Source organism: Candidatus Falkowbacteria bacterium (assembly GCA_026396835.1).
Classification (GTDB): domain Bacteria; phylum Patescibacteriota; class Patescibacteriia; order Patescibacteriales; family Patescibacteriaceae; genus Patescibacterium.
In genome coordinates, this window is the sequence record JAPLWA010000004.1 from 459102 (window position 1) to 621653 (window position 162552).

General features: G+C 35.9%; 157 protein-coding genes, 6 tRNA genes and 1 pseudogene (1 of these 164 cut by a window edge). 35 read left to right on the forward strand and 129 right to left on the reverse strand.

Annotation, left to right across the window (positions count from 1 at the left end; translation table 11 throughout):
* The 4 genes from NTY12_03475 to NTY12_03490 form a co-directional block, all read right to left on the reverse strand.
* Positions 1–632: the beginning of an efflux RND transporter periplasmic adaptor subunit gene (locus tag NTY12_03475; protein MCX6793063.1), read on the reverse strand. The gene continues 1222 nt to the left of window position 1, outside the view; only the first 632 of its 1854 coding nucleotides appear in the window; its start codon is at positions 630–632; the stop codon falls past the left edge of the window.
* A gap of 5 nt (positions 633–637) precedes the next feature.
* The gene (locus tag NTY12_03480; protein MCX6793064.1) at positions 638–1189 is read right to left on the reverse strand and encodes a hypothetical protein; all 552 of its coding nucleotides are present in this window, start codon (positions 1187–1189) and stop codon (positions 638–640) included.
* A 5-nt stretch (positions 1190–1194) separates the two neighbouring features.
* Complete coding sequence (locus NTY12_03485) at positions 1195–1611, reverse strand: hypothetical protein (protein ID MCX6793065.1); 417 nt, start codon at positions 1609–1611, stop codon at positions 1195–1197.
* Positions 1612–1679: 68 nt separating this feature from the next.
* A complete protein-coding gene (locus NTY12_03490; protein MCX6793066.1) occupies positions 1680–2222 on the reverse strand; it encodes an RNA polymerase sigma factor in 543 nt (180 codons plus the stop codon).
* Positions 2223–2328: 106 nt separating this feature from the next.
* Between NTY12_03490 and NTY12_03495 the strand changes: the two genes are divergently transcribed.
* Both NTY12_03495 and NTY12_03500 read left to right on the forward strand, forming a co-directional pair.
* The gene (locus NTY12_03495) at positions 2329–3735 is read left to right on the forward strand and encodes an MBL fold metallo-hydrolase (protein ID MCX6793067.1); all 1407 of its coding nucleotides are present in this window, start codon (positions 2329–2331) and stop codon (positions 3733–3735) included.
* A gap of 2 nt (positions 3736–3737) precedes the next feature.
* A complete protein-coding gene (locus NTY12_03500) occupies positions 3738–4574 on the forward strand; it encodes a hypothetical protein (GenBank protein ID MCX6793068.1) in 837 nt (278 codons plus the stop codon).
* 67 nt (positions 4575–4641) lie between these two features.
* Here NTY12_03500 and NTY12_03505 read toward each other — a convergent pair whose 3' ends face one another.
* The 8 genes from NTY12_03505 to NTY12_03540 form a co-directional block, all read right to left on the reverse strand.
* Complete coding sequence (locus tag NTY12_03505; protein ID MCX6793069.1) at positions 4642–5262, reverse strand: hypothetical protein; 621 nt, start codon at positions 5260–5262, stop codon at positions 4642–4644.
* Positions 5263–5471: 209 nt separating this feature from the next.
* Complete coding sequence (locus NTY12_03510) at positions 5472–5963, reverse strand: hypothetical protein (GenBank protein ID MCX6793070.1); 492 nt, start codon at positions 5961–5963, stop codon at positions 5472–5474.
* Positions 5964–6146: 183 nt separating this feature from the next.
* Positions 6147–6731, reverse strand: a complete 585-nt coding sequence (locus tag NTY12_03515; protein MCX6793071.1) for a hypothetical protein — start codon at positions 6729–6731, stop codon at positions 6147–6149.
* 9 nt (positions 6732–6740) lie between these two features.
* On the reverse strand, positions 6741–7937 hold the full coding sequence (locus NTY12_03520) for a CHAP domain-containing protein (protein ID MCX6793072.1): 1197 nt from the start codon (positions 7935–7937) through the stop codon (positions 6741–6743).
* 96 nt (positions 7938–8033) lie between these two features.
* A complete protein-coding gene (locus NTY12_03525; protein ID MCX6793073.1) occupies positions 8034–8648 on the reverse strand; it encodes a class I SAM-dependent methyltransferase in 615 nt (204 codons plus the stop codon).
* Between the two features lie 5 nt (positions 8649–8653).
* Positions 8654–9001: a hypothetical protein gene (locus NTY12_03530; protein ID MCX6793074.1), complete on the reverse strand. Its 348-nt coding sequence runs from the start codon at positions 8999–9001 to the stop codon at positions 8654–8656.
* Positions 9002–9010: 9 nt separating this feature from the next.
* Positions 9011–9460 carry a hypothetical protein gene (locus NTY12_03535; protein MCX6793075.1) on the reverse strand — a complete coding sequence of 150 codons (450 nt, stop codon included), beginning with the start codon at positions 9458–9460 and terminating at the stop codon, positions 9011–9013.
* 12 nt (positions 9461–9472) lie between these two features.
* Entirely contained in the window at positions 9473–10243 is a 771-nt protein-coding gene (locus tag NTY12_03540) for a hypothetical protein (GenBank protein MCX6793076.1), read from the reverse strand.
* Between the two features lie 81 nt (positions 10244–10324).
* On the opposite strand from NTY12_03540, the gene NTY12_03545 reads away from it, so the two are divergent.
* Positions 10325–10747, forward strand: coding sequence for a hypothetical protein (locus tag NTY12_03545; GenBank protein MCX6793077.1), 423 nt, complete (start codon positions 10325–10327; stop codon positions 10745–10747).
* 1 nt (position 10748) lies between these two features.
* Positions 10749–11165: a hypothetical protein gene (locus tag NTY12_03550; protein MCX6793078.1), complete on the forward strand. Its 417-nt coding sequence runs from the start codon at positions 10749–10751 to the stop codon at positions 11163–11165.
* Positions 11166–11229: 64 nt separating this feature from the next.
* Here NTY12_03550 and NTY12_03555 read toward each other — a convergent pair whose 3' ends face one another.
* Positions 11230–11652 carry a hypothetical protein gene (locus NTY12_03555; GenBank protein ID MCX6793079.1) on the reverse strand — a complete coding sequence of 141 codons (423 nt, stop codon included), beginning with the start codon at positions 11650–11652 and terminating at the stop codon, positions 11230–11232.
* Positions 11653–11813: 161 nt separating this feature from the next.
* Here NTY12_03555 and NTY12_03560 point away from each other — a divergent pair, with 161 nt between their 5' ends.
* The gene (locus NTY12_03560; GenBank protein MCX6793080.1) at positions 11814–12938 is read left to right on the forward strand and encodes a hypothetical protein; all 1125 of its coding nucleotides are present in this window, start codon (positions 11814–11816) and stop codon (positions 12936–12938) included.
* Between the two features lie 58 nt (positions 12939–12996).
* Here the strand turns inward: NTY12_03560 and NTY12_03565 are convergent, their stop codons facing one another.
* Entirely contained in the window at positions 12997–14064 is a 1068-nt protein-coding gene (locus NTY12_03565) for a prepilin-type N-terminal cleavage/methylation domain-containing protein (protein MCX6793081.1), read from the reverse strand.
* A gap of 75 nt (positions 14065–14139) precedes the next feature.
* On the opposite strand from NTY12_03565, the gene dtd reads away from it, so the two are divergent.
* On the forward strand, positions 14140–14577 hold the full coding sequence (gene dtd, locus NTY12_03570) for a D-aminoacyl-tRNA deacylase (GenBank protein MCX6793082.1): 438 nt from the start codon (positions 14140–14142) through the stop codon (positions 14575–14577).
* Between the two features lie 304 nt (positions 14578–14881).
* Here dtd and NTY12_03575 read toward each other — a convergent pair whose 3' ends face one another.
* Positions 14882–15154: an HU family DNA-binding protein gene (locus tag NTY12_03575; GenBank protein MCX6793083.1), complete on the reverse strand. Its 273-nt coding sequence runs from the start codon at positions 15152–15154 to the stop codon at positions 14882–14884.
* 204 nt (positions 15155–15358) lie between these two features.
* Between NTY12_03575 and NTY12_03580 the strand changes: the two genes are divergently transcribed.
* Together NTY12_03580 and NTY12_03585 are read left to right on the forward strand one after the other, a co-directional pair.
* Positions 15359–15781 (forward strand): type II secretion system protein, encoded by a 423-nt coding sequence (locus NTY12_03580; protein ID MCX6793084.1) that lies wholly within the window; start codon positions 15359–15361, stop codon positions 15779–15781.
* A 7-nt stretch (positions 15782–15788) separates the two neighbouring features.
* Entirely contained in the window at positions 15789–16910 is a 1122-nt protein-coding gene (locus NTY12_03585; protein MCX6793085.1) for a prepilin-type N-terminal cleavage/methylation domain-containing protein, read from the forward strand.
* A 64-nt stretch (positions 16911–16974) separates the two neighbouring features.
* On the opposite strand, the gene rpmB is transcribed toward NTY12_03585, so the two are convergent.
* From rpmB to NTY12_03615, 6 genes are all read right to left on the reverse strand, one after another.
* Positions 16975–17211 (reverse strand): 50S ribosomal protein L28, encoded by a 237-nt coding sequence (rpmB, locus tag NTY12_03590; protein ID MCX6793086.1) that lies wholly within the window; start codon positions 17209–17211, stop codon positions 16975–16977.
* A 59-nt stretch (positions 17212–17270) separates the two neighbouring features.
* Positions 17271–17963 carry a 2,3-bisphosphoglycerate-dependent phosphoglycerate mutase gene (locus tag NTY12_03595; protein ID MCX6793087.1) on the reverse strand — a complete coding sequence of 231 codons (693 nt, stop codon included), beginning with the start codon at positions 17961–17963 and terminating at the stop codon, positions 17271–17273.
* A gap of 137 nt (positions 17964–18100) precedes the next feature.
* Positions 18101–19033, reverse strand: a complete 933-nt coding sequence (locus tag NTY12_03600) for a hypothetical protein (GenBank protein ID MCX6793088.1) — start codon at positions 19031–19033, stop codon at positions 18101–18103.
* A gap of 136 nt (positions 19034–19169) precedes the next feature.
* Positions 19170–19592 (reverse strand): EamA family transporter, encoded by a 423-nt coding sequence (locus tag NTY12_03605; protein MCX6793089.1) that lies wholly within the window; start codon positions 19590–19592, stop codon positions 19170–19172.
* Between the two features lie 3 nt (positions 19593–19595).
* A complete protein-coding gene (locus NTY12_03610) occupies positions 19596–20252 on the reverse strand; it encodes a phosphatase PAP2 family protein (GenBank protein MCX6793090.1) in 657 nt (218 codons plus the stop codon).
* A gap of 49 nt (positions 20253–20301) precedes the next feature.
* Positions 20302–20700, reverse strand: coding sequence for a cupin domain-containing protein (locus NTY12_03615; GenBank protein MCX6793091.1), 399 nt, complete (start codon positions 20698–20700; stop codon positions 20302–20304).
* Positions 20701–20876: 176 nt separating this feature from the next.
* On the opposite strand from NTY12_03615, the gene NTY12_03620 reads away from it, so the two are divergent.
* Complete coding sequence (locus NTY12_03620; protein ID MCX6793092.1) at positions 20877–21449, forward strand: phosphoribosyltransferase family protein; 573 nt, start codon at positions 20877–20879, stop codon at positions 21447–21449.
* Positions 21450–21545: 96 nt separating this feature from the next.
* Here the strand turns inward: NTY12_03620 and NTY12_03625 are convergent, their stop codons facing one another.
* The 19 genes from NTY12_03625 to NTY12_03715 form a co-directional block, all read right to left on the reverse strand.
* Positions 21546–22472, reverse strand: coding sequence for a protein kinase (locus NTY12_03625; protein MCX6793093.1), 927 nt, complete (start codon positions 22470–22472; stop codon positions 21546–21548).
* 45 nt (positions 22473–22517) lie between these two features.
* A complete protein-coding gene (locus NTY12_03630; GenBank protein MCX6793094.1) occupies positions 22518–26861 on the reverse strand; it encodes a hypothetical protein in 4344 nt (1447 codons plus the stop codon).
* 9 nt (positions 26862–26870) lie between these two features.
* Positions 26871–27170 (reverse strand): DUF5663 domain-containing protein, encoded by a 300-nt coding sequence (locus NTY12_03635; protein MCX6793095.1) that lies wholly within the window; start codon positions 27168–27170, stop codon positions 26871–26873.
* A 106-nt stretch (positions 27171–27276) separates the two neighbouring features.
* Positions 27277–29637: an ATP-binding protein gene (locus NTY12_03640; GenBank protein ID MCX6793096.1), complete on the reverse strand. Its 2361-nt coding sequence runs from the start codon at positions 29635–29637 to the stop codon at positions 27277–27279.
* Between the two features lie 20 nt (positions 29638–29657).
* A complete protein-coding gene (locus tag NTY12_03645; protein ID MCX6793097.1) occupies positions 29658–30089 on the reverse strand; it encodes a hemerythrin domain-containing protein in 432 nt (143 codons plus the stop codon).
* A gap of 5 nt (positions 30090–30094) precedes the next feature.
* Positions 30095–31390, reverse strand: a complete 1296-nt coding sequence (locus NTY12_03650) for a cache domain-containing protein (GenBank protein MCX6793098.1) — start codon at positions 31388–31390, stop codon at positions 30095–30097.
* Positions 31391–31400: 10 nt separating this feature from the next.
* Positions 31401–31814: a bacteriohemerythrin gene (locus tag NTY12_03655; GenBank protein MCX6793099.1), complete on the reverse strand. Its 414-nt coding sequence runs from the start codon at positions 31812–31814 to the stop codon at positions 31401–31403.
* A gap of 36 nt (positions 31815–31850) precedes the next feature.
* Positions 31851–32231: a response regulator gene (locus tag NTY12_03660; GenBank protein MCX6793100.1), complete on the reverse strand. Its 381-nt coding sequence runs from the start codon at positions 32229–32231 to the stop codon at positions 31851–31853.
* 69 nt (positions 32232–32300) lie between these two features.
* Positions 32301–34088: an ABC transporter ATP-binding protein gene (locus NTY12_03665; protein MCX6793101.1), complete on the reverse strand. Its 1788-nt coding sequence runs from the start codon at positions 34086–34088 to the stop codon at positions 32301–32303.
* Between the two features lie 97 nt (positions 34089–34185).
* Positions 34186–34743 (reverse strand): cupredoxin domain-containing protein, encoded by a 558-nt coding sequence (locus NTY12_03670; GenBank protein MCX6793102.1) that lies wholly within the window; start codon positions 34741–34743, stop codon positions 34186–34188.
* 98 nt (positions 34744–34841) lie between these two features.
* On the reverse strand, positions 34842–35384 hold the full coding sequence (locus NTY12_03675) for a class I SAM-dependent methyltransferase (GenBank protein ID MCX6793103.1): 543 nt from the start codon (positions 35382–35384) through the stop codon (positions 34842–34844).
* Entirely contained in the window at positions 35377–35811 is a 435-nt protein-coding gene (locus NTY12_03680; protein ID MCX6793104.1) for an NUDIX domain-containing protein, read from the reverse strand. Before NTY12_03680 ends, NTY12_03675 begins: the two co-directional genes overlap by 8 nt.
* Positions 35808–37613, reverse strand: coding sequence for a hypothetical protein (locus NTY12_03685; GenBank protein ID MCX6793105.1), 1806 nt, complete (start codon positions 37611–37613; stop codon positions 35808–35810). The genes NTY12_03680 and NTY12_03685 overlap by 4 nt, the downstream gene beginning before the upstream one ends.
* A 9-nt stretch (positions 37614–37622) precedes the next feature.
* Positions 37623–38168 (reverse strand): CYTH domain-containing protein, encoded by a 546-nt coding sequence (locus NTY12_03690; GenBank protein ID MCX6793106.1) that lies wholly within the window; start codon positions 38166–38168, stop codon positions 37623–37625.
* 6 nt (positions 38169–38174) lie between these two features.
* Positions 38175–38558 carry a hypothetical protein gene (locus tag NTY12_03695; protein MCX6793107.1) on the reverse strand — a complete coding sequence of 128 codons (384 nt, stop codon included), beginning with the start codon at positions 38556–38558 and terminating at the stop codon, positions 38175–38177.
* 21 nt (positions 38559–38579) lie between these two features.
* A complete protein-coding gene (glmS, locus tag NTY12_03700; protein MCX6793108.1) occupies positions 38580–40424 on the reverse strand; it encodes a glutamine--fructose-6-phosphate transaminase (isomerizing) in 1845 nt (614 codons plus the stop codon).
* A gap of 3 nt (positions 40425–40427) precedes the next feature.
* The gene (locus NTY12_03705; protein ID MCX6793109.1) at positions 40428–40925 is read right to left on the reverse strand and encodes a nucleotidyltransferase; all 498 of its coding nucleotides are present in this window, start codon (positions 40923–40925) and stop codon (positions 40428–40430) included.
* Between the two features lie 55 nt (positions 40926–40980).
* Positions 40981–41760 carry a hypothetical protein gene (locus tag NTY12_03710; protein ID MCX6793110.1) on the reverse strand — a complete coding sequence of 260 codons (780 nt, stop codon included), beginning with the start codon at positions 41758–41760 and terminating at the stop codon, positions 40981–40983.
* A gap of 48 nt (positions 41761–41808) precedes the next feature.
* Positions 41809–42423, reverse strand: coding sequence for an HAD family phosphatase (locus NTY12_03715; protein MCX6793111.1), 615 nt, complete (start codon positions 42421–42423; stop codon positions 41809–41811).
* Positions 42424–42575: 152 nt separating this feature from the next.
* On the opposite strand from NTY12_03715, the gene NTY12_03720 reads away from it, so the two are divergent.
* Positions 42576–43004, forward strand: a complete 429-nt coding sequence (locus NTY12_03720; GenBank protein MCX6793112.1) for a hypothetical protein — start codon at positions 42576–42578, stop codon at positions 43002–43004.
* 9 nt (positions 43005–43013) lie between these two features.
* Positions 43014–43208: a helix-turn-helix transcriptional regulator gene (locus NTY12_03725; GenBank protein ID MCX6793113.1), complete on the forward strand. Its 195-nt coding sequence runs from the start codon at positions 43014–43016 to the stop codon at positions 43206–43208.
* A 63-nt stretch (positions 43209–43271) separates the two neighbouring features.
* On the opposite strand, the gene NTY12_03730 is transcribed toward NTY12_03725, so the two are convergent.
* From NTY12_03730 to NTY12_03750, 5 genes are all read right to left on the reverse strand, one after another.
* Positions 43272–43691 carry a Type 1 glutamine amidotransferase-like domain-containing protein gene (locus NTY12_03730; protein MCX6793114.1) on the reverse strand — a complete coding sequence of 140 codons (420 nt, stop codon included), beginning with the start codon at positions 43689–43691 and terminating at the stop codon, positions 43272–43274.
* The gene (locus tag NTY12_03735) at positions 43692–43913 is read right to left on the reverse strand and encodes a hypothetical protein (GenBank protein ID MCX6793115.1); all 222 of its coding nucleotides are present in this window, start codon (positions 43911–43913) and stop codon (positions 43692–43694) included.
* 17 nt (positions 43914–43930) lie between these two features.
* Positions 43931–44365: a Type 1 glutamine amidotransferase-like domain-containing protein gene (locus tag NTY12_03740; protein ID MCX6793116.1), complete on the reverse strand. Its 435-nt coding sequence runs from the start codon at positions 44363–44365 to the stop codon at positions 43931–43933.
* A gap of 187 nt (positions 44366–44552) precedes the next feature.
* Entirely contained in the window at positions 44553–44945 is a 393-nt protein-coding gene (locus NTY12_03745) for a hypothetical protein (protein MCX6793117.1), read from the reverse strand.
* Positions 44946–44965: 20 nt separating this feature from the next.
* Positions 44966–45595, reverse strand: coding sequence for a Type 1 glutamine amidotransferase-like domain-containing protein (locus NTY12_03750; protein ID MCX6793118.1), 630 nt, complete (start codon positions 45593–45595; stop codon positions 44966–44968).
* Between the two features lie 224 nt (positions 45596–45819).
* Between NTY12_03750 and NTY12_03755 the strand changes: the two genes are divergently transcribed.
* Positions 45820–47811, forward strand: a complete 1992-nt coding sequence (locus NTY12_03755) for a TPM domain-containing protein (protein MCX6793119.1) — start codon at positions 45820–45822, stop codon at positions 47809–47811.
* A gap of 88 nt (positions 47812–47899) precedes the next feature.
* Here NTY12_03755 and NTY12_03760 read toward each other — a convergent pair whose 3' ends face one another.
* From NTY12_03760 to NTY12_03995, 48 genes are all read right to left on the reverse strand, one after another.
* The gene (locus NTY12_03760) at positions 47900–49681 is read right to left on the reverse strand and encodes a hypothetical protein (protein ID MCX6793120.1); all 1782 of its coding nucleotides are present in this window, start codon (positions 49679–49681) and stop codon (positions 47900–47902) included.
* A 21-nt stretch (positions 49682–49702) separates the two neighbouring features.
* Positions 49703–50812, reverse strand: a complete 1110-nt coding sequence (locus NTY12_03765) for a hypothetical protein (GenBank protein ID MCX6793121.1) — start codon at positions 50810–50812, stop codon at positions 49703–49705.
* Positions 50813–50850: 38 nt separating this feature from the next.
* Positions 50851–51246, reverse strand: coding sequence for an SET domain-containing protein (locus NTY12_03770; GenBank protein MCX6793122.1), 396 nt, complete (start codon positions 51244–51246; stop codon positions 50851–50853).
* Positions 51247–51325: 79 nt separating this feature from the next.
* Positions 51326–51709 (reverse strand): hypothetical protein, encoded by a 384-nt coding sequence (locus NTY12_03775; protein MCX6793123.1) that lies wholly within the window; start codon positions 51707–51709, stop codon positions 51326–51328.
* Between the two features lie 166 nt (positions 51710–51875).
* Positions 51876–52340 (reverse strand): NUDIX domain-containing protein, encoded by a 465-nt coding sequence (locus NTY12_03780; protein MCX6793124.1) that lies wholly within the window; start codon positions 52338–52340, stop codon positions 51876–51878.
* A 209-nt stretch (positions 52341–52549) separates the two neighbouring features.
* Positions 52550–53215: an MBL fold metallo-hydrolase gene (locus NTY12_03785; protein MCX6793125.1), complete on the reverse strand. Its 666-nt coding sequence runs from the start codon at positions 53213–53215 to the stop codon at positions 52550–52552.
* 4 nt (positions 53216–53219) lie between these two features.
* Positions 53220–55025 carry a Gfo/Idh/MocA family oxidoreductase gene (locus NTY12_03790; protein MCX6793126.1) on the reverse strand — a complete coding sequence of 602 codons (1806 nt, stop codon included), beginning with the start codon at positions 55023–55025 and terminating at the stop codon, positions 53220–53222.
* A 1-nt stretch (position 55026) separates the two neighbouring features.
* Positions 55027–55878 (reverse strand): shikimate dehydrogenase, encoded by an 852-nt coding sequence (gene aroE, locus NTY12_03795; GenBank protein MCX6793127.1) that lies wholly within the window; start codon positions 55876–55878, stop codon positions 55027–55029.
* 4 nt (positions 55879–55882) lie between these two features.
* Complete coding sequence (locus NTY12_03800; GenBank protein MCX6793128.1) at positions 55883–57025, reverse strand: glycosyltransferase; 1143 nt, start codon at positions 57023–57025, stop codon at positions 55883–55885.
* 22 nt (positions 57026–57047) lie between these two features.
* Complete coding sequence (locus NTY12_03805) at positions 57048–57611, reverse strand: HD domain-containing protein (GenBank protein ID MCX6793129.1); 564 nt, start codon at positions 57609–57611, stop codon at positions 57048–57050.
* 50 nt (positions 57612–57661) lie between these two features.
* Positions 57662–58519: a hypothetical protein gene (locus tag NTY12_03810; GenBank protein ID MCX6793130.1), complete on the reverse strand. Its 858-nt coding sequence runs from the start codon at positions 58517–58519 to the stop codon at positions 57662–57664.
* Between the two features lie 81 nt (positions 58520–58600).
* Entirely contained in the window at positions 58601–59779 is a 1179-nt protein-coding gene (locus NTY12_03815) for a hypothetical protein (GenBank protein MCX6793131.1), read from the reverse strand.
* 11 nt (positions 59780–59790) lie between these two features.
* Positions 59791–60525 carry a coenzyme F420-0:L-glutamate ligase gene (gene cofE, locus NTY12_03820; protein MCX6793132.1) on the reverse strand — a complete coding sequence of 245 codons (735 nt, stop codon included), beginning with the start codon at positions 60523–60525 and terminating at the stop codon, positions 59791–59793.
* A 228-nt stretch (positions 60526–60753) separates the two neighbouring features.
* A tRNA-Gln gene (locus NTY12_03825) sits at positions 60754–60824 on the reverse strand.
* Positions 60825–60940: 116 nt separating this feature from the next.
* A complete protein-coding gene (gene dnaX, locus NTY12_03830; GenBank protein MCX6793133.1) occupies positions 60941–62605 on the reverse strand; it encodes a DNA polymerase III subunit gamma/tau in 1665 nt (554 codons plus the stop codon).
* A gap of 121 nt (positions 62606–62726) precedes the next feature.
* Positions 62727–63320: a hypothetical protein gene (locus NTY12_03835; protein ID MCX6793134.1), complete on the reverse strand. Its 594-nt coding sequence runs from the start codon at positions 63318–63320 to the stop codon at positions 62727–62729.
* Between the two features lie 14 nt (positions 63321–63334).
* A complete protein-coding gene (locus NTY12_03840; GenBank protein ID MCX6793135.1) occupies positions 63335–63907 on the reverse strand; it encodes a hypothetical protein in 573 nt (190 codons plus the stop codon).
* Positions 63908–63958: 51 nt separating this feature from the next.
* Positions 63959–65185, reverse strand: coding sequence for a hypothetical protein (locus NTY12_03845; protein ID MCX6793136.1), 1227 nt, complete (start codon positions 65183–65185; stop codon positions 63959–63961).
* 129 nt (positions 65186–65314) lie between these two features.
* Positions 65315–67909, reverse strand: coding sequence for a type IV secretion system DNA-binding domain-containing protein (locus tag NTY12_03850; GenBank protein ID MCX6793137.1), 2595 nt, complete (start codon positions 67907–67909; stop codon positions 65315–65317).
* A gap of 1 nt (position 67910) precedes the next feature.
* Positions 67911–68381 (reverse strand): hypothetical protein, encoded by a 471-nt coding sequence (locus tag NTY12_03855; protein MCX6793138.1) that lies wholly within the window; start codon positions 68379–68381, stop codon positions 67911–67913.
* 214 nt (positions 68382–68595) lie between these two features.
* Positions 68596–70002 carry a cysteine--tRNA ligase gene (cysS, locus tag NTY12_03860; GenBank protein ID MCX6793139.1) on the reverse strand — a complete coding sequence of 469 codons (1407 nt, stop codon included), beginning with the start codon at positions 70000–70002 and terminating at the stop codon, positions 68596–68598.
* Between the two features lie 142 nt (positions 70003–70144).
* Positions 70145–70220 (reverse strand) — tRNA-Thr (locus NTY12_03865).
* 94 nt (positions 70221–70314) lie between these two features.
* Positions 70315–70686 carry a response regulator gene (locus tag NTY12_03870; GenBank protein MCX6793140.1) on the reverse strand — a complete coding sequence of 124 codons (372 nt, stop codon included), beginning with the start codon at positions 70684–70686 and terminating at the stop codon, positions 70315–70317.
* Between the two features lie 18 nt (positions 70687–70704).
* Positions 70705–72954: a PAS domain-containing protein gene (locus NTY12_03875; GenBank protein ID MCX6793141.1), complete on the reverse strand. Its 2250-nt coding sequence runs from the start codon at positions 72952–72954 to the stop codon at positions 70705–70707.
* A gap of 95 nt (positions 72955–73049) precedes the next feature.
* The gene (locus NTY12_03880) at positions 73050–73493 is read right to left on the reverse strand and encodes a prepilin-type N-terminal cleavage/methylation domain-containing protein (GenBank protein ID MCX6793142.1); all 444 of its coding nucleotides are present in this window, start codon (positions 73491–73493) and stop codon (positions 73050–73052) included.
* A gap of 26 nt (positions 73494–73519) precedes the next feature.
* Positions 73520–73987: a prepilin-type N-terminal cleavage/methylation domain-containing protein gene (locus tag NTY12_03885; protein ID MCX6793143.1), complete on the reverse strand. Its 468-nt coding sequence runs from the start codon at positions 73985–73987 to the stop codon at positions 73520–73522.
* A 121-nt stretch (positions 73988–74108) separates the two neighbouring features.
* Positions 74109–74555: a prepilin-type N-terminal cleavage/methylation domain-containing protein gene (locus NTY12_03890; GenBank protein MCX6793144.1), complete on the reverse strand. Its 447-nt coding sequence runs from the start codon at positions 74553–74555 to the stop codon at positions 74109–74111.
* A 53-nt stretch (positions 74556–74608) separates the two neighbouring features.
* Positions 74609–75037 (reverse strand): hypothetical protein, encoded by a 429-nt coding sequence (locus NTY12_03895; protein ID MCX6793145.1) that lies wholly within the window; start codon positions 75035–75037, stop codon positions 74609–74611.
* A gap of 2 nt (positions 75038–75039) precedes the next feature.
* Positions 75040–75564: a prepilin-type N-terminal cleavage/methylation domain-containing protein gene (locus NTY12_03900; GenBank protein MCX6793146.1), complete on the reverse strand. Its 525-nt coding sequence runs from the start codon at positions 75562–75564 to the stop codon at positions 75040–75042.
* A 3-nt stretch (positions 75565–75567) separates the two neighbouring features.
* Entirely contained in the window at positions 75568–77349 is a 1782-nt protein-coding gene (locus NTY12_03905) for a prepilin-type N-terminal cleavage/methylation domain-containing protein (GenBank protein ID MCX6793147.1), read from the reverse strand.
* On the reverse strand, positions 77300–77743 hold the full coding sequence (locus tag NTY12_03910) for a prepilin-type N-terminal cleavage/methylation domain-containing protein (protein ID MCX6793148.1): 444 nt from the start codon (positions 77741–77743) through the stop codon (positions 77300–77302). Before NTY12_03910 ends, NTY12_03905 begins: the two co-directional genes overlap by 50 nt.
* Positions 77744–77745: 2 nt before the next feature.
* Positions 77746–78855, reverse strand: coding sequence for a type II secretion system F family protein (locus NTY12_03915; GenBank protein ID MCX6793149.1), 1110 nt, complete (start codon positions 78853–78855; stop codon positions 77746–77748).
* 5 nt (positions 78856–78860) lie between these two features.
* Entirely contained in the window at positions 78861–80507 is a 1647-nt protein-coding gene (locus NTY12_03920; GenBank protein MCX6793150.1) for a GspE/PulE family protein, read from the reverse strand.
* Positions 80508–80519: 12 nt separating this feature from the next.
* Positions 80520–80879 carry a response regulator gene (locus NTY12_03925; GenBank protein ID MCX6793151.1) on the reverse strand — a complete coding sequence of 120 codons (360 nt, stop codon included), beginning with the start codon at positions 80877–80879 and terminating at the stop codon, positions 80520–80522.
* A 69-nt stretch (positions 80880–80948) separates the two neighbouring features.
* A complete protein-coding gene (locus tag NTY12_03930) occupies positions 80949–81335 on the reverse strand; it encodes a GIY-YIG nuclease family protein (GenBank protein MCX6793152.1) in 387 nt (128 codons plus the stop codon).
* A gap of 113 nt (positions 81336–81448) precedes the next feature.
* Positions 81449–81522, reverse strand: a tRNA-Lys gene (locus NTY12_03935).
* A 202-nt stretch (positions 81523–81724) separates the two neighbouring features.
* On the reverse strand, positions 81725–82078 hold the full coding sequence (locus tag NTY12_03940; GenBank protein ID MCX6793153.1) for a pilin: 354 nt from the start codon (positions 82076–82078) through the stop codon (positions 81725–81727).
* A gap of 102 nt (positions 82079–82180) precedes the next feature.
* Positions 82181–83332, reverse strand: coding sequence for a hypothetical protein (locus NTY12_03945; GenBank protein ID MCX6793154.1), 1152 nt, complete (start codon positions 83330–83332; stop codon positions 82181–82183).
* Positions 83333–83355: 23 nt separating this feature from the next.
* Entirely contained in the window at positions 83356–84120 is a 765-nt protein-coding gene (locus tag NTY12_03950; protein ID MCX6793155.1) for a hypothetical protein, read from the reverse strand.
* A 278-nt stretch (positions 84121–84398) separates the two neighbouring features.
* The gene (recG, locus tag NTY12_03955) at positions 84399–86477 is read right to left on the reverse strand and encodes an ATP-dependent DNA helicase RecG (protein ID MCX6793156.1); all 2079 of its coding nucleotides are present in this window, start codon (positions 86475–86477) and stop codon (positions 84399–84401) included.
* 19 nt (positions 86478–86496) lie between these two features.
* A tRNA-Arg gene (locus NTY12_03960) sits at positions 86497–86568 on the reverse strand.
* 191 nt (positions 86569–86759) lie between these two features.
* Entirely contained in the window at positions 86760–87179 is a 420-nt protein-coding gene (locus NTY12_03965) for a hypothetical protein (protein MCX6793157.1), read from the reverse strand.
* A gap of 1 nt (position 87180) precedes the next feature.
* Positions 87181–87576: a tryptophan-rich sensory protein gene (locus tag NTY12_03970; protein MCX6793158.1), complete on the reverse strand. Its 396-nt coding sequence runs from the start codon at positions 87574–87576 to the stop codon at positions 87181–87183.
* Between the two features lie 112 nt (positions 87577–87688).
* Entirely contained in the window at positions 87689–88891 is a 1203-nt protein-coding gene (locus NTY12_03975; protein ID MCX6793159.1) for an MFS transporter, read from the reverse strand.
* A gap of 63 nt (positions 88892–88954) precedes the next feature.
* Complete coding sequence (locus NTY12_03980; protein ID MCX6793160.1) at positions 88955–90931, reverse strand: fibrobacter succinogenes major paralogous domain-containing protein; 1977 nt, start codon at positions 90929–90931, stop codon at positions 88955–88957.
* Between the two features lie 57 nt (positions 90932–90988).
* Positions 90989–91558, reverse strand: coding sequence for a SprT family zinc-dependent metalloprotease (locus tag NTY12_03985; GenBank protein MCX6793161.1), 570 nt, complete (start codon positions 91556–91558; stop codon positions 90989–90991).
* Positions 91559–91866: 308 nt separating this feature from the next.
* Positions 91867–91953 (reverse strand) — tRNA-Ser (locus NTY12_03990).
* 124 nt (positions 91954–92077) lie between these two features.
* Positions 92078–92164, reverse strand: a tRNA-Ser gene (locus tag NTY12_03995).
* A gap of 123 nt (positions 92165–92287) precedes the next feature.
* Here NTY12_03995 and NTY12_04000 point away from each other — a divergent pair.
* Positions 92288–92794, forward strand: coding sequence for a hypothetical protein (locus NTY12_04000; protein ID MCX6793162.1), 507 nt, complete (start codon positions 92288–92290; stop codon positions 92792–92794).
* Between the two features lie 48 nt (positions 92795–92842).
* Here NTY12_04000 and NTY12_04005 read toward each other — a convergent pair whose 3' ends face one another.
* From NTY12_04005 to NTY12_04095, 19 genes are all read right to left on the reverse strand, one after another.
* On the reverse strand, positions 92843–93571 hold the full coding sequence (locus NTY12_04005; protein ID MCX6793163.1) for a hypothetical protein: 729 nt from the start codon (positions 93569–93571) through the stop codon (positions 92843–92845).
* Positions 93572–93626: 55 nt separating this feature from the next.
* On the reverse strand, positions 93627–94211 hold the full coding sequence (locus NTY12_04010) for a hypothetical protein (protein ID MCX6793164.1): 585 nt from the start codon (positions 94209–94211) through the stop codon (positions 93627–93629).
* A 69-nt stretch (positions 94212–94280) separates the two neighbouring features.
* On the reverse strand, positions 94281–96221 hold the full coding sequence (locus NTY12_04015) for a DUF87 domain-containing protein (protein ID MCX6793165.1): 1941 nt from the start codon (positions 96219–96221) through the stop codon (positions 94281–94283).
* A gap of 1 nt (position 96222) precedes the next feature.
* The gene (locus tag NTY12_04020) at positions 96223–96900 is read right to left on the reverse strand and encodes a hypothetical protein (protein MCX6793166.1); all 678 of its coding nucleotides are present in this window, start codon (positions 96898–96900) and stop codon (positions 96223–96225) included.
* A 6-nt stretch (positions 96901–96906) separates the two neighbouring features.
* Positions 96907–97380 carry a PrgI family protein gene (locus NTY12_04025; GenBank protein MCX6793167.1) on the reverse strand — a complete coding sequence of 158 codons (474 nt, stop codon included), beginning with the start codon at positions 97378–97380 and terminating at the stop codon, positions 96907–96909.
* Positions 97381–97383: 3 nt separating this feature from the next.
* Complete coding sequence (locus NTY12_04030; protein MCX6793168.1) at positions 97384–98715, reverse strand: hypothetical protein; 1332 nt, start codon at positions 98713–98715, stop codon at positions 97384–97386.
* A gap of 78 nt (positions 98716–98793) precedes the next feature.
* Positions 98794–99168 carry a four helix bundle protein gene (locus tag NTY12_04035; protein MCX6793169.1) on the reverse strand — a complete coding sequence of 125 codons (375 nt, stop codon included), beginning with the start codon at positions 99166–99168 and terminating at the stop codon, positions 98794–98796.
* 72 nt (positions 99169–99240) lie between these two features.
* Complete coding sequence (locus NTY12_04040; protein ID MCX6793170.1) at positions 99241–100323, reverse strand: hypothetical protein; 1083 nt, start codon at positions 100321–100323, stop codon at positions 99241–99243.
* 8 nt (positions 100324–100331) lie between these two features.
* On the reverse strand, positions 100332–103049 hold the full coding sequence (locus NTY12_04045) for a hypothetical protein (GenBank protein ID MCX6793171.1): 2718 nt from the start codon (positions 103047–103049) through the stop codon (positions 100332–100334).
* 9 nt (positions 103050–103058) lie between these two features.
* Complete coding sequence (locus tag NTY12_04050) at positions 103059–104006, reverse strand: hypothetical protein (GenBank protein ID MCX6793172.1); 948 nt, start codon at positions 104004–104006, stop codon at positions 103059–103061.
* A 181-nt stretch (positions 104007–104187) separates the two neighbouring features.
* Entirely contained in the window at positions 104188–106392 is a 2205-nt protein-coding gene (locus NTY12_04055; protein MCX6793173.1) for a valine--tRNA ligase, read from the reverse strand.
* A gap of 635 nt (positions 106393–107027) precedes the next feature.
* Complete coding sequence (locus NTY12_04060; GenBank protein ID MCX6793174.1) at positions 107028–107171, reverse strand: hypothetical protein; 144 nt, start codon at positions 107169–107171, stop codon at positions 107028–107030.
* Positions 107172–107601: 430 nt separating this feature from the next.
* Complete coding sequence (locus NTY12_04065) at positions 107602–108873, reverse strand: YCF48-related protein (protein ID MCX6793175.1); 1272 nt, start codon at positions 108871–108873, stop codon at positions 107602–107604.
* 128 nt (positions 108874–109001) lie between these two features.
* Positions 109002–117200, reverse strand: coding sequence for a DUF642 domain-containing protein (locus NTY12_04070; GenBank protein ID MCX6793176.1), 8199 nt, complete (start codon positions 117198–117200; stop codon positions 109002–109004).
* A gap of 3 nt (positions 117201–117203) precedes the next feature.
* Positions 117204–117857 (reverse strand): hypothetical protein, encoded by a 654-nt coding sequence (locus NTY12_04075; protein ID MCX6793177.1) that lies wholly within the window; start codon positions 117855–117857, stop codon positions 117204–117206.
* A 197-nt stretch (positions 117858–118054) separates the two neighbouring features.
* A complete protein-coding gene (gene rsmA / locus NTY12_04080; GenBank protein ID MCX6793178.1) occupies positions 118055–118921 on the reverse strand; it encodes a 16S rRNA (adenine(1518)-N(6)/adenine(1519)-N(6))-dimethyltransferase RsmA in 867 nt (288 codons plus the stop codon).
* Between the two features lie 128 nt (positions 118922–119049).
* A complete protein-coding gene (locus NTY12_04085) occupies positions 119050–121917 on the reverse strand; it encodes a class I tRNA ligase family protein (GenBank protein ID MCX6793179.1) in 2868 nt (955 codons plus the stop codon).
* A 98-nt stretch (positions 121918–122015) separates the two neighbouring features.
* Complete coding sequence (locus NTY12_04090; protein MCX6793180.1) at positions 122016–122408, reverse strand: hypothetical protein; 393 nt, start codon at positions 122406–122408, stop codon at positions 122016–122018.
* A 66-nt stretch (positions 122409–122474) separates the two neighbouring features.
* Complete coding sequence (locus tag NTY12_04095) at positions 122475–123236, reverse strand: exodeoxyribonuclease III (GenBank protein ID MCX6793181.1); 762 nt, start codon at positions 123234–123236, stop codon at positions 122475–122477.
* Between the two features lie 182 nt (positions 123237–123418).
* Here NTY12_04095 and NTY12_04100 point away from each other — a divergent pair, with 182 nt between their 5' ends.
* Genes NTY12_04100 through NTY12_04135 form a run of 8 tightly spaced genes read left to right on the forward strand, consistent with a single transcriptional unit; the run spans position 123419 to position 131232 of the window.
* Entirely contained in the window at positions 123419–124174 is a 756-nt protein-coding gene (locus NTY12_04100; protein ID MCX6793182.1) for a thioredoxin domain-containing protein, read from the forward strand.
* Positions 124161–125207: a pilin gene (locus NTY12_04105; protein ID MCX6793183.1), complete on the forward strand. Its 1047-nt coding sequence runs from the start codon at positions 124161–124163 to the stop codon at positions 125205–125207. Before NTY12_04100 ends, NTY12_04105 begins: the two co-directional genes overlap by 14 nt.
* Before the next feature lie 20 nt (positions 125208–125227).
* Positions 125228–126379: a D-alanyl-D-alanine carboxypeptidase family protein gene (locus NTY12_04110; protein ID MCX6793184.1), complete on the forward strand. Its 1152-nt coding sequence runs from the start codon at positions 125228–125230 to the stop codon at positions 126377–126379.
* 11 nt (positions 126380–126390) lie between these two features.
* Positions 126391–127614 carry a transglycosylase SLT domain-containing protein gene (locus NTY12_04115; GenBank protein MCX6793185.1) on the forward strand — a complete coding sequence of 408 codons (1224 nt, stop codon included), beginning with the start codon at positions 126391–126393 and terminating at the stop codon, positions 127612–127614.
* Positions 127615–127618: 4 nt separating this feature from the next.
* Positions 127619–127942: a hypothetical protein gene (locus NTY12_04120; protein ID MCX6793186.1), complete on the forward strand. Its 324-nt coding sequence runs from the start codon at positions 127619–127621 to the stop codon at positions 127940–127942.
* A 6-nt stretch (positions 127943–127948) separates the two neighbouring features.
* Positions 127949–129163, forward strand: a complete 1215-nt coding sequence (locus NTY12_04125; protein MCX6793187.1) for an NlpC/P60 family protein — start codon at positions 127949–127951, stop codon at positions 129161–129163.
* A complete protein-coding gene (locus NTY12_04130; protein MCX6793188.1) occupies positions 129160–129768 on the forward strand; it encodes a 3D domain-containing protein in 609 nt (202 codons plus the stop codon). Before NTY12_04125 ends, NTY12_04130 begins: the two co-directional genes overlap by 4 nt.
* Before the next feature lie 15 nt (positions 129769–129783).
* Positions 129784–131232 (forward strand): hypothetical protein, encoded by a 1449-nt coding sequence (locus NTY12_04135; GenBank protein MCX6793189.1) that lies wholly within the window; start codon positions 129784–129786, stop codon positions 131230–131232.
* Between the two features lie 49 nt (positions 131233–131281).
* Here NTY12_04135 and NTY12_04140 read toward each other — a convergent pair whose 3' ends face one another.
* Entirely contained in the window at positions 131282–131653 is a 372-nt protein-coding gene (locus NTY12_04140; GenBank protein MCX6793190.1) for a hypothetical protein, read from the reverse strand.
* A gap of 84 nt (positions 131654–131737) precedes the next feature.
* Here NTY12_04140 and NTY12_04145 point away from each other — a divergent pair, with 84 nt between their 5' ends.
* The 4 genes from NTY12_04145 to NTY12_04160 all read left to right on the forward strand — a co-directional run bounded on the left by NTY12_04145 (position 131738) and on the right by NTY12_04160 (position 133224).
* Complete coding sequence (locus NTY12_04145) at positions 131738–131950, forward strand: hypothetical protein (GenBank protein MCX6793191.1); 213 nt, start codon at positions 131738–131740, stop codon at positions 131948–131950.
* 1 nt (position 131951) lies between these two features.
* Complete coding sequence (locus NTY12_04150) at positions 131952–132155, forward strand: DUF2283 domain-containing protein (protein ID MCX6793192.1); 204 nt, start codon at positions 131952–131954, stop codon at positions 132153–132155.
* 3 nt (positions 132156–132158) lie between these two features.
* The gene (locus NTY12_04155) at positions 132159–132743 is read left to right on the forward strand and encodes a hypothetical protein (protein ID MCX6793193.1); all 585 of its coding nucleotides are present in this window, start codon (positions 132159–132161) and stop codon (positions 132741–132743) included.
* Between the two features lie 127 nt (positions 132744–132870).
* Positions 132871–133224 (forward strand): endonuclease domain-containing protein, encoded by a 354-nt coding sequence (locus tag NTY12_04160; protein MCX6793194.1) that lies wholly within the window; start codon positions 132871–132873, stop codon positions 133222–133224.
* Positions 133225–133786: 562 nt separating this feature from the next.
* Here NTY12_04160 and rpoC read toward each other — a convergent pair.
* The 16 genes and pseudogenes from rpoC to ileS form a co-directional block, all read right to left on the reverse strand.
* A pseudogene (gene rpoC, locus NTY12_04165) lies at positions 133787–137542 on the reverse strand (DNA-directed RNA polymerase subunit beta').
* A gap of 18 nt (positions 137543–137560) precedes the next feature.
* A complete protein-coding gene (locus NTY12_04170; GenBank protein ID MCX6793195.1) occupies positions 137561–141013 on the reverse strand; it encodes a DNA-directed RNA polymerase subunit beta in 3453 nt (1150 codons plus the stop codon).
* Positions 141014–141381: 368 nt separating this feature from the next.
* A complete protein-coding gene (gene murE / locus NTY12_04175; protein MCX6793196.1) occupies positions 141382–142791 on the reverse strand; it encodes a UDP-N-acetylmuramyl-tripeptide synthetase in 1410 nt (469 codons plus the stop codon).
* Positions 142792–142812: 21 nt separating this feature from the next.
* On the reverse strand, positions 142813–143769 hold the full coding sequence (locus NTY12_04180) for a peptidoglycan bridge formation glycyltransferase FemA/FemB family protein (GenBank protein ID MCX6793197.1): 957 nt from the start codon (positions 143767–143769) through the stop codon (positions 142813–142815).
* Between the two features lies 1 nt (position 143770).
* The gene (locus NTY12_04185) at positions 143771–144031 is read right to left on the reverse strand and encodes a DUF3850 domain-containing protein (GenBank protein MCX6793198.1); all 261 of its coding nucleotides are present in this window, start codon (positions 144029–144031) and stop codon (positions 143771–143773) included.
* Between the two features lie 113 nt (positions 144032–144144).
* Positions 144145–144705, reverse strand: coding sequence for a Holliday junction branch migration protein RuvA (ruvA, locus tag NTY12_04190; GenBank protein MCX6793199.1), 561 nt, complete (start codon positions 144703–144705; stop codon positions 144145–144147).
* 7 nt (positions 144706–144712) lie between these two features.
* The gene (locus NTY12_04195; GenBank protein MCX6793200.1) at positions 144713–145039 is read right to left on the reverse strand and encodes a hypothetical protein; all 327 of its coding nucleotides are present in this window, start codon (positions 145037–145039) and stop codon (positions 144713–144715) included.
* 1 nt (position 145040) lies between these two features.
* Positions 145041–145364 (reverse strand): ASCH domain-containing protein, encoded by a 324-nt coding sequence (locus NTY12_04200; protein MCX6793201.1) that lies wholly within the window; start codon positions 145362–145364, stop codon positions 145041–145043.
* The gene (locus NTY12_04205; protein ID MCX6793202.1) at positions 145361–145834 is read right to left on the reverse strand and encodes an adenylyltransferase/cytidyltransferase family protein; all 474 of its coding nucleotides are present in this window, start codon (positions 145832–145834) and stop codon (positions 145361–145363) included. The genes NTY12_04200 and NTY12_04205 overlap by 4 nt, the downstream gene beginning before the upstream one ends.
* Positions 145835–145933: 99 nt before the next feature.
* The gene (locus tag NTY12_04210; GenBank protein ID MCX6793203.1) at positions 145934–146848 is read right to left on the reverse strand and encodes a M48 family metallopeptidase; all 915 of its coding nucleotides are present in this window, start codon (positions 146846–146848) and stop codon (positions 145934–145936) included.
* Positions 146849–146850: 2 nt separating this feature from the next.
* Positions 146851–147585 (reverse strand): hypothetical protein, encoded by a 735-nt coding sequence (locus tag NTY12_04215; GenBank protein MCX6793204.1) that lies wholly within the window; start codon positions 147583–147585, stop codon positions 146851–146853.
* Between the two features lies 1 nt (position 147586).
* Positions 147587–148165, reverse strand: a complete 579-nt coding sequence (locus NTY12_04220; protein MCX6793205.1) for a hypothetical protein — start codon at positions 148163–148165, stop codon at positions 147587–147589.
* Between the two features lie 46 nt (positions 148166–148211).
* Positions 148212–148949: a hypothetical protein gene (locus NTY12_04225; GenBank protein ID MCX6793206.1), complete on the reverse strand. Its 738-nt coding sequence runs from the start codon at positions 148947–148949 to the stop codon at positions 148212–148214.
* Between the two features lies 1 nt (position 148950).
* A complete protein-coding gene (locus NTY12_04230; protein MCX6793207.1) occupies positions 148951–149493 on the reverse strand; it encodes a CYTH domain-containing protein in 543 nt (180 codons plus the stop codon).
* Position 149494: 1 nt separating this feature from the next.
* The gene (locus tag NTY12_04235) at positions 149495–150052 is read right to left on the reverse strand and encodes a LemA family protein (GenBank protein ID MCX6793208.1); all 558 of its coding nucleotides are present in this window, start codon (positions 150050–150052) and stop codon (positions 149495–149497) included.
* A gap of 99 nt (positions 150053–150151) precedes the next feature.
* Entirely contained in the window at positions 150152–153088 is a 2937-nt protein-coding gene (ileS, locus tag NTY12_04240) for an isoleucine--tRNA ligase (protein ID MCX6793209.1), read from the reverse strand.
* Positions 153089–153612: 524 nt separating this feature from the next.
* On the opposite strand from ileS, the gene NTY12_04245 reads away from it, so the two are divergent.
* The 10 genes from NTY12_04245 to NTY12_04290 all read left to right on the forward strand — a co-directional run bounded on the left by NTY12_04245 (position 153613) and on the right by NTY12_04290 (position 162538).
* On the forward strand, positions 153613–154068 hold the full coding sequence (locus NTY12_04245) for a hypothetical protein (GenBank protein MCX6793210.1): 456 nt from the start codon (positions 153613–153615) through the stop codon (positions 154066–154068).
* Between the two features lie 3077 nt (positions 154069–157145).
* Complete coding sequence (locus tag NTY12_04250; GenBank protein ID MCX6793211.1) at positions 157146–157445, forward strand: hypothetical protein; 300 nt, start codon at positions 157146–157148, stop codon at positions 157443–157445.
* Between the two features lie 527 nt (positions 157446–157972).
* Entirely contained in the window at positions 157973–158335 is a 363-nt protein-coding gene (locus tag NTY12_04255; GenBank protein ID MCX6793212.1) for a hypothetical protein, read from the forward strand.
* A 180-nt stretch (positions 158336–158515) separates the two neighbouring features.
* Complete coding sequence (locus tag NTY12_04260) at positions 158516–159415, forward strand: hypothetical protein (protein MCX6793213.1); 900 nt, start codon at positions 158516–158518, stop codon at positions 159413–159415.
* A 111-nt stretch (positions 159416–159526) separates the two neighbouring features.
* Positions 159527–159838, forward strand: a complete 312-nt coding sequence (locus NTY12_04265; GenBank protein ID MCX6793214.1) for a hypothetical protein — start codon at positions 159527–159529, stop codon at positions 159836–159838.
* Positions 159839–160045: 207 nt separating this feature from the next.
* Complete coding sequence (locus NTY12_04270; protein ID MCX6793215.1) at positions 160046–160435, forward strand: hypothetical protein; 390 nt, start codon at positions 160046–160048, stop codon at positions 160433–160435.
* Positions 160436–160670: 235 nt separating this feature from the next.
* On the forward strand, positions 160671–161186 hold the full coding sequence (locus NTY12_04275) for a response regulator (protein MCX6793216.1): 516 nt from the start codon (positions 160671–160673) through the stop codon (positions 161184–161186).
* 113 nt (positions 161187–161299) lie between these two features.
* A complete protein-coding gene (locus NTY12_04280) occupies positions 161300–161557 on the forward strand; it encodes a hypothetical protein (protein ID MCX6793217.1) in 258 nt (85 codons plus the stop codon).
* A gap of 89 nt (positions 161558–161646) precedes the next feature.
* On the forward strand, positions 161647–162414 hold the full coding sequence (locus tag NTY12_04285; GenBank protein ID MCX6793218.1) for a helix-turn-helix domain-containing protein: 768 nt from the start codon (positions 161647–161649) through the stop codon (positions 162412–162414).
* A gap of 1 nt (position 162415) precedes the next feature.
* Entirely contained in the window at positions 162416–162538 is a 123-nt protein-coding gene (locus NTY12_04290) for a hypothetical protein (protein MCX6793219.1), read from the forward strand.
* Positions 162539–162552 lie beyond the last annotated feature (14 nt).

The window sequence follows — 162552 nt, forward strand, 5'->3', positions numbered from 1 at the left end:
AATATTTTATTTTCACTATCTAGCGCACTTTGAGCCGAAGAAATTTTATCTTCTATAGTGTTGAGAACAACGTCGCGCTTATTACTTGAGCTAATTGGATTAGTAAAAGATTGAAGATCGTCTAAAGTCTTTTGTGCTTGGTTAAGTGTTTCAGTAGCTGACTTAGTTGTATTATCAAGCTGCGTTAAAACATTTTGATAGGAATTTTGTGCTTGAGTTAGACTATCTTGACTGGCCTTAATGTCATAACTGGTCGCACCAGCCACAACTTTATTGAAATTAGCCTGCGCACTCGATAAAGAAGCACTAGCTTGACGCAAAGAATTCTGATTATTACGTTGATCTAAAACTGCAATGACTTGGTCAGCTTTGACTAAATCACCATTTTTTACATTAAGCTGAACTAAAGCACCAGAACCCATTGGCTTAAGGTCTACTTTATTTAGTTCTGAAACCTGCCCTGAGCCAGTTATAGTCACAGAAATAGTTCCATTTTCAACCGCAGCTGTAGTATACGAAGTTGAAGTTTTTTTAGCTTGTTGGGTGGTGTAAAAATAATAACCGCCAGCCGCTAAAACAATAACGATAAAAATAATTAACTTTTTTCTTTTTAAGATAGTTTGCCAAAACATATTAATTATTTTATTTGATTAGTAAAAGGTTGATTAATTTTTGGCATACCAGTAGGTGGCAAAGGTAGATTGCTATCACCTGGCATTGGTGGCGGTAGCTGATTAAAATCATTTCCATTAAAAATTCTAATCATTCTTGCGGTAACAGAGCCATCTTGCTCGGGTATCCCTAGAACAACAATACGTTCATCAGCTTTAAGATCTTTCAAAATAACATTATCACGACCATTCTTAATATCAGTCTGCTCATTTGTGTTAACAATCCTTTCAATGCCAGCTACATCTTTCATGACAATTGATTTATTATCAATTTTAATAATCATACCAGCAACACCATGGCCATTAATAAAATCGTCGCCGCGCACGCCAGGCAGAAAACCCTGACGAGGTCCACCAAAATTACGATGATAATTTTCTCCCCAACCAAATGAGAAACTGGCCTTACGAAAACCGATGAACAAACCAGCCTGAAAAACGAACAGCAAAATTGCTAATGCACCTGTAACATACAAAATTACCTGAAATGTTTTAGATTTAAAAAATTCTTGAAAATTCATAAAAATTAATTAATAGTTAAATGATTAAGCCGATAAAAGTTTTTGGCATTAGCTAAAACATTCTTCATAGAGACTAATAGGACCGCAGTGATTAAAAGCAGGGCTGCTAAACTTAAAGCTGGCAATGATTCTAAAATAGATAAAATTAATTCTTTGCCATAAGATGAAATTACAGAAAAATCAGAAAAAGCTAATTTTATGTACTCGCCAAGACCAGAGTAAGAAGCCTCTGAAATAAAAGATCGAAGTACTGGAAATATGAGGAGTAGGGCCAATAAGAAAGAAGAGGAAAAAATAAAGATCTTACGACGTAAAATATGTCGTTGTTTTTCTATAGCCACGGCGTCCATAATCTTAGTTAAAAGTAACTCAGATGGCTGACGCTCTAATATTAAAGGTGATTTTATAAAATCATGGTCCATATACTACTAATACGCAAAAAAGAATGCTTTTGGTGCATTCTAATAAAAAACCTAATATATTAAGTGATTTAGTCCTCTATTTTTCTCTTGATTAAATCAAGGGCGCGACGATAACGACTTTTGACCGTATTGATCGAAATCTTAGTTTTGTTGGCGATTTCTAAAAAGGTTAGTTGATCCTTGGTATATAATGAAAAAATGTTAGCTGAGATTGGCGACAAAGACTCAGTCGCCTGTTGCAATTCTTCTTGCAGACCACTTTTAATAATTTCTTTTTCTAATTCATTATTATCACTTAAATTATCAGCAAAAAATTCTCCCAGAGCTGCAAATGGTTTATCAGTCTTTTTCTTGAGCCAATCTAAGCTGGTGTTTTTAGTAATTTTATAAAGCCAAGGACTAAAGTTTTTAGATTCATCAAATTTTTTCAAATTCTTCCAAACTTTTATGAAAACTTCTTGGGTAATATCTTCTGCTTCAACAGAACTCTTAACATAACGAAATGAAAAATTATAAACCAAACTTAAATAGCGCTGAACCAAAGCAGAAAAAGCTTGTTCATCGCCTTTTTTGGCTAAAATTATTAACTTTTCATCATTAAATTGCTCCATATATTGCTAATTATGACCTTATAATTATGTATTGTCAAACAATAGGTTTTTATTTCTAAATATAGTATAATTCATTAACAAATAGTCTTATAGCTAAACATTAAACATGAAAATAACATTCTTCGGCGCCGCCCAAGGCGTTACTGGATCCAAGCATTTAATTGAATCCAATGGTTTCAAAATTTTATTAGACTGCGGTCTTCACCAAGGCAAAAGACAAGAAGCCTATGAGTTAAATAAAACCCTCCCCTTTGACGCCAAAACAATTGACGCTGTGATTTTATCGCACGCGCACGCTGATCATTGCGGTATGTTACCAATGCTGGTTAAAGCTGGTTATAAAAATAAAATTTTTACCACACCAACCACAGCCGATATTGCTCGTTTGATTATGCTAGATTCAGCCAAGATTCAAATGAGTGACTATTTACATCTTAAAAATAACGGCATTCCAGAGAAGGATTTATTACAACCACTTTATACAACCGATGATGTTGAAATAGCTTGTAAGCATTTTGCTGAAACACCATACGCTAGAGCAAAAGCTGGTTGGCATGAATTAACAAAAGGTATTCGTTTTAAGTTTTATGATGCAGGCCATATTCTTGGTTCAGCCGTCACGGTTATTCAAAGTGATGAAGCTAATGGTACAAAAACCTTAGCTTTTACTGGTGACCTCGGCAACGTTCACGTGCCAATCTTAAATGACCCTGAATTAATTGATGAGCAAGTTGATGCCATAATTTCAGAATGTACTTATGGTAATAGAATTCATCGTCCAGTTGGCGATGTTACTAAATTATTAATCGATGTTATCAATGAAGCTGTGCAACACAAAAAGAAAATTATTGTGCCGGCTTTTGCTTTAGGTCGTACTCAAGAATTAATTTATGTGCTACATAAATTATACGATGAGAAAAAAATTCCTGTTATTCCAATATATCTTGATAGCCCCTTAGGCTCTGACGTAACCGATGCTTTTACTGAACACTATGAAGATTTTGATCATGAAACATGGCAAGATTTTATTTCTCATCATGAATCACCTTTTGCTTTTAAAAATCTTCACACCATAACAACAACCGAAGAATCGAAAACACTTAATTCCATAACTGGACCATGCATGATTATTGCTTCGTCTGGTATGTGTGAAGGCGGCAGAATCTTACATCATCTTGAGCATAATGTCAGCAACCGTAATTCAATTATTATCATTACTGGTTATCAAGCTGAACATACTTTAGGTAGAAAGCTTTTAGAGGGCGTTAACCCAGTTAGAATTTATGATCGCTGGCATGAATTGAACGCTAAAGTCATGACGATTAATGAATTCAGCGCACACGCTGACCAAGCTGGCTTGTACAACTACATTTCCAAAATCAAAGAATTAAAAGATGTTTTCTTGGTTCACTCAGAAGAAATTCAAGCAACCACCTTTGAAAGAATTCTTAATGAACGCTTACCAAAACTAAAAGTAATAATTCCTAAAATCGCCGAGAGTTTTGAAATATAATTATGATCGGATTTTTATTGACTATTCTAGGGTCTTTTTTAAGTGAGACCTCTACTTCAATTGGCAAATCGGAAATAAAAAAGAAAAAAGAAAGCATCCTTTCTTTCATGTTTTTAAACCTATTTTTTGTTTTCATTTTGTTTCTTGGCATAGCTATTGTAAATCCAAGTAGCTTTGTTTTTTCTTTCAAATCATTACCAACTTTTACTTTGCGCATTGTTCTGGAACTAATTCAAACCTATATTGCCGTTAAGGCAATTGCCACAGCTGATCGTACGACTTTTAGTTTTATCAGAACGATAACCATTCCCCTGCTTTTATTAGTTGATGTTATATTAGGCTACGCCTTAAATCTAAATCAAATTATTGGCGTTGCAATTTTATTTATTGCTTTGCTCTTAAGTTTTGTTGATCATACAATAAATAAAAAAGGCTTAGGTTTAGTTATATTTACGGCAATTAATTCAGTTGCGACAATTTCACTTTATAAATATAACATTACTCATTTTAACTCCTTTGTCGCAGAACAATTGATTGTTACCTTTTTCGTAATTGGCGCGGCGCTCATCGCCTTAATAATTAAAGAAAAGAAAAATCCGTTTAAACTTTTATTAAAAAAACCATTCTTCTTTCAATCTTTTTTTATGGGTACCGCCGCGATCGTTGAAAGCATTGCTTATACTTTTTTGCCAGCTTCGATCGTCGTCGCGATTGTTCGCGCCTCTGGTATGATATGGTCAACGGTTTCGGGCCGTGTATATTTCAAAGAAAAACACATTCTTCATAAAGCCGCGATTGTATTAATTATTATCGTGGGCTTTGTCTTCTTGATTAAATAATAAGGTAAATGAAAAAGGTAACCGTTTTGTGGTTACCCTTTTTTAAATGTGCGTTTGAAAATAATTGTTAATTATCTTTTACAACCGACAGAATCATGCAGTTATCGATTGACTCGAGCAAGCTTATGGAAATAAAACCCTCTTCTTTTGAATAAGCCGGATAGCAATCCTTGCCATCGTAAACTTTAAAGAAGCCCGTTGTCATAATTCTACCCTTGTTCAATCCATCAATATCGTTCATTTTCTTTGCATAGTTGGCATACTCTAACAAAGTAGCAGGCCTGCAGACACCTCGGCAATTGTTAAAATCCTCAAAGGATTTATGCACCTTAAACCTTCTGAGCTTTTTTCCTGTCTCGCCTGATCCTGTACCGAGTCCGCCGGGATTAAATCCGTTAAGTCGTTCTTCCGACGAGGCATTCTTAAACGGAGGGGCAACTGATTTAAAATTAGCTGAATTAATCAAATCGATTTCATCAACATCGTAATTAATTAATATTTCAGTTTCGCCGAAATCAACCACATCACCTCTTTCTTCTTCTTTTACAACAATTGCCGGCACCTCAGTTTCATAGAAAGCCTTAAGCTTATCTAGGGGCAAGTCCCCGCTTCTCAATGCATCGATCACCTTTTCAGCAATTTCGCGCACTTGATCTTCATCGGGTATTATTTTTGGTCCTTTTACCATTTTTTTGTCTCCTACATTTTAGTTTGTATAAATGATTATAATTCAAAAACTCATTAAACGCTTCGTTTTTTTAAATCGCTTAATCGGCTATTGAATAATAATCATATTTCAAAGAACATAATCCGATAATCTATCACTTTTTAGTAATTTCGTCAAGGGTAAAATAAGAGGGATAGCCTTTTTTGACTACCCCACTTTTTTAAAAAAATCTACCTTTCTACGCCTAAAATCACAAATTCTTTCTCTGAGCCCATGCAAGTCATTGAAAACTTACCGTCTTTAGTTACTAAGTAGTAAATTTGATGATCAACTTTCTCGGATGATCCCATTGCTATCACGTTATTTTTACCATAAGCCTGCTTGAAATATGCACCTTCTAGCGATGTAGCATGCCTATATTTTAACTCATCAAAGCGACCTAAATCATCAAAGATTTTCATCTTTGCGTGTACTATGCCGCACTTGTTTTCAACTCCTTCGAACAAAGTTGAAAAACTATGAAACCCAGTATCTTGACGAACCTCTTGCGTCAATTCCGGGGCCAAACTGTAGTCAATTATGACGTCATAATGAGTTTTACTCATTATAAAATCATCAACAGATTCTTTGGTTATCGGGGAATCTTTTTGTGCTATGATCCCGATAAACTTAGCTATAACTTCAACCATACCTTCGTTCATGTCCGAAATTAATACTATCATCTTGACTATAGTATTAATTAAATTAATTACTTTTTGATTCAATTTTTTCTCCTTCAGATTTATAATTTAATAGTTAGCTAAAACACCGATCAGCCATCAGGGGCTTAATTAACTATTAAATTATATTTTCAAAGAACGCAATTAAACAATCTACCACCTTTTGTTAGTTTTGTAAAGACAAAGCTAATCTCTAACGAATCTAAGGCTTGATAAATTAAAAGGTTCAATCCCATCCATTCCGTCCTGCCTTTGTGCTATTAACAATCCGTTATTAGTCATATAGATTTCTGAAGAAAAATCACTCAAGTTGCCAAATAACATACAATCATTATTGGCTTTGTGATTTATCATTAAGCTATAAGTTTCTAAACCATCATGCTGAGTATATTGATTTCTTTCTACGGCACATAACTTATTTTTATTTAATTTATCCGCGATAGATTTAATTTGCGCTTCAACTGTTAAATTATTATCTCTTGTCCAAAAATATAGTTTTGACTGATAAATACTATCTTCCAGCGCACCATCAGCTAAAACTTTAAATGATAAATTATTATCTTTAACAACTGAATTTGGTTCACAACGATTATCAAGCAGATAAACCTTGCCTTTCTCGCCTGACTTAAGCGTTAAAGAGATTTCGTAATCTTTATTTTTACATTCCAATTTTTCAATCGGCTTAGCACTTTTAGACTGAATAAACAAAAAAATAAAAATACTAGTTAGCACAGCCAAAGATATTAAAAGATATTTATTTTTCTTTATCATATTGTTAGATTATCTTTTTAAAAATTGACTAACCCTATTCCAAAAATTTTTGAAAAAGGATGGCTGGTTCGCTTGTGCCTTGACGGCTGGAGCAGAGTTACTAACTTTCACTGCCTCATTAACTGACGTTGGGCTAAACCAACCAGCCATTGCTGTGCCATCACTTTTTAAAATTGAGTAACCGCTACTAGTTTTCTTAACATCAAAACTTCGAACTGCTTGCTTGCTGGCATTCTGATCAATAATTTCAACATAGCCTCTGTTAGTTTTATTATCAAATTTCGCTTCAGTTACAACCATAACATGACCATACTTACCTTCAGTCCAAAATAATAGATCACCTTCGCTTGGTAAGTTGAAACTTTTACCATTAACATGCTGTGTAAAAGTATAAGACGATTTGGCGCTAGCTAAACGATTATTAATCGTATTAACCATATTCCACATTGTTTTAGCGTCACCGACTGGTCCAATGTTTTTAATACCATAAACTTGCGACTGATACCTTTTAGCAAATTCAACGCAACTATAAGTCGTGCCAGAACTACCAACGCCATTATAATAAGCCACTACGCCATTAAACTCCCCCATTCTCTGTCCAAAACGCCAGCCGCCATTAGGAATAGAATTGTAAATCGCGGCTGATAAACCAAAAGGATCACTATAAACAATTGGATTATTTCTACTATAACTATAGCTATTTTGTTGCTGCGGATCAATTAAACATTCTTCGCCTAATTGCCAAAATTCTGGATCCTGACTAATAAATCTAGCGCTTAATGAATCATAATAACGCGCATTCAAATACTGTAAATTACTAAATTGGTCATACTCCTGACCAATAAATTTTCTTTTTTCGTCATGCTTAGCTAATTTATTATCAAAACGCAGTGATCCAAAAGCATAATAATCAGTCAGTTCATTAATTTTCTGCTGCCTATCTAAGACAAGACTGGAGCTATTAATATGATCTGGATAAATATAGTAAACCGTAGCTGAATTATCAGAGCCGTCAATCGTAGCGATAACTTGATTACCCAAAAAAATATGCTTAGTTGCTCCTTCAGGACCAATCGAATAATTTTTAGTGGGATAAATTATTGTTTCATTAGAAGAGGCAGAATAAACAATATTTACAGAAACAACAAAGTACAAAACAAACAAGAAAACTAAAATTAGTTTTCGAAAAAAATTATAAAAAAACATACCCTCCTTAAATTAACCCAGCCTCCACTCTGATAAATATCAGCGCTTCGGCGGGCAAGTTAATAAATGGAGGGTATGGAGAGAAAACTTCAAGCTCTATGAACCAAAAACCAAACCATATAAATCATGCTCTTGATTAATCGCTGTTTTTACTTCTTTAATAAATTTAAAATCTTTAAAATATAATTTTATATCTTGTGGCGTAACTGGATTAATCAAATCCATTAAACGCTTGTCGTGCGATGACATCAATTCTGTTGTTGGCTGCTGGAAAGGAAATTCTTCTAATAAAATTATCCTACCACCGTCTTCTAAAATACTCTTCCAACCAGCAATAGCTTTAACTCTATCCTGTAAATAATAAAAAAGATTACAACAAATAATCGTTTGAAATTTTTTATCTACTGCTATAGCCTCCGCGTTATTTTTAATAAATGAGCCTTCACTAAATGATTGCAAACTTTCTTTGCACAAATTAATCATTCTATCAGAAAAATCATTAAGCGTAACTTCCAAATTTTTCTGAAGTAAAATTTTAGACAAATAACCAGTACCAGCCGCTAAATCTATAACTGGAGATTTTATCTGGTCTTCTAATAAATTAATAACTTCGGCTTGAGCTTTATAATGCCCTGTTTGCAACATGTGTTCATTATAATCCAAAGCCGCTTCGTCCCAGAACTCTTTAATATCTTCCGACTTATTAGACATAATAATTAGAAATTAAAAAACCTGATCGCCGAGTCATCAGCCGAAACATCTAGGTGCAAAGCTTTTGTAATACCAAATGGAGCAAGATAAACTTCTTTGTTATATTTAGCTAAACCCTCGGATAATCTAATAAATAACGCTTGGGCTAACGTCGGCTCAATAACATTTTCATACAAATGCGCGAACGGAACAATAACAATCTTTAAAGACCCCGCTACATCTAATAATTTTAAAACAATTTTTTCGATTTTTTCTGAAGATTCTTCTTTATCAAAATGGCAAAAACAGACAAGCCCAGAATGAACCTCTTTATCTATATAACTATAGTCTCCCAGAAAAGTGAGGATTCTCATATTCTATAATTACTTTAAGCTAATCTTCTTCAGATCACCATTTAAGAAAATTGATTCTAGGCCGTAAACTTCTTCCTTAAAGCCTAGATTTTCAGAAATAGGGTTAAGAATATAAATAGGTTTTTTATAATGAAAAGCGATCACCATTTCGGCTAAAGTATTTCCGCCAATATAGCCGGCTAAACCATTCTTAGGATAATTCAAAACTAAAATCGCATCACTCTCTATTACTTTCTTAAAATGATTTTTTATTAGCCAAGTTTTCTTTTTATAGTTCTTGGCATCCTTAAACCAGGTCTTATATGTTTCGACTCTAAAGTCACCGTTATCCTTCATCTTCATGGCAGTATAAGGATATTTAACCTTAAAACCAAGTTTAACTAATTCTTCGCCAATTTCAAAACCTTGCTTAAAGAAAGCGGCGCTCGAGCACAAAGTAATTATTTTCTTGTTTGACATATTAAAAAATCTTTACTTTTTAGCGCTTAGCCACAACATCTCAAATAGCGCTTTCATCATATTAACATTTTCTTCTGATTTTATAAGCACTGTTTCTAATGTCTCGTTCCAGGTTGTAAAAGATACGTATTCTCCCCAAACCACAATTGTTAAATCTGGATTATATAATTTTTTAGATAGCAGTCTTGTTTCTCGATTAGCCTTGTTCTCATTCTTACTAACTTCAATACCTAATTTACTTTCTGGTAATAATAATCTTGTTTTAATACCTCTTTTATTTTTTTCTTTATAATAGTCTCTTAAAAATTCTGGATAAAATACAAACTTTTCTGCTTCAACACCGAATCTTAATATTTCTTGTCCTTTCTTAAGCTCTAATGTTCTATTATATAATTCTTTAAAACCAAGTTCACCTTTTAATATTTCAACTTGTGCTCCTTTGGCGCTTTGTAAAAAATGTAATTTTTGAATATCAGTCACTAAATTATTTAATTGCGCTTTGCGCGCCACAATTGTTCTTTCTTGATCTTCTACATAGCGTTCAATGGCTTTTGGTGAACTAATAACATAATTACTTCTTTTACCATGAACATATTCATCTATCACACCAAGCTTAGATAGCTTTTCAATTGCCACCACGGCTGTCGAACGAGGTAAGCCGCTATACTTAGCTATCTCATTAATTGTCATCGAGGGATGTGATAGTAAAATAACATATACCTCGGCTTCTGCCTTGCTTAGGCCAGAATTAACAAGTTTTTCTGTTAAATTTGTTGTTTGCATATACTTGTATTTAACACCAAAAGTTTTATTTTGGCAAGTAAACGCGCTATAATATGTATGAGCTTTATTTATAATAACATTATGAAATATAATTATCTGAAGCTGAGTTTCTATCTCAGCTTGGCCGGAACATTGTTTGCCGGCTATATGAGCGGCGTAAAACTATTTACCCACACCTGTGCTTTTAATGAGACCTGCCCTTATTTTATGGGTATCCCGGCTTGTTGGCCTGGCCTAGCTATGTTCTTCATAATGTTTATCATGACTATTTTAGGTTTAAGCAAAAAAGTTTCAGAATTTGCAGTACGTAAAACATTATCATTTGTTTCCCTACTAGGAGTAATCTTTGCTGGTCGCTACGTTGTTGAAGAAATGTTTTTACTAATTAAACAAGGTTATAGCCGCTATGCTCTTGGTCTGCCAACCTGTACCTATGGATTAATTTTCTATATTATCATTTTTTCCATTTCTATTTGTTGTTGTAAAGACTGCTGTAAAAAATAATATGATCAAAAAAATCTTTGAAAAAATCGAGCATAAAATTCGCGGCGTCCTAAGCCATTACCCTACCGTCTACGCTATTATTGGCGGCGTCGGTGTAGTTTTATTTTGGCGTGGTGTTTGGCATACTATGGATTACTTAATGCTAAATGTTAAGTCAATCAGCCTTAGCTCATCAAGTATTGATTTAGCAAATGAACTTTGGTGGGATGGTCCCCTGTCTTTATTAATTGGTTTAGCCATGCTTTTACTGACAGGCGTATTTGTCTCAAATTTTATTGGTAATGAAATCTTAATCAGCGGTTTACGCGGCGAGAAAAAACTATCAGAAAAGACAGAAGAAGAAATAGAAACCGAGGCTGATAAGATTGATGATATTGAAAAAGAATTAAAAAATATTTCAAAAAAATTAAAACAATAATCTCTAAACAAAAAAGCATCCCAACGTTTTGTCGGGATGCTTTTTTTAATACAAAGTTTATTTTCTATTCAGTTAAGTTTCCAATCAAGAAGGAAGCTAGAGCAGCCTTAGCTTTGTCGCTTGAGCCATGCTGGCGTGTAAAAGCTGCTGTTCCGTCAATTCCACAAAGACCAATAATAGCCTTATCTCCTCCTGGGTGCTTACTAATCCAAGAAGTTAAATCATAGATATTCTTATCAACTACTGCCCAACAATCAGTTGTGCTCTTGTGAGCTGACACTTCTGCAAGAGAAGCTTTTACTAACTTCTTTGATTCAACTACAGGCTCTTGAGCTGGAATCTTACTACCCTGCTCTTCAATGCCCCTTTGTTCAGAAACCTCACTCTTGTCGTCGGTAATTGGCGCAGATGATTTTGTTTGCCAAATATAAAAACCAGCAGCAACGATTACGATAACACCTAAAATTAGAGCGATTTGTTTTTTCATATTATATATTTTAAAACATATAAATTTATGTTTGTTACAATAGAGTATACACTATTTTTGTAACCTTGAAAAGCCTAAGCGCTCACTAAAAAAATATTTAAAAAACCCTAGCGAATTCGGCTATAAACAAAATATCGTGCTATAATTAAGTAAGCTAAATTATGAAAAAAACAGTCTTTACTCAAAGTGCCTCAATAATCATCGGAACAATAATTGGAGCCGGTATCTTAGGTTTGCCTTTTGCCTTTATGAAAGCTGGCTTTTTAACCGGCCTAATGGTTCTACTAATAATATCTTCTTGTGTTATTATCTTGGCTTTATTTTTAGGTGAAATAACATTACGTACTAATGGTAAACACCAAGTCAGTGGTTATGTTGGAGTTTATTTAGGCAAACATCTAAAAAATATTCAGGCTATTTTATTACTTTTCGGTATGTATGGCGCCTTATTAGCCTATACAATTGGTCAGGGCCAAATCTTATCAAATCTGTTTGGCGGCTCAAAGGTTTTATGGTCAATTATTGCCTATATATTTTTAAGTATTCTAGTTGTTAAAGGTTTGGCGCTAATTAAAAGAATAGAGTTCATAATTGGTCTTTTAATTTTAGGATTTATTTTTGTTATCGGAGTTTTATCGACGCCTCACATTAACATAGATTACTGGCACGGTTTTTCCTTGGCCAAGTTTTTTATACCTTATGGTGCAATTCTATTTGCTTGCTCTGGTTTAGTCGCTATTCCTGAAGCCAAAGAAATAATTAGTGCCAGCAAAGGCCAGGCACATCTTCGCTCAGCAATTTTAGTTGGTTATCTAATTCCAATTTTGATTTACATTAGCTTTACTGCAATAATCATTGCTGTAACAGGACCAGGCACCACAGAAATTGCTACAATTGGTCTAACTTCTGTTATTGGACCAGCTGCCCTACTTATTGGTAGTTTATTCTCAATTGTAGCCATGTCTTCAGGTTTTATGGCCCTAGGCAACGCTATTAAAGAAATCTATCAATACGATTATAAGCTTAAGCCTATTCTATCCATAACGCTTACTCTAGCCGTACCAATACTTATGTTTTTGCTTGGACTAAGAGATTTCTTTGGTGTTGTTAGTTTGGCCGGTGCTTTAAGCGTTGGCTTAACAGGCTTAATTGTAATAATTGTATTTTGGCGAGCTCGTAAAAATGGTAAAAGGAAACCCGAATATACCGTACCAAGTTGGCTAGCAATTCCAGCAAGTATAATTATTTCAATCATGCTAATTATTGGCTTAATCTATACTATATAAATTTTGTATTATAAAACCGCCCTAACATCTTGTCGGGGCGGTTTTTATTTAACTTGAATTAATCTTTAAGACATCTAACCGAAAAACCATAGTAGCGGTGACTCCACCCATAATCAAAGGTATCAAAATCGGAGATGATTTCTCTGCTATAAGAGAAATCATCAATGTAACGTTGAGTTGACCAATAAAGCTCACTGTAACCATGCCAAATAAAATTACCGCCGCCTCTTTGGCCTCCGGGTGTCGCAACAAATCCATAGTTATCGGTTCCATTCCAGGGAACTACTGACGTGGACTTCGCTTTTAGCTTCTTACCAGCCAAAGCATCTCCACCGGCAAAATCTGATAAAGTCTGCCAGTCAGTTTCATTTGGTATATGCCAACCAATTGGGCAAATACCCTGATGAACTAGACCAGGAGTACAAGCGTCAGTCTCGTTAGTAGGTGCGGTATCACAATCCTGAGGTAAAGCCATGGCTGTATGCCATTGATATAGCCCGCCTTCAGAAACGCAGTTAGAAGGCTCATCATCATAGCAATATTTTTGAATATCACCAGCATCAGCATTTCTTTGGTTCTCGCTACCATTAACCCTAGAACCAACTCTCAAATTTTGTTGCATCCAACACTGAGATCCAATTTTTACTGTATCGTACTGATTACCGTCCTTGTCAGTAATCTTACAACCGCAATCAGCAATACTCCCGTCTGGCGTTAACTTATTTATACCGGCCTTAGCTGAACCTGAATCCCCTGCTAAACAAAAACAAATATTGTAAGAAGTAGGCGAAGTTCGTTCATAGATATAATCACTATTAGCACAACTTGCTTCTTTTCTGGGCTCTGGATTTGATGGCACCTTTTCTAAATACACAATTGAATTACTAGGATTAACTATTTGATTGCCTGCCGTAATAACAGTTGGATAAAAACCCATGGAATTAAAATACATCTGAAGCCCCACTTGGATAGTCTTAACGTCTGCTAATCTTTTAGCATCCCTAGATTTTACTCGTGGATTGGATAAAGATATTACTGCGGTAGTAGCCAAAACACCTATAATTGCAATAACAACTAATAATTCTATAAGCGTAAATGCTGAATTGTTTTTAGATTTGAGTTTCATAATATAGTTAATTTTACTCCATAAACACCCAATCAAGCAATGGACTAATGAATTTACTAATGATATAAATATATTATGCGTTGCCTTATTCAGCGTGTTAATCACGCATCAGTTAAAATAAATGAATCAGAAATTAGCCATATAAATAATGGTCTTTTGGTTTTTGTTGCCATACATGTTAATGACGCTGAAGAATCAATCTCTAAAATGGCTGAGAAGATTATAAAGCTAAGAATTTTTGAAGACGAGACAGGAAAAATGAATAAATCAGTCTTGGATATAAACGGCGAGGTTTTAGTTGTTTCGCAATTTACTTTATACGGTGACTGCTCGAAAGGCAATCGACCAAGCTTCATTGAATCTGCGTCTCCGGATAAAGCTAAACAACACTATGACAAATTTATAAAATACTTATCAGAAAAAGATATTAAAATTCAAACTGGTCAATTCCAAGCACATATGAAAATTGAATTAACTAATGATGGACCAGTTACCGTAATAGTAGAAACTTAATAAAAATCAACTACCCTACCCCCAACCCCTCCCCACGCAGAGCGTAGGGAGGGGTGACTTGCATTGACGTAAACACTGAAAAAGATATTTATATAGACTAAAAGGCTCAAGGGGTTTGGGGGCTGAATTGAGCGTCGTGATTGGCGATATAAAAGGTGAATAGAAGCAATAGCGAATTGAAGCCCCCAAAACTTTTGTTAATTTGGCAATACAAAAGTAAGTCCTAGAGGCGGCTTTAAAAAATAAAACAAATAACCCTGAACCATATGGTTCAGGGTTATTTTAAGAATGCTAACTTAGCGTCTTATAGAACAGCGTCCTTAGCTGCTTTTGAAAGACGGAACTTAACAACAGTCTTAGCTGCGATCTGGATTGATTCACCAGTTGCTGGGTTGCGGCCCATACGAGCAGCACGCTTAACCTTAACTAATTTACCAAAGCCAGGCAAAACAAATTCACCAGCTTTTTTAACTTCTGAATAAGCCATAGTAGCTAATTCAGTCATCACGGTGGCAACATCCTTCTTGGACATGCCTGTCTTGGAAGCCAAAGCTTCCATGAATTGAGACTTTGTCATAGTGACTAATTAATTATTAAAAGGCGAAAGCCTCTTATATACTTATATTATACAGCAAATCAAAGAAAACAGCAATAAAATAAGGGGTTTTATATTTAGGGTTAAAAATGACCATATTTTAGAAGCTAATTATACTCCAAAAAGTTTCATTGCTAAAGCTAAAGATGCTATAATATTAGGGAAAAAAGAGCACTAAATTAACTTATGATTAAGAAAAATGGCTTCACTTTTGTTGAGGTAATAACAACCGTTGCTATCATTGGCGTTCTAGCAACTATTGCGGCGATTTCCATCCGAGCCTTACAAATGAACGGTCGTGATGCACGTCGAGTTAGCGATATAAATGAGATAAGAAACGCACTCAGCCTCTATTATTCAAAATATAATCAGTACCCAACTTCAATTACGCCGGGCCAACGCTTTCAATTGGGTAACACTATTTTTATGGAAAAGGTTCCATCAAATCCTACACCTAGAAATGATGGTAACTGCAATGACAGTGAATATATTTATGAAACTCAAAATAACAACATATCCTATACTATAAACTTTTGTTTAGGAGATAATTTTGCAGATATAAGATATGGTAATAATCAAGCTGTGCCAGAAGGCATTATCCCAAACTAAATCTTTTATGAACAATACTCATAAACAAAATGGCTTCACTTTTATAGAGCTAGTTACGGTTGTTGCGGTTGTAGCCGCACTTATGACCTTAGCGGTTGTTAGTTTTAATAGACCACGAATTCAAGGACGAGACAGCAAAAGAGTTAATGACATCAAAGCAATTCAAACAGCTTTAGAATTATATTACAATCGCAATAATTCTTACCCGACTTATATAATCCCTGGCCAACTACTTGGCAGTGGCAACAATGTTTATCTTAATCCTGTGCCGACAAACCAGGCACCAAGAAATGACGGAAATTGCGGAAATAATGAGTACACCTACTCTGCGTTAGATGATAATAAAGATTATGAAATAAATTTTTGCCTGGGTGGTGACACAGATAAAAATTCAAACGCCACAATGGGGTCCAATGTTGCTAGCAAAAACGGCATTAACGTTGCACCAGGCTTAGTTGCTTGGTGGAAATTGAATGAAAATACCGGCAATGATGCTTATGATACAACTGGAAACAATAATATTTGCCATCATAATCCTGCCCCTGAAATAAGCGGCTTCTTCTGGGGAGATTTACCTAGTTGTAAGACTGGTCTTTGCGCACAGTTTAACGGTATAGCTAATTCATACCTTGATTGCGGACAAAGCGATGCCTATCTTGTTAATAGTGGTTCAATTTCTTTGTGGTTCAAAGCTGATAATAGTATTTCTAATAGCGACAACCGTTTAGTTGAAATTGGTAGCGACATTAATCCAGAGCTTGATATGGTTAGCTTAATTTGGAATGGTGCAAATGTCTATCTTCAAGAAATCAAAGCTGCAGGAGAAATAGCAACCCTTAACTCTAATACGGATACCGATCTACAAACCGACACCTGGTATTACGTAGTCGGAACCTGGGATTCTACTGGAGCCAATATTTATGTCAAAGGCGATGGAGTAAACATTGTAAATAGCGCAAGCGGAGATAGTACATTAGCACTTCCTCAGGGCCACACTATATTGAGCATCGGAAATAATACTTATGGTGATTTTAACAACCCTTGGAATGGCAACATTGATGATGTCAGAATATATAACCGAGCCTTGTCGGCAACAGAAATACAAGCAATCTACAACTCACTTAAATAGCCTGATTATAAAACCCCGCACCATAAAGGTGCGGGGTTTTATAGTCCGAAAAATTAATGTAGGACTAGCGCTGAGCAACTAGCTTCTCTAGATCATAAACTTTACCAGCTGCGTCCCACTTCTTAAGAGTCTTGATAGCGGTTGTGCTTAAAGTAAGTTTTACCATCCGACCGGTCTTAGGATTTTTCACCCGCTTGGTCTGAAGATTTGGCTTAAACGTGCGCTTGGTACGACGATTTGAGTGGCTCTTATTAAAGCCGCTTTGTGTTCGTTTACCGGTTAACTGACAAGATGTCGCCATAAAAATTTAGTTAAAAACAATATGCCCATTATGAGCTAAAATAAGAAACATGTCAAGCTTTACTTTTTAAGAAAATAACTCTTCAGTACTCTACCAGCAGCAATGTCATAACATAGCGGCACGCCAGTTGGAATCTCAAAATTAACAATTTCCTTATCACTAATACCGTCCAAGTACTTAACCAAAGCTCTTAAGCTATTACCGTGAGCTACGACTAAGACTCTTTCCCCTCTTCTTAGGGCTGGTCTAATAGCTGACATCCAATAAGGGACTACACGTCGAACAGTATCTTTTAATGATTCTCCATTTGGCATCAAATTTGGCTTTAAACCGCAAACCGAGGCTGGAACTTGGCCCTTGCGGCTAAGTTCATCGCCCGCAGGTGGCTTCTCGTTGTATCCGCGGCGCCATGCCATAAATTGCTCATGTCCATATTTTTGCTCGGCTGTAGCCTTATTTTTGCCTTGTAGGCCACCGTAGTGACGTTCATTAAGCCTCCAAGAGTATTCAATAGGTAAAGACATCTGATCCATCTCCTCAAGCATTATCCAGAGCGTTTTAATAGAACGCCTTAAGACTGAGGCAAAAGTATGGTCAAAAACAAAACCATTCTTCTTAAGTATTTTACCAGCATTAGCTGCTTCGCGCCTACCTTTCTCCGACAAGCCAATATCAACCCAACCAGTAAAAACATTTTTACTGTTCCAAAGACTCTCGCCGTGGCGAACTAAAACAAGATTAGGTTGTTTCATAGGATTAACTTCAATTTCATTATAACACGCCTGGGCTAAATAAAAAAATTACTGGTTAATAGTATATTTATAATTTTTTGTCAAATAAAAAACCACCCCATTATAACTTTCGCTTAATGGGATGGAGTTTTTTTCAACTAGTTATTCTTGTAATCCTTTGTCCAGAACTGAATGCTACGCATAGCTTTATAAGCGTCGCCTGGATGGCCAAGGAAATATAGTTTTCCATCAGCCGGACCAACATACCAAGCATCTTTTCCACCAGTAATGTTAATCAAAATATTTCCTCTTTGCTGATCGGCGTATTTTTGATCGATTGGCAAACGTGCCTTAGCAACTAGTGGGTCAAAGCCAGTCAGCAATTCCTGCTTATCACTAAAGCCATCAGCATCAGTATCGGCCTTGTTAATATCAGTTCCAACTGCTTGCTCAATTTCATCAGACAATCCATCCTGATCAGTATCGGGACCATTAGCTAAATTAGCATCAGCTAAAGCGATTCTTCTTAGGTTACCAGAGGTTGCGCCGCTACCTAAAGTTAGAATCAAATTATAAATATTAGCATCAGATGAAGTTAGCTGTAATTTACATTGCTCAAGATCCTTAACTGAGCCAGCTTGTGTTTCAATATCTTTCTTATATTGTTCTGCTTTTACGTTAAGATCGTCCTGTACTTTTTTCAAGCTTTCATCAATCTGCTTAACCTCCGCTTCTTTCTTGGAAAGATTGTCAGTTACCTTTGTTAGTTGATCTTTGGTTTGAGTAATATCTAAAAGTAATTTTGTATTGTCATTATAAATTTTAATTATCAAGCCTACAGCGCCTAAGAATAATGCAACAATTAAAAAATAGAAGAACCAGCGTTGCCAGTGACGCTTACTAACTTCTTTGGCAACAGCTTCGTGATGCTCAGCTGGTGGAATACCGGCTGGAGTTGGCATAGTATTATTTCCAAACATAGAATTAGGATTTTTATTAGCTGTTGCTTGCACAGCCGTCGTCGATTGCCCACAATAAGGACAACGTGACGTATTATTTAAAATTAATTTTTGACAATTAGGACAACGCATATACAACTATTATATCACAGTTTAAAGTCTATAAAAACTATTTATGGTTCCGTAGCCCTCCTACGTTCGCCTCTGGTGTTACGGATAGCAAATCTTGGCGTAGGACTATTTATAATTCCGAAGCTTTAGCGAAGGACTATTTTATTAAAACTGTTGCTAAAACGCCAGCAGTTACCAATACTCCGCCTAGTATATTACCCAAGGCTGGTTTTTCACCTAAAAACATAAAAGCTAAAATTATAGTTAAGGCGACACTTAGTTTATCAATTGGTGCGACGCGTGAGGCTTCCCCTATTTGTAAGGCTTTGTAATAGAATAACCATGACAAACCAGTCGCTATGGCTGATAAGATAATAAAGATATATGAATATTTAGAAATTTTCATTACCTCATGAGCATTGCCTTGAATAAAGACAATTACCCAAGCAAAAACCACAATAATTACTGTGCGTATTGCAACTGCTAGGTTACTATCAACGCCTTTAATACCAATCTTGCCAAAGATGGCAACCAAAGAAGCAAAAAATGCTGATAAAATTGCATAGATAATCCAAGACATAAATTATTCAATTAAAGAATTAATTCTTTTTCTAAAATTAGTTCCGACTAACACACCAACCAAACTACCAAAAATCGCACCTGCCACAAATTCTGAAAACCAATGGATACTCGTAGAAACAGCTAAGCCAATATAAAATGCATAGATCAGCATAATATATTTTAACACTTTATTTTTAGGATATAAATAAATCAAAGTTAGAGCAGTAGCAAAGGCCACTGTGGTATGTGATGATGGCCAACCCCAAAAAACTCCGCCACGCATAAAGCCAAATCTAAAATTATGACTAACGTCAATTAAACTATTAACTAAATCTGGCTGCAAACGACCGGTGACTGATTTATAGGCAAAAGAAAACAATAGTCCAAGTATGCCAGCCTGGCCTAAAGCAAAGCCTAAATTTAACGATGATTTATTTTTTCTAATAAAACCAATTGCTAAATAAATTAGCGGAACAATAATAGGCAAAAGTCCGCCCAAAGCAGCCGCCGGCAACCAGGCAAAATGAGGAACAAAACGTGTGGCCGTAAAATACCACCAATCAAAACCTGATAAAACGAAAACCGAGGTTAAGATAATAGCACTAATTTGCCACAGTAAATTACGCCCTTTAAATAAAGCAGCGATATTGGCAAAAAATTTATAGAAAAGTAGAGACATTGAGATTACTTGTAGTTCCGAAGCCCCGACATTTTGTCGGGACGTAGGACTACTCAGTAGTAGTGCCATCAAATTCTTCTTCGCTCGCGAGCGCTTCTTCTTTAGTGGCGCGAACAATGCCGTCTTGGTGATGAGCTGGAGAATAAATGGTATATAATTTTAAGTCGTCAGTTGCAGAAGCATTTATAACATTATGTTGGGCACCGGCAGGAACTATAATCGCTGAGCCATCCATAACTTCGTATTCATTGCCATCAATAATAACTTTTCCAGTCCCCTTTTCAAAACGGAAAAATTGATCATTGTCAGAATGAACTTCCATGCCAATCTCTTCATTTGGTTTTAGTGACATCAAAACCAATTGACAATGCTTAGCCGTATAAACAACCTTACGAAAATTTGTATTTTCAATTGTTTCTTTTTCAATTGGAGCAAAATATCCTTTCATATGTTTAATTAAATTAATTAATAATTATATATTTCTTACCTAATTATAAGCATTTTTAAGACATTAAGCTAGTAACACTTTTTATTAGACCCAATCCTTTACAAAACCCCGACTTACTGCTTAAATAAGAGCAAAATAAAATAAACTTAAAATAACGCAAAGGAGAACCTTAACAAATGGGATTAGAGAAAAAACTCATAACAATAGGCGGAGTTGATTATGCTCTTACTATTCCTGCCTCTGAAATACAAAAAAAGGTCAAGGAAACAGGAATGGATATAATCAATAAATATCGTGAAAAAAAACACGCACCAATCATACTGGCTATTTCAAACGGTGGAGTACCCTTCGCAATAGATGCAATAAGATATCTAGACGGAGAAGGTTTTGCCAATGAATATGCAAGTATTGGTGTTGAAGGTTATGGCAAGACTGAAAAAGTTGGTAAAATATCAGTTTATAGCCACCCACGAGTACTATTGTTTGGTAGAGATGTAATAATACTAGAAGACTTGATAGACACGGGGCATAGTTTAAATTTTGTCTATAAATATGTCAAAGAAAAGCAAGCAAAAAGCGTTGCTGTTTATCCTGTCTGTAAAAAGCTAAAGCATTTTGAACTTGATTTTTATATATCAGGCGTGCCATTTGAGCTGCCAGACGGATGGGCAATTGGCTACGGCATGAATGACAAAAATGGATTTGGTAGGGGCCTGTCAGGGATATACGTAAGAGTAGAAAGCAACTAATGCTTATAAATAAAAACCACCAATCTGCTAACACAGAGATTGGTGGTTTTAAATTTGAAAAAAATTACCTTACTTTTTCATTGCCTTTGTTAGAGATTACTCTAATGTTTTATAAACCTTTAATAAATCATTCGTTAAGTCTCTAGCGCTAGGATAACGATCTTTTGGATCAACCGACATTGCTTTTTCTATAATTGGCCTAATAGCATCAGGAATAGAATCTGGAAATTCAATTTTTTCATTTTGCTGCAGCTCTCTATATTTTTCCTGTCTTTCTTCGTAAGTTGTCCCGTCCTCATTAATTTCATGAGGCCACTTACCAGATAGAAATTTATAAAGATTAACTCCTAGCTCATAAATATCAACGGTCTTGTCAAATTGGTCACCTTTCTTAAAAAATTCTGGTGGCATAATAAAACGATTAACTCCGTCTTTATTTTTTACAAAATTACTAACATACGCATCATCAAAGTCACTTAATTTAATTCCATTGTCATAAATAAGAATATTAAGGGGTGCAATATCTGCGTGAACTACATTAATCTGATGAAGCTTTTCTACTACATCACTTAAACTTATAGCGATCATTAGGGCTTCTTTAGGAGGTAGTTTAGAATTTTCTTTTAAATATTCCTCAAGATCGCCTTTCGCCCTGGGGTAAATTTTTATAAGTTGGCCGTCTTTTTCTATAATCTTTAAAGGTAAACAAGCTGCTGGATGAGAAAAATTAGAATCAAGTAAATATTTTTCCACTTCCGATCTCTCTTCTAAAGTTCGCGGTGCCAAAGGATTCTCATTAACTTCCTTTACTACTACCTCATCACCAGTGTCTTTATTATAGCCCACAAAAACCTTTGTATCTCCGTCACTATATATCTCTTCTTTATTGAGATTAATATCCCCTCCTATAATACCAGCCACATCCTCATGACCATCTTTGACATTTAAAGATAAGATATTATTTTTATAAAACTGGCTGAGCTTGTCTTCATAATTTTCAACAGGAAATTCCAAATTATCCATAGGTCTTAATTTTGAGATGATGATTTATTACTATAATTTCACTTTTTAAAGACTAGTTTTGTATTTAGCTTTAGCAAGATCTATTTTGTCTTTAGCTTTCAAAATCTCCTTGCTCTCTCTAGAAAAATCTTTAACCTTTTCATAACTTAGAAAATCGTCAACCTGCCTATCTCCGAAAACAGCGCTATTCTTTTTTGCAAGATCAATGTAATCAACAAAGAGCTTCAGTCTTTCTTTATCAAGCTTAATTCTCTTGTTCTCCCAGCCTTTTAATATTAGAGGTTCTTTTTTGTCAGCCCTACCAGATAACATTTCATACAATTTATCAAAAGTTAGTTTTGACAAATCAACTTCTTCTTTTTTAAGAGGAGCCTTTTCTGGTTTTGGCTTAACCTCAGGCTTTGGTTTTGTTTCAGGTTCTGGCTTAGCCTCAGGCTTTGGCGTGGATTCTGGCTTCTTTTCTAGCGCTGGCTTTATTTCTGGTTCCGGTTTTTTTTCTACTGTTGATTTAAATTTGAACTTAGGCGATTTCTTTTCTGGCTCTGATTTACTAAATTCTTCCTTACTAATCTTACTAGACTTATAGTCTCTTAACTTAACACCCATTTTCTGATACTTTTGCAAATTTTTCACCAAACGACTCATATTTTCTATGACAACATCTCCCTTATCGGAAACCTTATAATTGATACCTAAGTATCGAAGATTTTTTTTATAATACTTATTATCCTTTCCTTTATCAAGTTGCTCCCCTCTTTCATAAACATCTAATGTGCGATTAATAACATATTCTAATTCTTTTTTTAATCTGGCTACGTCCTTTTCATCTTCAAAATTATAAGCAGACTTATCTTTATCTAAATCAAAGGCTCTAATTTCATTATCAAAAGCACTAAAACCCTTATCCCATTGCTCAACCGGAGCTAAACCACTTTTCCAAGCATCAATGGCCCGACGAGTTGAAGTATATAAACGAGACACTTTAGCACCAGCAAACTGTATGGCTTTAACAGCTTCATCATCACCACCACGCGCTGATACGATAGCTTGACCCACGGCAACATCTTCACCACCGACTTTTTCTTTAAGATAACCTCCAATAGCTGAGTAAATACTAGAACGAAAAGCAAAATTAGCTCCGCTAGAAGTCATTCTATTAGTATTAATTCTTCCTTCGGTATTTAAAAATTGAAACAAGCGAGTACCAATATGAATAGCGGGGTATTTAACATAAGCCGCCGGATCCCAATCAAGCTGCCCCAACATACCATCAATTTTATTGTTGGCTTCGAACTTATCAATAAAGTTTTTGATATATTCTGGTGCAATACCTTCGTTATCAGCGTCATTACTAACCATAATAAGATCAGGCGCAGCTTTACCGCGCTGATGATTTCGATATAATGTAGCATCACTCAAAAGCTTACGGGCATTGCCAATCTTAGCTTCAGCAAAAGGTAATACCTTTTCTATTATTTTAATTCTTAAATTAGGGTAATTTTTTTGAAAACGCTTTATTTCAGCTAAGGTTTCATCTGGCTTAACCTCCTTGCCTTCAACGTCTTTATCGGGGCGATTTACTAAAATACAAATTTCATATTCTTTTGGATCAGCCGTCTGTTTAGTATAATTTTCTAATGATTTATAAATATTTTTACCTTCTTGATGACCAGCTGCTGGAATACAAATTGTTAATTTAGTTGTTTTTTCCATCGGGCCAGCTTGTTTAGCCAGTTCCTCTATTTCTTGCTCATACTCTTCGCTAAACTTACTCATATAAGCCTCGGCCTCATTATAATGATCTAATTGAGCATCAGGATCTTTAATCAAGGTTTCGGAACGATTTTTAATAAATAGTTTTTGATCTTCTTTGCTACTACCTTTTTGATTATAACCATAAGGCAAACTATTATAAGCTTTTTCCAATGGCGTTCTAGGCATAATAGGCAAAACAATTGGCAAATCAATTGGCGCGTCAACTGGAACGTCTAAATTAGTTATAACAGTCTTTACTTCATTAACAACATGTTCTGGAGAAGTACCCTTAAAGCCTTCGCCAACATGAGTTGCTAACATTCTTATTTTTTCTGAACCATCTGGATTTTGGCCAGTTGATTGAACAACCTCGGCATATTTTCCTAAAAATCTAGCTTTACCATCCTCATTAGCAAACAATAATTTACCAATCTCACTATCCTTATCTATAAGCGCGTTACCATTAGCGTCAATTGGCACTTCACAAGCCGTGTTTTGTGTTTCGCTTGACAAGGAGAAGATCATCTTAAGACCACCGGACTTAATAAGTTCTTGAGCATTAACGGATTGATTGCCATGATAAGATCCCTTAGGCATCATATGCTTAACATTAAAGACATAATTACCTTTGCTATCAATACCAGAATTACTATCACCGCCCCACCAAAGCTTTAATTCGTTTTTATCAAAAGCTTTAGTGTTATTATCAAGCCACAAAGCTCTCTTAACCTGATGAAACAAACCAGGATTTTTATTTATTATATCTTCTGGCTGAGTACCAGGCGTAGTCGTCTCAACAGCAGTGCTAACAATATTTTCTGACATGATAACATTATTATTAGCTAAAATAATCTTAGCTTCTTCCGTCAAGCTGCCATCAGGATTAAATTCAATATCACCCGCTACTATCTCATCACCATTCATTAAATTATAAGCACCACCAGACCCAGCTACTAAACTAGCTCCTTCAGGTAATTTAAAATGTCCGCCATTAATTATTTCTTCATGAATTGGCCCGTTTAGACGAGGGCTGTCTCCGCCTGCTATCCAGCGGCGTAAACCCTCAAACACCGTAGCACTTTTGCCTTCACTTTTACCATCAAAAAAGCGTTCGGTTATACCCTGTAGATTACCGTCAAACCAAGATTTAATCTCCTGAACCCCAGCGCCAATCGTTAAGCCAGCCAAAACTGCCCATCCGGCTCGAATCGCCATTTTTTTAGTTTTCATCTTCTTAAATGATCTATTTTTTTCTTCAATCCCGCCTCCATCTTGAAAGAACATCTTAGTTTTAAGACCAATTAACTTAGCTAAACTGTCATCAAAATTATCACCGCTTGGTAAATTTAAATCACTCCTTTTATCTAAAGTATTCCTTAGATCAACTTTAGCCTTAGCGCGAGTAAGATTTAAATCATATCTTTCTTGTTCAACTTTTTTAATATTAGAAAAACTAATCAAATCAATTCTTTGCGTGTCTGATATCCTAATACGGGCTTCAATCTCGGCTAAATTAGCTAAAACAAGATTTAAATCTTCTTGCGACATCTCTTTTAAACTACCATCTGCCTCATACAAAGAAGCTTCTAAATTTTCTTTAAGATTATTAGCTAATTCAGTGTTATATCTTAATTCCTCTAGTTCAGCTCGCCTTGGCGCCATATCTTTATTAAATTTTTTACCCTGGGCTAAATCTCTATTATGTTGGCGACGTTCATCTTCTAAGCGCTTACTTTCTTTAAGCGCGGCAACCCCACCAGATAAAAGCGTAGCCGCCCCGAAAGAACCCAAAGCAAATAATTTACTACGAAGCAATCTTTGAGAAACCGCAGTAGCTATACAATAAGCTGTACCAACAGCCACGGCCACAGTAGTTTCATTAACTAAACTACCAATTTTTGTAGAAGAAATTTTATCAACTATTCTATCAATTTTATTATAATTAGCCTCAGTTCTCACGCCGGCTTTAGCCTTACCAACGATAACGTCAAACTCCAGATCCATTTCCTCAAGCTTTTGACCATGCTCAACATTAGCTTTAATTTGCTTAGCAATAATTAATAAATTATCAGCATACATACCGCCCTTACCCAAAACTGACCCCTTATTAGTCGAAGATTCCTGAAATAAACGAATTTTTTCTTCCTGAAAAGTGCTGTCATTTAGGTTGCCTGCAGCATAATCTTTTATTAAATTAGTAATGTCATCTTTTAACTCCTTTTCTTCTGCGTTATTTTCATCTAACACCTCTTTCTTTTCACCTGCTTCAGTATGTATCATTTCGTCATACTCTGAAACAAAGCGATCAACGATTGCAGACATAGCTTCGTCGTGCTCTTCCTGGCTACCCTGCTCGGTTGCATAAATATTGCCTGATTCAAAAATTAATTTTTTAGTTCTAGCAATTTCTTCTTGACGATATTTCTCTTTAAATAGATTATGCTTAAATATTTTTTTAGAAAAATTAACAACTCCTTCTTTGGTGAATATACTTTTAAATTTCTCAAGCACACCCGACCCCTTGAGCTCTAATTCGCCAGCTGCTGCCGAAAGAGAATCTTCAGCTGCGTCAATCGCAGCTGCCTTAGCCCCCTCTTCGTTATCGACAATAACTACCTTAATTTTTTCATTCATACAATTAAGCTAGGCTAAATATAATTTCCTAAAATTAAATAACTCCAGTGCTACCACGGCTTCTAAGTCAGGCACAACACTATTTAAAAATTCTTGCATTTTATCTTCATCTGGCGCATCAAGCAACTGTTCAAATTCATCTAATTTATCTTCTGGAATATTGCCTAAAATAGCGGCGTTGATTCTATCTTCTAGTCTAGTTTGCAAGTCACTTTTTAATTGCTCAACTACCTCGGGAGCGAGAATACTTAAGTCTTTCTCTTTAAGCAACTCAATAATAAAGTCATCTAAGCTTTTATTGGCTAACATAGTGAGTATTTTAATATTAATAATTAATTAATACCACTAAAAGCCTGAAAAGTAAAGCATAAACCACTAATCTGGTGTTATGCAAATTGATGGTTTTTTAATAGTATTATGACAAGGCCTTAGTCCCCTCTTTTTTAACCATACCTGACAAAGGGAAAGAAACATAGAAAGTAGTTTCTTTGTCTTTAACGGATTCAAACCAAATTTTTCCGCCACCATTCTCAACAATTTTTTTAACCAGATACAAACCAATACCATTACCATCAGGATCTATATCTTGAGCATTACTAGCCCTAAAGAGTTTAGAAAATATCTTAGTCTTATCTTTTTCTGGCACTCCGGCGCCGTTGTTACATACACTAATAACAATATCATTAGCTTTCTTCTCGATAGCAATTTTAATCTTACCTTTTTCAGGTGTATATTTTATAGCATTAGAAATAAAATTTTGGAAAATAATACGCAACAAGTTTTTATCAGCCGGCACGATTGGCAAATCTTTAGAATATTTTTTTACGATCTCATGACCCTTGGCAATTATTCTTGGCTTCATTTCATCCAAAACATCTTCGCAAACTTCAGTAAATTTAACCGGCGTAGGATCAATTACAAACACACCCATTTCAATACGAGAAACATTCAACAAACTATTAATAAGCTCGTTCATTCTCTGGTTCATACCATACATTTCTGCTACAATTTCTTTTTGTTCACTAGACAATGGGCCATAGTCACCATTTTGTAACATTTCAAGATTCCAAGAAATAGAACCAACCGGAGTTTTTAATTGATGTGAAGCTAGGGAAACAAACTCAGTTTTTTCTTGATCAATTTCCTTTTGCTGCGTAATATCACGCTCTAGGCCAACAAAAAACAAAATTTGTCCTGCCTTATCTAAAACTGGTGAAACACTAATAGCCGCAATATACTCTTCACCATTTTTACGACGATTCTTTATTTCTCCATTAAAATTCTGTTTTTTATTTTTTATAATATCCCAAAACTTTTTATAATAAGCCTCAGTCATTGGTAGATGCCACAAAGAACCAGCTTTTTTACCAATAGATTCAGCCACAGTATAGCCAGTTATTTTTTCAACCATTTTATTGCCATACAAAACAATGCCATCAATATCAGTAATAACCACTTGGTCAGAAGCATTTTCAACAGCCAATTTAAACTTTTCCAAATCATTAACCAATAATTCAATTTTTGATTTTTCTTTTTCAACATCTTCTAAAATATTTAAAACAGCTTGTTTCTGACCTTCTAACTCTTGAGATTTATTATTTATGTCTCTGGTTTGTTCTTTAACCTTCTTATCAACCTCAGACCTAGATTGCTTAACGGCTGACAACATTGTATTAAAACCTTTAGCCAAATCTTCGATCTCATCATTGGTTTTAACTTCTACTTTTTGATTAAAATCACCTTGCTTAACTTTAGCAACTGCAAGCTGCAAATACTTTATTGGTTTAACAATCTTTCTTGAGATTAAAATACCAATAAATAAAAACACCAATAAGGCAACAATAAAAATAGAGGATAAAAATAAAATTAAGTTGAATCTGTAATCTAAAATATCTTTTTGATCTACTTTGGTAATAAGGCACCAATTAGTTTCTGGTATATAAGAATGAACAGCCACTACATCAATGTTACGATAATCTTTAGTAGCAACTATCTGAGAACCAAAGGTTTGCAAAAACCCTGAATAACCATTTTTAGTTACGTAATCCATTTCTTTTGGATCAAAACAAGCCGCACTATTAGTTGTCTCAACTTTCTGTTTTAGAATAACACTCTCGCCTAAAAATCGAGAAGGCGTAATAAAAAATTTATCTTTATTAATTAAAAAGTTTTCTTCTGTATTACCTAAGCCATTTTCACTTTTAAATATAGAAAAAAAATCAGATGGTAAATATCTTAAAATAGAAACACCAAGTAAAGCACCATTATCATCCAGTACTGGAGCAGAAATTGTATAAGAAAATATCTTAAGAATGTTGGAAAAATAAACATCTTTAAAATAAACACCGGTCTTCCCGTTAGTAAAATAATCTGCCGAGGCATCAATAGAACCTTCTTGAGCTTTGTCAGATGAAGCCACTATCTTACCGCTATTATCCATTATAAAAACTTCGTATATGTTAGAATCAGCTTCCTTGGTTCTAACTAAACGCTTATCTATTTTATTTTTTATAGCCTTATATTGACTAGTGGTAGTTGGCTCTTTTAAAAAATCTCTATAGACCGAAGCGGCCGCTAAAATAACCGAAGTATTTTCTTGGTCTTGAATAAATGTTCTAATATGTTCTGCTCTAGCTCGACCGCTAGCATGAAGATAAGAATAAATATTGTTCTTAATAACACTACTAGAATACAAATCGGCCACCAGACAGATCAACGCCGCAGTAAAGATAAAAACGGCTATGAAGCTAAAATTTATTTTATTTCTAATTTTCATTTTAGATTGTTAGATAAAAATTATTGATATATTTCCCAATACCCGTAAACGCCAGATTCTTCTGACTCAACTCGTAAATTTAAAGCAGAAACAACACTAGCTAACTCTTCTTTAAAAACCTCAAGCTGGCTCTCAATATCAGTCTCAGCTTTATACTTATCTAAAAAAGCCATTATTACTACACCAATTTCTTTCATTTGGTTAATAAAGTCCTCTGTCTTGGCTGTATCGATATTTCTTTCTTTCATTTTGCTTATTAGATTAGGATAAAATACTCCGTTTTCTAATTGTAGATGTTCTGGTAAATCAATTGAAAATTTTTCTAAATTATTAATAATATTCTTGATATCAGAAGCCTCACTGGTTACTAATTCTAAGGCAGCTCCAAGATCTTTTTGTAAAACCCTATGTTGACCAATCATGGTTGGGACAATATTTTCTAAATTTTCCATATAAGCTATTTGTTATTTCTAAGCTCTATAATTTCTTTTTTTAACTTAACCATTTCCAGTTCTCGACCAACCATTAATTTATTTAATTTTTCTGATTCAACTAAAGCTTTCTTAGAAACAGCTTCGGATTGTTCTAGTTTTTTAGTTTTTTCCTTAAACTTTTTTTCTAGATTATCTGCCATTGAGTTAAAGGCTGTGGCTAAATCACCGAAAATATCTTTTGATTTTATATCTATTTTTTTAGAAAAATCCCCGGCTGAGATATCCGTAGCAAATGATTTTAGTTTCCATAAAGGAGAAATAGAAAATATAATTAACCTATAGATCATTAAGGCGTTTATAGCTATAGCTAAAATAATTAAAGCCAACAGGATGGCTAAAATATTTAATACTGTAGCACTAATTGTTTCCATGCCATTTTCTGTCACTAAATAAAAAGGGTATTGGCCTAATTTATTAATATTAACAATTTCGGTTTCTCCGTCCTGTTTATCATCTATCTTAAAGCCTTGTACAGGGGTTTCTTTCCTAATAAATTCCTGAACTGGATCATATTGCAATGATGAAATTTCTTTATCAAGGAATTTTTTAGAATCTTTAAGCGTTAAACTTTCTTCAGGAGTAAGTTTGCCTAGACTCTTTAAAAACCTATCTGGTCTATTTGAAGCAATAACAATACCATATTCATCAACTAGCATTAGTGAACCCTGTTGAGCGGCTTGACTATCAACAATCGAGGTATCAATTTCTTCGCCACTAATTTTTACAACAAAAACTCCTAAAATATTACTAAGATCGTCAAAAACTGGATAAGAAAAATAATAACCAAGTTGCTTACTGGTTTTACCTAAAAGTAAATCAACTTCCGGCACGCCCTTAATACCCTCTTTATAGTAATCACGAAAACTATAATCTTGACCAACAAAACTTTTATCGGTTGAAACTAAGGCAACACCATTTTTATCTAAAAGATAAAGTGATAAATACTTATTGTCTTCCTTGGCATAATCAGAAAGAATATTTAATAACTCAAGTCTTTTTTCTTCGCTTGGCTTTAGAAGATAATTTTTTACTGCCGCGCTGCTACTAAGAATTTTAGAAAAGTTTTGATTTTTTTCAAATATTTGTACGCTCTCATGCACCTGCTCTATGCTAAGTCGATTAGTGTCCTTTATTTTTTCATTAACCAAAACACTATTTAAATAAAAATAAACTACAGCTGATACTAAAAGAGCTAAAACAATGGCTGATAATAAAATTGAACCTAGTATTTTTTTCTTTAACTTTAAATCTTTGAACATAAAAAATAATTTATTTTAAACCATGAGAGCTAAAACATTCTTTATATTTTTGATCGACTACTAATAAATGATTTATCAGCCAATCTTCTAAAAAGTCTACTAGCTCAAAGGCAAATTCTATACTGTAATCTGAGTATTTTTCTTTTAAGGCAGTTAACTTGTCATTAAACTCCTGGTGCTTCTTAATATGTTCTTCAGCCCCATCATAATTAAACTCCTTAAAATATTTTTCTTCTGTGCTAAAATGAAATATTTTATATTTTACAAGCGACTCAATAATATTACCAAGATGATCTTTCGGTGTATTGGTGTTAATCGCTTCTAGCAATTCATTAATAACAACAAACATTCGCTTGTGCTGATTATCAAGCTCTTCAACGCCTACACTATAAATCTCCTCCCACTCTAATTTATTAGTGGCCATATTTTTAATTATAAAAATAAGTAAAGCAAAAAACCTTTAGGCTACGCCTAGAATACCCTTAACCTTGCTAATTACTTCAGCTAAAGTAATATTAGATTTTGGTAAAAAATCGATAGCGCCTAAAGCTCGGGCTTTTTTCTCATCATCAGCCTGGCTAAGATTTGATAAAACAATTACCGGTAAATCAAGCTTTTGTTTTTTTATTTCTTCAATTACTTCAAAGCCATTTACTTTAGGCATGACTAAATCACACAACAATAAATCAAAGTGGTTATTTTTAATAGCTTCTAAAGCAGCTTCGCCGTCTGGCGCGCTTTCAGCCTCAAAACCACTATTTTTTAATTTCAAAACCAAAGCCCGAGAATAGGCTTTTTCATCTTCAGCAATCAATATTCGCTTGAGTTTTTGCTCTGTCATATATGACTATATTCTAACATATCCGACCTCTCAACAACACTGTTTTAGAGAAAAGTCTAGATTATAAGGCTACATTCGTAAAAATCCACCGGCCTGTAACTCCCATAAATGTCTATATAAACCCTTATCTTTTTTCAATAAATCTTCATGAGTTCCCTCTTCGGTTATACTGCCTTCATCAAGCACAATAATGCGATCCATCTTACGAATGGTTGAAAGTCGATGGGCAATAACAATGGTGGTTTTATTTTTCATTAATTCATCAAGCGCATCTTGAATTAATAACTCTGAGTGAGAATCAAGGCTTGATGTAGCTTCATCAAGAATAAGCACTGGTGCATTCTTTAGGATGGCGCGAGCAATGGCAACACGTTGACGTTCACCGCCAGAAAGTTTAATGCCGCGCTCCCCAACTAAGGTTTCATACTTCAACGGTAACTGTTCTATAAACTCATCACAGTGCGCTAAACGAGCAGCCGCTACAACCTCTTCATTAGTCGCCTCGCGTCTCCCATAACGAATGTTTTCTAACAATGACCGATGGAATAAAACCGGATCTTGCGGAACAATGCTAATAGCACTGCGCAAACTAGCTAAAGTAACTTTTTGTATATCTTGCCCATCGATTGTGATTGTGCCCTGTTTCAAGTTGTACAAACGCATAATAAGTCGAACAATAGTTGATTTTCCTGCGCCTGATGGTCCAACTAAAGCAATTTTCTCTCCGCCCGTGATACTTAATGAAATGCTTTTTAAGATTGGTCGCTCTTTAGAAAAAGCAAATGAAACATTATCAAATATTATATTACTTTTTTTTACAACTAAGGATTTAGCATTTTTAGTATCTTTAACTTCATGAGGCAAATTAAGAGTAAGGACCATCTCGCTTGAGTCAGCGTATCCTTCATAAACATTTCTGATAATTCTACCAAAGTCCCAAAGACGCTGGGCTAGGCCAATAATATAAATTTGAACCAGAACGAATGTTCCAACACTAATTAAATTCATTTGCCAAAAACGAATAGCAAAATAAAACACAAAGAATTCCACTGCCACCCAAAGAGCACCTTGAACTGCATCCATAGCATTTGATAATTGCCAAGACAAAGCTGTTGCATCAGCTTGTTTGTTTGAAACCTCTTTAAAAGAAACAGCTTCATAATCTGAGCCGACAAAAGACGACACTGCATACTGATTAGTCATAGAGTCGGCTAATAAAGCCGTCGTGGCTGAATCTGCAGCGGCTGAAGCTATATCGTATTTAACTTTCCAGCGTGAAAAGAAATAATTGCATAGCATGGTTACTACGACCCAGATAACAATAATAAAGGCAATAATTTTTTCCTGAAAATAAACAATTATAATTGTGCCGATAACTTGAACCAGTAACGGTATAAAATTAAATACAAACGTATCATAGAGTCTTTCAAAAGCTCGACTAAAACGATTGATGCGCTGAACTAGTGAGCCAGTAAAAGTATTAGAGAAAAATCCGTAAGAATGGTGTATAACATGTTCAAAGGCCATTTGCTTTAAACGCGCCATTACCTTGGACTCAAATTGGCTTAGAATCACCATACCAAAACGAAATAACAGCCAATACGCTGAATGTATTATCAAAATAGATATAATAATGCTTATTAGAGTTGGGGCTAAATCAGTTTTCACGCCACCAGATGTAAGTGCGTCAAAAAAACGCTTATCATAAAGCGGTATAAAAACAGACAAAACAGCTGAAATAGTAAAACAAAAAACCGTGGTATAAAATCCCAACTTTTGTAAGCGAATAGCTCTCCAAAAAGCTTTCGCCACCTCTCGGACCTTTGATCTTTCTATATCTTTGTCTATTGTATGCATATTTATTCAGTATAAAATATTTTATTATATTTAGCTAACTTTTAATAAAAAAGCCAGTCCCGCCAAAGCAGGACTGGCTTTATACTTTAAACAATAACTATTCAACTAACAAAACACCAATCTGACCTTTTTGGCGATGGTAACCATTACCGATACTGCAATAGAACTCAAAGGTGCCTTTTTTACTAGCTGTAAATTCAATAGTTTCACTTTCACCGGTCTTAAGGTCCTTAGTCTTAACATTGTAAGCTTCCAAAATTAAGTTGTGCATTCCACCTGAGTTAGTGAAAACAAACTTAACTTTATCACCTTGCTTAACTTTAATTTCATTTGGCGTGTAATAAAAACTACCACCAGTGATATTAAAGGTTAGCTCAGCTGCTTTATGATCAGCAACTCCAGCTTTTAACTGAACCAATTGATCAGCAGTTAACTCAGCTGGTACAACGGCTTGCATACCATTGCCTTTAGCTGGCATGTCTGACTTTGCTTGCTCGCCAGACTGGCCGCCCTTGTCTTCTCCCCATCTATTAGCAATAGATGAAGCATCACCTGATCTACGATCGTTGTTGAGGCGCATTATTGAAAAGCCCACAAAAACAATCGCTAGAACAGCAACCACAACAATTAAAATGTTGTTTTTCTTGCTATCCATATGTTTAAAAAATTAATAATTAGTAAAGTCAATCCGTAAAAGATATTTTCATAATTATACAGTTAATTAAGAACCTAGTCAACGCTCTAAGCAAATATCTATATTTTCTGCACAACTATTTTTGCTAAACCGTGTTGATGCGGCATTTCAAAACCTTTATGCGCCTTGTCATCAAGCGTGCCTTCAAAGCAAAATATAATATCAAAACCATTGAACATTCTAGATAATTCTTTTGGCTCAAAATAACAAGCAAATTTCTTTTCATTTTTAAAACTTGGATCATCAGTTGTAAAAACCTGCAGCAAAATATAGCCACCAACTTTAAGTTTAGTTTTAATATCTTTAATTAAATTGATGGCCTCGTCTTTATTAAAAAAATTTAAAACATTTTGACAAATTATGACATCAAATTCATCTTGCTCAATAACATAATCTCTAATATTGATTTTTTCGACTCTAGCTTTAAAAAATTTTAATTCTTCAATTTTATTTTTAACATGATCTAACGCTTCATCTGATTTATCAATCCCTAAGATAGAAAAGCCATTTTGCGCTAAAAATAAAAGATCCTTGCCCTGGCCACAGCCAAGATCAAGGATTTTACTGTCAGGCGAAAATTTGTCGTACATTAAATTAATCATATAGAACGGCTTCTAAATTAAATTCGGGATACAATCTAATCTTACCAGACAAAATATCTTTGATAGGCAGCCAGGTCGCTTCAAAATTAGTTGTATCAATTACATGTATTTTTTCTTTTTGATACAAACTCTTATCAACCAAATCGCCTTTGTATAAAAAAGTAATCTGATGTCCTTGCTCTCCTTTGTGAGTAAATGAATTTACTATTACTTCAATAAACGACAAGTTTTCTAAATCACTATTAAACTCTTCTCTGATTTCTCTCCGTACGGCATCCTCGGTCTTTTCCTGAAATTCAACTCCTCCACCGACGATTCTGCCAAAAGCCTGGTTTCTAATATCATCAAAACCCATGCCAACTAAAATATCTTGATTATTTCTAATAATAAGACACATGGCTTTTACTTCGGTTTGTCCTGGTTTCATAGGTGAATAGTATGATTAATAGCTTGAGCCGTTTGAGTAATCAGCGCACGTAATTCATTTTGAATACTTGTTTCATCTATAGCCTTAGCTGCTCTTATGCTTTTTTCATCAACCGTATCAAAAGTAAGATTAAATTGTGTAAATATATTTTGAACCTTAACTGAAAAATCTTCCCAAATATTTTTCAGCTGCTCTTGAGATTTATCCGGTTTATCTGCTTCAGAAGAAAACAAAGCCGCCGCCAAAACCTGAGCCTCTGGTACAAGTCTATACAAAGTAGCATCTCTAACTTCTAGACTTCGTATCTCAAGTCTACCCGAAGAAACGATATCACTATTATATTCGTCTAAATTAGGAGCTTCAGTAATTTTTTTACCAGCCTTATTAGCAGTCTTATCAAGATTCATTCTACTACTAGTTTTTCGATTAACTAAACGCTTAGGAGAAACAAAAGCATAAGTTAAAGCATTTACTAATACGTCGGCCTTAAGTTTAAAACGACTTTTAAAATCATAGTCATCACTAATTTTCTCGGCTAAATCAAGCGGAAAGCCGAGGTTTAGATGCATAGAAAAGTCGCCGTCGCCACGAATCTTTCTTGACTGATCAGCTCCCTCAGTCTCAATAAAATCGCCGCGTATTAATTCATGAGCAATTAAAGTCTGAGTTTTAGCGCTATAGGAAAAATCAGAAGCAAACTCCCAAGTTTCGTTAGTACCACCAGTTCCAGCCTGAGGAATGCCCAAATCTTTAGTTGCTTCACATAACTCCTTATCAACCTTAAAACCGTACGGAACTTCTATTTCCAAACCAACCGTAGGTAAATACATATTTTCTTCGGCTTGCTTCTCGACTTTAGCATATTGCCCTAGAATATATTTTTCTTGAGTTCCGTTAAGGAGATTAGCGCCATTACCTTTTTCTATAGCAATTAGATTATTAAAATAGTGCAACTGTAAGGCTGGTTTTATTTTTTCAGGCACATTATTAAAAGCGTTTGCCAAATCAACGGCTTCTTTAACTTTTGCCTTAACAAAATCTTCGGAAAACTGACTAGGCTTATACACTTCTCTCTTGTTTTGAATATGCTGATCAGAGTCAAGAGGATCACTTGGCCAGTCAGTGTCGTCGGTCTCGGTTGCAATGATTTGCGTTGCTGAGCCAACTAAGCTATCCGGATAATCAAACATCCTTTGCTTAGCCATTAGAGCCAACTCAATATCTTCTACACATTGTCTTCGAGAATTTACACGAGACTTTTTAACATTATTAATAAAATCATCCAGCTGCTTATTTATCTCAGCCTTCTCTTTGTAGGGTAAATTTTCCAAATCATAAAAACCCAAAATATCAAAAATACGACATCTATTAGCTCCATTCGGACTATGCCAAATTAAATCCTGTCCTAAAATTTTAGATATGGAAGCAGCGGCCCCTTTTGGAAAACAATCATCTTTATCAAAAAAATGAACTTGATCATAAAAATCTTTTAGAGTGCCTATTAAATTAAAAAGCTTCTCACTAGAACTAATGTTAGCCAGTCTTACATACTCGATTAGAGCCCCTGCCAAACTTGAGTTATCATCATACATTGCCTGAGTCTTCATCTTGTCTATAAAAGAATCTCGATGATCTCTTGTGACATCATGCTCCAAGAACTCAGCATTAAAATAATTTACAAAATCAGAAAGAAGAGCCCTGTCTTCTGAACTTAAGTCAGGAAATTTTCTAACAGCGCTTTCCAAAGCAATTTCTTTTTTAGGTTTTTCTAAGACGAGGGTGTCTTCTGCAAGATGCTCCATATATTAATATTATTTTTTAGCCTCAAATCTTTTAACAAATTCAGCCAGCTCGTTATTAGACATTAGTTTCACGTCCAATTTTTGTGCAAGTTCTTTTATCTTAAATTCTGCCTCTTCTCTCTCGCTTTCATTTTTAACCATAATTTCAAGTTCAAGATGATAACCCCAATCTTTACTATATTTCAAAGATAGCTCAACTCCGTCTAATAAATAGTTATGGCGCTGCTGAAAAGATTCTATAACATGAGTATATCCAAGTTGTTTAAATAGCTCTATAGCCACCGGGACCGAAGCTTTATCAACCGGAAACTCTATTTCTTTAAAAGCACTTCCCTGACCTATTTTTTCAAGTTTCAAAGTAATTTTAGCAGATTTTTTTGAAATATTATCAGAAACTTTTAAAAGCTTATCAGATAAAATAAAAAAATAAACATTTTTATTGTCCTCACCTAAATCTTTAGCTTGGGCCTTAAGAATTTCTTCAAGCTCTTTGTATTTATTTTCATCAAACATTGACCTAAACTCAATTTCAATATTTTTTTCTAAATTATCCATATAATATTATTTTTTAGCTAACAACTTAATTTTGCCAATATACCATTCGGCGGCTAAAGCATGATTTGGCACATGCCAAGTAGCAACAGCTTGTCCTGCTGCACGAGCTGCAAAACGCGCTGCGTCAGTTTTTGCTGCTCGAGCTGCGGCGTGAGCATCAAGTGATAATTTTCTCACGTCCGCCATACCTAAGTCCATTTTCCCCTGTCCCCAGGCTCTAATTGCCTCAATCGCCAAACGAGGACGTTTATCTTTTGAATTTTCCATTTCAAATAAATTTAAAACTCTTTCTGTTAAACGTGCTATTTTTATTGCCAGTAACTTATGTTCGCGAGAATTACGGACAACTGATTTGTAGCCTTCGAGTTCGGAAATTTCTTTAGCTTTCATAGTCATGCTTGGATTAAATCTTTATTCAACCGTCACTGATTTAGCTAAATTACGCGGCTTATCCACATCGCAGCCTCTTAAAACCGCAACCTGATAAGATAAAAGCTGCAAAGGAATAGCAGCTAAAAACGGAACTAATATTTCATCAATCTTAGGTATTTCGATAATGGTTTCGGAAACTGACTCTAATAAAGACTTAGTCCCCTCGCTCGCAATCGCAATTATCCTTGCGCCGCGTGCTTTCATTTCTTCCATGTTGCTAATCACTTTATCAAATGATTTACCTTCAGTCGCAATAAAAATAACTGGCATGCCTTCATCAATCAAAGCAATTGGTCCGTGTTTCATTTCTGCGGCTGGATAAGCTTCAGCATGAATGTATGAGATTTCTTTGAGTTTTAAAGCACCTTCTAAAGCTGTTGGAAAAGCAAAGCCGCGACCAAGATAAAAAACATCTTTAGCGGTAATAAAAGTTTTAGCTAATTCAAAAATATTACTTTTTTCTGCCAAAACTTTTTCCATCAAGTCCGGCACTGACATAAGCGACTTAAGTAAATCATTACTTCTTTTATCGTCTAATTGTTTATTTAACTTGCCCAATCGAACAGCTAGCAAAAGCAAAACTGATAACTGGGTTGTAAAAGCTTTGGTTGAAGCTACGCCAATTTCTTGACCAGCGTGAGTGTAAATCCCAGCATCTGCTTGACGCGCAATTGATGAACCAATTACATTACAGATACCAAGCACTGTGGCGCCCTTCTCCTTTGCTATCTCAATCGCGGCTAAAGTGTCGGCCGTTTCTCCAGATTGAGAAATTGCAATCACAATGTCATTTTCGTTAATCACCGGATTACGATATCTGAACTCTGAAGCATATTCAACTTCTGCTGGAATGCGAGCTAGTTCTTCAACAAAATATTCACCAGTTAAAGCAGCGTGCCAAGAAGTTCCGCAAGCTACTAAGATTATTCGTTTAGCTTTAAGAAATTTTTCTTCATACTGACTTATACCACCAAGGATTACATCAGCTGCAGCTAAATTTATTCTCCCGCGAATACTGTCGGTAATTGCTCGTGGTTGTTCAAATATTTCTTTTAACATGAAATGATCAAAATCACCTTTTTCAATGGCTGTAATATCTAATTCCAAACTTTTAACTTCAGGATGCTTTATTTCATTGGCCATGCTGGTAACAGTGTAAACTCCATTTCTTTGTAAAATTGCTACATCGCCATCATCGAGATATATGACTTGCTTTGTATGTTCGATGATCGGCGCCGCATCAGAAGCCACAAAAAATTCTTTCTCGCCGATACCAATCACGATTGGCGAACCTTTACGCGCCACAATTAATTGGTCAGGTTCATCTTGACTGATAATCGCTAAACCATAAGCGCCGGTAACTTGAGTTAAAGCTAAACGCACGGCCTCAACAGTAGAAATATTTTCTTTTTTAATACTTTCAATTAAATTGCTGATTACTTCTGTGTCGGTTTCGGATTTAAAAACATAACCGCGAGCTTCCAAAGCCTGTTTTAAAGCAGCATAATTTTCAATGATGCCGTTGTGGACTAAAACAATATTGCCACTTTGCGAAGCATGAGGATGAGAATTAACATCGCTTGGCGCACCGTGCGTTGCCCAACGCGTATGACCAATACCCAGATTATGATTAGTTCTATTTTCTTCGTCGACTAATTTTTTAAGATTCTCAACTTTACCACTTTTTTTGTAAACTAAAATATTTTCATTATTATGCAAAGCCACCCCAGCGCTATCATAGCCGCGGTATTCTAATCGTTCTAAGCCTTTAAGAATAATTGGCCAAGCTTGTTTTTCTCCAATGTAACCGACAATGCCGCACATAAATTATTTATTTAAATATTTTTTAATCGCTTCAATATCAATTGACTGATGCTCTCCGCCTAGCTCTTGTTTGTATGATAATAAATCACGTGGATCCATAATAGAAACCATAAGGCCATTAATATTAGTCACAACAGCGTCATACAAACGTCTTTCTTTAACTTTTAGCCACTGAGTCTGATCTAAATTACTCATTAACAATGTATCAACATCAGTCATATCAATCTCTTGTCCATTATAATTAACAGACAAAGTATTACAATCCCACTTCTCGTTTAAGTAATGTTTTGGCCCGGCTGTAATAAAATCTGAGGCTTCGGCAATAATAGCATCAAAATATTTTCCAGACAAAGAAATATCTATGTCATTTACTTCTCGCTCTGATCCATAAACTTTAGCCGCCAAGCCACCACCAATTTTATAAGGCACATTATTCCTCTCAAGAATATCAACTATCCAACGTAAACCTTCTATTTTTTTTTCTTCCAACTTTATTTCCATAAACAATTATAACTTAGCTCTCTTTAGCGAAAAGATTGATAACTGATAATAAAACCTAATTAACAAAATCAAGTATAGTCTTAAAAGCAATTTCGTAATTTTCTTTTCGAATTGACTGTCGCTGCGTTCCTAGCAGCTCAAAAGACTCATCAGTAACCAATTGATTTTCAACCAGATTTTCAGCGGCAAACAATAGTGCGGCCGATGGAACATTAAAATGATTGGACACTGCAAAAATTGTTGAAGACTCCATATCAACCCCTACATAACCTTGCTCTGACCAATCATCAACATCCTCTTTGGTTTCAGCTAGCATGGCTTGAACAGTCATTAGCTTTCCTTCGTGAATCTTTTCTCGATGTTTAATCTTTTCTTTAATAGCATTAGATAAAACTATATCTGATTCATAAACAAAAGAATCATTGTCACGATTATACATTCGAGTTGAACTTTCATTACCATAACTTGCTGTAGGAATAATTGTGTCAGTTGTGACTATACCTTTTTGCAAAGCACCGCAACTGCCTATCAGAATATTAGCATCTGAGCCAAGCAAACAGGCAACATGAACTAATTCGCTTAAATAAGCTGTGCCATAAGCCACGTCAAACCAAATACGTTTACCGTTAATTATGAAACATTTTATTTCATTAAAAAATTCATCATTAATTTTTTCTTCGCTGTAAGCTAGCCCTAATTTATCAAGCGCTTCGTGCAAATGACGATACCCTTTGGCTTTAGGATTTGTGCCTGAAACAATAAGACCGTCAACTCTATAAGTCGATTCAACTTTAAGAATTCTTTGAATATCTTGTCTAGTTAAACTCTTGTACATATTAAACAATTTATGCAAATAAATTTTCCGATATTGTTAAAAAATAACTTAGACGTCGTCTTCCTCTAATACATTATTTAGATCGGCAATACATTGCTCGGAGTTATTAAACAATACACTATTTATACCAAGAGAAAGTGCGCCCTCAACATTTTCTTTTAAATCATCAATAAAGACTGTCTCCTGCGGACTTACTTTGAGTTTCTCTAAGGTGTGTTGATAGATGCGCGGATCAGGTTTTCTCATTTTTACATCATAAGAACTGACAACAACATCGAACAAGCTAGAAATATTAAAAACTTCTTGTAAATACTTTTCTAGTCCTGAAGTGAAATTTGACAGCAAGCCAATTTGATATTTTTTTTTCAATTCAACAATATATTTTTCTATTTCTGGACGAAGACTCATTAGTGAGTTAGCCTCATCGTAAATCATATTAAGTTCATCAAGGTTTAGACTAATAGCAGGCTTTGTTTTCTCAAAAAAGTCTGTTACTGAACTAAAATCACCCACCATAGCGCCTCGCGTATATGATTCAAATAAATTATGTATAGCCCCGCTCTCTAGGCCTTTAAGTTCTTCGTATTTACTGTAAGTCTTTTCAAAGCCTTCTCTCCATTCCACGATAGGCCCACCAAAATCAAATATAATAGCTTTTATCATAAACATTCATTATATGCGGGTTATTTTAACTCAATTTATAGGTCCTGTAAAGTTATCCACAGACAACGCTTGACGCTAAATTAAAACAAAGGTATATTAAATGTAATATATTTTTTACGTATAAAATATATTACTATTATTAAGTAAACTATATGTTAGGAAAACCATCATGGTTCATGCGCCGAAAATATACAGGTTGGGGCTTTACGCCTAGAACCTGGCAAGGTTGGGTTTATATTTTAGTCATGATTCTCCCCTTTATTCTAATTACCAAGCTTGGTGATTTTGGTAAACTCGGATTAACCTTCATGATTATTTGGGCCCTAATTTTTGCTTTTGATTTCATCCATATCTTATTAAACTTAAAAATGGACGAAAGAGAAAAAATTCATGAAGCTATTTCTGAGCGTAATGCACTTTGGATAATCATTCTTGTTTTGATCGCTGGACTTGGCTATCAGACTGCTATTGGTGTTGCCGCACAAAATACTTTGACTGCTGATCCAGTAATTTTAGCAGCCCTAGTTGCGGGAACGATTGCAAAAATTATTTCTAACATTTATCTTGATAGAAAAGATTAAATAAATAACATGGAAACTAATATCGCCTATTATCGCGAGAAGCTGGGTCTAACACAGGAAAAGTTAGCAGAAATTATTGGCGCAACTCGTCAAACTATTATTTCCTTAGAACAAGGACGCTATAATCCTTCCCTGCTTCTGGCTCATAAAATTACCAAAGCCTTACAAAGAAAAAATATAGAAGAGGTTTTTATCATAAAATAATAATTTCTATAAAATAAAACGCCGCAAACCACGAAGGGTTTACGGCGTTTTATTGTTTTTTAATTATTTTAGCAATCTCTCACCTGACTGATCTATTATTATTACTTCTCCATCGCTTAATGTTTTATACGGAATATTATTTTCTTGATAATATTCCACTTCTTTATCCGTACTAGCTGATTCAGGATGATCTGATTTATAATGCACAGCCACGTTATAATCAATTAAGCCAAGTCCATCCCAACTAAATTCTTTTTCGTAAGACAGAGGAACAACATTAGGGTCATCTACAATATCAACACCAAGCAGGGTCGGCGCCGCAAGACAAACAGCGGCGCTAAAACCAGCGTACACTATTTGATTATTCATAACAGCTTCTTTTATAGCTTTACCAAAACCACTCTGTTTAAAAGCGCGCTGAAGAATAAAAGCATTGCCACCATGAATCCAAACAAGACCAAAATTTTTAAGATGCCTTTCTATTTACTCTGGCTTACTAAAATAATCACGCAAATCTAGCTCGCTAGCTTCAATTCCGAGTTCTAATAATTTTTCAATCTGATTTTGTGTGCTTAAGCTCCGACGCTCAGGGTCACCATAATCAACCGCATTCATAATAACAGCCGCTTTTTTATTTTCGCCCAGCAATTTAACTAACTCTTCAGGATGATTACCAAATTTATATGATGATAAATAAAGTTTCATAATCTTTGTATGCTAATTTATTTTTCTATAACAATAAAGTCGCCTTCCTCTAGTGCATAAATAGGTAAAGATTTGTCACCATAAGATTCAAGCTCCTTATAAGCTTTTTCCCATTCAATTACCCCGCGGGGATCGTCGTCTCCATAATTAGATTTATAATGAGAAATAAATTTAATTGGTAGAATTCCTAGACCATCCATATTTTTTCTCCAATCACAAGTCCAAAAATGCTTGACCATTACGTTTGATCCAGCTGAGTTTGTAACAATAACTTTATCCTTAAAAACCTCAGATAAATTAAACTGTTTTAACCAATATTGGATAAGATGATCGTCGCCGCCTTTAATATTTATTACATCTGCATTTTTCACCTGTTCTTCAAAAGTATCCGGCAAAGCCATCTGAAAGACAGGATTAATATCACTCGGAAATGAATTTTTAAAAGTAATCATATCATCTGTAAATTTCATTTCCCAGACCTCTCTGGCTTGAGCAAAATAACAAACAAGAAAACGCGGATTTTTATCTATCCCCTTAAAGACTTCTGAATAAAGAATTTTCGCCTTTTCAGGGTAGTTCCTTACTCCGCTAGAACTTAAGACATATTTGTCATCTGATTATTATCTTATTTATAAATATTTATACATTTTGTCTAATAAAAGCAGCTGGCTCTTCTAATGGTCTCTTCTCGTTGTCCCACAAAAAAGTCTTGATTCCAACTGAGCGAGCACTCTCAACCGCTTCAGGACTATGCTCGAAATAAACAACATCATCTGCTTTTAATTCAAAATGCCCTAGCATCTTCTTATAATATTCTGAATCTATTTTATCTGGATTATGTTTTAAGGTAAAAAATTCATACGGCATATTATTCAAACCATATTCTTCAAACTTTTCATCACTAGCGTTAGTAAGAATTATTTTCTTATTTGGAAACTCGTCCAACATTTGCCGCATAGGCTCAAAAATCTTAAAACCATCTTGGCTCTCGATAATAAAGGCAAATACTGCATCAACTAATATTGTTTTCATAATTTCTTTATTAAAATATTTTAATTTAAAATAATCTCCGGTCCACCGATAAAAGTTTCTTTACCGTCTTCTAAGAGGATAGCTTGTTCATCTGTTAGCAAACGAATCTTTTTACCTGTTTCTTCTATAATTTTTTTCAAATCATCATCCATAGTTTTTACATAATGCGGACGGACTAAATAAGGTACATAAGCGAATGCCGTAAAATCCGACACGCCATACCAATTTCTCCCCTTTTTCAAAGATGCAAGAACGATACTCGGCGACATCAGATGTGAACCACTACTACAACCTACATAGATTAAACCTTTAGCCAATAAATCTTTTAAAATTTTTTCAAAGCCAGTTTCTCGGGCGTACTTAATTAAATAGAATGGATTTCCTCCCTCAACTTGAATTACATTCTTATCTTCAAAAAATTTATAGATCTCTTCCGTGGATTTATCTTTAATATCCATTTCTTCAAAATAAATGCCTGCTTTTATCATCTCTTGCCTATACTCTTCCATATAGGCTTTGAAATTTTCATCCTGTGCGCCTTTAATAGCAGTAGTAATTCTGCCGATACGAAGCTTATCTTTAGGAATGCCTAAATGATTATATCCTTCTTTAATTAGAAATTTCTCCTTTGAAGCTAGCAATATTTTCATAGGTCTTCAATAGATTTAGGGCCAATTTATGACTATTTTTATACTAGCATAACAGGGCTTTTTAGACACTAGATAATATAAGCCAAATAGTTGACAAAAATCAATATTTATGATATTTTATTAAATCGCTTCTTTGAAAAAATGGTCATTAAGTTGATTGTCTGTTGCCTCTTAAAGCAAGCGACTTCGGACAATCAACTTAATTTAAAACCAAAATAAAAAACATGAAAAAAATCATTGTTGTGTTACTTTGCGTTATTTGCATCGGTCTAAGCGGACAATTATTCGCTCAACCTGACTGTTCGAAACTTCCTTCTAAACATGTTCCGCCCTTGGCGGTTAATGATTTAGCAGGAATCATAGATCAGAACGTGCAACAATCTCTTGAAAAACAATTGTGTGACTATTTTAATCAAACCACAATTGCCTTAGTGGTTGTTACGGTAACAAGTCTTAATGGTCAAGATATAGAATCCTACACTCAAGATTTATTTGACTGTTGGGGACCTGGCGGTAAAAACAACGCCGGAATTATTTTTCTAATTTCTTTAAAAGACCGTAAAGTAAGAATCCATACTGGTTATGGAATTGAAGGGACACTGACAGATGCGGCTTGTAAAAAAGTTATCAGCGATATAACTCCCTTGCTTACAAAGGGAGATTATAGCTCAGGGACTGCTAAGTGCGTTAATGAGATACTCGCTATTACCGGTCCGCAAAGTTGGGAACAGCGAATGGAAGCAGAAAAAATTAGAAAAGAAGAAAGAGAAAAAATGCTTGCTCAAAGTAAGGATACGGTTATCTTCGTATCCGTGATCTTAGTCTTAACTGTTATTATTTTCTTCGGCGTCAGAATGTTACTCAGGAAAATTAAAGTCAGTAAATTGCGCCAAGGAATCAAGCAAGGAATAAAAGAGCAAGAGAAAGAAATACAGAATGCTCACAAATTAATCAATGAGCTAAAAAATGATTATGAAAAAGCACCTTCATGGGCAAGAAATGAAGCTAATGAGCATATGAATAGTGCTAACAATAACCTTGAAATAGCTGAAAGATTACTAGTCGACGCTCAGTCTCTCATTATCGAAAATATTAACATGGCTGATGACAGACTAATAGAAGCGCGCAGCCTAATTGATAAGGCTGAATATAATTTCAGTAAAACCAACGAGAGCCTGCGTCAAAAAATTGTAACCTTATCTAAGAAAGCCCCGGTAGTAGCTCAAGATGCTAAAAATGTTTTGTTAAAAAATATTGAGCATACTCAAATCTTAATTAGCCAGGGCTATCTATTTAACGAATTTCTAATAAGACAAGCCGAGCTTAATATATCTCTTAAAAAGAACATGGAGCATCTTGGCGATATAGAATATGCTCCTGTCATCTGCAGGGAAAGTGAGATTATTATGAGAAAGTCGGATGAAATAATTAAGGCAATCGATAAAACTGTACAAATGCAGAAAGAAATCGATAGCAATCTTACAGGTAAAATTAAACAAGCGACTGAGTTGCATAAAAAATCGAACGACTTAGAAAAAATTCTTAACAGCTATAAAGAAAAGTATCCTAAGAATGTCTGGCGAGAAACAGCTAATGCTTTCTCTATTCTTAAAGAAGCTAGTACACCAGAAAAATTGAACTCGCTACTCGATAGTGTTGCCGAACTTAACAGCATGAAGAATCAGAGATTCAGCTTAGCGGCTAAAAACTACACCGATTTAACAGAGATGATAGATAGCACCAAGCTTATCTATAGTAAAATAAGCGAAATACAAAATTTACAAGAACGGTCCAGGAAAAACTACAATGCAAAATATTCCGAGACCGAAAGCATGGTGGTTAAAGCATTAAACAAAATAAAAGACTCTGATGTTAGTAGCCGAACAAAAAGCGCAGCTAAAAACAGCTCTGTACTATTAAGCAAAATTAAAATAGAAGCCGAGGCTTGTCTGGTTGATTGGCTATCACTGGTAAACGAACTCGATACTATTTACCAGCAAGCTGAAGACGCCTATAACCAAGCGGAGAATGAAATAGAAAAAGCGGAAAAAGAAAGAAAAAAAGAGGCCAAGAAAAAAGCAAAAGAAAGAGAATCTTCTTATTACGCAAGCTCAAACTATTCATCTACCAATTCCGACTCTGGCGGCCTTAGCGGCGGCTTCGGTGGCTTTGGTGGCGGCATGAGCGGCGGCGGCGGAGCTTCTGGCGGTTTCTAAAAGAACATTAAACAAAAGCACATGAATAAACCCCTGAGATAAACTTCAGGGGTTTTTAATTTTTTCAGGAAAATATACATTTTTAATTTTACATTTTTCTACTACCTAAAATATAATCTTTATCAACAGAGCCCTTTATCTGAAATTCCGGCTTAAATGGCATGACAATATTATTGTCTAACAACTTCTTAATCCACTGAGGGAAGGGTTCTAAATCTACTAAGTGTTCAAAATTATAAATTCCATTATTAACACACTCCTCAATCGCAGCTTCATAATCCCCTTCGTATTTATTAGCTAATAATAAAGCACTAGAATAATCAATGAAGTATTCAACATAGTCATTAAACTCTAAAACATGACGAGCATAAAAACTTCTATTACTTATCGTGCTTACTGCATTATCATATAAGGCCACTCTAGTCTGAGACTGAATTTCGGGATTTTTCATGTCAAATTCATAAACAAAATCTCGTCCTGCTAGGAAACTATCTGATTTTTTATTATGAGAGCTAAAAGCAAAAACTCGATTAAGCTTACCTAGCTCTTTATCGTTATTAAGGTGAGCTGAATTAACTTCGGAATTATTATTACTAAGCTCTGCTTGAGTAGACTGAGGGTTTATTTTATCAATTTGAGATCCTCCAAAATGATAAACTGTTTCAAAAAATTTATGAGCAAAACTGCGAATAGTCTTGCGCATAGTTTCAAAATCATCCAGCGATATTTTCTCGTTCTTTAAAAAAACTAATATTACTTCACGTAATAAATCTAGGTTTTCTTTTGATACTTCAGGCGAGCCTTGCTCTAAATATGAATCAAGAGTTTTAACTTCATCTATTTTTGAAAAACTTCCGCCTAAGGCTGTACATATTTCCTCGATATTTAAATTGAGCGCTTCGGCATCATTATATAACCACATCTTGCCGCGAATAATTTTACCCTGAAATTTACTACCTAAGGTGGCTTTAATTTCCTGCTCAGCTAAATCTTTATCTTTCAAAGTAACGGCAAAACTTTTTTGAGGAGTAAAATTTATTATTCCATCATGCCTAACATAAGCTGCCGACGAACCTGTTTTTAGCTCATTATTCTGGTTAATAAGAACGCTACCATACTTAGTTTCAACTACCTTACCTTCCTTTTCCATCTTATCAAGCACAGCCATTGATTCATCAACTATTCCCTGTTGTTTCTTGGCCGCGTCTACTAAATCATATTGAGCAAACTCTTCCAGAGAAAGCTCGTCTGTTGCAGACTCATGATCTTTAAAATACTTTAAGATTGTTTCAAAAGTTAAGTCTCTTTGCAGGCCTAATATAGTTTTACCACTTTTTAAAAATTCAACTGCCGGCAATCTTCTGTTATCTATATCAGTTACAAATTTAACTAGACGATCCATTGCCTCGGTCTTTTCAATAATTCCTAAATCAGACATCGCGCTATAAACTACTTCGGTTATTGAAGTCACATCTTTAGTATTCGGATCATGATGATCAAAAAAAGCAGTGTCAGTTGCTTCGTCATAAACTGCACCAAATTTATCACCGGTATCAAGATTGATTGCTCCTGCCAAGAATTCACCTGGTTTAACATATTTTAGATTACTTACATCTACTCCGCAGGAATCTAGCAAGCTTAAAGCTGAGCGACCATCTAAATCAGTAAATGGTCTTAAAACTTGTTTCCCTTCTTTAGGGTCAAATTGCAAAACACCTGAAACAGCAAACTCTTTCCAAAGTTCTTTGGTTTTTTGGCTGAACTTTTCATTACCCTCTGCTTCAGTCATGGCATTCAATTCTTCCCAGGAAGATATCTTGCCTAAAGTAATTTCAGCAGCAGATCTGGAATATTCTAAATTACTCTTCATATTTTTATAAACTAAATCAATTTAGCTACGGCTGAATCTAATTCCATTAATTAATTTTTCAATATTATCAATCAATTCCTTGCCGTTTTCCATCTCAATAATTTTGTTTTCATATTCCTTTAAAAGCTCGGGTGTAATAACTTGTCCTTTTACTTCAAGTGGTTTTGATAAATCAATTTGATCAAACACCTTCTTAAAAGACGCCGGGGTTCTATCAGAATCTCTAAGCGAGGTAACTACTTTTAATTCTTCTTTCATGCCTATAACTTTTTTATGATTATTATTTGCATAGTCTGATAAATCTTTTCCAAACCGAGGATCCTCACCGGAGCTTGCATCAATTAATCCTCCAATCACTGCTGTTTCAAAACTTTTACTTATCATATTGGCGCCTGAAAAAGTTGTTTTCAACAAACCCGATTCTATCTTTCCTTTCTTTAAACTTCGATTAAAAAGTTCCCATTTTTTAAGCATAAGAAAGCGATTGATTTTCTCTTGTTGCTCTAATTTTTTATCAGGATCTTTTAAGTCTAAATCAACCTCATATACGAGCCCGCCAGCAATTCCAATAACATCTGGTGATTCTTTAAAAATGTTTTGCACTTTTATCAAATAGTCTGGATCATCAAAATGCGTATCAGCATCCGTCTGAATTAAAATTCCGTTTTTATTGTTTTCGTAGAATCGTTTACTAGCTTCCGCAACTCCTCTATTACGAGCCTTTCCGACATTACAATCTTCTATTTCATGACCTTTTGAACTTTTATCAATAACATAAACCGGAAGATCTTCAATCGAGCGCAGCATGTTTATAGTTTCCAAATTTTTTGCACGTATTAATTCATCGCCTAGATCTTCAGAAATTAAATCATTATTAACAACATAAAGAATTTCATACTTTGTTGAATCTATTGATTGTTTTCTAAAAGAATCAATTTGTTTTTCTAATCGTTCATTATCTTCATTATAAACTGGTACAACGATAGAAAACTCACAATCTTGATTTTGAGGCGAGCTGATTCTTTCTTCGTTATTTAATTTAGAGTCCCAATATTCATTTGATTTCTTCAATTTTTCAATATCAGAAAATTCTTTATTCTCGTTATTTAGACTGATGATAATTTCTTTCATAGTATACGCTAAGGCTACTTAATGTTATCGAAAATAATTTAGCTAATAACACCCCTTCTCTTTAAATCACCTTCTGACTCAAATTCAAGATAATTCTGAGTTAATTCCTCTCCTGCTTTTACATCTTTAACTGCGACCAAATATGCATCACTATGGTTAGGATCCTGAGCGACTGTTCTATTGGTAGAATGATTAATAAAATGCGACACATCAAAATCTACATGCCATTTTTGAGTTGGTTCATCAAAAAAACCCCACCATCTGATTTCTGCTTTTTCTTTTTCGTCTAGAGAATCAAATTGTTCCTGAGTAATATTTACATCCAGCGCGGGACTAGGCGTATATATAAGCGCTCCTTTAATAATATCTTCGGCCGCAAAAAGACCTATGCCATGCAGACTAGATTTATCAAGTCTATATTTAATATGTATCATAAATTTATTTGCTGACTACCCTGAGCAAGAACCATAATCGGTAAAGCCCAGCAAGGCTATTAATAAAACTTTTGCCTTATTATTTTGATGATCCTTGGGCACTAATGAATCTTTCTTTAAGTAAATCAAATCTTCTTAACGTATCCGGGTAATTCAATATTGAATCGCGAGAAGATATGGTTCCTGTTAAATCTTTGTAAGATAAATCATCGTACTGCTCTGCGGTAAAATCTATATCCTTATTATCAATTTTGTTCCAAATATGAGATTTAATATATGGATATTTAGTATTACCACTTATTGAACCTTTTACTAATTCTCCTCCAAATATTTCTTGTGCTAAAAGAGAAACAACTGCACAATGACCCCATAGTGGGTTATCCAAATTCCATCCATTGGGATCAAAAGATGTTTCATCACTTGCCACTTCTTTTATAATTCTTAAAAATTCTTCTTGGTTCATATTTAATGACGTATCTCGTGCTAACTCAACTTGACTTGCAAATCCGGAGCCCGCCCTGAGCGGGCGAAAGATTGCTGACCACCCTGAGCAAGAACCATAATCGGTCAGGCCCATTAAGGTATTTTTTAATATTTATATTCTACCATAACGACGCCTTTTGAGCTTATTATTGATTTTTAAGATTAGTACGCTCTCCTATTTCCCTGAGATAATCAAGAACTTTCTCTTGTTGTCTCCCTATTGCATCACTTAACTTTAAATATTCACTAAGTATCATTAAAAAAAATTCCTGACCCTCGTCTCCAAAAACAATATCACTTTCTTTTATATTTAATGGTTTGGTTACAATAAAATATGCTTCTTTGGTTGGATCTATGAAACTCATATACTGCTTGCCATATTCAATATCATTTTGATCAACTACCAATCCAAACTCCTCCTTCACTTCTCTACTGAAAGTATCAAAAGGAGATTCATTATTTTCCTTACCGCCTCCGGGCAAATCAATACATAATGGGAAATTACTCGTCTTATTGTCTCTTCTGTATACAAGTATTTTTTTACCAATAAAAACAAGTCCTTTAACACCATGGAAATTTATATTAATATCAAAAATTCTTTGATCAATCATGGTTTTATTAAATACTTTTTGTGCTAGCTCAACTTGACTTGCAATTCCGGAGCACGCCCTGAGCGGGCGAAAGATTGCTGAACACCTCGGTTTAGAACCGAGATTATATTAACATTATAAGGGGTTTTTGAAAGCTTGGCAAATAGGTTGTTTAACCCTCCTCAGACGAAGCAAAATTAGACAAATTAGACACTGCCTATGTTATAAGTTTAAAACTCATAAAACACAGCTTCTTCAGATGGTTTCTTGCCATTAATAATAGCCCCCGAATGACCAGGTATTATAATATCAAAATTATACACAATCTCTTTTTTCGTTTTAATTAATGCGGAAACACTGAACGGCACAACATCAAAAGATGTAATATTTTTGTAATCTTTATAGGTTTTGATTGCGTCTCCTGCCACTATACAATGTTTATTCTTCATTTTAAAAATTAAAGAAGAATGCCCTGAAGTGTGGCCTATGGTCTCTATGGCAGAAACATTTTTTGAAATATTAAATTCACCATTAAATAAAACTAAATTTTTTGAGGAAACTATGTTTTTAAAATATTTGAATGTATATACATCTTCCTTCTTAATTTTATCTAAACATAGGAATTCTTTTTCATTAAGATATATCTTAATACCCTTCTTTACAAATAAATCAATATTCAAACAATGATCATAATGTAAATGCGAGATAAAAACCTTATTTATTTTATATTTTTTTAACGTGTCAATAATTTTTTCTCTTACTGCATAGTGTCCAACATCAAAAAGAATAACATCCTTACCATCCTTAATTAAAGAAATTGAGCAGTAACCAATTCCACCAAATTTTGTTTTTAACGGAATGCCAGGAATAATAACTTTTACTATAGGTTGTGACATATCATTAATTCTTTGTTGATTTATACAGAGCGTTAATAAAATTAGTTCGAGAATAGGCTTCATCGAATCGAACCAAGTTATGATCTGCCCTTCCAGTTAAAATATATTTAGTAAGCTTATCTAACAGCATCTTATGACCATATAAGAATCCTGCTTCTTCGTTATACCGTAGCTCTACCTTAGATGATCCCATTATTTCAGTCGTTAGTGACTCATTGAAAGCCATACCACCTATAACAGCTCTCCCTTTCTCAAAGATAAATAAGATATTACACCCCATATTGCTTGGGACTGAAGCCATTGTTACTTCAAGATTAAATAAAGTATTTTCAGATTTAAAATGCGCAAGAACTGTGTCTTCAGTGTCTAATGCTTTATGATAAATTTTATCTTTATAAGAATTAATAATTTTGAAGCTTCTATCAACACTAAAATATTTCATAATAATATCAATCAAATGTATGCCTTGGTTAAATAAAATTCCGCCCTCATATTTCTTTTTACCCTGCCAAGAACCCAAATAATAGTCTTTATCCCTAAACCATCTCATACTTGCGGCCACATATAATAATTTTCCTACTTTATTTTTTTTAATCCATTCTTCTAAATCCAATAACGGTTTATTAAAACGATTTTGATATACAATAAAGAGTTTGGACTGATAATTCTTATGCTTTTTTATCTTCTCCATCCCGTCTACAGACATAACTCCAGGCTTCTCGCAAAGACATATTTTATTATTTTTTAGAACATGATCAATCATATCAGCATGAGTATAATGTGGCGTACAAATAATCATAGCATCAACATCTTCTATTAAGGTGTCTAGATTCTGATATACTGGACAATCATATTTAGCAGTAATCCGCTCTAGTTGTTTTTTACTGGTATCAAAAATCCCAGCTAACTCTGCATTTTGATTATTCTTAATTGAAATTAAGTGTTTTCTCACGCCCTTGCCACAACCAACCACGCCATACTTAACTCTTTTACTAGATAAAATATTCCTTAACTCTTTAAGAGAGGCTAATGTGTTTTGCTCAGAGTCGCCACCTTTAACATGAGTTTCGAGCGAAAGATATGATGGTTTTACATAATGATTCAACCATGAGATGAGATTTTTATAATTAATATCTCCGGCACCAAGAATTTCATATTTTTTATTGACGAGAGAATAATCTTTAAGATGAACATATAAGATATCCTTCGCAATACCCCGCAAACTATTAAAATCTAGACTTTCTCCCTGAAAATATAAATTACCAGGATCAAGTAAAATCTTAACTCTTTCATTTTTAAACTTTTTTTTAAATTTCACTAAATCTTTTATAGTCCGTATATTACATACAGGTTCATTTTCAAGCAAAATAATTTTCTTATACCTTTCAGCTAAATCAACTAAAGCGTTTATATCTTTAGACAAATCCGAAAAAGAAAAGTTTTTGTACCTTAGATATGAAAATATTCTAATATTTGGTGCCTTAAAAATTTCCGCTATTTTAAAAACCTTTTCAAATTCTTCGCTTTTATTTTTAAAATCAAAGGAATCAACTTTTAATTTTCCTTTATTTTTTTCCACTATATCTTCCGGATACCACTTAAGAATCGGAGAGGCTATACACGAAACTTTAACATTATTTTTAGAAAGATATGCCGCGTATTTTTTTAAATCAGATAACTTAATATTAAAAATATTTTCTCCATTAATCGACCTGAGTTCAATAAATTTGATTGAATTTTTTTTCAAAAAACGAACGGCCTCCTTCAAATCTCGATTAATCTCATCATTAATGATTGAAATGTTGTTCATATTAAGCAATCTTATTAATAAGCTCTCTATTGATTCTTTCTACATTAACATTCTTAAGTGAAACACCTGTCCATAATTTAAAAGCTTCAATCCCTTGAAAAATCATCATATACATTCCCGAACAAACCTTTCCACCTCTTTTCTCTGCATTAATTAAGAAATTGGTTTTATAAGGATTAAAAATTGCATCAAAAAAATATTTACCCCTAGCTGAATTCTTAACAAATATATCCTTGCTAACTATTTCCTGCTTATTGTTTGGGTGCATCCCTACTGGCGTTGCGTTAACAATAATATTACTATCCTTAAAATATACGCTAATATTTTTGACACTTAAGTTCTCAACTTGAATCTTTCCCCCACTAACATCTAATGATAGCTTCTTAGCTTCTCCAATGTTTTTATTAAGAATAACAATGTTTCTAGTTTTTGAGTATAAAGCATAAACAATAGCTCGAGCTGCACCCCCTGCTCCCAAGATAAGAACCTTATCATTCTTATTCAATTTTTTTAGTTTTGTCTCAATCGCACGTAACGCTCCTATGGCATCGGTATTATAACCTACAATTGTATGATTTCTAAAAACCACGGTATTTACTGCACCTATTTTTGCAGCGCTAGGACTTATGACATCTAAACATCTAATAATATCTAATTTATAAGGCAATGTAACATTGACACCGCAAAAACCCAAAAACCGTAATTGATAAAGTGTATTTTTTAAATCACGTTTTGATTTTACTCTAATTTTAAGGTGACTATACTCTATGCGAGCATAATCAGCCAAAAGATAAAACAGAGTAGGAGAAACACTATGTTCAACTGGATCTCCGATAAGTGCTGAATATTGCATAAATTTATATTTTCATTTTAACTATGAATTTTTTTCGAGTTAATTTCGCTTGCCTTCGAATAATTTTTTCTATTACCAGTGGATTTCCCCCGATAACTTGTTCCCAAAAACTAATTGCTCTAATTACGAATATAGGTAACAACTCTTCGGAGAGCTTAGAACTATTATGCTTTTTGCCTCTATTCGAAAGAGCGTAGCTGAGCCAAGAGGATAAAATATCGGCCCAAACAATTTCATTAATAGGTTTTTTGCTGTTAACAATAACGGATAATTTTGTTTTTAATTCTTTTTCTAGCCAACGGAATCTATCTAAATTATCACTTACATATAAAAATTTTTCCATTAGCAACTTTTGTGCTAATTTTCTATGCACGAATTTTTGACTCTTTGTAATACTTACAAAATTAATAGAATAAACCTTTGAAGATAATACTAATTTTTTCATTCTAGTAGCATCTAATACGGCAGATGCTGGCTGAGGAAGTATCTCAAGATTAGAGAAACTTGGCTTATGAATCTTTTTTCCTAATTTAATTTGAGTTAATTGTGAAAAATGTAAAACCGCCTGAAGAGATAAAAAAATATCAATACCATAATAATACGCTCCTTTTGGTTTTGATAAATGAGATATTTTTTTTACGAACTTTTTACTAAAAGCAAAATCACCAGCAATTGGTTGCCGTATATCCCTGCCACTTAGTGTATAAATAATTGGATAAGCAAAGTGATTTGTAGTGCTACCTTCAAAGCGACTGCGCTCATACAAAGGCCAAACAAAATCACATTTTCTGCGAATAATCGGACTGATAAGTTTTTCTATCCAGTCAACTTTAATACTTTTTAAATCCGCATCTAACATAACAAAAATATCAAATTGTTCTTGATATTTTTTTAAAAAAAATAGTATGTTTTTCCCTTTACCTGGTTTACCCTTGGTGATAAATGATATTTTACTATTTTTAGTTTTTACTTTTCTGAAAATTTCACTGGTTTTATCGGGACTTGAACTATCTATATTAGCAATCACTACTTTTTTAATTTCAGGAAACTTAACTTGAACCGCCATTAAGCCCTTGTCAATTATTTTAGTAACAAATGCAATGTTATTTGCTTCCTGATATGACGGTAGAATAACAGCGATATTCATAAAAACTTTTTTGGGTTAATTTTTACTCAAACTGAATTCTGCTTTCCTCAACCTTAGAACTTTCATACAAATCTTTCCAAACAGGTTCTGATCCTATTTGATCTTTCGAAAATTCTAAAAAATATTCTAATTTCTTTACTAAACTAATCTGTATTTCATTGCCCTCGGCAAACTTAATGTAATGACTATTAATATACAAGTCAGCACATTTAACAATTAAAGCTTCAAAGCCAAATTTCTTAGTTCGATTAAACATCTCCCGATATCGATCTTCTTTGTTCTTAATAGAAACATCAAAAGAAACTGAATCAACTAACTCAGCAATTTTATTACCGAAAACAGAATCTATATCATTCTTTGTTACGTCACTATCCTCTATTAAATCATGCAAAATTGCACCCATAATAATGTCTAAGTTGTAATTATAAGAGAATAAATAGTACGCAACCTGTAAACTATGAAAAATTACCGGCTTATCATTATGACCGGATTTCTCATAGTTATTAACAAGAAAAACAATTGCTTCATGCAAAGCATGTCCCTCTTTAGGTGTAATATCTTTAAACATATATTCTAGTTTTAGCATAAAACTAGAAATAAAAAAAGGTCGACACATGATATGCGCCGACCATTTAACTATTTAACAATATAGTCTGTTATCTGATTTACGGGTCCAGAAATATAGTTAAGTCCCGATATTATCCTGTTAGCCAGATCTTTCCTAAACGTATGGAAAGAAATCTGATCATAAGAAGGGATAAATCCTAACTCCTCAAACCGTTCGCCGCCTAATACATTGATACAGCTACCTCTTATATATCTTGAAAAATTTTCAATCAAGAATAATTTAGTTGATAGATTGTTATCTTTCTTAACATAAATTGAAGATAGATTGTTATCAACGTGAACCAGAAAAGAACTATAAATTTTCACCGAAGAATTTTCTTTGTTGATTAATAATTCATCGGGGTTAATCTTTTTTTTGCATAACCAGGTTTCTTCGGGGTTATCAGGAAAAAACTTTAGTAAATCAGGAAGACCTCTTTTAATAGATTCATAACGCAGATAAAAAAACTTTGTACCTGCTTTTGCATATATACCATCTTTCTGTATCCCCAAAATAACTAAATCATTTCCAATAATTTTTGCTTTATACCTAATGCACATATCCAAGGCAACCGAGGTTTTACCTGCACCAGATTTACCAAGAAGCAATATACCTCTTCCATCCAAAGATACGGCTGCCGAATAGGCTGTTAGCCAACTGTGCACCTGACGTTGAGCTTCTAAGAATGGGTATGCTGCGTAAAGTAGTGTTTCACCGTTATTCATCAACTTCCAAGGATATTTTATATAACAAACATTCTCAGTGTAAACAATAGACTTAACAGTAGAATCAGAATACTCTACTCGGAATTGAGACGAAGGAGTTGTCTTAGAAATGCTAAAAGCAATATGATCTCTTAATAAAGACGGAGATTCTAAGCAACTCATTAGGTTTGCTTTGTCGCTAAAAAAATCGACCGTCTCACCTGCTGACGATAATGAACATATATAATTCATTTTAATGCCCTCCTAACGAACCTGCTTATCTCTCAATAAACCGGCAACGTAATCTATTTCTAAAATATTTTTAGTAACTAATCTTTCTATGTCTTTCTTATCTACGGTAATCCCCGTGCTAATTGACAAAAGATATGGAGGAATTAATGTACTACCATTCTTTGTCATTGCTATCACGCTGTTTTTCACACCAAGTTCATCATAAATTGCTTTTGATAAAATTGTCACCAGATAGTTCATAACTCTACCTGTATGATATTTTGGATTTTTACCTGACGGAGCTTCTGTAGAATGAGGTCTAAACATAGAGATAAGACCACTAGATGAATTTCCTCTTCCAACAACACCCTCTTCACCGCACTCAATACAACTTCCGATACCCAACATATATGGTTTATTAGCATTTACTTCAAGATTAATCCTGTATTTATCACCAACAAGTTCATTGGCAAATAAAGATAGATCTTTTTGAGCCTGAGCCACTATATCATTATATGCATTTTTATCAGGAGCAAATGTAGAAATAACAGGAACACGAACGCCAATATTAACAGCATTACCATTACGGTAAGCCATGACTTTTATGTCCTGTCCAAAACACTTAAATCGTGGACTAGGAAAAAACTCTTCCTTGTTCCAGAAATACTCTTCGAGAGAATAAACTAAATCTTCACAGGTAGTAAGTGGATAGCTTGCAACGCAAACCGCATTATCATTAGCTGTTAACTTTGAATATTCTGGAAGATCTTCAATCCCACGCGGTTGAAACCAGTATGGGATCTGAGAATTCTGAGTAACATTAGAATTGATAACTACATCTGTACTAGCGAGGTTAGGTAATACAGCCTGCAAATAACTTAATATAGTTTTTCTTTGAAGAACATCTACGTTAATCTGATGCCCACCGAATGAGTCGCTCATGCGCCCATTAATAAATACTTGTACCGGTTTAATTTTTTCAACAAATCCGAACCCTGACTTGAAGAAACCGGCACCGATATAGAACTTGTCTACATTATGATGCAATACATATCCGAAATTATCTATACAATATTTAGAATATTCCATAGAAATTAGTTCGGCTAAAGCATCTGCTAATGTGTCAGGGTGTCCCAACCCTTTTCTTTCAACAATTTCTGTGTCCATGTTTTCAGGATCCAGAAAGTTGGTCTTCAAATCCAAGAAGTTCATGATAGCCTCCATTAAAATAAAATATTTGTAATTTTTGATTTATTACTTTTAGAATATACTGCACCTCGTATTAGAACCACCGGAACCCCCTCATTAGCTTGCCCCATAAGAATAGATCCAGCAGCGGCCATTTCATCAATTAAAGCGATTCTACTTTGTGAAAGATTAGAATAAAGATCACTCTGACTTCTTATTTCCAAAGCAGAGATCCCCGCTATACCAATAGCCATACCGACTGAACCATCGCGATCCTTTCGACCGCACGAATCATTGATAATAACTGCAACGTTTTTACCACTAAGTCTTTTAAGACTATTTTTTATTCTTCGTGCACTTAAATCAGGATTTTTAGGCAATAAAACCACTACCTCTCTTGAATGTGGCGCTATATTAGAACGGTCAACACCTGAGCTGGACATAATAAATCCGAGTCTGTGCCTTGTAATCACCATCCTGCCTTTAATATAAAGTAATTCCGACGCTTCATTAAGATATACTTGTACAAGTCGTGGATCACGACCTGTTTTTTTCGCAATTCTAGAAGCTTTTACTGTTGGCGTTATTGTTTTCAAATCAACTACCGCCCCTTCTGCCTTAGAAATAATCTTTTGGGCAATAACAAAGATGTCATTATCCTGTAAAAAAACATTATTTCTCTCACAGTACCCCATAATAAGATTGGCTATCTTACTTCCTCTTTCCACTAACGGCAAGCCTACTAAAGGCATTAATTTTATTGTTTTCATTTTTGTTTTTTATTTGTTTTTTGATAAATTTTTTATGTACATTTAACTATTTAATCTAATACAATATTAACAATTTGTCAAGATAATAAAAATAACTACATTTCACGGTAGCTATTATAGCTATCTAAATTATAAGTTAATATGAATATTATCCTAAATTCCTATCCTTTCGTTTTGTCATATTTTATTTTATAGGTTCCTCGGTCACCAGAACCTATCTCAAGGATGCTGCGGGACCTGGATTCGAACCAAGATACTCGCCTCCAGAGGGCGATGTCCTACCATTAGACGATCCCGCAAGAACAATTTCAAATTATAAATTTTAAATTTCAAAATAAATAAAACAAATTTTTAATTCTTAAAAGCTGTCGCAGACAGCTACATGCATTTGAAATTTAGAATTTGAAATTTGAAATTAACTAACTACTCTCCCCCCAAAAGTCTTCAATAAATTATCGATGACTGACGAATCTATCTCAGCAGCGGCTACCGCGGCGCCCGCCACGCTGGCGGCTGAAGGGGCCGTGGCATCAACTGCCACCGAGGCTATATTTTCTACTAAAACTAGATTTGGGTCAAGCGTTGTTTCCACAACAATCCTACGACCCATAATTTCACCCAATAAATTCTCAACTAATTGGCGTATTGCCGGTTCATTAATCCGGTCATGATGAAACTTATGCTTAAAGGCCAATTTTAGCCCAGAACCCTCTATGCCCATAAATTGACAGGATTTAAGCACAAAAGACAAGGAATGGTTATGTTGCTTAACTCGCACTAAAAGCTCTTGCCAGGCGCCTTTTATGGCCTCTGGGTCAGCATTAACAGCAATAGGCTCTTCTGGCCCGGCTTTTGGTCTAGAAACAGGGGCGGCAGCGATATTAGCAGTCGGACGGCGCAAAGGCGCGGCCACTGGGTTGGGGCGTGGGGCTAAAGGCGCAATAACTGAGTCGCTGGAAAATAAACGCCCATAACACAAATCGACAATCGCCAACTCTAAAGGCAGCTGAGCAAAAGGCGCATCTTTAATTTCTTTACCAGCGTTTATAAAGCGTTCAATTGAAGCCGATAAAAAGTCAGGTTCTAATTTTGAAAGTAAAGGCTCAATTCGATTCTGAATTGCTTCTCCAAGTTCTTGGCCTAAATTAGCGCCAAGCTCTGGACTAATTTTTGTAATCAATAAACGTCTAATCAAAGTAACAAGTTCAGCTGAAAAAACTTTTAGATCAGCTCCATTATCAGATAAACGATTAACATAAGTCACGGCCGCACCAGCTTCTTTATTAGCAAGATATTCCAGCATTTCAACAGCTTCAGTTACATAGCTACGAGGAATAATTAATTCTGCTTCATCTAAAGTAATTTCTTTGCCTTTGAGAGAGTTCTCACTACCAGCCAAAGAAATAACTTGTCCCATCAAACTTTCAGCATCACGCATATGTCCATTAGCATGACGTGCGATAGCTTCTAAAACGCCTGGACCAACTTTAATTTTTTCTTCGCGTACGATACGTGATAATTTTGTAATTATTTCAACCACGCCAATTTTTTTAAAATCAAAACGCTGACAACGAGAAATAATTGTTGGCGGAACTTTATGCGCTTCAGTTGTACAAAGAATAAAAATAACATGCGCTGGTGGTTCTTCCATTGTCTTAAGCAAAGCATTCCAAGCGCTAGTTGATAACATATGCGCTTCATCAATTATGAAAATTTTATAACGACCAGCTGATGGTGCTAAGCGAGCTGAGGCAATAATCGCTTCACGAACATTATCAACGCTAGTGTTAGAAGCGGCGTCGATCTCGGCTACATCCATCGAACGGCTCTCAGTTATTTCTGAACATGACTGACATTTGTTACAAGGATCGGCGCTATCTTCTTTGCGGTTCGGACAGTTCATGGCCTTCGCAAGTAAACGAGCCACCGTAGTTTTACCAATCGCGCGTGGACCACAAAACAAATAGGCATGAGCAACTTGCTTAGCCTTAATTTCGTAAGACAAAGTTAATTTAACATGTTCCTGTCCAGCAATTTCACTAAAAGTTTGTGGGCGATATTTACGGTAGAGGGTAGGCATTTTTAGGAATTAAAGTATATTAAGACGGCTTTATTTTAGACAAATATTAACAATAAAGCAAATGGCAAAAAATTTCTGATTATTGGTTAGAAGCTATCGTCAATTAACAAACAAAAGAGATCTATTTTATGAATTCAAAAGTTTTAATAATGCTGGAAATTTCTTTCATTCTAGCAACAATCTCATCATTAGCCGCATCCTGAGCTCCAGAATAAGCAAAAACATATTTACTATTTTCTGCTATATAATTTGGTTTTGGACCTTGATCAGCTTGAACATTTTGCCATTGCTTTTTAGTATGGATACTAATATTAAACAATGAGTCTTGACCACCATAAGCGAAATCAATTGAATCACCAGTTCCATTAGTCCCCCAGTTTAGCTTTCTACTAGCCACAGAATATCCTTTCCAAGTAGCAGGTAGTGTTAGTTTAAAACCATAAACAGAATTATTATAAACAATTGAATCTTCTACAACTGTTTCAGTTTCCTGCATCTCAAAAGTGCTCTCTACCTGAGAATCTTTATTAACAGTATCTAATTTGTCCTGAAGTCTAGTAAATTGTGACTGCATTGTAGCCAATCTATAATCTAGTGAGCTAATTTGTTTATTACTGCTGTTTTGTTGAATATAAAAAGCTCCGCCTAATAAAATTATTACAAGACAAGCTCCAACAACTACCTGCATGTTTATAGAATTATTTTTATCACTCATATTATTAAGTTAGATTAAGTTTTTTTAAAAATATGTTCAACGGCTGCCCAGCGAGATTGCCCTGTCTTTGGAACTAAAATTATAACTTCATCGCCCATCTCGCCCTTAAAGTAAGTTACGCTAGCGCCTAATATCTTAAAACGTTTACCATTAACCGTAACTGTCCAATCCCCCGTATCTGATTGTTCAAGATTACCAGTTAAACGTAAACGATCAATTGGTTGAATCTGTTTATAAATCATTGTGCCTTGATCAGTCACTGATAATTTTAATAAATCACCTTCAACTAATTTTGACTTAGAAGCATAGTTGACCGGCACTGCATACTGTTTACCGTCGGAGCCAATCATCTTTTCGCCATCAAAAACACCTTCGATAGTTTTTTCAATATGAGCTGCCGAGCTCATGGCAGCCGGCGTAAAAGCGCCTTCAAAGCCTGACATGCCAGAAATAAAATCACTCAAAGCTTCACTAGCTTGATGTAGATTAGCAACTAATGAGCGCAGAGCCATTAATTTCTGTTTTGAAACAACAACAGCTTCTGTTTTTGAATCATCCTCCTCGTTTAAATTTTTGTTTTCTTCCATATTTTTATTTTGTCATCCCCGCGAAGGCGGGGATTATTTTTAAATTTTTAATTAAGCTTCTTCTAAAACATAGTCCGGGAAAGCTTCTTTTATTATTTGCTTACAGTATTCTCTTGGAGCCTGTCCAAATTTTTGACTAGTTCCAAATATTTTTATTGTCTTATTGGCTTGATCTAAGCTTAACCAACCTCCTCCACTAACTTTTAAATTATATTTTTGAGCCATATCATTATGCTCTCCTAATGTTGCATCGAAGACAAGATTTTTTTCTGCCTTATTATCTTCACCCAGAACAAACTTACCCTTACAAATAGCATCTTTTATCTGACCGATAATTAACAACCTCACTTTCTCGCCATTGATATCAATATTTTTCTCTGTTTCTATTCTCTCATCTTTAGGAATATTTAAATAATCAAGATAGTTCATTTTTATAACATCAGCGTAAGTTATTTTTGAACCATGTTCCTTAGCTAATTCAAAAGATTTTCCCCTAGCCATATCGGCGTGTCCGGCACCAGTATTATGTATTAGGTCTATATATATTTTCTCAGTATCAATTTCTACGTCACTCTTTTTTGCTAATTCACTAATTCGATTAAACTCACTATTACTAGCAGATCCATCATCTATACACTTACGAAGGTAGATATTTTCAAAAAGCTCTTTTCGAATATTATATTCAGCATCTTTAATATCTAGCTCCACTCCTCTCTCTGTAGCGTAATCAACTAAATCAAAAGAAATATTCCCGCTCGCCAATCCTTGTTTATAAGCTTTTTTCAATAAACTCTCGTCTGGCTCACCCAGTCTAATGCCCTCTGCCCCTGCTTGCTCTTCAATATATTTTAAACTTTTTATCGACTGTCTAAATAACAGCGATGTGTTAAATGCTTGTTCAAAAACACTAGCATCTACTTGTATTTCAAAGCCTTTTTCTTTAGCTTGAGCCTTTGCGGTATCATAAGTGCCCGTACCAATAGAATTTTCGCATTTATTCTTTAAAAATTCTAGACTAGGATCGATTTTATTGTTAATCTCCTCTTTTTTTATTTCTTCAATTTTTTTATTTATATCATCATCTTTATCTAATTCTATATTCTCTTTTTTTACGTAATTTTCGAATACTGTTAATGTTTGTATACTCTTCTTTTCTAACAATGCCTCATAAATATCTTGATAAATATTTTTATCAACAACGAGCTTAATCCTATCTATTTTAGCTCGCATCTTTAAAGCGTCAATATTATCTTCAATATGCAAAAATCGAAGAGGCATAAAGAACATACTCTTGAAGTCTTCTTGAAGTTCTTTTTCGGCTAGCTCTTTTCTTTATTTAGATTCATCTATATTTAATTTTTCAAATTCATTTTCTGACATATTTAATATAAAGCGGACTAAACTTAATTAAATACTTGGTCTTAACGGCGGCTTTGGCGTAACTGGCAGTATCTTAGTTCTTTCTAAAATAGCTGCCTCCACGTCAGCTCTATCTTGACCATATTTTAAGCGACTTAAGTGTTTTAACTTGCCCGGCATATCTTCCCTCTTCTCGCCACACAAAGGCCAAGGTGTGGCCATTGAAAACGGACGACTAGTTGTATTATCAATTAATAGCTTAACATAAGCTGTGTATTTTTCAACATTGATTAAATCATATTCATTAAAGACTGGGGCAAATTCTTTTTTCAAATATTCGGCGTCTTCCGAACCAATCTTAAAAGTAACCATTGTACCGACGTTACCAAAAACCGCATCTTTAATTGTTGTGTCATTATTTTTTGATAACTGACCAATATATTGGTGAGCAATAACCAAACCTAAACCATATTTACGAGCTTCAGATAAAATCTGAGCGATTGAATCAGTCGTAAAATTTTGGAACTCGTCAATGTACAAATAAAAATCTTTTCTTGACTTAGCCTCAGAATCGGCGCGCGATAAAGCGGCCATTAAAATTTTACCAACAATAATCATACCCAAAAGATAGGCGTTCATTTCACCAACAATACCTTTTGGTAAATTAATCAACAAAATTTTTCCCTCATCCATGACATCACGTAAATTGAAAGAACTTTTTTGCTGACCAATAATTGGTCGCATCATGTCATTGGAAATAAATGAAGTTAACTTAGAAGTAATATAAGGCACAACGTTGGCGAGCGCCGCATCACCACCAGCTTTTTCAGCTTCTTTACGCCAGAAATCAACTACCGTTGGATCACTACAACGTGATAACTTAAGATTTCTAAAAGCCGTATCTGATAAGACTTTAGGAATTTCCATCAAGGTTGAACCAGACGCTGGATCGCTCATGATTAACAGCATGGCGTTACGCATATACTGTTCAAAGATTGGTCCACCAGTGGCTTTCAAATCATACAACTTATCAAAGATACCGATCATTTCGTTGATCACGAAAGTTTTTTGTTCTGGATAACGCGGATCAAATTCTAATAAGTTGATTGACATTGGTCGTTCAATATCAGATGGCGAGAAAATAACAACATCATCAGCGCGTTCTGGTGGAACATGCGTCAAAACATCTTCAATCAAATCGCCGTGTGGATCAATCATGCAAATACCATGACCATTGATAACATCTTGGATTGCCATATTGGCGAGTAGAACAGATTTACCAACACCGGATTTACCAATAATATAAGTGTGTCGCAAACGATCGGCCTGTTTTATTCGGACATCTTTTTTAACGCCGCGATAAGTATTGGTACCTAGCAATAAACCTTCAGCTGGCAAATTAACTGGCGCAGCTGATTGACGAGCGGTTAACCATAAAATATTTGGCGTCTCAGCATTTTTTAATGGGAAATGGAAAAGACTTGCTAATTCTTCTGTATTCAAAATTGAAGCAGCCTTATGATAAAAACGGCGGAAAATAAAATCACGCACATTTTTATTGTGGTAAAAAAATTCCTTTATCATTTTCTTATAACGACGTTGAGTTACTTGGGTAAAAGAATTACCATATTCGTAATAGTTATAACGACTAAAGCTGCCACCTAGATGCCATAAATTAGCGTCGGCCCGGTCTTTAGTTGGCGCACTAGCAATTAACCTGATATTAACTTCCATTCCGGCTTTAGAGTTTTTTTCTTCAATACCTTTAACCGCTTCCTCTTCTTTAGGTGATAAACGCTTAAAACCTTTTTGCTGTTCTTGGTGTTGTGATTTCGGACCACTAACGGCGTCCCCGGCGTCGCCCGCGAATTTCATTAGCTCCTTAGAAAATGAACTGCCCGACAAACCTTCAGATAAAGAATAAGTTTCATTGGCTTTCTTAACAACGCGACGAGAAGTTTTATGCCAATCTTTTTCTGCACTTCTAACAATATACTGAATCGCCATGCCTTCGTCAGGCCCAATTTTTGACATGACGTTAATCAAAGAATTTAATGGATCAGTATCTTCTTTTAAATAAGTCTTTATCGGCAAAACAAAACTTAGCTTAGTCTTGATCGTCGCCGCGGCGACTTTCCCGGCTGGGCTGAAAATATTATAGTCAATCACTTCTTCAATTAATGACTCAGGATAGTTAGCCTGAATTTGTTCTTGAATATAATCAGCGTGCTGACGCGGCACAGCAATGTAGAAAGAAATTAATTTATTATAAGCTACAATCTCAAAAGAATAATGGTCGGTTCGTCCGAAGAACCAACGCTTTAAACCATGCTGCGCTTTAAAACCACCGATTGAAGAAAAGACAGCTTCCATTTTAGCAATTTCTTCACGTAGCTGTTGCACAGTAAATTCTTTTGACTGATCCTCTGGTCTTTCTTTCGGTAATTTAATTAAATAAACCACGTGCTGAATTAGCGCGCGGTTAACTAAAATTCTTCTTAAAATCATTAAGGCAACCACAGCAATAACAACCAGGCCTAAAATAATTATATAGCCAAAATCAAAAGTCGGTGTAGTGATTGGAATTTGTGTACTAAAATCAGTTGTCTGATATTGATTAATTTGGTTCTGCCCGTAGTCCATACTAGAAATTATCTTTTATTTTTATAATTTCGTCAGTTTTTAATTTTGCTTCTTGCTCTAAGAAAAAACGATTAACGCCAGGAATGAGTAAAAGCCAATTTCTAATAAGCTTTATAATTTTCTGGACTTTAATTTTAGTAGATGACAATAGCGTATTTATTTCTATAGCAGTTTCTTCGCCCTGAAGTCTAAACTTTTCCTTTTCTACTTCTGGTAAATTAAAATATACATTAGATAAGTCATCTTCAAGGATTCTTTCAATCTCTGCTACGCGCTCAACTTCCGGTGTCAGTGCATTAGCCGTTTGAGTTTGGGCAGCGGGAGTAGCCAAAAAATCGCCTGCTTTTTCATCAGTTGCCTTATTGCCGCTTTCTATTTTTTGTTCTGGCGCACTTGGAGCCTCTGGTCTAATTGGTTGATTAGCTAAAGGCTTTTCAATACTTGGCTCCAGTATTTTTTCTTTTTCACTCATAAGTCAAAAATTCCGTAGGTAAACGGATAATAATATACTCTTATTATAGTAAAATATAGGCTAAAACACAACATAAACTAACCGACCTCACCCCTGCCCCCTCTCCATTCGCAAGCGAACAGAGAGGGGAACTAAATTAAGACGTGAATACAAGCCACCCCTCTCTACGCTTTAGCGTGGAGAGGGGCTGGGGGTGAGTAATGTTTAAGTAAAATTATTTCTTAAAACGAATCATAGTACCTGCCGTTGCATCTTCAACAATAAAGCCTAGGGCTTCAATATCATTTCGTAATTTGTCAGAAGCTGCCCAATCCTTGTTCATTCTGGCTTGTTCTCGCTCGGCAGCTAAGGCCTGAATCTCTAAGGGTAATTCTTCTGGAATAAGACCTAAACCTAGAACATGATCAAAATCTGCTACAGTCGCATACTTAACATTCGACTCAAGCTCTGACTTTAATAATCCCTGTAAAACCGCAATAGCTTGTGGCATGTTCAAATCATCATTTATAGCTTCCATAAACTTCGTTTTATAATCCTGATCTACCGCAGCAGCTGCTTTATCTAAAACTGAGACAGCGCGTTTAATGGCTTCTAGACCGTTTTGCGCCTGTTCTAGAGCTTCTGGTTTATAGTTTATGGCTTTGCGATAATGAGTCATAAAGCACAAATACCTAAAAGCTAAAGGATCAATCCCCTTTTTAGTAGTTTCTAAATCAAGCGTTAAAAAATTGCCAGTACTCTTTGCCATTTTTTCGCCCTCACCTAAATTAAGATGTTCGCCGTGTAACCAATAATTAAAAAATGGTTTCCCAGTTGAGGCTTCAGATTGCGCTATCTCATTAGTGTGATGAATATTAATATGGTCAACGCCACCGCAATGAATATCTAAGTTATCTTTCAAAAATTCAAGACTCATGGCTGAGCACTCAATATGCCAGCCAGGAAAACCAATACCCCAAGGCGATTCCCATTCCATTTGTCGTTTAGCCGGGGACTTGCCCTCCGAAGCTCCGTCAGGAGCGTAGGATGGGGAAAATTTCCACAAAGCAAAATCAGTTGAATTTTTCTTTTCATCATTTTTCTCAACTCGAGCGCCTTCTTTGAGTTCATCTAACTTAAGATGGCTTAGTTTATTATAATCAGGGAATTTTGCAGTATCAAAATAAAGCCCGTCCGATGTTTTATAAACAAATCCTTTTTTATCTAAATCAGCAATCAAATCAATTTGTTCTTTAATATGATCTGTTGCCTTACACCAAATTTTCGGTTCAATGATATTTAATTCAACTAAGCTCTTTTTAAAAGCTTCTAAATAAAATTCGGCAATTTCCCAGGCAGTTTTATTTTCTAAAGCTGCTTCTTTTTCAATCTTGTCTTCGCCCATGTCTCTGTCCCCTGTTAAATGGCCGACATCAGTTACATTCATAACATGTTTCACTTCAAAACCATTATAAACTAAAACACGTTTGAGAATATCTTCAAAAACATAAGTACGAAGATTACCTATATGAGCATAATGATAAACCGTTGGGCCACAAGTATAAAGACCAACAGCGGCGCTGCTGATTGGCTTAAAAATCTCCTTGGTACGAGTTAAAGTATTATAAAGCAATATATCCATACATCATTAGTATAAAGCAGTGCCGCTGAATTTTCAATTTCAAATTTCAAATTTTCAAATAATGCTTTAATTTTCAATGTTTTAAAATTACAACATTTAAAATTGTTTTGAAATTTATAATTTAAAATCTGAAATTGTGTATTGGAGCCGCCTTAGGGATTCGGACCCTAGACCTACGGTTTACAAAACCGTTGCTCTACCAGCTGAGCTAAGGCGGCTTAAATAGTAAAAAGTTATAAAGCCTAAGCTTTACAACCTTTGACTATATATTTAATATCATTATTTAGATAAAAAATCAAGACTTCAGGCGATTTATAAACTTTCTTGTATCTTTTTAACTAAATCTTCTATTGTAGTATCGGTTTTAACAATATATTCAAAGCTGTTATGTAACATAGCATCAGCGATCTTCTCGGTTCCACTTAGGTTAGTTAACATAATAACTCTAACGTCTTTGCCCCATGAATCTTCGCGTAATTTTTCTAACATAGCCAAACCATCCATCTTAGGCATGACAATATCCAACAAAATCAAATCGGGATGATGTTCTAACGCCATAGCAAGACCTTCTTCGCCATCATGAGCTGAAAGTACCTCATAGCCAAACTGGGCTAACTTAACAGACAAAATTCTTTGGTATTCAGCCGTATCCTCTACGACTAAAATAATTTTTTTCTTTTCCATATAAATTTTATTAAATAATTAGGTTAATTTTTTCTCACCCTCTTTCTTAATCATACCAGAAATCGGGAAAGAAATATAAAAAATTGTATCTTTGCCTTCTTCAGATTCAAACCAGACTTTGCCTCCGCCGTTCTCTACAATGGCTTTAACTAAGTATAATCCCAAGCCCGTACCATCAGTATCTTGTTTTTGAGCATTACTGGCTCTAAAAAGCTTAGAGAATATCTTGTTTTGCTCATCTTTAGGGATTGGCTCTCCGTTATTAGCCACGGAAATAATAATATCATTATACTCTATTTTAATGCCAATCGTCACCCTACCATGGTCAGGGGTGTATTTTATGGCATTTGATATAAAATTCTGGAAAATAATGCGCAATAGATTAGGATCAGCTGGAACTAGCGGCAGATCTTTGCCATAATTCTTGATTATTTCATGGCCCTTAGCAATTATCCTAGGCTTCATCTCATTCAAAACATCTTCACAGACTTTAGTAAAATCAATTGGTGTCGGATCAATAATAAAGACGCCCAAATCAATACGTGAAACATTTAATAAGCCATCAATTAGTTCTTTCATTCTTCTATTGGACTGATAAATCTCACTAATAACTTCTTTTTGCTTTGGATCAACTGCGCCATAGTCACCGCTAAGTAACATTTCAGCATTCCAGCTAATAGAACCGATTGGTGTTTTTAATTGATGTGAGGCCAAAGAAACAAACTCAGTTTTTTCTTGGTCAACTATTTTTTCTTTTGTTATATCTCTGGCGACGCCCACCATACGAACAACTTCACCGGCTTCGTTTAAAATAAGTTCTTTCTTATCGAAGATCCATAAAATCTCATTATCTTTTCTCACAATACGATATTCTTCTTCGTAAGAAGTTTTATTAATAACAAAATTATTAAATGCTTCAAGAACTCTGGCGGCATCATCTTTATGGATACAATCTAACCAAGCTCTTGGGTTATCGTAAAGAGTTTTCTCTTCAAGCCCCCAGAGTTTATTAAAAGCCGGACTAACATAAGTAACTTTCTCAATCGGTTCCATTTCAATAGTTAAAAACACTTCAGAAATATTATTAGCTAGCTCAATAAAACGCTGTTCATTATTCTTAGCTTTACTTTCAGAAGATCTAATATAAGTAATATCTTCTTCTGTACCAATAAAGCCAACAACAGTTCCAGTCTCGTTTTTTATTGGCGCTATGTGAGCCATAACAGTATAAAGCGCGTCATCCTTGCGACGATTAACTATCTCTTCATTCACAGTACCACCAGACATTTTAATCTCCCAAGTTTTTTCATAAAAATCTTGAGGCATCATTCCGCCCCACAAGCGAGGAGTTTGTCCTTCCATTTCGTCAAAGGTATAGCCAGTGGTTTCTTGCGCAGCCTTGTTAGCAAAAACAATATTACCGTTAATATCAGTCACGACTATATGTTGCGAAGAGCTTTCAATTGTTAAAAGTAAAATATCATGATCGTTTTGATAAAACTCGAGATCTGAGTCTTCTTTATTTTCGCCCGATGAAAAAACTTTTTTAAGATAAGCCGAAGACGGATCAGTTGGATAAAAATTTTCAAATCTTAGCTGATGCTTGAAGATTCCGTTCTTAGATAAAATTTCATTAACACTATCAACAAAACCTTGACTGCCAGAAATATAAAATAAAGCTTTGTCCAAATTCTTAATTGACTTAAGCAAATCAAAAGAAAATTTTTCATAAAAAACCGAACCTGAACAATTGCTTTGCTGAGAACAAAAATTATTTATTTCATCGACATAAACTGACATTTCCGCTGACTCATCAAAATAAAGCAAATTAATAGGGGCTTTTATTTTTTTAGCTACATAATGGCGAGTAATACTTAAGAATGGAGCAATACCAACTCCGCCGCCAAGTAAAACTAAAGGTGTTTTTGGATTTTCAGGCAAACAGAAAGATGTGCCAAAAGGACCAATAACTTTAAGCTCTTGGCCTTCTTCTAGTTCAAGTAAAGTCTTATTAAAACCACTTTCGCTCTTTCTAAGTAAAATGCAAATCTCGCCTTTATCATTAGGAATGTTGGTAATAGAAAAAGCTCGACGGTCGCCGCGCTTATCAGGGTAACTTAAATTATATAACCTTAGCCAAACATATTGTCCTGACTCAAAATCTAGATGATCTTCAGTCTTAAAACAAAACTCAAAAGTGTTTTTGGCAACTTCGGTCTTTTTAGATAGCTTGGCTAGATGAACTCTATTATCAGTAATTGTATCCATAAAAATCATTATAAAGCTAATAACATTATAGCAAAAACGCCAATAAGGCGTAAGCTTTTAACTCACGCCTTACATAATTCATCTAATATAAGTAATTATCTTGTAGCAGTAATAATAACACCTTGTTCAGCACTACCAGCCGAAACAGTAACTCGATTATTAGCACTCTTATTTATTTGATAGCCAGTTCCGTTAGTTGAAGCTCCGTTTGGATCAAATGGCATGCTTGTTAAATATTTCTCATTATCAGTTAAGACACTAAGATCAACAAATACTGAGCAGTTAGCTCCGGTTTTACAAATTTCACCTTGGCTAGTACCAATGCTTGATGGAAGATGACCAGTATCAATCGAATATTGATAAACTGCGTTCAAAATAGTATTTACATCAGCGTGACGTTGTGCGTTACGTGTGTCACCTAATTGCTTATTTGGGTTTATGGCCAAAATAACAATGCCAGCTAAAATCGCAATTGCTGCAACAACCAAAAGAATTTCAATCAAAGTAAATCCTTTTTTTGAAAACTTAAGATATTTCATAAAATTATTATAAATTAATATTTTAATTATCTGGTTACAGTAATAGTTGCACTTTGCTCGGCGCTAGGAGAGCAAACCGTAACACGACCATTAGCACTCTTTGCAATATAATAGCCAGTACCATCAGTTGATGAAGTAGTAGGATCAATTGGCAAGCTAGTTACATATTTTTCACTAGCCGTAAGAACAGACAAGGCAACACCAGTCGAACATGTTCCAGTGGCGGCGGCTTTACAAATTTGATTAGCAGCCACTAGAGCACAAGAACCGGTTGGAATAGTTGGTAAAGTACCATTATTATCAATCGCATATTGATAGACTGCATTCAAGATTGTATTAACATCAGCACGGCGTTGTGCGTTACGTGTCTCACCTAACTGTTTAGTTGGGTTGATGGCGAAAATAACAATGCCGGCTAAAATAGCAATCGCAGCGACGACCAAGAGGATTTCGATTAATGTAAATCCTTTTTTTGAAGACTTTAGGTACTTCATAAAATTAAGATAAAGTTAATAATGTTACCTCGTTAGACGGGGTTATATATTCATATTATAGCAAGTAATCAAAAAAGACGTAAGGTTATTATTCCCTACGTCTTTTACATACAAAATCAACTTATCTAGTAGCGCTAATCGTTGCGCTTTGTTCAGCACCTGGTGCTACAACAGTAATTCTATTATTAGCCGTCTTTTTTATTTCATAGCCAGTTGAGTTGACGGTTGAAGTACTCGGGTCAAAAGGCATGCTGGTTAAATACTTCTCAGAAGCAGTCAAAACCGAAAGGTCAATTAAGCCAGTGCAGGTTCCGCCAGTCTTACAAATTCCAGTTTGAGTGGTGGTTATGCTTGCTGGGACAGTTCCATTATTATCAATTGCATATTGATAAACTGCATTCAAGATTGTGTTAACATCAGCGCGGCGTTGTGCGTTGCGTGTCTCGCCAAGTTGTTTAGTTGGGTTAATGGCGAAAATAACAATACCGGCTAAAATAGCAATCGCAGCGACGACCAAGAGGATTTCAATTAACGTGAATCCTTTTTTTGAAGATTTAAAAAATCTCATAAAATTATAATAAAATTAGTAACTAATTATAAATAATTATAACATTGAAAAAACTAGTTAGCAACTTCCTGCCAAGAGCTAATAACTAGTTTAGGATTTAAAGCTGTAATACTGATAGCTGACCGACGAATCATTGTGCCGACTGTACCCGAAGCTGTAACAGAGCGAGTTGTTCCGCCTGTATTAGTTACTGTGTAAGAACATGTCCCCTGGCCTAATGTTAGATTACCTGTTCCGGTATAAGCGCTAGAACTACGAATTTGCTGCAGAGCCTCTTCGGCGCAAGCATTAGCTAGACCCCAGGCTTGATCAGACTGTTCATCAGCGAAGCTTGAACGTGAAGAACCAATACCTAACCAAATCACCGATATAACTACAGCTGTTCCTATTGCACCAATAACTAAAACACTAATCAAGGTAATATAACCATTGAAATTATTTTTATTTTTACCGGTCAATTGTTTTATAAAATTAAATTTCATAACTATGGGAATCTAAGTGTAGCGCTCGTATAAAAAGTTTTACTATAATTATATTGGTTTTGACCGCTAGGATTATTATAAGTAACTGTAAATTGGATACGAACAGTTCCTGGCGAGCTAACAGCTGACAAATTAGTAAAAGTTAAACCAGAAACTGTTACTCTACTATTAGTTAAATTAACTGCTGGGTTAGCTGCCTCTGTGATTTGCAAAATACCTGAACTTAAATTAAAAACTGTTGGGCTATTAGGCGAAGCTACAACTAAAGATAGGCTTGAAGCACTGGAACCAGCAGTTGGTGAAGTCACTGAGTCAGCATTACGAATAGTTTGCGAAATAACCTGCATAACCCTTAACCCCTGCTGCTCAACATCAGAAATTGTTTGATTCTTAATACGTACTTCTACTAAAGTTGTAGCAAAAAATGAAACTGTCATCATCATAATCGACATTAAACTAACGTAAAGCAAAAGCTCGATTAGAGTAAAGCCCTGATTGTAATTATTGTTTCGATTTAGTATGTTCATAAATTAATTTCTCCAGAAAGCAAACCCGAATGGACTGCTGATATTTTGTGGCAAAGTTACTTCTAATGGTGCCCCATCAGAATTTGTCCAGGTAAAAACTGGAGTAGCGGTCATTACTAGACGCTTAGCAAATAAATCCAAAGAAGCATCAGCCAAAACAAACATCAACTGATCTCTAGCAAGAGCATCCATTTGTATATCGTAATAACCATTAGGATTATTTGGTAGCGGAGAGACAACCATATCAGCTTGCTTTGTAAAAACTCCTAAATTACCTACATACCAGTCAATATTGTTTGAATTCTGGTCAGCATAAGTAATAACTGAACGAGCTGTAGCTCCAGAAATAAGCCAGCCAGTGCTAACTAACTTTGACCCTGCAAATGGAGTGTTACAAGAAGTGTCAGCGTTGGCTGTATTGGTCCAAGTTGAACCACTCCAGTAGCCAAGTTGAAGGTCGCTTTGATTAGCGCCAATTGAAGCAAAAACCATTTCATCAGTGCTAGGGTTAGCTGATATATCTAGCGTTGTAGCGTCATCATTAAAAGTTGGCGGAGTTATTACGGAAGACCAAGTACAGCTGGCTATGCCACCATTGCAGGTACGGTATCTAACACCATTTGCGTTATTGCCGACTGTAGAGCCCCAGATCATCATCACGTCTCCAGACAATGATTCATATTCGATGTCCATATCTTCTAAGTCATGAGATATACTAACCATCTCAACGTTAGTGTCAGAAACAGTTGAGGGTTCATTAGTCCAAGCAGAGCCATTCCAAATAGCCCCTGATAAATCATCGTTTATATCTACCCAGGTAGCAGCAATTAAGTTTTGTCCTGTACGCCTATCCCAGGCTAGACGAATATAGTTAATTATATTAGAGGTTCTAAGAGCGTCTAAATTCGCCGGGGCTGCCCAGTTAGCAGAGCCACAACCGGATCCACCTAATTTAGTTCTGTAAGCTAACTCATTTGTTGTAGCTGTATTAGTGCTGTATAAAACCATAACATCGCCAGAAGCAGTTTCGTAAGCAATATCAAACCTGCGACCAGCTCCTGTGCCTCCAACCGTAGCTGTCCATTCTTGAGACCAAGTTGATCCGTTATAACACATAACATTTAAAACTCCGGCAGCAGTATAGAAGCCAGCAATTGCTTCTGACTTATTAGGTGAAGTTCTTATAATAAAGTTTGGGGCAACGGAATTTGTCAGAGCACTAGTTTCGGCACTAAAAACATTAGTCGCTGAATCATAGGTTCTATATTTAGGAATATTTGTTCCGTCACCGTATATAATCAAAGCACCGCTAACGCTAGAGGCAACCGTCGCAATCCAATTCGTTAAACGAGTCACCAAAGAAACTGAGCCAGCCCTCTGAGTATTTTGTTGCCAGTTAACAGTTGAGACAACATTTTTTCTATTAGCATCAACTGTTGAAATAGTTACTGAGCGAGTAAAATTATCTAGTACGTCTTGCGTACCAGATAAAATCCATTTACCACCAGAAATAGCCAAGCCATAAGTTCCATCAGTTAAATTAGCAAAAGCTGAATCGCGCATATTTTGCACAGCCTCTAAACCTTCCTGAGCCAGTAAATCAGCCCGCGTCCTACCACCCGCCATAGCCGATGCTTCTTGGCCATACAAATAAACACCGCTAAAAGCCGTGACTAATAAAGCAAAAATAGCGACTGCTAATAATATTTCAACAATAGTAAAAGCTGACTTATTTTTAGTAGCTGATTGTACCTTTCGCGTTAATTGCGATAGTCCTAGTTTCATTGTTAGTTGAAGTTAAAATAGTGCTTCCAGTTGCGACTGGATAGCCAGTAAATTTTGAAAAAATATATTCCTGGGTGCCTGTTACAGTAATACCGTTTGTTGTATCAAAAAATTCGTCAAACGTAGTATCACGAGCAGCATAACTGGCGCCTTTAAAAATTGTAATATTTGACGCCGCCACATAAACTCCCCAAGTAGAATCGCCATCAACGCCGCGCGCTAAAACTTCGGCGCGATAAAGACTATTAACTAATACCACCGCGGCGACATCCAAGCTATTTCTATTTTGAAAAGACTGGTAAATTGGTACACCAATACCAGCCAACAAAGCAATCAAAGCGACTGACAATAAAACTTCAATCAAAGTAAAGCCCAAGCTTTTTTTCATGATCATAATTAATAACCTGTTTGTAGACCACCAATCAAACTATAAATTGGCAAAATAACAGCTAGGGCAACGGCGACAACACCCAACCAAACAATAACCAACAAAATTGGTTCTAAAACAACCATTAAATCCTTGGTTGAAGAATCGGTTTTAGCTTCATACTCCTCACCAATCCTTGATAATGTTTCAGGTAAATTACCAGACTGTTCTCCGGCAATAATAAGTTGTTGAACCGTAACCGGCAAAAGACTATTAGTTTTTTTATATAAAGCAAAACTTTTCTTAAATGAATTTCCTTCAGTAACACTATCACTTAAAAAAGTATAAAACCTTCTATAACGAGAAAACATGCTGGCTTTAGCCAAAGAGTCTAGCGATTCCATTGGTGACAAACCAGTAGAGATAAGAGCGCCTAATAGATAGCCTAAACGAGCGATCTCAGATTGTTTAACGAGGTCTTTTAAGCCAGGAAATCTAAAAATAATAAACTCACCAATTAATTTAGTTTTAGAGAATGAAAAAATTAAATAAATCAAAAGCACAAAAACGATAATAAATATCGGCACAGCATAAATACCGTATTGACCCAAGAACAAACCAAAATCAATCAAAATTTTTGTGACAACTGGCAACTTTACTTTTAGCTGCGAGAAAACAGTAGCTAATTTAGGCAAAATAAACCAAGCAATCCCAATACCAATAAAAAGTGTTAACACTAAAACAAACAAAGGATACATGGCCGCGGAACGAAGTTTTGATTTTAGAACACGTTCTTTTTTTTCTTCACTCGCAATAACCTTAAGATTCTCAACTAAACGCCCTGACTTTTCTCCAATTCTAATCAAAGAATAAACGTGAGGTGAAAACAGACCTGTTCTTTCTAGTGATTCTGACAAAGAACGACCAGAATCAATATCTTGAGCTAAGTTATTAGTAATACGCTTCAAACGTCGAGAACGCATTTCTTCGTTAATCGCATTAATCGCACTAACAATCGGAATGCCCGAAGACAATAATGAACTAAGATTTTCTATAAAAAAATCTCTTTCTTCGCCTAAACCAAAATTATATAGAAAAGCTAGCTTCTCTTTTCGGTCATTATTATTGGCCTGTTTCATAAAAACTATTTATTTGGTTCAGCTACACGCAAAAGTTCTTCCATGGTAGTTTCACCACTCATAACTTTTTCAATTCCATCTTCGAATAAAGTTTTAGCACCTTGCTCCATGGCTAATTTCCAAATTTCTTGAGTGGCTGGATTTTTCAAAATAAGCTCTTCCATCTCTGGTGTAATATTAATTATTTCAAAAATAGCGGTTCGACCATGATAACCAGAGTTAGCACAAACAGTGCAACCCTTACCTTCATAAAGTGTATATTCATCTTCAGTGAAAAATTTCTTTAATTCAACTCTCTTACCAATAATTTCTTTAGAAGATTTAATAATACTAGCACGACAGTGAGTACAAATTCTTCTAACCAAACGCTGAGCTACAACCAGTTCTAAAGTCGAGGCCAATAAGAATGGTTCAATGCCCATATCGAGAAGACGAGGAATAACAGTCGCGGCGTCGTTCGCGTGGAATGTTGATAATAGCAAATGACCGGTTAATGCCGCGTTAACAGAAATTTCAGCAGTTTCTTCGTCACGAATTTCTCCGACTAAAATAATATCAGGGTCCTGACGAACGATTGAACGTAAACCTTTAGCAAAACTTAAATTAGTAGCAGCGTTTACTTGAATTTGATTTACGCCACGCATCTTATATTCAACTGGATCTTCAATTGTCGTAATGTTAATGCCTGAATCATTAAGCAACTTAAGCAAAGCATATAAAGTAGTGGTTTTACCCGAACCAGTTGGTCCAGCAACCAAAATCATACCGAATGGTTTATCAGCTGAATTATTAATCTTCTCTTGGTTAGCTTCTGATAAGCCTAATTCACTAAGCTGCAAACCTTGGACATAAGAACCAAGAATACGTAAAACAACTTTTTCACCTTCAACTGTTGGAACAATTGAAGTACGTAAATCTACTACTACAGATTCTTTTCTAAATTGCATGGCTCCGTCTTGAGCTGAATAGTGTTCATCTAGACGAATGCCGCTTTGTACCTTTATTCTATTTAAAATGTTTTCATAATATTCAGTCGGAATATGACCGGCATCTCTTAAAACGCCATCAATACGAAAACGCAGCAAAACGTCATCGGCGCCGGGTTCAAAGTGAATATCACTAGCATGCAAATCAATAGCATCAACAAAAATAGTATCTAATATTTCTGGAGCAATACGTGCGCCAGATTCAATAATCTTAGAAAAACGAGTTTCTAGATTTTTCTGATAACTAGTCAAAATAACATTAATATCTTCAGGCAAAGAAAAGGCTATTAGAACTTTTCTATCAGTGAACAGTTTACTCAATTCTAATAAAAGATTTGCCTGTGCTGGATCATCAGTACAAACCATAACTGAAGTTTTTTTAACAGAGAAAACTACAGCCCTGAATTTTTTGGCTAATTCTTCTGGAATAAGCAGAACCTGCTCCTTACTCGGAGGGTTAGAACCTAAATCAGCAAAGGGTACCTTCATTGATTCAGCAATCGCCTGGCCTAAAGTTTCTTTATTGATTAAACCTTCAGTCAATAAATAATCTACTAAACCAATACGGTGAGTTTTAGAAAATTCTTCAGCTGTTTTAATATCATCCTCAGAAACGTAGCTTCCTGATAATAATATTTTTTTTATAAATACTTCGTCGAGTTTCATAGGATGAAATTATTATTTTAAAATGGAGTTAACTAAATTGATAACTTCGGCAATCGAGACACTGGATTTGCCAAGAAATTCTTTAGCGCCTAACTCACGAACTCTTTTTTCATCATCCGCTTGACTGAGGTTAGATAGAACAATAACCGGAACATTCAAACCCTGTGTTTTGATTGCCTCTAGAACAGCGAAACCATCCATTTTCGGCATAATCAAATCCAACAATAAGAGATCAAACTTATCTCTATTCAGAGCAGCTATAGCTTCCTCACCGTTTTCAACACTACTAGCTTCATAACCGTTATGTTGTAATTTTAGAACCAGAGCTTTGGAATATGGCTTTTCATCTTCTGCAATCAGTATCTTTTTCATAGTTTCATTAACTGTAAAATATGCTCTTATTATACCAAACATTTATGGTTCATGAAAGATTTTATGATTTTATAAACAAAAAAGCAGGTCAAAGACCTGCTTATAATAGTGCGCCGTGTTTACCCCGCCCCTTTTGGGCGGGGCAGGATTCGAACCCCGCAGAGCGGGGCAAGCCTGCGACCATCTCCTTAAGAGGAGAACAGCGCTAAAACTTTTGCCTAAAGACAATTTCGATTTAAATTGACGGCTCTTCTTCTTTAACCATTTCTCATGTTTTCTTGCCTGAATGTAGTTACAATATTTTTTATAATACACCAAATGATAAGGTCTGTGACTAATGATTATTTTTGATTTACCACTATTGTGTTCTTCGAGCCTTTTGTCAACATCTTTTGTTATTCCCGTATAATAACTACCATCAAAACTTTGTATAAGATATACAAAAATTCCCTCCATATGATTTAGTTATAGTATCTCAGTTTGTGCGCCGTGTTTACCCCGCACCTTGTGGGCGGGGCAGGATTCGAACCCCGCATAGCGGGGCAAGCCTGCGACCATTCGATATTTTGTGCGCCGTGCAGGATTCGAACCTGCGACCATCTCCTTAAAAGGGAGCTGCTCTACCGGGCTGAGCTAACAGCGCATTATTATTCTGTTTTAAAATTTTAGCTGCTTTACTTTACCCCGCCCCTTGTGGGCGGGGCGGGCTGACCCCGCCGGCAGGCGGGGTAAAGCTAACAGCGCATATTTTAAAAGCTATAAAGAGAATCAAGTATCTGCTTTATAACTTTACAGCCTAAATATTATTAACATTTTTTCGAGAAATAATCAAGCACTTACCTATTCTATCCTCCTGTTGCTGTCTTTATAACGAAGGTAACCAAGGCGTAAGACATGAAAATAACAACTAAACCTAGTGATGCCCAGATTAAAGTTGTTTTACCTTTTTCAACCATTTTCTCATTACCAGCCGACAACATCCACATAAAGCCACCGTAAACAAACATTAACAAAGCAAGCGATCCTACTATACCCAAAACGCCCGTAATAACGTTACCAATTAGCTGAGGCACGCTTGTAACTCCCTTAAGTGGATTATCAAGGACGGTTGATGAAGCAGGCTCACTCTCGGCAGATACATAAGATAGAGGCAGAAGAATAAATGCCAATAAATACCAAAGATTTATTTTCTTAAACATATATTAAAAATTATATGCTTTTATTATACCACTAAAAGAAATATGGGTAAATAAAAAGGGGCAGCCGTAAGTTTTACGACTACCCCATGAGTATGTTTATTATTAAGCACGAGTTCTACGGATTGTCACATTACCGTATTCTTTAGCTTTTATTCTCACGCCTTTTTTACCGGTGTATCTATGATCAGCGTAGCCTGATATAGGATACCACTGAGACAAGCCCTCTGTGTAGAATGTTGCAGTAGGATTAATGTATTCAATCCTATCACCTTCTTTAAAGTCTAGAGGAACTTTTTTTGGAGAACCTGGACCAAATGCAAACGGTATTTCTTCAACGTTTGAGACAAACTGTTTAACATGGTCATCATGATAAATACCTGTTCTTTCTTTTGTGTCGTTTCCATCATAATTTTTAATGAAACGAACAGAAACCAGAACTTCTTCTCCATACAAATACATGTTGTTGTTATCTGGAAGAATTAGCTTATTGAAATCTTCCTTTGTCTTGTCATAACATTCATAACTCATGTACTTAGCAATTATATCCGAATTTACTGTCCTTATAGGTTTGAAGTCTTTGGTGTATAAAGTTGCACCAGACATAATAACTTTAAGACTGTTTGTCTGACCAGCCTGATTGATACTAGAAGACACCATTTCACTAAACGACCTACCCCAACCTGTTACAGGACGAACCTGATTCGGAAGAACAACGTTCTCAACTAATAACCAGGCTACAATTATTGCCATCCAAAGCTCTAGTTTATTTGTTCTTGATTTACGAACAAAGGTATAGAAGATGGTATAGAAGGTTCCTGCAGCAAGCGAGATAGCAATTAGCTTCAGAGTTATGAACTCAGTTCCATTCATCATAACCACGCAAGCTATGAAAGAAAAAATTAAAGATATCACTATTAGCGGATTTAACACTTTTTCTATTCCGTCAATTACCAAGGTAGTCACTTTCCTTCTACCTAATAGCACTATATCAGCTATGGCTGCTAAGGCAGCTAAGGCTGCCTCTGAAGACACATAGCAGAATATAATTATTACTGAAGAAAGAAAAGCTATCAAGAAAGAGCCTGCAACCCAGTTAAACATTACCATCGCAAAGGTTAAGACTGAGAACAGGATAACCAGACAGTACTCAATAACTATTACTCCAGTTATTTTATCAGCAGCTGAACTACTAATGTCAGAAATTCTTGCCCAAATAGAAACAAGAAAGTTTTCAATATTTCTATAAATATTCATTTACAACTCCTTTTGTTTTGGTTTTAGAAAAGTTTTAGCACTTTTGTGTTAACAAAGTGCCCGATTTTTTCAACGAAACCTTTTTTTTCTCTTGGTTTAGGCTTTATTACATCGTTGAAAAAATTGTTAATCTTTGTATCAAGTGCTGTACCTGGTGCAAGCTTATCGTCAAGCGACTTAAGACTTGAACCAATCTTAGTCAGATTCTCCATAATAGCGGCTAAAGACGATTGCTCTTTGCCCGGAGCTCCGATGATAAGAAGAATAAATTTATCTCTGTGAGGCTTATCCATTCTAAGCAGAGACAAAAGTGCCTCTGGCCTTAAGGAATTGATAAACTCGATCAGGTTGTGATGTTGATGATGTGTTGTTGCCAAAGAAAAGACATCAACGTAGTTATCAAGTATCACATTCTTGTCAGCCTCGTTACTCAATATATCAAGTAAGCTGGCGCGAATTTCACGCTCAGTTTTTGAGGTTAACTCGCCAGATTCTCTACGTACAATTTCTTGATTAACTTCTTGAAAGAAGTCAGTCATCATTTGATCGTAAACAGGTTTAAATTTTGTCAGACGCCTGATAGCAAAGGGAATCGCAACCGTGGCTGCTTCCCATAGCTTTTTTTGGTCTGATACAACTGACTGCCACTTATCTCTTGGGATTACATTCAAGAAAATTTTTGCCACGAAAGGCATAACGAACTGAATTATAATCTCAATCAAGTCATCACCCATACTCTTATTTAGAGTTTCGCCCTGATCTTTGTTATTTTTATTGTTCTTTTCCATTTTCTGTATTTTTATTTTATAAGTTTGTTATTTAAGCAAAATCTCGTATTTCTCAAGTATCTTGCTTAAATAACAGACTCTTTTTCAAGGTTCTAGCAATATATTATTATATCACACTAGTGTTGTATTGTCAATAGTAAGACAAAATAACAAAAAAGCCCTAAAACAGGGCTTATATTAGCTAAAACTTGTAGTCCTACGCCTTGGCGTAGGACTAATTTATAGTTCCGAAGCCTTGGCGTAGGACTAATTTATAGTTCCGAAGCCTTGGCGTAGGACTATTCTAGGTGAGCGCGCTCTTCCCAGTCTCCTAATTCTTGCTTAAGCGCCGGCAAATTAGACAGCTTTTCGTCTTCTTTTAGCACTAAAATAGCCGCTTCTCTAGCTTTCTTAATCAAATCAGTGTCGTAAAAATTAGCCATTTTTAGTTCTGGAAAGCCCTTTTGCACTAAACCATAAACTTCACCTGGACCTCGAAAGGCAAGATCAGCCTTAGCTAAATCAAAACCATTATCAAACTTAGTCATTGCTTCTAAACGATGATTCGTTGCTTCAGTCGGATTATTGGACATTAAAAAACAAAAACCTTGATCATTGCGGCGCCCAACACGGCCGCGGTATTGATGCAGTTGCGCCAAACCAAAACGATCAGCCTCCTCAACCATCATCACAGTAGCAGAAGGAATATCAATACCAATTTCAATAATTGAAGTTGCGACTAAAATATTTATTTTATTATCCGTTAAGTCAGCTAAAATCTTTTCTCGCTCCGCACTTTTAAGTCGACCGTGTAACAAAGCAATCTTGTAATCTTTAAATACTCCATTGCTCAATCTTTCGTATTCAGCTTTAACTGATTTAATTCCTAGTTTGTCAGACTCATCGATTAAGGGACAAATGACAAAAGCTTGATGACCTTGATTTAATTCTTTAATTATAAAATCATAAGCTGCCTGCCGCTTATCTTCAGCAACAACTTTAGTTAAAACTTTTTTACGACCCAGCGGCATTTCTCTAATTTGGGAAACGTCTAAATCACCGTAGATCGCCAAGGCTAGACTACGCGGGATCGGCGTCGCGGTCATAGACAAAAGATGCGGCGCTGTTCCTGTTTTTACTTTTTGTGTTAGGAGCTGGCGTTGTTCAACACCAAAACGGTGCTGCTCATCAACCACAGCTAAGGCTAAATTATCAAATTCAATATTTTTTTGAATCAAAGCTTGTGTGCCAATGATAATATCAATTTCACCACTGGCCAATAATTTAAGAATTTCTTTTTTATTACTAACCATAGCTTCGCTCCCCTCTCTTGTAATTAGGAATTGGTAACCACTGGTCAATAAAGCCAAACTAATTTTTTCTTTCGCAAACAAGGCTGTTAAAGTCTTAAAATGCTGTAATGCTAAAATCTCAGTTGGCGCCATAAAGGCTGACTGCTTTTTAGCTAAGGCCACATTAAGCATTGCTAGACAAGCCACTACGGTCTTACCAGAACCAACGTCACCCTGCAACAAACGAAGCATTGGCTTATTTGTTGCCATGGCTTGAATAATTTCCCAGGCCGAGCTTTTCTGGCTGGCTGTTAAATCAAAAGGTAAATTAGTAACAAACTTTTTAGTCGCCTGCTCATTAAACTTTATTGGCTCAGCCATTAATTTCTCTGAGGCTTTTTTCTGCTGCTGTGCCCGCAATTGCATTAAAAACAATTCATTAAAACCAAGGCGTTGCTTAGCTTGATCTAAGCTTAATTTATCTTTAGGAAAATGAATCTCCCTAACAGCTTTTTTAAGCGGCGCTAATTTATAGTCATAAACAATCTTAGTCGGCAACCAATCATTAATTGTTTCGGCAAAATTTATTACACGAGAAATGTTGGAACGTAAAACCTTTTGCGTTAAAGTTGAAGTTAAATGATAAATCGGCACTATACCCTCAGTATGAATAGCCTGCAATGTAACTTTTTCATACTGCGGCGAACTCATAAGCAAGCCGAGATAATCTTCGGTTATTCTACCGGCCAAAGATATTTGGTCACCACTTCTTAGGTTGTGTGTTAGAAAAGGCTGATTAAACCACAAAACTCTTAATGTATCAGTGCCGTCATTCACTAAACATTCAGTTATATACATTCGTCGCTTTGGACTACGCTTGTTTTGAATCAATTCAATTTGACCATTTAGATGAACAACTTCACCAACTTTTAATTCAGAAATTTTCGAAGTCTTACTAAAATCATCATAACGGAAAGGAAAATAATACAATAAATCCTGGATAGTTTTAATATCCAGTTGCTTAAAATTTCTTGTTGTAATGCTGCCAACACCTTTGAGATCAGAAATTGGTGTTGATAATAACATAAGTAAAGATTTTTATCTGTGCTCTCGCTAGGAATCGAACCTAGATTTAGAGATCCGCAATCTCTCGTCCTATCCATTGAACGACGAAAGCCAATTGTATAAAATACTTGTAAACTCAAACAACGATTTAAATCAATCTCTCGCTAGCCCGCCGACTCGGCGGGGAACCTAGATTTAGAGATCCGCAATTTCTCGTCCTATCCATTGAACGACGAAAGCAATTTAGCTAGTATAACGATTTACTATAAAAAAAGCAAGACAGTAAAAGACTATTAAAAGTAGCTATTTAGCTAACCCAGTACAGCGCCAATTAATCTCTCCTAGTCTAGTTTCTTCGCTAACGACACAGGCAGGATTACAGCCATTACGTGTTGAATTTAAGTTAGCATCAAACCACCAAGTCTTCGAGCTTGAATTATATATTCCAGGCTCCAGGGCTTCACCTCCCTTTACACAATACTTAACTGCGATAGCTTCGGCTTCAGCTTCGGTCATTTTATCACCAGCTTTAGGACATTGTGCAAAAGCACAATCCGGACCAGATCTACCCACAGAGGAACCGTCCGGGCAAAGTTTGGCCTCCATTGTGCAAGCATAGTGAATGTCATCATTAGTAAAATTAAACTTATAAACACCCAAGGCAATAACACACAAAAGACCAAGGGTGATTAAAATAAAAAATCCTATAATGACTTTTTTCATATTAACGATTTAAATATGTTACCGTTAACTGAAGAGTTGTCGCAAAGCAGACCCACAATAAATATGGAATTTGCATATAGGTTACCCACTTAACGTAAGGGTAGATAGCGACCATGCCCCAAATTATTGTCACTAAAACCAATATAATATCTATCGCTGCTAAAAAATTATTTTTAAGACCAAACTGTAAATATGTAAAAATGAAATTAAAAAACAAGTTTAGGATAAAAGGTAGCGCTACTAAAAAAGGCAATCTCTTTTGCCAAAGCATAATAAATACCTTAGAGAAAGAAATAGCAATCAAGGCGTAAAGAAAGGTCCAAGCAGGCCCAAATAACCAGGAAGGAGGAGCCCAGCTTGGTTTTATTAATTGTGAATACCAATTATCAGCAGTCATAAATTTAATGATTAAAAGTTTTAATAAAATAGCCACTTAAACTCTTGGCTGGCAATACTTGACTACTTGTAGACCGAAGCCGCTGCCTGCCGGCAGGCAGGTTGGCGTAGGTCTAAATTATTGTTTGATCATTTAAGGTTTCAAGCTCTGGAGCGAAGTTATTTTGTGCCTTTCTATTATAATACAAAATTATAAAAGCAACGAAAGACAAAATACTGCTAATGATAAATGGCCATTTATCGTGTGTAACAAATAATGCGCCGGCCATTAGTGGGCCAATAATCATAGCCAAAGACATCATTGAGGCCATGGCGCCAAGCACTTCGCCTTTTCTATCTAAGTTGTTTCCAACAATATTAGAAGTCAGCAGGACTCGCAAAATAGATTGGCCAAAAGTCAGACCAATTAAACCAGCAATAAAGATCCCTAAAATCGAAGTACTTAAGAGAATAAAACCAATAACAAAAACAGCCATCATAAAAATTTCTAAATTACGTTCCTTAAACTTCTTTAACCAAAATTTTGGTAAAAGAAAACCTTGATTCAATACAATAAGTACGCCAACACCTGTCATGAATAAACCAGCTGCAAAAGAACCAAAGGAAAAAACTTTACCTAAATAAAGAGCAAATACGGCTTGCTGAATTGCCACTGCTAGACCAAATAAAAACCAAACTGAAAATCCGGGTAGCATTTTCTTATCTTTAAATATTCTTAGGATAGGAGTTAAGGGGTTAAAAGAAATTTTACGATCTTTATGTTTATTAAGATGCGACTCTGGTAAATAAAAATAAGCATTAATAACATTTAATACCGCCAAAAATCCTACACACCAAAAAGGAAAGGTTGGAGAAACGCGAGTTAATAGACCACCTATACCAGGTCCAATCACGAAAGCAATACCGAAGACAGCACCAATTATTCCTAAATTTTTAGTACGCTCAGCCTCATCTTTAGCAATGTCAGTTAAATAACTTTGCGCAGTTGAAAAGTTGCCGGCCGCGAGACCATCGATAATGCGACCTAAAAATAAAAACCAAATACTAGTTGCGCTAGCAAAAACTAACCAACCAATAGCAGTACTCAGTATACTAACGAGCATTATTGGACGGCGACCAATTTTATCAGACAATGAACCTAAAAATGGTGCGGAGAAAAATGAGAAAAATGCAAAAATACCAAACAACAAAGTAACAACAAAAGCAGAAACTCCGAAAGACTGAACGTAAAAAGGCAAAGTTGGAATAATAATACCCATGCCAAGAACATCAATAAAAACCGTGGCAATAATAACAAATTTTTTGTTCATAACTATGCTAGTTATATTATAAAAACTCTACCTTACCTAGAATAGTTTTTTTGCGGCTAAAAAATTAAGTTAATCTTTAATACAGCGAACATTTAACCCATAAGATTTTATCCCTCTATCACGAGTTATAGTGCTACTGTCTAGTGTCCATTCTCTCGTCCAAGCATAAAATGGATCACCTGAAAAATAAGTTTGTTCACTGGCCCATATATCAGCGATATTGTTCTTACCAAAAATCACTCCATTGTCCCATCTACGATAACCATTTAATAATAAACTAAAACCAACTAAATCATCCCCGGCGCCGTTACCAGATCCTTGACCAACTGCCTTTAATGACTTACCAGCACCGTGAGATCCTCCTTGTTGAGTGCCATTATCATCAGCACAGCGTTTATGCCAGTAGGTATCATAATTGCTGAATGCACCACAAGGATATTGAGTATTCGGACTCGCTATCTTTTCTACCGTTCGCTGCTCAAGAGTTGATAATTCAGCATCAGTTGGAATATGCCAACCTGTCGGACAAATTCCTTGATGAGGACTAGTAATCTGAGCCGAACAATCACTATTCACACAACTAGCCGGCAAAGCCATGGCTTCTTGCCATTCATACAAGCCTCCGTCCGTAGCACAATTAGCTACATTATTACCAAAACAATATTTTTCAATTTTTGTATCATCATTTTGACAAGACCAATAATGGGTCAAGGGATCTCCAGGAGATTGATAATCAGTACAAGGAGCTGTAACTTTACTTTGAACAAAAGTACCAATCTTCAAGTTTTCTTTCATCCAACACTGGGAACCAATTTTTACAACATTATAAAGGTTGTCTTCCGTATCATTAACAGTTGTCGCGCCACAAGTCATGACTTCATTGCCATAAGTCGTACCGGCAGAGTTCGTAGCATAAGATCTAACATAGTAAATAGCTTCAGGATCTGAGACTGTAACACTGCTAGTAAACTCAGCCTTGCCTCCACCTTCATTACTGCAGCTATCATTTAAAGTTGGATTATTAGATGTGCTCCAACAAATACCTTTTGAAGTTATTTGACCAAAACCATCATTGCTAATAATTCCACCAGAGGATAATGAGCTGACTCCGGTTATTGATAACGCAGCAGTACTAACACTAGGTAAAACAACAGTGGGAGCTGATCCTCCGGCAGCTGGTTTATACATTATGAATTTCTCTTCATTGCCGTAAAATGTTTTACCTTCCGCTAAAGCATATGCTTTAACATAGTAGGTTGCATCCGCCTTTATGTCATCAATATTAGCTACAAAATTATTTCCCTCATCCAAAGATTTGATGACACCAATATTTTCTTCTAAGCTTGGATTAGGAGATAAGCCCCAAACAAAACCTTTCTCACTAATAATTAAATTATTTTCATTAGTAATAGTAGCAGCGACTTCTTTAATCTTAGAAAATCCATCACTTTTTTTAATAGGCTGAGTCGTAATAGTTAAATTATTTAAAATTATGTCTTTTATTTCAACAACAGACTTATTATCTTCAACCACAACAGCGTTGTCTTGCGGTGTTGTTTTCTGTCGTTCTTCTGCTAAAGGATTATTTAACTTAATATTTGATTTATCTTTACTGAGCCTAAAACCATTTTCTCTAAAAACTAATAAAGCAAAATTAGGCTGTCCTAAAAAATGACCGCTTAAATCTAGAGCTGAAACATAATAGGCCTGACCCCTGGCTTCAACATCCAGTAAAACCTTGCCGGCTAAATTTTTAGGGAAGCCGCTTTTTAAATATTTATGCAATGTCGAATGCTTAATACCAACACCAAACTTTTTCATAACCCTTAATGCACTAAGTGGTTCAGTCAAGACGATCTTCTCTTTAGTTCCCGGGTTAATATACCAGGCTGGTTCGTAGTCATTGACTGGGACCATCACGCCAATATTAGGATTCTTATTAACCCCAACAGCACTAGCATAAGTCGCAGCAAAGGCAAAAAGAGCTAATAAAATTACTAGGCCTTTTTTACTATTTAAAAATTGTATATATTTACTTAATTTCATCTATACTATGGTATTTATATTAATATTATAGCAAAATTTATCAAAAGCGTCGACTTTCTATGTAAAAGTAATATTCCCTCTTTTTAGCTCACTTCTTAAGGCCGCAAAATCTGGAACTATTTCAGAAACTAAATTCCAGAACTTTTTAGAGTGATTAAATTCCTTTAAATGACAAAATTCGTGAACAATTATATAATCAGCTAATCTTTTCGGCAAAATAGCGATTTTATAGTTAAAATTTAAATTACCTTTTCTAGAACAGCTGCCCCAGCGAGTTGCCTGATTCTTGATACTAATTTTGTTAAATTTAAAGCCATGTAGACTACTGAGTTGATCAACTCGCCTTTGCGCTAAAACTAAAGCTGAGTCTTTATATTTTAGATAATCATGCTTATCTCCCTTGGCGTAAATATTGCCTGGATTATTTTTGAAGTGTTCTAATCTATCGATTATCCATCGAGCCTTACTGGTAATAAAGTTTTCGATAACGTCTAGAGCAATATATCTTGGCGCGCTAACTAATAAACTACCATCATGACGAATAGATAAACAAACCCTTCTGGATCGCTTAATGATCCTTAAATCATATTCAACGGTTTGTGTATTTAATATTATTTGTTTTTTCATTTTAATATCTTTTCTTAGATTAAGAATAACATAAGAAACGACTTTAGATAGGCATGCGCCAGTTCATTGATATACTATTATAAAATAAAACGCCCAAAATGGGTATTTTATTTTATATACAGAGATAAGGATTTCCGCGCTCGCTTGCCCAGGGTTGCAGATGAACGCCCCCTTGAATCGCGTTCATCTTCGCTCGATTATTCGTCGTCGCTTCCGCTACTCCTCATATCTCGCTCGCAACCAGTTCGAATCCCTTTACAAATCAATAATAACAAAAAATAGCCCTATGGGCTACTTTTTGTTATTAGCGGAGAGAGAGGGATTCGAACCCTCGAGGCTCGTTAAAGCCTAACACCTTAGCAGGGTGCCCCTTTCAACCACTCAGGCATCTCTCCAATAAACAATTTTAAATTTCAAATTATAAATTTCAAAATAATTTTTAATACTTTAATTTTCAAAGATGCCACAGGCATCTACAAACATTTATCATTTAAAATTTAAAACTTGAAATTGTACGTGCGGAGAGGGCGAGATTCGAACTCGCGAGCCGCTTTCACGGCTGACAGTTTTCAAGACTGTTCCATTCAACCACTCTGGCACCTCTCCATTAAAATCAAGTGAATTAGCCCATAAAAAAGGGCTATCTAAATAAATGGCCTTCAGGGGTTTTTACTACTTGCTTGTTTTATGATAAAATAAATATACAAGAAAGATAGCTAAGTGTCAATTATGGACAACCAGGAACTAGAACAAGAGAATACTCCGATAATGGAGATAATAAGCTGGGAAATACCAGAGTACCAAAAGCATTCTCGCAGCAAACTGTGGTACATATTGGCTAGCGTTGTTGCGATCGCTATGTTAATTTATGCTGTTTCAACAGTTAATTTTCTTTTTGCAGCCATTATTATAATAAGCGGGCTAATCTTGATAATCAATGATGCCAGAAACCCTCAAGGAGTATTGGTCACAATTGCCAATGAAGGAGTTATGGTTGGCAGAAGATTTTATGACTATGATGAATTAAGCACCTTCTCCATTGTCTATAAGCCCAATATTGGTGTAAAAAAAATCTACTTTTCTTTTAAGAGTAAAACTAAACACCATCTAGCGATACCCTTACTCGATGTTAATCCTCTATTTTTGAGAGATAACTTAAATAACTATCTCGAAGAAGATCTTGAAAGAACTGACGAAACTGCTACTGAGTCTATTTCCAAGATGCTTAAGCTCTAATTACTAAACTCTCCGCCGCTTGGGTCAAATGACTCGAGCGGTTTTTATTTAACCTTTAGCGATTGCTAAAACCAAAATCTCTTCTGCGCCTTGAGCCCGTAAAACCTTAGCACATTCATTAACTGTTGCAGCGGTTGTAATTACATCGTCAACCAAAATAACTTTAGCCGGTGCCGTGCCATTAAAATTAAAACAACCTTGCAAGTTGTTTAGGCGCTTCGCTTCGCTTAACTTAGCCTGAGGTTTTTTGTGAATCAAGCGTCTAAGATCAGAATTAAAATTGAGACCAAAATATTGTGCTACAACTTTTGCTATAACTTCTGCTTGATTAAAGCCTCGCCATTTTTGCCTACGTTTGCTTAAAGGTACGGCGATAACAGTGGCATCGAAGAAGTTGTTAAAAAAAATATTTTTAGAAACCATTAATTCTTTTTCTAAATGTTTGGCAATAAATAAACCAAGAATTTGCGCTAACTCTTTAACAAAATGATATTTATAAGCCTGAATCAAAGAGCTAATAATTCTATCCTCATAGTCACTGGCACATAATAAACCATCAAAAAAATATAGGGACTTACAATCTTCACACAAACTTAAATCCGCTACATTATTGTGACATTTAAAACAATTTTTATCCCAAGTTAAAATATCTTTAGTCTGACAAACTTCGCAAAAATAGCTCCCCTCTTTCTCACAAATAACACAATATTTAGGAAAAATAATATCAAAAAAACATTGCTTAATATTACAAACAATGTTTTTTGCCCCTCCAAGCATAAAGAATTAATTTCAAATTATAAATTTCAAATTTTAAAAAATTTGATTTTTTCCATTATTTCCAGGTAACTGAATCAACTTTCCATTCAGTGCCAACTTTCTTAAGGCTAATTGCTAGATTCTGATCATAAGAACTAGTTTTGCCATCAGTCTCAGTTTTAAGGCGCTTTGTCTTAACCACTCCCTCGGCTGTCCCAGCGGTCTCATTATAGCTCGTAAAGTCAACTACGGCAGCTTTGGTCACGATTGACTTATATGACCCGTCAGTGGCCTTATTTCTCTCTGTAGCAATGAATTTGCTAGTTGCAGAAGCAAGGCTGTCAGTCATAAACACCTGAGAATCAGTTAAATTACTAAAATCAGCCTGACTTGAAGAAGTGCCGTAACGTTCGGCAAAAAAGATGGCTAGCTGAGTAGCGTTATCTCGGCTCTGGTCAGCTTCAGTTCGTTTTTCAGCTGTCCTAGTTACTGGTGCGCTTTTAGTAACGACGGGCGTTGCTGGACCATTCTGTTGCGTAGAAGTTGTGTCAGTTGGAGTTTGATTTTTTTGTCCAGAAAAATCATAAATAAAAATAAAGTAAAAAATGGCAACTAGAATAACTAGACCACCAACGATTAAAGCTAGAGCTTTTTTATTCATATAAATAAAATATTAGTTGTTAGTTGTTAGTTGTTAGTGACCTAACAACCAGCAACCAGCAACAAACTACTACATCGGCTTTCCGCTTGCCAGCTGATCAGCCATTTGTTTTTTAGCTTCTTCAATTTCGATTAGCTGACGAGGATCAGATGTAATCAATTGATCTTCAACGTATGAAGCAACGATCTTGATCGCCGCGTGCTTATTGCCGGCAAAGAAAATACCTTCACCGACGCCGCACTCCAAAAGCAAGTACTTTTCACTTTCTGTTAAAATAAAGGTTTTCTGAATAAGATCAATCGCAGCCGGAGATTGTTTCAAAAGAATTTGCAAAGATGAGTTGGTTACAATCGCCTGACCATAAGGTGAGCGCAAAAAGTCGTTAACGTCCTGCGTGATTGTTGTAACGCCTAAATAATATTTACGGCAACGTTTTACTAAAGCGTAAATAAATTTAGCACTATCTTCTTGCTGCATCATCCACCAGGCTTCATCAATAACCAAAATACGTTTTCTAACTTGCGAGCGAACGTCATTCCAGATGTAGTTAATAATAGTATAAATCGCCATTGGTCTTAACTCATCTTCTAGGTCACGAACCGAGAAACAAATCAATTGATTGTCCATCTGCACATTAGTCGGACTATTAAATAGACCGGCAAAAGTTCCTTCGGTATATTTCTTCATACGCGTCGATAGCGTAGCGCCGCCATCCATACCTTCAAGAATTTCTTGAAAATCTTGCATGATCGGTGGCTCAACGGTGGCTAAATCAGCGTCAGGCGTAATATCTTTACGAGCGTAGGTTTCTAGTAAGGCGCGGTCAACAACAGAGTCTTCTTCATAAGTTAATTGACCAATCATTAATCTAACCAAGCCTTTTAAAGTAATAACAGCCGAGCGAATAATGTCTTCAATCTTTGTTTGATCACCAACCGCTTTAGGCAAATCAAATGGATTGATTTTACTTTGTGAAGCAAGAGAAATACTAATATAGGTTCCACCAACCGCTTCGGCTAAATGCTTATATTCATATTCTGGGTCAATAACAATAACTTCAGTGCCCATCATTAAACTACGCAGAATTTCTAATTTAATGGCATAACTTTTACCAGCACCAGAAGTAGCAAACACAACGCTGTTAGCATTCTGTAAACTAAAGCGATCAAATAGAATCAAGCTGTTATTATGACGGTTGATACCGTATAAAATACCATTATCTGAGGTTAATTCACTGGAAACAAATGGAAATGATGAAGCAACCGGAGATGAATTCATGTTAAAAGCAATGTAAAGTTCATCATTATTTAATGGCAAAGTAGAATTAAAACCTTGTTCAGCTTGGTAATAAACACGTTTAGAATAAACCAAACGAGCACCAAACATATCCTCAATTGTATCCGATAAACGATCTAGCTCCTCTAAAGTATCAGTGTAGAGAGTAACGTAAAGAGCAAATTGGAAGAATTTCTCAGTACCTTGAGTTAAGGAGTCACGCAAAGATTCAATGTCACGCAAAGCTGTTTCACGTAAAGGATCGCGCGGTGAACCTTTTTCAGCGTCGGAAATAATTTGTGCCTCAAGTGCACCAACTTTCTTTTTTAATTGCTTTAGAATTATGGCGCTCTTTACGGGATAAAAATACATGGCAATATCAAAAGTGGAGTTCAGGTTAATAACCGGAGCAAACCAACCAACGCTAATATAACGTGGATATGACACTACAAAAATAGTTCGTAAAAACTTACCACCCAATCTTAGATGATGAGGTGAAATCTCCATGCTTTCCGGAGCAATCAACTCGTTAATAGAAATAAGACCACGACGGAAAGTTTTTTCTTCGCTAACAATTTCTTCGGCAACCTTTGTTTCTTTTTCAAACTGTTCTATTTTTTCTAGCCCTGGAATATTTTGTTTACCTTCTTGACCCGGCGTAGTTAAAACAGCCTCCTCTATATCGGTTGCCTCTGGTGTTTTTTTATTCAAAAATAAATCAAATAACTTAGACATATCAATTATTATCTTCTAAGCGCAATTTCTCAACTTCAACTAGATGCTCATTAGCGGCCGTAACCGGGTTATAAGTATTATAATATAGTTCAATTAAACTTTGCGTATCTAACTCAATTGTATTAAGACCAATTGAACTTAGACCAGAAATAACTGTATCAACGCGGCGTGTTAATTCTTTACGCAAGTTAAAAAATTTCTCTTCTTTCATCTTAACCAAAGAAGCTGGACTAAATGTTTCAGTTAAACGTGTAAAAAAGTTTTTCTTCTTATCAGATAGTGGGTTATAAGGTACAATAACATAAAAACGTTTATTCATGATCTTACTCAAAGATATTAGCTCTTTAATATAGCTAATATATTCTGTAATTTGCATCTTTAGCAGCTCATTGGTTTGTTCTTTTTCTTTTTGCTTGAGTTGATTCAAATAAGCTTCGATATTAAGTTCACGCGATTGAATAACAATTTGTACCGGAAAGCTAATATTGTTCAGGAAGCTAACATAAGCAGAGATAATAGCATTCTGTTCGTCTTCATTTTTCAAAGCAAAGTTAATACTAGATACCATAATAACTGACCGCAAATCGCCGTCTTTCATAATGACAGTATCTTGACGAATACCAGCAATATCAAGAAATTTCAGAGTCGAAGGATGAATTGGAGTTGGTTTTTTAGCCATAAACAATTATGAAAAATCAGCGGGAATATCCTTGTGCAGTTGAATTACAACGTCATCAGATGATTCACCTTGATAAGAACCTTGAGTGTCAACAATTAAGGATAATTCATTAAGGCGACTTTGAGAATATTGCCTGCCTGAAGCAACAACTGGCGCCAAAACAGGAAGAGTATCAAACTCCACGCCTGTTCTTAGTGTATCATCTTTATACCAAACACGTAAGCCAGGTTTTTTTAAAGTCTCGATTAAATTAAGCACAAAGTAATGAAATGGAGCGCCATTAATCCTAACAAAAGCAAAAATTGTACCGACTGAAAATAAAAATAGTCCTAGAACAATAAACAAACTAAAATCAAATAAACGATAGCAAAGCGCGATTAAAAGAGCGGTAACTAATTCAATCACAAATTGGCGGACAGTGATTGGACCAAAAATTTTATCTTCAACATCAATAAATTGTGGAACTGTAAACTGCATCATAAACTAAAACTTCAAAACATGGTTAAGAGAAATAATTGCCGATAATTCTTCTGGTTTTAGCGAACTAGGTTCGTTACTTAATTCTTCTTGGAGAATATCGGTTACTGGCTTGCCGACTTCTAGGGCGCGGCGACAAACCGTTAAATACATTTTATTTAGCGGGCTTTCTTGCCAAGCCACAATCCCCTGAATTTTTTTAGAATAGTCATCACGGCCCAAAAATTCTAGTTTCTCTTTTATTTTATCAGTTGCTTTAATTGGATCTGGATTTAAACGACGAAAAGTTTTCAAAGACATATAACGCAACTCATCAACCGGGCTTAAAACTTGAGGCGTAAAACGTATGTCATCCATTTTAACTTTACCACTGGAAGATAACTTTAAATTAACGACTGGGGCCTTAGTTTTAGTTTGATCAGCCAAGCGACGCAAATCGGGCTTATCAATCGGCTTATTATTAACTAAAGCATCCTTGATAATTTTTCTTGCCACTGGCGTTACTGGTGCAATCGAATCTTCAACCTTTACTTTAGGTTGTTCAATAATTACTGGCACTGGCGGTGCTAATTCATGACTAGCGTCCATAATAGGCTCTGGCGCTTTATTTATCTTAAGTTTACCCTCTGCCTTAAGACTAGCTTCTAAATTATACTCGGCTTCTCTGGTAATTCGATTAAATGGATTGGCTAGCTCGGATTTAGGTGGCACTACGTGCTTATCTTCAGGTACAGGAATTTTAAGCTTAGGCGTGCTTGATATTTTTTTAAGTTCATTAAGCTCGGCATCAGCTATAGACATTGCTCTATCAACCGCGTCGCGGCTTAAAGCTACGCCGCCTAACTCACTTGCCTTGCTTAAAGCTTCAACTGTAGCAATTTTGTCACGTGTTAAACGCAAATAAGTTTTAATAACCTGACGGAATTTAGCATTCATAATAGGATCAGTTAGACTAATCCTAGATTTCTGCAAAACTCGGACAACCGCCTCTTCAATCGCAGCATCAAAATCAACAGTTTTGACAGGCTGAGCATTCTCTTTAACTTCTTTTTCGTCTGCTTCGGAGAAGACTAACTTTGGACCAGCACTAGCACCTAACAAATAATCGATTACTGTGTTAAAAATATATTTTCTTAAATCCTTTTCTAGCAAACGTGCTTTTTCAAGTGGTAGATTATTTTGATTAACAAAATAAGCACCTAAGCCATCTAAAGTAATTTCCTTGACCATTACTTTCATTATAGTCGTAGCTAAATCAAGACCATACTGCTGACCAATAGTAGCAATACGAGCCGCTGCTTCATTCGATGCAACGGCCGCTTTAATTTCTTTAGGCAAATCATTAAATTTTTGTAAGTAGGACAGCATGGGAAAGTAGTTGTTAGTAGTTGGTAACTAGGTGTTAGTTGACCATTATCAATATTTTAATTGTTTAGTTGTTCTAATAATAGCATTCAGCCTTATCGGTAAACTCATAAGCGACAGATACATTTTAACATAATCAGATTTATTTATAATATCGCGCCGATAGCACTTTTCTAACCAATCCAATGATTCATACACAGAGCCTCTAGCATAAATATAAAAACGAATTTTTTCTTTTTTCGTGCTCCTTCCAAAACCTTCAGCTATATTAGCTGATATCGAGTCAACTGATCTTATAAATTGTGGGCCAATAGTTTGTTTAATTAAATAATTATGTTGATTAATTATTTTCCAAACATGATTCGATAAAGAAAAACTTTCGTTATAAATTTTTAAATTACCTAATTTTAAACTTTTTCCCTCCATAAAGTTTATTAGTTAATTGTTAGTTACTGGAATTTAGTTGTCAGAGCTTTTCTAACAACTGTCAACCAACAACTAACCACTTTTCTTCTTTATTTCCTCTTCGATTGCAGCTCTTTCTAGACTACCAGCAGGATATTGCAATAACATATTTCTAAGTTCAACTAAGTCCTCTTCATCCCCTGTTTCAGCTAAAGGCTTAACTGGCTCAACAATCTTTGCAGGAACCGGAGCTGGAGCTAGAGGTGGAAGCGATGGACTAATAGTTTTTAGCTCGGTTTTATTCGCGGGTTTATTCGGTAAAGGCACTTCATGTAAAATTACTTTTAGCTTCTCCTCAGCTAATTCAGTAGTCTCTTCACTAAAATCCCTCTCTGAGTCTGGCATCACTTCAATCTCATAAGGAATTATTTGCCAGTCTTCACCATTATCCGAAGGCATACTATCAGGGAAAAATTTAATGTTAGTATAAATTTTTATAACATCGGCTAATTTAGCTCTATCTTCAGCAGATAGTTTTTTACCATTATCAGAGTTTACCAAAAACGAAGAAACACTAACACTGTTATAACTTTGACTACCATAATGAGCAATAAAATCTTTTAGCCAATTACTAATAGTGGCAGGCTGTTCTCTACCGTCAATCATAATTGACTGACTTGTTAAAAGCTCAACATTGTCATACATTGATTGTTCTAATCTTCTTCTATAATCAGCATCACGCGCTAAAATAAAGAACAAACGACGATTAACAGCATCTTTAACAATTGGATCATAATTCAATTCAGCTAAGATTCCTTTTTTAAATATATTTTCTACATAATACTTTTCCTGCTCAAGCGTCATTTCTTTTTCTGGATGATCATTCAAAAAGTTTATACGATCAAAGAGAGGCTTAAAAATTTTATCTTGAATTTCCGATGCTAAAACAGCAGCTTTCTTTTCTTCGAAAGAAAATTCATTTTCAATATAGGTTATCAAATCATCACCAACCACCTCACCTAATACAAAAAGTATTAGTAAGGGTGATAAGGTAATACCATATCGCTCTTCTATTTCTTCCAAAGGTTTTAAGACAAAATCAGCCTCACAGCTTAATTGAACTTCTTCGGGTATTTCGCGATTAAATTTTTCAATGGCTTCGTCAATGGTAAGCATATATTAAATTAGGTTTTCTTTTTTGGACCAAAATCTTCAACTCTTATCCAGCCCTTATCATGACCCGTATCAAAATTATTTAATTCACTCATAATGGATTGTAAAGCAGCTGCCTCACCAGGTTTTTCAGCCTGGAAATAAGCAAAGCCTTTTTTCATATCATGAATCATTCCTTTTTGAGCCGATGATAGATTGGCGGAATTTGCTTTCATATCCTTAAGGCCTTTAACCATGTTATTTATGGCTTTCTTAGCATCTTCACCCGCACCAGATAATTCCTTAAACATCTTCGTTTGCTCAGAGGTTAGGCCCTTACCAGTAGCAAAGTCGTTTCCCTTGAAACTACCCACATCACTCACACCTAGCTGGTAAACCGTATCCTTAGCGTTCTTTAATTCCTTAGCTCCGGCTTCAGCCGCTTTGATACTTACTCTATTAGGCTGATATTTTTCAACATAGTTACCAGTGGCATCTAGGCCCCTGCTAATACGTCTCTTTAACTGCGAGGCTTCGGCTGGTACATCTTTATAACGGAAATTAAGATCTTCCATTTTTTTCTGATGACTCTCGTTAATCTTAGTTTCATTTTCACCAAAAGTATTTTTAACCTTAGCTACTTCCATATTCTTAGCTAAAGTAGATCCCTTAAAGTTCTTATTAACTGCTTCAATTTCCGCTTCCATTAACTCTTTATTTTTTGCAATAGCAATAGCTTTTTCGTCATTTAGAGTCTTTGTTTTATTATCACGATCAATAACCTCCTTGGAGGCTTCGTAATACTGTTGTTTATCACTTATTTTTCCTTTATATCGAGGATCTGCTCTTAGATTTTGGTCTAAAGTATCAACGTCTTCATCGTGCTTATCTTTCGACGCCTCTCTTAATGAAGCGTATTTATTTTTAACTTTTTCTTTATCTTTCTCCCATGTTTTCTCAGCCTCAGCCGCGTCTTCAGGATTTTGAGCTATATAATTTTCCTTCTCCTTTTCTCTTCTATCCAGCTCGTCTTCTTCTCGAGAATTTATTTTCTCAACCCTCTGGCTATGCGCTAGCGCCAGATTATCTAAACCTTTCTGCTTGTCATCAGTCATGCTATGTTCATCCGAATTAGTTTGTTTTTTTAATTCTTCCAAATTCTTATTCTTTTCTCTATTGGCAGCCCAATTTTTGATTCCACCTGCCAATTTTTTACTACCCAAAGAATAACCAGTCATACCAGCACCGGCTATGACACCACCAGCCATCATTAATGGATTACCAGTCAAAACTCCGGCGCCAGCCATAGCTACCCCCTTAGCACTACGTGCCAAGGTTGTCTTTTGGAATTCACCATAAGAAGCCATGCTGGTTTCTTTCATGCCAAGTTTTTCCAAAGTTTGTTTCATCTTAGTTTCTTTGGCCTTTTTCCTTGTCTCTTTCATGTCAGTACGCCAGTCTTTCATAAACTGCCCACCCTTTTGCAAAGAATCACCTGCTTTACCGCCAAAAACCTTATTTGTTAGCTTACCCGCTTTACCAGCAGCAAAACCAGCCATACCAATACCTGTTCTGGCAGCAGCTTTACTTGTATCAATCGCCGCTGTTTTTGCTCTACCAATAGTATTTTTGCTAGCCCAATCCCTTGCGCCTTTAGCGGCGTTCGTAATCTTAGATAGACCACCACCGGCAATACCACCAATCGCACCACCGGCTTGTTTAGTAACCATTAATCCACCCATTAATAAACCGATTGAAATAACAAATTTCAACATTGAATCAGGCGTACCATTTTCTGAGTTTCCAGCACAAGGATCACCAACATTATTTAAACCCTTGTCAATATAACCAGCCTCATTAGCAGCGGCCGACGGCTTAGGCGTGTTAGGCATAATTTCTGTTCCCTTCATACCAACCGTTACGCTTGCAAAAGATAACCAAATGAAAAAAGCTAAAATCGGGCCAGTTGAAACTGCTTCAGCAAACTGCTGCCACCATTGATTAGCATATTTTTGCGTGGCTGGTAAAACTGACAAAAGCCAAGCCATTGGTGATAGAACCACGTAAATCCAAATCATCACCATTCTCATAACTAGCACAAACAAAATTACTGTTATAACCACTGTTGCAACCAGCACGTATAATAAAGCCAAAACAAAAGTTCCCATGATTGTCCAGCTGGTTATGTCTTTGGCACATTGACTATTCTGGTCCATGCCCAACATACTTGTGATGCCCAACATATCAGCTAGGTTACCACCTCCAATATCACGAAAACCATTTACAAAAGTAAGCATTATAACTTGCGCAAAATCGATAATAACGCCGCAAATTAATTTTGAGAAATTGATTAAGATAGCTGCGATAATAAACTTTGGCAGCAAAGCCTTCATAGCATAGCTCTCACGATTTAGAGTTGTAGCAAAAGCAATTACCAATAAAATCAAGACAAAAAACATGTTACAAAGATCGCGCAAAATAACCCAACCATTTGACACGGCTTTAGCATTAATAAAATCATTGTAAGTCGCCACCCAAATAACCAAGTTAATTAAAACAATCAAGATTTTTCCCAAAATCCAGACAAAAGCGTAAACAATCAAACCAACAACAGATGTTACACCGTTCATTAAGTCAACTGCGTGGGTTGCCCGAGGAAAGAAAACGAAAAGAACCACCAATAATATAATCGGAAAAAGACTCGATGATAATTTATGATTAGCTAAAAATTTTAAAAAATTTCCTCTCATAATGTAGCTCTAAGACGTAAAAAAAGTCCAAATAGTACCTAAGAAATCCCAAATTGTATCCATGCTTCCTGACATGATTAAAATAATAATTACCCAAAATGATAGCTGGAGCAAAACAACAAACAGTATTATAAGATCTACTAAACCAAGTAAAGCTCCCTCTGCTAAGCCAAGCGCGGCAAAAGGCAGTCCAAAAAGGCTTTCCGCAGATGAACCAACCGATGATTTGCCGGCACCCTTACTAGCACTTTGACCAACACTGGCTGTTTTGCCTCCAGACTTACCGCCGGTCCATTCATGACCTAGTTTACAAAATAATTTTGGTCCAAAAACGAAGCGACAAAAGACATGGAAATTAATATAAAAAAGAACAGTCAAACCCCAGCTATCTATCGCATTCAACCAAGACTTCTGTAACAACTCACTAGTAGCCATGCTTATAGCATTCTGCCCTGCAGCCACAGCTTCATCCTTAACTTTACCTAAAGCACCATTTTTCTTTTCAGCCTTAGCTTTTCTAAACACATCACCCATCAAACTCTTCATACTACCAGCAGAATTAACACCAAACTTTTCTTTTCTGGCTTTCGGATCATTTATGTCAATCGAGGACATACCATCCTTAGTCATACCCAAACGACCAGTATATTTATCTGATTCTTTCTTAGCTTCTTTTAATTTACTTGGCACCTGCTTAACATTATTCAACAATCCTTTCAAGGAAGTACCCTGACTTTGAGCTACGGTTTCAGCCTGACTTGCAGTTGGAATCTTACTTATATCATCAAAATTTCTTCCATCAGCACCCTGATCAGTTTTATTTGCCAAATCTCCTGCAAATTTATTCTTTTTTTGCTCTTGATTGGCATGAAATACTCTGGCTTGATCTTCGGGGCTAACAAAGGGCTGATTATTTAACCCGTCATTTAAAGAGTTAGCTATCGGAGAATAAGCCATAGTGAATATCTATAATATAGCTATATTATACCACAGCATTACAGCAAATGCCAAAACTTTTTCATGCTCTAAACAACTTTATTATAACATAATTTGACAAATATTAAAAAAGCAACTAAAAACTACTTTTAGCATAAAAAGTAGCTTTTAATTTTGTCTTCTTTGAATCGATAAAATTGTCTTAGTCAGGCCATTTTTCGCTAACTAGCAAAGTCTTAGTATCAAGTAAGCTCCAAATATACTCAGTAATAAATGGCATAAATGGATGTAGGATCTTCAATGAAGTCTTTAGACAGTACATTGATATTATTTTCGTATTCAAAGCCAAGGTTTCGTCTCGTAATTGTTCCTTGCTGGCTTCAATGTATTTATCAGCAAATTCATGCCAAACAAATTGATAAATTGCTTGAGCGGCTTCATTAAATCTAAATGTTTCAATGTAATTAGTTACTTCATTTCTAACTGTTTCTAATTTTTCCATTATCTGTTTATCAGCTTCGGTTAAAGTAGTTGGCTTTTCAGCGCTTGAAAAATCTTCAGTCTTGTTATCCCCTGTCAAAGTATTGGACACAACAAATCTTGAAATGTTCCAAAGCTTATTAGCAAAATGTTTCATGCCCTTAACGCGATCTTCCATGAATGCCATATCGGTTCCACCAGCGTTGGCATACACAAGCGAAAATCTTAGAGCGTCGGTTCCGTACTTCTTCATTATATCAAGTGGATCAATTACATTACCGCTACTCTTACTCATTTTTTGTCTTTCAGAGTCTCTAACTAAACCATGCAAATAAATTGTTTTAAAAGGAATTTGTCCTAAAAGACTACCTGACATTAAAATCATGCGTGCAACCCAGAAGAATAAAATATCATAACCTGTTTCGATAAGAGTGTTGGGATGAAACATTTTTAAGTCAGCAGTTTTTTCTGGCCAACCTAAAGTTGAAAAAGTCCAAAGCCCAGATGAGAACCAAGTATCGAGCGTATCTGAATCTTGTTCCCAATCATCACCGTCCGGTCTACTTAAGCCGACAAACATTTCTCTATCAGACTTGCCCGCCGAAGCTTCAGCGGAGGCGCGGTACCAGACAGGAATTTGATGACCAAAAATAATTTGTCTAGAAATACACCAATCATGTAAGTTATCAATCCAGTGGAAATAGGTTTTTGAAAAATAACCAGGAATAATTTTTATTTGTTCAGATTCTATTACCTGGCGCATAAGTTGCTTTAAAGTAACCGAAGAACCAGAGGCAATTCCGTCTATTTCTGAGTGTTCTAGAACAAAAGGCTTATCAACCGCCATAAACCATTGTTCACGAATTTGGGGTTCAATTGTTCCGCCGCCGCGACTATTAATCGCAATGCGGTGAACATAGTTTGTTTCAACTTTCTCTAGCAAGCCTTTTTGCTCTAATTTTTCAATAATTAATGGCCTAACTTTATTTATATGTTGACCAGCGAATTCACTAGCAATCGGCAATAAGCAACCGCGTAAATCAATGACTGGTTCAATATCTAAATCGTATTTTTTTGCCAAGTCATAGTCGACAGCATCATGCGCTGGAGTAATTGTCATAACACCAGTACCAAATTCCATGTCAACAATTTCATCCTTTATAATCGTGGCTGTAACCGGACCGTTAATCCATTCAACTTCAATTTTTTGTCCATGCTCATAGGCTGCATAACGTTTGTCTTTGGGATTCATTACAACATACTTATCACCAAACTTTGTTTCGGGACGAGCGGTGCTAATTGTGAATGGACCGTACTTAAGATAATAAAAATTTGTTGTTTCTTCTTTCCAATCTATTTCATCATCGGACACGTTGGTTTGTAATTTTGGATCCCAGTTTACTAAACGTGAACCACGATAAATCAAACCTTGATCAAACAGTCTTTTAAAGGCTGTGCGTACTGCAATAGTTCTTGTTTCATCAAGCGTATAAGCTAAGCGACTCCAATCAACACTGGCGCCGAGTTGCTTAAGCTGACTAAGAATTGTGGTTTGCGAATTAGCCGCAAATTGTTCAACTAATTTTAAAAAGTCTTCACGTGAAAAATCACGACGAGTTTTTTTCTCTTTCTTATAAAGTTCGGCTTCAACTTTAGCTTGGGTGGCAATCGCCGCGTGATCAGTGCCGGGAATATATAAAGTATTAAAACCTTTCATTCGATGAAAGCGAACCATGATATCTTGAATAGCAACTGTTAAAGCATGACCTAAATGAAGTACACCGGTTACATTGGCCGGTGGAAATAAAATACAAAATGGTTCTTTTGATTCATCCTGATTTGGCTTAAAAGCATTAGCTTTTTCCCACTTATCGCTAATATCACCCTCAACTAAAGAATGATCATAAGCCTTTGGTAGATCTATCATAATTTTCTAAATTTATAAGTTTTTAGCTAATCTATTGTCTTGTTTAAACAAAATTACTGTTTGTTAGCCATAGAAATCATAGTATAAGAAAAACCCTAAAAAAACAAGACTTATTGCAAAGCGCTAAAACAACACAGTCCACCAAAAGCGGAACTCACCCCTAGCCCCTCTTTGCCCTCCGAGTCGGAGGGCAAAGAGGGGAAATTTAAATACCAAATTTTTAAACTGAAATACCTTTAGCTTTGACATAAACTTTTATGTATAAGTGCATATTAGATAAATCCAAAGCTAAATATTATAACAGCACAGTCCCGAGCCGGAGACTATGCCGAGACCAAGAAGCTAAACATAATGGTGTTTAGGTAAATAACAGTCACCCCTCCCCATCCTAAAAGGATGGGGAGGGGTTGGGGGTAGGGCAAAACAAACGACACAGTCAATAAGAAACGACTGTGCCGAAAACAAAATTAATTTAAAAACTAGTTAAGGCCTTTAGAAGAAAGAAGTTGGGCTGATTCATGAACAGAAATAACTTCCTTGTCTCTTAATAAACCAACCAAATTAACTACATTATTCTCTATCTTATTACAGCGACCCTCAATCCTATTAAGCCAAGTTTCATGATAATCTAGTCTTTAGTCAACCTCAATAAACTTTTGGTTTACCTCAGCTCTAAAATCATCAATCTTTTGATTAAGTTTTTCAAATTGACGATCCATTTTTTCAGAAAAGTCTTTAAGGACTTCAATGATATCCATATTAGTTAGTTCTTTGCTCATAAAACCTCTAAATTAGCCCCGGCTAACGGGTGTTAATAAAATAGAGGGTTAGGCTATAAATATAGCAAAAAAATATGTTGGCAACAAGAGTCTAGAATTAAGTAAATCTTGGTTGTTTCCATTGAATTATAATTACACTGTGATAGCTTACTCACCCCTAGCCCCTCTCTGCCCTCCGACTCGGCGGGCAAAGAGGGGAAATTTATATATCATCTTTTAAATTTATATGTCCTTGGTAATGGCCTTAGATGCTGTGTATTAATAAACTGAAGTTTTAATAACTAGAACAAAGCAAAACTATTATCCATAATTTCCCCTCTCTGCCCGCTTTAGCGGGATAGAGAGGGGCTAGGGGTGAGTTCACTAAATTAAAAAGGCCCGACTCAAATTCATGAATCGGGACCTTGCTCTATCTTGGGAGAATAGAGGTTTATTTTATCAGTACCATTTTTTTAGTACTAACGAAATCATTTGCTTGCAAGCGATAGAAATAAGTACCGCTTGATAGATTTGATGCATTATAATCAACTTTATACTTCCCGATGGAAAGAACTTGGTTAACTAAGATTGCAACTTCTTTACCCGAGATATCAAACACGGTTAGTTTTACTGCTCCATTTTTTGGAATAGAAAACTCGATGTTTGTTACTGGGTTAAAAGGATTAGGATAGTTCTGCGACAAAATATATTTGTCGGGAACTGTTGAGCCGATTTGATTTATACCGACTGGAAGTGCAGCTTTATAAATAAAGCCACCATCACCAACGATATAAACATCGGTCGAAGTTGTTGTTACGCCAGTTAATATTTGGTTGGAGTTCCAGACTTCACTAATCCAGCTAACTCCGCCGTTTGTCGAATGCATAATCAAGCCCTTGTTTCCATTAACCGAATCATTGTAATAATTACCTACAGCAAAAACTATATTTGGATTGGATTGACAAATATCAACCGAGGCCAGAAAAGCTTTTTTATCAGCCACTAAGTGCTCAACCCAGTTTTGACCATTATTACTGGTCATAAAGATAAGTGGTCTAACAACGTTATTGACTAAATTTTCTGAACCAACGGTGACACCGAAATTTCCGACAAAGCTAATATCCAGGCTACTGATACCACCTGCTCTAATTTTATTATCGACCCAGTTGGTTCCACCGTTAGTAGTCGTTAATAAATTAGTACCACTGATAGATACACCAATAAACCCTTTACCATTATTAAAGGTAACTGATACAAGTAAACCGTTGCTAAGTGGAACCTGCTGCATTGTCCAGTTGACTCCTGAGTTAGTGGTCTTTAGGCAAGTTGAAAAATCACCAACAATCCAACCAGTTTGGGCATTTAAAAAATAAATGTCAAACAGCTGATCTGATCCCGGATAACTTATTGTCCAATTCGCTCCTGCATTAGTAGTCTTGAGCATAAGCCCAGACGTTCCCACTGCATAACCAGTATTGGCGTCAACAAAAGTAATCCCGAATAAACCCTCAGTACTACTAGTGAAGAGTGTTGTCCAGCTGGCGCCGGCGTTAGTTGTTTTAACTATTGCGCCCGGAGAGCAGATTGCATAGCCTGTTGTTGTATTAATAAACACAACTTTTTTTACGTTGCTTGTAGTGCCTAAATTAAGCGGCACCCAATTCATTGCGTAAACCGAACTATATAAAAATAGCCCGACTAATATAATAATTAGCTTTTTCATTTTTAACTCCTTCTTTTATAAAATTTTCAAATATCTACCCCTAACAGCTGATAGACTAGTTTTCTTTAGTTACCTAAAGCATACTACTTTTAATAGCTTTTGTCAATACTATCTATATTTATAGGTATTTATTGAGGTTTATAAACCCAAACCTCTCTAAAATCAGTATCAGTACCAGTCTTACCAAAGTATTTTTCAGTACTATATTTCCAGTTATCAGTGATCACTATCTTTATCTTAAGGTGACAATAATCATCATTACACACAGTCGGATAATTACCTGGTCGTATTTTGTAATATTCAAGTCGCTTAGTTATAATCCTAGGATTAGCATCAGCCAAATTTGGTCCTAGGTGGGTTATTTCGTCTCCCCCTAATGAGTTCTTGTATCCCCAATAAATATCAATACTCTTAATTGGCAATTGTTCTGGATCGGTCTTAGTATTGAAACTAAGAACAGCATAAGGCGAATTAGAATGAATACTTTCGTTTTCATCTAAGCCTTTATTTCCATTAATAGTGAAATTACTTATAACAGGATCAATATAGCAATAATCAGTATTGCCGACAGGGTCGACCGTTGCGGGACGAACACCTCCGGCGCAAGGAACAGGCTTGTCTACAGAATTCATTGCGGTCACTTTGCTATAGTTATTACCAACTAATTCATAAAGCAACCATGGATTATCATTTGGCTTAGTAATAAAGATTCTCTTTAGAGCTGCCTGTGCCTTAGTAAAGCTTTCAGCAACCGAGTACTTGCCGGTACTATTCCAGCAGTAACCAACACAGAACCCATCATCCCCTAAGTTATTACCATTAACGTTCAATGTCCAACCAGATACATTGTCTCCCCCAATAGAACATGTTTTATTTCGAGAACTGTCCCATACAGTACAAGAACCTGAATTGCATTCTATAAAATTATGAACATCTTTTATCGAGCCTGGTTTGCATCCCCCATCATTGCATGCACCACTTTCGAGATCTCCAATAGCAGCATACTTAATGTTGCAGTGATCCCAGCTGCCCATATTAGGATTATTTGTAGACGGACCATCTCCCGTGGTTCCATTAAAGTAATCTTCATAAGGATATCGACCAGCCTCAGTATAAGGACTGCCATAACTAAATTGAAAATTAGGAAGCGTCGTACAACGAGAGCCAAGGCTATTGTTATCTCCATAGTAAGGGAAAAATTTATTGAAGGCAGGAGAAAGTATTTCTTTTGAACTATTTATATCCATAGCTGATGTAAATGCCCCAAAGAAACCTGGAGATGTATTTCTCTTAATTGATTCAATCGGCATTGGCTGCACCACATTTAAACCAGCCTTCTTACCAAAATCAATTGCACGAACACTCGTAGGCGTAGGTGAATAAGGCCTAAAGAAAAGCGGATCTTCAGGGAACTTTACCTTGCCGACACAGGTTTGAGCAGCGTCAGGACAGTATGTCCTAGGCGGGTTACCAGTTACCGGACAGGGAGTTAGACCAGTAATGCTGCAGGCAGTATTACTTACACAAGTCTGAGGAAGATTAGGACACTCAGTATCATTCGTACAGCTTTTCCCGTCTATACTGCACTTCTTATCTGACGAACTGTCTGGCATCTTAAAGTTAGAACCATCTGCCATTCTTTGATACCAGTAGTAACTATCGCTACTTACTTTAATAAACTGATTGCAATAGAATTGTGGCGTGTCAGAGCTAGTAGCAGAGCACTCATCTTTAACGTCCATACAATAGCTAACATTTGAACCATTAAAATTAATAGGTGGCATTTCTTCATTTTGATCACCAGCAATGCGATTTGTCGGATACCAGAGCAAACAAGTTGCAGGATTTTTTGGATCTGCTTCTAAACAGTAACCATAAACACCCTTGTGGCGAATATTTTGGGCATCAATATAATTACAAGCCAATGAATTTTCTCTAGCATAAAGCCTACAAGAAGAGCCAATATAGCTAGGCTTCTTAGTGGCCGACATTGGGTCATTACATTTTGATAACTGAGATTCAATATTGGCTGGATCTGAACAACGATTATTAAGACCTGGCGCTATTCTAAGATCATCTAAGTAAGCCTCGCCCGCCGTTGCTGATGTGTTACTAAACTTAATTTTATAAGACGTGGCTGATGCCTTAAAGCCAAGAGAATGCTTCACCCATTTGTTCTTAGTGCTATCAGCTCCAAAGGTAGCTAAATCAAAACTGCCTTCACCATTAGGCGTTGTGCTAACAAAGCTAACCTTAAAACCATCACCCTTATTATAAGCGTAAAAAGTTAAGACGTAATTTGAATTTAAGCTCAAGTTAATTGAACTTGCTTGAGAGAAAGTTGTTCCTGCTGCCATCTTAAGTATTCCCTTACCCTCCGGCACGAGATAGTTAGAAGTTTGCAGAGATTTATCTTGAACCGACTTAATTGGGGCTAAGCTCAAAGCATCAATTTGATCTGGCTGAGTTAAAATTGTCGCAGCCTTATTGCTCGAATCAACCCAATCACCACCTGCTTCAAAGTTACCGTTAGCAATAGAAACAGTATCACCCACCTGGGTCATTGAAGCAATATTATAGTAGTCATTTAGAGTTAAAGACCCCTTAGCACTGTCAACATAACCAACCTTGCTATAACCACTTAAGTTAGCAATTTTACCTTGTTGTTGATTCTGCTTAGGAATATTGTCTACAAAGTTAGCGCAAACTCCGCCGTCCCCCATCTTATCGCACAAACCAACGTCAAGGCAGATTTTTTTATTGCTGTCGTTAGGATCAGGAATATAAGTCAAACAAGACAACCATTTAGCACAACTTCGATCAGCTTTTACCTTAAGAATAACGTTGGCATTTTTTGGCGTAGAGATAGAATCTGGTGTGTTGCCATCAACACTAGTGTCAAAAGTTGTATCAGCGTTATATACTAAAGCTTTTTTATTCGAACCACTTTGGGCTCTTTCGTTAAAGAGGATTTGCCCACTATCAAACTTAACAACACCATTAGCTGACGTCTTGTCTAAATTCTGCGCGAGTTGATAGCTAACGATAGCTTGTCGCAAATAAACCGGCTGACCGTCCGTGCGGTTGTTTCGCGTTACAGTACACTGAACTGAGACAGGATTAGTGCTCTGATAATAGAATTCTAAGCTCTCGTTTTTACTGCCATTAGAACCAGTAGTTCCGGCAATATAGTCCGTTTCATATTTTGGCTGATTTGTATTTGAATCAATCAGAACAGAAAAATTATTACTGGAGTCTAATACTCTTAACCTGTCGTCCGTGCCAACTTTTGGACAATTAATTTTAACTTTAGCAGAGCCATCATCGCCCATGCCTTTTATAATATAAACTGTTTGCGGTGAGATAGTGACAGATTGCTTAGCTTCACTTGCCCCAACATTTGTCCAATATTCGCCTGACTTTAAATAGCTTGGGTTACTTATTATATTTTCATTAAACTTAGATGTTGGATCAATATATTCTGTACAACCAGCTTGAGTATTGTTACAAATTCCTGCCCAAGTTGCTGGTTGAGATGTGCGATTACCGATTCCACCAATACCAATTGTTTTATCATAACTTGTAATACAATCTTCATCGCTAATTAACTTACAGCTAACTCCTGCATCACAGTCACTATCAGTTGAACATAAATTCTTAGCTGCATCACCGTTACAAGTTTTTACCGACTTCTTTAGCCATTCATATTCGCCTGTTTTAGAGCCAACTCTTTGACGCCATTCGCAAGCCATATTACCTGGATCTTTGAAATATGTTGTTCCACCATTACCATCAGACCATTGACTACAACCTACTGCCGCTGCAGTACAGCTTGTTGTTTCATAACTATCTGGATCATTATTCTTATAAATATCTGAATAAGTTGTAATGGTGTTGTAAGTTGTTGCTAGACCCAATCTCTGACAGCCTTTGTTTTCTTGGTTACATTGCTTATTAGGATCATAAACCACATTAATAATGCTATCAGCGGCTACGGCTGCTCCATTATTACTGGCTTTATAATCATTCGAATTCTGAGTATCAATCATTTGTTCGCAACCAGCGGCCGAGTCCTGACACAAGCTACTAAAACTATGCAAATTTATAGTAGCGCTAGCACTATCCTGATATTGGCTACAACCTAACATATAGCGCGGAGAATAAGCACCAGTAACGGTTTGATCACATTCTTCAGGTGTTGACCAAGAATCTTTAATCAAGAAGTAACGATCAGGAATCTCATTTAAACTAATATTATCAATATAAACTGGGCCGGAAAAATTAATTCTTATTTTCTCTCCAGTTATATCTCTGCCGCCATTAGCTTCTATAATTGGAGAGACCTCGTGATTTAATTTATCAAGATTAAAGGTATATAGCTTCCATTCAGCACCAACCCTTGTTCCGCTAGTTATAAAAGCAGCTGAATCTGGATTTGGCGATTTTGCATTTATTAAATCAATGCCTTGAATATCAACACCACTACCAGCTTGAGATTTTGCTAAGAAAGAAATTGTATAAGATTCATCTTTTTTAACACCTAAAGTAGCCGGAGTAATAGACATGTCATACTTACCCACTAGTTTAGAAATATTCGTTCCCAACAAGGAGTGCTTTCCGAGCTGAAGCGAAGTGCTACTAGAAACTCCACCATCCCAACCATCCGTTGGCTCAGTCTCACTTTCAAAATCGTAAGTTTTATTATTAACAATTCTAACGTTGTTAGCAATATTACCAGTGTATTCACGACAACCAACTTCGGATGCACTACAACTTGTTCCCTCGCCTGGTACTGAGTAATAAAGACAACGTGATTGAGCTGCTTCCCAAATACCACCACCAGAAGTACATTCATTTTGAGTGGCTTCACGACGATAAGGATGACAATCATCCGAACAACTTATTGTTCGAGTATACAAATGATAAGTTACGGTTCCATCGCGACCATAAAATTCTCTACAATCATAATTATATCCAGGATCGGACGGAAGTTTTTTGAAAATTTCTTCATTACAGAGCGAAGCTTCATTGGTTGAACTTAAGGTACTGGCTGGCTCACTATTATTTTTCTTTAAGGAATAAACTTTCAACTGATAACCAGATTCATCAGAACCTTCCCAAGTATAAAATTCACCACAGCTATTCACATCAGGTTTAATACAGGTTCTTAAATAACTATAATACTCTGTTGCCTCTCCCCCCTGATCTAACTTATCAAGATTAGTAAAGGCCGTACAACCAGCTGACTGTGAGCTACATTGTCTAGCTGAACTTGGAATAAAGTAGGCTGATTGGATAGCTGAGAAATAAGTTGGTTGAGCGACAAAAACGTCATAACCAACACAAGATGCAGGACAAATATCTTTTGGTTTTACTTTAGCTGTTACCGCAATGCCAGTATTATTTGATGTATATTCTCTACAGCCAACCTCTTCGGCATTACATTTTCTAACAAATTCCCTACATTTAGCAGGTGCATCATCTTTTAATTCATAGTTAGAACCAACTGCTTTATAGCAGCTAGCTTCTAAATAGCTTGGCAAAAGCTTCTCGTAGACAAGGTTATTATCAAGATAATCGCTATAAGATGTATCGGTTGAGCCAACAGATAACTTGAGATCATCAATATAAAATTCAGTTGTATCGTAACCTTGGATATAAAAGCCTGTAGCTGCAGCACCTGGTGAGCGATAATAAGTAACAGTAACTGATTGCCAAGCATTAGTTGTAGTTGTCTCAGCTTTCTGAGTACCAAGACTAACTCCAACTTTGTCTTTTGCAGGATTATTATTATTAACTACAAAAATATTTGCGCTCAAGGTGTAAAAACGATCATCTTCAAAGCGGAAACCAGTCGGTAAAATACTATTAGTGTTTGTATCACCAGCCCAAATACCTCCACCGCCAGTCGAGCTTTTTACATATAAACTTTGTCCGCCAGTGCTAGCCTTATCATTAACAATACCAGCCTGCAACTCACCTGGGTTAGGTACATCAATAAACCAACGGTTATCTAAGTAACCACCGCGTGGTGAATTAGAAAAAGTTGTTAGCTGACAAGGTTCGGCAGCAGCTTGTGCATTAGCTTGTTTTACAAGCTTATTGTCTTTTAAATTACTTGGTAATAAGGTGCTGCCGCTATCTCTAAGACATTTAGATTTTTCAAAACTACCGTCAGCAATTAAGTTAGTATCTAGGTTATCAGCTATTCTAATAAACTGATGACAACTTTCTTGGCTGGCGTCACAATCAGATGATTTATTATTAAAATAAATATGATTGCCATTTGGATCCCAGCTAATCTTATCGGCTCCCCCGTTTGTTCCTAGGGTGTAGGTTTTAACAGCTGTGGCATATTTTTTACAACCAACCTTATTAATATCACAATTTGAATAATCTAGCGTATTTTCTAAATAAGCTGTAGCTACGCCTGCGTCACTCGTAAAGTTTTGGCAAGTGTTATTTACCGACTCACAAGCATTATCATCTGGTTGACCAAAGCTCCAACGACGTTGCTCTTCAGTACAATAGCCATAATTAGAGCAAGAACCATTTGAGTTTTCTTTAATGCAAGACTGCTCATCAGCGCAGTAATTATTATCACGCACGATAGAAACATCTTTAGCAATAGTAAAGTTACATTGATAATCAGTATTTTTTGTGCAGTCATCATCTTTTGTACATTCTTGCCAGTCAGTAGAACAATCGTTAGTCAAAGCCCTGCTTGAACAATCGACGTCCGATTTCACGGCACAAAAACCAGTGTTAGAAGGCACAATTTGACTATTTACAATCTGAGAACCATAGCCTTTCATACCACAATAAAGCTTAGGCAATTTCAAAACCCAATTCGGATCAATCAAACCATGACACCAAGTCTCATTGTAGCCAGTGTAGATTAAATCTGCTGGGTCATAACATTCTAAAAGTTTTTGTAAAGTAACAATTTTTGTTCCTTCTGGATTTGCCTTAATATATTGAGCCGCTACTTCCCAGCCAACCGGCAGAACACGATACTTTCTTAAAATAATAAGCGAGCGGTATGGATAGCCATCTTTATAACTCAAATCATCCCCTTGTTCATTATAACCAACTCTTTTATTAGCATTGATTAAACCTAATTTAATCGCCTCAGCGATTGTTATTTGACTCTCTATAGCCTGACCAAACTGCTGATTAATCACACAGTCTGTTGGGCCTGGGTTACTTTCATTAATACAATTAGTTAACTGACTAAGCACGTCATAATCGGCTTGTTCACCAAATTGAGCCTGCAGTAATTTACTGGCAACACGATTAACCTCGGTTACGCCACCTACACCATTTGACGAATAGGGACTAGCTAAACTAGAGCTATTACTATTATCTGAACCTAATGTGCGCATTAGCTTATTGAAAGCAGTCATTGCTAACTGGTTAAGAAAGATATTGGCCGCATCAACTAAAACATCTCCGGTATATTTACCAATTTTCATGGCCTGGAGCTCATTAGCCATCTGCAACTCTCTTTCAGCGCTACCAGGAGGACCCTTGGGCTTGTCGCTAATAAGACCAGTTAATGACTTCCAGCCTTTTTGTTCTAGTCGGGTTAGTTGAGAAGCACCTATGTCTTTCGCCTGCTTTTCATATGAAAAATTAAAAAGACTAAAAGCGACCGCTACGTCGCTGTTACCTGGATCAAGTGTCTGGCTGAGTCTTTTACCAAAGTTTCCGTCCTTTAATATAAATTTAATTTTCGCGTCATATTCTCCCTGCCAAGCTTCTTTTAGGCTACTGTAATTACAAGCGCCAGCTTCTAAGTCTGGTGGAGTATTTACACCCGCAATACCAAGAGAAATGTTTTTAATAATGTCTAAATCAGGCGCACAAAGATTTATTCCGAGACCAGCAATACTTGAGTCCAATTTTTTATTACCATTCTTATCCGTTTTTGGAGCTCTAGATATGATTTCAAGCGTTTGTCCTAGGGCGCTATTTCCAACATCAGCCAAAAAATCTCCAAAGTTTTTTTTAAAGAATAAAGGTTCTTGACCCTTACTACCAGAACCTAAATAAGTTGCGGTTTCATAAGCATACTTATTAATTGTTCTTGTTAGAATGATATTAAAAATTGTTGAGCCAGATTTCTGAGCCATTTCTTTAAGAAAGTTTAAAACTGATGCACCAATGTCTTTTACAGGAATTCCTCCAGGGGCTGCTAGTCCCGCTCCGGAAAGAGCGGCGTCAGCGATAGCACTAGCTGGCTTAGATTGAAATAAAAAAAATCCTGCGCTAAAAAATATAATTAGTAAAATAATTGAACCTGAAGAAAAAATATTTTTTTTCATAAACTATTTCAAAATTTCGTTAATCACTTTTTGTAAATCTTGATCCTTGAGCGAATCAACGTAAGACTGTTCCGCTCCACTCGCTACTAAAAATTCTCTTAACACTTTAGGATCATTACTTGAACCAAGAATCTGTTTAAGAGCATTTTTTTCTTCAGCACTTAAATCAGTTGTGGTATTTGTTTGTGGAGTGACTGTATTAGTTATAGTTTGTGGAGAGACCGTGTTAGTTATAGTTGATGAATCTTGCGTGGCCGAAACAGCGCTACAGTCTTTTCCGGCTGCACAGTTTGGATCAGTTCCATTTTTAATTTCTTGCATATCAGAAATCCCATCACTATCAGAGTCAGATAAATAAGCTGATGTTTTATAAATATTTATTTCGTCGTAGTCGCTTAAACCATCACTGTCAGTATCTTTATTTTTTAATTCATTATCAGCTACAGCTGAGAGTACAGAAGTTTGACTAGCTTCTTGTTTTAATTTATTTGGATTAAGACCCCCGTAAAGCGGATCAATAATATTATTATTTAGTTGGAAGAACCATAAAACTAAAATCAAAACTGTTACACAACCTAAAGCAACAAACGCCGTCCTATGACGTTTGTCAAAATCATCGAGTTCTAATCGCCTAGCTAACCTGTCGAAAAAAGACATGGGATTTATAGTTGCTGGTTGTTGGTAGTTAGTTGTCAGTGGGCGCTAATTACTACATGTTAGTGTTAATAAGTGATGGTCGTGTAACAACCAAGCACTAACTACTAACAACTAGCTATTAGCCGAACCACATCTCACTATTAAATCAACGCCTAATGTTAATGACTAACACTAAATTATATTATTATTATAACATTTCAACTAATTAACGGCAATAGATTTATCCATTGTTTTAAATCTAGCTCTTGAGCACGAGCCATTGGGCTAATTTTAGCCTTCTCTAGACACAAAGCAACCGCTTGCGCCGAGACGTGATAACCATTGGCAATATTGGCTTTTAGCATTTTTCTACGCGCACTAAAGCCAATTTTCATTAAGCGCAGTAAATCTTTTTCAGTGCCGCCATTCGCCTTCAGCATTTTCAACCATTGATCATTGCGGCGTAATAAAATTATGGCGCTGTCGACAGCGGGAGCTGGCCAAAAAGATTTTCGAGAAACGATATGAATAATACTAGGCTCTGAATAAAGCTGAACTGACAAAGCTAGCAAACTCATCTCCCCTGCTTTAGCAATAATTCTTTCAGCAACTTCTTTTTGTAACATTAAAATAAAACGAGTGGGTAAAATATTTGCAACATTGCCGCCAACAAAAAATCTTAAAAAAATTGAAGTAATTGTGTAAGGTAAATTTGCTACGACAGCGATTTTTTTATTATCAATTTTCTCAAAACTTTTTACCCACTTCGCCATCAGGTTCATCACGTCTTCGTTAAAGACGTCAACATTTTTTACTTCTTCTAATTCCAAACGATTAGTTAAAGCTTCGGCTAAATTTTTATCTAGTTCAACGGCTACAACTTTTTTTGCTGAACTAGCAATTCGCATTGTTAAAAAACCAAGACCAGGTCCTACTTCTAAAATTGTTTCATCTGATTTTATTTCAGCCGTATCAATAATTTTTTCATAAACCGTTTCGTCAATTAAAAAATTCTGCCCACGATTTTTCGTTGGTTTAACTCCGTATAATTTAGAAAGATTTATTGTCTCGTTTAGTAGATTCATTTTGTGTTTTACCCTACCCCCAGCCCCTCCCCACGCAGAGCGTAGGGAGGGGTGACTTGTATTCATGTGAAAACTAGCTTCCCCTCCCTATTCGCTTGCGAATGGGGAGGGGTTAGGGGTGGGGTGATTTAAATTACAATGTTAATTACTTTTCCTTTCACGATAATTATTTTTTTAATTTCTTTTTGCTCAATCCATTTTTGTGTACTTGGTCGATCTAGCGCTGTCTGTTTAATTTCCTCTTCACTGGAAGATGAACTGATTTCAAAAGTATCACGCATCTTACCGTTAACTTGCACGACAATTGTAGTCAGCTCACTAACTAATAATTTTTCATCATACTTTGGCCAGCTAGATTTAAAGATTGATTCTTTATTACCATGTGATTGCCACAGCTCTTCCGTGATGTGCGGCGCCAATGGCGCTAGGAGTTGAAGTAAAATACTGTAGCTTTTTACATCGATTGATTCACAATCTGCTAAAGCGTTGCTCAAAATCATTAAAGCCGACACGGCAGTATTAAATTTGAAATTATTAATATCATCGCCGACTTTTTTTATCGTCTGATTTAATAAGGTAATTGTCTCGTTGTTTAGTTCAGCATTATCAGCAATCTTATCTTTTAAGATGAAGACTCGATTCAAAAATGACTTGGCCGCGGCAACGCCCGACTCTAGAAAGCTAGCCGACTGAGTAAATGGGCTTAAAAACATTTCATAAACTCTAAAGGCATCAGCCCCGTATTTAGCAATAATATCATCAGGATTAATCACATTTCCCCAGCGTTTGCTCATTTTTCTACCATCGGCGGCTAAAATTAGCCCTAAATTGGTATAACGCTTAAAAGGTTCGTCATGTGACACAGCTTCTATATCATATAGGAATTTATGCCAAAAACGAGCATAAATTAAGTGTCGCGTCGCGTGCTCTGCTCCACCAACGTACATATCAACCGGTGACCAGTATTTTTCCTTCTTTTTATCAACTAAAGCTTCATTATTATTTGGATCAATATAACGCAAATAATACCAACTTGAACCAGCCCATTGCGGCATAGTATTAGTTTCCCTTTTTCCGTCTTGGCCACATTTTGGACATTTAACATTAACCCAGTCAGTAATATTAGCCAGTGGTGATTCCCCTGTTCCGCTTGGTTCATAGAATTCTACTTCTGGCAAAGCGACGGGCAAATCTTTTTCTGGCACTGGAACAGCGCCGCACTTTTCACAATGAATAATCGGAATTGGTTCGCCCCAATAACGCTGACGAGAGAAAACCCAATCACGTAATTTATATCTAATAACAGCCTTGCCTAAATCTTTAGTAATTTTAGTTCGAGCTTCAGCAGTCGTTAAATCATCGTACTTACTAGAAGCCAATAAATATCCTTCGCCAGTATAAAGATTTTCATTACTTAAAAATAATTCCCATAAATAAATTGATGACTCAACATTAAGGAAAGTTGCGACCTCGTCACGCTTCAACCATTTTATTTTATGATTAGCTTGCTCTTTCTCGGCAACTTCTTCTTTTTTATCAGTCACTAAATCAAACAATAAACCGACGTTACTTGAAAATCTATTTTCTTTTTTATGTGTAGCATAGCCACCACCAAAACAAGTTCCAAAAGATTTTACAAATTTAACATTAAGATAACCTGACTCTTCACGAATTTCTCTTAAACCAGCCGTAACCACATCTTCATCAGCTTCGATGCCGCCGCCAATTAAAGTTGTCCAACCAAAATCTTCGCGCCACTTCAAACAAGCGTATTCATCAGTTTTTGGATTTCTTAAAATACAATTTATCATTTTGCGCGGCACAATTTTTATACCCTCACGCACTGGCGACATAGTACTGGCACAGTAAGGACCAATAACTTGTTTAATTTCTAAATTATATTTTTTAGCAAATTGATAATCTCTTTCGTCGTGCGCGGGAACTGCCATTACGGCACCGGTGCCGTAATCATTTAAAACATAATCTGCTACCCAAACAGCTACTTCTTCTTTGGTCGCTGGATTAATAACTGTTAAGCCTTTTAATTCTACGCCGGTTTTTTCTCTGCCTTCAGCCGTACGATCAATTTCGGTTTTTTTAGCAGCTGCTTCAATATATTTTTTAACTTCACTAAAATTAGAAACTTTACTTTCTAATTTGTTAATTAAGTCATTTTCCGGTGCTAAAACCAAGTAAGTTACACCGAACAACGTATCGGGTCTAGTGGTAAATACTTTAATTACATCAGAGCTATCAGGAGCCCCATCAGTCTCATCTGTGGAATCTGTGGTTCTGACAGGAAAGCTTATTTCAGCCCCAACTGAGCGGCCAATCCAATTACGTTGTGACTCTTTAATTGATTCTGGCCAATCCAGTTTTTCTAAATCATCTAGCAAGCGTTCAGCATAATCAGTGATTTTCAAAACCCATTGTCGCATTGGTTTTTTTTCAACTAGAGTTCCGCAACGCTCGCAATGACCATCTTCTAAATCTTCATTTGCTAAACCAGTTTTACAAGACGGACACCAATTAATAGGTTCGAAAGATTCATAAGCTAAGCCTTTCTTAAACATTTGAATAAATGTCCACTGTGTCCATTTATAATAACTTGGGTCAGTCGTTTTCACTTCCCTACTCCAATCATATGTAAAACCAATTTTTTCTAATTGCTCTTTAAAGCGAATAATATTTTTCTTAACTGCGGCGTCGGGATGAATTTTATTTTTAATAGCATAATTTTCTGCAGGAAGACCAAAAGCATCCCAGCCCATAGGATGCAAAACATTTTTACCTTCCATCATTTTTTGTCGCGCCATAATATCAGTCGCGATATAACCTTTAGGATGACCGACGTGTAAACCATCACCCGATGGATAAGGGAACATGTCTAAGACATAATATTTTTCACGCTTAAAGTCATCTTTTGTTTCATAAAGATTTTCGTCGCGCCAAATCGAACGCCATTTTTCTTCAATTGTTTTTGGGTCGTAAATCATGGTTATTAGTTGATGGTTGTTAGTTGATGGTTGTTAGACGGCAATTATTCATTGGTAGTAGGACTAGTTTTTACCGACTAACAACCAACGACTAGCAACTAACCGCTAATTCTAATAACTATATCCCATAACAAAGCCAAACCAGAGACAACAAAAATTACAATATAGTTCCATTGCGCCATGGATGATTCTAAGCTCTTCAGAGTTTTAACTAAAGCAGCGCGATCGTCGTCGCTTAAAGCACTATTATTAATAACTTTATTTTCTAAGTCTCGTTCTTTAATAATCAGCGAACGACGTTTTTCGATATTATAACGATGAGCAAAATACCAAATAAAACCTAAAGTACCGATATACCAAGCCAAGTCTGTCCAAAGATGATTAGGTAAACGGTTAAGAAAAATTATAATACGATAAAGCACTGTGGCGATTACGCCAACCACAAAAACTAAATTTCGATAAAACTTATGGTGCATTTTGAACTCAGTCATAGTAATTTGTTGTTAGTTGCTAGTAGTTAGGTGTTCGTCGTCTAACAACCAACAACCAGCTACTAATTACCAATTAATCTCTATTCCCACCGGACAATGATCAGAACCCTTAACCTTATCTAATATAAAAGCCTGCTTAACATTACCCATTATCTTAGCCGAAACCAGGAAATAGTCAATTCTCCAGCCAACATTACGTTCACGAGCCATAGCGCGATACGACCACCATGAATACTGCTTTGTATCAGGCTGCAGTGACCTAAAAGTATCGACCAAGCCGGCCTTCAAGAATTCTCTGCCCCAATAGCGTTCTTCATTGGAAAAACCTGGACTACCAATATTCTCTTTTGGTCGCGCTAAGTCAATTTCTTCCATAGCCACATTAAAATCTCCAGTAATAATCACCGGCTTTTTCTTCTCCAACTTCTTAACGTGCTTCAGAATTGCCTCATTAAAGGCTTCTTTATAATCTAAACGAACTAATTCTGGTTGAGCATTAGGAAAATAAGCGTTAATAAAGTAAAACTTCTTAAATTCGGTTGTTTGTATTCTGCCTTCATTATCAAATTTCTCGATGCCAATACCAGCTTTATATGACAAAGGAGCTTCTTTGCTTAAGGTAGCAGTACCGCTATAACCAGGCTTTTTGGCTGGATTCCAGACTTCTTTATAATCTCTAAAATCAAAATCATGAGCCGCTCGACTAACATCATCAATCTTTATCTCTTGCAAGCCCATTATATCTGGCTTGTAGCTATGCAAAAAATCCGTAAATCCATTACGGACACAAGCACGTATTCCATTGACGTTCCAAGATATAAGCTTCATAAGAGACCTTGGTTATTGCTTATTAATATATTGAAGAAAAGTTAGTTGTTGGTTGTTGGTCACTAAAAAATATTATTCCATTGCAAACTAGCAAGTCGCTACCAACAACCATTTACTAGCAACTAGTTACTAAACATTGTATAATAAAGTATATCTCACTAAGCTCCTTATCGGCAAACCAAATGGAAAATCAAGTAACAGTACGCTATCACCGCAGAATAAAAATCATTACTGGAATTATTGCAATTCCGATCGCACTTATTGTTATAGCAATAATTTTTGTGTTTGTTTCTAGTGTTTTTTATCGAAGCGAAAAGATAAAGCAAGGAGACTACACTGCAATTACCCAAACAAATAATTCAATCACTGAAAATGTTACACCAAACACCAATATTGAAAATTTGTATGACACAACAAAACAGAAGCTAATTGAAGGCCTTGGTAACCAATCTTTTGGCTCAGAAAATCCAAAATTAACGATTGTTGAATTCGCTGATTTTGCTTGCCCTTACTGCAAAGCCTCTTACCCAGGTCTTCGAGAATTAGCAACAGTCTATAAGGATAAGGTTAAAGTAGTTTTTAGAGATTGGCCGGGCCATACTAATTCCCTCTCCTTGGCCTTAGCCGCTCACTGCAGCGGAGAACAAGGTAAGTTCTGGGAAATGCATGACAAATTATATGCCAGCCAGAGCACCAGCTTTGGAGCTGACAAAAACGACCTAGCAACATTAGTAGCAGAACTAGGAATATATAATGAGCAATTTCAAAGCTGCTTTGATAATCAAAAATATCTATTTCGTGTGCAAAAAAATATTGCTGACGGACAAGATCTTGGCATCAAAGGAACTCCGACCTGGTTCTTTAATGGCAATAAAGTCGAGGGCGAATTAAGCCAACAAGATCTAGAAAAAATTATTAAACAATATGTTGCGCAGTAGTAAAATACATTTACTTGTTTTTTGTTTAATAACTCTAGGATTATCTTATGAGGTAGCATTTGCTGCCAGTGAACCAATCGGTTGTTGCACAATGCAAAATATAAAGACCACTGACATAACAAGAACCTCTAATACAACTGATAAAAACTGTCCGACCGACAAATTTGTTTACAAAAGACTAAACTGGGAAGCTGATAAAACCAGCAAGGACCCAAAAAGTAAATGTTCTGAAAAAACCGCGCCAACAAAAACTAAAAAAGGAGAGGAAACGACTTTCACGCCGCAAGTCTCGATTCCTGGCGGAAATTTTAATGCCGGCACAGCTATAACCTTGCCTAGTAACGTCTCAGCCATCGCTGACTATATAATTACTGTATTTAAGTACTCTGTTGGTGTCATGGGGATAATAGCCGCTATTGTCCTAATGTTTGGCGGAATACGCTGGTTAACAGCGGCTGGTAATCAAGCTATTATTGGCGAGGCTAAGAAATATATTATTTCTAGCTTAAGCGGGCTTGCTTTAACACTTGGTGCATTTCTATTACTTACAACAATTAATACCAGTCTAACTAAATTTAAAGTTCCGGATGTTTCTAGACTAGAATATATCAGCCTTAGCACTGGTTGTTGTGAAAAAATCGACAACAATGACGTAAAAACAACCATGAACAGCGCTAAGGACACATGCAACTCTGAGCAAATGCCTGGTTTTAAAAGTGTAACTTTCAAAGGACCTAATTATACAGCCGACGCTAATGAATGCGTTTTAAATATTGGTTGCTGTATTGTAGAGTCGTCAGAGACATCGGTTTGGATTCGATATGATACTCAACGAATGTGCATTGAGAATGTTAAAAAAGAAAACTGTGACAAACAAAGTAGTAACTGGATTAAAAGATATATTACATCCTTCTTTCATTCTACTTCATGGAGCTCAAGTATTAATTTAGGAAAGAAGTGCGTAGAACTACCGAACTGTAAAGATCAACTAATATGTCAAAATGAAAGTGAGTGCGAGAAAAAGCTAAAATAGTAGCTTGCAATTTAAAGACTATGAATAATTATCATAAAAAAATTTTACTAACAATTATTATTTCTTCTATAATAATATTTTTTGGCAATTCTGCCAGAGCTGAGGAAATCGGCTGCTGTGAAATTAATCCTTCGCCCGGATTTCCACGCGTTGAAAATTTAACAAAAAGTAAATGCATGGCCAATAAAGTTACTGGCGCTGATTTTAATTCTACGGCAGTTTTCAAGGCAAACCAAAAAGTTTCTGATGATGGTAAAAGCTGTGTTGACGCTAATATCAGTAAACCATATGAAGGCCCAAGTAAAATAACTGCGCCTGTTTTAAGCGTCTCTATTCCTGGCTTTGTTAAATTCAGTAATGTTAACTGCGACAACCCGGATGTACCATGTCAAATTCCATGGCTAGCAGAATATATTAAAGCCCTCTACCAGTATAGCGTTATAATAATCGGTATTTTAGCCGTTATTGTTGTAATGTTAGGCGGAGTCTTATGGCTAACCGCGGCTGGCAACAAAGAAAGAATAGGCTCAGCTACTAACTTTATTAAAGGTGGAATCATGGGTCTGATAATTGCCTTAGGATCCTATGCGTTGCTTTTCATTCTTAACCCTAATCTAGTTATTTTAAGCTCTATAAATATTGCATATGTAGGGAAAAACGATTTAAATGAACCAGAAGCACCTATTCTAAATGGCAGCGAATCAGATTACGATGAGCAGCCAGATGGGTGTCCGAAAGATAATGAGCTTGCAAAAGTAGAAGGAGTTAAATGTATTGCTGGAGACTGTAGGGCTAGAATAAAAACTGTTGAAGGAATCAAAAAAGCAGAAGAGGTGGCCAGTAAAAAAAAGGCTAACCTAGAAATTCATTCGGCTCTGCGAGATATGAAAACGCAGGAAGCACTATGGGAAAAATATCATCACAACAGAGCATTGGTCGCTAAACCAAGCTGTGGAGCTCCTCATGTGCGCGGGATTGCGATTGATGTATGCTTAAAAGGAACCGGCTCTTGCAAAAAAATGGGGGGTGAACCGCCATCTAATGCTTACTATAAAGATGAAGACACTGACAAACTTCAAGCTATTATGAAAGAGGCTGGATGGATACGATACTGTGGGGAGTGGTGGCATTTTCAATATCAAGCACAACCTGCGAAACCTTGTTCACCTTGATATATATAACTATGATAAAAAATAAAAGAATATTTTTAAACACATTTCTTATTAGCTTTATTTTTTGCTATGGAATATTTTTTGTTTCAATTGCTAGAGCTGAAAGTGGTTGTTGTTGTTATGGTTTCGGTGAATACAAAAGATGCCAAACACTAGACAGTCTTACATGTAAAAAATGCGATAAGGAGGGAAACTGCGGAGAATTTGAAGCTGGTAAAGTACCATCCAGCGACAAAACTAAATGTGTTAATAGCCCAACCACAACAACTAATAATTTACCAAACCTAAAGCTGGACGCACCTGATCTTAAAGTTTCAATTCCAGGGATGGACAAACTTCAGCCAGTTACTTGCACTGAAAGCGGATGCTCAATCCCCTGGCTAGCTCAATATATCGGTGGCTTACAAAAATATGCTATTGGAGTTATTGGTATTATAGCGGCTATTACTATTATGCTTGGCGGAATAATCTGGTTAACCGCTGCCGGTAGCTCGCAGAAAATTGCTGATGCTAAAAAATGGATTATTGGCGGCTTAAGTGGCCTGGCCTTAGTGCTGGGATCTTACCTATTGCTATATTCCATAAACCCTAAATTAACAGTGCTTAATAACTTAGAAATAACAAGAATAACAAAATACGATCTATCAGAATTAGTATTTGAAGGTCACGAACCAATGTTTGATCCTAAAAATGCTAAACCCATAACCGACACAACCTACGATGAAACATTCAAAAATTTTGCTGCTTGTATAGGCATAGACTGGCGTATCTTTAAAAGTATCGCCTACAAAGAGTCCGGGCTCAATCCTAAAATTGTAAATAAATTTGGTTTTACGGGTCTTTTCCAAACTAAAAAGAAATACTGCCCTGAAACACTAAGGGAGCTCGGGTTAGATGTAAAATTATGTGACAATCCCGGCATTACAGACCCCTTTGTTAATACCGCTATTGCTACGGCCATGATGAAATCTCATAAAAAAACCATTGAATCAAAATGTAGCTCATCATCAGACAATACAAAAATGTATATGACATACTTTGGCAACGCTAATGGAGGAGGTGCCTTGAAAAGTGCTATCAACAAGTATGGTTGTGGTGTTGGATCTTGGCCAGAAAGTATTCATAAAGGAGCTACGCTGGACTACAACAAACAAGTTGTCGAAACCATGCTAGCTCAAGGTGTGACTAAATACACAGATACAGCTGGCAATGGTAAATGTCCTGATAAAAAATAAAATTATGAAAATCATCGTGAGTATAATCATAATATATTTATTTGCTAACATATCTCTTGCTAATGCTGAATACTGTCAATTAACGACCATACAGCCGGGAATGTATTGCAGCACAGAATTAAAAGATATAAACTGGCAAGAAAAAGATAAGAAAATCTGTTCAGACCAAATCTCAAATAATAAAAACGAGAAATGCTGTTGCATTGCTGAAAAACCCAAAGAAGCAAAAAAAATGTCACCAAAATATATTATCATCGGATCACTGTTAATTGTTTTCGGAATATTAACTACGTATTTCTTAGTAACGAAAAATAGCCAAATAAGCTAACACTCTATGAAAAAATATTTACCAGTCGGGATCAAATCAACGTTTTTATTAAGTGTATTTTTCTGGGCTTTTATTTTATCAACTTCGAGTGCTAAAGCTGAAGATACTGTTTGCTGTAAAATTGATCATATTCAAAATTTTGGCTACACAGAATACAAGGATTTATTAGAGGCTGAATGTAACGGTAAAAACAGCAACGACCCAAAGGTAACCGCTACTCCATATAAAGGTAAAAAAGTAGGCCGTGCACCTGGCGCTAGTACGGACAGCTGCATCGATAAACCAGCCAGTACAACTGATTCATTAGGTAGCTCATTGCCGAAATTTACCAACCCGCTCGGTAATCCTGTTTTATCAGTCAGGCTTCCAGGCTTTGCTGGTTTTAGTAAGATAGAATGCAAAGAAGTTGATGGTGCACAAGAATGTACTATCCCCTGGATTGCCGAATACCTAACCGCGCTTTATAAATACGGCATTGCAGCTATAATTATATTTGCCGTTATTGTAATGATGATTGGCGGCGTCGTCTGGCTAACTTCAGCCGGCAATGAGCAAAGAGTTAGTGACGCTAAAAATTGGATTAGCGGAAGTCTCTTTGGTATTTTAATTGCTTTAAGTTCATTCATGATTTTAACAATCATAAACCCAGCCCTAACCAAGCTGTCACCAATAAAAATAGCTACAACGGAAAAACAAGACTTAGATGAGTATGAAATTGACGTAGATTCTCCTGGAAACAGAGACACCACCGATTGCCCTAGCGGGGTAACATCGATAGATGCATTAGCAACCTACTTCACTAAAACAAAGAAGCTAGCCTACAGTCAACCAAAAAGAGGAACCTGCGAAGGGGATACTTGTTATTGCGATTGCTCTTGGTTTAGCGAGCATCTAGGTCGCTGCTCTAATTTACCCGAAGTAGATGGAGAGGGCACAAGCGCTAGCTTGATGACAAATTCAAAAAAAGTAAAAATAACTAAAAGCGATTGTGACAATCCAACCTTAAAAGCAGGCGACATAATAGTATATCGCAATCCAGCAAACACCAAAGGTCACGTTATAACTTACATAGGAAATAATAAGGTAATTGAGTGCGGTGGAGGTGGCTTGAGTAAATCAGCCCTTGAAACAAGCGGCAGAGTTACTATTAGTGACTGGAAATTAAGGTGCAATGGACACGTATTAAAAAATAAAGCTGGAGCTTATTATATAAAAAGATGATATCAAAAGTTATAAAAATTTTACTAATTATAATACTTGGTTATTTAGTATTTTTAATCTCTACTGAGGATGGGGCTTACTGGACTAAATTCAAGCTCTATCGCCTACTCCTGACTAAGCCAATTGAAAAAATACGAGAAGACTATTCATTACAAAGTTGTAAGGAATTTTCCGCAGAAGAAGAGACGAAGGGTTACTTCGAAGCATTTATTACCGGCTACTGTAAACCTAAAGTTTCCGAATATAAAGATAGACATGATTTTCTCTGTGCAATAGCCTTAAATTGTTCTTGCCCTAACGGGACTAATGAAAAAGAAAAATGTTCATCAAATTCATTAAGCTGGTCTGCCTGCACTGAATTTAATGACAGTAAAATAGCTTATTGTAATAAAACTGCCTCCACGATTGAACCAAAGACTGGGCATGTAGCAGCCGACTGGAATTGTTTTCCCGAGAATACTCCATTAGAGATTGATAATCAAACATACAAAGTAACTGATAAAGGTGGTATTATTAAAGGACGACGCGTTGATATTTGGTTTGATAATTGTAACGATGCTCTAAAGGCAACAGGAATTTATAAAATAAAAATACCTAAATTATAAAATATTTCAATTCCCATGAAAAAAAATAAAATAAACAAAATATTTTTAATTATACCCTTATTTATATTGCTTATTAGTTTTGTTTCACCTGTACAAGCCGAAAAAGTTTGCTGTGAATTAAGAGGCGGAATTCATGGTACCTGTGAAGGCCGTTTAGATCATCAATTTGCAGAGGGTGATTGTTCAAAAATAACTAAACCAGGTTGCGTAGACACTATTACAGTAACCGATTTAGGTAACTGCAAAAGTCTTACCCCGGTTAAAATAGAAACTAAACCAAGTGACCCAATAATAATTACACCGCAGGTTTCAATTCCAGGATCAAATTTTATTGCTGGTAAAGGCGTAACAGTACCCGAAAGCACTGCCCCGATCGCAGAATATCTTTCTGCTATTTTTAAATACTCGGCCGGCATTATTGGTATAATATCGGCTATTGTAATGATGTACGCTGGTGTGCGCTGGATAACAGCTGGCGGAAATCCTAAAGCAGTTAGCGAAGCTAAAACCTATATTGCCTCCAGCTTGAGTGGTCTAGCTCTAACCCTAGGTGCTTTTTTACTCCTATCTACTATAAATTTAGATCTGGTCAATTTTAAAATTGATAACTTAAAGTATATTAAATATGAAAAGCTAACTCAAACTTTAAGTGCAGAAGAATTAAAAATTAATACGCAAACTAGCTATCCGCCAATGCAGGAGGCGCCAGTAAAAACAAAAGTTACAAGCTCAACGAACATTAATAGTCTATATAGCCTTTTAAAAATACCACACGCATATGCTCAAAGCGGAGCCTTTTTTGATCCTCCGGGAGTTAACGATTTTAATTTTATAGTTTATCAATGCGGCGATAAGGGTTCAGCATTAGGGGGGATTAGAAACCTTGACTACTCAAAATCTAACGGATCAGATAAATGTCAATGCACAGAAGACAAAATAACAAATAACGAAGAATGTGGAAATAAAAATAGCAACTACTCAACTATTTGTTCTTCGGGATGTGGGATGGTATCAATGTTTATGGTTATACTATCTTATTTCCCAAGTCTTCAGTATTCGCAAGACTCAGCTGACTATTTTTTACAACTTAGAGATTTTTTATTATCAAAAAATGAATACAGAATATGTGATGGAGGAACAAAGCAGCCTGGTCTAATTGCAGCTGCCAAAGCACAAGGATGGAACGGAAAAGAAGTAACTCAAAAATGTGCTGAGGCGCTTTTAAGAGCACAATATCCAGTTATAGCAAGCCTCAATGCGAATTCTCCTTGTACCGATTTTGGACACGTAGTAGCATTAGCTAACATCGATGGTAATGAAGTTCTGGTTAGAAATCCTTCAAAAAAGAATGAAGCTGAATGCCAGGGATATCAAAAATGGCCATTAAGCAGCGTTAACTATTATCTATTCTTATACCCCGAAGGGAAATATCCTAAAAATGTAAAAGCGTCTGATTGTTTATAACAAAAAAAATACTTACTCAATTCCTAATCGAAGAGTAAGTATTTAAATCTTATTTAGTTACACGTTTTTTAACAGGAGCTTCTTGTATCCAAGGATAACTATCTTTAGTATTAATCTTATATTCCTCCTCGCTCAGACTTTCATTTAAAGTAGCGCTAGAGAGAACACTAGAAGAATCGCTAATAGTTAAACTATCTTGAACCTTATCTTTTAATATCTCGGTCTTTTCGCTATCACTACTCTCACTAGTAATAGTCTTATTTACATCCGACGGAGCGTATATCGCTAGCAAAGAAGCTAGTAGGATTCTCTGCAATGCAGGTTGAGATAGAATACGTTTTAGAATATTCTTTTTTCTCTTCGTAACATCTGCGTTCTCGTCCTTCTCAGGATAATTAAAATTTCTTTCTTTAAATAACATAGTGCACATTGCTTAATTTGCGAAATTTATATTAACATAATAATAACATATATTTATTAAAAAGTCAATGCTTACTATAAGAATATGATCTACTTTACAAAATACGCTGATAAAAAATTTGATATTCTAAATGATCATAAAGTCTATTTTCGTAAAGAAGAAATAGAGTTAACTTTACAAACGCCTGATATACGAGGCAAAATTGGACAACTTCTGACGGCACAAAGAAATAATATTAAGGTGGTTTATCAGAAAGAAGCTGATATTAAAAGAGTTATTACTTTCTATCCTGTCTAATATGCACTACGACATTGAAGCTAACATTATTAGTTGGGAAATTGGACAAGGTAAAATTAGCCATGTTAAAGAATTTGGTAATTTCATTGTTCACCTATCAAAAGCTGGTAAACCAATTCTAATAGAAATACTTAATGCCTCAAAATTCAAGAATAAATTAAGTAGAGTTGAAACAATTAAACTAATCAATGAAGCAATAAGCTAAAATATGAATAAAATAAAAATCTTCCAAAAACTACCACCCGAGGCTGTAATAATGGCAAGTTCTACGATCGGATTATTTGCTGCCATATTACCTTTAGGAGTCTTCATGAAACACACAGAAGTAAAATTATTTTTATTATTCACCGCATTGGCAATTTTTTTATTTTTAGTTTTATTTAGCATTATAATACTAACAATTATACGAGAAGAAACAGGCGCCCTAACTACTAAGATAGTTATCTACAGCCTAGCATTACTAGAAATAATTGGTCTTATAGCAATCTGCACTTTTATGACCACTAATTGGAAGATTGTGACAAATGAAATAGGTTGGTTATTACCAACTTTACTCTTTATAGCTCTAATACTTTCAAAGCCCGCGCTTTCTAAAAATAGTTTTATATTCAAGGCCGCTGGTGACTGGATATTAACAATTATAATTCTAGCTTTTATAATCGTTCTTCCTCTTGCCTGGTTTGAGAACAAAATTATATTTTTCTTCTTCCTGCTTGCCGCCTTTGGTTTTTCCGCTATGTTTTGGCAAAATAGTTTACGCCACTATCTCAAGTGGATAAAAAAGCAATTTTAATAAAATTCAGCTGCTCCCATTTAAAACATTACAAAATTGAGCATTGATTAATCTACCCTACCCCCTTCCCCTCCCCATTCGCAAGCGAATAGGGAGGGGTGACTTTTATTCAGCTAATATTATTGATATGTCGTATATTAATAAGCTCATAATAGCCAAAGAATTTAGAAATAAACCAACAGCGGCAGAAGATAAATTATGGAAAGTAATAAAAGATAAACAAATACTGGGTTATAAATTCAGAAGACAATATGTCATAGCTGGATTTATCTTAGATTTCTATTGTCCAAAATTGAAACTAGGCATTGAGGTTGATGGTAGTATTCATAATATTCAAACTAATAAAAACTATGATATGACAAGAGAAGATATTATTAGACAATATAATATTAATATTATTAGGATTACTAACGCAGAAGTTGAAAACAATATCTTAACTGCATTAAAAAGACTAAAGGAATATATTAAATCTATAAAATAAAACTTCTTGCTCTAATCTCCCCTCCCTATTCGCATGCTTGCGAATGGGGAGGGGGCCGGGGGTAGGGTACGTTTTATTTATTGCGCTGCCGCTAGGGCTTACTTTTGTATTGCCAAATTAACAAAAGCTTTGGGGGCTTCAACTCGCTATTACATTGTTCGCCTTTTGTGTCGACAATCACGGCGCTCGATTCAGCCCCCAAACCCCTTGTCTTGTTAAATATCTCAAGAGCAATTAACCAAACAAAAATAGTTTATCCGGTTCCCCTCTTTGTGCGATAGCACAGAGAGGGGCAAGGGGTGAGTTGAGTTAATCAAATATTTAGGCAAAACAAAAACACCTCGACGAAATGTCGAGGTGTTTTATTATCTATAAATTATTCTTCGTTAGAATCCCCTTTTGACTTATAACCAGTTCCCGCAGGAATTGGGCGACCAATAATAACGTTTTCTTTTAGTCCTTCTAAGCGGTCGATCTTACCAGTAATAGCGGCGTCGATCAAGACTTTAGCTGTTTCTTGGAAAGAAGCAGCGGACAAGAAGCTATTAGTCGACAAAGAAGCTTTGGTCATACCCATCAATAACTGGCGACCAGTAGCAATCTTTTTATCAGCCGTTTTAGCTTTATGATTCTCGCGGTCAAAGACAGCTTTTTCAACAACTTCACCAACCAAAAAGTCTGTCTCAGCTGGATCAAGAATATAAATACGAGAGAACATCTGACGAGCAATTGTTTCAATGTGTTTGTCATTCAAAGGCTGACCTTGGGATGAGTAAACATACTGAATTTCTTTAACAATATATCTTTGTGTTTCAGCAATACCTCTTAACTCATACAATTGCTGCAAGTCTAAGCTACCGTCAGTTAATTGATCACCAATCTTTACTGTAGCACCATCCTTTACCCAAATGTTAAAGGTGCGAGGCACAGTGTATTCATGAACTTTTTCAACTGGAGCAATAACCTTCAAATACTTTTCTTCTAATTTAACTTTACCTGGACGGTTGGCCTTAATAACAGCTTCGCCGGCCTTAAATAACGGAGTATCTTTCTTTACCTTATCACCATCAGCGACCAAGACTTCAACCTTAGCTTTCTTTTTCTTAACTGTTGTCGCTGTTTTATCTTTGCTTTCCATGGCCTTAGCAGACATAGTAGCTTCAGCAAAGTAGTACTTATCAATTTCTTCGCCATCATAAGCGACAGCCACTAATCTACCTTGTGAGGTTCCACCTTCATTACGTAATTCAGTAATCTTAACCGTACCAGCCACGTCAGCAATGTAAGCTTTACGTTTTGGTGAACGAGCTTCAAAGATTTCTTCAACACGAGGCAAACCTTGTGTGATATCGTCTTGGTCGGCCACACCACCAGTATGGAAGGTACGCATAGTCAACTGTGTACCAGGTTCACCAATGGATTGAGCGGCAATAATACCAACGGCTGTACCGATCTTAACCAAACGGTTATAGGCCAAGTCAAAACCATAGCATTTCTGACAGACACCACGGTGTAATTCACAGCGGCTAACGCTGCGTACTTCAATTTCTGGAATATCTTCCTTAGCAAATTCGTCAGCTAAATCTTCAGTTACTAATTCGCCTTTCTTAAGCAAGACTTTGCCGGCGGTGTTCTTCAAGTCAGAAATAATATAACGACCAGTAATACGTTTAATAAGAGCGCGACCCATTTCATCACTTTCTTCTTTGGTCATAACAATACCGCCCTTAGCACCACAGTCTACAGCTGTAATAACAACGTCTTGAGCAACGTCGACCAAACGACGGGTCAAGTAACCAGCGTTTGAAGTACGCAAAGCTGTATCAGACAAACCTTTACGTACACCGTGAGTCGCAATAAAGTATTCCAAAACATCGAAACCACGTTTGAAGTTTCCTTTAACAGGCAATTCGATAATTTTACCAGAAGGCGAAGTAACCAAACCTTTCATACCAAGAATCTGAGTTAGCTGGGCATATGAACCACGAGCACCAGATTCAATCATGGAATAAATTGGACCATTCTTATCAAGTTCATTGGTACAAATAGCAGTAATTTCTTCCTTAACCTTTGTCCAAACTTCAATGACCTTACTGTAGCGTTCACTTTCGGTTAACAAACCTTCTTCATAATATCGCTGAATTTCTTCAGCTTGATTTGTGGCCTGATTAATCTTGGCGTCAATATTTTCAAAATCAGGCAAGTCAGACATACCCCAAGACAAACCAGTGCGAGTAATATAATCAAAAGTTACGCGCTTGACGTCGTCTAATAATTGAACAGTTCTTTCTTCACCAAACAAGCGGAAACATTCTTTAACTAAAGCTTTTAGTTTAGATTTACCAATAACCTCGTTAACGAACTGAAGTTTTTCTGGCAAAAGTTCATTGATAATAACGCGACCAATATTGGTTTCAACAACACCTAGTTCACCCATCATAATACCAACCTTTTGACGCAAAGTAATTTTACCAAGTTGGTAGGCGGCTTTGGCTTCTAGAGGTGAATAAAAATATTTACTTACCTTTTCATCCTGTCTAATGGTTGTCATATAAAATGAACCCCAGACAATATCCTTATCAGGTGAAACAACTGGATCTCCAGTGGCTGGCTTCAAAAGGTTATGTGAAGCTAACATTAAATCACGAGCTTCAGCAATTGCCTCTTCAGTCAAAGGTACGTGAACCGCCATTTGGTCTCCATCGAAGTCAGCGTTAAAAGCTGTACAAACTAAAGGATGGATTTGAATCGCCAAACCTTCAATCAAAACTGGATGGAAAGCCTGAATACCAAGTCTGTGCAAGGTTGGAGCACGGTTTAACATGACGTAAGCGCCCTGAATAATCTCTTCTAGAATATCCCAAACTTCATCATGACCAGCTTCAATATAACGTGAAGCACTGCGGACATTGTGAACAATCTCGCGCTTGATTAATTTGGAAATAATAAATGGTTTGAATAATTCAATGGCCATGCGCTTTGGCAAACCACATTGATCAAGTTTTAAGCTTGGGTTAACCACAATAACGCTACGTCCTGAATAGTCGATACGCTTACCAAGTAAGTTCTGACGGAAACGACCTTGCTTACCTTTTAATGAGTCAGCCAAAGACTTAAGCATACGCTTCTGACCAGTTGAAGCGACAACAGTTTTACCGTGTCTAATTGAGTTATCAATCAAAGCATCAACCGCTTCCTGCAACATACGTTTTTCGTTACGACAAATAACTTCTGGTGCATTTAATTCTAACAATTGCTTTAAGCGATTATTGCGGTTAATAATACGACGATATAAATCGTTCAAATCTGAAGTAGCAAAACGACCACCATCTAAAGCAACCATTGGGCGCAAATCTGGAGGAATAACTGGAACGACGCTCATTACCATCCAAGCTGGATTAATACCATTAGCTTTCAAGTTCTTAAAGAACTTCAAACGCTTAATAAGCTTATCCTTCTTAGATTCAACAACGTCTTCTAAAATCTTTTCTGAATTTTTAATTTCTTTTTCTAGATCAAGTCTTTCCAAAAGCTTACGAACAGCTTCGGCGCCGATCCCGGCAGTAAAGATGTGACCATATTTCAAACTTAAATTCTGATAGGTATTTTCAGAAATAATTGCCAAAGGTTTTAATTCTTTTAATTCTTTCTGAGCTTGTGTAAAAGCATTATCCAAAGCAGCAATTTTTTCATCGCGAGTTTTTTCTAAAGCCGTAATCTCCTGCTCTACCTTGTCAGTAATTTCTAATTGGCTCTTACCATCTTTAGCTAATTTAGTTTTCTGAGTTTTAATCTTGGAAACCTGTTCACTAAAATCAGCTTCCATGGCTTTTTTCTTAGCCTTGTATTCTAATTTTATTTGATCCAAAGTAGCTTGTTTTAATTCTTCATTAACATCAGTAATAACAAAGCTAGCAAAGTAAACTACCTTTTCTAAAGATTGCATGGATAAATCCAAAGCTAAACCAACCTTAGAAGACAAACCGCGCAAAAACCAAATATGAGTAACTGGTGTTTCTAATTTAATGTGACCGAAACGTTCACGACGAACAAGTGAGCGAGTTACTTCAACTCCACACTTATCACAAACAATGCCGCGATAACGAATCTTTTTATATTTACCACAATAACATTCCCAGTCTTTTGATGGACCAAAAATCTTTTCGCAGAACAAACCATCTTTTTCTGGCTTTTGAGTACGGTAGTTAATTGTTTCTGGACGAGTCACTTCCCCGTAAGACCACTGAAGAATGCTTTCTGGTGAAGCTAACTTAAGCTTGATAGCTTCGAAGTCATTAGTTTTAATCGGATTGATCATAAAATTAATTAAAGCGGGTTATTCAGCAGCTTCATTTTCAACCACTGGAGCTGACTCTGGGTTGGGGAATGAATTCTGTCTTGGTAAGTCCATTTCATCGCCGGCTTTTTCCAAGTCAATTGGCCGGTTATCGCTGTCTAGTAATTCAACATCAAGACCTAGACCTTTCAATTCGCGGACCAAGACGTTGAAAGATTCAGGTACATTTAATTTCTTTATAGTTTCACCTTTAATAATTGATTCATAAGCCTTAGAACGACCAGCAACGTCGTCTGACTTAATGGTCAAAATTTCTTGTAAACAATGGGCAGCACCGTAAGCTTCCAAAGCCCAAACTTCCATTTCTCCGAAACGCTGACCACCGAATTGAGCTTTACCTCCCAAAGGCTGTTGAGTAATAAGTGAGTATGGACCAATTGAACGTTGGTGAATTTTATCTTCAACCATGTGGTTCAATTTGAGCATGTACTTATAACCAACTGAGACTCTGTTATCAAAGTCAGCTCCGGTTTTACCATTAGTCAAAACAACCTTACCGTCTTCTGGTAAACCAGCACGCTTAAGTTCATTCTTAATCTGTTCTTCAGTAATTCCGTTTAATGGCGGAGTCGCTACTTTGTAATTTAATTTCTGGGCTGCAAAACCAAGGTGAGTTTCAAGTAACTGACCCAAGTTCATACGGGAAACAACTCCTAATGGAGATAGAATAATATCGATTGGTGTACCGTCATCCAAGAAAGGCATATCTTCAACTGGAACAATCTTAGAAATAACACCCTTGTTACCGTGACGACCAGCCATTTTATCACCGGCGCGAATCTTTCTTAAGTTAGCGACTGTGATTTGAATTGATTGAATAACACCAGCGGAAAGTTTATCACCCTGTTCGCGGGAGAAAATCTTAACGTCAATAACTTTTCCGTGTTCACCATGTTCAAGGTAGAGTGAAGAATCACGAACATCCTTAGCTTTGTCACCAAAGATAGCACGCAACAATTTTTCTTCAGCTGATAATTCAGTTTCACCTTTTGGTGTAATCTTACCAACCAAAATATCACCGCTTGATACTTCAGCACCAATACGGATAATACCCTTCTCATCAAGGTTCTTAAGTTTTTCTTCTGAAATATTTGGAATGTCGTTAGTAACAATTTCTGGACCAAGTTTAGTGTCGCGGACATCGATGGTGTAGTTCTCAATATGAACTGAAGAATAAAAATCTTCTTTAACTAAACGTTCAGAAATAATAACGGCGTCTTCATAGTTATAACCTTCCCAAGTCATGAAAGCGACTAAGACGTTATTACCTAAAGCTAATTCACCTTTATCAACAGCTGAAGCATCAGACATAAACTGACCTTTCTTAACATGATCACCGCGGTTAACAATTGGACGTTGGTTAATACAGGTTGAAGCGTTAGAACGTAAGAATTTGCTCAAAGGATAATTATGGTCATGACCATTCTTATCACGAACAATAATTTGTGTTCCATCAACCTTAATTACTTCACCATCTTCCTCTGCCAAAATAGCGTGACCAGAGTCAGAGGCCGCACGAGCTTCAACACCAGTACCAACGATTGGAGCGCGAGCTGCAATCAAAGGTACGGCCTGACGTTGCATGTTTGTTCCCATCAAGGCTCTAATTCCGTCGTCGTGTTCAAGAAATGGAATTAATGATGTAGCAACCGAAACGATTTGGTTAGCGGCGACGCCAATCAAGTCAATCTTCGAAACGTCTTCTAGCGCAGGTTCACCATATTTTCTGACTTCAGCTTTATCAACTAAGAAATAACCATTAGCATCGTTCGGCGTAGTGAAAGCAGTAGAAATATATTTTTCTTCTTCAAAAGCATCAAGGTAAACAATTTCACTGGTTATAACTGGCTTAATCGGAATAGTAACGGCGACGCCGAGTTCAGAGTGAAGTTCTTTAGCGATTTTTTCAGTAATCTCGACACCGGCTTTTAAGACGACTTTACCCTTTGAATCAAGAACGTCGTCGCGAGTAATTTTACCAACCGTTAATTCTGGTTTATTTTCAATATCATGCAAAACCTTACGGTAAGGCGCTTCAATAAAACCATAGCTGTTAATACGAGCATAGCTAGCAAAGTGACCAACCAAACCAATGTTTGGACCTTCTGGAGTAGCAATCGGACAAATACGGCTGTAGTGAGTGGTGTGCACGTCGCGGACTTCGAAACCAGCGCGTTCACGAGTTAAACCACCAGGACCCATAGCTGACAAACGTCGTTTGTGTTCCAACTCGGCCAAAGGGTTTGTTTGGTCCATGAACTGTGACAACTGTGAGGACATGAAGAATTCCTTCACTACGCTCATAACTGGACGGGCATTAATAAGTTTATTTGGAGTCAAAGATTCAATCTCCAAAATACTCATCTTATCTTTAATAATACGTTCCATACGTGCCAAACCAATACGAGCCTTATTCTGAATTAATTCACCAATAGCACGAACGCGACGATTACCTAAGTGGTCAATATCGTCTTCTTTATCTTGAGTAATGTTTAAGCGAATAATTTCGGAAATGATAGCAACTAAATCTTCACGGCGTAAAATACGAGTCGATTTATTATTAGGAATATCAAAACCAAAACGCTTATTTAATTTATAGCGACCAACGCGGTCAAAGTCATAACGATCAAAACGGAAGAACATGGAGTGAATCAAAGATCGAGCGTTGTCAGCGGTGGCCAAATCACCTGGACGAATACGCTTATAAACTTCAATTAAACCTTCGGCTTCATCTTTAGCTGTATCTTTACCTAAAGTAGCTTCGATATAATCAACCTCTGTCATTTCAACATGAGCAAACAAAGCACGAATTTCTTCATCAGTTCCATAACCAAAAGCACGCAACAAAGAAGTTACGGCAACTTTACGCTTACGATCGATACGAGCCCACATAACACCAGAAGCATCAGTTTCAATTTCAATCCAAGCACCACGGTTAGGAATAATCTTAGCGCCGTAATATTTTCGTCCGCGGATTAGCTCTGTTGTAAAAATAACACCAGCGGAGCGAATCAACTGAGAAACAATGGCACGTTCAATACCATTAATAATGAAAGTTCCGTTTTTTGTCATGATTGGAAAATCACCCAAGAATACTTCTTGAGTTGTTTTCTGATCATTCTTTTTATTTAATAATGTAGTTTGAACACGCAAAGAAGCTTCGTAGGTAACATTCTTCGCTTTGCTTTCCGCCTCATTGAATTTTGGTTCATCAAAATAGTACTCGCCAAAATGAAGTTCTAAATCGCGACCAATAAAATCTGTAATCGGAGAAATCTCGTCAAACAAATCAGCTAAACCTTCTTTAAGGAACCATGCGTAAGAATCTTTTTGAACTTCTATTAAATCAGGCATTGGGATAGTAGCATCCTGATCAATAAAATATTTACGTCCGGTCTCGAGGCGTACCGGCACAGAAGACGTTTTTGGCATAGGCGGAAATATTATTAGTTAATACGGCAAACATCTCAACGATATATTGAGATGTCAGTTATGGAGATTAATTTAGTTGTGGGAAGGGTTAGGACAGCGTATATGATTATAAAAAACCCTCGTAAAAAAACAAAAAAACGGCCTATAAACTACGAAATCTGTGTATTTGAGAATTGATAATACACTCTCTGGCCGTTCACTTTATTAGTATAAAATTTGCTTAAATAAGCCTTTTTATACTAACAACAATTTAATACCCTGTCAACAGTTTAGCCGCCCTTTTAACTAGAATTGTCAAGACTAGTGTTTTGTATTTAATATAAGCCAAATATCGATATATACTCAAGTAAAAACCAGGGGCTTGCTTTTTAGTTATCCACAGCTTTTGAGACGATGCTTAATTCCTCTCTGCAGACTTTACGATCATCCCATTTTTCCTTCTTACCTTTAGCTCGACAAATGGCTTGTTCTGAGCCTTTACCAGTTATAAGCACAACATCATTGTCTTTGGCTAATTTTAGAGCTTTATTTATTGCTTCACGACGAGATAATTCAGTGAAAAGATTGAAATTACGCTTTTTACCAGCTGATTCAGCGCCCTGGGCTACGGCTTCAATAATCAAAGATGGATTTTCATCATAAGGATCTTCGTCAGTCACAATCACAATATCAGCCATTTCACCGGCAATTGCACCTAAAATAGGGCGACGAGACTTGTCGCGACCACCGCCAGTTGAGCCTAGGACATGAATAATCTTGCCATGTTTAGATTCATTAATAGTTTCATACAATCTTTTAACGGCATTTGGCTCAAAGGCATAATCAACAATAATACTAAAGGACTGACCTTCATCAATTTTCTCAAGACGACCAGGCACGCCGGAAACTTGCTCTAAGCCGACTCTAATCTTATCTAGACTAATCCCCTGCGTTAAACCAACTGTGGCGGCTGCTAAGATGTTAGTTAAGTTAAAACGACCTAACATATTAACTGTAATTGGAGTTTTATTGATAATAAGTTTTCTTTCTGTATCAGTTTGAGAAATATCAGCTACCACGCGATTAACTGATTCTTCGAATAGGCCTGGGACTTTTTCATTGCGTAAGTTAAAAGCAAATTTTTCTTCGGCCCAAAAGCTAGCAAAGTAACTAGCATACTGATCATTAGCATTAACAATCGTAGTTTTCTTAACGCGATTCAAACTAAGCTTCTTAATCCCCTCAACTTTATGTACTTTCTTATTATCATCAGTGTATTTTGTTTTACAATCTTTGAGGCGAGAGAAAAGCATACCTTTAGCTTCGCGATAATTATCAAAGCTGCCATGTGACTCAATATGTTCTGGATAAAGACCAGTAATCAAAACTACATCATAATCAATGAAGCGATGACGATACTGCACAATACCTTCAGATGAAGTTTCAATAACAGCATACTGACAACCATTCTTTAACATCTTACGTAACATCTTGTGCGTAAACAAACGACCGACCATGGTCATCTTTTTATCATTAATCCAATCGCTATTTCCGTCCGAAAACATAGCGGTTGAAGTATAACCAACTTTGTAGCCGGCACCGCGCAGCATTGAAGCAATCAAATATGTTGTCGTAGTTTTTCCAGTTGTACCAGTTACGCCAATCACAATTAACTTTTGACTTGGCCAACGATAAACAATATTAGCTGTGACGCCTAACAAAAAATGATAAAGCGGCCAAGCCATATGAAATAATTTTTTTGGTATAAAACGTTTAATGATTTGTAGAGCTCTATCCATATTCTTGTAATCTGAATTATATTAAAAAAGACGACGAATGCCGCGAAGTATATTATAACCAAGATAAATCGTCGGAGCAAGTATTAAATCAAAAGTCCCAGGATAATCAACATTGTGTCCTTTAAAACCAAGTTTGAAGCGCGTCACCCCTGGCCATTTTTTTTCATCAATACCGTGCCAATCATAATAAGTCAGACCTTCAGCTTTAGCTTGTTGAATCATTAACCAATGTAAGACATAGGGCGCCATTAATTCCCTATTAGCTGATGATGAGGCACCATGCAAATAAGTCATGGTATTACCAAACTTAGAAAAAATTCCGGCGGCAATCACCTCATTATTATGTCTTATAGTTGCTAACTGCACCGCACCTGAGCTAATCATTTTTTCATAATAAGATTTATGATGCGAAGAAAATTTATCACGCTGCGTTGTTTCTTCCATCAATTTCCAAAATGATTCAATGTCAGAATCATTAGCTTGAAACTTTAAATCCTTTTTTAAACCAAGACGTATATTATAACGGGTTTTTGAATGCATTAAATTTAGAATTTCTTCTTCACTATTTTTCAAGTCAGTATAAAAAGTATTGCAGGGTTGAACATCAATGACTCGTTTTAGATTATGATTTACAAAAGTAGCGTCAGGTTCAAGGCGAGCAAAAACTAAAGTTTTATTTTTCTTAAATAAATTATTCAAATTATTAAGTAAAACTGGCCAGAGATTAGCTGAGCCTAAAACGGGTCCGCGTGGAATATAATAATATTTTTTTGCTAAGGGCAAATGATGTTCAAAGACAGAAAAATAAATAGTTTTGTTTTCATGCTCAAAGGAAAAAATATGAGCTTTATGTCCAATACTCTCTTGAAATTTTAACCAGGCGTTAGATTGTAAAAACTGGCAAGGCGAACAAGACACTGAGTAGGCGTCTAGTTTAGCTAATGATTCTTGATTAATTTCTAATTCCTGAAAATTCATTTTATTCTAACGACATTATTTGAAAACCCTTATCATTAACATCCTCTTCTTTCCAAAAAGCAACTTCTTTAGTCTTCAAAATATAAGTAATCTTCTTCTCTAAAGTTCTACCAGTATATTCTTTAGTCGAAGAATCCCATTCTTCAAGCAACAGCGTATCGCCAACAGCGCAATCAAAATCAAACAAACGACAATCAAATTTTTTTGAACCATTCAGAGTGGCCTGAAATTCTTCTGGCCATGATTTCTTTTTTATTATCATATATTTTACCATCTTTAATTGTCTGAACCACGGATTACACAGTTGAGCAGATTAACGCAGATACTTTTATCTGTGAACATCTGTAAATCAGTGTCATCTGTGGTTCTGACTTTTTAAATATTTTTTAAGGCTTGTTTAATTCTTTCACCACTATCAGTAATTGTTGCGTCAACTTTAGCGAGCGCATCACGTGCTTGCGGCGCTGAATACCCTAAGGCCATCAAAGCGTCTAGTTCATCTGATCCACCGCTACTAATAACACCAGCCTCACTAATGCTTCCCATTTTATTACGTAATTCAAGAATAACTCTTTCCGCGGTTTTTCTACCGATGCCCGAGACTTTAGTTAAAGTGTCGGCTTCGCCGCGAGAAATAGCTGAGCGCAAAGCGGCAGCTGGAGCTAAACCTAAAATGGCTAAACCTGATTTTGGACCAACACCAGAAACGGAGATTAATGATTCAAATAAATCTAGCTCATCAAGTGTTTTAACGCCGTAATGTTCAATAGAATTTTCACGAGCGGCTTCATGCAAATATAATTCAATATCAGCATCAATTTTAGTTTCTGCAAAAACAATTGGCGTAACTGTTATACGATAACCTAAATCACCCACACGAATTATTAAATCGTCTTTTAATTTTGAGATGACTGTTCCTTTGATGTATGACAACATAATTTTTTTATAAAGCTTCTAATGGATAAATATCACAAGCTACTTCTTCATAAGGATGAGCTTTTTTTATAGCCTCTACAACATCTTTAATTATGGCCCGCGGGCAAACCATTTCAATACGTTCTTCAGCCACTTCTTCTAGCTGTCCAATTTCTCCAATAGCTGGATTAGCTCCGGCGTTAGGCACAAAACGACCAACGCCATTCGAAGAATAACTACAAAAACTATAGTTGCCGATTTTACCAGCTCCAGCTTGGCCCATAGCTTGCCTAACAGTTTCGGCTTGATCAACTGGAACAAACACAACAATTTTTACATTAACTGATTGATCCATATTATAACATTTTAAAATTTATTATCTTTACTACAGTATCCCAATTAACTTTTTCTCCATAATAATTTTGATAATTTTGAAGCATTTCTTCTTTATCTTTAAAGGTTTCATGGCCATTAAAGTCAGCTTCTTCGATTTCAACTAGCTTCTTTTCTTTGACCGCGGTAATTTCCACTTCGCAAAATTTTTCTTTTGTTTCCCAATTTAAAAATTCAACCTTATCTCCAACACTCAAATCTTTATCATCAAATAAACGCCAAGTAACAGTTTTTGTTCCTGCTAAAATTTGTTCGACTAAATGTGGTCTAAATTTAAGTGTTTTCATATCAATTTTGATTGTCTTTTCTTATGAGCACTCAAAAGCCAAGAACTAGACTGAATTTTACCACCCTTACCAATATTAAAAATCATTTTAGTACCAAGCTTTTCACAAACCGGAACTTCGGGAATATTTGAATGTGTTCTGTCGCCGCCGTTAGCAAAAATATCAGGTTTAATTTTTTTAAGTTCATTACAAATACTCATATCTTTAGTCCCCTTTTTATGGAAACTCAAAACTACTTTATCAACCCATTTAATATTTTCAATTAATTCTTTGCGTTCTTTATCAGGCATAAATGCAAAGCCTTTTTTCAATTCAAGCCAATTATCATTATTCAAAATTACAACCAAATAATCACCTAATGATTTAGCGGTTTGAAACATTCTAACATGTCCAACATGAAGTGGATCAAAGCCGCCGCTAACGGCTACGATAATTGATTTCTTATTCAATTTTTTATTTTTTGGTTTCATGTTAATTTTTTTTGTCATCCTAGCGCAAGCTAGGACCCAGGATTTCACCGTAGTACATTTAACCCTGGGTTCCAGCTTTCGCTGGAATGACAGTAAGTATTACTTAATCTCCATTCCCCTTAAAGCCGCGACTCTTTCCTCGACCGGCGGATGTGTCATAAAAGCTTTAGTGAAAAAACCAATTTTCTTTTCTCCATTTTCTTTAAACGGCGTAACAATATATAGATGCGCTGTTGCGCGATTAGCTACTTCTAAAGGCTCAGAATCTTTCGAAATCTTTTCGAGTGCGCTAGCTAGCGCTTCAGGATAGCGCGTTAACATTGCTCCATCAGCGTCAGCTAAAAATTCTCTTTTTCTTGAAATCGCAAACTGTAACATATAAGCAAAAATCGGCGCTAAAATCGCGAGAACGATAGCCACAATAGTTATGACCAAAGCGATTTGCCCGCCCTCACGATCATTAGAACGACGACCACCAAAAATACTCCAACGCATAAACCAATCAGCTAATAAGACAACTACACCGACTAAGACGGTCGCCACTGTCGCGAGCAAAATATCGCGATTACCAATATGCGAAAGTTCGTGCGCAATCACTCCTTCTAATTCTGATTTTTCTAGTTTGGCAACAATGCCAGAGGTTAAGCAAATTACAGCGTGTTCAGGATCTCGTCCAGTAGCAAAGGCGTTCGGCGCCGTGTCTTCAATCACATAAATTCTCGGTGCTGGTAATCCTGCAGTAATGCACAAATTTTCTACCAAGCGATATAGCTCTTTATTAGTTTGCATATCAACTGGATGAGCACTACTCATAGCTAAAACAATTTTATCGCTCCACCAATAACTAACAAAGCTAGAAACAATACTAAAAATTACAGCGATATATAAAATCGCTGAATTATTCATGGCTTGCGAAAATACCCAACCAATAATAATAACTGCGACGAAAAACACAGACATTAAAATCCAGGTGTTTCGTTTATTAGAATCTATTTGAGTATATAGTGATGGCATAATTAATTTTTATTAAGTTTTTCTTTGATAATATCTGAATAACTCTTTAAGCATGACCCATGAATTTCTTCTTGCAATTCATCAAGATAAATATCTAAATCTTCTCTGAACGGATCTAAATCTTTTAAAGCATAAGCCCAAGCGTCTCTTTCTTTTCTTAATAACAATTCACTGTTGAATTCAATGTCCTTACCCTCATCAATTGAGTTACGAGCAGTTTTCTTAGCATGACGCTCAGAAGGATTACTTCTTAAATAATCCTTATAATGCCCAACTTCATGAAGCAATGTAACAAGTCCTTCTGGCGTCCATGGATCTTCTCCTAAAATAATTACTTTGTTATATATATCAATGTATGATTGGCCTTTACCTATCTCTATGTTAAAAAGAACCTTACCCTCAGGGAAAGCCTCATTTAGATCAAAACGCCCAACTTCATTTTCAATAACAAAATTATCAAGTTTTCTACCATTTTTAAAGATATTTAAAATATCATCCAGGGGTAAATCTTTATAATCTTGTATCGCTTCTGCTTGAGTCTTATAGAAAATAGGTCTTGAATAATCTAAAGCAATACTTGTTGTTCCTAATTGAGCCTTAAAAGAATCTTCGGGTTTTTTATAGTCATAGTCTGTGGTGCCAAAACGATAATAGCCTGAAATCATCGGATAAGACTCTTCTTCATTATCTTTCTCTAATTTACTATTTAAATATGGACTATTAAATATTTCCTTCATATTAAGCAATTGATTTAAGTTTATTTTTACCTAATAAAACTGAAGCGAAAACTAAATAATTTGTTAAGATTATAAATATAGGATAGATCAACAAAATAAAACTAAATGAGCCAACAGCAACCGCGCCGAATATTCCTGAAGTTCCAGACATAAACCAAGTGCTAGTTGTTTCTGTAGCTGGCTCTTTATAAGCTTTTATAATAGTAAGATAAACACCGATAGCACTAATAATAATTACCATGAAAAGTGCATAAGCAGAATTATTAGTAAAGTACCAAATAACTAAACCTAGCACAGTAAAAATAATTGCTATTATATCTTTTTTTACTAAACCACCAACACCGTATTTTATAGACAGTAAAAATATAAATAACACAACTAAAGTTTGACTACCGGTCAACCAAAGTGAATCACCTGCCCCTTTGGCTAACTGAGAGAAAAACGCAACACAACCTAAGATTGTCCAAATAAGCCAGGAGGCTCTTTCTGGTTTAGTTTTCTTTCTAAATATATCGCGTACATAAGGTATGATCGCAATTATACTTAGCAAAGCAGAAATGTAGCCAAAAATTTGTAACATTAAATTTTTTTATTAGAATCGATTTGAGTATGGATTGATGGCATAATTAATTTTTACCAAGTGTTTCTTTTATAAAATCAGAATAACTTTTTAAACATAATCCATGAATCTCTTCTTCCAGTTCATCAAGATAAATATCCAAGTCTTCTTTGAATGGCTTTAAATCTCTCAAAGCAAAAGCCCAAGCATCTCGCTCTTCTTTTAAGACTACTTCACCCTCCGATTCAGTGCCTAAATCTTTCTTAATCAGATGGCGTGATATTTTTTTAATAGTACGCTGATTATGATTGCTCCTCACATAATCTTTATAATGACCAACTTCATGGAGCAAGGCAACAAGTCCTTCTGGAGTCCACGGATCTTGTTCTAAAAAAATCACTTTATGACCCATATTAATAAATGATTCAACATTACCTTCGCCCAAATTAAAATAAACTTTGCCCCCAGGAAAAGCTGAATTTAGATCAAAACACCCATTTTTGTTTTCAACAACAAAGCGATCAAGCGCCCTGACGTTTTTAAGAATATTTTTGAGCTCATTTTGGTTTACATTTTTACTTAATAGCCCCGCTCTGAGGCTTTCAGAAAGATAAGGGTCTGGTCTTGAATAATCTAGTGAAATACTTGTATTTCCTAATTGAGCCCTGAAAGAACCTTCGGGTTTTTCATAATCATAATCCGTGGTTCCAAAACGATAATTGCCTGAAATCATTGGATAAGATTCTTCTCCATTATCTTTCTCTAATTTATTATTTAAATATGGGCTTTCAAAAATTTTTTCCATACTAAAAATTCATATTATACCAATCCAACTTATACGTATCTTGAATTAAGATTCTTTCGCCTTTAGCCCAAGTTGGATTATTTTCTAAACTTAATAATTTAATCGCTTCATTAACATGCTCTTCGCTCGTCCCCTCAATTTCTAAATACGCCGGCATTTTAGGATATTGATCAATATCAAAATTCCAATCTTTCAATTTATATGAAGTTCGATCTTTTTCTTGATGAGCATATTTTTCCAGTCCCAGCTCTTCAAATAAATCAGCTAATTTTTCCGGCTCAGAAATTAAGAAATTAATTTCTTTATGTTTTCGAGCCACGCCTAAGATATCTGATTTAGCTTTCCAGGTAACTTCATGCAAACCTTGCGAGTTAGAACGAATACGTAAAAACCAAGGATCCTCTCCTTCTTTCGTATCTTTTATTCTGTACCAATCAACAATCAATCGGGTTTTTTGTGTTTGCTCGGCACCAAGAGAAACAAGAGTTTGTTCTAAACTAGTTTGTTCAATATCCAAAACTTTTGTTTCAATTTCATGAGCCATATTAAAAGCCCACTTTCACGTTCTGTTTTTCATCAGCCGCAGCTTCGAAAAATACTCTGTCCTTAAAGCCAAGCATATTGGCAATCATATTGGTTGGGAAAACTTGTAACTTTGTATTGAAGTCGCGAACATTGGTGTTGTAGAAACGGCGTGAAGCCTGAATCTTATTTTCTGTATCTGATAATTCTCTTTGTAATTCTAAGAAATTAGTATTGGCTTTTAAGTCAGGATAAGCTTCGGATAATGCAAAAATACTCTTCAAAGTTGAGGACAATTCATTTTCGGCTTTTTCAACCGCCGCTTTGTCACCGCTAGCTTGCGCGTTCATCGCCGCAGCGCGAGCCGCTACAACCTTATCAAAAGTACTTTGTTCATGAGCCGCATAACCCTTGACTGTTTCCACTAAGTTTGGAATTAAGTCATAACGACGCTTTAGCTGTACATCAATGTCAGCCCAAGCTTCATCAACGCGATTCTTTAAACGAATCAAACCGTTGTACATGCCGATCACGAAAAGAACCAAAAGAACTACTATACCTATGATGATCCATGTTGTCATATATTTGTTACTCCGTCATGCCCGCGTAGGCGGGCACCCAGACAAGATGGCATAAAATACCTTCGCTGGTTTCCCGCGTTCGCGGGAATGACAAGAGCGTTAATTAATTTTATTAATTAATAAATAAATTATTTTATTGTTAACTTTTTGTTCCTCTGCTCCATCTTTCTTTTCCATAATAATATCAGTTGCTAAAGTATCAGCTTTAATTTCTTCTTTATATTGTGCCATGGTCTGCTTAACTAATTCATCATCTGATGACCAAGCCAGCTCAACGCGATCGTTGATTGTTAAATTATTATTCTTGCGCATAATATTTATGGCACGAACAATTTCACGCTTCAAACCTTCACTAGCTAACTCAGGCGTGATGACAGTATCAAGTTCAACTTTTTCTTCAAAGCCAACCGCGAAAACAAGATCTTTAACATTTAATTCATCTTTAATTAAATCAATCAAATCTTCATTATCAACTTTTAACTTACCACTTGTGATTTGTAATTTTGCTAATGGCTGACGAATTTTAATTTTAACTTCATCACGCTTCGCCAAACCAAGTTCAACAATTTTTCTCGCCATTTCCATTTTAAGTAAAACTTCTTTATCAATCTTTTCAAAACTATTGGAAACACTTGGCCAATTCTCAAGATGAACACTTTGTTTTTCATTTACAAAATCAAAGCCAGTTACTTTCTGCCAAATCGCTTCTGACATAAATGGCATGAACGGCGCCATAACTTTAGACAATGTTTCTAAAACGTATTTCATTGTGCCTAAGACAGCTTGCTTGTCTTCGCGCCTGTCCTCGCGTAGGCGGGGATCTTCTTTAAATCTGTCACGTGAGCGGCGTAAGTACCAGGTTGAAAGTTCATCAATGAATTCTGTAATAGCACGCATGGCACGAGGCAAAATATATTCGTGCATGGCTTTGGTCGCGGTTGAAATCAATAAATTTAATTGTGCCACAATCCATTCATCTAAAACATGAGTTGAATCATGTGTTGCCACAACTTCGGAACTCGCATACATTTCATAAAAAGAATGAACGTTCCACAGTAACATGACATTTTTTCGCATAGCTTCTTCAACGCCTTTTTCAGAAAAATTCAAATTCTCAGCTTGCATAACCGGCGAAGCAAGAAGATAAGCACGCAGGGCATCGGCGCCGTACTTATCAAACAAAGTTATTGGATCAGGATAATTATTAAGTCTTTTGCTCATTTTTTTACCATCTTCAGCCAAAACTATACCGTTAGCAATAACGTTTTGGTAAGCTGGTTTATTCTTTAAAGCTGTCGCAATAACATGTAAATAATAAAACCAGCAACGTGTTTGATCAATTCCTTCAGCAATAAACTTAGCTGGAAAATTCATTTCAAAACGTTCCGTATTTTCAAATGGATAATGCATTTGCGCATAAGGCATAGAACCAGAATCAAACCAAGTATCCAACACATCTGGTACGCGCTTCATTACTTTACCGCAAGTGCAAGGCACAGTAATTAAATCAACAATATGTTTATGTAAATCAGTCACAGTTTTACCACTCGCCTCTTCTAATTCTTTAACCGAACCAAAAACTTTTATAGCGCTACATTCTTCACACTTCCATAGAGGCATAACAGAAGCCCAAAATCTTTGGCGAGAAATTGACCAATCGCGTGCACCTTCTAACCAATTACCAAAACGACCTTCTTTAATATAATCTGGTGACCAATTAATTTCTTTAGCAGTTTCTAAAGCCTGATCTTTAATTTTTGTAATGGCCACAAACCAAGAGCTAGTGGCGTAATTAATTAAAGGAGTATCACAACGCCAACAGTGCGGATAACTGTGTTCGTATTTTTCTTTAGCAAACAATAAATTCTTAGAAGCTAAATATTTTATAATTGCAACATCGGTAGAACTAACATCATCAATTGGCTTAACATGTAAGCCAGCAAAATCAGTTACCTCAGGTTTCATAATTCCGTTCATGCCAACATGTTGCACAAAAGGTAAATTCTTTTCTTTGCCTAAGTTCATATCATCTTCACCAAAAGCTGGCGCAATATGAACAATACCAGTTCCTTCTTCAGCTAAAACAAAATCAGCGGCGTAAATTTTCCAACCATTATCATGGTTAGCGATTGCAGTATCTTTAGCATAATAATCAAACAATGGTTTGTATGATTTACCAACTAAATCTTTACCTTTTAAAGTAGCGATTACTTTAACATCAGCATTAGCATTTTTTCTTTCATGTTCTAATTTGGAAATAATTAATTTTTCTCCCTTAACTTCAACTTTAATGTAATCTAGATCAGCGTTAACAGCGAGCGCAACGTTACCAGGCAATGTCCAAGGTGTTGTTGTCCAAGCTAACAAATAAGTTTTTGGTTCACCTGCCCCGAGCGGAGTCGAGGGGTCGAGTAATTCAAATTTAGCAACAACTGATAAATCTTTAACATCTTTATAACCTTCAGAAACTTCTGATTGAGACAAAGTTGTTTCACAACGTGGGCAAACATACATTGAACGATAACCTTCATAAATCAAACCTTTGTCATACAATTGCTTAAAGACCCACCAAACTGATTCCATAAAACCTAAATCCAAGGTTTTATAATCATTTTCCATATCAACCCAACGACCAAGTTTATCAATCATCTCTTTCCAAATATCAATATAGCTTAAAACCTTAGAACGGCAAGTTTCATTAAACTTATCCACGCCTAATTCTAAAATCTGTTGTTTATTAGTAATACCTAATTCTTTTTCAACAATGTTCTCAACTGGCAAACCATGGCAATCCCAACCCCACTTTCTTTCCACCTGATAACCGTTCATGGTCCAAAAACGTGGGACAACATCTTTCATAACATTAGCCACAATATGGCCATAATGCGGTGTTCCAGTAGCAAAAGGCGGTCCATCATAAAAGATATATTCACCATTTGGCGCATCTTTTTGCACTGAACGCTCAAAAACACCAGCTTCTTTCCAGAAGTGGCTGACTTGAGCTTCTAATTCAACGTGTTTAGCCTTTTCAGTCATATAGTCTTTTCAATTTTACGTTAAAAAATGCTTACTGTCAAAGATAAAAACATAGCAAAATCACTATAAAAACACTGTAATATTAAGAAAAGTATCATTTTGACAGCTGGTCAAGTTTGCGTCATAACTAAGAATTTTAAAAATAGCCAAAAAAAGTGTAAGCAATATGTACAATTTTTGAGAGCATTTTATAGCCACTTTCTTGTTTAATTTTAGCCAATTTATCAATACTTACTTTATATAAGTGTAAGGGGGTCTTGACAAATATTTTTGGCTATGCTAGCATGGCGTATCAAGCTAATAAACCACTTCACTGTCAAATGCTTGACCGCTCATTTAGATGAAAGAGAAGAAGCCAAAATCTTTTACTATTAACTTCTTTACTCTCTCATCTAAATGAGCGGAAAAGAACTTTAACAAAGCAATAAAAATCTTGTCGTGCCACTATTCCTCTTTTTTAATGGTTTTTATGGAGCTGAAATATTCAACTTCGTAATAACCATTAAAAAAAGAAGGAGTATAAAATGAACCTTAAACAAACCAGCAACAAAACTTCAAACAAGAACAACAAAGCTTCAGTAAAGGCCCCTAAGCCTTTATCCGAGGCACAGTTGTTTTTTAAGAACACCGTTGCTCAAGCAATTGAGGTTCTTGATCTTCCTTATGTGTTAGTTATGAAAGTAATACAGGAGAACAGCGTTTCCAAGCTGGCTCGTATACTCTCTATCTTCAACACTATTGGTAGAGACAATGTTCAGGTAATACTGAGCACCAAGAGACCAGTTGATCACGTTAAAAATTTCTTTAGCCCAGGGCAAATAAATAATTTGCATGGTGTTAAAGCAATTCTTGATGCAGTGAGACTGTACTCTGATCTTGTCCTGCGCAAGGAAGTGTTTGAAGCTGAAATAGCCAATAAGTTAGCTGAGCAAGCCAAGCAAGAAGCGGCTGCTGCGATTCCTGACAAAATCGCGAGCTAAGTTATTAGCTAGTCAGTTTAGTATTAAGAGTGTTCCCGTTGACGAAGTTAACCCTTTAATAGGGACTTGGCCTGGCCATATTACGCCTAAACGCAGCGCTGAACACTCTTACTACTTATAAATCGAGATTATTTTTACTTATATTCATCCAGGGATAAGCTGGAGTTGGCGGAAACGTTGGGAAGGACATCGAACCTTAACCCAGTATCGAAAGATATCACAAACCAAGACAGGTTATACCTCCAGCGCGAAAATCATTTGCGCCCAGTGCCTTCCTAGAAATAGGAGAAAGAGGTCCGCGAAAAAGCTTGAGATTATTCCCGTAGGGAGGGATACCACACACAACTATCCTGGATAACCAACGCTGAATAATTCTCAAGCCTGCGGAAATTAAAAAAAGTCATGGGGTACATGACAGTCTGGCAACAGACGATAGGCGATGGTTCCTTGCTGAACGCATCCATTGCCGGGTCGTCTGATTACTTTATCAGACAATCCAAATCCCCATCTATTTCACTAAAAGAGGGTTACTTAGACCCGCCTAAGACTTTTAGAAAGATGGTTTAACCATCGGAAATAGAATCATGATGGGTTGGCGCCTGTTGTGAGAGTTAGAAGATCATATGTCTCGCCAAGATATTTGATCGGAAAGTTAGTGCTAATAGCATATTGGCCGCAAGCTAATAAGCTAAATAGCTCCCTTGTTACTAACATAGCGTTCGCAAAACTAAGACTATTGCGAAAGGCGAATACAAGGGTAAGTTTGACGACGTTGGATCATACCACAACACTAAGCTTCCTGACAGATGGAGCATAGTTGAAAAGTGGGAGAGAAGATTGCCTCTTCTCATACACAAAACGCCGGCCAGCGTAGAGTGTAAGAAGTCGTCTTACGGATAAGGTTTTGTTTCTTTTTCCATAAAAAAGAAAGATCAGAAGCGTTTACCTTCGCGAAAGGTGGTTTAAGCTAGTTATAAAAGACTAGCAAAAAACGCAAACGGGACTCTTAACCTTTGAATCCCAACTCTGTTTTTCTACTAAACATATTTTTCGTTCTTTAAACAGATTTTTAAAAGGTAAAAGCAAAACATCGCTTTTACCTTTGTTCCCGAGTCAGCAAAGAAATTTGTTGCTTCAGGAACAAAACAAAAATAAATAGGTCATGAAAAAACAAACGATTAATATTAAAATCGACAAAGTGAAAGTAATTAAACAGCTTTCACGAGAAGCTTTCTCGAATGTAAAACTTGTCTCAAAAAGCTTTAAAGATAAAAGTCGTTACAACAGAAAGCAAAAACACAAAGAAGTATTTTAAAAAATTAAACCCAGGGGGAATAATGAACAAATACATCATCTCCATCAATGGCCTCATATATATTATATGGGCAACTAGTTTATTCGCCGCAACCGCTCAGGTGCGCGAAGAACTGGGCCTTGACTAAAATCAAGGTTTAAAGGATTTCGTCGGCGCCTGCTGTCTCCGACATTAAATAAACAGGCAAGGGATAATCATAGACCAGGCAAAATTATCTCATGGCAATAAACAAATTATTGCCTTCTCTCCCCAAGCGATAGTCGTTCTCCTGCCACTATCGCCTGAGGAGAGAAAAAATATTTTCTCAAGAGTTAGCCTGGCGACCAACCCGGGAACAGTAAATCCACAGCTGCTAGACGGATTATGAAATAAAGCTATGCTTGATTAGAAATCAAGACATGAGCTGAATCATAGTCCTCAAGGATTGACCTTGGAGGCTTAATTGGTACCATTCATTATTTATCATTACTAGGATGATAAATACACATAGCCCTCTGCTAAGGTGCATGTGTCACTTATCCAGCGATAAGTGAATAATGGTTAAAAACTGGCAGGTAACGAGAAATTAGCTTTGCAAGCTAAACCTTCTTAGAAATAAGATAATTCTCTATCCCCAGAGAAGTAGAAAAACATCTCTACTTCTCTATCCCCTCCTTTTTATTTATTTGTGAATATAAATTGGAAAAAAAATTAAAAGATAAAATAAACATAAATAGAAAAACATATAGGCTACCAACCTATTAAAACTAGAAAGCTAAAAAATATTTAACTTAACTAGTACCAAGATTATTGTTATTAAGATTACAAATCAAGCCTGAAGTAATGAGTCTTAATGTAATAATTGCTAATGGTAAAAACTGGTGGGCACAGGAGAGTCTAAACAGGAAGATAGGACCTCGCCTTCTGGAAACAGAAAAAGCTCCTCCGGGAAGAGTGTGCAGAAACCACTCTTCCCGACTTTGTCAGATTCTTAATTTAATAATAATTGAGGCTCTGTAGAGAACAAATTAAAAAAACGATCAGGTCCAGGGCTTTATTAAACCTAGAAAGTAATAATTGGTAGATCCAATATTACTTCACTAGTACCATCACTTTTTATAAGTCGTGCACGGCTCGTAAAAAGTGGTACTTACACCAAGTAGGTATTAATCTTCTAAAGAAGATTTATGGTCAAAGACTGGCAGGCAAAGAGAATATCGCAGTGGTAGCGACGCCTTCTGGAAACAGAGAAATTCTTTAGGAGCGCAGAAGATTAGCTACTTCTGCCCTCCGCCTTTATATTGGAATGCGTGTTCCAACTGATGAGTCCAAAAGGACGAAATAAAAAAATTTAAAAATTAATTGTCACCGATCTGCTCTTAAAGATAAAATAATTATCCTTAAAAGGAGGTCGGCGACCAATCCGACATGCAGCGCCTTCAAGGCCCTTTAACTTCTGACAAAAAATCAGAAAGAGAAGGAAATCCAATCGCATCGAAGGGCAGTAGATTGATACATCAGATCGTATGATGTAAATCTAACCCGACGATGGATGAAGGAAACTCTAGTAACGTCTAAGACTAGAGTGGTCAGAGAAATAAACTGATTGCAAACAACTGGCGGGCGACATTCATTAGCTAGACCTAATGCCCATCTTGGCGACAAGATGAACGTGTCTCTTGGGAAGTAGTATGTCCTACTTCCCTTTTTTATCAGATTCTTAATTTAATGATAATTGAGACTCTGTAGAGAAAAGTTCATTAAACTTAAATAAGGATAAAAAATGAAAATTACTATTGAAGGATGGAGTAAACCAAGAGAGGCTCGTATTTTTACTCAAGCCAATCAAATTTTTGTTCATTTTGAGACTAAAACAGATAGATGTGGTTCTGATTGCAGACAGTGCGAAGAACGTCTAGAGAAAGTCGAGAGAGCATTATTGAGCAAAAACATTAGGTTTACAAAAGATGGAAATTCAGCAGTTAAATTTTTAGCAAGTCCCGACCTGAGCAAAGGCTGGGTAGAAGCTTTAAAGCAAGCATTCCAAGATTGCTTGAATTTAAAAGTTCTAGAGGTAGATTAGATTGAGATTTATATCTATCTTATTGGTAATAGTAAATTATCTAAAAAGGGAAGTAAAAAACACTCCTACTTCCCTTCTTTATCAGATTCTTAATTTAATAACAATTGAGACTCTGCAGAGAAAAATCGGTTTGTAAGTAAGGCCATAAATAGTGCCAAACCATCAAGGCGTTCTAGACACCGCTGAGAGAAAAACTTTCCGGAGGGAAGCTGACAGAACTTCCAATGGACTATCGCCATTAAAACTTCGTCATCCTATATTGTCCAGTTTTCGAGATCTGGTTAAAATCTCCTTTGTTCTTTTTGAAAAAATTTAAAAACAAAAAAAGATCATGGCAAAAGATCAAAACAGACTTTATTGGCAGAAACTTTTCTGCCTCTTTATCAGAATCTTAATTCAATAAGAATTGAGGCTCTGTAGAGAATGCTCTTTTCACTAAAAAGGAAGGTTGTTTAATGAAAATAATAATTCATGTAATAATTTCGGCATGTTATCTAAATCGCATTGAGGATTACCATGAAGTAGTTATGGATAAAACCGTAATCCAATATAATGAGCCAACCGCTTTCTTTAGAAAAGCAATAACTTGGTTAGAGAAATTTTTTCCTGACAAAGTTTATGACGGCTTATACTGGAATAATTGGCGTTGGTACCATCATCCTAAAGATTACGATCCAACTATTGATTACACTAATTCCATCAAGCTTACGACAATTTTTAACAACAGCCTTGATGAGAAGTTAGGTAACGCTATTGAAACAGAACTTCATAGACGTTTAAATACTACCAACCATCGCAGATTCAAGAGTTATCTTGAAGCCAAAGAAGCCCATGAGGTAGGAAAATATGAATTAGCGGAAGCTATTATCAAATCTCAATTTAAACAATAAAAAAGAAGTTTCATTAGCAGAAAATTCTGATACCAAACAGAGCGAGTAAAACAGACAAGAATGGGAAGTAGAAAAATCTCTGCTTCCCCTCTCCACTAGAATCTTAATTAAATAAATTGAGATTCTACAGAGAGTTCTTTTCACTAAAAATATTAAAAACTTAAAAGAAGGGACCATATAATGGGAACAGATATTACTTTGAGTATTAAAACTAGCGAAATGCTAATTGGTAACGAAACCGTATCTCTGATTCCTAAGTTGGTCTCTAGCTATAGAGCCATAGAAGATACGGCAGCCCGCCAAGAAGGTAATTTTTTTCGCGTCTCTGTAGTTGGCAAAAACAAACCAGCCTCCTCGGCTGGAATAGCTTATCTCAATGAGCTAATTGTTGAAACCAAATACGGAAACGGCTGGAAGAAAATTTACTCCAGTGGTATGAAGCAGTACCGCGGCGCCTATAACTGGGAAATTGATAATCATGATAATAACTTTTGTAATCCTGTTATCTTAGAGGAAAACAAAGACAAAGCTCTGGTTGCTTTTAGAACCGGCGCTGGAAATATCAAGATTTACTCTTTCTCAAAAACAGGCGGAAAGTCAAAAAAGCTAATATTCAACTGGAGTGATTACGAACAACAGCAGAAACGTCTTCAACTCGTTTCTGACATGTTAGAAGATGAAAATCTTTTTCGTGATTACGTTGAAAACAGCTTTTCTGAATCACGCTGGCACGCTGACCAAATGAAATCTCTTAACGACGGAGAAATAGTCCTTATCCTGGCTTACCACAGTAGCCGTGATTGTGACGCTGCCTCTGATTACTACAAATTTTTTATCTTAGTTAAGGGTAAAGGAATTGCAGAGTCAGAAGAAATTTATTCCAATCTGTCAGATCCACAAGGAAGTTTTTCTTCTACAACAGTACAATTAACATCAGTTGACCTCAAGTCAATTAATGAAAAGAAGATTGTTGTTGATTTAAAACTTGGTGCCTTTCATAGTTATATGTGCGGCATGACTTCTTATGGGAACCTGACTAGCTGGAAGAGATCCTACAAGCTGTCTGTTCTTCTGTCTTAGTAGATTCTTGGCTCGGGGAGTTAGAAGAGCATCTCTACTCCCCTGCTTGATAAGATTTTAATCAAAATGATTTTTCATAAATTAAACCACTGCTCGAAGGAGGCAGCTTATATGAAAACAATCATGATCCTCGTCGTAACTGCTTTCTTGTTTGCTGGTTGTTTTGAAAAACCTGCGAATCCAAACATCGCAACCGCTAAGGTACGACTGTTTAAAGGCAGTGCCATTGTCAACGTCGAAGTTGACACCACCTTGCATCAATTAGATGACTCATTAACTTTCTCCTACAATAGCGCCTATCGCTATTGGAGAGTAAGCAATGAGCCTCAAAAAGATGGCTTCAGGAGGAATGCTCTAACGTTCTATAATGGCGTAATCGAGCAATGGCTGACGAAAAAGACCAAACAAGCTGAGGCGAAGTAAGTAGTTTCAGCGCTGGCTAGGGTACTTGCGTCCCCTGGAACTGAAGACTGTTGAAAAATAGTCAAACGCACAAGTTTATTGATTCTTGAAAAAAATTATTCCCCGCTTATTCCTGCCGATAATAAACCATCGGCCCTTTTCTCAAGTTAATAATTATTGATTATTGATTTAAGAAAAGAAAGTTCATTTTATAAGACTAAAAAAATTTTGAGAAGCTTGGAAAACTTTGATCAAGTAATTACCAGGAAAATAGAGCAAACTAATCATGAAGAAATAAAGATTAACACGCCTATTATGTGGTCATTCTGGATCAGACTCAAAGACTGGCAAACTGAGCGTGAAGTAAGAGTCCAAGATGGATACGCTTACTTTGAAGTGGCGGAAGAAAGTCGCTGCTCACTTAGCCAAATCAGAATAGCAAGCATCAGGTCTTTAGACCGCAACGATATCCGATACGCTTATTTATATAATCGTCATCCTATTGATGGTCCTACCTTATGGGCAGGGATTCGGGTTCATTATCGCGCTGGTCATATAAGTATTATTAATCAACTTAGAAATAAGTTGAGCTTGAGAATATCAGGTATTCTACTCTAAGTAGATACCAGTCTTAAGATAATAAGCTGATATTGCTAACTCTGTGAGCTTTGAGCTAAAAGGAAAAGTCTAAATAAAGTTAAGCTGAATAGCTTAAGCCCTAGCTAGGAATGGCGCTCCTGAAACTGAACACGCTGCCGATTAAAAATAATCGGCGTTTTTCTCAAGTTAATAATTATTGATTATTGATTTAAGAAAAAACCGTTCATTAAATTAAAAGAAAGGATAATTAATAATGAAAATATTAATAATCGATGATAACAACGATAATCTTGAAGCGGCCAAAAAACTATTGACTGATCACGAAGTGATTACAGCTAATAGCTATGAAGCAGCTGAAGAATTATTAATCGGCGACGATCACTTTTCTCGTAGAAAAGACTCTAATGTCCCGGTGGAGAATTTTGATTTAGTTATAACGGATTTATTCATGCCTGCTAGTCCCACTGGCTTAGGCGATAAATCTATGGCAGGGCAAGAAACCCCTTATGGTTTTGTTCTGGCTTTGTTATGCCTTAGATTAGGCATTAATAAAATCGCTATTATGACTGATTCTAATCATCATAAGAATCCTATTTCCTGGGCGCTTGATAATCTTGGCGGTAACGACAGTAAACCATTTAAGGTTAACGAAACAACTATGTTGTTTGCCAGTAACCTTATTATCTGGGATAACCAGAGATGTGATCAGGGCCTGCCCTTTATAAAAGACTATGAAAGGGCACTCAAGCTTATCTTGAACAGCAAATAGTCTGTATTGGCGGAAAATTTAATTTTCCGCCTTCTGTCTTGGAATGTATTATTCCAACTGATGAGCTCAAAAGAGCGAAACAGAAAAAATTTTGAAAATAAAAATATAAAACATTGAAAAAAATACCCAAAGGATCTTTAGATAAACTAAAACAAGCAATTGGTGAAAAAGTTTTTGTCGTCAATTTGCAGCTTGGAGTTATAAGAAGCAGCGAATACGGCATGTTAGAGTCAGTCAATGAAGGCGTTAACATAGTCTTAGTAGGTGATAGCTCTATATTTCTCGCCTGTTGTCTGCCTCTAGGTAATGGCCGCGACAAAATACTAAAAGTATATGATGAACAAGGTTATATCATATATGACAACGAATAATTACTACGAGTTTAAAGACGAACCATAAAAAGTTCGTCTTTTTCCATGACTAGAGCAAATTTCAGAATAATATAGTATAATAATTATATATGATTACTTATAAACAAATAATTGAGTTCGGCCTAGACGAAAAAGAAGCTAAAGTATTTTTAGCGGCTTTAGAGTTGGGCGGAGAAAGCGTTTTAGCGATTGCTAAAAAGGCTGGAATTAATCGTGTGGCAACTTATGAAGCTTTAGAAAGTTTAATTAAACGCGGTCTTGTCAGCACTTTCATTAAAGGCAAGAGAGTTTATTATTCAGCTACAGAACCGGATCGTCTCGGACACTTACTTGAACAAGAAAAGCAAGAAATAGACAACAAGGAAAACGTTTTACATAGGTTAATGCCAGAACTAATGTCGCTTTATAATTTTTCTAGTAAAAAACCTAAAGTAACCTATTACGAAGGCAAGGCAGGTATAAAGACAATTCAAAATAGTTTCCTAAAAACGCCAGATAAAAACATTCGCCTCATTTACTACTATGACGTACTTAATTCTGCTTTCACAAAAAAAGAAATGGATGAGTACGGAGCGCAAAGATCAAGATTAAACATAAAAATTAAGGCTATTGCTGTCATTAAGGATAGAAATCTTCAAATTCATAAGTTAAATGATCCAAACGTAGAAAGAGCTTATGTTAGCTATACAGATTTTCCAATGGAAAGCGACATTACAATTTACGGCAATAAAATTGCCTTTGTTTCTCTGAAGCAACTATTTGGCGTAGTCATAGAGAATGAGGAGTTAGCAAAAACCATGAAATCATTCTTTGATCTAGCCTGGACTATTTCTAAGAAGAATCCTTCTTCAATATAAAATGAAAACCGCCAGCAATAAGCTGGCGGTTTCTTTCTTGCCCGCTACGCGGGCTAAGTCGGTAGTGGAAGTCTTGGCATTTCTACTTGGTGATGTTGTTGGTTTAGAACATAGCGTTGAATAGTCATTTCATCTAAA

Excerpts from the sequence above, each read along its gene's own strand:
- NTY12_03480 (MCX6793064.1), bottom strand. The coding sequence starts at position 1,189 with ATGAATTTTCAAGAATTTTTTAAATCTAAAACATTTCAGGTAATTTTG.
- NTY12_03485 (MCX6793065.1), bottom strand. The coding sequence starts at position 1,611 with ATGGACCATGATTTTATAAAATCACCTTTAATATTAGAGCGTCAGCCA.
- NTY12_03490 (MCX6793066.1), bottom strand. The coding sequence starts at position 2,222 with ATGGAGCAATTTAATGATGAAAAGTTAATAATTTTAGCCAAAAAAGGC.
- NTY12_03495 (MCX6793067.1), top strand. The coding sequence starts at position 2,329 with ATGAAAATAACATTCTTCGGCGCCGCCCAAGGCGTTACTGGATCCAAG.
- NTY12_03500 (MCX6793068.1), top strand. The coding sequence starts at position 3,738 with ATGATCGGATTTTTATTGACTATTCTAGGGTCTTTTTTAAGTGAGACC.
- NTY12_03505 (MCX6793069.1), bottom strand. The coding sequence starts at position 5,262 with ATGGTAAAAGGACCAAAAATAATACCCGATGAAGATCAAGTGCGCGAA.
- NTY12_03510 (MCX6793070.1), bottom strand. The coding sequence starts at position 5,963 with ATGATAGTATTAATTTCGGACATGAACGAAGGTATGGTTGAAGTTATA.
- NTY12_03515 (MCX6793071.1), bottom strand. The coding sequence starts at position 6,731 with ATGATAAAGAAAAATAAATATCTTTTAATATCTTTGGCTGTGCTAACT.
- NTY12_03520 (MCX6793072.1), bottom strand. The coding sequence starts at position 7,937 with ATGTTTTTTTATAATTTTTTTCGAAAACTAATTTTAGTTTTCTTGTTT.
- NTY12_03525 (MCX6793073.1), bottom strand. The coding sequence starts at position 8,648 with ATGTCTAATAAGTCGGAAGATATTAAAGAGTTCTGGGACGAAGCGGCT.
- NTY12_03530 (MCX6793074.1), bottom strand. The coding sequence starts at position 9,001 with ATGAGAATCCTCACTTTTCTGGGAGACTATAGTTATATAGATAAAGAG.
- NTY12_03535 (MCX6793075.1), bottom strand. The coding sequence starts at position 9,460 with ATGTCAAACAAGAAAATAATTACTTTGTGCTCGAGCGCCGCTTTCTTT.
- NTY12_03540 (MCX6793076.1), bottom strand. The coding sequence starts at position 10,243 with ATGCAAACAACAAATTTAACAGAAAAACTTGTTAATTCTGGCCTAAGC.
- NTY12_03545 (MCX6793077.1), top strand. The coding sequence starts at position 10,325 with ATGAAATATAATTATCTGAAGCTGAGTTTCTATCTCAGCTTGGCCGGA.
- NTY12_03550 (MCX6793078.1), top strand. The coding sequence starts at position 10,749 with ATGATCAAAAAAATCTTTGAAAAAATCGAGCATAAAATTCGCGGCGTC.
- NTY12_03555 (MCX6793079.1), bottom strand. The coding sequence starts at position 11,652 with ATGAAAAAACAAATCGCTCTAATTTTAGGTGTTATCGTAATCGTTGCT.
- NTY12_03560 (MCX6793080.1), top strand. The coding sequence starts at position 11,814 with ATGAAAAAAACAGTCTTTACTCAAAGTGCCTCAATAATCATCGGAACA.
- NTY12_03565 (MCX6793081.1), bottom strand. The coding sequence starts at position 14,064 with ATGAAACTCAAATCTAAAAACAATTCAGCATTTACGCTTATAGAATTA.
- dtd (MCX6793082.1), top strand. The coding sequence starts at position 14,140 with ATGCGTTGCCTTATTCAGCGTGTTAATCACGCATCAGTTAAAATAAAT.
- NTY12_03575 (MCX6793083.1), bottom strand. The coding sequence starts at position 15,154 with ATGACAAAGTCTCAATTCATGGAAGCTTTGGCTTCCAAGACAGGCATG.
- NTY12_03580 (MCX6793084.1), top strand. The coding sequence starts at position 15,359 with ATGATTAAGAAAAATGGCTTCACTTTTGTTGAGGTAATAACAACCGTT.
- NTY12_03585 (MCX6793085.1), top strand. The coding sequence starts at position 15,789 with ATGAACAATACTCATAAACAAAATGGCTTCACTTTTATAGAGCTAGTT.
- rpmB (MCX6793086.1), bottom strand. The coding sequence starts at position 17,211 with ATGGCGACATCTTGTCAGTTAACCGGTAAACGAACACAAAGCGGCTTT.
- NTY12_03595 (MCX6793087.1), bottom strand. The coding sequence starts at position 17,963 with ATGAAACAACCTAATCTTGTTTTAGTTCGCCACGGCGAGAGTCTTTGG.
- NTY12_03600 (MCX6793088.1), bottom strand. The coding sequence starts at position 19,033 with ATGCGTTGTCCTAATTGTCAAAAATTAATTTTAAATAATACGTCACGT.
- NTY12_03605 (MCX6793089.1), bottom strand. The coding sequence starts at position 19,592 with ATGTCTTGGATTATCTATGCAATTTTATCAGCATTTTTTGCTTCTTTG.
- NTY12_03610 (MCX6793090.1), bottom strand. The coding sequence starts at position 20,252 with ATGTCTCTACTTTTCTATAAATTTTTTGCCAATATCGCTGCTTTATTT.
- NTY12_03615 (MCX6793091.1), bottom strand. The coding sequence starts at position 20,700 with ATGAAAGGATATTTTGCTCCAATTGAAAAAGAAACAATTGAAAATACA.
- NTY12_03620 (MCX6793092.1), top strand. The coding sequence starts at position 20,877 with ATGGGATTAGAGAAAAAACTCATAACAATAGGCGGAGTTGATTATGCT.
- NTY12_03625 (MCX6793093.1), bottom strand. The coding sequence starts at position 22,472 with ATGGATAATTTGGAATTTCCTGTTGAAAATTATGAAGACAAGCTCAGC.
- NTY12_03630 (MCX6793094.1), bottom strand. The coding sequence starts at position 26,861 with ATGAATGAAAAAATTAAGGTAGTTATTGTCGATAACGAAGAGGGGGCT.
- NTY12_03635 (MCX6793095.1), bottom strand. The coding sequence starts at position 27,170 with ATGTTAGCCAATAAAAGCTTAGATGACTTTATTATTGAGTTGCTTAAA.
- NTY12_03640 (MCX6793096.1), bottom strand. The coding sequence starts at position 29,637 with ATGAAAATTAGAAATAAAATAAATTTTAGCTTCATAGCCGTTTTTATC.
- NTY12_03645 (MCX6793097.1), bottom strand. The coding sequence starts at position 30,089 with ATGGAAAATTTAGAAAATATTGTCCCAACCATGATTGGTCAACATAGG.
- NTY12_03650 (MCX6793098.1), bottom strand. The coding sequence starts at position 31,390 with ATGTTCAAAGATTTAAAGTTAAAGAAAAAAATACTAGGTTCAATTTTA.
- NTY12_03655 (MCX6793099.1), bottom strand. The coding sequence starts at position 31,814 with ATGGCCACTAATAAATTAGAGTGGGAGGAGATTTATAGTGTAGGCGTT.
- NTY12_03660 (MCX6793100.1), bottom strand. The coding sequence starts at position 32,231 with ATGACAGAGCAAAAACTCAAGCGAATATTGATTGCTGAAGATGAAAAA.
- NTY12_03665 (MCX6793101.1), bottom strand. The coding sequence starts at position 34,088 with ATGCATACAATAGACAAAGATATAGAAAGATCAAAGGTCCGAGAGGTG.
- NTY12_03670 (MCX6793102.1), bottom strand. The coding sequence starts at position 34,743 with ATGGATAGCAAGAAAAACAACATTTTAATTGTTGTGGTTGCTGTTCTA.
- NTY12_03675 (MCX6793103.1), bottom strand. The coding sequence starts at position 35,384 with ATGATTAATTTAATGTACGACAAATTTTCGCCTGACAGTAAAATCCTT.
- NTY12_03680 (MCX6793104.1), bottom strand. The coding sequence starts at position 35,811 with ATGAAACCAGGACAAACCGAAGTAAAAGCCATGTGTCTTATTATTAGA.
- NTY12_03685 (MCX6793105.1), bottom strand. The coding sequence starts at position 37,613 with ATGGAGCATCTTGCAGAAGACACCCTCGTCTTAGAAAAACCTAAAAAA.
- NTY12_03690 (MCX6793106.1), bottom strand. The coding sequence starts at position 38,168 with ATGGATAATTTAGAAAAAAATATTGAAATTGAGTTTAGGTCAATGTTT.
- NTY12_03695 (MCX6793107.1), bottom strand. The coding sequence starts at position 38,558 with ATGAAAGCTAAAGAAATTTCCGAACTCGAAGGCTACAAATCAGTTGTC.
- glmS (MCX6793108.1), bottom strand. The coding sequence starts at position 40,424 with ATGTGCGGCATTGTCGGTTACATTGGAGAAAAACAAGCTTGGCCAATT.
- NTY12_03705 (MCX6793109.1), bottom strand. The coding sequence starts at position 40,925 with ATGGAAATAAAGTTGGAAGAAAAAAAAATAGAAGGTTTACGTTGGATA.
- NTY12_03710 (MCX6793110.1), bottom strand. The coding sequence starts at position 41,760 with ATGTACAAGAGTTTAACTAGACAAGATATTCAAAGAATTCTTAAAGTT.
- NTY12_03715 (MCX6793111.1), bottom strand. The coding sequence starts at position 42,423 with ATGATAAAAGCTATTATATTTGATTTTGGTGGGCCTATCGTGGAATGG.
- NTY12_03720 (MCX6793112.1), top strand. The coding sequence starts at position 42,576 with ATGTTAGGAAAACCATCATGGTTCATGCGCCGAAAATATACAGGTTGG.
- NTY12_03725 (MCX6793113.1), top strand. The coding sequence starts at position 43,014 with ATGGAAACTAATATCGCCTATTATCGCGAGAAGCTGGGTCTAACACAG.
- NTY12_03735 (MCX6793115.1), bottom strand. The coding sequence starts at position 43,913 with ATGAAACTTTATTTATCATCATATAAATTTGGTAATCATCCTGAAGAG.
- NTY12_03740 (MCX6793116.1), bottom strand. The coding sequence starts at position 44,365 with ATGATTACTTTTAAAAATTCATTTCCGAGTGATATTAATCCTGTCTTT.
- NTY12_03745 (MCX6793117.1), bottom strand. The coding sequence starts at position 44,945 with ATGAAAACAATATTAGTTGATGCAGTATTTGCCTTTATTATCGAGAGC.
- NTY12_03750 (MCX6793118.1), bottom strand. The coding sequence starts at position 45,595 with ATGAAAATATTGCTAGCTTCAAAGGAGAAATTTCTAATTAAAGAAGGA.
- NTY12_03755 (MCX6793119.1), top strand. The coding sequence starts at position 45,820 with ATGAAAAAAATCATTGTTGTGTTACTTTGCGTTATTTGCATCGGTCTA.
- NTY12_03760 (MCX6793120.1), bottom strand. The coding sequence starts at position 49,681 with ATGAAGAGTAATTTAGAATATTCCAGATCTGCTGCTGAAATTACTTTA.
- NTY12_03765 (MCX6793121.1), bottom strand. The coding sequence starts at position 50,812 with ATGAAAGAAATTATCATCAGTCTAAATAACGAGAATAAAGAATTTTCT.
- NTY12_03770 (MCX6793122.1), bottom strand. The coding sequence starts at position 51,246 with ATGATACATATTAAATATAGACTTGATAAATCTAGTCTGCATGGCATA.
- NTY12_03775 (MCX6793123.1), bottom strand. The coding sequence starts at position 51,709 with ATGAACCAAGAAGAATTTTTAAGAATTATAAAAGAAGTGGCAAGTGAT.
- NTY12_03780 (MCX6793124.1), bottom strand. The coding sequence starts at position 52,340 with ATGATTGATCAAAGAATTTTTGATATTAATATAAATTTCCATGGTGTT.
- NTY12_03785 (MCX6793125.1), bottom strand. The coding sequence starts at position 53,215 with ATGTCACAACCTATAGTAAAAGTTATTATTCCTGGCATTCCGTTAAAA.
- NTY12_03790 (MCX6793126.1), bottom strand. The coding sequence starts at position 55,025 with ATGAACAACATTTCAATCATTAATGATGAGATTAATCGAGATTTGAAG.
- aroE (MCX6793127.1), bottom strand. The coding sequence starts at position 55,878 with ATGCAATATTCAGCACTTATCGGAGATCCAGTTGAACATAGTGTTTCT.
- NTY12_03800 (MCX6793128.1), bottom strand. The coding sequence starts at position 57,025 with ATGAATATCGCTGTTATTCTACCGTCATATCAGGAAGCAAATAACATT.
- NTY12_03805 (MCX6793129.1), bottom strand. The coding sequence starts at position 57,611 with ATGCTAAAACTAGAATATATGTTTAAAGATATTACACCTAAAGAGGGA.
- NTY12_03810 (MCX6793130.1), bottom strand. The coding sequence starts at position 58,519 with ATGAGTTGCTTAGAATCTCCGTCTTTATTAAGAGATCATATTGCTTTT.
- NTY12_03815 (MCX6793131.1), bottom strand. The coding sequence starts at position 59,779 with ATGAACTTCTTGGATTTGAAGACCAACTTTCTGGATCCTGAAAACATG.
- cofE (MCX6793132.1), bottom strand. The coding sequence starts at position 60,525 with ATGAAAACAATAAAATTAATGCCTTTAGTAGGCTTGCCGTTAGTGGAA.
- dnaX (MCX6793133.1), bottom strand. The coding sequence starts at position 62,605 with ATGCCTACCCTCTACCGTAAATATCGCCCACAAACTTTTAGTGAAATT.
- NTY12_03835 (MCX6793134.1), bottom strand. The coding sequence starts at position 63,320 with ATGAGTGATAAAAATAATTCTATAAACATGCAGGTAGTTGTTGGAGCT.
- NTY12_03840 (MCX6793135.1), bottom strand. The coding sequence starts at position 63,907 with ATGGAAGAAAACAAAAATTTAAACGAGGAGGATGATTCAAAAACAGAA.
- NTY12_03845 (MCX6793136.1), bottom strand. The coding sequence starts at position 65,185 with ATGCCTCTTCGATTTTTGCATATTGAAGATAATATTGACGCTTTAAAG.
- NTY12_03850 (MCX6793137.1), bottom strand. The coding sequence starts at position 67,909 with ATGGACTACGGGCAGAACCAAATTAATCAATATCAGACAACTGATTTT.
- NTY12_03855 (MCX6793138.1), bottom strand. The coding sequence starts at position 68,381 with ATGAGTGAAAAAGAAAAAATACTGGAGCCAAGTATTGAAAAGCCTTTA.
- cysS (MCX6793139.1), bottom strand. The coding sequence starts at position 70,002 with ATGGATATATTGCTTTATAATACTTTAACTCGTACCAAGGAGATTTTT.
- NTY12_03870 (MCX6793140.1), bottom strand. The coding sequence starts at position 70,686 with ATGGAAAAGAAAAAAATTATTTTAGTCGTAGAGGATACGGCTGAATAC.
- NTY12_03875 (MCX6793141.1), bottom strand. The coding sequence starts at position 72,954 with ATGGATACAATTACTGATAATAGAGTTCATCTAGCCAAGCTATCTAAA.
- NTY12_03880 (MCX6793142.1), bottom strand. The coding sequence starts at position 73,493 with ATGAAATATCTTAAGTTTTCAAAAAAAGGATTTACTTTGATTGAAATT.
- NTY12_03885 (MCX6793143.1), bottom strand. The coding sequence starts at position 73,987 with ATGAAGTACCTAAAGTCTTCAAAAAAAGGATTTACATTAATCGAAATC.
- NTY12_03890 (MCX6793144.1), bottom strand. The coding sequence starts at position 74,555 with ATGAGATTTTTTAAATCTTCAAAAAAAGGATTCACGTTAATTGAAATC.
- NTY12_03895 (MCX6793145.1), bottom strand. The coding sequence starts at position 75,037 with ATGAAATTTAATTTTATAAAACAATTGACCGGTAAAAATAAAAATAAT.
- NTY12_03900 (MCX6793146.1), bottom strand. The coding sequence starts at position 75,564 with ATGAACATACTAAATCGAAACAATAATTACAATCAGGGCTTTACTCTA.
- NTY12_03905 (MCX6793147.1), bottom strand. The coding sequence starts at position 77,349 with ATGAAACTAGGACTATCGCAATTAACGCGAAAGGTACAATCAGCTACT.
- NTY12_03910 (MCX6793148.1), bottom strand. The coding sequence starts at position 77,743 with ATGATCATGAAAAAAAGCTTGGGCTTTACTTTGATTGAAGTTTTATTG.
- NTY12_03915 (MCX6793149.1), bottom strand. The coding sequence starts at position 78,855 with ATGAAACAGGCCAATAATAATGACCGAAAAGAGAAGCTAGCTTTTCTA.
- NTY12_03920 (MCX6793150.1), bottom strand. The coding sequence starts at position 80,507 with ATGAAACTCGACGAAGTATTTATAAAAAAAATATTATTATCAGGAAGC.
- NTY12_03925 (MCX6793151.1), bottom strand. The coding sequence starts at position 80,879 with ATGAAAAAGATACTGATTGCAGAAGATGAAAAGCCATATTCCAAAGCT.
- NTY12_03930 (MCX6793152.1), bottom strand. The coding sequence starts at position 81,335 with ATGGAGGGAATTTTTGTATATCTTATACAAAGTTTTGATGGTAGTTAT.
- NTY12_03940 (MCX6793153.1), bottom strand. The coding sequence starts at position 82,078 with ATGTTTAAGAAAATAAATCTTTGGTATTTATTGGCATTTATTCTTCTG.
- NTY12_03945 (MCX6793154.1), bottom strand. The coding sequence starts at position 83,332 with ATGAATATTTATAGAAATATTGAAAACTTTCTTGTTTCTATTTGGGCA.
- NTY12_03950 (MCX6793155.1), bottom strand. The coding sequence starts at position 84,120 with ATGGAAAAGAACAATAAAAATAACAAAGATCAGGGCGAAACTCTAAAT.
- recG (MCX6793156.1), bottom strand. The coding sequence starts at position 86,477 with ATGTTATTATCAACACCAATTTCTGATCTCAAAGGTGTTGGCAGCATT.
- NTY12_03965 (MCX6793157.1), bottom strand. The coding sequence starts at position 87,179 with ATGAAAAAAGTCATTATAGGATTTTTTATTTTAATCACCCTTGGTCTT.
- NTY12_03970 (MCX6793158.1), bottom strand. The coding sequence starts at position 87,576 with ATGACTGCTGATAATTGGTATTCACAATTAATAAAACCAAGCTGGGCT.
- NTY12_03980 (MCX6793160.1), bottom strand. The coding sequence starts at position 90,931 with ATGAAATTAAGTAAATATATACAATTTTTAAATAGTAAAAAAGGCCTA.
- NTY12_03985 (MCX6793161.1), bottom strand. The coding sequence starts at position 91,558 with ATGAAAAAACAAATAATATTAAATACACAAACCGTTGAATATGATTTA.
- NTY12_04000 (MCX6793162.1), top strand. The coding sequence starts at position 92,288 with ATGGACAACCAGGAACTAGAACAAGAGAATACTCCGATAATGGAGATA.
- NTY12_04005 (MCX6793163.1), bottom strand. The coding sequence starts at position 93,571 with ATGCTTGGAGGGGCAAAAAACATTGTTTGTAATATTAAGCAATGTTTT.
- NTY12_04010 (MCX6793164.1), bottom strand. The coding sequence starts at position 94,211 with ATGAATAAAAAAGCTCTAGCTTTAATCGTTGGTGGTCTAGTTATTCTA.
- NTY12_04015 (MCX6793165.1), bottom strand. The coding sequence starts at position 96,221 with ATGTCTAAGTTATTTGATTTATTTTTGAATAAAAAAACACCAGAGGCA.
- NTY12_04020 (MCX6793166.1), bottom strand. The coding sequence starts at position 96,900 with ATGGCTAAAAAACCAACTCCAATTCATCCTTCGACTCTGAAATTTCTT.
- NTY12_04025 (MCX6793167.1), bottom strand. The coding sequence starts at position 97,380 with ATGATGCAGTTTACAGTTCCACAATTTATTGATGTTGAAGATAAAATT.
- NTY12_04035 (MCX6793169.1), bottom strand. The coding sequence starts at position 99,168 with ATGGAGGGAAAAAGTTTAAAATTAGGTAATTTAAAAATTTATAACGAA.
- NTY12_04040 (MCX6793170.1), bottom strand. The coding sequence starts at position 100,323 with ATGCTTACCATTGACGAAGCCATTGAAAAATTTAATCGCGAAATACCC.
- NTY12_04045 (MCX6793171.1), bottom strand. The coding sequence starts at position 103,049 with ATGAGAGGAAATTTTTTAAAATTTTTAGCTAATCATAAATTATCATCG.
- NTY12_04050 (MCX6793172.1), bottom strand. The coding sequence starts at position 104,006 with ATGGCTTATTCTCCGATAGCTAACTCTTTAAATGACGGGTTAAATAAT.
- NTY12_04055 (MCX6793173.1), bottom strand. The coding sequence starts at position 106,392 with ATGATAGATCTACCAAAGGCTTATGATCATTCTTTAGTTGAGGGTGAT.
- NTY12_04060 (MCX6793174.1), bottom strand. The coding sequence starts at position 107,171 with ATGAGCAAAGAACTAACTAATATGGATATCATTGAAGTCCTTAAAGAC.
- NTY12_04065 (MCX6793175.1), bottom strand. The coding sequence starts at position 108,873 with ATGAAAAAGCTAATTATTATATTAGTCGGGCTATTTTTATATAGTTCG.
- NTY12_04070 (MCX6793176.1), bottom strand. The coding sequence starts at position 117,200 with ATGAAAAAAAATATTTTTTCTTCAGGTTCAATTATTTTACTAATTATA.
- NTY12_04075 (MCX6793177.1), bottom strand. The coding sequence starts at position 117,857 with ATGTCTTTTTTCGACAGGTTAGCTAGGCGATTAGAACTCGATGATTTT.
- rsmA (MCX6793178.1), bottom strand. The coding sequence starts at position 118,921 with ATGAATCTACTAAACGAGACAATAAATCTTTCTAAATTATACGGAGTT.
- NTY12_04085 (MCX6793179.1), bottom strand. The coding sequence starts at position 121,917 with ATGATTTACGACCCAAAAACAATTGAAGAAAAATGGCGTTCGATTTGG.
- NTY12_04090 (MCX6793180.1), bottom strand. The coding sequence starts at position 122,408 with ATGACTGAGTTCAAAATGCACCATAAGTTTTATCGAAATTTAGTTTTT.
- NTY12_04095 (MCX6793181.1), bottom strand. The coding sequence starts at position 123,236 with ATGAAGCTTATATCTTGGAACGTCAATGGAATACGTGCTTGTGTCCGT.
- NTY12_04100 (MCX6793182.1), top strand. The coding sequence starts at position 123,419 with ATGGAAAATCAAGTAACAGTACGCTATCACCGCAGAATAAAAATCATT.
- NTY12_04105 (MCX6793183.1), top strand. The coding sequence starts at position 124,161 with ATGTTGCGCAGTAGTAAAATACATTTACTTGTTTTTTGTTTAATAACT.
- NTY12_04110 (MCX6793184.1), top strand. The coding sequence starts at position 125,228 with ATGAATAATTATCATAAAAAAATTTTACTAACAATTATTATTTCTTCT.
- NTY12_04115 (MCX6793185.1), top strand. The coding sequence starts at position 126,391 with ATGATAAAAAATAAAAGAATATTTTTAAACACATTTCTTATTAGCTTT.
- NTY12_04120 (MCX6793186.1), top strand. The coding sequence starts at position 127,619 with ATGAAAATCATCGTGAGTATAATCATAATATATTTATTTGCTAACATA.
- NTY12_04125 (MCX6793187.1), top strand. The coding sequence starts at position 127,949 with ATGAAAAAATATTTACCAGTCGGGATCAAATCAACGTTTTTATTAAGT.
- NTY12_04130 (MCX6793188.1), top strand. The coding sequence starts at position 129,160 with ATGATATCAAAAGTTATAAAAATTTTACTAATTATAATACTTGGTTAT.
- NTY12_04135 (MCX6793189.1), top strand. The coding sequence starts at position 129,784 with ATGAAAAAAAATAAAATAAACAAAATATTTTTAATTATACCCTTATTT.
- NTY12_04140 (MCX6793190.1), bottom strand. The coding sequence starts at position 131,653 with ATGTTATTTAAAGAAAGAAATTTTAATTATCCTGAGAAGGACGAGAAC.
- NTY12_04145 (MCX6793191.1), top strand. The coding sequence starts at position 131,738 with ATGATCTACTTTACAAAATACGCTGATAAAAAATTTGATATTCTAAAT.
- NTY12_04150 (MCX6793192.1), top strand. The coding sequence starts at position 131,952 with ATGCACTACGACATTGAAGCTAACATTATTAGTTGGGAAATTGGACAA.
- NTY12_04155 (MCX6793193.1), top strand. The coding sequence starts at position 132,159 with ATGAATAAAATAAAAATCTTCCAAAAACTACCACCCGAGGCTGTAATA.
- NTY12_04160 (MCX6793194.1), top strand. The coding sequence starts at position 132,871 with ATGTCGTATATTAATAAGCTCATAATAGCCAAAGAATTTAGAAATAAA.
- NTY12_04170 (MCX6793195.1), bottom strand. The coding sequence starts at position 141,013 with ATGCCAAAAACGTCTTCTGTGCCGGTACGCCTCGAGACCGGACGTAAA.
- murE (MCX6793196.1), bottom strand. The coding sequence starts at position 142,791 with ATGGATAGAGCTCTACAAATCATTAAACGTTTTATACCAAAAAAATTA.
- NTY12_04180 (MCX6793197.1), bottom strand. The coding sequence starts at position 143,769 with ATGAATTTTCAGGAATTAGAAATTAATCAAGAATCATTAGCTAAACTA.
- NTY12_04185 (MCX6793198.1), bottom strand. The coding sequence starts at position 144,031 with ATGATAATAAAAAAGAAATCATGGCCAGAAGAATTTCAGGCCACTCTG.
- ruvA (MCX6793199.1), bottom strand. The coding sequence starts at position 144,705 with ATGTTGTCATACATCAAAGGAACAGTCATCTCAAAATTAAAAGACGAT.
- NTY12_04195 (MCX6793200.1), bottom strand. The coding sequence starts at position 145,039 with ATGGATCAATCAGTTAATGTAAAAATTGTTGTGTTTGTTCCAGTTGAT.
- NTY12_04200 (MCX6793201.1), bottom strand. The coding sequence starts at position 145,364 with ATGAAAACACTTAAATTTAGACCACATTTAGTCGAACAAATTTTAGCA.
- NTY12_04205 (MCX6793202.1), bottom strand. The coding sequence starts at position 145,834 with ATGAAACCAAAAAATAAAAAATTGAATAAGAAATCAATTATCGTAGCC.
- NTY12_04210 (MCX6793203.1), bottom strand. The coding sequence starts at position 146,848 with ATGCCATCACTATATACTCAAATAGATTCTAATAAACGAAACACCTGG.
- NTY12_04215 (MCX6793204.1), bottom strand. The coding sequence starts at position 147,585 with ATGAAGGAAATATTTAATAGTCCATATTTAAATAGTAAATTAGAGAAA.
- NTY12_04220 (MCX6793205.1), bottom strand. The coding sequence starts at position 148,165 with ATGTTACAAATTTTTGGCTACATTTCTGCTTTGCTAAGTATAATTGCG.
- NTY12_04225 (MCX6793206.1), bottom strand. The coding sequence starts at position 148,949 with ATGGAAAAAATTTTTGAAAGCCCATATTTAAATAATAAATTAGAGAAA.
- NTY12_04230 (MCX6793207.1), bottom strand. The coding sequence starts at position 149,493 with ATGGCTCATGAAATTGAAACAAAAGTTTTGGATATTGAACAAACTAGT.
- NTY12_04235 (MCX6793208.1), bottom strand. The coding sequence starts at position 150,052 with ATGACAACATGGATCATCATAGGTATAGTAGTTCTTTTGGTTCTTTTC.
- ileS (MCX6793209.1), bottom strand. The coding sequence starts at position 153,088 with ATGACTGAAAAGGCTAAACACGTTGAATTAGAAGCTCAAGTCAGCCAC.
- NTY12_04245 (MCX6793210.1), top strand. The coding sequence starts at position 153,613 with ATGAACCTTAAACAAACCAGCAACAAAACTTCAAACAAGAACAACAAA.
- NTY12_04250 (MCX6793211.1), top strand. The coding sequence starts at position 157,146 with ATGAAAATTACTATTGAAGGATGGAGTAAACCAAGAGAGGCTCGTATT.
- NTY12_04255 (MCX6793212.1), top strand. The coding sequence starts at position 157,973 with ATGGATAAAACCGTAATCCAATATAATGAGCCAACCGCTTTCTTTAGA.
- NTY12_04260 (MCX6793213.1), top strand. The coding sequence starts at position 158,516 with ATGGGAACAGATATTACTTTGAGTATTAAAACTAGCGAAATGCTAATT.
- NTY12_04265 (MCX6793214.1), top strand. The coding sequence starts at position 159,527 with ATGAAAACAATCATGATCCTCGTCGTAACTGCTTTCTTGTTTGCTGGT.
- NTY12_04275 (MCX6793216.1), top strand. The coding sequence starts at position 160,671 with ATGAAAATATTAATAATCGATGATAACAACGATAATCTTGAAGCGGCC.
- NTY12_04285 (MCX6793218.1), top strand. The coding sequence starts at position 161,647 with ATGATTACTTATAAACAAATAATTGAGTTCGGCCTAGACGAAAAAGAA.
- NTY12_04290 (MCX6793219.1), top strand. The coding sequence starts at position 162,416 with ATGAAAACCGCCAGCAATAAGCTGGCGGTTTCTTTCTTGCCCGCTACG.